Here is a 230,686-nt window from a genome sequence, read left to right as displayed (position 1 = left end):
GCCCAGACCGTCAACCAGAACTTCGGCGCCCAGAAGGGCTACGACCTCGGCCGGACCGCCAAGGAGGGCTACGCCGCCGGCAAGGACGCCGTGAAGAACACCGGCGAGAGCCTCGGCGAAAGCCTCCGCGACGGGGCGGGCGGACGCGCCGGACGCCGCGCCCGCCACGGCCTGGACTCCGCGGCGGGGCACGGGAGTGACGACAGCGGCTCCGGAGACGGCGGCGGCGACGGCGACGGTTCGGGGAGCAGGTCCGGCAGTGGTTCGGGCAGCGGCTCCGGCAGCAGCTCCGACGGAGGCGGATCGGGCAGCGGGTCGGGCTCCGGCAACGGGTCGGGGTCCAGCGGCGGTTCCGGCAGCAGCTCTGGCAATGGCTCGGGCAGCGGCTCCGACGGCGGTTCCGGGAGCACCTCCGGCAGCGGCTCGGACGGCGGCTCGGACGGTGGCGGCTCCACCACCCACAGCCCCCGCGCCTCGGACAACGCGGGTGCGGCGGGTGGACCGGACAGCGGCGGTGCGGGCACCAATCCGTCCTCCTCCGACAGCCCCTCCAACGGCTCGGACCCTGCGCGCAACACCCCCGAAGCCCAGCCCCTGCCGCCCCCGGAGCAGCGCTCCCCCTTCGACGAGGGCTTCCAAGGCGGCAACGACAGCCCGTACGGGTCATCCCACACCCCCGACTCCGGACACACCCCGGACGGCGGCCCCACCCCCGACTCCGGGCACACCCCCGACGCGGGCTCCACCCCGGACACCTCCCGCCCGGACTCGGACACGCCGAGCACCCAGCCCACGCCGGACAACTCCCCTGACTCGGCGCGACCGGACCCTGACTCGATCAGCACGCAGCCGGCGCCGGACAACACCCCCGACTCGGCGCGCCCGGATCCTGACTCGATCAGCACGCAGCCCGCACCCGACACCACCCCTGACTCGGCCCGCCCGGACCCCGACTCGGTCAGCACCCAGCCCGCACCCGACAACACGCCGGATGCCGTGCGGCCAGACGGCATCAGCACCCAACCGGCGCCGGACAACACCCCCGACGCCGCGCGACCGGATGCGGACGCGGTCAGCACCCAGCCGGCCCACGACAACACCCCGGAAGGGGCCCGTCCCGCCCCCGCCCCGGCCCCGGACTCCATCAGCACCCAGCCCGCACCGGACCACTCCCCCCAGCAGGCCGGGCCTTCGCACCCGGACGCGCCCCAGCAGGCCGGGCCTTCACACCCCGACGCCTCCCAGCCGTCTCCGGCCCCCTCGCCGGCCCCCGACCCCGTAGCCGGCAACCCGCCCTCCTATGGCGACAACTCCAACGGCGCCAACGGCTCCCCCGACGGAACCGGCAACGGCAACTCCAACGGGGACAGCGCGGCCACCGGCGGCGGCCGCGCCTCGATGCCGCATGCCGGCCTCCCGCCCCAGGGCGCCCCCGTACAGCACGCCCCGTCGTCCGGCCAGCCCATCCAGCAGCGCGACCCGGCACCCGGCGACCCCATGCCCACCGTGGACGACCCCGACGACACCACCGTCACCACCCAGTCCGCGGGCACCGCCACCATGCCCCCGCCCACCCAGCAGGCCCCCGACGCCGGCAGCGCACCCTCCACCCCCACCCCGCAACAGGCGCAGTCCAACAGCCCCCAGGCGGCCGGCCCGATGATGACGGGCGCCATCCCACCCCAGGGCGGCCCCGGCACCACCACACCCCGCGGCGGCACCCCGCCCACTGGAAACGGCAACTCTGCCGCACGCCCCACCAACCGCCGCCCCGATGGCTCCCAGGCCATCCGCGACGTCACCCAGCAGCCCACACCGGAACGCCCCGCCTACAACCCCCGCCTCGACGGGCCCCGCCGCGACACTCCCACCACACCCCCCGGCAACAACCGCCGCCCCGACGGCTCCCAGGTCATCCACGACCACACCCAGCAGCCGACCCCCGAGCGCCCCCCGCACAACCCGCGCCTCGACGGCCCCACGCCCCACCACGACTCCCGGCCCGAGAACACCGACAGCACCCGACCGGACTCTCCCCGCCAGGACGACAGCCACCAGGCCCCACAGGCCCCCACGAACCCGAGCGGCGACTCAACGCACCCCGACGCGAACCGAGCCGACAGGAACCGTCCCGACAGCGGCCGCCCCGACGCGACGCATCCCGACGCCGCACGCCCGGACACAGCCACCCCGGACACCGCACGCTCCAACACCACCGGCCCGGACGCGTCGCGCCCCGACACCACGCGCCCCGATGCGCCCCGTCCGGACGCCGCGCAGCAGCCAGACGCCACACGCTCGGACCGACCCCAGGCCGACGGCACCAGCCAGCCCCCGTCGCGCTCGGGCGCCCAGACCCCCGGCGCACCGAACCCGAACTTCCCGCACCCGCAGCCCCAACACCAGCAGCCCTACGCACAACAACAGCCTTACGCACAGCAGCAGCACCCACAGAACAACCAGCAGCCGCAGCAGACGCAGCCCACCCTTCAGAGCACCACGCCCCCTCAGCAGCAGAACCCGCAACAGCAGGCACCTCAGCAGCAACAGCCTCAACACCAGCCGCAGCAGCAGCCCGTTCAGCAGCAACCGGCTCCGCACCACCAGCCTGCGCCGCACCACCAGCCCCAGAACCAGGACCCCAACCAAACCCAGCCCGTCCCGCCGCAGCAACAGCAGGCACCTGTCCCGCAGCCGCCGAACCTGCAAAGTCACACCGGTGTACGCGTCGGCCTCAACGTGCAGCCGAACGGACTGTATTCGCCGTTCCCGCACGACCAGCAGGCACTGGAGGCGAGCTTCCCGCGGAACCCGGACGGCACTCCGCGGGCCTTCAACGACCCGTTCCAGCCCTGGGCCCAGCTCCAGAACGACGGCGGCCACACCGTCCTCGGCCGGTCCAACAACTGCGCCGACTGCACCCGCTCCTTCATGGAGTCCTGGTTCGGCAACCCGCAGGTGTCCGCACCACGCACCTACGACCCGGACGGCCAGGGCGGCATCGACCGCGCATCCGGCGAACGGAACGGCACCGCCAACATCGAGCAGTATGCGGGCACCACGTTCCGCAGCTCCGGCCCGAACTCCCAGGACGGCTACGCCCGAATCGCCGACGATCTCCGCGCGGCCGGCCCCGGCGCAGCGGCAGCGGTCCTGGTCACCTGGCCGGACAAGCCCAACGGCGACCCCGGCGGCGCGCACGTCTTCAACGCCGTCAACCACAACGGCAAGGTCGTCTGGGTCGACAGCCAGACCGGCAAGGTCAGCGAACAGCCCATCAACACCCAGGCCAAGAACGTCTGGCACCTGGTTCTGGACGCCAACCGCAAGCCGTTCGACCCCACCACAGCCCAGAACCAGACCCCCCAACAGCAACCCACGCAAAACCAGCACCAAAACCAGCACCAAAACCAACAGCAACAGCAACAGCAACAGCAACAGGCCCAGACGCAGCAGAACCCGCACCAGGCTCAGACCCAACAGCAAGCCCAGGCACAAGCCCAGGCACAGGCACAGCAGCAAGCCCAGGCCCAGGCACAGGCACAGCAGCCTCACCCCCAGGCACAGAACTCCCAGCACAACCAGGCCCAGCCGCAGCACCAAACCCCGCAACCGCAGCAGCAGCCGGGCCCCCACGCCCAGCCGCAGCCCACCCCGCACCACCAGCAGCCCGGCCCGTACGCACAGCCCCAGCAGCAGCCGCAGCCGCACGCTCAGCAGCCTCACCAGCAACAGCCCACCCCGCAGCAACAGCCTGGCCCGTACGCCCAGCCGCACCAACAGCAGCAGCCGTACGCCCAGCCGCAGCCAAACCCGTACACCCAACAGCAGTCGCAGCAACCCGGCCCTTACCAGCAACCCCACCAACAGCAGCCCGGCCCGTACACACAGCAGCCACAGCAGCAGCCCGGCCCGTACGCACAGCCGCAGCAGCCAAACCCGTACACCCAGCAGCAATCGCAGCAGCCCGGCCCGTACGCACAGCAACAGCCTGGTCCGTACGCACAGCCACAGCAGCAGCCCAACCCGTACGCACAGCCACAGCAGCAAAACCCCTACACACAGCAGCAGCCGGGGCCCTACGCACAGCAGCCCCAGCAGCAGAACCACAACCCCAACCCGTACCAGCAGCCCCAACCTGCTCCGCAACAACAGCCCAACCCGCAGGCACCGCACAATCCGCAACACCCTGCTGCACCCAACACATCAGTCGGCAGCTCGCCGAAGCCGAACTCCGCGCCCTCCCACAGCCGCACTACGGCGGACGCGACCGGCACCACCCCGCGCCCCGAGGACTCCGACCGCTCCTCCCGTCCTGAGCACCCCGGCGCCGAACCAACAGGAGCCGACAACGGCAAACGCCCGCAACCGGACGGTTCCGACGACGGCCCCGATTCCAAGAGGTCCCGGACCGGGGACAGCTCCAAGCCGGATCCGCACAGCGCAGAGGCCACGCGCAATGCGCGCAATGAGTCCCTGCCGCCGAACGAGGCGCCTGACGTGGTGCACTCGAACCGTCCTCCGGACACGTCCCAAGGACTGGTGCGAGATCACAACGACGTCGGCACACCCGTTCACAGGATCGAACTGGACCCTGAGAACCCAGCGGACAATCCTGCCTACGTTCACCTAAGGGAATGGGCCGAGAACGGCCGTCTGGCGCACCTGCTGGAAGAGGCCGCCAAGAAGCGCGCCGCCTATGTGGACGCCACACAGGGCGTCACGGACGCAAGGAACGCCCTGCACGCAGCCAGGGCGGATCACACCAAAGCGCAAAAGAACCACAGCGAAAACCCGAACCCAAAAAATGAGGCTGCTCTCGACGCCGCCAAAACCGCGTACGAACAAGCCCAACAGAACCACGCGGCTGCCCGAGCATCCGTCCCGGCCGACTCCATACCCCCCACCGCCTTTTCCGAGCGAGACCTCCGTCGCATCCTTGGGCCCGACTTCGCCGCCATGAACGACGGCCACCGGCACGTCGTGATCGCCACTATCGCGCGGATGAGCTTGGCGTTTCACGCTGACAACAGCGTCGGGAACAGCCCCGAGCGAGCTCCCGATGGCGAGTCCCCCTACCAGGGCGCACCACGACAGCAAGCCAAGGATCGGGAAGACCCGGCTACCGAATTCGATGAGTCAGTGGCGGCCGCACGGCGGGCCAACGCATCGAACGGAAAAGCAGATGAGATCCCCAAGAAGTACCGTGAACCCGACAGCGACGCGTACCGGGCACTACAGGATCTCCAGCGCGCGAGGTCGAATTCCGACAGAGAAAACATAAAGCCAAATATCGGCCTTTTGCTGAGGGATGCGAAGGATAACGTACCCGACTTCTCCGACAAGAACTACGCGGTCGTCGAACTCGTAGATGCGGAAGGGAACAGCACATACGTTATCGATTCGTCAGTACCTGCTCAGAGCGATGGAACAACACCTCGCCATTCCGAGCGACACCTCCTCCAGTGGATAAACCGACTCAACGAAAGCAAGGGGGAAGGCAGCGCATCATACCGAATAGCCGGGCTCTATACGGAGCGTGAGCCTTGCGGCACTCCGAAGGAGAGCCCGGGGCATGCCGACTGTTCACAGGAGCTGCGGAAGGCATTGGCCGCTCAGAACATTCCGGTGTATTACAGCACCACATATCGGGAAGATTTTGATGCTCGAGGCGCTGAGCAGGAGAGTAAGCGCAGCGAACTGGTCGAAGCTCGCGAAAAGTTCATTGCCGAGAACAGCAACCTGTCAGAAGGGGCGCTACAAGGGGCGCTCAAGAAGATGGGACTGACCGACGCTAAAATAAAGTCCCAGGTGGACAAGGTTCGGACAGGCAATGAAACGGAGATGTCGCAGCAGATGGAAGACCATCTGAAAGTTGTGAGCGAGCTCTGGGCCAGGACGAGGATCTCCATGATGGAACGCGAGCGAGCAGGGACGGCAGTCGTCTAATGCCAATTCAGGATCAGGCACCGGAACCCATGTCGGCAGCAGAAGGTGCTGCTCTCATCGTCGAGTGGTGGCAGGAGGGCCGAACCAATGGCGAGTGGGTTCATGTGGTGGAGCAGGCCGGACACGACGGCGCGACGGCGCTGCGAGAGGTCCACGGCAGGGTCGACGGCAGCATCCTGGTAGATGCCACGGGTCGTACCACGGAGGAGCTGGAGGAGGAGATCCTCCACGCTCTGGGTATCGACCTGTCCCCCGGCAAACGCAGCGCCTGGCGTACTGCGCTTCGAAGGCTGAACGAAGGCCGCCTGGTCCTCGTCGTCAACGCCCACCGGGCCGGGACAACACGGCTCTCCTTTGAACCGGAGCGATTCTTTGCGCATGCCGTCGGCGGCTTGAGCCGTGGTCGGGCGGGGCTTGTTGTTCATGGCAGCCCGCGTAGGCGCGTCCCCAAAGCCCCGGTCGTTGTCCGTTTGGAAGGTGACGAGCAAGCCGGTAAGGGCTGGCCGGCGGCTGTCCGCGCATTGGCACTGTCGGAGCCTCGCGTGGTGCCCATGCGTATGTGGGCCGAACTCGCCGCCGCGCTGAGCGGAGAGCCGGTGGCTGAGCACGCTCTCCTTCGGGTGCTGGAGGAGTTCCCTGCCGAGCTGGCATCGGACGAGCGTGGCGTCCGTTTCAGCGATGAAAACTTCGCCGATGACTTGCGCCGGGATACGGCCGAGCAGGACATCAAGCGAGTCAATCGACGCATGGCGGACCGGCTGCTGAGCATGTCGGCAGAGTTCCGGCACCCTGAAGGGTGGAGTACTTCCGGCCCTGAAGGTGCGTATGCCGCAACGGGACTTGCCATGCATGCTGCGCAAGCCGGATATCTCCAGGATCTTCCGGAGGATCACGAAGGGCCCTGGGACGTCTTTGGCGTCGTGCAGGAGGATGCCGGCTCCGTGGCCAATATCCCGCAGGCGGTGCTGCTGGATGCCGCAGCCTGCGCAAACCCCGGGGCGCTCCCGGGCAACTCGGCCGCCGCGGACGCCTCTTACCTGTGGCTGTACGGAATCACCCCAGCGGCACAGACGGAATGGGCTGCCTGGCTGCATCTCATGGCCATGGCCCGAGGAGACCGTCCGTTCGCTGCCGCCATTGCCGACTCCGGTGTCCGCCTGCCGTGGAAGGTGAAGTGGACTCAGTGGCGGCCCCCCGGCGCCTACCACCACCGCTTTCTCCCGTGCAGGGGGTGCGACGGACTGGCCGAAGTGCGGTGGCAGGGCCTCCCGGCCATCGCCGGTCTCGACAGCAACAGTTCCGAAGGCACCACGACCATTTGGGACCCCACCACCGGCCATCTCCTCGCCGGTCCCTGGCATGGTGAGGAGATCCCGGAAGAGCACCACGCCGATCTGACCTGGCCCCCCGGGACCGAAGGTGACGGCCCTGGGCCCACCACATTCGACGAGCTTTTCGAAGCGATGCCGGATGAGCCCGACGTCCACCCTCTTCTGCTCGCCTCTCCCGCGCTGACCATGGGCGACGTGACCATCCTGGCTGGAAACGGCGGCCTGTTCGCCGTCGAGCCCGCCGAAGGAGGCAACTTCACCGGAACCAGCGCGCCCAGGTTCCGGCCGCTTTCCGGTCCCTACGTCGCCGCGAACGAAACCACTCCGGTGGATGCTCCCCCACCGTCCCCGGCGGACTTGATCGCGCTGTATGGAGCCGATGAGATCCGCAAGTTCAGGGCAGATCAGGTCCCCTCTGAGCTCACAGATGAAGCGACCCGCCGCACGCTCACCGAATTCGGCCTGCCTGCCATGCAGGAAAGCGGAATGGGCATCTATCCCTGGGGAAGCATCGGACGGCTGCCGGAAGTCTTCGAGGAGGTCTCCTGGCCGTCTGATATCGAGCCGCCGCAGGAGTCCGGACCGTTCTTCCAGATCGGCTTCTGGATGGGAGGCGACCTGGTCATCGACGGCCCCTCCGGACACGTACTCCGCGTTCCGACGGAACAGGAGGAAGAACATCTCGAAGGCCTGCCTGCCGCATGCAGCCTGGAGAGCTTCCTCACCCTGGTCGCCCTGTGGATCACCGGCCTCCGCCTCACATCGGTCATCGACGACACGGACGAAGTTTTCTTGTTGAGGCAGCACGTACAGGCAGCCCAGGGGGAAATCGACGAGGTCGGAGCCGAGGCCGCTGCTTGGTCCTACATCTTCTCCAACGAGTGACGGTGGCGGGGACGCGGTGAGGGTCCACTCGCCGGACCAGGTTGGGTCTTTGCGTTCGGCCCGGGGATCGAGTGCGATGACAGCGGAAAGCGCCGTGGCGCGCGTCGAATCGTGGCTGGAGGAGCCACACAGGCTGTACGAAACGTTTGCGATCCGCGGTGCCGCAGGCGCCGGGAAAACGCGGCTGCTGCAAGGCTTGGCGGACCGCATTCCGGATGCCGCTCCGGCGACCGTCGAGGAAGCGTTGGCGATAGCCCGCACCAGATTCCGGCCGCTCTGCCGCGGTGGCACCCCTGCATCCGTGCACATCCAGGAATTCGACATCGGCTTCCTCGCCTACGCCGTGTTCCCACCCACCGAGCCTCGTTCGTTCGGCGGCAGTCACCTCGTCATCTCCAAAGCCGACGGGCGACTTACCTTTGTTCCCGATCACCCGCCACATTCTGCGATGACCTCTACCGCATGAGAGTCGCCGTGCCGCCCCGGCGTTCGGGCGGCCCAGGTGCTTTCAGGCCAGCTCGTCCGCGAGCAGGTCCATCAGCAGCCCGTCCGCCCAGCCACCCGTCCGGTAGTCGCGGCCGTACGCACGCATGATGCCCACCGGTTTGAAGCCGGCCTTGCGATAGCTCCGGATCGCGGCGGTGTTATCGGCGGCCGGGTCGATGGTCAGCCGGTGGTGGCCGCGCTCATGGATCAGCCACCGCGCCAGCGTGCGTACGGCATCGGTGCCGAGGCCCTGGCCGTGCCGCTTCGCCGTGAGGAAGATGTCGATGCCGGCGTGCCGGAACTCGGGGTCGGTCTCCTCGGAGAACTGGATCGCTCCGATGACCTCACCGTCGAAGAGGACGGCGTGGGGGACGTTCGCGGTGCGCAGCCGGGCCGAGACCTCCCAGCCCACCGTCGACTTGCCGACGCCGGCCCGTCCGCCGATGAGCAGTAATTCTGCGGATGTCGGTGCAGGTCTCTCCGACTGGTTCATGGAGGCAGGGTGGCAGGGTGCGGCTGCCCACACGACCTGTTTTCCCTTGTGGTCAGGCGTCCACCGGTGTGGTCCCAACGCGTCGCCGGACCGTAGGGAGAGGGAACCGGAGCCGGGCTCACCGGCCCACCCGTTTCGCAGAGATGCAATGCACGCTTCACGCCCGTGCGGCAGAGTGGACGGTCGCACCGTCGGTGATCGACGATCACCGGGAGGTTACGAGCGCAGGGGGCGACGTGCCATGACGGAGATCGACAGGCGGAGGCTGTTGGCGGCCGGCGGTGGGGTCGCCCTGGCCGCGGGGCTGGCGACGGCGTGCGGTTCCAACACCGGGCGGGGTGGCGGTGGTTCGGGGCCTGAGATCAGCCAGTGGTACCACCAGTACGGCGAGACCGGCACCGAGCGGGCCGTGAAGCGGTATGCCGCCGCGTACAAGAAGGCCGGGGTGCGGGTGCAGTGGCGGCCGGGGGATTACGACCGGCAGGCGGCGGCCGCGCTGCTCACCGACTCGGGGCCGGATGTCTTCGAGGTCAACGGGCCGCTGCTGGACCAGATCCAGGGCGGGCAGGTCGTCGATCTGACGGCCGAGGTCGAGCCGGTCAAGGACGACTTCCACCAGGCCGTGCTGGCGCCGAAGATCTGGCAGGACAAGATCTGGGGCATCCCGCAGGCCGTGGACATGCAGGTGCTCTATTACCGCAAGAGTCTGTTGAAGAAGGCCGGGGTGCAGCCGCCGCGGACCCTCGATGAGCTGGTGGACGGGGCGAAGAAACTCAGCGACAAGAAGACCAAGGGGCTGTTCCTGGGGAACGACGGCGGGGTGGGGGTGCTCGGTGGGACGCCGCTGTTCGCCGCGGGGCTGAGCCTGATCGGTGAGGACGGCAAGGCCGGGTTCGACGATCCGGCCGCGGCGCGGGCGCTCGGGAAGATCCGGCAGTTGTACGCGGACAAGTCGTTGCTGCTGGGGGCGCCCACGGACTGGTCCGATCCGGCTGCGTTCATCCAGGGGCTGACCGCCATGCAGTGGTCAGGGCTGTGGGCGCTGCCGCAGATCAAGAAGGCGCTGGGGGACGACTTCGGGGTGCTGCCGTTCCCGAAGGACGGGAGCGGAGGGAAACCGTCCGTTCCGGTGGGCGCCTACGGCTCCGCGGTCAGCGCGCGGAGCAAGCGCAGGTCGGAGGCGAAGGCCTTCGCGAAGTGGCTCTGGGTGGACCGCACCGACTTCCAGCAGGACTTTGCGCTGTCGTACGGGTTCCACATTCCGGCGCGGATCTCGCTGGCGAAGAAGGCCGAGCAGTTGCAGTCCGGCCCGGCGGCGGACGCGGTCCGGTTCGCGACCGATCACGGCTATGCCGAGCCACTGTTGTGGACGACCGCGGACCGTACCGCCTATCAGGACGCACTGAGCCGGATCATCAAGGACGGCGCCAACCCGGAGAGTGAGCTGAAGACGGTGGTGCGCAAGGTCAACGCCGAGCTTCAGCGGGTCAGGAAGAAGTGACGGCGGAAGGGACCGAAGAAGCGGTCGAAGGGGCGGACGGAGGGCCGGACGGAGCGCCGGGCGGAGGGGCAGCCGGAGGGCCGGTCGGCGACGTGGCGGCCGGCAGGGCCGCGGCGGCCCCGGGCGCCGGACCCCGCTCGCCCGGCGCCCGCTCGCCCGGCGCCCGATTGCTCGGTCCGCAGCGGCGGAACCTGTGGTTCTGGGTCTTCGTCGGACCGTTCGCGATCGGGCTGGGCCTGTTCACGTACGTGCCGTTGGCGTGGAGCGTCTACCTGAGCTTCTTCGACGCGCACAACACGGTGAGTCCGGCCGGGCCGGACTTCGTCGGGCTGGGCAACTACGCGACGATGCTGACCGACGGCGCGTTCCTCGGAAGTCTCGGCACCTTTGCGCTGTTCACCGTCTTCATCGTGCCGGCCACCTACGCGCTCTCGCTCGCGCTCGCGCTGATGGTCAACCGGCTGCGCTTCGCCCAGGCGTTCTTCCGCTCGGTGTTCTTCCTGCCGACGGCCTGCTCGTATGTGGTCGCGGCGGTGATCTGGAAGCTGTCGATCTTCAACGGAGTGCGGTTCGGGCTGGCCAACACCGTGCTGGGGTGGTTCGGCGCGGACCAGACCGCCTGGCTGTCGACGACCGATCCGCCCTGGTACTGGCTGGTCATCGTGACCGTACGGCTGTGGCTCCAGGCCGGTTTCTACATGATCCTCTTCTTGGCGGGGCTCCAGCGGATCTCGCCGCAGTTGTACGAGGCGGCGGCGGTGGACGGGGCGCGCCCCGGCTGGCAGACCTTCCGCCACATCACCTTCCCGCAGTTGCGCGCCACATCGGTGGCGGTGGTGCTGCTACTGGTGATCAACGCGTTCCAGGCGTTCGACGAATTCTACAACCTGCTGAGCGACGCGCGCGGCTATCCGCCGTACGCCCGGCCGCCGTTGGTCTATCTCTACTACACGGCCCTCGGACGGGATCAGAACCTCGGGCTGGGCAGCGCGGGTGCGGTGATCCTCGCGCTGATCATCGCGGTGGCGACGGTGGTGCAGGCCCGCTGGTTCGGCCTCGGCCGCAAGGAGGAGTGAGCACCGATGCATCACGCGCTGACCAGGGCCGGGCGCGCCCTGCGGGTGGTCCTCCTGATCGTCCTCGCGCTGCTGTTCCTGATTCCGTTCTATCTGCTGGTGCGCAACGGCCTGGCCACGGAACGGGACATCACGGCACCCGGCTGGACGCTCTTCCCGCACACGCTCCAGTGGTCGAATCTCACCGAGGTGTTCCGGGACCCGAACCTCCCGCTGGGGCGGGCGCTGCTCAACTCCACGCTGATCGCGGTGTCGACGACGATCGGTACGGTGCTGCTGGCCTCGCTCGCGGGCTACGGCCTGGCGCGGATCCCGTACCGGCACGCCAATGTCGTCTTCTACGCGGTCCTGGGGACGCTGATGGTGCCGGCGGCCGTGACGTTCGTGCCGAGCTTCGTCCTGGTGTCGACGCTCGGGTGGATCTCCACACTGCGCGGGCTGGTCGTCCCGACGCTGTTCAGCGCGTTCGCCTGCTTCATCTTCCGGCAGTACTTCCTGGGCTTCCCCAAGGAGCTGGAGGACGCGGCGCGGGTCGACGGGCTCGGTTACTGGCGGACGTACTGGCGCGTCGTGGTCCCCAACGCCCGCCCGGTCTTCGCCGCCGTCGGCACCATCGTTTTCATCGGGGCCTGGAACGCCTTCCTGTGGCCGCTGGTGATCGGGCAGGACCAGGAGGCCTGGACGGTGCAGGTGGCGCTGTCGACGTTCACCACCGCGCAGAACCTCAATCTGCATGAGCTGTTCATGGCCGCGGCCGTGTCGATCGCCCCGCTGGTGGTGGTCTTCCTGCTGCTCCAGCGGTACATCGTCGCGGGGGTGGAGCGCAGTGGGATCGATGACTGACAGGTGATGACTGCCGGACTGAGCACTGCCGGACTGAGGACTGCCGGATCGAGGACTGCCGGATTGAGGACGCCTGCATGAGGGGGTACGGTGCGTGGCATGAGCACGCACCTGTACGTCCGTGAGGCGGAGTCGCGCGACCGCGGCCCCCACGGCGAGTGCGCGCCCCGCGGCCTGAGCTTTCTGCGCCGCCGCGGCCGGGTGGGATCTCCCCCGGCCTGTTGTTTCTGTACGTCCTGACGCCTTCGCGCGCCGACGTCCGGCGGACGGTGGTCCGACGGCCGCGTCCGCCTCGGCTGCACGACGCTTCCCACCGCCATGCGATGGCCTCACCATTTCCCCCGCCTCCCCTTCGCCCCGCCTCCCCTTCGCCCCTTTCCCCCCTCCCCCCGTCTCCCTCTCTCGCCTTCAGGAGGACCAGTTGACGACTCTCGTCGATTCCGCGGCTCCGTCCACCCCCGCCCTGCGCCCCCACCGCATTCCTGCCGACGGGCTGTACGAAGGGCAGCGCACCCTGCGCCGGACGCCCGACGGCTGGGACGACCGGCCGTACGAGCGCTTCGAGGCCGTGCCGCAGGCGGCCACCATCGGGGCCGAAATCCGTGGGCTGGACCTGTCGCGCCCCCTGGACGACGGCCTGCGCGCGGAGCTGAACCGGGCGTTGCTGGAGTGGAAGGTGCTGTTCTTCCGCGGGCAGCATCTGAGCTCCGGGGCGCAGCGCGAATTCGCCCGCAATTGGGGTGAGCTGGAGACCAACCCGTTGCTGGCACGGGGCGAATCGAAGGATGTGGTGCGGTTCGACAAGGCCGTCGGCGGGGTCACGACGTTCGAGAACGTATGGCACACCGATGTCACCTTCCGGGAACGGCCCGCGCTGGGTGCGGTGTTGCAACTGCGTGAGGTCCCGCCCAGCGGTGGCGACACGATGTGGGCCGATATGGCCGCGGCATACGACAATTTGCCTCCGGAAATCCGGGCACGGATCGACGGGGCGCGGGCGGTGCACGACTATCTCCCGGGTTTCGCGCGCTTCTACTCCGCGGCTCAACTGGCGCCATTCCAGGAGGAGTTCCCTCCGGTTGAGCATCCGGTGGTGCGCCGGCACCCGGAGACCGGGCGGCGGATGCTGTTCGTCAACGCCTCCTTCACCACCCGGATCGTGGGCCTGGAGGAGGCGGAGAGCGACCGGCTGTTGCGGCTGTTGTTCCAGCAGGCACAGGTGCCGGAGTTTCAGGTGCGGTGGCAGTGGCAGGCGGGGGATCTCGCGTTCTGGGACAACCGCGCCACCCAGCACTACGCGGTGAACGACTACGGGACGCACCGCCGGGTCGCCGAACGCGTCGCCATCGCGGGCGATCGCCCCTACTGACCGGCGGACTCGGGTACGTCCTGCCGCCGGCCGGGGTGTAACCGCCCGGCTGGACGTGCCCCACGGGCCCGGCGACATGGCCGACGCGCGGCCGGCCGCGGGGGCGCCCAGGCCGGCCGCGCCCGCCGCTCCCCCTCACCCCAGACGTTCGTACGCCGCCGCCTCCGCCGGGCGCGCACCGCGCAGCAGGGCCGCGCCCAGCGGGGTGAGGGTGTGCAGCACCGCGTTGCCCTGCCGCAGGGTGACCAGCAGGCCGGCATCGCGGAGCACCGTCGCATGCTGGCTGGCGGAGGCCAGCGAGACATCGGCGCGGCGGGCGAGCTCGCTGGTGGTGCAGCCGACGCCGATGCCCTGGAGTATCTCGGAGCGGGTCCGGCCGACGAGCCGGCCGAGGGAACGTTCCGGCGGGACCTGCGGTGAGAGCCTCGGCGACTGGTGTTCCACGGGGTAGACCAGCACGGGCGTCAGTTCCGAGTTGTGGAAGGTGACGGGGGTGCGGCGGCAGAAGTACGACGGCAGCAGCAACAGCCCCCGGCCGCCGAGGTGGAGATCGCGGTCCACCGGATAGTCGACCTCCAGGACCGGCGGGCGCCAGCGCATCATCGGCGAGAGCGAGGCGAGCAGCCGGTCCGCGCCGCCGTCCAGCAACGCCCGGCCGCGGGCCGCCCGGTCGGCCTCTATCCGGCTCTGGACGCGCGGCCAGTGCGGGGCGACGGCCGCCTCGTAGTAGCGCTGGAGGATCCCGGCGAGCCGGCCGAGGGCACGGGCGTCCCCCTCGGCCATCGCCCGTATCCACGACGGGAACGGGCGGGCGGCCGTGGAGAGCCGGGCCAGTTCCTCGTGCAGCCGGGCGGCGGGCGTCTCGCGCAGCGCGGCGAGCGCGTCGGTCATGCCGAGGAGCCCTTCGGCGGGCGTCAGGAAATCGGGAAAATACCCGCGGGTGGGCACGAGCGGCGCCAGCAGTCGCGCTTCGCCATTCAACCTTCCACGTGTTTCCGATCGCCATTTGCCGAACGCCGAATCGTCCCGTCGGTCGCGCAGCCGGTGAAAGCTTAAGACGGTCTCCCACAGTGCGTCCGGGCGTGCCGCAATGCGCACACGGGCCAGATCGAGTCCACTGAAATGGACGCGTAACACCGAACCCCCACCCCTGGTTTCCTCAGTCGGCCCCCGGCACGCCTGAGTATGCACGCCAACACGCGCGGTCACCATGCCCTTTTGGCCAGACTTGAAAGTGGTCGCGCCACCGGGCGGGCGCGAGGAATGCTTGTACTCAATTCAGCGGCGGCGCGAACGGACCGGATTGCTCGATCCCGTGGGGGGTGATGGGCAACCACCCGGCCGCTCGGCAGCCCCGCTGAAGGCCGCACCCCGCGCCGACCGGGGTGACGGCAGCTCCCGAGGGGGGAGTCCGGAGAAAGACGAGGGCGGCACCTCCGCACAGGTGCCGCCCTCGTTCGGGTGCCGGAACCGACAGCCAGGCGGCTGAGGGTGTGCCCTGCCGCCGGCTCCGGTGGTCCTTCAGGTCACCGCAGGCGCACTCGGCGCCCACGGTGACCGGTGGGATCAGCGGTTGCCACTGCCCCTGGTGCGATCAGCGACTGTCGCTGCCCTTGGACTCCGCGGCCGCGCGGCCCGCCTCCAGGCGTGCGACCGGGATGCGGAACGGGGAGCAGGAGACGTAGTCCAGGCCCACCTCGTGGAAGAAGTGGACCGACTCCGGGTCGCCGCCGTGCTCGCCGCAGACACCGAGCTTGAGGTCCGGGCGGGTGGCCCGGCCGGCCGCGGCGGCGTTGCGGACCAGGGAGCCCACGCCGTCCTTGTCGATGGTCTCGAACGGGCTGACGCCGAAGATGCCCTTCTCCAGGTACGCGGTGAAGAAGCTGGCCTCGACGTCGTCGCGGCTGAAGCCCCAGACCGTCTGCGTGAGGTCGTTCGTACCGAAGGAGAAGAAGTCGGCGGATTCGGCGATCTGACCGGCCGTGAGGGCGGCGCGGGGCAGCTCGATCATCGTGCCGAGGGTGAGCTTGAGGTTGACGCCGTGGGCCTTCTCGACCTCGGCGATGACCTGCTCGGCCTCCTCGCGGACGATCTCCAGCTCCTGGACGGTGCCCACCAGCGGAATCATGATCTCCGCACGCGGGTCGCCCTTGGCGTTCTTGCGCTCGGCGGCCGCCTCGGCGATCGCACGTACCTGCATCGCGAACAGCCCGGGGATGACCAGGCCCAGGCGGACACCGCGCAGACCCAGCATCGGGTTCTGCTCGTGCAGCTTGTGCACGGCCTGGAGGAGCCGCAGGTCGTTCTCGTTGGCGTCCTTGCGGGCCTCGGCGAGCGCGACGCGCACCGACAGCTCGGTGATGTCGGGCAGGAACTCGTGCAGCGGCGGGTCCAGCAGCCTGACCGTCACCGGCAGTCCGTCCATCGACTCGAACAGCTCGATGAAGTCGGCCTTCTGGAGCGGCAGCAGCTGGCTGAGCGCCGCGTCCCGGTCGCTCTCGGTGTCGGCCAGGATCAGGCGCTCGACCATCTCGCGGCGCTCACCGAGGAACATGTGCTCGGTGCGGCACAGGCCGATGCCCTGGGCGCCGAACCGGCGGGCGCGGGCGGCGTCCTCGGCGTTGTCGGCGTTGGCCCGTACGCGCAGCCGGCGTACCCGGTCCGCGTACGCCATGATCCGGTGGACGGCCTTGACCAGCTCGTCGGCGTCGTCGGCGCCGGCGTGCATCCGGCCCTCGAAGTACTCCACGACGGGGGACGGCACGACCGGCACCTCGCCGATGTAGACCTTGCCGCTGGAGCCGTCGATGGAGACGACGTCGCCCTCCTCGATGACGGTCCCGTCCTGGGTCGTCATCTTGCGGGACTTGGTGTCGACCTCCAGCTCCTCGGCGCCGCAGACACAGGTCTTGCCCATGCCGCGGGCGACGACGGCGGCGTGCGAGGTCTTGCCGCCGCGGGAGGTGAGGATGCCCTCGGCGGCGATCATGCCGTTGAGGTCGTCGGGGTTGGTCTCCCGGCGGATCAGGATGACCTTCTCGCCGGAGCGCGACCACTTGACGGCGGTGTACGAGTCGAAGACGGCCTTGCCGACCGCGGCGCCCGGGGAGGCGGCGATGCCGCGGCCGATCATCTCGGACTTCGCGCCCAGGTCGAAGCGGGGGAACATCAGCTGCGCCAGCTGCGCACCGTTGACCCGCTGGAGGGCCTCGGCCTCGTCGATCAGACCCTGGTCGACGAGCTGGGTGGCGATCCGGAAGGCGGCACCGGCGGTGCGCTTGCCGACCCGGGTCTGGAGCATCCACAGCTTGCCGCGCTCGATGGTGAACTCGATGTCGCACAGGTCCTTGTAGTGCGTTTCGAGCGTCTCCATGATCTGCATCAGCTGGTCGTACGACGCCTTGTCGATCTGCTCCAGGTCCGCGAGCGGGACCGTGTTGCGGATACCGGCGACGACGTCCTCGCCCTGCGCGTTCTGGAGGTAGTCGCCGTAGACGCCCTGGTGACCGCTGGCGGGGTCGCGGGTGAAGGCGACACCGGTGCCGGAGTCGGGGCCGAGGTTGCCGAAGACCATGGAGCAGACGTTGACCGCGGTGCCGAGGTCGCCGGGGATACGCTCCTGGCGGCGGTAGAGCTTGGCGCGGTCGGTGTTCCACGAGTCGAAGACCGCGCGCACGGCGAGGTCCATCTGCTCGCGCGGCTCCTGCGGGAAGTCGCGGCCGGTCTCCTTGGCGACGATGTCCTTGAAGTGCCCGACCAGGCTCTTGAGGTCGGCCGCGTCCAGCTCGATGTCGACGCGGATGCCCTTGGCCTGCTTGGCCTCCTCCAGCGCCTCCTCGAAGAGCTCGCCGTCGACGCCCAGCACGGTCTTGCCGAACATCTGGATGAGGCGGCGGTAGGAGTCCCACGCGAAGCGCTCGTCGCCGGCCTGCGCGGCGAGGCCGGAAACCGACGCATCGGAGAGGCCGATGTTGAGGACGGTGTCCATCATGCCGGGCATGGAGAACTTTGCCCCGGAACGGACCGAAACAAGCAGCGGGTCATCGGCCTGGCCGAGCTTCTTGCCCATCTTCTGCTCAAGGGCGTCGAGGTGCTCGGAGACCTCGGCACGCAGTGCCGCGGGCTCGCTGCCGCTGTCGAGGTAGACCTTGCAGGCTTCGGTGGTGATGACGAAGCCGGGAGGGACGGGAAGTCCCAGGTTGGTCATCTCGGCGAGGTTCGCACCCTTGCCGCCTAGCAGGTCCTTGAGGTCCTTGTTGCCCTCGGTGAAGTCGTAGACGAACTTCGCGGACGAAAGCTGGGTTACGTGGGGATCTTGTGTTTCCGGCACGGCACTGACTCCTCGCCGACGGGCTGCCCTGACGGCGAGGAACATACCCAGATCGAAGGCGTATGGGTACGTCCACTTGGTCGACATACCTGTGTAACCAGTCGTCCGCCAGCAGATCGAAAGTGATCACGCATTTGGAAGACCGTTCAACACCTGAATGCACCACTCCGCTACGCATTCAAAATGACCTAGATGTGCTACGCACTGCGACGAATGGAGTAATCAGTCGAACACATGAAGCGTGGCACCCGGTGCCACCATTGGAGAGATGGAGTCCCGCGCGAGACGCTCATATGAGCGCGCCCCCTATCAAGGGTGGCGAGAATCACGCGCTCATGTGTGACGGGGTCCCATCATTTGGACCCTCTCCAGCTCCTCGATCGACCACCTGATTCGAGGAATGCGTCCACCAGGGCGCGCGCCCGCTGCCGTACGGCCGGCAGATCAGCCCGCAATTCGGCCACCCACCGCGCCGGGTCGACCCCGACCTCAGCCGCGACCGCCTCCCCGTCCTCCTCGAACCGGGCCTGCCACACCTCCGGCGTCAGCTCCGGAGGGAGCTGCACCCCGATCAGGATCAGGCCATGGTTCCCGGGCCGCCGGAAAGCTCACTTCCCCCTCCGGGGTCGTATACCGCTCGCCGGCTCGACGAGCAGCTCGTCGAGCTCATAGCACCGCTCGGCCGGCCGCTCGCCTGCGTAGCCCGCGGTGGACGGATAGTCGTGGACGACGGCCAAGGCGCGCAGGCGGGGCGCCTTCCTCCTGTGCAGAGCCCGCAGCCTCAGTAGAGCCCACAGCCGCAAAGGGAAAGGCGCCCGGCGGGGGTGTCCCGGCCGAGCGCCCTTCTCATGTGGAGGCGGCGACTGGTGGTAGTCAGCCACCCACCACTTGCGGCTGGTGCGGTGGCCCGGGGTGCAGACCACGTGGCTCTTCGCCGTCACCTTGAGGAAGCAGCGCGCGACGGGGTTCCCGTAGACGGTCTTGTCCCCGTCATGGAAGGAGCCGACGCTCCACGACAGGGACCACTTCCGCCCATCGGCATTGCACGCCTTCGCGTAGACGTAGCCGCCGGTCGGCTTATGCGCCGTCAGACACGGGCCCCAGGTGGAGCTGGAGGCCGCCGAAATGATCTGTTCGCCGGGATTGGGCGCCCAGTTCTGCTCCGGTCGCCGGTGCGGCACTTCACTGCCGTGACCCGCTTGTCGAAGCCGTTGCCGCCTCCCGCCTGGCGAGTCGGACGGGTCCCCTACCCCTTGGCCCGTCGTCCGCTCCGTCGCGGACGGGGGTCCTGGCCGTCCAGCAGCTCCAGCCGCCGGCCCTCGCCGCGGGCCTCGACCTGCACCACGATCCGGCCCAGCAGATCCGCCAGGTCCAGTGCCTCGTCGTCGCTCAGCCCCTCGGTGACAAAGGCTTCTTCGGCGTTGAACTCCGGGAAGACCCGGGTCATCAACCGCTCGCCCTCGGGGGTGAGCGCGAGCAGGGCGAGCCGCCCGTCGGTCGGGTGCCCCTTGCGCTCCATCAGGCCTCGGGCCTGGAGGGTGCGGGCGACGCCGGTCAGCGTGCCCTTGGAGATACCGGCCTCCTCGGCGACCCTGCGGGTCTCCCCCTCGCCCCGGACCCACACCACCCACAGCACGACGAAGGAGGTCCAGGTCAGCTCGGCGTCGCGCAGTACGGAGTTCTCGAAGTGCTGCCGTACGGCGGCCGCGGCGCGGTAGATGCCGGCGACCGCGGCCATCCGCTCGTGGCGCACGGGGAGGTCACCGAGCTTGGCCCGGACGGCCTTCTCCGTGTCCCCGAGGGAACCGCGCCCGCTCACCACAGCATCTCCCTCGGCCTCGCCGGTCCCGCGCGTCCTGTACCGGGACTCGCGCACGGTCGTTACCCGAACTCGTGCGCAGCCATTACCGGAACCCGTGCACGGCCGTGGGCACTGCCGCACCACGCGCCGTGCACCACGCGCCCCGCACGGAACGCTCCGTACGGGCTCAAACGGTATCGCGAACCATACCGGTATGCCCGCATTCGCTCACCGGCGCGCCCTATGCACCTAGGGCGCGTATCGGGCCGTGATCGATGATCATCGCGGCTTCCGGGGCGGGTGCCCGTCTGGGGTGCGGGGCCCGGCGGTCTGCGGCTGCGCCGTGTGGGTGCGAGTGGCCGGAAGCGGTGCCGCGGGCAGGCAGCGGCGGGGCCCGGGGGTCCCGGCTGCGTGCCCGCCGGGAGGGTGTGTCAGACCATGGCGAGCCGCTCCACCAGCAGCTCCACCCTTGGCTCGGTGTCCTCCGGCGGCAGACGTCCCGCCCGGGTCAGGGTCGCCAGCCCGTGCAGGGACGCCCAGAACACCTCGGTGAACAGCCCCGGGTGGACGCCGTCCCCAGCGACCTCGCCCAGGCTCTCCAGCAGCGCGGCGAAGGCGTCCTTGAGAGGTTCCGGGGTGTCCTCCTTCGCGAACGCCAGGCCGCCGTCGAGCTGGAACATGGCGTCGTAGACCGCCGGGTTGCGTTCGGCGAAGTCGAGGTAGGCGCGGGCGAGGGCGGTGACCCGCTCGCGCGGGCTGTTCGCGCGGGAGGCCGCGGCACGCACCGCCGCGGCCATCTCGGCGGCGCCCTGGAGGGCGACGGCGCCGATGATCTCCCGTTTGCCGCGAAAGTGGCTGTAGAGGACGGGCTGGCTGTATTCGATGCGCTCGGCGAGCCGGCGGGTGGTGACCGCGTCCCAGCCCTGCTGCTCGGCGAGTTCGCGGGCCGTCGCCAAGATGAGGCGTTCGCGGGCCGCCCGTTCGCGCTCCTTGCGTTCCTGTACCGACATGATTAGATCCTAGCACCGCTAGACATGCGAGCGGCAGCAGTACTAGCGTTGCCACATCAGCTAGCAACACTAGATTCCGAGAGGGCCGTCATGCTCAACGCACTCCAGGTCTTCACCACCGTGGTCGTCGGCGTGATGGTGGGGGTGGAGTTCTCCGTCGCCTTCGTCATCAACCCGATCCTCAACGCACTCCCCGGCGACAGTGGCCAACTCGGCCGCGCCCACGGGGGCCGGATGCTCGGCGCCGTGATGCCGGTCTGGTACATCACCTCGCTCGCCCTCGTCGCGATCTGGGCCGTCGCCGGATGGCACCACCACGGCACCGGCCTCGTCGTCACCGCCGCCGCGCTGCTGATCCTCAGCGTGATCATGTCGATCCTGCTGCTCGTCCCGATCAACAACCGGGGCAAGACCTGGACCCCTGACAACCGGCCCGCCGACTGGAAGCAGCAGATGAACCGCTGGGACCGCTTCCACTACGTCCGCGTCGCCGTCATCATCGCCGCCTTCGCCCTGCTGGCCGCCGCCCTCACCTGAGCCCGCGGGCTCACCCGCCCGGTCGTCAGCCGCGACACCAACACCCTCGAACTCCGCTGGTATCCCCAGGACGCGGGCCCCAGCGACAACCACTGACCGACAGCGAGAGGAAGTACCGAAAATGGCCAAGCTGGAGAGTCTCGACCCGCACACGCCGATGTTCGCGCAGTTCAAGGAGAAGACCGGGCCCATCGTCCTGGCCAACACCTTCTTCGTCCCGAAGGAGAGGACTGCCTCGTTCCTGGCCCTCTTTCGCAGGCAGGCCGAGTTCATGAAAGCTCAGCCGGGATTCGTCTCCCTGCAAATGCACAAGGGAACGGCGGACAGTCAGCTTCTGATGAACGTCGCGGTCTGGAAGTCGACCGAGGCGCTCGCCACGGCGTTCGGCAGCCCGGAGTTCCAGCGCATGGCGGCCGAGTTCCCCGACGACGTCGTGTCGTACCCGCACATCTTCGAGCAGATCGACGTATGACACGGCAGCGGTCGCCGCGTTACGGGGTCGATGTCCTCGTGCTCAGCCCTGCGGGCGGGCGATCCAGCTCCGGATCTCCTGCGACACCTCGCACACGCCCGACAGCCGGGAATGCATGCCGCTCAGAGCGCACAACTGCGATCCCGACAAACTACGCCCCTCGATGACCTGCGCGGCTCCCGGCTCTGGTTCGGGCGGCCCCCGGGCCGCTGCCCGGCCGAGCCGCGCCACAGCGGTCCGGCTCAGCCGCCCGACGTGTCCAGCTCCGCGTCCGCGTCCACGCCCGCGCAGTCGTAGGGGTCGTCCAGCCAGCCGTCCGGCAGGACCACCCGGTTACGGCCCGACGTACGGCCGCGCGGGCCGTCCGCGCCCACCGGCCACGGCTGGTCGAGGTCCAGCTCCGACAGCAGCGCGTCCAGCTCGTCGAGGGAGGAGGTGACGGCGAGACTGCGGCGCATCTCGGAGCCGACCGAGAAGCCCTTGGTGTACCAGGCGACATGCTTACGGAAGTCGATCACGCCGCGCGCCTCGTCGCCGATCCACTCGCCGAGCAGGGTGGCGTGCCGCAGCATCACGGCCGCGACCTCCTTGAGGGTCGGCTGCGCGTAGGTCCCCGTCCCCTCGAAGGCGGCGACCAGATCGCCGAACAGCCAGGGCCGCCCCAGGCAGCCGCGCCCCACGACCACTCCGTCGCAGCCCGTCTCACGCATCATCCGCTCGGCGTCGTCCGCCGACCAGATGTCGCCGTTGCCGAGCACCGGGATCTCCGGGACATGCTCCTTGAGGCGTGCGATGGCGTCCCAGTCGGCGGTGCCGCCGTAGTGCTGGGCCGCGGTCCGCCCGTGCAGCGCGATCGCCGTGATGCCCTCCTCGGCCGCGATCCGCCCCGCGTCGAGGTAGGTGATGTGGTCGTCGTCGATGCCCTTGCGCATCTTCATCGTCACCGGCAGCCCGCCCGCGTTCGCCACCGCCTCACGCAGGATCGAGCGCAGCAGATTCCGCTTGTACGGCAGCGCCGAGCCGCCGCCCTTGCGGGTCACCTTCGGGACCGGGCAGCCGAAGTTCAGATCGATGTGGTCGGCGAGGCCTTCTTCCGCGATCATGCGGGCGGCCTTGCCGACGGTGTCCGGGTCGACGCCGTACAGCTGGATCGAGCGCGGCTTCTCGGTCTCGTCGAAGTGGATCAGCTGCATGGTCTTCTCGTTGCGCTCGACCAGCGCCCGAGTCGTGATCATCTCGCTGACGAACAGACCCTTGCCGCCGCTGAACTCCCGGCACAGCGTCCGGAACGGGGCATTGGTGATCCCGGCCATGGGCGCGAGCACCACGGGCGGCTGCACCGTATGCGGACCGATCTTCAGCAGAGTCATGACGGCAATACCTTCGGCTTTCTTCGGCTTCCTTCGGCGGGGCGGACGAGCCGCGGCCGTACGGGCGGTCCGGCCACTGCGATCTCCCATTGTCCCGCACCGCGCGAGTGGCCCCGCCAGGGCCGGACGCCCCGGATCGTTGTAGCGTTCAACCATGCCTGAGCTCAGCCGTCGACGGCGTCACCTGGTGCTGGCGATCTGCTGCATGAGCCTGCTGATCGTCAGCCTCGACAACACCATCCTCAATGTCGCCCTGCCGTCCATCCAGCACGAACTGCATGCCTCGGTCTCCGGCATGCAGTGGACGATCGACGCCTACACCCTGGTCCTGGCGGCGCTGCTGATGCTGGCCGGCTCCACCGCCGACCGGCTCGGCCGGCGCCGGATCTTCCTGGTCGGGCTGGTGGTCTTCGCCGTCGGCTCTCTGCTGTGCAGCCTGGCACCCGGCCTGGAGTGGCTGGTGGTCTTCCGGATGGTGCAGGCGGTCGGCGGCTCGATGCTCAATCCCGTCGCGATGTCGATCATCACCAACACCTTCACGGAACCGCGGGAGCGGGCCCGTGCGATCGGGGTGTGGGGCGGTGTCGTCGGCATCAGCATGGCGGCCGGGCCGGTGATCGGCGGGCTGCTGGTGCAGACCGTCGGCTGGCGCTCGATCTTCTGGATCAACGTCCCGATCGGCGCCCTCGCGTTCTTCCTGACCCTGCGCTACGTCCAGGAGTCCCGCGCTCCCCGGCCGCGCCGCGTCGACCCGGTCGGCCAGCTGCTGGTGATCGCGCTGCTCGGCTCGCTGACGTACGCAATCATCGAGGCCCCGGACGCCGGCTGGGTCTCCCCCGAAATCCTGACCTTCGTGCTGGTGGCGCTGGCCTCCCTGGTCGGTCTGATCGCCTATGAGCGACGCCGGCGCGAACCCCTCATCGACCTGCGGTTCTTCCACAGCGCACCGTTCAGCGGGGCGACGATCGTGGCGGTCTGCGCCTTTGCCGCGCTCGCCGGCTTCCTCTTCATCAACACCCTGTATCTACAGAACATCCGCGGCCTGTCCGCTTTGGGCGCCGGTCTCTACATGCTCCCCATGGCGGGGATGACGCTGGTCTTCGCACCGCTGTCGGGACGGCTGGTCGGCAGTCGGGGACCGCGTCTGTCGCTGCTCCTGGCCGGTGCGGCAATGGGGGCGAGCGGGCTGCTCTTCGCCGCGTTCGACGCCCAGTCGACGAATCCGCTGCTGTTCACCGGCTATGTCCTGTTCGGTATCGGATTCGGCCTGGTCAACGCGCCGATCACCAACACCGCGGTGTCGGGTATGCCCCGCACCCAGGCCGGTGTGGCCGCCGCCGTCGCCTCCACCAGCCGGCAGATCGGGCAGTCGCTCGGCGTCGCGGTGATCGGCGCCGTACTGGCAGGCGGGGCCCATGCCACCGCCACCGCGGACGCCTTCATTGCGGCCGGCCGCCCGGCGTGGTGGATCATCGCGGGCTGCGGCGCGGCCGTCCTGCTGCTCGGCGCCCTGACAACGGGCCGGTGGGCGAAGGCCACGGCCGACCGCACGGCGACACTGTTCGACGAGGAGGAACAGGGGCAACGGGCAGCGGGCGCGCGGCCGTAGGCGGCTCACGGCCACCGTTGTCCGAACGCCGCGTGCCGCTCGCGTCCGCCCGTCGGGCGGTTCACTGCCGGCCGCTCGCGTCCGCCCCTCACCGCGGGCCGCTGACGTCCCCCTCGGCCGTTCACCGCGGGCCACTGACCCGCCGCCTCGGCCCGTCATTGCGGACCGCTCACGCCCGCTCCCTCGGCCGTACGGTCACACCGAGACCAGCGCCGCCTCCTCGGCCAGCCGTTCCAACTGCTCCAACCGCTCCCGGGTCGTCGCGTCCACGGGCGTGTAGGACAGCAGCTTGGGGCCGGGGTTGGGCCCCGTCCACAGGCTCGTGGCGGACAGTTGCAGCACCCCCACCCGCGGATGCCGGAAGAGCTTGACGGAGCTCATCGGACGGATGACCTCATGCTGGGTCCAGATCTCCCGGAACTCCGGCGATGCCTCCGTCAGCCGCGCGACCAGCGCCTTCCAGGGCGGCTCCGCGACATGCCCGGCCATCGACGCCCGGAACTTGGCGGCCATCACCCGCATCGTGGCGTCCAGATCGACCACGCTCGACCGCCACACGGGATGGGTGAACGCCAGCCACATGCAGTTGCGGTCCTCCTCGGGCAGCGCGTCGAGGTCGCACATCAGGCGGCCGTAGGTGCTGTTGTAGGCGAGGATGTCGAACCGGCTATTCTGGACGACCGCGGGGAACGGCTCCAACTGGCGCAGCATCTGGCGCAGTTCGCGCGTGACACCCGTGCACTCCGTGCCCGGCATCGGGTCGACCGCCCCCGCCAGCGCGAACAGATGGCTGCGCTCGGCGCGGTCGAGCAGCAGCGCACGGGCGACCGCGTCCAGGACCTGCGGCGATACGTGGATGTCCCGGGCCTGTTCGAGCCAGGTGTACCAGGTGACGCCGACCGCGCCCAGGTGCGCGACCTCCTCGCGGCGCAGACCGGGCGTACGGCGGCGGGCGCCCCGTGGCAGTCCGACCTGCTCGGGCGTGATCCGCTCCCGTCGGCTGCGCAGGAACGCGGCCAGCTCGGCCCGGCGGGCGGCGTCATCGCGCGGGGCGGTGCCGTGCCGCGGGGCGGCGGCGGGGCCTGTGGCAGTCTGCGTCAGGGGCATGTCCACGGTCATGCCTCCAGCGTGCCGCAGTCCGCAGCCGGTTGCCAGGTAGCACCGGTACCAGGATAAGAAGACTCTGGTACCAGCTTGAGCACTCGACAACAGTCGGGTCCGTGAGCGATACCCGAGCACAGATGACCACCGCGGACGCCAGGGCCGCGACCCTCGACGCCCCGGCCACCCTCCCGGATGCCGCGCACCCCGGAGTCCCGGCGACCTCGGAGGCACCGGCCGCATCCGGCCCCGCCCCGCAGCGGCACCCGGCCACGACCGTCCTGACCCCGCTCGGCCTGCTGACCGTACTGCTGGGCGCGGCCCTGCCCATGATCGATTTCTTTATCGTCAATGTCGCACTGCCCACGATCGACCACGATCTGCACGCGGGGCCCGCGATGCTGGAGATGGTGGTGGCGGGTTACGGCGTCGCCTACGCCATGCTGCTGGTGCTCGGAGGCCGGCTCGGCGACATGATCGGCCGGCGCCGGCTGTTCCTCTGGGGCCTGGTCGCGTTCGGCCTGACGTCACTGGCCTGCGGTCTTGCCCCGGACGCCGGGACGCTGGTGGCCGCCCGGGTCGCCCAGGGGGCCGCGGCCGCGCTGCTGCTGCCGCAGGTGCTGGCCACCATCCAGGCCACGACCACCGGCAAGCGGCGCGCCAAGGCCGTCAGCCTCTACGGCGGTACGGCCGGTGTCGCGAGCGCCGTCGGCCAGGTGCTCGGCGGCCTGCTGGTCTCCGTCGACCTGGCGGGCACCGGCTGGCGCGCGGTCTTCCTGGTGAACGTTCCGATCTCCGCTGCGGCCTGGCTGCTGGCCGCCCGTACGGTCCCCGAGACCCGCTCCCCGCACCCGAGCCGGGTGGACGGTCCCGGGACCGCGCTGCTCGCCGCCACGCTGATCACCCTGCTGCTGCCGCTGACGGAGGGCCGGGCGGCCGGCTGGCCCCTGTGGTCCTGGATCCTGCTGGCCGTCTTCCCCTTTGCCGCCGCCGCGTTCTTCCTCGTCGAGCGCCGGGCCGAACGCACAGGGCGTACCCCGCTCGTCCCGCCCTCGCTGCTGCGGATCCCCTCCGTGAACAGCGGACTCACCATGATCATCCCGTTCACGCTGGGCTTCGGCGGCTTCATGTTCGTGGTCGCCGTCGCCCTCCAGAACGGCCTGCACTACGGCCCGTTCGCGGCCGGGCTGTCCCTGGCGCCGCTGTGCGTCACGTTCTTCTTCGCCTCGCTCGCCGGTCCGCGGCTGGTGATGCGGTTCGGGCGGCGGGTGGTGGTCGCCGGTTCGCTGATCCAGGGCATCGGGCTGATCGGCCTGGCGCTGACCGTGCACTCGGGCTGGCCCGCGATATCGGTGGCCGGGCTCGCATCGAGCATGGCCGTCCTGGGCCTCGGGCAGGGCATGGTGCTGCCGGTGCTGATGCGCATCGTGCTGAGCGAACTGCCGGTGACACAGGCCGGCGTGGGCGGCGGCGTCATGGTCACCACCCAGCAGTCCGGCCTCGCCCTCGGCGTGGCCACCCTCGGCACCCTCTTCCTCGCGCTGATCCCGTCCGTCGGCATCCGCGACGCGATGCTCGCCGCCCTGCTGACGCAGCTGGCGATCGTCGCGGGCACGACGACGCTGGCCCTGCGACTGCCCCGCACCCTGCGCTGACGCGCACTGACGACGACTGGCGTCCGCTGACGCGCACTGACATCGGCTTGCCTGCCCTGATCTGCGCTGACCTGCGCTGACCTGCGCTGACCTGCGAGGGAGCGAAGGACGAGGCCTGGCACTCACATATGGCAAAACACATGACGACTGACAGATATTGAAATCTGTCAGTCGTCATGCCATAGTGATTCTGGAACGTACGACATCCGCCCTACCTCCACGCCAACGCCCCCATCCCCACCCATCCCGTCCTCCAGGAGCACGCAGTGCAGACCCGCACCCTGGGCACCACCGGCCCACAGACCTCCGCCCTCGGCCTCGGCTGCATGGGCATGTCCGCCCTCTACGGCGACACCGACCGCAGCGAATCCATCGCCACCCTCCACGCCGCCCTCGACGCGGGCGTCACCCTGCTCGACACCGGCGACTTCTACGGCATGGGCCACAACGAACTGCTGATCAACGAGGCCCTGCGGACCGCCCCCGCGGCGGCCCGCGAGAAGGCGCAGATCAGCGTCAAGTTCGGCGCCCTGCGCACGGTCGAAGGCGGCTTCACCGGCTATGACGGCCGGCCGAACGCGGTGAAGAACTTCGCCGCGTACTCCCTCCAGCGCCTGGGCACCGACCACATCGACATCTACCGGATCGCCCGGGTCGACCCGGACGTTCCGATCGAGGAGACCGTCGGCGCCATCGCCGAGCTGGTCGAGGCCGGGCACGTCCGGCACATCGGCCTCTCCGAGGTCGGCGCCGAGACCCTGCGCCGGGCCGCCGCCGTCGCCCCGATCTCCGACCTCCAGATCGAGTACTCCCTCATCTCCCGAGGCATCGAGGAGGCGATCCTGCCGACCGCCCGCGAGCTGGGCATCGGCGTCACCGCCTACGGTGTTCTGTCGCGCGGCCTGATCAGCGGCCACTTCAGCCGCGACCGCAAGCTCGCCGCCAACGACTTCCGTGGCATGAGCCCCCGCTTCCAGGGCGAGAACCTCGACCGCAACCTCGACCTGGTGGACGCGCTGCGCAAGATCGCCGAGCAGAAGGGCGTCTCGGTCGCCCAGACCGCCATCGCCTGGGTGCTCTCCCGCGGCGAGGACATCGTCCCGCTGGTCGGCGCCCGCCGCCGCGACCGGCTCACCGAGGCCCTCGGCGCCCTGGCCGTCACCCTGGACTCCGACGACCTCTCCGCGATCGAGCGCGCGGTCCCGCCCGGCGCCGCCGCCGGCGACCGCTACCCCACCGACCAGATGGCCCACCTGGACAGCGAACGCTGACGCCAGGGGGCGCGAGCACCGGGGCCCGGTGACTTTCGAGGTCAACCATCGAGGTCCGGTGACCGACGGAGGTCCGGTGGTGACCAACGGAGGTCCGAAGCCGATCGGGGTCCGGCGCCGATCGGTGTCCGGTGACCAGCGAGGCCCGGTACCGATCGAGGCCCGGAGACGATCGAGGCCCGGAGACGTCCGAGGCCGGGTGGCCACCGAAGCGGGTACGGGGCGGAGCCAGGTACCGTCCGTACGTACCCGGCGCCCGGATCCGACGTGGTGTACACACGCACCCCGAGACCGGTTCCGGCACCCGCCGGTGTGCCACCGGTACCGCCCGGCACCACCCGCCGCCCCCGCCCCGCCCTCTCCGCCCTCTCCGAAAGGCCGACCCGCCCCATGCCGCCCGAGACGTTGACCCCAGAGCGCATCCTCGAAGCCACCGAGGAGGTGCTGCGCCGCTACGGCCCGGCCAAGGCCACGGTCGTGGATGTGGCGCGCGCCCTGGGCGTCAGCCACGGCAGCGTCTACCGCCACTTCCGTACGAAGGCAGCACTCCGGGAGGCGGTCACGGAGCGCTGGCTGGACCGCACGAGCAAGGAACTGTCGGTCATCGTCACGGCGGAAGGACCAGCTCCGGAACGCTTGGACCGCTGGCTGACCGCCCTCTTCGAGGCCAAGCGGCACAAGGCCGGCGACGATCCCGAACTGTTCGCCACCTATATGGCGTTGATCGGGGAGAGCGGCGGCGTGGTCGACCGTCACATCACCGATCTGGAAACCCAGCTCACCACCATCATCGAAGCCGGCGTCAGCGAGGGCGAGTTCCACACCCCCTCCCCCGCCACCACCGCCCGCGCCGTCTTCGACGCCACCGGCCGCTTCCACGACCCGTGTTACGCCCCCGAGTGGTCCCGCCCCGAAATCACCACCGACTTCGAGGCCGTCCGCGACCTGGTGCTGCGGGGCCTGCGCAGCTAGGGGGTGTCCGGGCGATCATGAGCGGAGCCACGGCACTTCGCCTTGATGTCCTGCTGGTTCAGCCTTTGACGGAGTGCCGACCGGAGCAACGGACCGAGCGTCAGGCTCAGCCACATGACCGGCCGACGGCAAGCTCAGGCCACCCACGCCCCGTCCCGCATGATGACTCTGCCGCGTAGTTCCTGCTCACCCCGCCACGCACGGACAGTCTTCGGCACCAAGCGGATATAGACAAAGGGGCCATCGTCGCGGCGTGGGTCCCATCCGAATTTTTCGACGAATGCCTGCGCTGCGCCCCCGGGCACCTCTTGGTCCGGGAAGCACTCCACCGTGCCCTGGAGAAGCACCACATCGGAGGTGTCCGGCAACGCCAGGCGCACACGCGGGTCTTCGCGGACGTTCCGTGCAGTCGCGGAGGTCGCACCAGTACACATCCACACCGCTTGCCCGTCCCACATGAACCACAGTGGCACCTGGTGCGGCCCGTGTTCAGGATGAGCTGTCGACACCCATACATCCCGCTCGGTGGTGAGCCGTTCCAGGGTTTCACGCCTACGTGCCGGCGCCTTGCGAGGAACGATCTTCGTGGTCTGCATGAGCGCCGACACTAGCCAGCAAGCGCGAAGCACACATCAGGCTCGGGACCTACTCTCAGCGACCGATGGATTCTCAGCCTTCAGGGCGCGGCGGAGCCTGGAGGCAGTGAGTCACATGATCGGGCGGACAAGCTCCAGCTGCGGCGTCCCGGAAGAGCCGCCGGACACGAACGGAGAAGGAACACGCCGGGCGGAGTCATTCTCCGGCCGGAGATGGTCGATCCGCCCCCGCTCGACCACGTTCAGGACCGCTCTCTATGATCAACCGGCTCATGACTGACAGTACGAAACGGGGAGACAGCAATGAGTTCCATGGTGAGTTCGCGGAGATGCCTGCGGACAGCGGCGATAGCGACGCTGGTGGTCTTGACGGCCGGCGCCTGCGGCTCGGAGCCGGAGCCGGCCAAGGGCACGCCCGTGACACGTCCGACGGCGCCGGCACTTGATGCGGTCGCGCCCCAGCATCCCGCGCCCGGCGAGAAGGCACCGGTGCTGGAGAAGATCAAGTACGAGCTCGAAACCAGGGTTCTCCGCATGGGCGGCATGGTCCCGAAGCCGACGAGCAGTTCCTGTGACACCGACGCGGTCGGCGACAAGCCCCAGAAGTTCACCTGTAGCGTCAAGTACCTGGGCATCGACGTGCCCTTCCGCGTGGAGACCACGGGCGGCTTCATCATGACGCAGTACACCGCGACGCCGGTCAAGGGCGGAGTGATCACCCGCGAAGGTGTGCGCGCCACGGCGTGGAAGCGGTACGGCACCCTCGGCGGAAAGACCAGGGACTCGCTGCGCTGCGACGACATTCCCACGGTCCGGCTGGTCCCGGTCGGCAAGCCCAGCGGATACCGGTGCTACATCGGCGAAGGCGGCCTGGCGGGCCCCTACGACGTGATCATCGGCGGCAACGGCCTGAGCCTGCGCTGATCAGCGACACCGGAACGCGGCAACGCCGCAACGCGGCAAGGGTGTGAGGCTGCGCCAAGAGGGCGTTCTCGTCTGCTGCCAGTCGTCGAGCAGCGCCTTCGGGACAGCTCCTCACCCCGCCCCCGCCTCCGCCACGCCATGCAGGAAGAGCGCCCAGGCGAGCATGCCGAAGGCGGCGGTGTGGGCGAGCGCGCGCACGATGTTCCAAGTGACCCACCGGCCCTCGAAGCTGTCCCGCGCGGCCTTGAGCGCACCCGGCCGGATGACTCGTCCATGTCCGGTGCGGTGGGCCGACCCTACCGAGAACGGCCGCCGCTACCCGGCCCGCAACAGGTACCGCGGTACACGCTGCCCGGGACGACCGCCCCGCCGAGAGAGACGCTACCCGGCCCTCCGGTAACTGCTGCCGTCCTTGGGCCTGGTCAGCATTGCGCCCACTTGGAGCATGCGCACCTCCGGTCCGCGGCGGTTGCTGCGCTGCTCAGGGGGCCGGGGGGTGGTGTCCGGGAGCAAGGGCCGACGCGCCCTGGCCCCCCACCCCGAGGAAGTGCAGCACCGCCAGCACCCGCCGGTGGTCGGCGTCCGCCTTCGGCAGGTCCAGCTTGGCGAGGATGTTGTTGATGTGTTTGGCGACCGCGCTCTCGCTCACCACCAGCTGGGCGGCGATGCCCCCGTTGGAACGGCCCTCGGCCATCAGGGCGAGGACGTCCCGTTCGCGGGCCGTCAGCCGCTCCAGCGGATCGCTCGCCCGCCGTACCAGCAGCTGGGCGACGACCTGCGGGTCGAGCGCGGTGCCGCCGGCCGCCACCCTGCGCAGTGCCTCGATGAACTCCTCGACATCCGCGACCCGTTGTTTGAGCAGATAGCCGACGCCGCTGGTGTTCGTCGCGAGCAGATCGGCCGCGTAGCGCTCCTCGACGTACTGGGAGAGCATCAACACGGCCGTGCCGGGCCGGTTCCGGCGGATGGACAGTGCGGCGCGAACGCCCTCGTCGGTGAAACCCGGGGGCATCCGGACGTCCACCACCGCGAGGTCGGGCCGGTGTTCCCCGACCGCCGCCAGCAGCTCCTGCGCGTCCCCCGCCTCGGCCACCACCTCGAACCCGGCCATCTCCACCACCTTGACCAGCCCGATCCGCAGCAGTACGGAGTCCTCGGCGATCACGGCACGCCTCACATCGGGCACGGCAGCTCCACGCTCATCATGGTCGGGCCCCCCACGGGGCTGCTCATCCGGAAGGTTCCGTCCACGGACCGCACGCGCTGGGCGAGCCCCTTCAGACCGCTCCCCCCGGACGGATCGGCGCCGCCCATACCGTCGTCGGCGATCACCACCCGAAGTATCTCGCCGAGCCGGGTGACCGTCACCTCCGCCCGGGTCGCCTCCCGCGCATGCTTGGCGATATTCGTCAGCGCCTCGGAGACGACGAAGTAGGCGACCGCCTCGACGGCCGGCGCCGTGCGCTGCGGCAGATCCGCGGGCAGTCCCGTCGGCAGATCCGTCGGCCGATCCGTCGGCAGATCCACCCGCAGCCGTACGGGCAGTGGCGCGCGGGCCGCGAGACCCGACAGCGCCGCATCCAGCCCCAGTTCGTCCAGAACGGCCGGATGGAGCCCCCGCACCAGGTTGTTGAGCTCCTCGATCGCGTCCTTCGCCTCACGGTGCGCGGTATCGATGACCTGCTGCGCCTCCGGTGGCAGATCCGTCAGCGTAGCCCTGGCCAGCCCGAGGTTCAGGGCCAGCGACACCAGCCGCTGCTGCGCGCCGTCATGCAGATCGCGCTCGATGCGCCGTCGCTCGGCGTCGGCGGCGTCCACCGCACCGGCCCGGCTCTCGGTGAGGTCCTCGACCCTGCGCGCCAGCTGGTCGGACCGGCTCGCGCCCAGCATCGCCTGCCCGACCAGGATCTCCAGCCGTACGAGCCCCGCGGCCAAAGGCGGCACAGCGGCGAGCGCCAGCAGCCCCGCCACCGTGAGGTAGGCGGCGTTGGTGGTGTAGCCCTCGTGCTCGCGCCGCCACTCCCCCGGCACCAGCCAGACCCACACCAGGACCAGCGACGCCGCCACTGCCGCCAAAAGCAGTGTCAGCAGCAGGAATTCCAGCACCGCGAGCAGCGGACCGATCAGCAAGTGGTAGCCGAACTGCCGCTTGATCTCCCTGAACCGCAGCCGCGGCAGCTCCACTCCGCACAGCGCCCGGAACCGCCAGCGCTGCGGCTCGGTCAACCCCCAGCCCGCGACGGGCAGCAGGGGAAGCGTGAACGCCAGCACCACCGGCGTATCGGGGTCCGGGTCGAGCACCGTGCCGAGCAGCAGCATCACCACCCAGAAGTGCAGCAGCAGCGGGAGGAGATGCAGCGTCATCCCGGCGGCTATGAAGGCGATGTCACGCCGCATACGTACGAGAGCCCGGCGCAGCCGGGGCGGGACGGTCATGATCCAACCGTATGGGGCCGGTTCACGCGGCGGCCATGACAGCAGTGTCCGTAGCGGGGGTGTAGCTGGTGCCACCCCAAGTCGGACAGCGACGTTACTGACGGTGGCCCGCGAAAACCGGAGTGTTGATCACGAGCCCGACGGCCGGGTTCGCGACTCCGGAAGAGACCCTTTCCATGGCCCTCAGCACTCTCAACTCACCTTCCCTCGGCGGTAGTTGCACTCGTCGCGGCGGCACCGGCACGGTGCCGCTCAGTGCCGCCCGCCGTCGGCAGGGCAGGATCCTGACCGGCGCCGGGCTCGCCCTCCTCCCCTGGCTCGGCTACCTGGCCGGCACCCTCCCGCCCGCCGAGGCCGCCGCCTGGGTCGCCCTGGACGCCCTGGAGGCCGCCGCCCTCCTCGCCGCCGGCACCCGGCTGCTGCTCGGCGACTCCCGCCACCGCGCGCCCGCGGCCGCCGCGGCCGTCCTGCTCCTCGCCGACGCCTGCCTCGACCTGGCCACCGCCGCCCCCGGCACGGAACTGGCCACGGCCCTCGCCATGGCCGTCGGAGCGGAACTGCCCCTGGCGGGCCTGTCCGCCTGGCTGGCGTCGCGGCGGACGTGAGTGCCTAGGGGGTGGACGAACAGATCCCGTAAGGGATGCGAGGGCCCCTGTGGGCCACAACGCGGGGACACCGGAAGGCATTCCCGCTATCCCGCCCCCGCCCCGCCCCGGCGCCACGTCCATCGCCCCCGTGGCGACCAGCCCCCACGGCGATCGGCCCACACAGCAATCGGCCCACACGGCGACCAGCCCACACAGCGCTCACCCCCACAGCAATCGGCTTACACAGCGACCAGCCCACACAGCGCTCACCCCCACGGCGCCCAGCCCCCACACCACCCGTCGCCCTCACCGTCATCGTCACCACCCCCAGCCCCGCCCAGCCCCACCCACTCCCCCGCACCCAAAAGCGCCGGCCAACCCCGGAAAATCCGAGGCCGGCCGGCGCTTGAGGTCGCAGGTGGGCGCCGCCCCGGAAGGGGCCGGCGCCGCACCGTGCGGGACTAGCAGCCGAGCAGTCGCGCGCCCAGGTACGCCTGGATCTGGTCCAGGCTGACCCGCTCCTGCTTCATGGTGTCGCGCTCGCGCACGGTCACCGCGTTGTCGTCGAGGGTGTCGAAGTCGACCGTGACGCAGAACGGCGTGCCGATCTCGTCCTGGCGGCGGTAGCGGCGGCCGATCGCGCCCGCGTCGTCGAACTCGATGTTCCAGTTCTTGCGCAGGTCCGTGGCCAGCCCCTTCGCCTTCGGCGACAGCTGCGGGTTACGGGACAGCGGCAGCACCGCAACCTTGACCGGCGCCAGGCGCGGGTCGAGCTGCATGACGGTGCGCTTCTCCATCTTGCCCTTGGCGTTGGGCGCCTCGTCCTCGATGTACGCGTCGAGCATGAAGGCGAGCATCGCGCGGTTCACACCGGCCGCCGGCTCGATGACGTACGGAGTCCAGCGCTCGCCGGCCTCCTGGTCGAAGTAGGAGAGGTCCTGGCCGGACGCCTTGGCGTGCGCGGACAGGTCGTAGTCGGTGCGGTTGGCCACGCCCTCCAGCTCGGAGAACTCGGTGCCGCCGAAGTTGAAGCGGTACTCGATGTCAGCGGTGCGCTTGGAGTAGTGCGAGAGCTTCTCGGCCGGGTGCTCGAACCAGCGGATGTTCTCCTCGCGGATGCCGAGGTCGCGGTACCAGTTCCACCGCTGCTCCATCCAGTACTCCTGCCACTGCTCGTCCTCGCCCGGCTTGACGAAGAACTCCATCTCCATCTGCTCGAACTCACGGGTCCGGAAGATGAAGTTGCCGGGCGTGATCTCGTTGCGGAAGGACTTGCCCATCTGCGCGATGCCGAACGGCGGCTTCTTGCGGGAAGTCTGCTGCACCTGGGCGAAGTTGGTGAAGATGCCCTGCGCGGTCTCGGGGCGCAGGTAGGCGACCGAGGCGGTGTCCTGCGAGGGGCCGAGGTGGGTGGAGAGCAGGCCGGAGAACTGCTTGGGCTCGGTGAAGCTGCCCTTGTTGCCGCAGTGCGGGCAGTTCAGGTCGGCGAGGCCGTTCGCCGGGAGCCGGCCGTGCTTGGCCTCGTACGCCTCTTCCAGGTGGTCGGCGCGGAAGCGCTTGTGGCAGGAGGTGCACTCGGTGAGCGGGTCGGTGAAAGTGGCGACGTGGCCGGACGCCTGCCAGACCTCGGGGGCCAGGATCACCGACGAGTCGAGACCGACGACGTCTTCGCGCGAGGTGACCATGGCGCGCCACCACTGACGCTTGATGTTCTCCTTGAGCTCGACGCCCAGCGGACCGTAGTCCCAGGCAGCGCGGGAGCCGCCGTAGATCTCACTGCACGGGTATACGAAGCCACGGCGCTTGCTCAGGCTGACGATGGTATCGATCTTGTCGGCGGCCACGGTGCTCTCTTCATTACGACGACGAACGATGGATGGGCAGCGCCCTAGCGCCTCGATGGTGGGGTGGTGGTCAGGAGACGGGTGGGCGAATAGTTCAGGGTACCGGCGGCCGTACCCCCCGGATCAAATCGGTTCCGGATCGGTTGTGGATCAGTTCCGGCCCACTGTCGCCCCGCTCACACCCACCCACCTGTTGTTGACAATCGTTTCCAACTTTGTTGAAAATGAGTGTCATGAACATACGCCGTCATATATCCACCGCGGCCCTCGCCGGAGTCTCGGTGCTCGGTCTGCTGGCACTCTCCGCCTGCTCCCCCGCCGGCGGCGCCCGCACCGAGGACGGCAAGCTGCGGGTGACAGCGTCCTTCTACCCCATGGAATTCCTCGCCCGGCAGATCGGCGGGAAGCACGTCGAGGTGACCGGCCTCACCAAGCCGGGCGCCGAGCCGCACGACCTGGCGCTCACCCCGAGGCAGACCGGCCAGCTGAGCGAGTCCGGCGCGATCGTCTACCTCAAGGGCCTCCAGCCCGCCGTGGACGACGCCGTCGCGCAGTCCGGCAACAAGCACGTCGCCGACGCCGCCGCGCTGACCTCCCTCGAAAAGCACGGCACCGAGGTCGACGGCCACCACCACACGACCGGCGACAACCACTCGCACTCCGAGGCCGAGGGCGGCAACGACCCCCACATCTGGCTCGACCCCGTGAAGTACGCCGAGGTCGCCAAGGGCGTCAACAAGACCCTCGCCAAGGCGGACCCGGACCACAGGGCCGACTTCCAGAAGAACACCGATGCGCTGGTGAAGAAGCTGGACGGGCTGGACAAGGAGTTCCGGGACAAGCTGAAGAACCGGCCCTCGGACACCTTCCTCACCACCCACGCGGCCTTCGGCTACCTCGCCGAGCGCTACGGCCTGACCGAGGAGGCCATCAGCGGCCTCGACCCCGAGTCCGAGCCCAGCGCCCACCGCATCAAGGACCTGCACACCCTCGCGAAGAAGCACCACGTCTCCACGGTCTTCTTCGAGACGATCGCCAACCCGGCCACCGCCAAGGCCCTGGCCGGTGACCTGCGCCTGAAGACCGATGTCCTCGACCCGCTGGAAGGGATCAACGACAAGTCCCGCGGCCGGGACTACTTCGAGGTGCAGCACGCCAACCTCGCCGCGCTCCAGAAGGCGCTCGGCAGCAAGTGACGGACACCGCACAGCACGTGACGGAGGTCACCATGAACCAGTCGCCCGCCCAGCCGGTCATCGACCTGCACGGGGCCACCGCCTCCCTGGGCGCCCGCCCCGTGCTGCGCGGCGTCGACCTGACCGTGCGCTCCGGCGAGGTCGTGGCCCTGCTCGGCGCCAACGGCTCCGGCAAGTCCACCGCCGTACGCTCCGTGATCGGCCAGGTCCCGCTCACCGGCGGCGAGCTGTCCCTCTTCGGCACGCCGTTCCGCCGGTTCAGGGACTGGGCCCGGATCGGGTACGTGCCGCAGCGCACCACCGCGGCCGGCGGCGTCCCCGCGACCGTCCGCGAGGTCGTCACGGCCGGCCGGCTCGCCCGTACGAAACTGGGCATCCTGCGCAAGGCCGACCGGGCCGCGGTGCACCGCGCCCTGGAGCTGGTCGGCATGGCGGACCGGGCCAAGGACTCCGTCAACGCGCTCTCCGGCGGACAGCACCAGCGGGTGCTGATCGCCCGCGCGCTGGCCGGCGAACCGGAGCTGCTGATCATGGACGAGCCGATGGCCGGCGTCGACCTGGCCAGCCAGGAGGTGCTCGCCTCCGCACTGCGCGAACAGGTCGGCCGCGGCACGACGGTCCTGCTCGTCCTGCACGAGCTGGGCCCGCTGGAGCCGCTGATCGACCGCGCGGTGGTGCTGCGCGACGGCTGCGTGGTCCACGACGGCCCGCCGCCCGAGGCCGTGGGCCAGCACGCGCTGCCCGGCCATGACCATGTCCACCCGCACGCCGATGCGGCCGCGGAACCGATCCGGACGGGGCTGCTGAGCTGATGCCGCGCTCTTCGGGGAACGCCCCCCGCACCCCGGCCCGCCACCGCCCGAGCACCGGCTCCCTTCTGCGAGGACGACCGACATGGACATCCTGAACTACGCCTTCATGCAGCGGGCCTTGATCGCCGCCCTGATCGTCGGCGTCACCGCTCCCGCCATCGGCATCTACCTCGTCCAGCGCCGCCAGGCCCTGATGGGCGACGGAATCGGCCATGTCGCGCTCACCGGCGTCGGCCTCGGCTTTCTGCTCAACACCAGCCCGGTGTGGGTCGCCACGGCCGTCGCCATCGCCGGCTCCGTCGTCATGGAGCTGATCCGCTGGTACGGCAAGACCCGCGGTGACCTCGCGCTGGCCATGCTGTTCTACGGCGGTATGGCGGGCGGTGTGATGCTGATGAACCTCTCCGACGCCGGCTCCAACGCCAACCTCGGCACCTACCTCTTCGGCTCGATCACCACCGTCTCCCCGCAGGACATGACCACGATCTACGTCCTGGCCGCCCTGGTGCTGGCGATCACGATCGGGCTGCGCCGCCAGCTGTTCGCCGTCTGCCAGGACGAGGAGTTCGCCCGGGTGACGGGCCTGCCGGTGCGGCTGCTCAATCTGCTGGTCGCCGTCACCGCCGCGGTCACCGTCACCGTCGCCATGCGCGTCGTCGGGCTGCTGCTGGTCAGCGCCCTGATGGTGATCCCGGTCGCGGCCGCCCAGCAGATCAGCCGCAGCTTCGCGGTCACCTTCGCGGTGGCCGTCGCGATCGGTGTCGCGGTCACTCTTACGGGCACCGCCACCTCGTACTACGTGGACGTGCCGTCCGGCGCCACCATCGTGCTGTTCGCCATCGCCCTGTTCGTCCTCTTCACCGCTCTCGCCGCGCCGCTCGCGAAAAAGCGCGCCAGAGCTGCCGCAGAGGACGCCAAGGGGTGCACTCTGGAGGTACCCGGCGGCCACCCCGCCACGGACGACGTGAGCGTGGCCGGATGAACGCGGGTGGTGAGGCGGCGGCGGGTAGCTTTCGGCAGACAGCTGTACGCGTCGGCGTCCCCCCGGTGGTCCGGTCATCACCTGGCACAATGGCGGGACGCACGTACAGGGGGAAGTCCTGACGTTCTAGGGAGGCAACGGTGGCGACGAGCGCGGGATCTCCGGTACGCGGCCGGTCGACGCGACAGCGGACCGCGGTGTCGGCCGCACTCGACGAGGTCGACGAGTTCCGCAGTGCGCAGGAGCTGCACGACATGCTCAAGCACAAGGGCGACTCGGTCGGGCTGACCACGGTCTACCGGACGCTCCAGTCCCTCGCCGACGCCGGTGAGGTCGATGTGCTGCGCACGAGCGAGGGCGAGGCGGTCTACCGCCGGTGCAGCACCGACGATCACCACCACCATCTGGTGTGCCGGGCCTGCGGCAAGGCCGTCGAGGTCGAGGGCCCCGCGGTGGAGAAGTGGGCCGACCAGATCGCCACGGAGCACGGCTTCCAGGACGTCGCGCACACCATCGAGATCTTCGGAACGTGCGGGGAGTGCGCGGCCCAGCAGACCGCTGAGCAGCAGTAGCAGCAGGCACACGAGAGGGCCGCCTTCGGAGGCGGCCCTTCCGTCTGCCCGGACCCGCGGTCCTCGTCTTCGCCGGACCTGCGGTCGTCACCTTCACCTGACCTGCGGTGGTCATCTTCACCGGACCTGCTCCGGGGATAACTGTCAGGTACACGCCGGTGCTAGCCTTGACGCGGCATCAGCGTGGCTCTACGCGCATACCACGGGGGAGAATATGGGCGTTCTCGGAGAACTCTGGGACGACGGCACAAAGCTGGTCGGCGACGTGGTCGAGATCGGCAAGGACGTCATGATGGCGCCGGCCGAGATCGCGCACTGGGTGCTGACCCAGATGTTCGGCGGCGGCGAGGCCGACCTACAGAAGATCGCGGCCGAGCTGAAGAAGCTGAGCACCGAGCTGGACGGCCTGACCAAGGAGATCAACTCCACTCTGGATCACCTCACTTGGCACGGTCCGGCATCCGACGCCTTCGTCACCGTCGCGCACGGCCGCGTCAAGGAGATGAACAAGATCTCCGACGACCTCTCCACGCTGGGCACGTCGGTCACCCGGCTGTCCCAGGTCTACTGACACAACGTCAGTTCCGTCCGGGGCGCTGCGCCCACGGAGTTCACCCTTCACCGGGCTCCACATTCACCGGGCTCCCCATCCGCGGAGCCCGAGGCCTTCGGACCGCGATACCTCCTCGGCATGCCGGCTCTTCGCGGTCCTCACCACATCACGGGGGTTGTACGGATGGCAGGCGACACGTTCGGCGTGGAGATGGCGGAACTCGCCAAGATCGAGAAGGACTGGCGCGCGGTCAGCCGGCGGATGCTGGAGCTGAACCAGCAGCTGGGGGAGATCAAGAAGACGCTGGTCACGGCCGCGGGGATCGATCTCGCGACGGCACCGCTCGCGCAGCTCCCCGGTTTCGGCATCGCCTACCAGGTGCTCGCGGACGTGAAGGCCATCGCCGAGGTGAGCGAGCGCCTTGAGGAGAACAAGAAGAAGCTGCTCGAGGAGCTGGCGGGCGACGCCGAGAAGATCAAGAAGGTCAAGGCCGAGTACGAGGCCAATGAGAAGAAGATCGAAGATGAACTGAAGAAGATCAAGCACCGGAAGAAGCACGAGGCCCCCCACTCCCCCGGACACACCGGCGGCGGCTCCGGTGGCGGCGGCAACGGCGGCGGTGGCGGTGGCGGCACCGGCGGCTCTGCCGGAGGGGGCGGCGGCTCCGGCCCGGCCCCCACCGAGGGGCACGGCGACGGCAAGTGGGAGACGAAGGGCGACTGGGACGCCTGGTCACCGGGCAAGCACCACACGACCACCGGTGCCGGCGTCGAGACCGCGCCTGACACCTCCGGCCTGCCGGGCGAGCGCAAGGACATCATCGACCGCGCCCTGGAGCGGGTGGAGCACCGGATCGGCTACAGCCAGTCGGCCACCACCAACGGCTACCGGGACGACTGCTCGGGCTTCGTCTCCGCCGCCTGGGGCCTCCAGCCTCCCGGCCTGAACACCTATGGCCTGATGGGCAACGACACCGCCCATGTGATCACCAAGGACGACCTCCAGCCGGGCGACGCCCTGATAGCCGGCGACCACACCGTCCTCTTCGGCGGCTGGGCCGACAAGGAGCACACCAAGTACATCGCCCTGGAGGACAACGGCTCCCAGGGCACCGTCTCGCACGTCATCCCGTACCCGTACTACTCCGGCGACGCCGCGCACGAAAGGTCGATCGGCCAGCCGTACGTGCCCTACCGCCGCAACGGCCTCTAGGACGCGACCGACGGATCGGCCCGGGGCTGCGGGCGTCTGGCACCGCAGCCCGGTCCGGCCGGCCCCTCAGTCCCGGTCCGGGCCGGCCCTCAGCCCCGCTCTGCCCCGCTCTGCCCCGCTCTGCCCCGCTCTGCCCCGCACACGAGAGAGAACGCCTGCATGTTCACCCGCCGCCTGCTCACCACAGCCGTATGTGCCGCGGCACTGGCCACACTCACCTCCTGCAAGGGTGCGGACACGGACGCCTCCCCGGAGGCCACCGCCTCGTCCGCCCCGGCCGCCTCGTCCCCGACAGCCGCACCGTCCGGCTCACCGGCCCCCTCGGCCCCCGCTTCGGCCTCGGCCTCGCCCGTGAAGGACCTGCCGATCGACCCGGAGCCGACCTCCGACTGCACGCCCGGCAAGTTGGCCAAGGGCCACCGGATGGTGCAGGTCATGGCCGCGCCGTCGCACGGCGCGCTGTCCGTCCGGGAGGCGAAGTTCGCCTGTGATCCCAATGGCGGCGGGTATGCGGGGACGGGGAAGGCCGCCCGCCAACCGCTGGCCCCGGGGGCCACGGCCGAGCTGAGCACCGGCGCGACCGGCCACCGCACGGTGACCGTCGCCGACCTGACCCGGCACCTCACCGCCTGCCTGCGGCACGACCAGGTCGAGCCGCCGCTCGCCTGCTCGGGAGACATCTACGAGGTCACCGTGAACGGCTCCGGCGCCGTCTCGCACCTCCGCGAGATCTGGCACTCCTGACGGGGCAGGGCCTGCACGGGAAGGGCCCGGCGGCGTTCAGTACGAACGCCGCCGGGCCCTCCGCATGCACTCCCCCGGGCCGCCTTACGTCGCGGACCGGCCTTCCGCCTACTTCGCGGACTGGCCTTCCGCCTCCGGCGCCGCCCCGAACCGGCGGTCGCGCTTCGCGTACTCCAGGCAGGCCTGCCACAGATTCCGCCGGTCGAAGTCCGGCCACAGAATGTCCTGGAAGACCATCTCGGCGTAGGCGCTCTGCCAGATCAGGTAATTCGAGGTCCGCTGCTCACCCGACGGCCGCACGAAGAGATCCACGTCCGGCATGTCCGGGTAGTACATGTACTTCGCGACGGTCTTCTCGTTCACCTTCGACGGGTCCAGCCTTCCGGCCCGCACATCCGCCGCGATGGCCGCCGCCGCATCCGCGATCTCGGCCCGCCCGCCGTAATTCACGCAGAAATACAGCGTCATGGCGTCATTGTCCTTGGTCTGCTCCTGCGCGATCTGGAGCTCCTGCACCACGGACTTCCACAGCTTCGGCATCCGGCCGACCCACCGGATACGAATTCCCAGCGCGTCCATTTCGTCGCGGCGCCGCCGGATCACATCGCGGTTGAAGTTCATCAGGAAGCGGACCTCGTCGGGGGACCGCTTCCAGTTCTCCGTCGAGAAGGCGTACAGCGAAAGATTCTTCACGCCCATTTCGATGCAGCCCTTGAGGACGTCCATGACGACGCCCTCGCCGACCTTGTGGCCCTCGGTGCGCGGCAGCCCGCGCTCCTTGGCCCACCGGCCGTTGCCGTCCATGACGACCGCCACATGGTTCGGGACGAGCTCACCGGGGATCTTCGGCGGCCGCGCACCGGAAGGGTGCAGCTCGGGCGCCTCGTACTCGCGTCGATTGCGGCCCAGAATCCCGCGTCGTGCCATGCGGCCCACGTCTCCTATGTGTCTTGAGGGGCGTTTTGTCTTGAGGGTCGTTTTCGCTATTTCTCTACATACCGGAGGGAACGCAGGCCCCGCTCCAAATGCCAGTGCAGATACGCCGCGACGAGTCCGCTGCCCTCCCGGACATGACGGGCCTCGCAGGCGTCCGCGGTCTCCCAGTCGCCGGTCAGCAGCGCACTCAGGAGCCCGATGGCCTCAGAGGAGGGTACGACGCTCCCCGGCACCCGGCAGTCACCGCAGGTCACACCGCCCGCCCCCACGGAGAAGAACCGGTTGGGACCGGGCAGCCCGCACCGTGCACAGCTGTCGAAACTCGGCGCATAGCCGTTGACGGCGAGCGAGCGCAGCAAAAAGGCGTCCAGCACCAGATGCGGCTCGTGCTCGCCACGGGCCAGCGTCCGCAGCCCGCCGACCAGCAGCAGATACTGCTGTACGGCGGGCTCGCCCTCGTGATCGGTGAACCGCTCTGCGGTCTCCAGCATGGCCGTCCCGGCCGTGTAGCGGGCGTAGTCCGTGACGATCCCGCCGCCGTACGCGGCGATCGTCTCGCTCTGCGTACACAGCGGCAGCCCGCGCCCGATCAGCTCGCTGCCGCGCGCATAGAACTGCACATCGACGTGCGAGAACGGCTCCAGCCGCGCCCCGAACTTCGATTTCGTCCGCCGCACCCCACGGGCCACCGCCCGGACCCGGCCGCGGCTCCGGGTGAGCAGCGTGATGATCCGGTCCGCCTCACCCAGCTTCTGGGTGCGCAGCACGATGCCGTCGTCGCGGAACAGACTCATGGCGCCATTCTCGCGCATGGCCGGGGGCGGGCGTCCCTCAGGCCCGCTCGCCCCGGCTGCGTGCGTTGACGTAGGCGGTCGCGATGCTCAGGCGCTCCGCGACGGTGTCCTGCCGGGGCGGCGAAGGCTCGCCGGGGGCCGGCGAGGACTCGGCGAGCGCCGCGGTCAGCCGCCGGGCGACGTCCATCGTGCAGCAGCCCAGTTCCACGAGCGGGGGGAGGTACCGATGCGCGTAGGAGACGGGGTCGGGGTGCAGCGACGGCAGCACGACGCCTACGCGGGCGAGGGCTTCCCGCAATTCCGTCGTCACGGTTTCCACTTCCTTGGGCTGCTTCATGATCGTCCGTACTTTCCGTGGAGGGTTTCACTGTTCGCATTCAGAGCGTGACGGTGCGGAACTAGGCTGGGCAAGGAGATCGGCGCTACAACTGCCGCGCAGCACAAAGGAGTTAGGTCATGGCCAATGCCTCGCGACAAGCGGCCTGGGAATACTGGGGCGCGGAGCTCAAGCGCCGCCGGGAAGAATCCGGCTTAACCCAGGAAGCATTGGGACGACAGGTGTTCGTCTCAGGCGGCTACATCGGCCAGTTCGAGCAGGCGATCCGTAAGCCACAGCTGGATGTGGCGCTCCGGATCGACGAGGTTCTACAAACCGATGGTTTTTTCGAGCGGACCTGGCGAAAGCTGATCGATGACCAGCGGTACCCAGATTATTTCGCGGCAGCGGCGGAGCTGGAGCGGCTGGCGACGAAGATCTGCGACTTCGAGTCGATGATCGTGCCGGGGCTCTTGCAGACCGCGGCGTACACACGGGCATTCATGCTCGCGGGCAACCCGCTCGCGGCAGAGGAGTACATCGAGGAGAAGGTCCGCGGCCGACTCGACCGGGCAGTCATCCTCAAAGACGCTACGCGCCCTGTGTATTGGGCGGTACTGCATGAGGCCGTGCTACGTGTGCCGGTGGGCAGTCCGGCCGTCATGGCCGAGCAGCTGGAGCACATCGCCCAGCTCGCGCGCGAGCGAAAGATTCTTCTGCAAGTCCTCCCGTTCGCGGCGGGGGCATACCCAGTCATGGGCAAGTCACTGCGGCTCATGGAGTTCGACGACGCCCCGCCAACCGCCTATACAGAAGGCGCGTATTCGGGGAATTTGCTGGACGATCCTGCCGTGGTGAAGTGGGCACAGGCGGCCTACGATCTGGTCAGGGCCGTCGCGCTGTCGCCGGAGGCGTCCCTGGCCCTGCTCGAATCGGCGGCGGAGGACTACAGACGATGCGCGAGTACGACCTGAGCACCGCCCAGTGGCGCAAGAGCAGCTACAGCGATGAGCACGGCGGCAACTGCGTCGAGGTCGCCCACGAGTTCCCCGGCGCCGCCTCCTGGCGCAAGAGCAGCTACAGCGACGGGGATGGCGGCAATTGCCTTGAAGTCTCCGACAACCACCCCGGCGTAGTCCCCGTCCGCGACAGCAAGACCCCCCACGGCCCCGCCCTGGTCTTCACGGTGCCCCGCTGGACGGCCTTCATCGACGCCGTCAAAGGCGGCCAGCTTCCCGCCTCCTGACCGTCTTTCACCGGGCGTTCACACCAGTCACACAAAGGCCCCGCCATCCCACTGGATGACGGGGCCACATCACGTTATGGTCCGGGTCATCGCGGGCGGAAGACGACCTTCCGCACTTCTCAGTCCCCCATGGGAGAGGGCCCTCACGGCACGTCAACTGCCCGGTAGCATCCCGTGATGATCGGCAGCACGACGCCGTGATGGCCGGCCGACCCAGTCAGTACCCCAATTGAGGATCTCGATGACATCCATACCGGAGGCGCTGTTGTGGTGCCTCAGCGCAGGTACGGCCGCCGCCGTGGTCCTGGCGGCGCTCTCGATCCGCGCGCGCGGACAGCGCGCCGGCCTGAGAACGCGCCTGTCCGCCGCTGAGGAACAGAACAGCGCCACGCTCCACAGCAATACGGAGCTGTCGGCCCGGCTGCGCGCCACCGAGGCCGAGATCCGGCACCTGGCCGGTACCCGGCTCCCCGACCTGACGCTGGCGCTGGCCCACCCCCATGTGCCGGTACCGGGGCTCAAGGACGCCCGGTTCGCCGGGACGGAGACCGACCACGCGCTGAGCGCCGTACTGGAACAGGTCAGCGACGCGATCACCAAGGAGCGGTCGCGCGTCGACGCCGCCGCGCAGTCCACCCTCCGCGGCGCGACCACCACCATCCAGGCGCTGCTCTACCAGCTCCAGACGGCGCTTCAGGAGATGCAGCACCGCTACGACGACCCGAGCGTCGCCCAGGACCTGCTGAACGCCGACTTCCTCAACGAGCAGGCGCTGCGGCGTATCCAGGCCACCGGTGTCGTCTGCGGCGCCTGGCCGGGACTCACCCGGGAGGACTCCTACCTCGCCGAGCTGGTCGTCGGCGCCACCTCCCGGCTGCGCGGCTACGAGCGGGTGCAGGTCAGCAACCAGCTGCGCGACCCGGTCGCCGTCGTGGCGCGGGCCGTGGAGCCGATCGCGATCGTGGTGACCGAGCTGCTGGCCAACGCGCTGCACCACTCGCACCGTGAACTGCCCGTCACCATCACCCTTCAGCAGGGCAACCGCGGCGCCTCGGTCATCGTCGACGACTACGGCGTCGGTATGCACGACGACGAGATCAAGGCCGCGATGGAGCTGCTGTCGGGTGACGACAGCCTGCTGCTCACCCAGCTCGGCGACCCGCCGCGGTCCGGTTTCGCGGCGGCCGGCCAGCTGGTGCGCCAGTACGGCTTCGGGGTGCATGTCGAGCCGTCGCCGTACGGCGGCGTCCGTGCGGTCGTGTACATCCCGGGTGACCCCCTTCTCACCGTCCTCGACGAGAGCACCCAGCCGATGTCCGTGATGGCCCCCCTGCCGCACCGTTCCGGGATGCCGGAACGGTCCCGCTCCGCGCTGCCGACCGGCGCCACGACGCCGCCCCCGGCGGCCTCCGCACCCGCCGCGTCCCCCGCGCCCGCCGCGCCGTCCGCCGCCTCCTACGAGGCGCCCGCCCAGCCGGCCGAAGGCGAGCTGCCGCGCCGGCGCCGCCGTAAGCCCGTCTCCGAACTCGACGAAAGTGCCGAGCGCACCGACTCGCTTCCCCCGCGCTCCCCGGAGGAGACCGGATCCCGTTGGGCCGCGCTCCAGCGCGGTACCGAATCCGGCCGGGCAGCCGCCCAGTCAGAACCCCCTCGCAGTCCCGAAGGGAACGCTCAGTCATGAACAGCCCCACCCGCCGCCGCGTCGCCGAGGACAAGTCCTGGGTGCTGGCGCCCCTCCTGGAGTTGCCGCATGTTATTCACGCCGCCGTCATCTCCGGCGACGGATTCATCGAGGGCGCCTCGCCGGGCCTCAAGCGTGACTCCGCCGAGGGTGTCGCCGCGATGATGTCCGCGCTCCAGGGCGCGGGACGTGCCGTGACCGCGGCGTTCGCCGAGAAGGACGACACCAGGCTGCGGCAGACCGTGATCGAGTCCGATGAAGGCTTCGTCTTCGCGATACCGGCCGGCGAGAACACCTGCCTTGCCGTCTTCGCCGGCCCGGAGGTGAATATGGGCGTCGTCGCCCACCACATGCAGGTCCAGGTGACGACGCTGGGCAACAAGGTCATGAACAGCCGGGCCCGGGACCTCGGTAACCCGGCATGACCCCGCGCCAGAGCAGCGGCAGGCGCCTCGTTCCGGCCTATCTGGCGACCGGGGGACGCGCCCAGCCCAGCCGCAACACCTTGGACCGGCTCACCCTGCTGCACGGCGTGGGGATGCCGATCACCAGTGAGGTACGCCCGGAGGAGCACCGCATCCTGGAGCTCCTGGAGCCCGGGGCGCTGTCTCTGGCGGAGGTCGCCGCCCACCTTCACCTGCCGGTGAGCGTGGTGAAGGTGCTGGTGGCCGACCTTGTCGATGCCGGGCGACTGCACGCCCGTGTCCCCATTCCCGAAGCCGAGCAATTCGACCGACAGATCCTGGAGAGGGTTCTCGATGGACTCCGCTCTCTCAAGTCCTAGCCCCGGCACCGGCGCGAGCACCGGCAACATGTACCTCTCCGGCGAGAACCAGACGCTGGTCAAGCTCCTGGTAGCGGGGCCGTTCGGGGTCGGCAAGACCACGCTCATCCGTGCGCTGTCCGAAACCCCGCCGCTGCACACCGAAGAGGTCATGACCCAGACCGGCGCGATCGTCGACGATCTCGCCGGCGTCCGGGAGAAGACCACCACCACCGTCGCCATCGACTTCGGGCGGCTGACCCTGCCGGGGGACCTGGTGCTGTACCTGTTCGGCACCCCCGGGCAGAAACGGTTCCGTCCCCTGTGGCAGGACATCGCCCGCGGCGCACTGGGCGCCCTCGTCCTCGCCGACACCCGTCGGCTGGCGGACTCCTTCGAGGTGATGGACATCGTCGAGGAGGCCGGGCTGCGCTACGCGGTCGCGGTCAACACCTTCCCCGACGCGCCCCAGTACGACGTCGAGAAGCTGCGCGAGGCGCTCGATCTGCACCCCGAGACGCCGCTGGTGCTGTGTGACGCCCGCGACCGGGAGCAGTCCGTCGATGCGCTGATCGCGCTCGTCGGGCATGTCCTGGCCCACACCCCCGAGGAGAACCCGAACCCGTGACTTCCCCGCACCAGCCGGGAGCCGCACCGCCACCGGGCTGCCCGGCGCACGCCGCCACCCCGTACCAGCAGGCACCGGCCCAGCCCGACGCACAGACGCCGGTGAAGCTCTACGGACCGGACTTCGCCGCCGACCCGCACCGCTTCTACGCCGAGTTGCGGCAGTACGGTGCGCTGGCGCCGGTCGAGATCGCGCCGGAGGTGACCGCGATGCTGGTCACCGACTACCGGGCGGCCCTCGACCTGCTGCACGACGACGCCACCTGGTCCAAGGACTCCCGGGAGTGGATGACGACCGTCCCGGCGGACACGCCGGTCATGCCGATGCTGATGTGGCGCCCCAACGTCTTCTGGACCGACGGGCCGGCGCACGTCCGCTACCGGGACGTCATCGTCGACAGCTTCCGGCTCGTCGAGCCGCACGAGCTGCGCGCCCGCGTCACCCACGCCGCGGACACCCTGATCCAGCGCTTCGGTGCGCACGGCGAGGTCGATCTGATCGCCGACTATGCGCGGCTGATCCCGCTGCTGATGTTCAACAACCTCTTCGGGATGCCCGACTCCTACAGCGACCGGCTCATCGAGGCCATCGCGGGGATGCTGGACGGCACCTCCCCCGAGGAGGCCGCGGCCGCCAACGAGGCGTACACCAACTACATCATGGAGCTCGTCGGCTCGAAGAAGGCCGAGCGGGGGCTGGACCTCACCTCCTGGTTCATGGACCACCCCAATGCGCTCAACGACGAGGAGCTGATCCACAACATCATCCTCACGATGGGCGCGGGCAACGAGCCGCTCGCCAACCTCATCGGCAACGCGCTGTCGCGGATGCTCTCCGACGACCGCTACTACAACACCCTCTCCGGCGGCGCGCTGACCGCGCACGACGCCATCAACGAGGTGCTGTGGAACGACCCGCCGCTGACCAACTACTCCGCGCACTTCCCGGTCCGTGACGTCTTCTTCCACGGCACCTGGGTGCGCAAGGGGCAGCTGGTGATGGTGTCGTACGCGGCCGCCAACAGCCAGTTCGACACCGGGGCACCGGGCTCGGGCGGCGGTTCGCACCTCGCCTGGGCGGCCGGCCCGCACGCCTGCCCCGTGAAGCGGCATGCGCTGCTGATCGCCACCACGGCGATCGAGCGGCTCACCGCATGGCTCTCCGACATCGAACTCGCCGTGGACGCCCGCGAGTTGCAGTGGCGCAACGGCGCCTTCCACCGGGCTCTGGCCGCGCTCCCGGCCCGTTTCACCCCGATCACCCCCGACCAGGCAGGAGCCACTCCATGGCACAACAGGGACAGCAGCCCTACGTCATCGACCCGGTCGGAAGCGACATCCACGGAGAGGCAGCCCGCCTCCGCGCACTAGGCCCGGCGACGCGGACCGAGCTCCCCGGCGGCATCGAGGCCTGGTCGGTCACCAGCCACACCCTCCTCAAGCAGCTGCTGACCGACGACCGGGTTTCCAAGAACCCGCGGGAGCACTGGCCCCTGTGGCAGCGCGAGGAGATCCGCAGCAGCTGGCTCCAGTCCTGGATCGGCGTCACGAACATGTTCACCGCGTACGGCGCCGACCACCGGCGGCTGCGCAAGCTGATCGCCCCGGCGTTCACGGCCCGCCGCACCGACGCCATGCTCCCGCGCGTGGAGGCCATCACCACGGCCCTCCTGGACGACCTGGCCGCGCACCCCGCGGGCGAGCCCGTGGACCTGCGCGCCCGTTTCAACCATCCGCTGCCCATGCAGGTCATCTGCGAGCTGTTCGGCTTCCCCGAGGGCGAGCAGCGCGCCGAACTCGCCCGCCTCGTCGCGGCCATCATGGACACCACGGCCACCCCGGAGCAGGCCGGTGCGACCGCCGCTGCCGTCCATGCGCTGCTGTCCGGCCTGGTCGCAGCCAAGCGCGAGAACCCGGCCGACGACCTGACGAGCCTCCTGGTCTCCGCGCGGGACGACGAGGGCGAGCGGATGACCGAGCAGGAGCTGCTCGACACCCTCCTCCTCGTCATCGGGGCCGGCCACGAGACCACCGTCGACCTCCTCGGCAACGCCGTGCACGCCCTGCTCACCCACCCCGAGCAGCTGAAGACGGTGCTCTCGGGCGAGGTCCCCTGGAACGACGTCATCGAGGAGACGCTGCGCTGGGCTCCCAGCATCGCCGCCCTCCCCCTCCGCTTCGCGGTGGCGGACATCGACCTCCCGGGCGGCCCCACCATCCGCAAGGGCGAGGCGATCCTCCCGGCGTACGCCGCGGCCGGCCGTGACTCCGCGTTCCACGGCGAGACGGCCGCGGAGTTCAACATCCGGCGCACCCGCCAGGAGCACCTCGCCTTCGGCCACGGCGTCCACCACTGCCTGGGCGCCCCGCTGGCCCGTATGGAGGCCCGGATCGCCCTCCCGGCTCTCTTCGCCCGCTTCCCCGATCTCCAACTGGCCGTGCCATCAGGTGAGTTGGAGCCCACGGGAGGCTTCATATCGGGCGGCCTGCGCAGCCTGCCGGTGCGCCTGACGTCGGGCTGAACCGGCCCGTCCGCGCGCGGAACACGACCCCGTCACCCTGCTGTGGTGGCGGGGTCTTTCCGACGCCCGCGCCGGGTCTGTCCGACGCCCGCGCCGCCTGCGCGTCCCGGGGCCGGTCACGCAGGTGCCGACGCGTCCAGCCGGCCGGACCATACCCTCAGGACGGGGTACGCGCCGCCGCCAGCAACCGGTTCGTGTCGGCGGGGCGGAGCATGAGCGCGCCGCCGACCGTGCTCAGCACCTCGCGCTCCGCGGGCGTGTAGGAACCGTCGGCGAGAGCGATGCGCGCGCCCTGGAGGAGGAGCAGTTCGCGGCCGGCGGGGGCGAGATGGGGGGCGAGCGGTTCCAGCGCCTCATGGAGCTCTATGGCCAGTGCGGTGCCGCACGGGTCCAGGCCCTGGTGGCCGCAGTGGCCGCCGGTCACCGCGTCGTAGGTGCCGGTCAGCCGGCCCGTGTCGGCGGCTAGGGCGGCGAGCAGGGTCAGCAGTTCGTCCTCGGAGCAGTCCGCGAAGCCGGCCGCACGCACCGTGTCGACGGCGGTCTCGCGGACCGCGCGGGAGGAGGTGCCGCCGGCGGCCAGCAGGGCGAGGGTGACGGTGTGGACGGCGTCCCTGAGCATCGCGGAGAAGCGGACGGTGGTCGGGTGGTCGAGGGCGTCCGGGCCGAAGTGGCCGCGGCAGGCGGAACACTCCAGGACCGGGCCGGCGGCGCCGCGGGAGAGGAGCGGGAGGCCGAGGACGGTGAGGCGGCGGCGGCCGGTCCTGCGGAGGTAGTTGCGGTCCCCGCCGCAGTCCGGGCAGAAGAACTCGCCGTCGGCGACGGTACGCCAGGACGTGCGCACGCCCATCACACACATCTTGTGCATCACGTCAGCCCTCCATAGCCCTAAGGGCAGGGGAGGTAACCCCATGGCCCCATCGCCGTATGGGACGTGATGTTAGCCACATGCATGATGCGACGTCAGCACCTCGTACCGGACAACTGGCCGATTGACGAAGGACCCTGCCCGCCCCGGAGGGGGCGGGCAGGCCCGGCGGCCGCCCCGAGGGGGCCCGGCCGCCGCCCGTCGGCCGAGGTCACCGGCCGTACGGGGTCAGCAACGGTCCGATGGCATCAGCCTCGCGGGGACGTCAACAGCCCGGGAGGCGTACTCCGGCCGTGGTGGAGGACCTTGGCCACTTCCCGCGCCTGGTTGTCCAGTCCGCGGGCGTTGGGGTGGACCAGGGTGCAGGCCTCGCCGGTGCCGGGGATGTCGTTGCACAGTTCCGTCGGCGGGTCGGTCTGGTCGCCGTCACCGGTGAGGTTGTCCCTGATCCCGTACATCCACTTCGTCTCGCCGCTCCGGCAGACGCCGTGGCCCACGCTGGGCCCGTAGGTGTCGGCATAGGTCGCGTTCTGGTGTCCTGCGTGCCGGTGCAGCAGGTCGTTCAGGCGCCGCTCGACCCCGTCCAGCCAGGGCATATCGCCCTTCTTGACGCTGCCGAGCTGGTTCCAGTGCAGGAAGGTGCAGCCGGAGCTGTCCGGGACGATGGCCGGATAGCCGACGACGGCGACCTTGGCGCGCGGCGCGGCCGCGTGGATCGCCGTCATCATGCGGCCGAAGTCGGCGTCGAGCCGGTCGAAGCGGTCCTGCAGCCAGTCCGCCCCCGCCCCGCTGCCGGTGTAGTGGTCGGTACAGGGCTTGGTCTTCAGGGGCTGGGTGAGCCCGAGTTCGAGGCACTTGGCCAGGATGTCCCCGAAGCCGAGGGAGTTGCCGCCGATGCCGACGGTGACGAAGTCGGTGTCCGCGGACAGGGCCTCCAGCTGCGGGGGCAGCTCGGGCCAGCCCCCCTCGGGCGGGACCGTCGGCGGTCCGAGGATCTTGTCGGACGGCTGGGGCTCCAGAATCCCGTCGACGACCTCGGCCGCTCCGCAGGTCACATCCCTGAGCCGGTAGCCGAACCGCTCCGCAACCTGGTGGGGGTAGTTGCGGTACGAGCGGCCACAGCCGTCCTCGGCGTCCCAGGGGCGGACGAACACGCCGGCACTGTACGAGTCGCCGAGCGCGACATACTCCGGGCGGTCGGCCGCTCGGGCCGGTGCCGCGGTCGTCGCCGGCGCGAGGGCCGACGCCACCACGGCAAGGGCGGCGGCTCCGGCCAGAGCCAGCCGGGAGAGTGCGGGCATGCGAAATCTGGTCATCTGCACGTCCTTGATGTGCGCGCCGCGGCCTGTCCGACCGGCGCTCATCACCAAAAGTACCAATGGGATTACGCAGAGTGACTTGCGCGGACTTCAAACCCCACCTTCAGGTGGCGGCACCGCACAACGGCGCGCCCCCGCGGCTCGTACGAGCTACGGGGGCGCGACGGGAGGCGTCTGCCGGGTCAGCGACCCGCGCGGTTGACGGCGGAGACGACGGCCTTCAGCGAGGCGCGCGTGGTGTTGGCATCGATGCCGATGCCCCACAGCACCTTGTCGCCGATCGCGCACTCGATGTACGAGGCGGCCAGCGCGGAGGCGCCTTCGCTCATGGTGTGCTCCTGGTAGTCCAGCAGCCGCGCGTCGACGCCGATGCCCTGGAGCGCGTGGAAGAACGCGGAGATCGGGCCGTTGCCGGTGCCGACCAGGACCGTCTCCGCACCGTCCACCTCGGCCTCGACGGTGAGGGTGTCGATGCCGTCCTTGTCGGTGGTGGTCTGGCCGTTCTTGACCTGGATGCGGCCCCACGGGTTCTCGGGGTTGGGCAGGTACTCGTCCTGGAAGGCCGACCAGATGGCGGTGGGCGTGATCTCGCCGCCTTCGGCGTCGGTCTTCTCCTGGATAATCCGGGAGAACTCGATCTGCATCCGGCGCGGCAGGTCCAGCTTGTGGTCGTTCTTCAGGACGTAGGCGATACCGCCCTTGCCGGACTGCGAGTTGACGCGGATGACGGCCTCGTAGGAGCGGCCGACGTCCTTGGGGTCGATGGGCAGGTACGGGACCGCCCACTCGATGTCGTCCACGCTCTTGCCGGCGGCGGTGGCCTCGGCCTCCATGGCGTCGAAGCCCTTCTTGATGGCGTCCTGGTGGGAGCCGGAGAAGGCGGTGTAGACCAGATCGCCCGCGTAGGGGTGGCGCGGGTGGATCTCCATCTGGTTGCAGTACTCGCTCGTGCGACGGATCTCGTCGATCTGCGAGAAGTCGATCTGCGGGTCGACGCCCTGGGAGAAGAGGTTCATGCCCAGCGTCACCAGGTCGACATTGCCGGTGCGCTCGCCCTGCCCGAACAGGCAGCCCTCGATACGGTCGGCGCCCGCCATGATCGCCAGCTCGGCGGCGGCGACGGCGGTGCCCCGGTCGTTGTGCGGGTGCACGGACAGGCATACGTGCTCGCGCCGGGTCAGGTGGCGCGACATCCACTCGAAGCGGTCCGCGTGCGTGGACGGCGTGGAGCGCTCGACGGTGGCGGGCAGGTTCAGGATGATCTCGCGGCCCTCCTCGGGCTGCCAGACGTCACACACCGCCTCACAGACCTCCAGCGCGAAGTCCAGCTCGGTGTCGGTGAAGATCTCCGGGCTGTACTGGTAGCCGAAGATCGTCTCGTCGCCCAGGATCTTGTCGGCGTACTCCATGACCAGCCGGGTGCCGTCCACGGCGATCTGCTTGACCTGCTCCTTCGAGCCGCGGAAGACGACCCGGCGGAAGGTGGGCGCGGTGGCGTTGTACAGGTGGACCGTGGCGCGGTGGGCGCCGCGCAGCGACTCGATGGTGCGCTCGATCAGCTCCTCGCGGGCCTGCGTCAGGACGGAGATCGTCACGTCCTCGGGGATCGCGCCCTCTTCGATGATCGAGCGGACGAACGCGAAGTCCGTCTCACCGGAGGACGGGAACCCGACCTCGATCTCCTTGTAGCCCATGCGCACCAGCAGATCGAACATCTCGCGCTTGCGGGCCGGCGACATCGGGTCGATCAGCGCCTGGTTGCCGTCCCGCAGGTCGGTCGACAGCCAGCGGGGCGCGACGGTGATGCGGTTGTCCGGCCACGTCCGGTCGGGGATGTCGACGGCTTCGTAGCGGCCGTAGCGGTGGACGGGCATCCCGGAGGGCCGCTGGAGCTGCGTCGCGTTGGTGACCGGGGTGGGCCGGCCGACGGCACGGTCTGCGGGGGTCGACGGATTCGTCATGGTGCGTGGGGCTCCTCGTGTGTCCGCTGGGGGTCCCCCTGCTCCGGGGAGTCAGGGAGAGGCCGACGGGGCGAAAGATCGCAACACCGAACTCCGCGGGGAGGGGGTCGGCCTACGACTACAGGCCCTCGCCGCGGCAGCTAAGGAGAAGCAGCCCGAAACGCATGATGCACAGCACCTTAGCCGAGGTACGCCCTGCATGGCGGTCGCGTATCAGTATGCGGGACCGGACGCATGTTGTGACCCAAATGCGACCAACCACACTTTTTCGGGAATTTAGTCCGCAGGCAGTGACAGTTGAGTTACACAGTGCCACCGTTTGTCCATGGACCTCAACGACGCACCGTCAGATCCCGCCACCCGCCACACCCCCGTGTTCTGCACGATCATCCCGCCGCACATCCTCGACAACCTCGCCCAGTCCGACGACCCGGAACGGCACGAGCCCGCCCGCCGCACCCTGGAGCACGACCACGTACGGCGCGTCCAGCGGCGCGAGATCGCCGCCGCCGGCGGCCTCACCCCCGGCGAGCCCGGCGCCGCCGCCGACAAGCCCAACCGCACCATCTACGACGCCCGCCACCAGGAGGACCTGCCCGGTCACAAGGTGCGTACGGAGTCGGACGGCCCCGTCAAGGACACCTCCGTCAACCGCGCCCACGCCGGCCTCGGCGCCACCTTCGAGCTCTACCTCAAGGTCTACGGCCGCAAGTCCATCGACGGCGCCGGCCTGCCGCTCAACGCGACCGTCCACTATGGCCGGAAGTACGACAACGCCTTCTGGGACGGCGAGCGGATGGTCTTCGGCGACGGCGACAACGACCTCTTCAAGGACTTCACCATCCCCGTCGACGTCATCGGCCACGAGCTGACCCACGGCGTCACGCAGTACACCGCCAACCTCACCTACGAGGGCCAGCCCGGCGCCCTCAACGAGTCCGTCTCCGATGTCTTCGGCGTGCTGATCAAGCAGTACGCCCTCGGGCACACCGCCGCCCAGGCCGACTGGCTGATCGGCGCCGACCTCCTGGGCCCGAACGTCACCGGCAAGGCGCTGCGCTCGATGAAGGCCCCCGGCACCGCCTACGACGACGACGTCCTCGGCAAGGACCCGCAGCCCGCCACGATGAAGGACTACGCCCGCACGACCGACGACAACGGCGGCGTCCACATCAACTCCGGTATCCCCAACCACGCCTTCTACCTGGCCGCCACCGCCCTCGGCGGCAAGGCCTGGGAGCGGGCGGGACAGGTCTGGTACGACGTCCTGACCGGCGGCAAGCTCACCGCGAACGCCCAGTTCGCCGACTTCGCCGCCCTCACCATCAAGGCCGCCCAGGCCCGCTTCGGCGCCGGCGCCGAGCACGAGGCGATGGTCAAGGCCTGGACGCAGGTCGGAGTGACCCCGAAGTAGCGGCGCCACGAGGTCCGCGGGGCGGGCGCTGCCGGCAGGCGCGCCCGCCCCGCGCACGGTTAGCTTGGCCGTACGGGGTAGAAGTCCGTCGGAGACGTCGGAGGAGTCCGTTATGCGCATTCACATTCACCGCACCGGTGGCTTTGCGGGCGTCGACCGCCGCGCCGAGGTCGACACCTCGGGCCGCCCTGACGCCGAAGACTGGCAGTCCCTGGCCAAGGACGCCGTCGCCACCGCCCGCACCGAGCCCCCCGTCGGAGTGCCGGACGGCTTCAGCTACCAGATCACGGTCGACGGCCGGACGGTGTACTGCTCCGATCCGCGGCTCACGGACGAGCAGCGGACACTGATCACCAAGGTCATGAAGGAAGGGTCGTAGCGGCCGGGGCGCCCTCGCGCGCCCCACCGCCCGCTGGATCCGGGGTTCCGGCCTGCCCCAACTGCCCGCCGATGCCCGCCTCTTGACACTGTTACCGGCGGTCACAAAGATCCGGCCCATGACAACGGTGCCGGTCTCCCCCCTGTCCCTGCCCCGCTTCCCCCGCGACTTCCTCTGGGGGGTGTCCACATCCGCCGCCCAGATCGAGGGGGCGGTGGCGGACGACGGGCGGGGACGGTCCGTGTGGGATGTCTTCGCGGCGGAAGCCGGGCGGATCAAGGACGGTTCGGACGCCCGGGTGGCGACCGACCACTACCACCGCTACCGCGAGGACGTGGCGCTGATCGAGGAGCTCGGGGCCGGGGCGTACCGCTTCTCGGTGGCCTGGCCGCGGGTGGTGCCGGACGGGGACGGGCCGGTCAACGGGGCCGGGCTGGACTTCTACGACCGGCTGGTGGACGCCTTGCTGGCGGCGGGGATCGCGCCCGTGCCGACGCTGTTCCACTGGGATACGCCGCAGGCGCTGGAGGAGCGCGGCGGCTGGCTCGTACGGGAGACCGCCGAGCGCTTCGCGGCGTATGCGGACGTGGTGGCGGGGCGGCTCGGGGACCGGGTGGAGCACTGGATCACGCTCAACGAGCCCGCCGAGGTGACCTTGCTGGGTTACGGGCTGGGGCAGCATGCCCCGGGGCGGCAGCTTCTGTTCGAGGCACTGCCGGCGGCGCACCATCAGCTGCTGGGCCACGGGCTGGCCGTGCAGGCGCTGCGGGCCCGTGGGGCGACGGACATCGGGATCGCCAACTCGCACGGCCCGACGTGGAGCGCGAGTGCGTCGGAGGCGGACACCGAGGCGGCCGGTCTCTACGACCTGCTGCTCAACCGGCTGTTCGCGGAGCCGGTGCTGCTGGGACGCTATCCGGACGAGGAACTGGCGGCGCTGCTGCCGGGGCCGGTCGCCGAAGACCTGAAGGTCATCTCACAGCCGCTGGACCGGTACGGGATCAACTACTACCAGCCGACGCTGGTGGGTGCCCCCGGGGCGGACGGTGCCGGGGCGGCCGACTTCGGCGGGATCCGGCTGCCGCCCGAACTCCCCTTCGCGCCACTAGAGATCGAGGGGTATCCGCGGACCGATTTCGGCTGGCCGGTGGTGCCGGAGGCGCTGACCGAGCTGCTGGTGACGTTCCGGGAACGCTACGGGGACCGGCTGCCGCCCGTCGTGATCACCGAGAACGGCTGCTCGTACGAGGGGATCGAGGACGGGGAGCGGATCGCGTTCCTGGACGGGCATCTGCGGGCGCTGCATACGGCAATGGAGTCCGGGGTCGATGTCCGCGGGTACTTCGTGTGGTCGTTGACGGACAACTTCGAGTGGGCGGAGGGGTATGCGCGGCGGTTCGGTCTGGTGCATGTCGACTACGCGACCTTGGAGCGGACACCCAAGGCCTCGTACCACTGGCTGCGGGATGTGCTGCGGGAGCAGGCCCGGGGATGAGCGGGGCCGCGGCTCCGGAAGCGCTGACGGAGCCGTCGGAGCAGGTCGGGCGGGGCTGGACCGCCGCGCTGTCGGTGGCCAACGGGGCGATCTGGGCCGGGTGGTACGGGCCGTTGCAGATACTGCTCGCCCTGCAGGCCGCGGAGCTTGCGCCGCCGGGGACACCGAAGGAGTCGGTGCTGGCGTGGGTGACGGGGACGGGGGCCGTCGTCTCGATGGTGTCCAGCCCGCTGTTCGGGGCGCTGTCGGACCGTACGACCTCGCGGTTCGGGCGGCGTACGCCGTGGATCGTCGCGGGGGTCGCGGGCGGGGCCGGCGCGCTCGTGCTGCTGGCCGGGGCGGACACGGTGCCGGTGATGGCGCTGGGGTGGTGTCTGGTGCAGCTCACCCTCAACGCGGCGTTCGCGGCGCTCACGGCGGCGGTGCCCGACCGGGTGCCGCACCGGCAGCGCGGGGCGGTGGGCGGCTGGCTGGGGGCCGCTCAGATCCTGGGGGTGCTGGCCGGTACGGGCCTGGCGACGGCCGCCGGCGGAGTGGCCGCGGGCTATCTCGCCTGCGCCGGTTTCGCGGTGCTGGGCACCCTGCCGTACGTGCTGCTGCACCGGGATCCGGTGCTGCCGGCCGAGCGGCGCCCGGCGCTGAGCGTACGTGCCCTGGTCGCCGGGTTCTGGATCAGCCCGCGCCGCCATCCCGACCTGGGGTGGGCCTGGCTGACCCGGTTCCTGATCAATCTCGGCAACGCGCTGGCCCTGCTGTATTTGCTGTACTACCTGCGGGATGTGCTGCACCGGCCTGACCCCGGCGGCGGGGTGCTGGTGCTGACCGCCGTCAACGGCGTGACGCTGCTGGGCACGGTCGTCGTCGGGGGCTTCTGGTCGGACCGGGTCGGGCGGCGGCAGCCGTTCGTGCTGTGGTCCGGGGTGATCATGACGGTGGCGACCGGGCTGCTGGCCGGATGGCAGACCTGGGCGGGGGCCCTGTGCGCCGCGGCACTGCTCGGGGTGGGGTTCGGCGTCTTCACCTCCGTCGACTTCGCGCTGATGACGGATGTACTGCCGGCCGCCGCCCACCGCGGCAAGGACCTGGGCGTCATCAACATCGCCAACTCGCTGCCGCAGGTGGCCGCCCCCGCGCTGGCCGCGCCGCTCGTGCACCACCTCGGCGGCTACCGGACGCTGTATGCCGTCGCGGCCGCGGTGGGGCTGGTGGGGGCGCTGCTGGTGCGCAGGATCCGGGGTGTGCCGTAGGCCGGTGTCCCCGCCTGGGCCGCGCACCGGCCGACGGGGCCGGGAGGGAAGCGGGGCCGGGAGGGAGCCGGGGCCGGGCTCAGAAGCCCAGCTTGCGCAGCTGCTTCGGGTCGCGCTGCCAGTCCTTGGCGACCTTGACGTGCAGATCCAGGAAGACCGGCGTGCCGAGCAGTGCCTCGATGTGCTTGCGGGACTTGGTGCCGACCTCCTTCAGGCGCTTGCCCTTGGGGCCGATGATGATCCCCTTCTGGCTGGGGCGCTCGATGTAGACATTCGCGTGGATGTCCAGGAGGGGCTTGTCGGCCGGGCGGTCCTCGCGCGGGAGCATCTCCTCGACGACCACCGCGATGGAGTGCGGCAGTTCGTCGCGGACGCCCTCCAGCGCGGCCTCGCGGATCAGCTCGCCGACCATGACCTGCTCGGGCTCGTCGGTGAGATCGCCCTCGGGGTAGAGCGGCGGGCTCTCCGGGAGCATCGGCACGAGGAGGTCGGCGAGGAGCGACACCTGGGTGTCGCCGACCGCCGAGACCGGGATGATCTCGGCCCACTCGATGCCCAGCTCCTGGCCGAGCTGGTCGATGGCGATCAGCTGGGCGGCCAGCGCCTTGGAGTCGACCAGGTCGGTCTTGGTGACGATGGCGACCTTGGGGGTCTTCTTGATGCCGGCCAGCTCGGTCGCGATGTAGCGGTCGCCGGGGCCGAGCTTCTGGTCGGCGGGCAGACAGAAACCGATGACGTCCACCTCGGACCAGGTGGTCCGGACGACGTCGTTCAGCCGCTCGCCGAGCAGAGTGCGCGGCTTGTGCAGGCCCGGGGTGTCGACGAGGACCAGCTGCGCCTCGGGGCGGTGCACGATGCCGCGGACCGTATGGCGGGTGGTCTGGGGGCGGTTGGAGGTGATCGCCACCTTCGTGCCGACGAGAGCGTTCGTGAGGGTGGACTTGCCCGCGTTGGGGCGCCCCACGAAGCAGGCGAAGCCGGCGCGGTGCGCTGCGGAGGACTCTGTACGAACGCTCATGGGGCCCATTCTCCCCGATCCCGGGCCCGGCTCCGACCACCCGCGCCCCGGAGCGCCCCGGCCCGGCCCGGTGGTCCGGCCCGCGGCCGGAGCCAGGGGGACGCAAGGGCAGGGGCCGGACGGCAGGGGCGGCCCGCCGCTACCGGTGGGCCGCCCCGTACGCCGTCGTACGGCTCCGGCGCCCGGTGTCGTACGGCTCCGGCACTCAGCCCTGTGCGTCGCCCGCCGGGACGGTGCTGCGCAGGGTGCCGTCGAGGCCCGCGACCAGGACGGGCGTGGCAGGCCCGCCGAGGTCCCGTACGGCCGCGCGGTCCGCGTCGGTGGCGCGCTCGGCGTCGGTGACCACGGCCGCGGCCTCCAGGGACGTGGCCCCGCTGGCGACGGCCATCGCGACGGCCGTCTGAAGCGCGCTGAGCTTCAGCGACTCCAGGGCGACGGTGCCGGCGACATACGTGCGGCCGGTCTCGTCGCGCACGGCGGCGCCCTCGGGCACGCCGTTACGGGCCCGCGCCGAGCGGGCGAGCGTGATGATCTTGCGGTCTTCCGGGTCCAGCGGTGCGGTCTCGCTCATACGGGCGAGCATATGCGGGGCGGCGCGGACGGCGGAAAGGGGCAGCCGGCAGGACCGGCCGCCGCCCGGCGGGAGTCAGCCCGCGACGGAGTACATCCCTCCGCCACGCCCGGCTTCGCCCACGCGGGGCGCCCCCCATCGGCGGCCCCCCGCCGAGGTGAGCCGCTCCAGCTTCGCCGCGGTGTCCGTCCCGGGGCGCGGGTTGTGCAGCACGATGTTGAGGTCGGGGCGGACCGGGATCCGCAGCTGGGTGGTCTCGAAGAGCAGGGCGCCGACGAGCGGGTGGTCCATCTCCTTGTGGATCGTGCCGCCGTCCTGGACGTCGCCGCGGCCCCACAGCCCGGCGAATTCCGCACTGAGCGCGGAGGCCTCGCGCACGACCGCGTCGAAGCCCTCGTCGCCGGGCCGCGCCGAGCACGCGGCGCGGAACTGCGCCACGACCACGGGGGCGTTCCTCTCCCAGCTGGCGGCCCGCGCGCGGTAGACGGGGTCGGTGAAGAACGCGATCAGGCAGTTGCGCGAGACACCGGGGAGGCCGTGGCCCAGCACCAGCTGTGCCGCGTCGTTGTGGGCGACGGTGTTCCAGTACGGATCCATGATGTGCGCCGGGAACGGCATCCAGGCGTCGATCAGCCGCTTCAGGCCCGCGCACACGTCGGTGAGGCCCAGCTCCTCGGCGTCCTGCCGCTGCGGAGGGTTCAGCCCGGCCAGGACGTACAGATGCCGCCGCTCGGCGCCGTTGAGCCGCAGCACCCTGGCGACCGCGTCCAGCACCTGCGGCGAGACGGTGATGTCGCGGCCCTGCTCCAGCCACTGGTACCAGGAGGCACCGACCCCGGCGAGGACGGCGACCTCCTCGCGGCGCAGTCCCGGAGTGCGGCGGCGGCCGCCGTCGGGCAGTCCCGCCTCGGCCGGGGTGACCCGGGCGCGGCGGCTCATCAGGAAGTCGCGGAGTTCCTGTCGTCGGCGCGCGGTGTCCTGGCCGGCGGTGTTCGAGGCCACGTGTCTCCCCCTGTCGGCGTGGCTGGTGGTGCGGACACCACGATAAGTTCCCGCTCCCCACGGCGTATTCCGAAACCGCAGGCTCTTTGCATGCCAGTAACCGAGACCTCACCGCCCACCGCCGCCCCGCCGGGTCCGGGGTCCCGGGCGGCCGCGCCCGTGGCCCCCTCCCCGGCCCCGGCCACCGCCGCCGCCTCCGCCGGCGCGCGGATGACCCCGCGGGCCAAGCTCGTCCTGCTGCTCCTGTGCGCGGCGCAGTTCATCATCGCGCTGGACTTCTCCATCCTGAATGTGGCGCTGCCCGTGCTCGGCAGGGACCTGGGCATGGGCCAGGCCGATCTCCAGTGGGCGGTCACCGCGTTCGCGCTGCCCTCCGGAGGCTTTCTGCTGCTGTCCGGCCGCATCGCCGATCTCTACGGGCGGCGCAAGCTGTTCCTCATCGGGTTCGCGCTGTTCGTCGCGGCCTCGGTACTGGCCGCGCTGGCCTGGTCCCCGGCGGCGTTCCTGGCCGGGCGGGCGCTCCAGGGGCTGGGCGCGGCGGTCATCGTGCCCACCGGAATGTCCCTGCTCACCACCACCTTCGCCGAGGGACCGCAGCGCGAACGCGCCCCCCTGGGCATCGGCGGCACCGTGCTCTCGATGGGCTTCACCATCGGCATGGTGCTGGGCGGGGTGATGACGGATGCGCTGGGCTGGCGCTCGACCATGGGCCTGCTGTCCGTGGCCGGGGTGGCCGTAGTGGCCGCGGCACCGGCGCTCCTGACCGAGTCCCGGCATCCGCGGCGGCCGCGGATCGATGTGCCCGGCGCGGTCACCGTCACCGGCGGGCTGCTGTCGCTGATCTACGCCCTGTCGACCGCCGCCGAGCGGGGCTTCGGCCACCCGGATGTCCTGGTGACGCTGATCGCGGGCCTGGCGCTGCTGGCCGCGTTCGTGCGGGTGGAGTCGCGGGCCGAACAGCCGCTGGTGTCACTGCCGATGCTGCGCCGCCGGACCGTCGCCTGGGGGAATCTGGCGGGCCTGACGACCTTCGCGATGATGAGCACCGTCATCTTCCTGCTGACGCTCTACCTCCAGGAAGTGCTGCGGCTGTCCGCCTTCCGGACCGGTCTGCTCTTCGGTGTGCAGGGCGTGGTCTCGGCCGTCGCCGGCCTCGTCGCCCCGAAGGTCATCGGCCGGCTGGGCGCCCGCCGCACGCTGCTGACCGGGCTGCTGCTCCAGGCCGGCTTCACGGCCGCGCTGCTGGGGCTGGGCACCGGCACGGGGATGTGGCCGGCCCTCATCGGGGTGACCTTCGCCGGCCTCGGCCATCTGTGGGCGATCATCTCGTACGGCGTGACCGCCACCTCAGGCCTCCCGGATGCCGAGCAGGGCCTGGCGACCGGTCTGGTCACCAGCTCACAGCAGGTGGGCATCACCCTCGGCATTCCGCTGCTGAGCGCGGTCGCCACGGCCCATGCCGCCGCGCTGCGGACAGCGGGCAGCGGCTTCGCGGAGGCCACGCTCGGTGGCATCAAACTGGGGCTGGGCCTGGACGCGGCGCTGGTCGCGGTGGTCGCGGTGCTGGTCACGGCCGGGCTGCGGACGCCCCGTGCGACGCGCGGCGACTGAGGGAGAAGGTGGCTGCCCCGGACCCCCGCGCCGGGGCAGCCTGCGCGGCACGCTTTCTGTCGCGATTTCTCTCACGCATGACGGTCGCGCTCGGCGACCGCCTGAAGATCTTTCCATGAGGCGCACCACGGAATCCAGCGCCACCGGAAATGGCTTGCAGAACATTTCTGGTGCACTGGAGATAAGTAGCTTTGTGGAGTGTGGTGGCGGAAAATGTTCCCGCCACCACAAGGAATTACGCGGCGAATTCCGCAATCGTTCAGCCGGCGGAGCGGCCGCCCGCCCAGGGCTCCTCGGACGCGCTCGCGCCCTCGGGCCGCACCGGCTCGCACAGCACCGTGATGATCTTGTTGCGGCGTCCTGCCGGTGACTCCGCGGTCAGCCGGAGCGCCTTCAGGCCCGGGTCGGAGGCGTCGTCGGAGAGGTCGACCTCGGCGGTGGCGCCGGCGATCGGGACCCGGCCGAGGAGCTTGGCCAGCAGGCCGCCGACCGTTTCGACGTCCTCGTCGTCCAGCTCGGCCAGCCCGTACAGCTCGCCGAGGTCACCGATGTCCAGCCGGGAGGTGACGCGATAGCGGCCGTCGCCGAGCTCCTCGACGGGCGGCAGTTCACGGTCGTATTCATCGGTGATCTCGCCGACGATCTCTTCCAGGATGTCCTCGATGGTGACAATTCCGGCGGTGCCGCCGTATTCATCGATGACCACCGCGACATGATTGCGGTCCTGCTGCATTTCGCGCAGCAGATCACCGGCATTCTTGGTGTCGGGGACGAAGACGGCGGGGCGCATGGCCGTGGAGACCAGCTCGTTCTCGGCGTCGCGGCTGATGTGGACCTTGCGGGCGAGGTCCTTGAGGTAGACCACGCCGACGACGTCGTCCTCGTTCTCGCCGGTCACCGGGATACGGGAGAAACCGGAGCGCAGGGCGAGGGTCAGCGCCTGGCGGATGGTCTTGAAGCGCTCGACGGCGACCAGGTCCGTCCGCGGCACCATCACCTCGCGGACGAGGGTGTCGCCGAGCTGGAAGACGGAGTGCACCATCCGGCGCTCCTCGTCCTCGATCAGCGACTCCTTCTCCGCGAGGTCGACCAGCGAGCGCAGTTCGGCCTCGGAGGCGAACGGGCCCTTGCGGAAGCCCTTGCCGGGCGTGAGGGCGTTGCCGAGGAGGATCAGCAGCTGCGGGATCGGGCCCATGATGCGGGCCAGCGGCAGCAGCACATAGGCGGCGGCGGTGGCGGTGTTCAGCGGATGCTGGCGGCCGATGGTCCGCGGCGAGACGCCGACGGCGACATAGGAGACCAGCACCATCACGGCGGTGGCGACGGTCAGCGCCTGCCACGTCTTGTCGAAGGAGCGCAGACAGGCGTAGGTGACCAGGACGCCGGCGGCCATCTCACAGCCGACCCGCACCAGCAGCGCGACATTGAGATAGCGGGTGGGGTCGGCGGCGACGGCGGCGAGCTTGGCGCTGCCGCGGCGGCCGGAGCGGACGGCTTCCTCGGCCCGGAAGCTGGTCGTACGGGCCAGGCCGGCCTCCGCGCAGGCGGCGAGCCAGGCGATCACGACGAGCAGGACCGCGACCGCGATCAGCTGGGTGGTCATCGGCTGTCCCGTCAGGTCACGGTGGGGGCCGGCGAGGGGCCGGTCAGGCCCTGCTCGGTCCGCCAGCCGTCGATGATCGCCGCCTGAAGGCCGAACATCTCGGCCTTCTCGTCGGGCTCCTCGTGGTCGTAGCCGAGGAGGTGGAGCACGCCGTGGACGGTGAGCAGCTGGAGCTCCTCGTCCATGCTGTGCCCGGTCGGGGCGTCCTCGCCCTGCTTCTTGGCGACCTCCGGGCACAGCACGATGTCACCGAGGAGCCCCTGCGGGGGCTCCTCGTCGTCCTTGGCCGGCGGACGCAGCTCGTCCATCGGGAAGGACATGACATCGGTCGGTCCCGGCAGGTCCATCCACTGGATGTGCAGCTGCTCCATGGCCTCGGCGTCCACGACAATCACGGACAGCTCGGAGAGCGGGTGGATACGCATCCGGGCGACGGCGTAGCGGGCGACATCCAGGATGGCCTGCTCGTCGATGGCCGTGCCGGACTCGTTGTTGACGTCGATGGACATGGGGGAGTTGCGTCTCACTTCTGTTTGCCGGGCGCGGGCCGGCCGGTGGTCCCGGCCGGCCAGGGCTCACTTGCCGTTGCGGCTGTCGTACTTCTCGTAGGCATCGACGATACGGCCGACCAGCTTGTGGCGGACCACGTCCTGGCTGGTGAGCAGGGAGAAATGCACATCGTCGACGCCGTCCAGGATGTCCCGGACCTGGCGCAGACCGCTCTTCGTGCCGCCGGGCAGGTCCACCTGGGTGACATCGCCGGTGATGACGATCTTCGATTCGAACCCGAGGCGGGTGAGGAACATCTTCATCTGCTCGGGATTGGTGTTCTGCGCCTCGTCGAGAATGATGAACGCGTCATTGAGCGTCCGGCCGCGCATATACGCCAGCGGGGCGACCTCGATCGTGCCCGCCGCCATCAGGCGCGGGATGGAGTCGGGGTCGAGCATGTCGTGGAGCGCGTCGTAGAGCGGGCGCAGATACGGGTCGATCTTCTCGTAGAGGGTGCCGGGCAGGAAGCCCAGCCGCTCGCCGGCCTCGACCGCGGGGCGGGTCAGGATGATGCGGTTGACCTGCTTGGCCTGGAGCGCCTGCACGGCCTTGGCCATCGCGAGGTAGGTCTTGCCGGTGCCGGCCGGGCCGATGCCGAAGACGACCGTGTGCTCGTCGATGGCGTCGACATAGCGCTTCTGGTTGAGCGTCTTGGGCCGGATCGTGCGGCCGCGGTTGGACAGGATGTTCTGGGTGAGCACCTCGGCGGGCGTCTCACTGACCGCTCCCTCGCCGTCCTCCGCCGCGCGCAGCATGGCGATGGAGCGTTCCACTGCGTCCTCCGTCATCGGTTGTCCGGTGCGGAGCACCAACATCATCTCGTCGAAAAGGCGCTGGACGAGGGCGACCTCCCCGGCGTCGCCGACAGCGCTGACTTCATTGCCCCGGACATGGATGTCGGTCGCCGGGAAGGCTTTTTCGATCACGCGCAGAAGGGAGTCTCCGGATCCCAGGACCGTGACCATCGGGTGTTTGGCCGGGACGGTGAACTGGGCGCGCGCCTGCGGTTGCGTGGGTGTCTGAGTCATGGGGCGGCTCGGTGGCCTGCTCAACCCCCATCCTTTGCTCGTAAGAGGTGCCTGCCTGCACTCGACCTGCACTCGGCTCCTTGGGATACCAGAGTACGACGGGGCACCGACAAGCCCGAGGGCTTTTCCTGCCGGGGCGGGGCCGCCGGGCCGCACCCTGCCCGGTGCCGGGGCCGCTCAGGCCGGGCGGCGGAAGCCGATCGTCGGGACGGCGCGGGCCAGCGGGGCGGGCCGGTAGGCGGCGGGCAGCACCTCGTCCAGGAAGGCGTACTGGCGGCGCAGCGCGCCCGGCGCACCCGCCTCGCAGGCGCGCACCTGCTGCCACCAGCCGGCGATCTCGGCCCACCCCGGCGCGGACAACGATCCGCCGAATTCCTGCACGGACAGCGCGGCGCTCAGCCCCGCGAAGGCGAGCCGTTCGGCGAGCGGCCAGTCGGCGAGCGTGCCGGTGACGAATCCGGCGACGAAGACGTCTCCGGCGCCCGTGGGGTCCAGCGCCTCCACGGCGATGGCGGGCACCTCGGCGCTCTCGCCGGTCCGCCCGTCCACCGCATAGGCGCCCTCCGCACCCAGCGTGACCACCGCGAGCGGCACCCGGTCAGCGAGCTTGCGGGCGGCGGCGCGCGGGCAGTCCGTACGGGTGTAGCGCATCGCCTCCTCCGCGTTGGGCAAAAACGCCTCGCAGTGTTCGAGGTCGGCCAGGTCGGCCGGGTCCCAGCGCCCGCTGTCGTCCCAGCCCACGTCCGCGAAGATGCGGCTGCCGCGGCCGGCCGCGCAGCCCAGCCAGGGTTCCCGCCGGCCCGGTACCAGCGAGGCGACGCAGGCGCGGGAGGGCGGCGGGCAGCCCGGGGCGTGCTTGCCGTCGAAGGCGAAATCGGGCGGCGGCGCCTCGTGGCCGTGCGAGACCATCGTGCGCTCGCCCTCGTACGCCATGGAGACGGTGACCGGGGAGTGCCAGCCGGGGACGGTGCGGGACAGCGCCAGGTCGATGCCCTCGCCCTGTGCGAGCGCCTCCCAGCAGTACTCGCCGTAGTGGTCGTCGCCGAAAGCGGCGGCGAGCGAGGTGCGCAGGCCGAGCCGGGCCAGTGCGGTGGCCATGTTGGCGACTCCGCCGGGACTGGAGCCCATGCCGCGGGCCCAGGACTCGGTGCCGCGGACCGGTGCGGAGTCCAGGCCGGTGAAAATGATGTCCAGGAAGACCGTGCCGGTGAGATAGACGTCGGTGGGTGGATCGCCGGCGGCGCGCACCCCTGCCAGCGGATCGAGGGCCGGTGGCACTGCGGCCGGGCCCGCGGGCGGAAGGTCATCGCGTCGGCTGCTCACCGTGCTCGCTCCTCTCGTATCGGCACGTGCCGCCAGTGTGCCTGATGCTGCGGTACGTTCCGCCCCATGAGGCTGACGATTCTCGGCGGGGGCGGCTTCCGGGTGCCGCTGGTCTACCGCGCTCTGCTGGACGACCCGGCACACTCCGTCTCCGAGGTGGTGCTGCACGACACCGATCCACGCCGGGTGGCGGTGATCGCGGACGTGCTGACGCGGCTGGCGCAGGGGCATCCGGCGCCGGTGCCCGTACGGGTCGCGGACGGGCTGGACGACGCGCTGGCCGGCGCCGGCTTCGTCTTCTCGGCGATCCGGGTGGGCGGTACGGCGGGCCGGATACGCGACGAACGGATCCCGCTGTCCGAGGGCGTGCTCGGCCAGGAGACGGTCGGCGCGGGCGGTGTCCTGTACGGGCTGCGGACGATCCCGGTGGCGCTGCACATCGCCGAGCGGGTCGCGGCGCTCGCCCCGGATGCCTGGGTCATCAACTTCACCAACCCCGCGGGCATGGTCACCGAGGCGATGTCCCAGGTGCTCGGCGACCGTGTCATCGGGATCTGCGATTCGCCGGTCGGGCTGGTGCGCCGGGCGGCACGGGCGGCCGGCGCGGACCCGGCCGCGCTCGGGGACCCGGACCGGACCGGCTACGACTACGTGGGGCTCAACCACCTCGGCTGGCTGCGGTCGTTGACGCTGGACGGCACCGAGCTGCTGCCGGGGCTGCTCGCCGACGACGCCGCGCTGGGCTCCTTCGAGGAGGGCAGGCTCTTCGGCGCCGACTGGCTGCGGACCCTGGGCGCGCTCCCCAACGAGTATCTGCACTACTACTACTTCCGCCGCGAGACCCTCGGCTCCGTACGGGACACCCGGGAGACCCGCGGCGAATTCCTCGACCACCAGCAGGGCGGCTTCTTCGAGCGGGCCGCGGCGGCCGGCGGCCCGGACCGGGCGTACGAGCTGTGGGAGCGCACCCGGCTGGAGCGCGAGGAGACCTATATGGCGCACAGCAGGGAGGCCGGCGGCGGCTGGCAGCGCGACAGCCACGATCTGGAGGGCGGCGGCTACGACCGGGTGGCGCTGGCGTTGATGCACGCCATCCTGGGCGACAGCGGGACCCGGCTGATCCTCAATGTGCGCAACGGGACGACGGTGCCGCAGCTGGCGCCGGACGCGATCGTGGAGACGGTGTGCGAGGTGACCGCCCAGGGCGCCCGGCCGCTGCCCTGCGCGCCGCTGCGGGAGGACCAGTTGGGGCTGATGCTCCAGGTCAAGGCGGTGGAGCGGGCCACCGTGGAGGCCGCGACGTTCAAGGACCGGAGCGCCGCGCTACGGGCGCTGGCGCTGCATCCGCTGGTGGACTCCCCCGCGGTGGCCGCCCGCATCCTGGAGCGGGCGGCCACGGAGGCCTGAGGGCAGGGAGACCTGAGGCCAAGGCGACGTGAGGGCACGGAGCCGTGAAGGCACGGAGCCTTGAGGGCGGAGGCGCGAGGGCACCGAGGCGTGAGGCCGCGGAATACCCTCCGCCCCCGCCGCGTTCTGGCCCGTAGGGGGCGCCCGCAACCCCTACGGGATCTGTGCGCCCCGGCCCTAGTGGCCCCTCAGTGGCCGCGCTTGAGCCACTCCCCCAGATGTGGGGCCTCCGCGCCGATCGTCGTCGGGTCGCCGTGTCCGGTGCGCACCTGCGTCGTGGGCGGCAGGGTCAGCAGCCGGTCCCGGATCGAGGCCACGATCGTCGGGAAGTCCGAGAAGGACCGCCCGGTGGCGCCGGGGCCGCCCTGGAAGAGGGTGTCGCCGGTGAAGACGGTGCCCAGCTCGGGCGCGTGGAGGCAGACCGCGCCGGGCGCATGGCCCGGGGTGTGCAGCACGGTCAGGTCCGTACCGGCGATGGTCAGCACCTGGCCGTCCGCCAGCTCCGCGTCCGGCGCGGTGTCCGGGTGCGTCATCTTCCACAACGGCAGGTCGGCGGGGTGCAGATGGATCCGGGCGCCGGTGCGGGAGGCCAGCGCCGGGGCCGCGTCGATGTGGTCGTTGTGCCCATGGGTGCAGACGATCGCGCGCAGCGTCCGGCCGCCGAGGGCTTCGAGGATGGCGTCGGCATCGTGGGCGGCGTCGATGACGATCGCCTCGTCGTCGTCGCCGACGATCCAGACGTTGTTGTCGACGTCCCAGGTGCCGCCGTCGAGGGAGAAGGTTCCGGAGGTGACCAGGTGGTCGATACGGGCCGCCATCAGAGCGTCACCACCGAACGCAGGACATCGCCCGACTCCATCCGCGCGAAGGCCTGCTCTACGTCCTCGATGCCGATGGTCTCGGTGACGAACGCGCCCAGGTCGATCCGGCCCTGAAGATGCAGATCGACCAGCATCGGGAAGTCGCGGGAGGGCAGACAGTCGCCGTACCAGGAGGATTTGAGGGCGCCGCCGCGGCCGAAGACGTCCAGGAGGGGGAGTTCCAGGGTCATGTCCGGGGTGGGCACGCCCACCAGGACGACGGTTCCGGCCAGATCGCGGGCGTAGAAGGCCTGCCGGTAGGTCTCGGGCCGGCCGACCGCGTCGATGACGACATCCGCGCCGAAGCCGCCGGTCAGCTCGCGGACCGCTTCGACGGGGTCGCTGGAGCGCGAGTTGACCGTATGGGTGGCGCCCATGGAGCGCGCGGTCTCCAGTTTCCGGTCGTCGATGTCCACCGCGATGATCGTGACCGCACCGGCCAGCCGCGCGCCCACCACGGCCGCGTTGCCGACGCCGCCGCAGCCGATGACCGCGACCGAGTCGCCGCGCCCGACACCGCCGGTGTTGATCGCGGCGCCGATGCCCGCCATCACCCCGCAGCCCAGCAGCCCGGCCGCCTCGGGCGCCATCCGGGGGTCGACCTTGGTGCACTGTCCTGCGGCGACCAGCGTCTTGTCGGCGAAGGCGCCGATGCCCAGCGCCGGGCTCAGCTCCGTGCCGTCCTTCAGCGTCATCTTCTGGCGGGCATTGTGGGTGTCGAAGCAGTACTGGGGGCGGCCGCGGAGACACGCACGGCACTGGCCGCACACCGCACGCCAGTTGAGGACCACGAAGTCCCCCGGCGCCACGTCGGTGACCCCGTCGCCGACCGACTCCACGACACCGGCCGCCTCGTGCCCGAGCAGGAACGGGAAGTCGTCGTTGATGCCGCCCTGCTTGTAGTGCAGATCGGTGTGGCACACCCCGCACGCCTGGATCTTCACCACGGCCTCGCCGGGACCCGGATCCGGCACCAGGATGGTCTCCAGCCGGACCGGTTCGTTCTTCCCCGGCGCAATCACGCCGCGCACTTCCTGTGCCATCGGGACAGCCCCTCTCACAGATCACCTACGGGACCACTGTGGCGCACCGCCACTGAGCCGTGCCTCACCGTACGCGTGCCGGGCCATGACGCACAGGACCACGGCCGGGTTCGTGATCTTTGGCCCAGGGCCGCGGCCGCGCGCCCGCTCGTGGTGCCCGCCGCCGCGGATCAGCGCGACGCCGACCGCCGCCAGGACGCCCACCACCGACAGTGCGATCAGCCCGCCGCGGGTCGAGCCGGTGGCGTCCTGGAGGATCCCGAAGGCCGTCGGCGCGACGAACCCGCCGAGGATTCCCGGGGAGTTGACGAGCGCGATGGCGGGCGCCGCGATCCGGGCGTCCAAGTAGCTCTGCGGAGTCGTCCGGAAGACCGGGGAGGACGTCTTGACGCCCATCGCCGCCAGGCACGGCGCGGCCAGGGCGAGCCAGGGGGACACCAGGGCGGCCGGCAGAGTGCCGGCCGAGCCGGCCGGCAGCGCGCCGACCAGGAAGGGCCGCCGCCGGCCCGTACGGTCCGAGGCCCGCCCCGTGACGTACGCCGCGGCGAGGGCACACAGCCAGGGCACCGCGACCACATGCGACTCCGTTGCCGTCCGGCCGCCCGGGGGCGGCCGGGGAGCAGGGGCGGGCCCCCGGGGGTCACCAGCGGGGAAGGGCGGGGGTGACCCAGGCCGGGTCGGCGCGCCGCATCGCCGCGGCGTCATCGCGGTCGCGCAGGCCGCCGTCGTCGTCCAGCCAGCGGCGGTGCAGTACGGCGAGCCGGTCGCGGTCGAGCGTGACGCCGAGGCCGGGGGCGTCGCCGACTTCCAGCCGGCCGTCGCGGAAGGTGAGCCGCTCGGTGAGGACGTCCTCGGTCTGCCAGGGGTAGTGGCTGTCGCAGGCGTGATCGAGGTGCGGCACAGTGGCCGCGACCTGGGTCATCGCGGCGAGGCTGATGCCCAGATGGGTGTTGGAGTGCATGGACAGGCCGACGCCGAAGGTGCGGCAGACCGCGGCGAGTTCACGGGTGGCGCGCAGCCCGCCCCAGTAGTGGTGGTCACTGAGCACGACCTGGACGGCGCCGCGGGTGAACGCCCCGGCGATCTCGTCGAAGGTCGTCACGCACATGTTCGTGGCGAGCGGGAGCGGTGCGCCGGCCGCGACCTCCGCCATCCGGGCGGTGCCGCTCGTCGGGTCCTCCAGGTACTCCAGGACGTCGCCCAGCTCGGACGCCACCTCCAGCGACGTGCGCACGCTCCAGGCGCCGTTGGGGTCGATCCGCAGTGGCTGCCCGGGGAAGGCGGCGGCCAGCGCCCGGATGGCGGCGACCTCCTGCGCGGGGGTGAAGACCCCGCCCTTGAGCTTGAAGGACGTGAAGCCGTAGGTGTCGGCGAACCGGCGGGCCTGGGCGACGACACCGGCCGGGTCGAGCGCCGCGCCCCAGTCGTCGCGCTCCCCGCGGCCGCCGGGGTGCCCCTCCCAGCGGTAGAAGAGGTAGGCGCTGAACTCCACGCGGTCGCGGACCTTGCCGCCGAGCAGGGCGTGCACGGGCAGTCCGGCGGACCGGCCCCAGGCGTCCAGGCAGGCGACCTCGAAGCCGGAGAGGACGGACAGCCGCAGCTTGTCGGCGGTCTGGACGCCGCGCAGTCCGCCGACGTCCACGGCCTCGGCCCCGGTCGCGGCCGGTGAATCACCGCACACCTCGGCGGCGAGCGCAGGCAGCGTGTTCAGGTCCGTGACCGACCGGCCGATCAGCGCACTGGCCAACGGCTGGGCCAGCTCCAGGTACTTGGTGTCCCCGTAGGTCTCGCCGAGGCCGGTGACGCCGCCCTCGGTGATCAGCTCGATGATCAGCCGCGGAGTGTACGGCTGGTGTACGCCCTGCGTGTTCAGCAACGGCGGATCGGCCACCAGGATCGGGGTGAGCCGGACTTCGGTGATCGTGAGGCTGTTCTTGGCATCCGTCATCCGCAGGCTCCTACGCGACCGAGGGCTGTTTTCATATGTAGATGGCGTCTACAGATGGATTTGGAGGTTAGGGATCTCGCCTCGCGACCGTCAAGAGCCCGCACCGCACGAGCCTTTACCAAGGGTTGAATCTTCGCGCGTAGATACCGAATTGAGGCTCTGTTAGACCTACGGAGTCCCCTGATGACTCCCGGAGGAGCCGCGCATGCCCCGCCCCACCCGATTCCGCCCCGCCCTCTCCCGAAGGGCCCGCCTCGGCGCCACCACGGTCGCCGCCCTCGTCGCCGGCACCGCGGTCTTCGGCGTCGGCCAGGCCACCGCCGAACACTCCGTGCCGCGCACCGACAAGGAGATCCCCAACCTCACGCAGGTACAGGACAAGATCAAGGCGTACTACGGCGACACGGTGACGGCGGACGGTGAGCACTACGCCTCCCCGCACAGCAACTACGCACGGCAGGTCCGCGGCATCGAGGCCAAGGCCCGCACGTACCTGTCCAAGGCCCTCGCACGGCACGACCGGGCGGGCAAGCAGTCCAAGCCGGCCAAGCCGGCCATCGTCCTCGACATGGACGACACCACCCTGCTCACCTACAACTACGAGCTCCAGGTGGGCTTCCACTACACCGAGGAGAGCCAGGACAAGTACCTGGCGCACACCGACATGGACCCGGTCTTCGGCATGAACCGGCTCGTCAACTGGGCGCACGCCAAGGGTGCCGAGGTGTTCTTCCTGACCGGCCGCAAGGAGGCGCAGCGCGACTGGAGCGTCCGCAACCTCAAGAACGTCGGCTACGGGGTCCCTCTGGACCGCCGGCACGTCTACCTGAAGAACAAGGAGAACCCGCCGGCCTACCTGCCCTGCGGCGCCACCTGCACGACGGTCGAGTACAAGTCGGGCACCCGCAAGCACATCGAGTCCCTCGGCTACGACGTCGTCGCCAACTTCGGGGACCAGTACAGCGACCTGAGCGGCGGCGCCGGCGACCGGACGTTCAAGCTGCCGAACCCGATGTACTACCTGCCGTAGGACGGCCTTCCGGCCCGTCCGCCTGCCAGGCGGACGGGCCGCGCCGCTGCGGGCGCCGCCGTTGCCGTCAGCGCCGCCGTTGCCGTCAGCGCCGCTTGGGCAGGGGCACCCGCGACAGGTCCTGGGCGATGGTCAGTTCGCCGGTGTAGCCCGCCGAGCGGGCCTGCCGCTCGAACTCCGTGGGGTCGGCGTAGCGCTGCGAGAAGTGCGTCAGCACGAGGTGCCGCACACCGGCCCGCTGGGCCACCTCCGCGGCCTGCCCGGCCGTCAAGTGGCCATGATCAAGTGCCAGTTGGACGTCCTCGTCCAGGAAGGTCGACTCGATGACCAGCATGTCCACCCCCTCCGCGAGGGCATGGACGCCGTCGCACAGCCGGGTGTCCATGACGAAGGCGAACCGCTGGCCGGGGCGTCGCTCGCTCACCTCGTCGAGGGTGACGCCGTTGAGCTCACCGAGCCGCTGGATCCGCCCGACGTCGGGCCCGGCGATGCCGTGCGCCGCCAGCCGCTCCGGCAGCATCCGGCGGGCGTCCGGCTCCACGAGGCGGTAGCCGTACGACTCGACGGGGTGCGAGAGCCGCCGTGCCTCCAGGACGTACGACTTCGAGCGGTCCAGCTCACCGTCGGCGGCGACCGGCCGCTCGATCAGCTGGACCGTCTCCCGGTAGGCGGTGGCATACCGCAGCCGGTCGAAGAAGTGCTGTCCACTGGCGGGATAGTGGGCGGTGATGGGATGCGGCACCCGGTCGAGGTTGATCCGCTGGATCACCCCGGCCAGGCCCAGCGAGTGGTCACCGTGGAAGTGGGTGACACAGATCCGGTTCAGGTCATGGGCGGCGACCCCGGCGCGCAGCATCTGCCGCTGCGTCCCCTCGCCGGGGTCGAAGAGCAGCCCCTCGCCGTCCCACCGCAGCAGATAGCCGTTGTGGTTGCGGTGCCGGGTGGGTACCTGGCTCGCGGTGCCGAGGACCACCAGTTCGCGTACGGACAAGTCGGCCCCGTCAGACCAGACGCTGGAGGTCGCAGCCGCCCAGCAGATGCGCATGGGCGTGGAAGACGGTCTGGCCGGCGCCGGGGCCGGTGTTGAACACGATGCGGTAGCCGGTCGTGTCGACCTTCTCCTCCGCGGCCACCACGCCGGCCTCGCGCAGCACATCGCCCGCGATCGCCGGTTCGGCCGCGGCCAGCTCCCTGGCGTTCGCGTAGTGGACCTTGGGGATCACCAGGATGTGCGTCGGGGCCTGGGGATTGATGTCGCGGAACGCGACGGTGGTCTCGGTCTCCCGGACGATGGTCGCCGGCACCTCCCCCGCCACGATCTTGCAGAACAGGCAATCGGCCTGCGGTTCTCCCGCCACCGGTGGCTCCTCCCGAGTCATCCGCCGTACACACGGTGCGTACGACCTTCGGATGCTATCGGGCGGCGCCGTCGGGGGGTTGCAGTGACCGGGGGTGGGGGCGCGGGCTTCGTCGCGGGCTGGGGGCCGCCGAGGGGGCCGGGCCCTCCCGGCGGGGCACGTGCCGCCCGGCACCGCGCCGCGGGATCACTAAACTGGCCCGCAGAACCGCTGTCGCCCACCCACCACCAGGAGTGATGCACCATGGCCACCACGCGCACCGCCGAGACCCACTGGGAAGGCAACCTCCTGGAGGGCAAGGGCACCGTCGCCCTGGAGTCCTCCAAGCTCGGTACGTACGACGTGAACTGGCCCGCCCGCGCGGAGCAGCCCAACGGAGTCACCAGCCCCGAGGAGCTGATCGCGGCGGCCCACTCCTCCTGCTACTCCATGGCCTTCTCGCACGGCCTGGCCGGCAAGGGGTACACCGTCGAGGCCCTGGACACCCGGGCCGATGTCACCTTCCAGCCCGGTGAGGGCATCACCGCCATCGCGCTGACCGTCAAGGCCCGCGTCCCCGGCCTGTCCGAGGAGGACTTCCAGGCGGCGGCCCAGGACGCCAAGGCCAACTGCCCGGTGAGCCAGGCGCTGGCGGGCGTCAAGAACATCACGCTGGCGGCGGAGCTGCTCTGACGGGACGAGCGGCCGGGTCCGGTCGCTCCGCAGGGCGTCCCGGAGGCCGTGGCTCCGCAGGGCGTCCCGGGGGCCGTGCGCCCCGGGGACGCCCACCCAGTTCCGGGGGCTGCCCCTAGCTCCAGCGCCCCGTGCGCCCCAGCAGCAGCGCCGTCGCCGCCGTGCCGGCCGTGGAGGTGCGCAGCACGGTCGTCCCCAGGCGGTACGGCTTGGCGCCGGCCTCGGCGAAGAGGGTGAGTTCCTCCGGGGAGACACCGCCCTCCGGCCCGACGACGAGTACGATCCGGCCCTCGGCGGGGAGTTCGGCGGTGGCGAGCGGGGAGCTGCCCTCCTCGTGGAGGACGGCGGCGAAGTCGGCGTCGGCGAGCAGGGTGGCCACCTGCTTGGTCGTCAGCGGGTCCGCGACCTCGGGGAAGGTCAGCCGGCGCGACTGCTTGCCCGCCTCGCGGGCCGTGGCGCGCCATTTGCCGAGCGATTTCGCGGCCCGCTCGCCCTTCCACTGGGTCACGCAACGCGCCGCAGCCCAGGGCACGATGGCGTCCACACCGGTCTCGGTCATCGTCTCGACGGCGAGCTCGCCGCGGTCGCCCTTGGGGAGCGCCTGGACGACGGTGATCGTGGGGTGCGGCGGGGCCTCACTGCGCAGCTCGGTGACCGCGACGGTCAGCCGGTCCTTCCCCTCGACGGCGGCGACCGTGCCATGTGCCCCGGCGCCGTGACCGTCCGTCAGGACGACCTCCTCGCCGACCCGCAGCCGGCGCACCGACACCGCGTGCCGGCCCTCGGGGCCGTCGAGAGTGAACGTGCCGCCGGCCCGTACGTCCGCGAGCGAATCGACGAGGAAAACCGGCGCGGTCATGAGGCGCTGCCGGCGCCCGGGCGGCTCAACGCGGCGCGCGCCGCGTCCAGTTCGACCGCCAGTACTTCCACGAGCTGCCCGGCGGGCAGCTCCCGGGCCAGCCGGTGCCCCTGCCCCGCCCACAGGTTCATGCCCTGTGCGTCGCCCGCCTTGGCCGCGGCCTTGCGCACCGTGGAGGTGAGGTAGTGGACGGCGGGGTAGGCCGCCGGGGCGTACGGGCCGTGCTCGCGCATGAAGCGGTTGACCAGACCGCGGGCCGGCCGCCCGGAGAACGCCCGGGTCAACTCCGTATGTGTGAACAGCGGGTTGGTCAGCGCCTGCTTGTGCAGCGGGTTGGCGCCCGATTCGGGGGTGGCGAGGAAGGCGGTGCCCAGCTGCGCCATGCTCGCCCCGGCGGCCAGCACCGACGCGATCTGCGCCCCGCGCATCAGCCCGCCCGCGGCGATCACCGGGATCTGCACGGCCTCACGGACCTGCCCGAGCAGCGCCAGCAGCCCCAGCCCCGAGCCGGTCCCGTCGGCGTGCGGATCGTCGCGGTGGGTGCCCTGATGGCCGCCGGCCTCCACGCCCTGCACACACACCGCGTCGGCCCCCGACCACTGTGCGGCCTGCGCCTCGGCGGCGGTGGTGACCGTGACGATGGTGTACGTGCCGACCTTGGCGAAGGCGTCGAGGACCGCGCGCGAGGGGCAGCCGAAGGTGAAGGACACCACCGGCACCGGGTCGTCCCGCAGGATCGCGAGCTTGGCCTCGTAGCCGTCGTCGATGGGCCCGTCGGTGTCGCCGAGTTCCGTCTCGTACCAGGTGGCCTCGCCCGCGAGTTGCTCGCGGTAGACCTCGACGACGGAGCTGTCGGACAGCGAGGGCTGCGGCATGAAGAGATTGACGCCGAAGGGCCGGTCGGTCAGCGACCGCAGCTGCTTGATCTCCTGGTACATGCCGTCGGCGGTCTTGTAGCCGGCGGCGAGGAAGCCGAGACCGCCGGCGCCGCAGACGGCGGCGGCCAGCTCGGGTCCTGAGCCGCCTCCCGCCATCGGGGCCTGCACGATCGGGTAGCGGCAGAACTCGGTCAGTGCGGTGGGCATGAGCACATCGTGTCACGCCCACCGCCCCGCTCCGAACCGGGGCGGCGACCGCTGCGCCGGCCCGGGGAACGGCTTCGCCCCCGGGCCCACCTGGGGCTATCGCCCGTTGAACGCATCCTTCAGGCGCGAGAACAGACCCTGCTGCCCCGGCTGGAACTGCCCCGTGGGCCGCTCCTCCCCGCGGAGCTTGGCCAGCCGCCGCAGCAGCTCTTCCTGGTCGGGGTCGAGCTTGGACGGCGTCATCACCTCGACATGGACGATGAGATCGCCCCGGCCGCCGCCGCGCAGATGGGTCACCCCGCGCTGGTGCAGCGGGATCGACTGGCCGGACTGGGTGCCGGGCCGGACATCGATCTCCTCCACCCCGTCCAGCGTCTCCAGCGGGCACTTCGTGCCCAGCGCCGCCGCTGTCATCGGGATGGTGACCGTGCAGTGCAGATCGTCGCCGCGCCGCTGGAAGACCGAATGCGCCAGCTCGTGGATCTCCACATAGAGATCGCCGGCGGGGCCGCCGCCGGGGCCGACCTCGCCCTCGCCCGCGAGCTGGATGCGGGTGCCGTTGTCGACGCCGGCCGGGATCTTGACGGTCAGCGTGCGGCGGGAGCGGATCCGGCCGTCGCCTGCGCACTCGGGGCACGGGGTCGGCACGACCGTGCCGAAGCCCTGGCACTGCGGACAGGGCCTGGACGTCATGACCTGGCCGAGGAAGGACCGGGTGACCTGCGAGACCTCACCGCGGCCGCGGCACATGTCGCAGGTCTGCGCCGAGGTACCCGGCGCGGCTCCCTCACCGGTGCACGTCGTACAGACGATGGCGGTGTCGACCTGGATGTCCTTGGTCGTGCCGAAGGCCGCTTCGTTCAGCTCGATGTCGAGCCGGATCATGGCGTCCTGGCCGCGGCGGGTGCGCGAGCGCGGCCCGCGCTGCGACGCGGTGCCGAAGAAGGCGTCCATGATGTCGGAGAAGTTGCCGAAGCCCGCGCCGAAGCCGCCCGCGCCCTGGCCGCCGCCCGCCTGCGAGAGGGGATCGCCGCCGAGGTCGTAGACCTGCTTCTTCTGCGGGTCCGACAGGACCTCGTAAGCGGCGTTGATCTCCTTGAACCGCTCTTGGGTCTTGGGATCCGGGTTCACGTCCGGGTGCAGCTCACGCGCCAGCCGGCGGAAGGCTTTCTTGATCTGGTCCTGCGAGGCGTCACGGCTGATGCCGAGGACCGAGTAGTAATCCGTGGCCACTTACGACTCCGCGAGGATTTGTCCGACGTAACGTGCCACTGCGCGTACCGCTCCCATCGTTCCGGGGTAGTCCATGCGGGTCGGTCCGACCACGCCGAGTTTGGCGACTGCCTCGTCGCCCGAACCGTAGCCGACCGTGACGACCGATGTGGACGCCAGGCCTTCGTGGGCATTCTCATGCCCGATACGTACGGTCATGCCCGAGTCCTTGGCCTCCCCGAGCAGCTTGAGCATCACCACATGCTCCTCAAGGGCCTCCAGCACCGGCCGGATCGTCAGCGGGAAATCGTGCCCGAATCGCGTGAGATTGGAGGTACCGCCGATCATCAGCCGCTCTTCGGTCTCTTCCACCAGAGTTTCCAGCAACACCGACAGCACTGTCGAGACCGTGCCGCGGTCGTCCTGCTCGAAGGACTCCGGGAGATCCTGCACCAACTGCGGCACATCCGCGAACCGGCGGCCGACGACCCTGCTGTTGAGCCGGGCCCGCAGGTCCGCCAGCGAGGCCTCGCCGAACGGCGTCTGGCAGTCGATGAGCCGCTGCTCGACCCGCCCGGTGTCCGTGATCAGTACGAGCATCAGCCGGGCGGGGGCCAGCGCCAGCAGTTCGACATGCCGGACCGTGGACCGGGTCAGGGACGGGTACTGCACGACCGCGACCTGCCGGGTCAGCTGCGCCAGCAGCCGGACCGTGCGGCCCACCACATCGTCGAGGTCGACGGCGCCGTCCAGGAAATTCTGGATCGCCCGCCGCTCCGGGCTGGACAGCGGCTTGACGCCGGCCAGCTTGTCGACGAACAGGCGGTAGCCCTTGTCGGTCGGGATGCGCCCGGCGCTGGTGTGCGGCTGGGCGATGAATCCCTCGTCCTCCAGGGCCGCCATGTCGTTGCGGACGGTGGCCGGGGAGACGCCGAGCTGATGGCGTTCGGTGAGCGCCTTGGAGCCGACCGGCTCCTCCGTCCCGACATAGTCCTGGACGATGGCGCGCAGCACCTCCAGCCTGCGTTCACTGAGCATCCCGCGCACCTCCAGTCCGGCCGTCCGCCGTCTCGTCTCTCCTGGCACTCACACGGGCCGAGTGCCAGACCCTGAGCCAGTGTACGGCCGGGTAGCACGGACACGGCAAGGGCAGCCGCGCACAGCACCCGCCCGATGACCGTGTTCGGCCGATCTGTCGGGCAACGCTATCGCGATGGCGCTAGCGTCTCGGTATGCACACTGCTTGGGAAGAGGCCGGGTGGGAACGACTCGGTGACGGTGTCGCCAGGCGCCGTATGCCGGGCTGGGACGAGACGATCGGGGTGGTCGCGGGGACCACCGGCGTGATGATCGTCGACACCGGCGCGACCCTGCGCGACGGCGCGGATCTGCGGCGTGCGATCCGCGGCGTACTGGGCCGGGAAGTGACGCATATCGCGCTCACCCACCCCCACTTCGATCATGTGCTGGGCACCGCCGCCTTCGCGGGCGTCGAGGTCTTCGGCGCGGCCGGACTGAGCGAGCTGCTGCGCCGCGGCAAGGACGAGCTGCGGCACGACGCGATGCGGCACGGCGTCGACCGGGACGCCGCCGCCGAGGCCGCCGATCTGCTGGTCGCCCCGCACCACCACGTCCACGACCAGCTGACCGTCGAGCTCGGCGACCGGCAGGTGCTGCTCGCCAATGTCGGCCCCGGGCACACGGCCCACGATCTGGCGGTCCTGGTACCGGGCCGGGGCGGGGACCCGGAGATCGTCTTCTGCGGCGATCTGGTCGAGGAGTCCGGAGAGCCCCAGGCAGGCCACGACGCACTGCCGCAGCAGTGGCCCGCCGCGCTGGACCGGCTGCTGGCCCTCGGCGGCGAGGACGCGCGGTACGTTCCCGGCCATGGCGCCGTGGTGGACGCCCGCTTCGTCCGTGCCCAACGCGAGGCCCTGGCCACCCGCTTCGGCGTCGCCCCGTCCTGACCACCGCCCGCCCTCCCCACGACTGCATACAAACAAAGATCGACAGAGAACAGGTCCCACGCGATGCAGAACCGGCGCTACAGCCCCGACCTCACCCCGCCCTGGAAGAAGCAGCAGCCTGCGCCCGAGGTGCCGGCCGAGCCCGATCTGGTCGTCGAGGAGGTCACCTCGGGTTTCTGCGGCGCCGTGATCCGCTGCGAGAAGACGGCACAGGGCCCGACGGTCACCCTGGAGGACCGCTTCGGCAAGCACCGGGTCTTCCCCATGGAGCCGCGCGGCTTCCTGCTGGAGGGGCGGGTGGTCACTCTCGTACGCCCCCAGGGCCGGCCGGCGGCCACCACCCGGACGCGTACGGCATCGGGATCACTCGCCGTGCCCGGCGCCCGCGCACGGGTCGCCCGCGCCGGGCGCATCTATGTGGAGGGCCGGCACGACGCCGAGCTGGTGGAGCGGGTGTGGGGCGACGACCTGCGCATCGAGGGCGTGGTCGTGGAGTACCTGGAGGGCATCGACGACCTGCCCGCGATCGTCCGCGGCTTCTCCCCCGGTCCTGACGCCCGTCTCGGCGTCCTCGTCGACCATCTCGTGCCCGGCTCGAAGGAGTCCCGTATCGCGGCCGAGGTGACCGGTGACCATGCGCTGGTGGTGGGCCATCCGTACATCGACGTCTGGGAGGCGGTGAAGCCGTCCTCGGTCGGGATCGCGTCCTGGCCGTCCGTCCCGCACGGCCAGGACTGGAAGACGGGCGTGTGCCGGGCACTGGGCTGGCCGGAGAACACCGGCGCCGCCTGGCAGCGGATCCTGTCCTGCGTGCGCTCCTACAAGGACCTGGAGCCGGCGCTGCTGGGGCGGGTGGAGGAGCTGATCGACTTCGTGACTGTGCCGGACGGCGAACTCCGCTAGCGGGAGAGCGTCCGGAACCCCTCGGTGTTGAGGGTGATACCGAGGGCATCGATCGGGATCTGATCGCCGAACTTCGCGGTGCGCTCGACCCGGTACTCGGCGTTCTCGCCCGCGCCCTCCGGTTCTGTGAGCAGGAGGCAACGAGCAGCGAGCGGATCGACGATCAGGTACGCGGGGATACCGCCAGCCGCATACATGGAACGCTTTGTGTGGTAATCCCGATCCGCGCTCGTCTTGGATACGACCTCCACGGTCAGAGTGACAGCCGGAGCGGGAACCAGTCGTCCTGGCCCCTCGAATGCCCCGTGTTCCACCACCACCAGATCGGGCTGCGGCTGACTTGCCTCTCCGGGGATCGCGAGGTCCTGAGTCTGAACCGGGTACCACCGCTCAGCGGGGACCTGGTAGAGGATGGACAGGACGATCAAGTTGTGGACCCAGTCGGGCCCGGCCCTCATCACGATTTCGCCCCGCAGCAGCTCGCATTTGATGCCGTCGGGAACATCAATGCTCTCGAACGCACCAATAACCTTGTCAATCGGTCGCTCATCCACAGCGGTCATCTCCGTGGGCCTCCACATCCGCCGCGTTCAGTTAGCAGCAGCCTATGAACAGCCTAGGCGGGCGCGCAGCACACCCACATCGGTTCACTCGTTCGAGCACACGTTCTCAGTCCACCAGATCACGCACCACCGCGTCCGCCAGCAGCCGCCCCCGGAGCGTCAGCACGGCCCGGCCCGCCTCGTACGGACCGGCCTCCAGCAGACCGTCGGCCAGCGCACGGGCCGCTGCCCGCGCCCCCGCCGGCGCGAGGATGTCCAGCGGGCAGCCGTCCGAGAGCCGCAGCTCCAGGAGGATGCGTTCGACCCGGCGGTCCTCGTCCGAGAGGATCTCGCGGCCGGCGCCCGGGGAGCGGCCTTCGGTGAGGGCCTGGGCGTAGGCGCCGGGGTGTTTGACGTTCCACCAGCGGACGCCGCCGACGTGGCTGTGGGCGCCGGGGCCCGCGCCCCACCAGTCGGCGCCGGTCCAGTAGAGCTCGTTGTGGCGGCAGCGGGCGGCGTCGGTGGTGGCCCAGTTCGAGACCTCGTACCAGGTGAAACCGGCCGCGGCGAGGCGTTCGTCGGCGATCAGGTAGCGGTCGGCGTGGGTGTCGTCGTCGGTCATCGGGACCTCGCCGCGGCGGATCCGGCGGGCCAGCTGGGTGCCCTCCTCGACGATCAGGGCATAGGCGGAGACATGGTCCGGGCCGGCGCCGAGCGCGGCGTCGAGGGAGGCGCGCCAGTCGTCGTCGGTCTCGCCCGGAGTGCCGTAGATCAGATCGAGGTTGACGTGCTCGAAACCGGCCGCGCGGGCCTCGGCGACGCAGGCCTCGGGGCGGCCCGGGGTGTGCGTACGGTCAAGGATCTTCAGGACGTGCTGCCGGGCGCTCTGCATACCGAAGGAGACCCGGTTGAAACCGCCCGCGAGAAGCTCGTCGAGGTAGCGGGGATCGACGGACTCCGGGTTGGCCTCGGTGGTGATCTCGGCACCGGGCGCGAGGCCGAATTCCTCGCGGATGGCGGCGAGCATCCGGCCGAGATCGGCGGCGGGCAGCAGGGTCGGGGTGCCGCCGCCGACGAAGACCGTCTCGACCGGGCGCGGGTCGTCGCCCAGCACCTTGCGGGCCAGCCGGATCTCGTCGACGACGGTGTCCGCGTAGTTGTCGCGGGAGGCCAGGGCGCCCCCGGAGCCGCGCAGCTCGCTCGCGGTGTACGTGTTGAAGTCGCAGTAGCCGCAGCGGGTCGCGCAGTACGGCACATGCAGATAGAAGCCGAGGGGCCGGCCGGCGGCGCCCGCCGGGGCATGACCGGGCAGCGCCCCGTCCTCGGGCATCGGCTCACCATCAGGCAGTGCGGAAGGCATGGGAACCATTGTCCGTCATGGCGGGGCGGTGCCGGTCCGGTGCCGGGGTGCCCTAGGACACCCCGTGCCCCGCCGCCTGGAGGACCAGCAGGGCGAGGTCGTCGTCGGGCGGGATCGGGCCGAAGGCGTGGACGGTGTTGCGGATGTGGTCGGCGAGGGCGGTGGCGCCCAGGCCGACTCCTGCGGCAAGGGCGGTGGCCAGGCCGTCCTCGTCGTCGAAGAGCCGCCGCCCCGAGCGCCGCTCGGTCACCCCGTCGGTGACGCACAGAAGCGTTTCCCCCGGGCAGAGGTCGAACGATTCGCTGACGTACGCCGCGTCCTCGACCACCCCCAGCAGCATCTGCGGCGCCGCGACGACCCGGACCGTGCCGTCCGCGCCCAGCACCAGCGGCAGCGGATGGCCGGCGCTGGCCAGGGTGCAGCGTGCGCCCCCGGAGCCGCCGGGGTACGGGACGATCTCGCCGTAGAGCAGGGACAGGAAGCGGGCCTGTTCGCCCTCCTCGCGGATCTCGACCGGCGCCTCCGCCCCGGCGCCGGCCGCCGCCACCGCCGCCGCGACCGCCGCCACCGAATCCACGGCCTCCCGCGCCATGGTCTTGTTGAGCCGGTCGAGCACCGCGGCCACTCCGAAGCCGTCGCGGGCCAGCAGCCGCAGCACCGGGCGGGCCAGCCCGGTCACCGCGGCCGCCTCGGGGCCGCTGCCGCAGACATCGCCGAGGGCGAAGCACCAGCGGCCGTCCCCGGCGTCGAAGAGGTCCCAGAAGTCGCCGCCCGCCCAGGCACCCTCACGCGGCTCGTAGACCACCGCCGACTCCACGCCGGGCACCTGCGCCCGCCCCCGCGGCAGCAGACGGCGCTGGAGGACCTGGCTGATCCGCTCCTGGCGGCTGTAGGCGCGGGCGGTGGCAACCGCGCGGGCGACCCGGCGGCCCAGGTCCTCGATCAGGCCGACGACCTCGTCGGGGAAGCGCGGCAGGCCGCCCCGGCCGAGCAGGAGGGTGCCGAGGCGGCGGCCGCCCGCGACCAGGGGGCAGGCCAGTGCGGCGCCGCCCGGCCCGTAGCCGCTCGGTTCGTACGGCCAGGGCCAGGGGACCGCGCCGGGCGCACCGTTGGGCGAGCCGCTGCCCGGGAGTTCCGGCGGCTGCTTCTCCAGCGCCGTGCGCAGCGCGTCGATCCGGCTCTCGCAGGTGTGCCAGACGCGAGCGAGCCGTTGTTCCTCGCCGTCCGCGGCGATGCCCCGGCCGGGCGCGCCGGCGTCGCCGTCGTAGAGCCACACCGCGCACCATTCGGCGAGCCGCGGCACGATCAACTGGGCGGCGAGCGCGGCGACCTGATCGGCGTCGAGCTGGCCGGAGAGCAGGTCGGAGGCTTCGGCGAGGAAGGAGAGGGCGCCGTTGGCGGCCCGGTCGGCCTCCTGTTCCGGCCGGGCGGACCGGCGCGGCGCCGGGGCGAGGAGTTCGGCGGCCCGCAGTCCGTGCTGGAGCAGCTGGTCGTCGAAGGCGAGCTCCGGTTCGGGCCGGGCACCGTCCCGGGCTCCCACGGGCAGCCGGAACCAGACGGTCTTCATGGCCCGGCGGTAGGTGACGCCCCAGGACTCGGCGACCGCGCTGATCAGCTGGAGCCCGTGGCCGCCGTTCTCGGAAGCGGCGCTGTCCTCGTGGGCGCGGACCGGCTGGGTGGGGTGATGGTCGGACACCTCGACGAGCAGACCGGGGCCGGGGACGGCGTCGAGGCCGGCGCCCGGGATGGCGGGGGCGTCCCCGTACGGCGCCGGGCAGGGCTCACCGCTCCGGCCCCCGTATGCCTCCGCGCCCGGCTCCCGTTCCGGTTCCAGCCGGCAGCGCAGCTCGACGGTGGTGCCCGCATGCACCACCGCGTTCGTCACCAACTCGCTGACCAGCAGAACCGCTTCGTCCGCGAGCCGGCCGGCCAGCCGCTCCGCGCCGGGCAGCCGCTGGTCGGCCCAGTCGGCGAACGCGCCGCGGACGAACCGGCGGGCGGCGGCAGCGGCCTGCGGATCACCGGGCAGGCTGGCCCACCGGGAACGGGCCACGGCCCCGTCGGCAGGCCCGGCCGAGGGTCCGCCACGGGACCCTCCCGCCCTCGTCCCGCGCATCGCCGTGACGTCGTCGTCCCGTGGAGACGAAGTTGTCGTCCGCATTGAGCAACTCCCGAGCAGCTCCGCTACAGCGCCGGATGCGCCAACGACAGAGTGACAGAACGAGCGCAGACATAAGCACTGAGTCACAGAAGTCGGTGGTCACAGCGGCCAATTCGGCTGACGCGCCGCGGGAGTTGGCCGGCGCGTACGCAGGGGCGCCGGGGGGAACCTGTACGGACAGCTTCAACGGCGGCCGCGGTTCCCGCCGGCCGCCGACTTCACCCGTACGGGCGCGGCGGCAGGGGGCGCGCCGACCCGGCCCGCCCCATATCGCCGCGCCCCTGCGACTACGCCTCGCGCGCCCCCGCATACATCTCGTCGAGCAGGTCCTTGAACGCCCGCTCCACCACCGGCCGCTTGATCTTGAGGCTGGGGGTCACCTCGCCGTGCTCGATGTCCAGGTCACGCGGCAGCAGCCGGAACTTGCGGATCTGCTGCCAGCGCTGAAGCCCCTCGTTGACCCGCTCGACATAGCCGTCGATCAGCTCGCGGACCTGGTCGGTGGCGACGAGATCGGCGTACTCCTTGCCGGCCAGGCCGTGCTCCTTGCCCCAGGCCAGGATCGTGGGCTCGTCGAGGGCGATCAGCGCGGTGCAGTAGTTCCGGTTGGCGCCGTGCACCAGCACATTGGAGACGAACGGGCAGACCGCCTTGAACTGGCCCTCGACCTCCGCCGGCGCGATGTACTTCCCGCCCGAGGTCTTGATCAGGTCCTTCTTGCGGTCGGTGATCCGCAGATAGCCGTCCGGGGAGAGCTCACCGATGTCACCGGTGTGGAACCAGCCGTCCTCCTCCAGGACTTCGGCGGTCTTGTCCGGCAGGCCGTGGTAGCCCTGCATGATGCCGGGGCCGCGCAGCAGGATCTCGCCGTCCTCGGCGATCCGCACCTCGGTGCCGGGCAGCGGCTTGCCGACCGTTCCGGTGCGGTAGGCCTCGCCGGGGTTGATGAAGCTGGCGGCGCTGGACTCCGTCAGGCCGTAGCCCTCCAGGATGTGGATGCCGGCACCGGAGAAGAAGTAGCCGATCTCCGGCGAGAGCGCGGCCGAGCCGGAGACCGCGGCGCGCAGCCGGCCGCCGAACGCCTCCCGCAGCTTGCTGTAGACGAGCGCATCGGCGATCTTGTGCTTGGCACCCAGCGCGAACGGCACGGAGGCGTTGCCGGTGCGGCGGAAGTTGTCCTGCGAGACCTTGGCGTACTCGCGGGCCACCTCGGCGGCCCACTGGAAGATCTTGTACTTGGCGCCGCCGCCCGCCCGGGCCTTGGCCGCGACCCCGTTGTAGACCTTCTCGAAGATCCGCGGTACGGCCGCCATGTACGTGGGCCGGACGACCGGCAGATTCTCGATGATCTTGTCGACCCGGCCGTCGACGGCGATCACCTGGCCGGTCGCGATCTGTCCGGCGGTGAGCACCTTGCCGAAGACGTGCGCCAGCGGCAGCCAGAGGTACTGCACATCGTCCTCGTGGACCAGGCCGGTCGACTGGATCGCGCGGGCCATGTACGACCAGCAGTCGTGCGGCAGCCGGACGCCCTTGGGACGGCCGGTGGTACCGGAGGTGTAGATGAGCGTCGCCAGCTGGTCGGCGCGCAGCGCGGCGACCCGCTCCTTGACGCACTCCGGGTGGTCCGCCAGATAGGCGGTGCCGCGCTTCTCCAGCTCGGCCAGGGTGAGCACCCAGCCCTCCGGATCGCCCTCGGCGGGCTCCGCGCCCGCCTCGTCGATGACGACGACATGCGCCAGCTCGGGCAGCTCCGCGCGCCGCTCACGCGCCTTGGCGAGCTGTCCGGCGTCCTCCGCGATCAGCACCCGGCTGCCGGAGTCGGCCAGGATGTAGGCGGTCTCCTCGGTGTTGGTGCTGGGGTAGACCGTGGTGGTGGCGGCGCCGGAGCAGAGCACACCGAGGTCGGCGAGGATCCACTCGACGCGGGTGTTGGCGGCGAGCGCCACCCGCTCCTCGGGCAGTATGCCGAGCGCGATGAGCCCGGCGGCCACGGCGTAGACCCGTTCCGCGGCCTGGGCCCAGCTGAGCACCTTCCAGTCGTCCGCCCCTTGGCCGGCGGGGGCGCCTCCCTGCCCGTGCGAGGCCGAGGCCTTGGACGCGGGGACCGGATAGCGATAGGCCTCGATATCGGGCGTGGCCGCGACCCGCTCCAGGAAGAGGTGTGCCACCGAAGGCGGCCGGTTTTCGATCAGCGTGTGGGTGTCCGTCACGGCGTCCTCCGGGGCCCGCTTCGTTGCTGGTGACTCGCGAGTAACCTTTGAGCAGTGATCAGACTAGAGCGCGCGGCGCCGACGCGTAAGGGGCTACGACCTACTGGTTCACGATGTGACCAGTGCGATAGGTGTACGTAGCACCCGCAACGCCCGATAGCGAGCCTCGCCCTTCACCCCTACCGGGCCGTCTCCAGGTGGGACGGATCACACCACCCGCCACCACCCGGGCGCCGCGCCCCGCATTCGCGCCGGCGAACAGGGAAAAGCCGACAGGGCGCCGACCCCCTCCATGGGGACCGGCACCCTGTTCCGCTGCTTTACGACCGCTCCATCCGGCGGCCGCTCCGCTTCGTCGCCTCACGACTTCGTCGCCTCGCGGCTTCGTCATCTCACGGCTCGTGGGGCCGTGGGTGCGGGTGATGCGGGTGACGCGCTACTTCTTCGACTTCGCGTCGCCGTCGGAGTCCGAGGACAGCACAGCGATGAAGGCCTCCTGCGGGACCTCCACGCTGCCGACCATCTTCATCCGCTTCTTGCCTTCCTTCTGCTTCTCCAGCAGCTTCCGCTTACGGGAGATGTCACCGCCGTAGCACTTGGCGAGGACGTCCTTGCGGATGGCTCGGACCGTCTCACGGGCGATGACCCGGGCGCCGATGGCGGCCTGGATCGGCACCTCGAAGCTCTGCCGCGGAATCAGCTCCCGCAGCTTGGCGACCAGCCGGACGCCGTAGGCGTACGCCTTGTCCTTGTGGCAGATCGCGGAGAACGCGTCGACCTTGTCGCCGTGCAGCAGGATGTCGACCTTCACCAGGTCGGCGGCCTGCTCGCCGGTGGGCTCGTAGTCCAGCGAGGCATAGCCACGGGTCTTGGACTTGAGCTGGTCGAAGAAGTCGAAGACGACCTCGGCGAGCGGGAGGGTGTAGCGGATCTCGACGCGGTCCTCGGAGAGGTAGTCCATGCCGAGCAGGTTGCCGCGGCGGTTCTGGCACAGCTCCATGATCGCGCCGATGAACTCGCTCGGTGCCAGGACCGTGGCGCGTACGACCGGCTCGTGCACCTTGTCGATCTTGCCCGTCGGGAACTCGCTCGGGTTGGTGACCTCGTGCTCGGTCCCGTCCTCCATGTCGACGCGGTAGACCACGTTCGGCGCGGTCGCGATCAGTTCGAGGCCGAACTCACGCTCCAGGCGCTCGCGGATGACCTCCAGGTGCAGCAGGCCCAGGAAGCCGACGCGGAAGCCGAAGCCCAGGGCCGCGGAGGTCTCCGGTTCGTAGACCAGCGCGGCGTCGTTGAGCTGAAGCTTGTCCAGCGCGTCGCGGAGCTCCGGGTAGTCCGAGCCGTCCAGGGGATACAGGCCCGAGAACACCATCGGCTTGGGGTCCTTGTAGCCGCCGAGCGCCTCCTCGGCACCCTTGTTGAGCTGGGTGATCGTGTCACCCACCTTGGACTGCCGGACATCCTTCACGCCGGTGATCAGGTAGCCCACCTCACCGACGGACAGGCCGTCGGACGCCTTCATCTCCGGGGAGTTCGTGCCGATCTCCAGGAGCTCGTGAGCGGCGCCGGTCGACATCATCCTGATGCGCTCGCGCTTGCGGAGCGTGCCGTCGACGACCTTCACGTAGGTCACGACACCGCGGTAGGCGTCGTAGACCGAGTCGAAGATCATCGCGCGGGCGGGAGCGTCCTTGACGCCGACCGGGGCCGGCACCTCGCGGACGACCTTGTCCAGCAGCTCGGGCACGCCGACGCCGGTCTTGGCGGAGACCCGCAGGACGTCCTCGGGCTCGCAGCCGACCAGATTGGCCAGCTCGGCGGCGAACTTCTCGGGCTGGGCGGCCGGCAGATCGATCTTGTTGAGGACGGGGATGATCGTGAGCTCGTGCTCCATCGCCAGGTAGAGGTTGGCGAGGGTCTGGGCCTCGATCCCCTGAGCGGCGTCGACGAGGAGGATGCAGCCCTCGCACGCGGCGAGCGAGCGGGAGACCTCGTAGGTGAAGTCGACGTGGCCCGGGGTGTCGATCATGTTGAGGATGTGGGTCGTGCCACTTCCCTCTTCACCCTCGGTGGGGTCCCAGGGCAGACGGACCGCCTGGGACTTGATCGTGATGCCGCGCTCGCGCTCGATGTCCATGCGGTCGAGGTACTGCGCGCGCATCTGCCGCGAGTCGACGACACCGGTGAGCTGGAGCATCCGGTCGGCGAGCGTCGACTTGCCGTGGTCGATGTGCGCGATGATGCAGAAGTTACGGAGGAGGGCCGGATCGGTACGGCTCGGCTCCGGCACGTTCGTAGGGGTCGCGGGCACGCAGGGTCCATTCAGTGAACGCGGGTAGGCGGGACTCGGGTATGTGACGTCTCCCCCATCGTCCCATGAGCGAGGGGCTCGGTCCGGTTTGGGCGGGGCGAGGTGGGGTTCGGGGACTTCGGAGGGCGCGGGGAGCGGGCTGTTTCGGGGTGGGCGGGCGGCCCCGGGGATGGGCGGCCCCCAGGGGTGGGCGGCTCGGGGAGCGCGGGGAGATCGGTGGGGACGGTTCGGGGAGCTCGGTGGGCAGGTCGGCGGCCGTGGGCGGGCCGGGGCGGGCTGCCGGGCGGTGGGCAGGTCGGCGGCCGTGGGACGGACGGCTCGGGCCGGGGCGGGCTGCCGGGCGGTGGGTCCAGTCCCGGTTTGGGAGGCCGTAGACCCTGCTGGTAGCCTGGTCCACTGCGCTTCGTGCCCTCTCACGTACGAGGCGCCACTCGAAACTCCAACGAACCTGAAAAGGCTCTTTCGTGGCGAACATCAAGTCCCAGATGAAGCGGATCAAGACCAACGAGAAGGCTCGTCAGCGCAACAAGGCTGTCAAGTCCACTCTCAAGACCGCGATCCGTCGCACCCGCGAGGCCGTGGAGGCCGGTGACCTTCAGAAGGCCACCACCGCCCAGGCCGCCGCTGCCAAGACGCTCGACAAGGCCGTCAGCAAGGGTGTCATCCACAAGAACGCCGCCGCCAACAAGAAGTCGGCGCTCGCGAAGAAGGTCGCGTCCCTCAAGGGCTGACCTTCCTACCGGAGAAGATCGCCGGCCGGTTCAGGCCTGATCTTCGTCCATCGCAACACCTGTAGTACTCCTGTCGGCAGGGACTCAGCGGCCCCTCTCTCCGCTCCTTGACCGATGCACACCGCGCCGCACACGGCCTGCGTTCGCCACGCGGGTGCGGCGCAACCCGGCTCACTCGGTGTCAACCGCCGACCAAGCCGCAACAGCTTGATACGAAGACCCCGCCTCGCCCCTTCCCCAGGGGAGAGGCGGGGTCTTTTGTTGGTTTTTAGGCGTTGCGGCCTTTTACTGCCGGGGCTTTTGTTGGGTTCTTTGGCGTGGGCTGCGCGGGCGGCGCGGGCGGCGCGGGCGGCGTGGGCGGCTTTACGTGGGGCTTTTGTTGCGGGATGTTGCGGGGGCTTTTGTGCGGGGCTTTTGTTGTGAGCTCCGTTGGGGGATGTGGTGGCGGGATGTGGCGGTGGGGATTTGTTGGCAGTGAAGTCAGCGGTGAGGTGGGCGGTGAGGGTGATAGTGGGTTGGCAGTGTCTTGTTGCGGAATTCTGTTGTAGGGAGCCTGCTGTCGGGTCGTTGTTATGGGCCACTTGATATCGGGGGCCCGTCATGGGGCGTGACGGAAACGGACTCGGTTTGCGTACGGGGGGGGGAGGGGCGGTGCGGACGCGGCCCGGGAAGCCGGCCGTGGGGGAAATTCCGGGCCGCAGATCCGGGTTCGCTTTCGGCGGGTTCCGCTACGCTGCCGCCATGTCTATTCCGGGGGAACAGAACAATCCGTACGGCCCACCGCAGCCCAACCCGTACGGCCAGGTGCCCGCAGCCCAGAATCCGGTGCCCGCACAGCAGAATCCCTACGCACAACAGGCCATGCCGCAGGGGCCGGGTGCCGGATACGGCTATCCCACACCCGGCGTACCCGCTCCGCCCGTAGGGGCACCCACCGGCGCACCCGGAGCGTCGCCCGGCGGCGCGGGCCGTGGAATGTCCGGCTGGCTGTGGGCGTTCGGCGGGGCGGTCGCCGCGTCCGCGATCTGGGGGTCCGTGCTGTTCGCCACCGGGGGCTTCTCCTCCGAGCCCACCCCCGATCTCGCGGGCTACGCCTACACCGGCGATCTGTGTGCGGACACCTCGCTGACGCCCTTCCAGGACGCCCACTTCAAGCCCAAGACGAACACCGGAACGGCCTCGAAGGACGCCAACCCGCAGCACAGCGGCACCCAGCTCAAGGCCTTGGACACGATGACGTGCAACGTCTCGTTCGAGCAGGAGAACGCAGGCAGCTCCGCCTACTCCTCGACCTGGCTCTACAACACCGCAACGCTGCACCGGGGGGCCGACCCCGCGCCGGAGTTCGCCGACGGCTACCGCTCGTACGAGAAGCAGGACACCTCGGTCGGCTACCGGGTCGAGGCCGTGGCGGGACTCGGCGACGAGGCCTACCTGGTGACCCGGAAGGACGAGGGCGGCACGAGCAACAGCTCGTATGTGATCCTCGGCGTCCGGGACGGCTGGATGACGTACCAGTCGACGTGGTCGAGCTATGCGTCGAGCAGCGGCAGCGGCAGCGGCAAGCAGCCGACGGCCACCGAAGTGGCCACGATGCTGAAGACCAGCGCGACGGAGACACTCAAGCGACTCCAGAACTCACGGTCTCGGTGAGGGTGAAACCGCAAGGGGTACTGGAACAGACCTCAGGGGGCAAGGGAGCGGGCCGCGGGGACAGCGGACCGTGGGGCAGCGGACCTCAGGAGCGGCCCGACCGCAGGAGCAGCCCGACCGCAGGGCAGCGGACCTCAGGAGCAGCCGGCCGCCTGACGGTTGATCGCGCTGAGGCCCTGCGGTGAGGACGGAGCGCCGTTTGGCCTGAGTGCGATGAGCACGGAACGCCGTACTGCGGGCGTGCGGTGAGGACGGAACGCCGTAAAGCCGGGGGCGGTGAGGACAGAGCTGGGTGACGGCCGCCCCGTTGCCGCCAAGCGAACCCACCCCTGCCTGCCGACGAGCCCGCGGCTACGGCTTCACCTACTTCACCGCGACCGGGCCGCCCGGGCGATCGCCACGACGGCCTTCTCCAGGGCGTACTCCGGGTCGTCCCCGCCACCCTTCACCCCGGCGTCGGCCGCCGCCACCGCGCGCAGTGCCGTGGCCACGCCGTCCGCCGACCAGCCGCGAATCTGCTGCCGTACGCGGTCGATCTTCCAGGGCGGCATGCCGAGTTCGCGGGCGAGGTCGCCGGGGCGGGCGCCGCGCGGGGCGGAGGCCAGCTTGCCGATGGCGCGGACGCCCTGGGCGAGCGCGCTGGTGATCATGACGGGGGCGACTCCGGTGGCGATCGCCCAGCGCAGTGCCTCCAGCGCCTCGGCGGCGCGGCCCTCGACCGCGCGGTCCGCGACGGTGAAGCTCGATGCCTCGGCCCGCCCCGTGTAATAGCGCGCCACGATGGCCTCGTCGATCGTGCCCTCGACATCGGCGGTCAGCTGCGAACAGGCCGAGGCCAGCTCACGCAGATCGCTGCCGATCGCATCGACCAACGACTGGCAGGCCTCCGGCGTCGCCGAACGCCCGATCGCCCGGAACTCGCCCCGCACAAAGGCCAGCCGGTCGGCCGGCTTGGTCATCTTGGGGCAGGCCACTTCCCTCGCCCCGGCCTTACGGGCAGCGTCCAGCAGGCCCTTCCCCTTGGCGCCGCCGGCATGCAGCAGCACCAGCGTGATCTCCTCGGCGGGCGAGCCGAGATACGCCTTGACGTCCTTGATGGTGTCCGCGGACAGATCATGGGCGGCGCGCACGACGACGACCTTGCGCTCGGCGAAGAGCGAGGGGCTGGTCAGCTCGGCCAAGGTGCCGGGCTGGAGCTGGTCGGGGGTGAGGTCGCGCACATCGGTGTCCGCATCCGCCGCCCGGGCAGCCGCCACCACCTGCTGCACCGCACGATCCAGCAGCAGGTCTTCCTGGCCCACCGCGATCGTGACGGGGGCGAGCGGGTCGTCTTGAGCTGTCTTCCTGGCCATCGCGTCCAGCATCCCACGCCCCACTGACAACCCGCCCCGGACCGCTTTGACGCCCCGTCCCTGGCTGCTTCCCAAGCCAATCCCGGACCGCTGCCACAACCCGCCCCGGACGGATTTCGTGCCCCTGCCGGACAGGATCGCCATCCCCCTGTCGGACAATGGCCGGGTGAATGATGCTGCCCCACACCCACCACACGTACGGCATGTACTGGTCCTTCCCGACCGCGACGCAGCGGAGGAGGTCGCCGAGGCGCTGACCGAACGCTTCGGTGTCGCCGAGGAGCCCCAGCTCGTACGGGACGCCCTGGCCGGTGAGGACGACGCCGAGGATGCGCAGTGGCTGGTCGTGGTCGAAGACCCGGCCGCCGCCCACGACCCGGCGCGGCTGCACGACCTCGCGGCGGAGTACGAGGGCTGGCGCGAGGCCGAGTAACGACGGGCCCCGTGGCGACGAGTCGAGGGACGACGGGCCGCGTGGCGGCGGGCCACGCGACAGCGGACCGCATCACAACGATCCGCGGGGCACGAGCCACGAGCCACGGGTCCAAGCGCCGCTCCCGGGCGTCCGCACCCCGCCGACCACGGGCTCCTGTCCCAGGACGATCCCGAACTGCTCCCGGTAGACGGCGAGGACCTCGTCCTCGCCCACCTGGCGCTCATCCCGTGCACCGTCCGCCCCGGTGGTCACGAGCGTACGGCCGGAGAGCGTGATCCGGCCGGTCTCCGTCAGCCGGGAGCACACCAGGGACTGGGTGAAGTGCGACTTGGGTGAGGTCCGGTGCCACCAGCAGCCGGCCTCGAAGTCCATGTAGGCACGCGGACGTTGCTCAAGGCGGTACTGCGGATCGCCGTCCCTCAGCACATCGAGATCCCCCTCGCCCGTCTCCTCGATCCGGAACACACCGCCGGGATCGGGCTGCTCGGCCCGGCTGTCCCAGCGCAGCGGAAAGTGGCTGTGCCTGCCGAAGCCGACGTCCGCAAGCCACGGCCCGCTCGGCGTCCGGACGCACAGCGCAAGGTGGTCGTACGGGATCCCGGGCCCGTCGGCGCCGAACACGCGGGCGGGGAGCAGGTCGACCTCGTAACCGAGCGCGCCCAGGAGCATGGCGAAAGCGCCGTTGAGCTCGTAGCAGAAGCCGCCCCGCCGGGCGCCGACGATCTTGTCCAGCAGCGGCTGCTCCGCGAGCACGATCTCTTCGCCGAGGTGGATGGAGAGGTTCTCGAAGGGGACGGTACGCAGATGGCTGAGGTGCAGCGCATGCAGCGCGTCGGCATCGGGAGCCGCGGGGCGGGCGGCGCCGATCCGGGCGAGGTAGGCATCAGCGGCAGCGGTGTCCATCAGGTGCGCGTCCTCTCCGTGGCGAACCAGCGGCGGGTCCGTTCGACCGCCGAGGCGGGCGTTGCGGCAATGACGTCGGCGAGGGTCTGTGCGGCCAGCTCACGCCGCCAGGCCAGCTCGGCCTTGCGCATCGCCGTGGAGATTCCACAGGGCCTGCCGAACTCCCTGCCGGAGGCCTCGGCACCGGCCCCCCGCTGACGGATCTCGGTACAGCGAAAGGCGTCTTCGGTGCCCTCGATCGCGGCGACGACATCCATCAGCGTGATCCGCTCCGGCGGCCGCGCCAACTGGAAGCCGCCCCGCGCGCCTGGCGTGGAGCTCAGGATCCCGGCCCGAACCAGCGCCTGTAGCCGCTTGTTCAGGTAAGCCGCAGGCAACTCGAACGACGCCGCCAGCCGAGCGGTGGACACGGGCCCTTCCCCTTCGAGCCAGGCCAGCGTCACACAGCAGTGCAGGCCCCACTCGACGCCTTCACTCATCCTCATAATCTGGAGTCTACAGATCCTGGTTCAGCACCTCTGCGCGATACGCCCTCCCGCGATCCGCCCTCCGCAATCCCCCCTTCCGGCGTCGCCTGCTTGATCCATCGGGCCCTCTGCACAGCGCTTCCCGCCGCCTCCCGCCTGCGGAGCTGCTGGACTCTCCGGTCCGCGCGGCTGCTCGTGTACACCACGCCTACGTGGCTTCGCCGGTGCGTTCAGGAAGGTGTACGGAGGGGGCGGGGCCCGGCCCGGGTGCGGGCTCGTGGCTCGTGGTGGCTCCCGGAAGGGTTCGTATTCGGGGGACGGACGAGGGCAGCAGCCACAGAAGGCAGAGGGCGGCTCCGGCGGTGGCGATCCAGAGAGTGGGACGCAGCCCCAGAGCCGTGCCGAGTGCGCCGCCGGCCATCGCCCCGAGGGGGCGAAAGCCGTAGTTCAGGGTGCGGGACGCACCGGCGACGCGAGAGCGCAGGGCGTCCGGTATCAGCGCGGCGAGCAGTGAGCCGGAGGAGATGTCGACGAGCATCACACCGACGCTGGAGAGGAATTCGGCGAGGAAGAGCAGAGCGATGACCAGCGGAGTGGTACCGGCGGCCAGCGGGACGAGCAGGAGCGGCACGGTGAAGGCGGCGTAGCCGAGGAGGATGGTCGGACCGATACCGATACGGTGCACCACTCGTCCCGCGGCCGCCGCACCGATGAGTCCGCCGATCGCGCCACTCCCCAGAACCGTCCCTAACATGCCTGCACTTAAACCGAGTTCAGTGGTGGCGTAGAGCACGAAGAGGGTGTGGAACATGAGATTGAAGAACTGCACCGTCCCGGAGGCGGCGAACATTGCGCGCATCGTGGGATGCCGCAGCGCCCAGCGCAGTCCCTCGGTGACATAGCCCTTGGCCGACGGTGCGGGCGGCGGCTCGGTCGGGGCGATACGCGCCAGCAGCGCGGCGGAGTACAGAAAGGTCATTGCGTCGGCGAGCAGGGCCACCGGCGCGGCGAGCAACTGGACGAGCAGGCCGCCCGCGCCGGGCCCGCCGGCAAAGGCCATCGCGCGACTGCCGTTGAGCAGGGAATTGCCCGCGACAAAACGGCTCTTGGGAACGAGTGAGACGAAGAGAGTCGCATTGCAGATCTCGAAGAGGACGGTGCATCCACCGACCATGAAGGCGACGGCGTAGAGCTGGGCGAGAGTGAGCGCGCCCACGGCGTACGCGAGGGCCAGGGAGACGATCAGCAGTGCACGCAGCAGATCGGCAGCGATCATGATCCGTCGGCGCCGGACCCGCCGGTCGATCCAGGCGCCTGCCGGGAGACTCAACAGCAGGGCGGGGAGCAGCTCGGCGGTCTTGAGCAGGCCCATCTCGGCGGCGTCGGCGCCTAGGGCGAGGACGGCGACGAGCGGGATGGCGATGAGGGAAATCTGATCGCCGATGAGGGAGACGGACTGAGCCGTCCAGTAGCGGCGGAAAGCACGCTCCCGTAAGAGGGCGGGCACCCGGCTCGCTAACGGCCTCATGAGGCCCCGCCTTTGGCCGGGCTCGAACCCTCGGTCACGGCTGAGCCGTGAACCGAGGAACTCCCCGCGGTTGCGGCGCCACCTCCGGTCGCGGGCCCATCCCCGCCCGGATCTCCGTCCTCGGTACGGGATGCGCTGCCGCTCCGCGTCTCGAGGTGACGGACGAAGGCGACCCGCAGGAAGCTCACCAGCCGCGCATCGGCCGGCCGGGACTCCGGGTCCTGCAACCGGCCCGCATACGGACTGAGCAACTCCGTGACGCATTCGCCGAGTTCGGTGAGTTCGTCGGCGGTGAGATAGAGCGAGACATCTCCGTACTGCTCGGCCTGCTGCCATGCGCGGGGCAGGGCGGCGCGCTGCTCCAAGGCATGGGTCATCTTGGCGAAGTAGTTCTCGGCGAGCGCGACGTTCAGGGCCGTGGAGGCCTCGAAGACGTCGGGATCGTCGGAGTACTCCGGCCAGCCGGTGAACTGCGCCGTCGCCCGCCATGGCTTCTCCCGCCCCCGTCCGCCCTCGGCCTTCTCCACCAGGTCGTACTTGGCGAGCATCCGCAGGTGGTACGAGCAACTGGCGACGGACTCCCCCGTCAGCTCGGCCGCGCGGGTGGCGGTGAGCGGACCTTCGCGACGCAGCAGCCCGACCAGCTCCATGCGGGTGGGGTGGGCATAGGCGCGCAGCGCCCGCGGATCGGAGAGCTGAGTGCAGTCGGCGAACGGATCCGGCTGCGGCTGCAGTTCGCCCACCGCGTCGGACCTCACCGATTCGGTCTCCGTGGACCGCTCTGACTCCTTCTTCGCCATGATGTAAAGCTATCTTTAGAAAGGTTCCTTTACAAGGGTTCTCGGGGCGCCGGACGAACCTCTGGCGACGGGCCGCCGGAAACCTCTGGGGCAAGCCTGTGCCCTGCGCCGATCGCCGAATTCCGCCGAACGCCACCCGCCGACCGGGAAGGCGGACCGGGAGCGGCCGAACGGGCAGTGGTGGGCGCAAAAGGCGGCGTCTGCTCCGGCGCTTGCCCACCGGAAGGGCCCGGGGGCCGACACGGGTACGTGCACGGGTAGGGGCGCGTGAGCGACGGCTGCCGACCGTCCGCGCCTGGGGTCGACGCCCGCCGGCCTCACCGCCGCCGGATGTACCGCCGCCGGCTCGACGACCGCCGCCCGGACGAGTTCGGGTTCTCCGGTCGCCGACCAGGCGGGCCTTGATTCGGCGGCCGCTGACCGTCGCCGACAGCCTGGCCGTTGTGCCCAGGATCGCGATGGCTCCGTCGGTGTCCGTCCGCAGGACCCGGGCGCCCTGGGCGCGCAGCGCCGCGATGGTGCGGGGCGCCGGATGGCCGTACGGGTTGTCGGCGCCGCAGGAGATCAGGGCCAGGCGCGGGGCAAGCCGATGCAGCAGCGGTGGATCCTGGCTGGCGGAGCCGTGGTGTGCCACCTTCAGGACATCGACGCCGCCCAGCTCCGGATGGGCCGCCAACAGTGCCCGCTGTGCGGGTGGTTCGAGGTCACCCAGCAGCAGGAGGGTCAGCCCGCCCGTACGGACCAGGAGGGTGACGCTGGCGTCGTTGGGGCCGTCCACGGCGTCGAGGCCGGCCGGTTGGCTGTTGGGGTCGATGGGGCTGCCGGGGCCGGGGAGGTCGGGCGGAGCGGGTGGCCAGAGGACCTCCCAGGTGAGTGGGCCCAGCTGACGCCGCTCCCCCGGTTCGGCGCGGATGACCGGAACCCGGGCCGCGGCAGCCGTAGTGCGCACGAACTGCGCCTGCCCCGGCGGATCCTGGAGCGTCGTGGTCTCGATCGCACCGACCGAGCGGCCGCGGAGCGCTCCAGGGAGCCCGTCCACATGGTCGGCGTGGAAATGCGTCAGGACGAGGAGGGGGATACGGCGGACCCCCAGGTCGTTGAGGCAGCGGTCGATGGCGTGGGGCTCGGGCCCGGTGTCCACCACCAGCGCCGTACCGTCGCCGGCTGCCAGTACCAGGCCGTCGCCCTGCCCCACGTCGCAGACCACGGCCCGCCACCCGGGCGGTGGCCAGCCGGTGAGGACACGGGTGATCGGGGCGGGGCGGCACACCGCCAGAATCAGCGCCAGCGCGCAGAGCGCGCACAGCCAGGGGCGGCGCAGCACTCTGCGGGCGACCGGCACCAGGGCCACCGTGGCAGCCGCCAGCACCAGCCCACCGGTCCAGCCGCCCGGCCAGTCGAACTCCGCCCCCGGCAGCGCCGCACCTGTGCGGGCGACGCCGGCGATCCACTCGGCAGGCCAGCCCGCGCACCACGTCAGCGCCTGGGCGACCGGCAGGGCGACCGGGGCGGCGGCGAGGGCCGCGAAGCCCAGCACCGTTGCGGGAGCCACGGCCAGTTCGGCCAGCAGATTGCAGGGCACCGCGACCAGGCCCACCCGGGCCGCCAATACGGCGACGACCGGTGCGCAGACCGCCTGGGCAGCGGCCGCGGCGGCGATCACCTCGGCGATCCGGGGCGGCACCCGACGGCGCTGGAGCGCAGCACTCCAGCGCGGCGCGAGCAGTAACAGTGCGCCGGTGGCCAGGACGGACAGCAGAAAGCCATAGCTACGGGCCAGCCAAGGGTCGTAGAGCACCAGGAGCAGCACCGCGGCGGCGAGGGCCGGGACCAGCGAGCGGCGGCGGCCGGTGCCGATCGCCAGCAGTGTGATCAGGCCGCAGGCGGCGGCCCGCAGCACGCTGGGGTCCGGACGGCACACCACGACGAAGGCGAGGGCAAGCGCGCCGCCGATGACGGCCGTGCCGCGCAGCGACAGCCCCAGACGCGGTGCCAGCCCGCGTCGCTCGGCGCGCGTCGCGAGGTGGGGCGGCCCGATCAGCAGGGCGAGCACAATCGTCAGATTGCTGCCGGAAACGGCCAGCAGATGCGTCAGATCGGTGGCACGAAAGGCGTCGTCGAGATCCGGCGGCACACGCGAGGTGTCCCCCACCACGAGCCCCGGCAACAGCGCTCGGGCATCGGGACGCAGCCCGTCGGTGGCCTCCCGCAACCCGGCACGCAGATGCCCCGCCAGCCGCTGAAGGGAGGACGGCGCACCGACCTTGACCGGCGGCGCATTGGCGGTGATCCGCAGCACGGCGGCAACCTCGTCGGTCGGGGACAGCGGCGGTACGGCGCGCGCCACCACCCGGATACGTGTCGACGGCAGCAGCCCGCGCCATGCCGACGCGATGCTCCCGCGAGCTTCGGGGCCGCGCTCATCGCCGCCGCCTCCGCGTTGCCGTACGACCACCAGCGTCGGCGTCCGTACGGCGGTGATCGCGCCGTCCGGTGTCGTGACGCGGACGGCCTCGGCAGTGAACACCAGTACCGGGGGCGTCCGTCGGGAGCCTCGCACCTTGGGGCGGGTCAGATGTGGATCGCCGGTCACTTCCAGCTCCGCCGTGACCCCCGCGTAGCGCTCCGCCAGGGCCGGCAGCGGCCCGCGCCGCACATCCGACGCATGCAGTGCCGCCGACGCAGCCCCAGCCGCGGCACACAGCAGCACCGCGGCCAGGGCCACGAACGCCCCTGCGGACCAGCGGCGGGGAGAGCGGGGACGGCGCGCCCCCGCCGTTCGCCGGGTGTCGTCGGCCCGAGGCCCGACGACGGACCTCTCCGCCCCCTCCGCCCACTCCTCCACCTCCACCTCCTCAGCCTCGTCCGGGGCACGCTCCGCCTCCTCCGGGGCACGCTCCGCCCTGCGTCGCACCACGGCCACCCGCAACGCGAACACCGCGAGCCCTGCGGCCCCGCAACAGGCCACCGCCACTCCCCCGCCGGGAGCACCCAGGCTGATCACCGCGCCCGCCCAGGCCGCCAGTGCGGGCGCGACCAGCCGTAGATCGGCCGGGCCCTCCTGATGCGGGTCCGAGGCGCCGTGCGGTGACGCCGCCGCGGCATGCACCGTGGCGCGGGCATCGGTCATGGCTGCACCAGGGGGCGTAGATCGGCGAAGCGGCGGTCACCGATGCCGGTCACCTGGCGGAGCTGGTCCACCGAGGTGAACCCCCCATGCTGGGTGCGGAATTCGATGATGTGCCGGGCCAGGACAGGTCCCACTCCGGGCAGGGAGTCGAGCTGCTGCTCGGTCGCCGTGCCGAGGCTGACCGGACCGGCCGGGCCGGCCTGACCGCCCCCGGGGCTGGGCTGTCCACCCCCCGGCCCACCGTCCCCCGCACCGACGGGACCGGCACCACCTCCGGCCGCACCGGCCGCGCCCACCACGATCTGTTCGCCGTCGGTCAGCAGGCGCGCCCGGTTCAGCCCGCGGGTGCTCGCTCCGCGCAGCACCCCGCCCGCGGCCCGTAGCGCATCGATCACCCGCGACCCCGGTGGCATCCGGTGGATTCCGGGGTGCCGCACCTTGCCCGTGACATCGACGACCAGCTGCCGCCCCGCACCGCCCGGCGGGCCATGCGCCATCGCAGCGGCGGACGAGGACGATGACGGCGGCGACGGTGAGCGTGGCCCGGGGCCGCCTGCCACCGCGGACCGTTCGGCCGCCGGGGCCCGTACCGGCTCGGGGCGACCGGTCCAGAAGTGCTGCACGGCGAATCCCACGGCCACCACGAACACCAGGACCAGGGCGACGAGCGCCTTCGGGTCGGTACCGCAGCGTAACTGCACCCAGAGCGGGAGCCGTTCACGCACCGCAAGCCATGCCCGCCCCCGACGGCCCGGGCCCGGCGGATCGTTCCCGGGGCCCGGCGGATCGTGCCCAGGACCCGGCGGCCCCGCCCCGGCCACCGCACCCGGATCACCGAAGATCGCCGCAACCCGGGCCCGCACCCGCTCACGCTCCACCTCCCGCCGCTCCGACGCACGGGAGGGAGCCGAGGGACCGGCGGGAGCGGCGAGCACCGACGCAGGGGACGAAGCCCAAGAAGCCGAAGAAGCCAACGAAGCTGAGGCAGCCGCGGTAGTCGAAGAAGCCAACAAAGCAGAAGAAGCAGGCGAGTTGGAGGAGAACGCCGAAGGCGGCGGCGCGGACAAGGCCGACGCACCTGACGGGCCGGACGCCGTTGACCAGGCCGGCGAGGCCATCCACGCGGATCGAGAGGAGTTCATACCGATCGACGCTAGGCACCTCGCGCAGATCTCGCCGCGCCGCCGCAAATCCGGTGGATGACGCCCCGGTTGTGGATAGCCCCGTCACCCACAGGGCAAACCCACCGCCCCTCTCACCGAGGCGACACCACAGCCCCCAGCAGCCCCGGCCCCGTGTGCGCGCCGATCACCGCGCCGACCTCGCTCACATGGAGCTCATGGAGCCCCGGCACCCGCTCCCGGAGCCGCTGGGCCAGGGCCTCCGCACGCTCCGCCGCGTCGAGATGGTGGACCGCGATGTCCACCTGGCCCCCGCCCGCCCGCTCCACGGCGATCTCCTCGAGCCGTGCGATGGCCTTGGACGCCGTACGGACCTTCTCCAGCAGCTCGATCCGCCCGTCGGCCAGTTGAAGGAGCGGTTTGACGGCGAGCGCGGAGCCGAGCAGCGCCTGCGCCGTGCCGATCCGGCCGCCACGGCGCAGATAGTCGAGGGTGTCGACGTAGAAGTAGGCGGAGGTGCCCGCGGCGCGCTTCTCCGCGGCGGCGACCGCCTCGTCGATGTCCCCGCCCGCCTCCGCCGTCTCCGCGGCGGCGAGGGCGCAGAAGCCGAGAGCCATGGCGACCATCCCGGTGTCCACGACGTGTACGGGTACCGGCGCTTCCCTGGCCGCCAGCACCGCCGCGTCGTAGGTGCCGGAGATCTCCGAGGAGAGGTGGAGCGAGACGATGCCGCCCGCGCCGGCCGCCGCGATCTTGCGGTACGTGTCCGCGAACACCGTGGGGCTGGGCCGGGAGGTCGTCACGGGCCGGCGCTTCTGGAGCGCCTGGGCGACGGATCTCGCGGAGATCTCGGTGCCCTCTTCCAGGGCCCGGTCCCCCAGGACGACGGTCAGCGGAACGGCCGTGATGCGGTGACGCTCGACAGCCGTCCGCGGCAAGTAGGCCGTGGAATCGGTGACGATCGCGACATGGCGGGACATGACTGGGAGGTTATCCGGGGATCTCGGCGCCGCACAGTGCGGGCTCCTCCCCAAGATCTTCCAGGTTTCCCCAAGGCTCTGCCAAGAGCCCCGGAAAATGCGGCCGTCCCGGCCCTCAGATCCTCGCAGATGCGCCGATGCTCGCCGCTCCCGGCCTCACCGCAGTCTCCCCCGGGGCCCCGCCCCGCCCCCACCCCACCCCTCACCCCGCTGATGTCTTGCGTGCGGGCTCACAGCCTCACGTCGTCCCCTCCGTGCGCGGTGCCTTCTGCCACGGGTAGGACGGCTGGGTGCGCGGGTCCTGGGCGGCGGTGATCGCCGGCGGGTCCTCAGAATCCGGGCCCCAGGAGTTGCCGCTGCCGGCCGAAGTCTGGCCCGCCCCCTGGCCCTGCCCCTGCCCCGGGCGGCGCTCCTGTACGGGCTCCCGCAGCGGGTCCTCGGCACCCTCGGCCCGGGTCCAGTGACGCAGCGCTCCCGACTCCACATCGATCTGGTCGCTCAGCGAGGCGAGATCGTCGTCCGCGAACTTGCGGGCGCGGTCGCGCGCGGCCCAGCGCAGCGACTCCGCGGAGTGCGTGATCCGTTCCAGACGCTCGCGGAATTCCGGGAGCCGGGCGGCGATGGTGGCCCGGTCAGGCTCACGTTCGAGCCGCTTGAGCTCATCGTCGAGCTCATGGCCATGGACGCTCAGACGCTCGAAGAGCCCGATCGCCTCGCTGAGGGAGGCATCCTCCGAGGAACCGCTGTGGAGCGCCTCCTGGGTGGCGCGCATGGACGTGCGCAGCGAGAGGCGCAGCTGTGCCAGTTCGCCGACCACACCGGGCTGGGCGAACTGCCGGGCCCGGAGGGTGGTGTCCTCGACGGTTCTGCGGGCCTGGGCGACCGTCCGGTCCACACCGGCCTTGGCCGCCTTCACGGCCTTGACCGTGACGAACACCCCTGCCAGGACGAACAGCACAAAGAGCAGCCCGAAGACGGCAACAGCAGCTTCCATGGGCTCTCCCCAGACGTCTCGGCGGCGCCGGTTCCTCGCCCGCGCCCCTGTACCTCCACGGTAAACGGCCAGGGCCGGTCACGGGTTCCGGACGAACCCCCAACCTGCCCGTAGGGGAAAACACCCATGGCGCCCGTGAAGCACCACATCCGCGCGCCCCGGGGCCGCGCCCCGGGGCCGCCCGCCCGAGGCCGCACGTCCGGAATGGCTCCGTCCCGCAAGGCCACCGCGGCGCCGAAGTTCCACCGGCACGCGGTCACCGGACCCGCGGAGCGCCACGGCACCCGAAACCTCGGCCTCGGCCCCCGAAACCTCGTCCTCAGGCGCCCGGGACCGTCCCCGGGCGCCCGACGGCGGCCTACGCCGGGACGATGTTCACCAGCTTCGGCGCCCGGACGATGATCTTCCGGATGCCCGCGCCGTTCAGCGCCGCGACCACGGCGGGCTCGGCCAGTGCCGCCGTCTCCAGGTCCGCCTCGGAGATCGACGGCGCGACCTCCAGGCGTGCCTTGACCTTGCCCTTGATCTGCACGACGCAGGTCACGGTCTCGTCGACGACATACGCCGGGTCGGCGACCGGGAAGTCCGCGTGCACCACGGTGCCGGTGTGGCCCAGCTTGTGCCACAGCTCCTCGGCGATGTGCGGGGCCAGCGGGGCGATCAGCAGCACCAGCTGCTCCGCGACGGTGCGCGGGACCCGGCCGCCCGCCTTGGTCAGGTGGTTGTTCAGCTCGGTCACCTTGGCGATGGCAGTGTTGAAGCGCAGGTTCGCCATGTCCTGGGTGACGCCGTCGATCGCCTTGTGCAGGGCCCGCAGGGAGTCCTCGTCCGGCTCGGTGTCGACGACGGTGACCTCGCCGGTCGCCTCGTCCACGACATTGCGCCACAGGCGTTGCAGCAGGCGGTACTGGCCGACGACGGCCCGGGTGTCCCACGGCCGCGACACATCCAGCGGGCCCATCGCCATCTCGTACAGGCGCAGGGTGTCCGCGCCGTACTCGGCGCAGATCTCGTCGGGGGTGACGGCGTTCTTCAGAGACTTGCCCATCTTGCCCAGGACGCGGCTGACCTTCTCGCCCTGGTAGTAGTAACCGCCGTCGCGCTCCTCGACCTCGGTCGCCGGGACGGCGATGCCGCGGCTGTCCCGGTAGACGAAGGCCTGGATCATGCCCTGGTTGTACAGCTTGTGGAACGGCTCGGAGGACGAGACATGTCCCAGGTCGTGCAGCACCTTGGACCAGAAGCGGGCGTACAGCAGGTGCAGTACGGCGTGCTCCGCGCCGCCCACGTACAGGTCGACGCCGCCGGCCGGCCGGCCGTCGCGCGGTCCCATCCAGTACTGCTCGATGTCCGGGGCGACCAGCGCGTCGGCGTTGCCGGGGTCCAGGTAGCGCATCTCGTACCAGCACGAACCCGCCCAGTTGGGCATGGTGTTGGTCTCGCGCCGGTAGCGCTTGATGCCGTTGCCGTCGCCCAGGTCCAGGTCGACATGGACCCAGTCCTCGTTACGGGACAGCGGGGTCTCCGGCTGGGTGTCGGCGTCGTCCGGGTCGAAGGTGCGCGGGGAGTAGTCCTCGACCTCGGGCAGCTCCAGCGGCAGCATCGACTCGGGCAGCGCGTGCGCCACGCCGTCCTCGTCGTAGACGATCGGGAACGGCTCGCCCCAGTAGCGCTGCCGGCTGAACAGCCAGTCGCGCAGCCGGAAGTTGACGGTGCCCTCGCCGATGCCCTGGCCGGCCAGCCAGGCGGTGATCTTCGCCTTGGCCTCCTCGACGCCCAGGCCGTCCAGCGAGATCGTCTCACCGGACGAGTTGACGATCTTGGCGTCGTACGAGGCGAAGGCGTCGTCCCAGGCCGAGGGGTCGGTGCCGCGGTCGTCCGACGGCTCGACGACACAGCGCATCGGCAGCTCGAAGGCGCGGGCGAAGGCGAAGTCGCGGCTGTCGTGCGCGGGGACGGCCATGATCGCGCCGGTGCCGTAGCCCATCAGGACGTAGTCGGCGATGAAGACCGGGACCTGCTCGCCGCTGACCGGGTTGGTCGCGAAGGCGCCGGTGAAGACGCCGGTCTTGTCCTTGGCCTCGGCCTGCCGCTCGACGTCCGACTTGGACGCGGCCTGCTTGCGGTACGCGGCGACGGCGTCGGCCGGGGTGGCGTGTCCGCCGGTCCAGACGTCGTGGGTGCCCTCGGGCCAGGCGTCCGGAACGATCGGGCCGGTGCCGGAGCCATTGTCGGAGCCGGCGACCAGCGGGTGCTCGGGCGCCAGCACCATGTACGTCGCGCCGAACAGGGTGTCCTGGCGGGTGGTGAAGACGGTGATCTTGTCGTCACCCACCGGGAAGTCGACCCGGGCGCCCTCGGAGCGGCCGATCCAGTTGCGCTGCTGGAGCTTGATGGCCTCCGGCCAGTCCAGCGCGTCCAGGTCGTCCAGCAGCCGGTCGGCGTAGGCGGTGATGCGCATGTTCCACTGGCGCAGCTTGGCCTTGAAGACCGGGTAGTTGCCGCGCTCGGAGCGGCCGTCGGCGGTGACCTCCTCGTTGGCCAGCACCGTGCCCAGGCCGGGGCACCAGTTGACCGGCGCGTCCGAGGCGTACGCCAGGCGGTACTCGCCCAGGACATTGGCCCGCTCGAGGGGGCTCAGCCCGGTCCAGGGCCGGCCGTCGGGGGTCTGGCGGGCGCCGGCCTCGAACTGGGCGACCAGGGTGTCGATCGGGCGGGCCGCGTCCGCCTCCGGGTCGTACCAGGAGTTGAAGATCTGGAGGAAGATCCACTGGGTCCACTTGTAGTACGCCGGGTCGATCGTCTCGACCGAGCGGCGCTGGTCGTGGCCCAGGCCCAGGCGGCGCAGCTGGCGCCGCATGTTCACGATGTTGGCCTCGGTGGAGACCCGCGGGTGGGTGCCGGTCTGCACCGCGTACTGCTCGGCGGGCAGGCCGAAGGCGTCGAAGCCCAGCGTGTGCAGGACGTTGTGGCCCGTCATGCGCTGGTGGCGGGCGTATACGTCGGTGGCGATGAAGCCCAGCGGGTGGCCGACGTGCAGACCGGCACCCGACGGGTAGGGGAACATGTCCATGATGAACTTCTTGGGGCGGGCCACCAGCTCGGCGTCGCCGGCCAGCTCCCCCTTGGGGTTCGGGGCCTCGTAGGTCCCGTCGGTCTCCCAGAAGTCCTGCCAGCGCGCCTCGATGTCGGCGGCCAGCGCGGCCGTATAGCGGTGCGGCGCTGCCGTCTCGGCAGCGGTAGTCGTCTCGCTCATCGTCCTCAAAGCTCCATCGATCGTCTCTGCCTGCGGAAACGCGCCAAAATCCCCGGCACGCCGGAAACAAAAAGACCCCTCGCACAGGAGGGGACGCCGCGCCGATTCCGACGGGTTCTGTCATCCGTCGGTACTGATCAGCGCGGCCCGCTAAGCAGAAGGCGTACGGCACGCATGGCGTCAGGGTACCGCAGGGCGTACGGGGCCCGCGCTGAGGATTCCCCCAACACGGGCCCCGCCCCCGTTACCCCTTGCCCCTACCGCCGCTCCACCGGGGCCACGGACGGCGCGGGGAGGCGGTGCCGTGCCCCGGTGTCAGGGGCGGTAGGAGCTGACATATCCGGCGCCCGGCGAGCCCACGCCCGTGACGTCGTCATAGCCGACGCCCGCATGCAGGGAGCTGTCCTTGCCCAGGCTGCGCAGCGAGGTCGTGGTGCCCTCGCCGGCGTCGGTGCCGTTGACGTAGTCGACGCGGACGACCGCCAGGTCACGGCCGGCACCCAGCGGGTGGTCGGTGACGTCGTGGTAGGCGGCGGTGCCGTAGCGCTGGTAGATGCCGGGGTTGGCGAAGCCGATGGCGACGCCGTGCCGGGCCTGCTGGGCGAGCGCCTGGACGCCCGCGATCACCGGCGCGGCCAGCGAGGTGCCGCCGATGCGGTACTCGTCATAGCCGAGCTTTCCGCCCGGCAGGGTCTGGGTCTGGCCGACCAGGAAGCCGGTGTTGGGGTCGGCGACCGCGGCGATGTCCGGGACGGTGCGCATCGCGCCGCCGCCGTTCGCCTTCGCGAGCCCGTCCGGCACGATGCCGCGCTGGTAGAAGGGCTGCCCGACGGTCTTGCTGGTGCCGCCGCCTGCGCCGCTGTTGAAGGCGCCGGGGAATCCGGTCCAGTCGTTGCCGTCCTTGGAGAGCGCCGCCTTCAGGGTGCCCCAGCCGGTCTCCCACTGGTAGGCCTCGTGCTTGCCGACGGCCAGGGAGGTACCGCCGACCGCGGTCACCCAGGCGGAATTCGCCGGGGTATCGACCTGCTTGGTGCCGGTGTTGGCGACCTCGTCACCGTTGTCGCCCGAGGAGAAGTAGAAGCCGATGCCCTGCACCGCGCCCTGCTGGAAGAGCTGGTCGTAGGCGGCGGCCACGTCCGGGGTCTCGTTCGCCTCGATGTCGCCCCAGGAGTTGGAGACGATGTCGGCGAGGTGCCCGTCGACGATCTTGCCGAGCGAGTCGAGCAGATCGTCGTCCATACAGGAGGCGCCGCCGACATAGACGATGTCGGAGTCGGGGGCGACCGCGTGGACGGCCTCGACGTCCAGGGTCTCCTCTCCGTACCAGCCGGCCGCGCCGCACTCCTCGATGTGCGTGTAGTCCGCGGGCAGCACCTGGGAGAGCTGGCCGCGGCGGTAGCGGGGGTCACCGTTGCGGGCGGCGTACTTGGCGGCGTCCTGGGCGATGGTCGGCGAGGCGTAGGCGTCGGTGATCGCGACGGTGACGTTCTTGCCGGTCCACTTCTTCGCCCCGTAGGCGGCGCGCAGCTGCCTGCCGGTGTAGCCCTTGATCGCGTACGGCGCCTTGCCCCCGTAGGTGGACGGCAGCTTCTTGTCGGTCCTGGAGCCGTAGTACGAGGAGAACGGGCCGGAGTTGCGGAAGACCCCTTCCGGCGGCGGCAGTTCGCTGGAGTGGTGCTTGGCCGGCCGCGGCGCGTTGTTCAGGCCGGTGACCGTCAGCACCGCGCCGGCCAGCGAGGCGGGCGCGGAGGCGGTGGTCGACGGGGCGTGGTACGTGTGGCCGTTCTTGCGGTAGTTGTGCAGGTCGGTGGCGAAGGCCCGCTCGGCGGCGGCCACGTCGCCCGTGATCGTCACATACCGGTTGGTGGTGCCGGTGACCGTCAGGCCGGACTTCTTCAGCCAGCCGGTCACCTTGGCTATCTGGTCGTGCGTGGCACCGTAACGGGCGCGCACCTGGGCGGGGCTCAGGTAGTTCCCGTACGCGGCGGAGTGCGGGTCGGACACGGACCGGGCGTAGTCCGCGAGCCCCTTGGCGTCACGGCCGGCCAGGTAGACGCGGGCGGTGACGGCCGCGGAAGCGGAGGTGGCGCCCTGGTCGGCCTGCCGGGTGGCCCACAGGGGCTTGGTGCCCGCCAGCGCGTGCCGTCCGGCGTCGTGGCCCGCGGCGTCGGCGGCGGGTGTGCCGAGCGCGAGCGCACCGGCGACCAGCGGCAGCGTCGCTGCCCAGGCCAGACCGGCGCGGGCGGGCAGTGATCTGGTGCGGCTTGATCTCATGTAACCCCCTGCTGTGGCGATGCGGTGCGCCGCGGGGTGCCGCGCTGCGCCGGTGCGCAGGCGCGCGGCACCGCACGAGCGGTGAATGCGCGGGATGTGACGCTCGCGCGATGCGTCACTCTTTCGGTGAACCGTTCATGTCAGGGGCATGCGAGCACCAAGAAGAGACCAAGGAATGGCAAGCACTGACCAGGAATGGGCATGGAGCGAACACTCAACTCGTCATAACGGACGGCTCACTGACCGGAAATCAGCGCAATCCCGGACGAACCCCGCCGGGCGCGAACGGCCAGGACACCTTGGCCCCGCACACGCACAACAGAGCGGGCCGTCCGCATCGGACGACCCGCTCTGTTCACTGTGGAGCTAAGGAGAATTGAACTCCTGACCTCCTGCATGCCATGCAGGCGCTCTACCAACTGAGCTATAGCCCCGTATTCTGTTCCCGCCCGGTTCCCCGCTGCGGCATCGCCTACATTACACGGACCTCCCCGGCTTCTGCCAAATCGTTCTGCCCGGGGCCTCTCGGCGCGACGCGCGGTACTGTCGGCGATCCGTGTCCGATTCGTCCAGGGGAGCCGTACGCCGTGACCGCGCTGGAGCTGGAAGCGCCCACCGAGCCCGGCGGCGCCCGCCCCGGCAGGAGTCTCGTCCGCCGGTATCCGACCCGTACGGCGGCCCTCGCCTGCCTGGTCTCGTTCACCGTCTTCTGGGTCGCGCAGCGCCTCGCGCACGTGACGATGCTCGACCTCATGGTCTACCGCGCCGAGGGCTTCACCGTCCGCAACGGCGAGTCCCTCTACGACATGGTGGCGACCTCGGCACACCTGCCCAACACCTACCCGCCCTTCGCGGCGCTGCTGTTCACCCCGCTCACCCTCCTCGGCGTCCCGGAGATGCGCGCCCTCGCCACCGCCGGCAACCTCCTGCTGCTCGTCGCCGTCGTCCACCTCTCGCTGCGCCTGGCCGGCCGGCCCCACAGGCTCCCCCGGCCGGCCGCGGCCCTCGCGGTCTCGGCGCTGCTGGTGTGGTGCGAGCCGGTGTGGACGACGCTGCGCTACGGCCAGATCAACCTTCTGCTCGCCGCGCTCGTGCTGTGGGACCTGACCCGCAAGGACACCCACCGGCTCGCGGGCATCGGTATCGGTACCGCGGCCGGCCTCAAGCTGACCCCGGCGCTGTTCGCCGTATTTCTCGCCGTGGCCGGCGCCGTCCGCGCCGGGCAGCTGCTCCGCTCCGGCGCGGGGGCGCGGGCCGCCTGGAATTCCTGGCTGCGGCAGGCCGCCGTCGCCACCGGCACCTTCCTGGCCACCGCCCTCCTCTCCGCGCTCGCGCTGCCACGCGACTCGCACCGCTTCTGGACCGAGATCGTCTTCGCCGCCGACCGGGTCGGCGAGGTGGAGATCACCGCGAACCAGTCGCTGCGCGGCGCCCTCGCCCGGCTGCTGCACACCCACGATGCGGGCACCGCCTGGATCGTGGTCGCCGTTCCGGCCGCGGCCCTCGGTCTGGCGCTCGCCGCCGGATCGCTGCTGCGCGGGCAGCGCGCCTGGGCGGCCGTCGCCTGCGCCGCGACCGCTCTCCTGGTCAGCCCGATCTCCTGGTCCCACCACTGGGTGTGGTGCGTACCGATGGTGATCCTGCTCGGCTCCGAGGCGCTACGGCGGAGCGGCACCGCCGCCCGCCGCTGGTGGGCTGCCACCGCCGGCCTGGGCCTGCTGTTCTGCTCGTTCGCGCTGTGGTGGGTGCCGCACCGCTGGCACCACCACGAGGAACTGCACCAGAACGGCGCCCAGATGCTGCTCTCCGACGTCTATCCGATCGCCGGTCTTGCGCTGCTGGCACTGACCGGGGCCCGGCTGTGGCGGCCCGGCGGGCGACCGGGGCGGAACAGCGAGCCCCGGCCTGCCGATACCGGCAGTGGCACATGAACCTTCTGCCCACACTGCCGGATTGAGCCGTGGGGTGGGGCTGCGGAGTGGGGCTGCGGGATTGAGCCACGGGACGGAGCGGTGAGAGTCGCACATGTGTCACAACGGCGCGCCCCTCGACGGCCGTTCCGCCTGACCGAAACCGCTCGAGAATGCTCGCAGACGCTCGGGACCGCTCATCCCTGACCGATACTGCCCGACTCTGGACGGAACTGTCCTGTACCGCCCTGAGGGTTGCCCGAGTCGGCGTCCGACAGAGAAAACGGACACCGGACCGGGCGGACGGTCCCTAGGCCTCCACGGGGGGAAAGCCCGCCCACGCCCCCGCTCAGGCCGTCGCGAACGAGTAGAAACGCTTCAGCGTGCAGTGCTCGTCCAGCAGCCGCCCGTAAATCGGCTCCCCGTCGAGCTCACGGTAGGTCTCGATGGGGTCGCCTTTTATGACCAGGGCGCGGGCGCATTCCTCGCACCAGTACTGGTAGTCGGCGTTGACCGGTTCCATGTCACGGACGATCGGCGTACCGCTGCCGCACCAGTCACATTTCCTGCTGTGGGCGCCCATCCATCAGCTCCAACTGTGGCCGCAGGCCGTACAAACGAAGGAAATGCCCCCGTTGGCCCCCAGCACCTGCGCCACATGGGAGGAGCGGCAGGAGGGGCATTGCAGAGCGGAACCGTCGCTGCCGCTGCCCGAGGGGAGGGGGCCGTCAACGGGGCAGGTGAAGCGGAGCGCATATTCCGGCAGCCAGTCATAACCTTGCGCCTCGGCCACTTCGAGCAGGTCATTGACCTCCTCGAGGATGCTCGTGGGCATCGCGATCTCTCCTCCCCTGCCGGCGCCGTCCGATTCTGCCACGGACCACGGACCGGGTCAGGTCCGCCTTCTCGTCATCCCGGCCGACCCGCCCACCGCCGCCGCACCCGCCAGCGCGAGCATGCTCCCCCATAGTGCCCGCGACGGCGCACCGACTCCCGCCTCCGCCAGCCGATTAGGGAAGAGTGTCCCGAAAAGGGAGGTCCCCAGCAGCAGTCCGACCTGGTTGACGGTCACCACGAGACCGCTCGCATCCGCCGCGTGCTCCGTGCGTACGGACCCCAACGCGGCGGCAAGATTGGGGCTGTGGGCGAAACCGAGGCCCGCACCGATGGCGCCGTACGCGACAAACAGCCGGACGCCGCCTCCGGCCCCGCCGTCCTTGAACGCCAGCCCGATCCCCGCCAGCGCCGCGGACACCACCACGAACCCGCCCGGGACCAGGAAGGGATGCAGCCGCCGGGGCAGCCGCCGCCACCACAGCCCCACCGCCCCGTAGGCGAGCGCCGTGGGGACGAAGGTCAGCCCGGTGCGCAGCGCGCTGTAGTGGAGGGCGTTCTTGAAGTGCAGCGTCAGCACGAACATATAGCCCGCGTTGACGGCCATCACCAGGGCAAGGCGGACCACCGCCAGCGGCATCCCGGGCGCGCCGAGCACCCGCGGCGCGATCAGCGGCGCCCGCCCCGCCGCGCACGCCGGGCCTCGTACACCGCGAACGCCCCAGCAGCACCCCACCGGCGGCGAGCGACCACCACGTCCACACCGGCCGGCCCGCCTCCTGACCGAGCACCAACGGCACCGTCACCAGTACCAGCGCCCCCGCGAGCAGGGCCAGGCCCGGCAGATCCGGCCCCGTATACGTGCGCTGGATGATCCCCAGCACCTGCGGGATCATCACCGCCGCACCCGCTCCCTGAACGGCCCGAAAGGCGATCAACTGCCCGGTCCCCGCGGCCAGTCCACAGGCCGGCGAGGCCCCGGTGAAGACCGCGAGCCCGGCCAGGAACGTCCGCCGCGGGCCGAGCAGTTCGCCGATCCGTGCGCCGGTCATCAGCAGCGCCGCATACGTGATCGTGCAGGCGGCGATCACAAGTTGCAGCGCGGCACCCGAAGCGTCCAGGTCGGCGCCGATCGACGGGGCCGCGACATTGACGATGAAGGCGTCGAGCAGCATGGTGGTCTCGGCCCGGCGACGGCGTCCCGAGCTGGCGGCCTTCTTGCGCGTCCGCCGCGCCCGGGTGACCCCTCAGGCCGTCGGCATGCCCCCGGGGCTGCGCCGCCGCACCCCCGGTCTGCGCCGCGAGGAGGTCGCCCAGCTCTCCGGTGTCGGCGTGACCTGGTACACCTGGCTGGAGCAGGGCCGTCCCATCAACGCCAGCGGCCAGGTGCTGGACGCCGTTGCCCGTACGCTCCGGCTGGACGACGCCGAGCGCGAGCATCTCTACCACCTGGCAGAGGTCCCGTATGCCCCCGCCCGTGAGGCGGACGCGCGGTCGGTCGGCCCGGAGGTGCAGGGCATCATCGCGGCGCTGGTGCCGCTGCCCGCGGTGGTCTACAACGCCCGTTATGACGTCCTGGCCTCCAATACGGCCTACCAAGAGGTCTTCCCCACCGTCGCGTTGGCGCGTGGTCCGGCCCGCAACGTCCTGTGGCAGCTCTTCACCACACCTCCCTGCTGCTGCACGATCCTCAACCGCGACGAGGAGTTCCCCGCCCTCGTGGCGCAGTTGCGCAGTTCGTACGGGCGGCATGTGGGCGAGCCGGCGTGGGAGTCGCTGATCGGGCGGCTGTCGCGGGTCAGCGCGGATTTCGCGCGGCTGTGGGAGGTCGGGGACGTCTCGCCGCCGCGGAACCGCAGGAAGGTGATCCAGCATGCCTCGGTCGGTGAGATACGGCTGGTCTTGACGTCACTGGCGGTGGGCGGCGTCCCGGAGACCCGGATCGTCGTCTGCACCCCGGCCGACGAGGAGAGCCGGGAGCTGACGGAGGCGCTGCGCGGCATCCATGATCCACTGATCGGCTGCCTGGAGCATCTGCGGCCCGCCTCCCGGGCCCGCGCGGAGCTGGAGCAGCGATGGGAGCGCAGCGGCGGCGCGCTGACCACGACCCCGGCCGGTGAGGGATCCCGTGTGGTGAGGGATCCCGTATAACGCAGAGATCCCGCCTCCGTCTGGAGGCGGGATCTTCCGGGTTGTGGAGCTAAGGAGAATTGAACTCCTGACCTCCTGCATGCCATGCAGGCGCTCTACCAACTGAGCTATAGCCCCGGGTCTTGTTCCGCTCCCCCGGGTTTCCCCCGGCGGCGCCGCGAACAAGAAGAACTTTAGCCTGCGACCTGCCCGGATGTGAAATCCAGTCGGCCGGGGCCGCCCTGCGGGGTCAGTCGTCGTCGCCGAGCACCGGCACCGGCAGGGTGCCGGCGTTGTGCTCCATCAGGCGCCAGCCGCGCGCGCCCTCGCCCAGCACGGACCAGCAGCAGTTCGACAGACCGCCCAGGCCCTCCCAGTGATGGGCCTCCAGGCCGAGCAGCCGGCCGATGGTGGTACGGATCGTGCCGCCGTGACTGACGACGACCAGGGTGCCGTTCTCGGGCACCTTGTCGGCGTGGTTGAGCACGACGGGAGCGGCCCGGTCGGCGACCTCGGTCTCCAGTTCGCCGCCACCGCGCCGCACCGGCTCACCGCGCTTCCAGGCGGTGTACTGCTCGCCGTACTGCGCGAGGATCTCGTCGTGCGTCAGGCCCTGCCACGAGCCCGCGTAGGTCTCCCGCAGGGCTGCGTCATGCGTCACGTCGAGCCGGGTGAGCGCGGCCAGCTCGTCGGCGGTCGCCGCGGCCCGTTGCAGGTCGGAGGCGATGATGGCGTCCGGTCCGAGGGCGGCGAGCAGCCGGGCGGCACGGCGGGCCTGGCCGAGGCCCTCCTCGGTCAGCTCGATGTCCGTCGACCCCTGGAAGCGGCGCTCCAGATTCCAGGCCGTCTGGCCGTGGCGCCAGAGGACGATGCGGCGGCCCCGGCCGCCCTTGGTGCCGTTCAGAGCAGCTCTCCGTCCTGCTCGCCCGCCGTCGCGTCGGCGTGCTCCGCGGCCTTGCCGCGGGTGGCCTTGGCCTCCTCGGGAAGGTCGATCTCGGGGCAGTCCTTCCACAGGCGCTCGAGCGCGTAGAAGACGCGCTCCTCGCTGTGCTGGACGTGCACCACGATGTCGACGTAGTCCAGCAGCACCCAACGGGCCTCGCGGTCGCCCTCACGGCGGACCGGCTTGACGCCGAGGTCCTTGTTGAGCCGTTCCTCGATCTCGTCGACGATCGACTTGACCTGGCGGTCGCTGGGCGCCGAGGCCAGCAGGAAGGCGTCGGTGATCGAGAGGACGTCGCTGACGTCGTACGCGATGATGTCGTGCGCGAGCTTGTCGGCCGCGGCCTGGGCGGCGGCGTTGATGAGCTCGATGGAACGGTCCGTGGCGGTCACAAGCGGCTTTCCGGGTCGAGGGGCAGCCTTTCCGGCCCGGCGGGGCAGCTGGCTCACTGCTGAGCCGCGGCGCGCGCCGCAGTCCCCATGGGCGACCGGATCGGCAGTCAAGTACCCCTCAAGGGTCTCACGGACCACCGACACTCCCGACTGGGTTTTCGAACCCTCTGGTCGGTTTCGGTGTCCGGGCTGGTCAGCGCCGGATTCGGGACCGCTCGGCCCCGCCATTCCTCGTCGGCGGGGGCGAGCGCGTCCGGTCAGCCCTTGTAGTCCTGGCCCAGGACCACGGTGATGTCGGCGTTCGCGGCGCCCTTGCCCTGCCCGACCGCGCCCGCGGGCAGGCCCAGGGTCTTGGCGACCTCCGCGGCCTTGGCCTTCTGGGCGGCGTCCGCGTAGGTGATCCGGGACGTGGCGGCGGCCCTGCCGGTGCCGTCGTCGACGAAGCTGTAGCCGCCGTTGAGCAGCGCGACCTGCGCCTTGTTCGTGGCGCCCCGGTTGCCGGTGGCGTTACGGACCGCTACCCGGGCGGTCGCGTCGGGGGCGGTCTTCTTGACCGTGCCGCCGAGCACGTTCTTGACCACTTCGGCCGTGGCCGTCGGGCTGAGCGTGCCGTTCGCCTGCACGGGCAGCAGGGTCGTGCCGTACGCGCCGGTTTTCGCCAGCTCCGCCCGCTGCGCCAGCGAGCTGCCCAGCTGGCCCTCGGTGAGCGGCGGGTCGAGCACCTGGAGCAGCGACTTCACGGTGGCGGTGGCGCCGTCGGCGTCGCTGGAGACCTTCTTCAAGGTCGCCTGCATGACCTGACCGAACCGCTGGAGCTGCCGGGTCTGGGGCTCGCCCGGCGCCTGGTAGGTGGCGTAGGCGACGGCGGCCTGGCCGTTCAGGTCCTGGGCGCTGCCCTGCTTGACGACCGGGGAGGCGCCCTTCTTGGCGCCGGGCACGGTGGCGTCGGTGTCGAGGGTGATCCCGCCGACCGTCTCGACGAGGTTCTCCAGATACGGGGTGTCCAGCCGCCAGCTGGCCTTGAGGTCGGCGCCCAGGAGGCCGTTGAGGGAGTCCCGGGTCGGCTCGGTGCCGTCGTCCTTGACGGACTTGCCGAGCGTGGTGCTGGTCCCGTCGTCCTTGGAGACGATGAGGCTGTTGGGCAGGAGGACGGTGGTGCCCTTGTGGGTGGTCTCGTTGTCCACCAGCAGCGCCGTGGAGCTGTTCCCGGACTTGGTGTCCCGAAGATGGACGACGAGGACGTCGCGCTTCTGCCCGCCGGCCGCGGCCGCCGGTCCGGTGCCGGGGCCCGCCAGACCGGGCAGCTTGCCCGCCCACCACAGATAGCCGACGCCGCCGGCGACCAGCAGAGCCAGCACGACGGACAGCGCGACGATCCGGCTGCGGCCGCGCCGCTTGGCCTCCTCGCGCCGCTCGGTGCGGCTCTCGGTGAACTTCAGCCAGTCGATGACGTCTTCGGAGTCCTCGTCCGGCTCCTCGATGAAGGAGAACTGCTCCGTGCGGTACTCCGGGTCGTCGGCCGAGGGCCCGGGAGAGCCGCTCGCGGCACCCTGCTGCACGGTGTCGTCCGCCGGGGCGCGCGGGGACGGCGGCCGGGGCTGCCTGTCCTGGCGTTGCGGAGCGGGCTCGTCGTAGCGGGGCTGCTCCGCGTAGGAGACCTGCTCGTACGGGGACTGCTGGGCCTGCTGCGGGATCCACTCCTGCTGCTGCGACTGCTGCTGGGGCTGCTGGGGCTGCTGGGGCTGGGCGTACGGGTCGTACTGCTGGGGATAGCCGGGCTGGGCCTGCACCTGCCGGCCGCCGTACGGGTCATAGCCGTACTCCGTCTGCCCCTGCTCGTACGTCGGGTGGCCCTGCTGCGCCTGCGGGGCCTGGCCGCCGCCCTGTTGGCCGGCGTAGGGGTCGTAGCCCTCGTAGGCGGACGGGGCGGCCGGCTGCCCGTAGGCGTCGTAGTGCTGCTCGTACGACGACGGTGCGGCGTCGCGGTACACCGGCTGCCCGTAGGCGTCGTAGGTGTAGCTCGTCTGCCCCTGCTGCCCCTGCTGCCCCTGGGCATACGGGTCGTGGGCATACGGGTCCTGCGGCCCGTACGGATCCTGTCGGTCGCTCACCGGTGCCCCTTTCCGTCAGCCCCGTCAGCGGTCGTTGCGGTACAGCTCTTTTTTGTCGATGTAGCGCACCACACCGTCCGGCACCAGGTACCAGACCGGATCCCCCTGGGCGACGCGCGTGCGGCAGTCGCTCGAGGAGATGGCCAGCGCCGGCACCTCGATCAAGGACACCGCCCCCTCGGGCAGCCCGGGGTCCGCGAGGACATGGCCGGGCCTGGTCACCCCGATGAAGTGGGCGAGCGAGACCAGCTCCGCGGCATCGTGCCAGGTCAGAATCTGGCTGAGCGCATCGGCGCCGGTGATGAAGAACAGATCCGCGTCACGGTGCTCCGCCCGCAGATCACGCAGCGTGTCTATCGTGTACGTCTTGCCGCCGCGGTCGATATCGATCCGGCTGACGGAGAACTGCGGATTCGACGCAGTCGCGATGACCGTCATCAGATACCGGTCCTCGGCCGGGGACACCTTCTTGTGACTCTTCTGCCACGGCTGTCCCGTGGGTACGAAGATGACCTCGTCGAGGTGGAACTGGCTGGCCACCTCGCTGGCGGCGACCAGGTGTCCGTGGTGGATCGGGTCGAACGTCCCGCCCATCACTCCGAGTCGCCGCTTCACGGGCCCTGTGTGCTCTCCCATGCGTGCAGACCCTACTGGGCGGCGCGCGATACCGGGGGCCGGGTGCCGGGGCTCAGCGGTCCCGGTTGAAGCGGGTCGTGATCCAGAGCAGGAGAAGCAGGACAACCAGGGCGCCGCCGCCGGTCACGAAGGGGCTGAGGCTGGCGTGACCGCCCTCGTGTCCGGGTTCGGCGGCGAGGGAAACCAGGGACTGTGCGGTGGAGTGCAGGCTCATCGTCAGCAGGACCAATCCGGGCTGGGGTCGGGCGGAGACTTCCACCACATCGTAAGCGCCGTCTCACCGCGGGCTCACGGCGACTCCGCCCGGACGCGCCCGGAGGGAGCCCGCGGGGTCAGTCCTGGCCGTAGCCGCGCAGCAGGAACCAGGCGAGCAGGGCGGCACCCACGACGCCGACGATGATCACGGCTCGCAGGATCCACCCGGGCCCGCCGTCCCTGGCGGTCTCCTGGGCTGCGGCGAGCAGCACGCTCGGATACGGCATGACGGTGCGCTCCTCTGGTACGGCCCGTGCGGTCAGTTGTACGGGCCTGTGCGGGCATTGATGCGATCGCCAGCGTACGCCCGAGCATCCATTCGCCTGTCGGTGGCGTCCTCTAGTCTGAAACACACGCAGTCGAACAGGGGGAGGCCCCAATGACGGAGAGCCCAGGCGGCAGCGCGAACGTTCCGAGCCGGGACCGGCGGCGGTTCCCCGGTATCTCGTCGCGGTCGTACGAGCACCCGGCGGACCGGTCGGCGCTGGTGGCGCTGCGCAAGCTGAGCGGGTTCGACACCGTCTTCAAGACGCTCAGCGGCTTGTTGCCGGAGCGCAGCCTTCGGCTGCTGTTCCTGTCGGACTCGGTGCGGGTGGGCGAGCAGCAGTTCGCGCACCTCAACGACATGCTGCGCGATGCCTGTTACATCCTGGACCTGGAGAAGGTCCCGCCGATGTACGTCAATCAGGACCCGCAGCCCAATGCCATGTGCATCGGCCTGGACGAGCCGATCATCGTGGTGACGACCGGCCTGGTCGAGCTGCTGGACGAGGAGGAGATGCGGGCAGTCATCGGCCATGAGGTCGGGCATGCCCTGTCCGGGCACGCCGTCTACCGCACGATCCTGCTGTTCCTGACGAACCTGGCCATGAAGGTCGCCTGGATCCCGCTGGGCAATGTCGCGATCATGGCGATCGTGACGGCACTGCGCGAGTGGTTCCGCAAGTCGGAACTCTCCGCGGACCGCGCCGGGCTGCTCGTCGGGCAGGATCTGAAGGCCTCGATGCGCGGTCTGATGAAGCTGGCCGGCGGCAATCATCTGCACGAGATGAATGTCGACGCCTTCCTCAAGCAGGCGGAGGAGTATGAGTCGGGCGGCGATCTGCGCGACTCCGTGCTGAAGATCCTCAACCTGCTGCCGCGCAGCCACCCGTTCACGACCGTACGGGCGGCCGAGCTGAAGAAGTGGGCGGAGAGCCGCGACTACCAGCGGATCATGGACGGCCACTACCCGCGCCGGGACGAGGACAAGGACACCTCGGTCTCCGACTCCTTCCGGGACTCCGCGGCGCACTACGCCGACTCGGTGCGCAACAGCAAGGACCCGCTGATGGGTCTGGTGCGCGATATCGCCGGCGGCGCGGGCGATCTGGGCGGCAAGCTGCGCGACACGGTCTTCCGTGGCGGCGGCACGCGTCCCGACGGCTCGGGCGGCGCCAACGGCAGCAACGGCACCGGCGGAACCGACCGCCCTGAGGGCTCCTAACGGAGCGGATGCCGCGGCTTCGGCTGGGCGGAGGGCGCCAGCTCACCGCAGAGTGAGGGGTTGGCGCGGTCCCTGGCATAGGGGTCGGTGCCCGTAGGCCGGTCCTTGCCGGCGTGCTGTCCCGCGAACAGCGGGCGCAGCGCGTCGGCCGGATTCGAGGAGCAGGCCAGCGGCCCGGCCTGGAGGCTGCTCTGGAGCACCTCCAGGCGGTGGTCGGTGAGGTTCTCGCGGCTCAGCCGGAAGTGCACCTCACGCCGGACGGTGACCAGCGAGGCGGCGCCCGGGGTGGCCTTGCCGACGTCCTGGGCCCGAGCGTCCTCCTGCGCGCCCGGGGCGGGCCGTACGGCGTAGACGAAGGTGTAATCGGCGGTCACATCGAGCGCGTCCGGGCTCAGCTCCGAGGCGACGAGGGTGCCGTTGACCCGTACGTTCCGGTCGGCGAGCCGGGTCTGCTTCGGGTCGAAGCGGACCAGCCAACCGGTCGCCGCATCGTGGCCGTTGTCGTCGGGGCGCGCCAGGCTGCGGTCGAACTGGTCGAGTTGGCTCGTGTCGAGCAGCAGGCGCACCGGCCGTACGGAGCCGCCGGTGAGGGTGTCCGGGTCCAGCGAGGAGCGGACGATGTAGTCCTTCGCGACGGTCAGGGCCGAGACGAGCTGGCCGTCGGAGAAGTGCTCGGTGCGGGTGACGGCGGGCAGATTCACGCCCGCGGCGCCGATCCGGTAGTTGGCCGCGGGGCTGTGTGCGAAGAGATCCTCGGGCGTGGCGCCCGGCACCTCACCGGCCGGCGCGAGCGGCACCACCGCGGAGCGCAACGGCTGTGCCCGGACCGTCTCCGGGGTTTTGTACGGGTGGCGTATGCCCATGTAGACGGCGGTGCCGAAGGCCAGAACGATCAGCAGCACCAACAGAACGGCCTGCCGGGAGCCGCCCAGCCGCATCCACGCATGCCGGGTCCTGACCGCCGGCGAATGATGCTCGCCCAGCCGCTCGTCCGCGGAGAATTCCTGTAGCCGAGCAGCCCGCACGAACGATTCGTCGAAAACGACGGATCGGTATTCGTCCTCACCGCCTCCCTGGGCGCCGTTGGGCGTCCCTTCGGGAGGGTCACCAGCCCCGGTCATACAACAAGAGTAGGTCTGCCGGGGCGAAGGTAAACGCTGGGGCGCCGGACAAGTTCACCGGTTCGATTCCGTTTCAAAAACCCGCTTTGCGGGCAGTGCGCCACGGCGTCAGCTCGGCCTGGGCACAGCCGAGAACGACGGGCGCACGGGCCCCGCGGACGGCACCGACGGCAGGCCGGGCCGCGCCGTCCGGACGCTGTCCATACCGGCCGTGGTGGGGGCGTCCACCCCGCTGGACGTGGGCGCCGGTGCCGGGCTCTGGGTCCGCCCCGAGGAGCCCCGGTAGACGGCGCTGAAGGCCAGCGCGACCAGCCCGATGCCCATCACCACGGCCAGCACCCAGGCCACCGGCCGGTGCCAGCGGCTGCTGCCGCGGTAGGGGCGCAGGGCACCGCCGTAGGGGCCGTACGGGCCGTAGGGGTAGTCGCCGTACTCACCGTCGTCCTCGTACTCCGGGTAGTCGCTGTACCCGTCGTAGTCGTCGGCTCCCCGGGCGCGGCGGTGGCCCCGGGGGCCGGGCTCGTCCGGGTCGTCGCCCTCGGGGCCGAAGCCGGGCCCGGAGCGGGCCGCCTCGGCCTCGGCGCGCGCCTCGGCGGCGGCCAGCATCCGCTCGACCGCCGAGGGTTCGTGAATCTGCGCGGACCGGACGAATTCCTCGTCGAAGACCACGGAGGCGAATTCTTCGTCCGCTTTTCCGTGGCTCCCGTGGTGGTGCTCGTCGGGCTCTTCACCGTCCGGGAACGGCTTGCCCCCCACGTCGTCCGACACCCGTCCAGGTTAGCCCCGGGCGGTCCTTTTGGGCAGAGAGAACGGGGAATCCGGGGGACGGTTCAGCGGGTGTGGCCGTCGCCCGTGAGGATGTACTTGGTGGACGTCAGCTCGGGCAGCCCCATGGGGCCACGGGCGTGCAGCTTCTGCGTCGAGATACCGATCTCCGCGCCGAAGCCGAACTGGCCGCCGTCGGTGAAACGGGTGGAGGCATTGACCGCGACCGTGGTGGAGTCCACCAACTGGGTGAAACGGCGGGCGGCGGCCTGCGAGGTGGTGACGATCGCCTCGGTGTGGCCGGAGGTCCAGCGCCGGATGTGCGCCACCGCCGCGTCCAGGTCGGGCACCACGGCGGCCGCGATGTCGTACGAGAGGTACTCCGTCGCCCAGTCCTCGTCGGTGGCGGGGGCGACCAGCCCGGGGCCCGCCTGCTGCCAGGCGGCGTCACCGTGCACGATCACCCCGGCCTCGGTCAGCGCCGTCAGGGCGCGCGGCAGGAACTTCTCGGCGATCCCGGCGTGCACCAGCACCGTCTCGGCGGCGTTGCAGACGCTGGGCCGCTGGGCCTTGGAATTGACCAGGATGTCGACGGCCATGTCGAGGTCGGCGGCCTCGTCGACGTAGACGTGGCAGTTGCCGGTGCCGGTCTCGATGACCGGGACCGTGGACTCTTCGACGACCGTACGGATCAGGGACGCACCGCCGCGCGGGATCAGCACATCGACCAGACCGCGGGCGCGCATCAGCTCGCGCACCGAGTCGCGGCTCTCGCCGGGCACCAGCTGCACCGCGTCGGCGGGCAGTCCGGCGCTCTGGACGGCGTCCCGCAGCACGTCCACCAGGGCACTGTTGGAGGCGTACGCGGAGGACGAGCCGCGCAGCAGCACGGCGTTGCCGGACTTCAGGCACAGGGCGGCGGCGTCCACCGTCACATTGGGCCGGGCCTCGTAGATGATTCCGATCACACCGAGCGGGACCCGGACCTGCCGCAGGTCGAGGCCGTTGGGCAGGGTCGAGCCGCGCAGCACCTCGCCCACCGGGTCGGGCAGCGCCACGACCTGGCGGACGTCGGCGGCGATGGCCGCGATCCGCTCGGGGGTCAGGGTGAGCCGGTCCACGACCGACTCGGCGGTGCCCGCGGCCCGCGCCTTCGCGGTGTCCTCGGCATTGGCGGCGACAAGGGTGCCGGTTTCGGCCACCAGGGCGTCGGCGATGGCGAGCAGCGCTGCGTCACGGGCCGTACGCGGCAGCGGCGCCAGGACGGCGGCGGCCTCCCGCGCGCGGCGGGCGGTCTCGAGGACGGGCGAGGAGTGCGATGCGCTGCTGGTCATGGCGGCCAGCCTAGCGGGGCGGCAGGCCGCGGCCACGCCGTATCTCACAGCGCGGGACGCGGACGACCGCTGGTCAGAAGGGATGGACGCCGACCGGTGAGGCCGGGGGCGGGCCGTACCCCTCCGCGATGCGCTGGTGGTAGGTCTCGCGGCCGATGACTTCCAGGCCGACGATCTCCCACGGCGGCAGCCTGGCCGTCGAGCGGTGCTCGCCCCACAGCCGCAGCGCGACCGCCGCGGCGTCGTGCAGGTCCCGCGCCTCCTCCCAGTAGCGGATCTCGGCGTGGTCGTTGGCGTAGCGGCTGGTCAGCAGGAAGGGGTGGTCGTGGGCGAGCTGTTCCAGCGCCCGCCTGACCTCCTTCAGCGGGGCCTCGGCGCCGGAGACACTGAGGGTGATGTGCCACAGCCGGGACGCCTCCCGGCGCCCGCCCTCGGGTCCGGGCCGCGCCGCCCTGTCCCCCTCCGCGTCCTGCTCGTCCGGCCGGCCGGTGTCCTCGGCGGTCCCGACGCTGGTCAGCGTGCGTTCCGCCGCCCCTCGGGGCAGGGCCCCTGGGCGCCCTCGTCTCACCGGCGGCCTCCTGTGATGCGAATCGCTCCGCCCTCGCGGGTGCGGAGCCTCCTACGTCGGCGGGTGCGCTCGTGCGCTGCGGGCGCCGCTCCCCTACGGCGCCTCCGCAACAAAGTTGACCAGTCCGCGGCCCGTCGCGGGGCGTTTTCCCCAAGGTCTGTACGGAAAGGCTGGTCTCCGCACCATGCGGGGGAAAACGTGCACGGAGCGTGACGGCCATCGGCCCAGGGGGCGTGCTCAGGGGTGCAGCAGCACCAGATCGTCGCGGTGCACGACCTCCCGCTCGTAGGCGGGGCCCAGCTCGCGGGCGAGATCGCGGGTCGAACGGCCCATCAATCGGGGGATTTCCCTGGCATCGAAATTGACGAGCCCGCGGGCGACCGCGTGGCCGTCACCGTCCCGCAGCTCGACCGGGTCGCCGGCGGAGAACTCGCCGTCCACGGAGGCGATGCCGGCCGGCAGCAGGGAGGAGCGCCGCTCGACGACGGCCCGTACGGCTCCGTCGTCCAGCACGAGGGCGCCGCGCGGTGTGGAGGCGTGCGCGAGCCACAGCAGCCGGTCGGCGGAGCGGCGGCCGGTGCGCAGGAAGTGGGTGCCGGTCGAGCTGCCGGCGAGGGCGTCCGAGGCGTGCACGGCGGAGGTCAGGACGACCGGGATGCCGGCCGCGGCCGCGATCCGGGCCGCCTCGACCTTGGTGACCATGCCGCCGGTGCCGACGCCGGCCTTGCCCGCGCTGCCGATGGAGACGCCCGCCAGGTCCTCGGGCCCGCGCACCTCGGCTATCCGGGAGGTGCCGGGGGTGGCCGGATCGCCGTCGTAGAGGCCGTCCACGTCGGAGAGCAGGATCAGCAGGTCGGCGCGGACGAGATGGGCGACCAGGGCCGCCAGCCGGTCGTTGTCCCCAAAGCGGATCTCGTCGGTCGCGACGGTGTCGTTCTCGTTGACGATCGGTACGGCGCCCATGGCCAGCAGCTGGTCGAGGGTCCGGTAGGCGTTGCGGTAGTGGGCCCGGCGGCTGGTGTCGTCGGAGGTCAGCAGGACCTGGCCGACGCGGCGGCCGTAGCGGGCGAACGAGGCGGTGTAGCGGGCGACCAGCAGGCCCTGGCCGACGCTGGCGGCGGCCTGCTGCCGGGCCAGGTCGCGGGGCCGCCTGTCGAGCCCCAGGGGCGCCAGACCGGCCGCGATGGCTCCGGAGGAGACCAGCACGATCTCCTTGTCCTGGTGCTTGGCCAGCACGTTCACCAGCGCGTCCACGCGGTCTGCGTCCAGTCCCCCGGCGGCCGTGGTCAGCGAGGACGAGCCGACCTTCACCACGATCCGGCGAGCGTCCTTCACGTCCTGCCTTGCGCCTGCCACCTGCATACCCCTGTGCTCGCCGATCCCACCGCCGTACGGGGGATCCCTGCCCGACCCGCACCACGGCCCTACGGGCGCAATCTACGGCAGGGCGGCCTGCGGGCGCTTCGTGATATCGCCTGGCGGACGCCCTTCGGAGGGACCGGCCGGACCCGGCGCGGACCCGAGGGCGCAGAATAGGGGCCGCAATTCCCGGGCCCTACTTCCGGGATTTTTCATGGCCCCGCGGTTTTCCTTAAGACGGAAGCCGAGGCCAAGAGGTTGCGTTCGATTGGTCCGCTTTCGCGGTGATGAGAGCCACAGCAGATTGTCACCAAGGCCAACAAGGTCATACGGTCGGGTGTCCATCGGTCCCGTTTCGCCGCTCCGGCGGCGTCGCAGCGCGGGACCCGGCCGCCCCCCTCGGCCTCCCCCTGACCATTCGTGCTGCCAGGAGCCCTCCCCCGTGCCTTCCGCCGGAATCGCCCCCCGCCGAGCCGTCCAGCTCGCGGCACTCTTCGCGATGATGGTCGCGTTCACCGCCCAGTTGGTCGGTGCGCTGCTGCCCGTCATCCCGCTGTTCATCGCCGCATCCGTGGTCAACCTGGGTCTCGACCTGGTCCTCCAGCACAAGCAGCCCGGCCTGCTCGCGGTGCTCGGCCGGATCCGGTTCGATGTCACGGTGCGCCAGTTGCTGCGCGACATGCTGATACTGGTCGGCCTGCTGCACATCGACGGCATCAACCCGCTCGAGGAGCAGGCGCCGCTCACCATCACGCTGCTCCTCTTCTACGGCACCCACTTCGTGTGCCAGGCGGTCGCGGTGCTGGTCCGCAGGACCCGCAGCATGCCGTTCGTGACCCGCAACATCGATGCGAGCGCGCTGCGGCTGTGCGACGCCCCGCCGCGCATCCTCTCCCGCCAGACGGGCCGGCGGCTGCTGCGCTTCTCCGTGCCCACCACGGTCGGCATGATGCTCACCTCGATCACCACCGACGCGTACTGGGGCGGCATTGGCCTGGCCGTCTCCCTGACCCTGTCCGCCGGCGGCACGCTCTACCTGGGCACCTGGCTGCTGCCCAAGAAGCGGGTGGCCAGCGAGAAGCAGGCTCTCGCCTGGCTGGACAACTGGCTGGCCGAGTACCGGCCGACGGTCGGCATGTACTTCTCCGGCGGTTCCTCCTCCGCCTACCAGGCCAACATGTGGCTGAGCACGCTGGCCTCCCTCGACGGCAACCCGATCATCGTGCTCCGTGAGCGCTTCATGGTGCAGAAGATCGAGGCCACGGACGTGCCGATCGTCTGCATCCCCAAGGTCGCCAACCTGATGCGGCTGGAGCACTCCACGCTCAAGGTCCTGCTGCACCCGGCGAACTCCGGCAAGACCTCGCAGATCCTGCGCATCCCCTCCATCAAGCACGCCTTCACCAACCACGGCGAGAGCGACAAGCTGTCCTCCTGCAACCCGTACGCGAAGGCGTACGACGAGGTATGGGTGGCGGGTCCGGCGGCCCGTGACCGCTACCAGCTCGCCGACATCGGCGTCGAGGACAAGGACGTCATCGAGGTCGGCCGCCCCCAGCTGGCCCCGATCGAGCCGATCCAGCGGCAGGACGGTGCCGCTGCCGACCGGATGACGACCGTGCTGTACGCCCCGACCTGGGAAGGCTGGGACGGCAACCCGGGCAACACCTCGGTGATCCTGGCGGGCGAGAACATCGTCCGTGAGCTGCTCGCCGACGAGAACGTGCAACTGCTGTACAAGCCGCACCCGATGACCGGTTCCGTGGACCCGCGCGCGGGCGCCGCCAACACCCGTATCCAGGCGATGATCACGGAGGCCAACACCCGGCGCAGCGGGGAGCGGCCCGGCCCCGAGGCCGCCGCCGAGCTGGCCCGCCGTACCGAGGCGCTCAACGCGCTGACCACGTCCGCGTTCCGCAAGAGCGCGGACGAGCTGGAGCGGATGCGGCTTCAGGGCACCCCGCAGGAGGGCCGCGCCGCCGCCGTCGCCGCGGCCGTCACCGCCTGGGAGGAGGCGTACTGGAAGTCCTTCCCCCGGTGGGAGCACCGCGTCATCACCACCGCCCGCCCCGGCATCTTCAGCTGCTTCAACCAGGCCGATGTGCTGATCAGCGATGTCTCCAGCGTCGTCTCCGACTACCTGAGCAGCGAGAAGCCGTACGCGGTCGCCAACACCTCGGGGATGAGCGAGGACGACTTCCGGGCGAACTTCCCGACCGTGCGGGCGGCGACGATCCTCACGCCCGAGGCGGACGGCGTGGCCGGTCTCCTCGACGCGGTCCGCGACCCGGAGCAGGACACCCTGGCCGCGGAGCGGGCCGAGCTCAAGGAGCACCTGCTGGGCCCGTCGGACCCGCCGTCGTCGGTCCGCTTCAACCAGGCCGCGCTGGATCTGTGCGCGAAGGCCGACGAGCGGCGCATCCGGATGGAGAACCGGCTGTCCGGTATCCCCGGCCAGCGCTCGCAGGAGGACATGGAAGCCTCCGAGACGGCCGAGCACGAGGCCAGCGGCGCCTCGGACACCACGGCCGCCGTCTAAGCCGCAGCGGGCCGCTCACGGCCTCGGCGCAGAACCACAACGGGGAAGGCCCCCGGGAGGAGAACTCCCGGGGGCCTTCCCCGTTGTGCGGTGCCGCGGACCGCCGGACGGACTGTCAGAAGGGCTTGAAGCCCTCGTACTCCTGGTCGGCCTCGTCCCGCGCCACGTCCCGGTCCTTGCGGCGCTGCGCGGCCGGACGGGGCGCCTCCATGCGGTGGTCCTCGCCACGCCGGCCCAGCATCTCCGCGCCGGCCGCCATCATCGGCTCCCAGTCGAAGACGACGGCGTTGTCCTCGGGGCCGATGGCGATGCCGTCGCCCGCGTGCGCGCCCGACTTGCGCAGCGCGTCCTCGACGCCGAGGCGGTTGAGGCGGTCGGCGAGGTAGCCGACGGCCTCGTCGTTGTTGAAGTCGGTCTGCCGGACCCAGCGCTCGGGCTTCTCACCGCGCACGCGGTAGAAGTTCTCGCCCTCCTCCGTGACCGTGAAGCCGGCGTCGTCCACGGCCTGGGGCCGGATGACGATACGGGTGGATTCCTGTACGGGCCTTGCCGCGCGGGCCTTGGAGACGACCTCGGCGAGCGCGAAGGACAGCTCCTTCAGGCCCATATGGGCGACCGCGGAGACCTCGTAGACGTGGTAGCCACGCTCTTCCAGGTCGGGGCGGATGATGTCGGCGAGGTCCTTGCCGTCCGGGACGTCGATCTTGTTGAGGACGACCATCCGGGGCCGGTTCTCCAGGCCGCCGTACTGCTTGAGCTCCTCCTCGATCATGTCGAGGTCGGAGACCGGGTCACGGTCGGCCTCCAGGGTCGCGGTGTCCAGGACGTGGACGAGCACCTCGCAGCGCTCGACATGCCGCAGGAACTCCAGGCCCAGGCCCTTGCCCTGGCTCGCGCCGGGGATCAGACCGGGGACGTCCGCGATCGTGTAGACGGTCGAACCGGCCGTCACCACACCGAGGTTGGGCACCAGGGTGGTGAAGGGGTAGTCGGCGATCTTGGGCTTGGCGGCGGAGAGCACCGAGATCAGCGAGGACTTGCCGGCGCTCGGGTAGCCGACCAGCGCGACGTCCGCGACGGTCTTGAGCTCCAGCACGATGTCGCGGGCCTCGCCGGGCACGCCGAGCAGCGCGAAACCGGGGGCCTTGCGGCGGGCGGAGGCCAGCGCGGCGTTGCCGAGGCCGCCGCGGCCGCCCTGGCCGGCGACGAAGGTGGTGCCCTGGCCGACCAGGTCGGCGAGCACATTGCCCGCGCGGTCCAGGACGACCGTGCCGTCGGGGACCGGCAGGACCAGATCCTCGCCGTTCTTGCCGGAGCGGTTGTCGCCCGCGCCCGGCTGGCCGTTGGTGGCCTTGCGGTGCGGGTGGTGGTGGTATTCGAGAAGGGTGGTGACGTCCTGGTCGACGACCAGGATCACATCGCCGCCGCGGCCGCCGTTGCCGCCGTCCGGGCCGCCCAACGGCTTGAACTTCTCCCGCATCACGGAGGCCACGCCGTGGCCTCCGTTACCCGCGGCGACGTGCAGCTCGACGCGGTCCACGAAGGTGGTCATGGTGGGTGTGCCTCCAGATAACTACGGGTATGTCGCTGTACTGCGCGAATGTCTCTGTACTAACACGCAAGGGCGGACCGGCCTTCCCGCTGTCGCGGGAAAAGGCGGTCCGCCCCTGAGTGATGCTGATGCTGAGCTATCGCTCGGCCGGGCCGAATTACTCGGCGACCGGAACGATGTTCACGACCTTGCGGCCACGGTGGGTGCCGAACTGCACCGCACCGGCAGCAAGGGCGAACAGGGTGTCGTCGCCGCCGCGGCCGACGCCCGTGCCCGGGTGGAAGTGGGTGCCACGCTGGCGGACCAGGATCTCACCGGCGAGGACGGCCTGACCGCCGAAGCGCTTCACGCCGAGCCGCTGAGCATTGGAATCGCGACCGTTCCGAGTGGACGATGCGCCCTTCTTATGTGCCATGTCTCCTCAGTCCCTTACTTCGCCGGAGCGTCGATGCCGGTGATCTTCAGCGCCGTGTGGAGCTGGCGGTGGCCGATCCGCTTCTTGTAACCGGTCTTGTTCTTGTACTTCTGGATCCGGATCTTGTCGCCCTTGTGGTGGTCCACGACCTCGCCCTGGACCTTCACGCCGGCCAGGACCCACGGGTCGCTGGTGACTGCGTCACCGTCGACCACCAGCAGCGTGGAGAGCTCGACGGTGTCGCCGACCTTGCTGGTGGAAATGCGGTCTACCTCGATGACGTCGCCAACAGCAACCTTCTGCTGGCGTCCGCCGGTGCGCACGATCGCGTACACGCGGAACTCTCTTTCGCTAGGAACGGATCCTCTGATGCCAGCCGCTCACACGGGCTCGGGATGGGGCCCGTGAAATCCGAATGGACGAGCGGCCTCCCTCGGCGGACCGAGAGGTGTTTGCTCAGGGGTTTGGTGTCACAGACACCGACGGTCAAGGTTACGGGGCCTTGACCAGGGGGTCAAACCGGCCCCGGACCGCTGACGGCCCGGGGCACGGCCTGCTGCTCAGTCCTCCGTGGAAGCGGACACGGCGGCAGCGGTCTTCTTGGCCGCCGCCTTCGTCGTCTTCTTCGGAGCCGCCTTCTTCGCGGTGGTCTTCTTCGCCGCGGCCTTCTTGGCGGTGGTGGCGGTGGTGGTCTTCTTCGCCGCCGCCTTCTTGGCCGTGGTCTTCTTCGCCGGGGCCTTCTTGGTGGCGGCCTTCTTCGCCGTCGCCTTCTTCGCGGTCTTCTTGGCCGCGGGCTCCGTCTCCGCCTCGGCGCCCTCGACGGGCTCCGTGACCTCGGCCGGCTCGGGCTCGGTGACCGTCTCCGCCGCCGCCGGCGCCGACTCGGCCGGGACGACGATCTCGGCGGCCTCCTCGGTGGCCTTGGGGGCGCCCGCCGGAGCGGTCGCCTTACGGGTCGCGCGGCGGCGCGGACGGGCCGGTGCGGGCTCCGCGACGGGCGCCTCGGCGACCGGCTCCGGGACCGTCTCCGGCTCCGCTGCCGGCGCCGGCTCGGCCGGGACGACGATCTCGGCGGCTTCCTCCGAGGCCTTGGGGGCACCCGCCGGAGCGGACACCTTCCGGCTCACCCGGCGGCGGCCACGGCCGCGCCCGGCGGCTGCCTCGGCCTCGGCAGGGCTGCTGAACCATTCGTCGGTGCCGTCCACCGCGGGCTGAAGCTCGGCCTCCGTCACCGGGGCGGGCTCCAGCTCCGGCGCGCCGCCGTCCGGGGCCGGCTCGGCCACCTCGGCCTCGTGGACATGCGGCTCCGCCTGGGCGCCCTTGCCCTTCTTCTTGCGCTTGCCACCGCCGCCGGCAGTCGTCGGCTGGTCCATGTGGACGATGACGCCACGGCCGTTGCAGTGCACACAGGACTCGGAGAAGGACTCCAACAGGCCCTGGCCGACCCGCTTACGGGTCATCTGGACCAGGCCGAGCGAGGTGACCTCGGCGACCTGGTGCTTGGTCCGGTCCCGGCCCAGGCACTCCAGCATCCGCCGCAGCACCAGATCCCGGTTGGACTCCAGCACCATGTCGATGAAGTCGATGACGACGATGCCGCCGAGGTCGCGCAGCCGCAGCTGGCGCACGATCTCTTCGGCCGCCTCCAGGTTGTTCCTGGTGACCGTCTCCTCGAGATTGCCGCCCTGACCGGTGAACTTCCCGGTGTTGACGTCGATCACGACCATCGCTTCGGTCTTGTCGATCACCAGCGAACCACCGCTGGGCAGCCAGACCTTGCGGTCCAGCGCCTTCATCAGCTGCTCGTCGATGCGGTACGTCGCGAAGACGTCGACGTCCGAAGTCCACCTCTGGAGCCGGTCGGTGAGGTCCGGGGCGACATGCGCGACATAGCCGTGGATGGTCTCCCACGCCTCGTCACCGCTGACGATGACCTTGGAGAAGTCCTCGTTGAAGATGTCGCGGACGACCCGGACGGTCATGTCCGGCTCGCCGTAGAGCAGGCTCGGCGCGTTGGAACTGCCGCCGCTCTTGGCCTTCTTCTGGATCTCTTCCCACTGCGCCTGGAGCCGCTGGACGTCGCGCGCCAGCTCGTCCTCGCTCGCGCCCTCCGCGGCGGTGCGGACGATGACGCCCGCGTCCTCGGGGACGATCTTCTTGAGGATCTGCTTCAGCCGGGCCCGCTCGGTGTCGGGCAGCTTGCGGCTGATACCGGTCATCGAGCCCTCGGGCACGTAGACCAGGTAGCGGCCGGGGAGCGAGACCTGGCTGGTCAGCCGGGCGCCCTTGTGGCCGATCGGGTCCTTGGTGACCTGCACCAGCACGGACTGGCCGGACTTCAGCGCGGTCTCGATGCGGCGCGGGCCGTTGGACATGCCGAGCGCCTCGAAGTTGACCTCACCGGCGTACAGCACGGCGTTGCGGCCCTTGCCGATGTCGACGAAGGCGGCCTCCATCGACGGCAGGACGTTCTGCACCTTGCCGAGGTAGACATTGCCGACGTACGAGGTCGCCTGCTCCTTGTTGACGAAGTGCTCCACGAGCACGTTGTCCTCAAGGACGCCGATCTGGGTGCGCTCGCCGCTCTGGCGGACGACCATCACGCGCTCGACGGCCTCGCGGCGGGCGAGGAACTCCGCCTCGGTGATGATCGGCACCCGGCGGCGGCCCTGCTCGCGGCCCTCACGGCGGCGCTGCTTCTTGGCCTCCAGGCGGGTCGACCCCTTGATCGACTGCACCTCGTCGGCGCTGGTGCTCTCGTCCTTCTTACGGGGCTCGCGGACCTTGACGACCGTGCGCTCCGGGTCGTCGGTGCCGCCGGTCCCGTCCTCGCCGGAGTCACCGGTGCGACGGCGGCGGCGGCGGCGACGGCGGCTGCTGCTGGAGCCGCCGCCCGACTGCTCGTCGGCTTCCTCCTGCGTCTCCGGCTGCTCGTCGGCCTGCTCGTCGCTCTCCTCGGACTCCGCCTGAGCGCTCTCGCGCTCGTCGTCCGCACGGCCCTCGGCGGACTGCTCGTCGGCGGACTCACCGCGGCGGCGGCGACGGCCACCACGGCGGCGGCGACGTGAGGGGCGGTCGGCGGACTCGTCCTCGTCGTGACCGCTCTCGGCCTGCTCGGTCTCCGGCTCGGCCGCTGCCTCGGCTTCTTCGGCCGCCGGCTCCTCGGCCGGGGCGGCGGTGACCTGCTCGGGCTCGGCCGGGGCGCCACGACGGCGACGGCGGCGCGCACCGGCGGCGGGCTGCTCCTCCACGGCCGGCTCGGCCGGGGGCTCCTCCTGGCGGGCCGCGGCAGCGGCGGCGGCCGCGGTCTCCGGCGTCTGGAACATCGGCTCGGTGAAGACCGGCGCCTGGAAGACGGCGGTCGGCGGCCGCTGCGCGCGGCGGCGGCCGCGCTGCGGCGCCTCCTTCGCGGGCTCCTCCTCGGCACGGGGCGCCTCGGCGGCCGGCTCCGCGGCACGCTCGCCACGGCGGCGCGCCCGACGGCGGGGGGCCTCGGCGGTCTCTGCGGTCTCTGCTGTCTCTGCGGTCTCTGCGGTCTCGGCGGCCGGCGCCTCCGCGGCTTCCGCGGTCTCCTCGGCCTCCCCGGCGGCCTGCGGCGCACCAGAGGGGGCGGTGGCCTTACGGGTGGCACGGCGGCGCGTGCGGGCCGGCTTGGCGTCCTCGGCGGGGGCCGGAGCCTCCTCCTCGGCGGCGGGGGCGGCCGGTGCGGCGCTCTCGTCCGTCACGGCGGCGGCCTCGTCGGCGTCGCTCCCCTGGGGGGCGCCGGCCGGAGCGGTGGCCTTACGGGTGGCCCGGCGGCGGGAACGGCGCGGAGCGGCGTCCTCGGTCTCCTCGGCGGCGGGGGCAGCCTCCGCGACGGCCTCGACGGGCTGGGCGGCGGGCGCGGGCGCCTCGGCGGCGGCAGGCTCCTGGCCGGGCTCGCCCTGCGGGGGGCCGGCGGGGGCGGACACCTTGCGGGTCGCCCGGCGACGGGAACGGCGCGGCGCGGCGTCCTCGGTCTGCGACGCCTCGGTGGGCGTCTCGGCGGCAGCGGATGTCTCGGCGGCGGCCGGTTCGGCCACTTCCTCGGGCTGCTCACCGGCGGCCGGCTGCGGGGCTCCGGACGGGGCGGTGACCTTGCGCGTCGCACGGCGGCGGGTACGGGCCGGCTTGGCCTCGTCCCCGGTGGTGACCGCGGAAGCGGTGGTCTCCTCGGCGAGGGCCGGATCGGCCACGGAAGCGGCGGCGGTCTCGGTGCTCACCACAGCATCGGCGGCGTCACCGGCCGACGGCGGACCGGCCGGCCGGGATGCCGCACGGCGCCTGCGGCGCGGCGGCAGCGTGTCGCTGGGTGAGTGATTGTCGTCGGCACCACGGTCCTGGGACGGCGTGGAGCGGGTGGGCTCAATGGGCTCGAGCATGCGGGCGGTTCTCCCGTCACGCTCCCGGGCGCCGCGCCTGATTCCGGCCGCGGTCCGCGTGATGAGCGCGGTCCCGCTGTCCGGGGCGTGGGCGCCGCACGGGAGCTGTCGTCTCGCTCACCGGTCCCCGTAGGGCAGGGACCGGCGAAAGTCTCCTGGTCAGTGCGTCTGCCGGACCGGGGTGGCTCCCTGGCTGATCGGAGACGCGACGACGGCAGTCCTACGCAGTACCTTCCCCGGCTGCCGGGGAGGCCCCACTCGTCGCCTTCGCGGCACTCAGCCCGGCGGCCGTGGATGGGGCGGCCGTGGCAGCGTCGCGGTCGGGCGCTAGCGGGTCAGTCACCGCGCCGGTCTCCTCATCGAGCAGCCCCTGCGCCAGCCTGGTCACCGCTGCGGGGACCGGCGGCGCCAGGTCGGCCGTAGCTCGGAGGCCGGACAGGACGTCGTCGGGTCGAACGGCAGGTGTCAGATGCCGAACAACCAGCCGCAGTATCGCACAGGCATTGCCGTCGGGCCTATCGGTGTCGCGACCTGCGGCCTCCAGACGCGCCACTGCGGCCCGCGCGTCAAAGGTCCGGATGCCATTTTTCGTACGCCGCTCGACCTGCACCTCTTCCGCGGCGAGGAACGCCGCGACGGCACGCTCGGCGGTCTGTGCCTCGACCCCGTCGAGCCTGATCTCCCAAACCGAGGCCTGGAGCCGGTCGGCCAGACCACTGGTGTGGGCCTCGACCGCGTCGGTCACATCGAGGCCGTCCGGCAGCGACTCGTCGAGAAGGGTGCGCAGGGTGTCCGGGTCGCGGCGCTGGGCGAGCTGGATCTCCAGATACTCGGCCTCGCTGCCCGTACCGGTCGGGGCGGCGTTGGCGTACGACACCTTGGGGTGCGGGGTGAAGCCCGCCGAATAGGCCATGGGGACCTCGGCGCGGCGCAGCGCCCGCTCGAAAGCGCGCTGGAAGTCGCGGTGACTGGTGAACCGGAGGCGGCCGCGCTTGGTGTAGCGCAGTCGGATGCGCTGCACCGCCGGTGCGGGCGGCGGGCCTTCGGGCTGTCGCTTGCCCAGTGTCGTTCAGTCCTTCGTGAGTGCGGTCGTACTGCTACCTAGAGTACGTGTCCCGGGAGCTCCCGGTTCCCGGCGGGGCGCGGCAGCTGCGGCCCGCGGCGGCTGCGCGGGGGCCCCGAACAGCGCCCGCCGGATCTCCCTGCGGGTCTGCCGTACGGTTTCACGGGCGGTGCGCAGCGCCTGCCGGACGGGCCGCCAGAGGCCGTCGCGGATGACGTGCCCGAGCGGGGTGAGCACACTGCGGTAGACCCACCGCAGCGGTTCGACAAAGACCCACCGCAGTACCGTGCCGAGGAACCGGCCGAGGGCCCGGGAGAGGATTCCGGCGGCCCGCCAGCAGAGCCCGAACGCCGCCCCGACCTCGCGGACGACCACCGTCACCACGGCGATCAGCAGCCGCCCGGCCGGCGCCAGCACATACCGCCACAGGGCGACCACCGGCACGACCACGAGCCACCGCACGAGTGTGGCGAGTACGGCGCCGATGCCACGCACCAGCCAGGCGATGCCGTGCCCGGCCGGCGTCAGGACGTACGCGTAGAGCCACTGGGCGGGGACCACGATCAGATACCGGACAAGCCAGGCCACCGCGGCGCCGATTGCCCGGCCGACGGGTGCCAGCACATACCGCCACAGGGTGACCCACGGCCATACGAACAACGCGCGGCCGAGCCAGGCCAGGGCCACGCCCAGTGCGCCCAGCACCCGGACGATGCCGTGCCCCACCGGCGTCATCACGTAGGTGTACAGCCACTTCGCCGGGACCACGAGCAGATACCGGACCAGCCAGGCCACCGCCATGGCGGTCCCCCGGCCGGCCGGCGCGAGGACGGAGCGCCACAGCCACACCAACGGGGCGACGACCAGCGTCCGCCAGATCCAGCTCAACGGGATCACGACAAGGGTCCGCCAGGCCCACACCACGGGGGCGGCCACGAGGGTCCGCCACAACCAGGCGAGACCGCGGCCGAGGGGGCGGAGCACGCTGCGGTTCACGGCCCGGCCGGCGGCGGCCAGTGCATCCCACACCAGGCGCACCGGCACCACGAGCACCAGCACCACGATCCGCACCGGCAGCCGGACCACGGTCGTCACACAGCCCTCGCCCGGCTCGTAACGGGCGGGCACCTGTCGTTCCCTGTCGCTGGGCTCCATTCGCCCGTCCCCCTGTATTGCTGTCCTTGTACGGCCGTACCCCGGCGCCTCAGGCGGACCGGTGCGGCTGCTGTCCGGCGGCGGTCGCCGCGGGGATCCAGTAGCGCAGCTTCTCGTCCCGCTGGTCCTCGAAGATCCCGCCGCATGCCTCGATGACCTTACGCGAGCCGGTGTTGGTGTCGTCGCAGGTCACCAACACCGGGTCGATGCCCAGCTCGTGATGGGCGATCGGCAGCGCGGCGCGCAGTATCGCGGTGGCGTGGCCCCGGCGGCGGGCGCCGGGGCGTACGCCGTAGCCGAGGTGGCCGCCCCAGTTGAGGAGGGACGGGGTGAGGTGGTGGCGGAAGGTGCACCGCCCCAGGTAGGTGTCGCCGTCCACCCACCAGCGGGTGGTCATGGGGACCACACCGTCGGCGCGTGTGTGGCTCATGACGCCGCCGACCAGTTCGACGTACTCGGCGAAGCCTTCGGCGGTCGGCCAGCGGCTGTGCCACGTCGTCAGCTCGCCGGCCAGGGTGGAGTGCGGGGCGGACTCCGCACCGTCGGCACGGAATTCGTCCATCGCGGCGAGGAACGAGGCATGGACGGCGACGGTGGGGGCGATGAGCTGCGGTGCCATCGCCTCATTGTGCCGGAGCACGCCACGGCCCGGCCCCGCAGGGTGCGGAGGCCGGGCCGAAGAGGCGTGGCGCAAGCGCTACTTGACGGACAGGGGGAGCAGCTTCTTGCCGGTCGGGCCGATCTGGATCTCGGTGTCCATCTGCGGGCAGACGCCGCAGTCGAAGCACGGGGTCCAGCGGCAGTCCTCGACCTCGGTCTCGTCGAGCGAGTCCTGCCAGTCCTCCCAGAGCCAGTCCTTGTCGAGACCGGAGTCCAGGTGGTCCCAGGGCAGGACCTCTTCGTACTCCCGCTCCCGGGTGGTGTACCAGGCGACGTCCACGCCGAAGTCGGGCAGCGTCTCCTCGGCGGCCTTCATCCAGCGGTCGTAGGAGAAGTGCTCACGCCAGCCGTCGAAGCGGCCGCCGCCCTCGTAGACGGCGCGGATGACCGAGCCGACGCGGCGGTCGCCGCGCGAGAGCAGGCCCTCGACGATGCCGGGCTTGCCGTCGTGGTAGCGGAAGCCGATCGAGCGCCCGTACTTCTTGTCGCCGCGGATCTTGTCCCGGAGCTTTTCGAGACGGGCGTCCGTCTCCTCCGCCGACAGCTGCGGCGCCCACTGGAAGGGGGTGTGCGGCTTGGGGACGAAGCCGCCGATGGAGACCGTGCAGCGGATGTCGTTCTGCCCGGAGGCCTTGCGGCCCTCGGCGATGACCTTGACCGCCATGTCGCCGATCTGGAGCACGTCCTCGTCGGTCTCGGTCGGCAGACCGCACATGAAGTAGAGCTTCACCTGCCGCCAGCCGTTGCCGTAGGCCGTGGAGACGGTCCTGATCAGGTCCTCTTCGGAGACCATCTTGTTGATGACCTTGCGCATCCGCTCCGAGCCGCCCTCGGGCGCGAAGGTCAGACCGGAGCGACGGCCGTTGCGCGTCAGCTCGTTGGCGAGATCGACGTTGAAGGCGTCGACACGGGTCGACGGCAGCGACAGACCGATCTTGTCTTCCTCGTACCGGTCGGCGAGGCCCTTCGCGAGGTCACCGATCTCGGTGTGGTCCGCGGAGGACAGCGACAACAGGCCGACCTCCTCGAATCCCGTGGCCTTCAGCCCCTTGTCCACCATGTCGCCGATGCCGGTGATGCTTCGCTCCCGTACGGGGCGCGTGATCATGCCGGCCTGGCAGAAACGGCAGCCGCGGGTGCAGCCACGGAAGATCTCGACCGACATCCGCTCATGGACGGTCTCGGCCAGGGGGACGAGCGGCTGCTTGGGGTAGGGCCATTCGTCCAGGTCCATGACGGTGTGCTTGGAGACCCGCCACGGGACGCCGGAGCGGTTCGGCACGACGCGGGAGATCCGCCCGTCGGCCAGGTACTCGACGTCGTAGAACTTGGGGACGTAGACGCTGCCGGTCCTCGCCAGGCGGAAGAGCAGCTCATCGCGCCCGCCGGGCCGGTCCTCGGCCTTCCAGGCGCGGATGATCTCGGTGATCTCCAGCACCGCCTGCTCGCCGTCGCCCACGACCGCGCAGTCCAGGAAGTCCGCGATCGGCTCGGGGTTGAAGGCCGCGTGGCCGCCGGCGAGGACGATCGGGTGGTCCTCCGTACGGTCCTTGGCCTCCATCGGGATACCGGCGAGGTCCAGGGCGGTGAGGAGGTTGGTGTACCCCAGCTCGGTCGAGAAGGAGACACCGAGGACGTCGAAGGCGCCGACGGGGCGGTGCGCGTCGACCGTGAACTGCGGGACGTGATGCTCACGCATCAGCGCTTCGAGGTCCGGCCACACGCTGTACGTGCGCTCGGCCAGCACGCCCTCGCGCTCGTTGAGGACCTCGTAGAGGATCATGACGCCCTGGTTGGGCAGACCGACCTCGTAGGCGTCGGGGTACATGAGCGACCACCGCACGTCACAGGAGTCCCAGTCCTTGACGGTGGAGTTCAGCTCACCGCCGACGTACTGAATGGGCTTCTGCACATGCGGGAGCAGGGCCTCGAGCTGCGGGAAGACCGACTCGGCAGACATCTCGAACCTTTGTGAGCTGGCAGGGGGCGACTCTCAAGCGTAACCGCTCGGGGGGCCGCCCCCTCGCACAGCGCTCTCACCGCCGGAACGCGGCCCGGTGCTTGCGCCGCGAGGCCTTCTTCCACCGGCCCGGCAGCTCCCATTCCCGGTCCGCCGCCAGGGCCTCCTCGCGCCCGTGGAGCAGGCCGAAGGTGAAGCCGCCCTCACCGGCCTGGTGCGCCTGGGTCGCCAGTTCGCGCAGTGCGCCGCGCGCCACCACGCTGTCCTGGTGGTCGCCCAGCAGCTGCTGCACCCGCTTGATCCGCTTGGCGAACTTCTTCGCCGGCGGGCCGAGCGCCGGACGGGAGGCCTCCGCCGCGTACCGCGTCCGCTTGGCGGCCTTGCGGGCACCGTGCAGTGCCTCGTCCCGCTCCCGCCCGGCCGGTGCGGCCAGCGCGGCCTCCACACGGCGGGCCAGCCGCCGGTAGTCCTTCAGCACCGCCTCGGACACCAACGGGGGCGCCGGCCGGGCGGCTGCCGGGCGCAGCGGCGGCTCCTCCAGGAGGGCGTGCAGCGTCTTCAGCAGCGACAGGTAGCGAGGCCCGTCCAGTACGGCGAGCACCTCCTTCCGCGAGCCGGCCCGGCGCCGCTCGGACCAGATGCGCAGCCGGGCGTCCACCGGCCCCAGCCGGAGCGTCGGGGGCACGTCGGCCAGCGCCTTCCGCAGCCGCGCGGTCAGCACCTCGCGGTCGCGGTCCACCCCCAACTCCGCCGCCAGCCACTTGAGTTCGAGACCGATGGGCCGGGTGGCGGCGCGGTCGAGCACCCTGGTGTACGAGCGGAAGGCGCTGCGCAGCCGGCGGGTGGCGACCCGCATCCGGTGCACCGAGTCGGGCAGGTCCCGCCGTACCGCCGGATCCAGTTCGATGATCACCCGAACCTGCTCACGGACGTAACGGAGCACCACGTCCCCGGCCGTGCACCCCTTCTTCTTCCCGGCCTTCTTCCCGGCCTTCTTCCCGGTCGCGGCCTTCTTCCCGGCGCCCTTGCCCTTCCCCCCGCGCTTTCCGGGGTCTTCGGCACGGCGCCTGCCCGGCCCGGCGTCGTCCGCCCCGGGCCGGTCGCGCGCCGGCCCCGTCTCCGCCAGCGCCCGCGCCAGCTTCGACTGCGCCGCGGCGGGGCGCGCGCCCGACGCGACCAGCGCCCTGCCGACCTCGTCCAGCAGCGCGGTGTCGCCGCCCCCGGTCAGCTCCACCTCGATCTCGCACCAGCGGGCCTCGACGGGCCCCGCCGGCAGTTCCGCCTTCCTCGCGGCCTCGCCCGCCCGCTGCGCCCGCACCGCGTCCACCGCCACCTCGGCGAGCGGCACCCCTGCGGCGTCCTTCAGGATGCGCACCGTGCGCCGCGTCCGCAGCCGTATGACGGGAACCGGCTCCTGGTCCAGTACCCGCGACCGGACGAGCGCGGTCAGTTCCGGAGGCGGCACATCGGACAACGGCGCCCGCACCTCGTCCCGCACCCCCGGCGCGACCGGCAGCTTCAGATGCCAGCCCGCGTCCTTGCCGCCGGTGCGGCGGCGCAGCGTGATGCCATCGGCGGCGAGGCGGTGGCCGGCGGTGTCGTAGTAGAGGGCGTCAAGGGCTTCGACGCCGGCTTCCACCACGGTGGCGACCCGGTCGATACCGGCCAGATCGGGCAGCTGCGCACCATCGTCGATGTCGTACTTGCGTTCGATTTCTCGTACGGTGTCCGCCATGCATCGAGGCTAGCCACCCATCCCGGCCGCGACCACCCGCCCGCCCACGGGAGCTGCCGCATGGCGGGATCCGGAGCAGAGGGTGGCACGCGCCCCATGGCGTGACTTACGGTGTGTGACGAGACGAATACGTAGAGTGCAATCGGCGCTCACTCGACCCCTTCGGGGAGGGAGACACCCGTGCACCCCCCAACCGCACCCGCCACCCGGACACCCCTCCGCCTCTCGGCAGGCGCCCGCCCCTATGTCCTGACCGCACCGAGCACCCCCACCACCCCGAAGGCCGCCCGCGATTTCGTCCGTGCCGTCCTGCGCCGCACGGGCCTCGCCCCGCTCACCGACACCGCGGTACTGCTCACCTCGGTGGCGGTGACCCGCTCCCATCTGCGGACGCCGCGGTCGGCGGACATCCTGCTGCGGATGCTGACCGCCGGGCACGGACTGCGGATCAGCGTGCACGACGAGGCGCCGGCCCGGATTCCGCGGCCGGCGCCGACGGCCGGTGAGCAGGCCGCCGACTACGGGATGCTGCTGACCGGCCACCTCGCCGACGACTGGGGCACGACTCCGTTCGAGGGCCTGCCCCGGTCCGCCTCGCTCTGGTTCGAGCTGCACCTCGCCCCGTGACGCGACGTCAGCGCGAGGCCGACAGCGGGCGCTGTACGCGGATGGACTGGAGCAGCCCGATCGCGATCCAGACCGCGAACATGGACGTGCCGCCGTAGGAGACGAACGGCAGGGGAAGGCCGGTGACGGGCATGATGCCGAGGGTCATACCGACGTTCTCGAAGGCCTGGAAGGCGAACCACGCGATGATGCCGGCGGCGACGACCGTGCCGTAGAGCTCGGTGGACTCACGGGCGATCCGGCAGGCCCGCCACAGGACGACACCGAGCAGGACGATGATCAGGCCCGCGCCCAGGAAGCCGAGCTCCTCACCGGCGACGGTGAAGATGAAGTCCGTCTGCTGTTCGGGGACGAACTGGCCGGTGGTCTGGCTGCCGTGGAAGAGACCCGAGCCGGTCAGCCCCCCGCCGCCGATCGCGATCCGGGCCTGGTTGGTGTTGTAGCCGACACCGGCCGGGTCGAGGCTCGGGTTGGCGAACGCGGCGAACCGGGCGATCTGGTAGGCGTCGAGCAGGCCGAGCTGCCAGACGGCCACACAGCCGACGACGCCGGTGCCGCCCAGGCCGAGGATCCAGCGATTGGAGGCACCGGAGGAGAGCAGCACGCCGAGGATGACGGCGCCGAGCACCATGACCGAGCCGAGGTCGGGCATCAGCATGATCACGGCGACCGGGACGGCGGCCAGGGCGAGGGCCTGGACGACGGTGCGGTGGCCGGGGTGCGGGCGGTCGCCCGCGTCGACCCGGGACGCCAGGATCATCGCCATGCCGAGGGTGATGGTGATCTTCGCGAACTCGGCGGGCTGGAGCGAGAAACCGCCGGGGATCGCCAGCCAGGATCGCGAGCCGTTGATGGTGGCGCCCAGCGGCGTCAGCACCAGCAGTGCCAGCACGACCGACAGCGCGTAGAGGATCGGGACCGCACCGCGCAGGGTGCGGTGCCCGAGCCAGATGGTGCCGGCGGCCAGTGCCAGGCCGATGCCGAGATTGAGCAGATGGTGCAGGAAGTAGTAGTACTCGTCGCCGTGGTTGAGCTCGGTGCGGTTGCGGGTGGCGGAGAAGACCAGCACCGAGCCCATCAGCGACAGCACCAGGCAGGACAGCAGCAGTATCCAGTCCAGCTTGCGCAGCACCGAATCACGCGCCGTCAGCTTGCCCCAGGTGCCGAGCTCTGGGGTGTAGCGCCGGATCGAGAACGCCCGGGAGGTGTGGCTGGTCGTCACTGTGGGCTCTCCGATGCGGACGGCGACGGCGACGGCGGCACGTACGGCTTGATGGGCTGGGCCTGGATCGTCCCGTCACCCTCGATCTTGGGGAGCGATCCTTGCGGCTTCGGCAGCAGGGCGGCCTTCGGGTCGATCCCGCCCTTCTCGTCGACTCCGTACAGGGCGTTGTAGATGTTGCGTACGGCCGGACCGGAGGCGCCGGATCCGGTACCACCCTGGGAGATCGTCATGACGATCGTGTAGTCCTTGGTGTACGTCGCGAACCACGAGGTGGTCTGCTTGCCGTAGACCTCGGCCGTACCCGTCTTGGCGTGCATCGGAATCTTGTCCTGCGGCCAGCCCTGGAAGCGCCATGCGGCGGTACCGCGGGTGGCCACACCGGCCAGCGCGGAGTCCATCTGCCGGAGCGTCTTGGGGCTGTCGGGCAGCTTGCCGTGCGACGTGGGCCTGACCGGCCGCACCTTCTTGCCGTCGGGGCTGACGATGGCCTTGCCGACGGTCGGGTTGTAGAGCGTGCCGCCGTTGCTGATGGCGCCGTAGATGGTCGCCATCTGGATGGGGGTGACGAGGGTGTCGCCCTGCCCGATGGCGTAGTTGATGGAGTCGTAGGCATGCAGCTTCATGCCTTCGAGGCAGCCCTCACGGGCGAGCTTGGTGGCGAAGTCCTTCTTCTTGGGCCAGGCCTTGGCCTGCTTGCACCAGCCGGACTTGTTGGCCTTCCAGAAGGCGTTCTTCCACTTGCGGTCGGGGACCCGGCCGGTGACCTCGTTGGGGAGGTCGATGCCGGTCTCCTTGCCGAGACCGAACTGGTGGGCGGTCTTGTAGAACCAGTCGTTGGGGTCCTTCTTGGGCTTGTCCCCGCCGTCCTTCTTCCACTCCTCGTGCGAGAGCCGGTAGAAGACGGTGTCGCAGGAGACCTCCAGCGCCCGGCCCAGGCTGATGTCGCCGTGGCCCTCGCCCTCGAAGTTCTTGAAGGTCTGGCCGCCGATGCTGTACGAGCTGGTGCAGGGGTAGTGGCCGTTGAAGTCGTAACCCGCGTTGATCGCGGCCGTGGTCGAGATGACCTTGAAGATCGAGCCGGGGGCGGCCTGTCCCTGGATGGCGCGGTTCAGCAGCGGGTAGTTGGAGTCCTTGCCGGTGAGGTGGGCGTAGTCCTTGCCGGAGATCCCGCCGACCCAGGCATTGGGGTCGTAGCTGGGGTTGGAGGCCATCGCCACCACCCGGCCGGTCTTGGCTTCCATGACCACCACGGCGCCCGAGTCGGCCTTGTAGTTGGTGCCCGTGTTCCTGTCGTGCACCTTACGGGCGTCCTTCATGGCCTGGTCGAGCTGCTTCTCCGCTATGGCCTGCACCCGCGCGTCGATGCTGGTGACGACGCTCGCGCCGCCCTGGCCCTTCTCGCTGTTGGCCTGGCCGATGACCCGGCCGAGGTTGTCCACCTCATAGCGGGTGACGGCGGCCTTGCCCCGCAGATAGCGGTCGTACGTACGCTCCAGACCGGACCGGCCGATCTGGTCCGAGCGCAGGAACGGCGAGTCGGTGTCCTTGGCCTTGTTGATCTCCTCGTCGGTGACCGGCGAGAGGTAGCCGAGCACCTGGGCGGTGTTGGCGTCGCCGGGAGCGGCGTAGCGGCGGACGGCGGTGGGCTCGGCGCTGATGCCGGGGAAGGCCTCGGAGCGTTCGCGGATCTGGAGGGCCTGCTGGGTGGTGGCCTCGTCGGTGATCGGGATCGGCTGGTAGGGCGAGCCGTTCCAGCAGGGCTGCGGGGTCTTGGCGTCGCACAGCCGGACCTTGTTGCGGATCTCCTTCTCGGACATGCCGAGCACCTTGGCGAGCCGGCCGAGCACGCCCTTGCCGTCGTCCTTCATCTTCAGCAGCTCGGTACGGCTCGCGGAGACCACCAGACGGGTCTGGTTGTCGGCCAGCGGCACCCCGCGCGCATCGAGGATGGAGCCGCGGGTGGCGGGCTCGATGACTTGCTGGACGTGGTTGTTTCTCGCCTCGGTGGCGTACTCCTGGCCGTTGCGGATCTGTAGATACCAGAGCCGGCCGCCGAGAGTGAGCAGCAGGGAGAAGACCAGGATCTGGATCGCGATGAGCCGGACGCTGACCCGGGAGGTCCGGGTTTCCGGAAGATTACTCATGGCGCGCAGCGCCTCCACGAGGGGTGGTGGTCGAAAGGAGCGAGGGCGTCACAGTCGCTTGACCCCCTTGATGCGGCCCACCTTGTCGCGGGCCGACTTGCCGAGCAGACTGCCGCGCTGGCTGCCGATGCCCGTCCCCGTGCGCACGGACTTCATGGCACCACGGCTGGCCTTGAGACCTGTGCCGGTGGTGAGCCAGCCGTACCCGGAATCCCGGCCGGCCGCGCCGCTCGAACCGGAGCCGTCGCCGGCCAGCGCCTCACCTTCCGTTCTGCGTGCCAGCGCCATCACCAGCGGGACGGTGAAGGGGGCCAGCAGCAGGTCGTAGAGGGTGGCGCTGAGCAGCAGTCCGACGATGCCGACGTGCCGGGCGGCGGTGTCACCGACCAGCGCACCGACGCCGGCGTACATCAGCGTCGAGCCGAGGGCGGCGCCGAGGACGACGAGCAGCGGCAGCGTCGCCGAGCGGTGCTGGCCCGACTCCGGCTTGGTCAGGCCCGCGCAATAGCCGATGACGCAGAGCACCAGCGCATAGCGGCCGATGGCGTGGTCGGAGGGCGGGGCGAGGTCGGCCAGCAGTCCGGCGAAGAAGCCGACCAGCGCGCCGCCGACATGGCCGTAGACCAGCGCGAGGCCGAGCACCACGAGCAGCAGCAGGTCGGGTACGGCGCCGGGCAGTTGGAGTCTGGCGAGGATGGTGACCTGAATGACGAGGGCGACGACCACCAGCGGGGCCGAGAGCAGGATCCGGTTGATGCGCATCGGTCAGCTCCTGGGAGAAGCGCTCGCGGAGGGGGTGGCCGTGACGGTGACCGTCGGCGTCGGCTTGGGCTTCGCGGGCGCAGGCGGCAGGACGGTGTCGCGCGGGTCCTGGCGGGGCGGTGCGACGACTACGCCGACGATGTCGAGCTGGGAGAACGAGACAAAGGGCCGGACCTGGAGGTTGCGCGTCAGATCGCCGTTGGACGGCTCGACCTTGACGACCTTGCCGACCGGCACGCCGGGCACGAACGGCTTGTCCTTGCTGGAGCCGAAGGTGACCAGGCGGTCGCCCCGCTTGATGTTGGCCTTGCCGTTGAGGAGCTGGACGCGCAGCGAGCGGACGCCCTGCCCGTTGGCGAAGCCGATCTCGTTGGTCTTCTCCATGCGGGTGCCGACGGTGAAGTCGGGGTCGGCGGCCAGCAGGACGGTGGAGGTGTCGGTGCCGACGGTGGTGACCCGGCCGACCAGACCGTCTCCGTTGAGCACGGTCATATCGCGGGCGATGCCGTCGCGGGTGCCGGCGTCGATGGTGACGGTCCAGGAGAAGCCCTGGGCCGAGCCGATGGCGATGACCTGGGCGCCCTTGATGCCGTACTGGCCGGTGCCCGCGGTCTTGAGGATCTTGTCGAGCTCGGCCGCGCGGTTGCGGTTGCGGTCGGAGGAGCCGAGCTTGGCCTTGAGCGCCTCGTTCTCGTGCTCCAGCTTGCTGATCCGGTTGTGCCGGGCGCCGGAGTCCCGCACGGCGCCGACGGCGTTGCCGACCGGGTTGACGACGCGGGCGACGCCGCTTTCGACCGGGCCGAAGGCGGAGGCGGCGGCTTGCCGGGCGCCATCGAGCGGGGACTGTTCGCCGCCGCGGATATCGACCGTGATCAGCGCGAACGCGATCGCGACCAGCAGCACCAGCAGCAGCCGGCTCTCTCGTGTGTCCCTCACGTGCGGCGGCCGTGTCCTTCCTCGTAGGACCGGCCGGCTGCGGGCCCCGCCGGTCTCGTTCGGGAGTTGAGCGTTGTGCCTGTGTGACGGTGCCGGACGGTGAAGCGTCAGTGCACCGTGTCTGTCGGGAGGTTGTGCCTGTATATCAGCGATCCGCCGGACGGATCGGCCGCTGTCGCCATGGTTCCCGAACGCCGCGGACGCCGCTCGACGGCCGCGGCGCGATCGGGACCCGGGTCCTGCTACCTGCGCGGCTGGGAGTCGAGAACCTGCTGGAGCGCCTCGAACTCCTCGACGCACTTGCCGGAACCGAGCGCGACGGAGTCGAGCGGGTCCTCGGCGATGTGGATGGGCATGCCGGTCTCGCGGCGCAGCCGCTCGTCGAGGCCGCGGAGCAGGGCGCCGCCTCCGGTGAGCACGATGCCGCGGTCCATGACGTCACCGGACAGCTCCGGCGGGCACTTGTCGAGCGTCGTCTTGACCGCGTCGACGATGGAGTTGACCGGCTCCTCGATGGCCTTGCGGACCTCGGCGGCCGAGATGACGACGGTCTTCGGCAGGCCGGAGACCAGGTCACGGCCGCGGATCTCGGTGTGCTCGTCCTGTTCGAGGTCGTACGCCGAACCGATGGTGATCTTGATGCTCTCGGCGGTGCGCTCGCCCAGCAGAAGGCTGTACTCCTTCTTGATGTGCTGGATGATCGCGTTGTCGAGCTCATCGCCGGCCACCCGGATGGACTGCGCGGTGACGATGCCGCCCAGCGAGATGACCGCAACCTCGGTCGTCCCGCCGCCGATGTCCACGACCATGTTGCCGGTGGCCTCGTGGACCGGCAGGCCGGACCCGATGGCGGCGGCCATCGGCTCCTCGATGATGTGCACCTGGCGCGCACCGGCCTGGGTCGACGCCTCGATGACCGCGCGGCGCTCCACTCCTGTGATGCCGGAGGGGACACACACGACGACCCGCGGGCGGGCCAGATAGCGCCGCTTGTGGATCTTGAGGATGAAGTAGCGGAGCATCCGCTCGGTGATCTCGAAATCGGCGATCACGCCGTCTTTCAGGGGCCGTACGGCGACGATGTTGCCGGGCGTGCGCCCGATCATCTTCTTCGCCTCAGCACCTACCGCGAGAATGCCGCCGGTGTTGGTGTTGATGGCCACGACCGACGGCTCGTTGAGGACGATGCCGCGGCCCCTGACGTACACCAGCGTGTTGGCGGTCCCGAGGTCGACAGCCATGTCACGGCCGATGAACGACATGTTGTTCCCCATGAGGATACGTCTGGCCTTCCCAACTGGAGCGAATGCTTACTGGAGGTCGGCAGGAGGTGATGCGCTGTGCGGCGCGGAAGCCTCCATCGTAGTTCGTAGTGCGCCCACTCGAACACGTCGGGAGGCTGTTCCGCCATTGTCAGCCGTACACGCACCCGCCCCCCTTAATGGTGACGTCGTGTCGCGGTGATGCGTTCCCCCGATCGTGTCGTATACACCAAAGGGCGACCGATGATTTTGTCGGTCGCCCCTGGTCACGGGGGGTGCACAGCTGATGAGGCGTCAGGAAATGCCGGGGAAGAAAATCTTGATCTCGCGCTCGGCGGACTCTTCGGAATCCGACGCATGGATCAGATTCTCTCGGGTGATCGTTCCGAAGTCCCCACGAATGGACCCACTCGGCGCGGCAATCGGGTCAGTCGGACCGGCGAGCATCCGTACGCCCTCGATCACCCGCTCGCCCTCGACGACCATCGCGACCACGGGGCCGGAGGACATGAACGCGACCAGGGGCTCGTAGAACGGCTTGCCGACGTGCTCGGCGTAGTGCTGCTCGAGGATCTCGCGGTCCAGGCTGCGGAGCTCCAGCGCGCTGATCGTCCAGCCGGCCTTCTTCTCGATACGGCCGATGATCTCGCCGATCAGACCGCGCGTGACGGCGTCAGGCTTGAGGAGGACGAGGGTGCGCTGGCTCACGGAGAAACTCCCTGGATATGAACAACGGTCAGCGGGTGCATTGAGGCTACATGGGTGACCAGGCCCTGCGCGGGCCCGCCCCCGGCCCCTGACGCGCCCCTGAGGGCCTCGCCGGGACCGGGCGGCGGCAGGCCTCCTAGGCGGGCTCCGCCGAAGCCTCGGCCTGCGCCGCCCAACGGGCCTTCGCCTCATCGATCTTGCGGCCGAAGTGGACCGACGCCCACCACAGGGCCGCGAAGATCCCACCCAGGAAGAACATCGTCGGGACCACGAAACCGCTGGCGATCAGCGCGATCTGAAGCACCCAGCCGAGCTGGACGCCACCCGGACGGGTCAGCATCCCGCACAGCAGGATGCTCAGCAGCATCGCGATCCCGCTGACCGTCCAGATCGTGGCCGCCGGCAGTTCGGTCATCTGCATCGCGACCAGGCCGGCGAAGCCGATCACGAAGAATTCGCCTATCAGGGTGCCGGCACACAGCGTGCGCATGGTCAGCTCCTCCCCATCAGCAGCCGGGCCTCGCCGACCGTGATCACCGAGCCGGTCACCAGCACACCCGCTCCGGAGAACTCGCCCTCTTCCTCGGCGAGGGTGATCGCCGCTTCCAGGGCGTCGTCGAGCCGGGGCTCGACCTGGACCCGCTCGGCGCCGAAGACCTCGACGGCGACGGCCGCCAGCTCATCGGGATCCATCGCACGATGGCTCGAATTACGCGTCACCACGACCTCGGCGAAGATCGGCTCGAACGCCTCCAGGAAACCCCGTACGTCCTTGTCCGCACTGGCGCCGACGACGCCCACCAGCCGGCTGAACCCGAACGCCTCGGTGACCGCCTCGGCCGCCGCCCGCGCACCCGCGGGGTTGTGCGCCGCGTCCAGCACGACCGTCGGGCTGCGCCGCACGACCTCCATCCGGCCGGGCGAGCTGACGGCGGCGAACGCGGAGCGGATGGTGTCGATGTCGAGGGTGCGGGCGTGATCCGAGCCGACGCCGAAGAACGCCTCGACCGCGGCGAGCGCCACCGCGGCGTTGTGCGCCTGATGGGCGCCGTACAGCGGAAGGAAGATCTCGGAATACTCGCCGCCCAGTCCGCGCAGCGTCAGCATCTGCCCGCCGACCGCGACCTCGCGGTTCAGCACCCCGAACTCCATGCCTTCACGGGCGACCGTGGCGTCCACCTCGACCGCGCGCTTGAGCATCACCGACGCCGCGTCCACCGGCTGCTGGGCCAGCACGACCGTGGCGTCCTTCTTGATGATCCCGGACTTCTCAACAGCGATCTGCTCGGGCGTCTCCCCCAGCCGGTCGGTGTGGTCCAGGGCGATGGGGGTGACCACGGCGACATCGCCGTCGATGACGTTCGTCGCGTCCCAGGTGCCGCCCATGCCGACCTCGACGACCGCGACGTCCACGGGGCTGTCCGCGAAGGCGGCGTACGCCATCGCCGTCAGCACCTCGAAGAACGACAGGCGGTACTCCTGCTGGGCGTCGATCATCTCCACATACGGGGCGATGTCCCGGTACGTCTCGATGAACTGCTCGGCGGAGATCGGGGCGGCGTCCAGACTGATCCGCTCGGTGATCGACTGGACATGCGGGCTCGTGTAGCGGCCGGTGCGCAGATCGAAGGCGGACAGCAGGGACTCGATCATGCGGGCGGTGCTGGTCTTGCCGTTGGTGCCCGTGATGTGGATGGAGGGATAGGCGCGCTGGGGCTCGCCCAGGATGTCCAGCAGCGCCGCGATGCGCTGGACGGACGGGTCGAGCTTGGTCTCACCCCAGCGGCCTGCCAGCTCGTCCTCGACGGCGCGCAGCGCACGGTCGACCTCGGGATCGGCCGGGCGGGCGGGGATGCCGTCCCCTTGCGGCGGCCCGGCCTGGGCGCGCAAGGTCCGGCTGCCGGCCTCGATCACCGCAAGATCCGGGGGTGGGGTCTCCCCTGCTTGAGCGGAGTCGAGAGCTTGGGGATGGTCGGTCTCCGCCTCGACCAGTTCGTCGAAGGCTTCGTTCGGGTCGGGGTCGTCGTTCTGGGGGCGCTCGCTCACGCCGACCAGTCTACGAGGCACGTGTGACAGCGGTGCGCTGCGCTGCCTCCGGCCGGTACCGCGCCGCATCCCGGGGCGACGGACGGCGTGATCCGCCCCCGGAACGCGCCCGTACGCCGGAGCCGCCCCTCGCCTACGACAGTGCCGCCTTCATCATGGCCCGTGCGATCGGGGCCGCCAGCCCGTTGCCGGAGATCTCGTTGCGGGCGGCATACCCGTCCTCGACCATCACGGCCACCGCCACCTGGCGTCCCTTGCCGTCCTTGGCGTACGAGACGAACCAGGCGTAGGGCGTACCGCTGTTGTCGACACCGTGCTGGGCGGTGCCCGTCTTGCCGCCGACGGTCAGTCCGCCGATCTTCGCGCCGGACCCGGTGCCCTTGTCCACGACCGTCTGCATCGCCGATTGCAGCTGCTGAGCCGTCCCTGCCGACATGCTCTTGCCGTCGCCGTACGTCGTGGGGCCGAAGTCCTGGACGGTGTTGCCGCCGCCGTCGGTCAGCTTGTCGACCAGCTGCGGGGTCCTGAGCTCGCCGCCGTTCGCGATGGCCGAGGAGATCATCGCCATCTGTAGCGGGGTCGCCTGGTCGTCGAACTGGCCGATCCCGGACAGCGCGGTCTGTGCCTCGTCCATGTCGGAGGGGTAGCGGCTCGTGCCGGCCCGCACCGGGGTGTCCACCTTCTCGTCGTTGAAGCCGAACTTCTCGGCCTGCGCCTTCACCTTGTCCTTGCCCAGGTCGACGGCCATCTGCGCGAAGACGGTGTTGCAGGAGTACTGGAGCGCGGTGCGGATGTCCGCGTTCTTGCAGGGCGCGGAGGCGTTCTCGTTGGTGAGCTTGGTGCGGGTGTGCGGGAGGGTGTACGGGTCGGGGCTGTGGGTGGCCTCGTCCACCGAGGAGTACAGCCCGTTCTCCAGCGCGGCCGCGGCGACCACCAGCTTGAACGTGGAGCCGGGCGGCAGGGGCTGCCGCAGGGCCCGGTTGACCTCGGGGTGGTCCGAGTCGTCGGACATCTTCTTCCAGGCCTTCTGGTCGGCGCCGCCGGAGCCCGCGAACTTCCCCGGGTCGTACGACGGGGTGCTGACCATGCCCAGGACCCGACCCGTGGCCGGGTCCATGGCGATGGCGGCGCCCTTCTTGCCGCCCAGCGCCCCGCGGCCGGCCTTCTGCACCGCGGGGTCGATGGCGGTGGCCACATCGCCGCCCTTGGCCCGGGTGCGGGTCAGCGCGTCGGCGGGGCTCTGGAGCCGGCTGTCGGAGCCGTCGAGGAGGTCGCCGTAGAGGTTCTCCAGCTGGTTGCTGCCGAAGATCTGCGAGGTGAAGCCGGTGACCGGGGCGTACAGCGAGCCGTCCTTGTACGTCCGCTTGTACTTGAGCGTGGAGGAGGTGGCGGCGGAGCCGGTCACCGGTTCCCCGCCGACGAGGATGTTGCCCATCGGCGCCGCGTACTTGCCGATCGCCACCCGCGGATTGTGCGGGTCCTCCTTGTACTCACCGGCCTTTGCGCCCTGAAGCCAGGTGACCCAGCCCATCAGCGCGACGATGAGGGCCAGGCAGAAGATCGCGGCCCGGCGCAGGGGCTTGTTCATGGGGGCGCGGCTCCTCGGTGGTGGACGTGCGGTTCCGCTGGAACTCCGGCATCCGGGCATTCCGTCCCACCGTGCCTCGGCCACATGAGAGGGCCATGAGAACGCCCTGATCGCCCGGCCGGGACAACTTGTCGCCGCCTTTCGCCCTCTTCGACGGCGGGCTGCGCAGGTCCCCGGTGATCAGCACGAGGCAGCGCGGGAAGGCAGGAGCTGAAGACGGGTGCCGGCGATCAGTCAGCGGATGCATTTGATACTGCTCACCGCCTGGACGGTGCTGTGGTTCGTCGTCGTCGAGCCGCACGGCGGCTTCTCCTGGCACTATCTGCGCACCGGCGGCGCACTGATCTACCAGGGCGACGCCGGCGACGGCTCCGGCGGGCTCAACCTCTACGCGCACCACCCCGAGCTCCAGATGGGCCCGCTCAGCTTTCTGACGGCCGGGCTGTTCAACCCCTTTTCCGAGGCCACCGGGCAGTTCCTGGCCGCGGCCCTGATGTCGCTGCTGGGCCTGGTCATCGTGGTGCTGGCGGGCCGCAGTGCCGCCCGCCACTTCCTGGGCACCGGCACCAACCACCAGCGGCTGCGGCAGCGCGTCCTGGTCGCCGGACTGGCCTTCATCCCCATGTGGATCGAGGTGGCGGTCCGTTTCGGGCATCTCGACGACGTCCTCGCGCTGTTCTTCACCGCCCTCGCGGTACGCGCCCTCACCCGCGGCAACGCCGCGCTCACCGGCGTCTGGCTGGCCCTGGCGATGGACTCCAAGCCCACCGCACTGGCCTTCCTCCCCCTGCTGCTCGCCCTGCCGCGGGAGAAGTGGCTGCGCGCCGGACTGTGGTGCGCGGGCCTGGTCGTGCTCGCCTGGCTGCCGTTCTTCCTCGGCGACTCGCAGTCCTTCGCCGCGGCGAGGTTCGCCATCCCCAACCATCCGGCGTCCGCGCTGCGCTGGCTGGGCGTCGGCGACCCCGAGACCCCCGGCTGGGACCGCCCCGCGCAGGCCGCCCTCGGCCTGGCCCTGGGCTCGGTCGCCGTCTGGCGGGGCCGCTGGGCGGCGGTGGTCCTGCTGGGCGCCAACGCCCGTATCGTCCTCGACCCCGGCGTCTACACGTACTACACCGCGTCGGTGCTGCTCGGCACCCTGCTGTGGGACGTCATCGGCCAGCGCCGGCTGGTCCCCTGGTGGAGCTGGCTGGCCCTGCTCATCCTCTACGGCGGTGTCTTCGCCGTCCCCGACGATGCCGCCCGGGGCCTGATCCGCCTGGCGTTCGTGGCCGTCTCGACGGCATATGCCCTGTTCTGGCCGGTACGCGAACGGGGGCAGCGGGGGCAGGGACGGCGCAGGCCCCCCGCCCGTACGGACGAGGGGCCTGCACACGAGGGGCCCATGGGCGGCCCGGATACCGGACCGTGGCCCGGTCCCGCGCCTACGCCTGGGGCAGGGCCGCCAGCTGGGCGGTGATCCGGACGATGTCCGCCTCCGCGGCCTCCAGCCGGCCGCGGATCTTGTCCACGACCTTCTCCGGCGCCTTGGCGAGGAACGCCTCGTTGCCGAGCTTGGCGGTGGCCTGCGCCTTCTCCTTCTCGGCGGCGCCGAGGTCCTTGGTCAGCCGCTTGCGCTCGGCCTCGACGTCGATGGTGCCGGACAGGTCCAGCGCGACCCTCGCACCCGCGACCGGCAGCGAGGCGGTGGCGCTGAAGCCCTCACCGGCCGGCTGGAGCCGCAGCAGCGAGCGCATCGCGGCCTCGTGCGCGGCCAGCGCCGTACCGGACAGCTCCAGCTGCGCCGGGACCTTCTGGCCCGGCTGGAGCCCCTGGTCGGAGCGGAAGCGGCGGACCTCGGTGACGACCTGCTGGACCGTCTCGATCTCCCGCTCCGCCGCCTCGTCCCGGAAGCCGCCCGGGGCGTCAGCCCCAGCAACGAGCACAGCCTTCGGCCAGTCGGCGATGACGACCGACTCACCGCCGGTCAGCGTCGTCCACAGGGTCTCGGTGACGAACGGGACGATCGGGTGCAGCAGCCGCAGCGTGACGTCGAGAACCTCGCCCAGGACCCGGCGCGAGGCGTCGGCGGCCGGACCGCCCGCCATGAACGTGGTCTTGGACAGCTCGACGTACCAGTCGAAGACCTCGTCCCAGGCGAAGTGGAAGAGGGTGTCCGACAGCTTCGCGAACTGGTAGTCGTCGTAGTACGCATCGACCTCGGCGACGACCGAGTTCAGCCGGGACAGGATCCACCGGTCGGTCGCCGACAGCTGCTCGGCGGGCGGGAGTTCGCCCTCCACCGTCGCACCGTTCATCAGCGCGAAGCGGGTGGCGTTCCAGATCTTGTTGGCGAAGTTACGGGATCCCTGGACCCAGTCCTCGCCGATCGGGACGTCGACGCCGGGGTTGGCACCACGGGCGAGCGTGAACCGGACGGCGTCCGAGCCGTAGGAGTCCATCCAGTCCAGCGGATTGACCGCGTTCCCGAAGGACTTGGACATCTTCTTGCCGAACTGGTCGCGGACCATGCCGTGCAGCGCGATGGTGTGGAACGGCGGGGTGCCGTCCATCGCGTACAGCCCGAACATCATCATCCGGGCGACCCAGAAGAAGAGGATGTCGTAGCCGGTGACCAGGACGGAGTTCGGGTAAAACTTCTCGACGCTCGGGGTCTGCTCGGGCCAGCCGAGCGTGGAGAACGGCCACAGCCCGGAGGAGAACCAGGTGTCCAGGACATCGGTGTCCTGCGTCCAGCCCTCGCCCGTGGGCGCCTCGTCATCCGGTCCGACGCAGACGACCTCGCCGTTCGGCCCGTACCAGACGGGGATGCGGTGGCCCCACCACAGCTGCCGCGAGATGCACCAGTCGTGGAGGTTGTCGACCCAGCCGAAGTAGCGGGACTCCATCTCCTTGGGGTGGATCTTGACCTTGCCCTCGCGGACCGCGTCACCCGCGGCCTTCGCCAGCGGGCCGACCTTGACCCACCACTGCATCGACAGCCGCGGCTCGATGGTGGTCTTGCAGCGCGAGCAGTGCCCGACGGAGTGCGTGTACGGGCGCTTCTCGGAGACGATCCGGCCCTCGGCGCGCAGCGCACCGACGATCGCGGAACGGGCCTCGAAGCGGTCCAGGCCCTGGAAGGGGCCGTGTGCCGTGATCACGCCGCGCTCGTCGAGGACGGCGAGGTTCGGCAGGTCGTGCCGGCGCCCGATCTCGAAGTCGTTGGGGTCGTGCGCCGGGGTGACCTTGACCGCGCCCGTGCCGAACTCCGGGTCGACGTGCTCGTCGGCGACGACCGGGATACGGCGGCCGGTGAGCGGCAACTCGATCTCGGTGCCCACGAGATGGGCGTAGCGCTCGTCCTCCGGGTGGACCGCGACCGCGGTGTCCCCGAGCATCGTCTCGGCCCGCGTCGTCGCCACGACGATGGAGGCGTCGCCCTCGCCGTACCGGATGGAGACGAGCTCGCCCTCGTCGTCCTGGTACTCCACCTCGATGTCCGAGATGGCGGTCAGACAGCGCGGGCACCAGTTGATGATCCGCTCGGCGCGGTAGATCAACTCGTCGTCGTGGAGCCGCTTGAAGATCGTCTGGACGGACTTGGACAGGCCCTCGTCCATCGTGAAGCGCTCACGCGACCAGGCGACACCGTCGCCCAGACGCCGCATCTGGCCCGAGATCTGGCCGCCGGACTCGCTCTTCCACTGCCAGACGCGCTCGACGAACGCCTCACGGCCCAGGTCGTGCCGGGAGGCGCCCTCCTTGGCGAGCTCCCGCTCGACGACGTTCTGGGTCGCGATACCGGCGTGGTCCATGCCCGGCTGCCAGAGCGTCTCGTAGCCCTGCATGCGCTTGCGGCGGGTGAGCGCGTCGATCAGCGTGTGCTCGAAGGCGTGCCCCAGGTGCAGGGAGCCGGTGACGTTCGGCGGCGGAATGACGATGGTGTACGGCGGCTTGTCGCTCTTCTCGTCCGCCTCGAAGTAACCCCGCTCTACCCAGCGCTCGTACAGCGGCCCCTCTACATCGGCCGGCGTGTACTGAGTCGGCAGTTCGGGGGCGCTGTGGTTGCTCTGCTGAGTGTTCTCGGTCACGACGGACAGTGTACGGGCGCGGATGTCGCAGCTTCGAATCGGTTTCGCCCCCGGGGCCACGGCTGTCAGCGGCGTCGTACAGGATGTCGGCAGCGCATAAACATCACGCAGAACTTCAACTGGCTCCAGTTGTCACGAGGGGAACCGTTCCATGAGCTTCAACCAGCCGCCTCCCGGCCCGTACGGCCAGCAGCCCCAGCAGCCCGGCCCGTACGGCCAGCCGCAGCAGCCGCCGGCCCCGCAGCCGGGCTACGGCTACCCGCAGCAGGGCGGCCAGGTTCCCCCTCAGCAGGGCTACGGCTATCCCCAGCAGGGCGGCCAGGCACCCCCTCAGCAGGGCTACGGCTACCCCCAGCAGGGCGGCCAGCCCGGCTACGGCCAGCAGGCTCCGTACGGCGGCCAGCAGACCCCGTACGGCATGATCCCCCAGGGCCCCCCGGAGACCGGCGGCGGCAACGGCAAGAAGGTCGGCCTGATCGTCGGCGCGGTCGCGGTCGTCGCGGCGATCGGCGTGGGCGCGTACTTCGCCTTCGGGTCGGGGGGCGATGTGAAGCCCTACACGATCTCGTTGCCGAACACGCTGCTGAGCGGTCAGTTCACGAAGGCTCAGCGAGCCGGCAGCTCGGGTACCGAGGACTTCGCCAACGACAAGGAAGCCAAGGCGCTGGGCATCACGAACGCCAAGGGCGTCAACTCCGGCTACAAGGGGGACGGCGGGCTCCAGCTGACGGTCGGCGGCGTGTACGGCAACGTCGCCGACCCGGGCGGAACCGTGGGCCAGATGTTCGCCAAGGTGGACGAGGGCCAGAAGAAGACCTTTGAGGACAAGGGCGCCAAGATCGAGGACGTCACTCCGACGACCGAGTACTCCCCGAACGGCTTCGACGGCTCCGTGATGAAGTGCAGGACCCAGAAAATCACCATCACGCGGAGCGGCGTGAGCGTGCCCGTCACGGTCTCCACCTGCATCTGGGGCGACAGCAGCGCCATCGGCGTCGTCCAGGCACTGGCCGCACCGTCCCCCACAGGCGGCGCCACCGCGACGACGCCCGGCGCCGAGCAGCTCTCCGAGAAGACCGCCAAGATCCGTGACGAGGTCCGCAAGGAGAAGTAGCCCCGCGGCCCCCGGTCCTGAGGCATCGGCGGCCCCGCCGGTCACCACCGGTGGGCTTCGGATGGCGATACGGAGCCGCCCGGCAGCGATCGCTGCCGGGCGGCTCTTGTGATGCGTACGTACTGCGTGCGCCTACGCGCTCTTCTCCTGCGGCTCGCCCGAGTCGCCGCGGTTGCGCGGCACCAGGGTCGGGTTCACATTCGAGTGCACGACGTCCTCGGTGATGACGACGCGGGCCACGTCCTTGCGGGACGGGATCTCGTACATCACCGCCTGGAGGACCTCCTCCATGATGGCGCGCAGACCGCGGGCGCCGGTGCCGCGCAGGATTGCCTGGTCGGCGATGGCCTCCAGGGCCGGACGGTCGAAGTCCAGCTCGACGCCGTCGAGTTCGAAGAGGCGCTTGTACTGCTTGACGAGCGCGTTGCGCGGCTCGACCAGGATCTGGAGCAGGGCCTCGCGGTCGAGGTTGTGGACCGAGGTGAGCACGGGGAGGCGGCCGATGAACTCCGGGATCATCCCGAACTTCACCATGTCCTCCGGCATGACGTCCTGGAGCTGGTCCTTGGACTCGATCTCCCGCTTGGAGCGGATCGTGGCGCCGAAGCCGATGCCCTTGGTACCGGACCGAGCCTCGATGATCTTCTCCAGACCGGCGAAGGCACCGCCGACGATGAAGAGGACGTTGGTGGTGTCGATCTGGATGAATTCCTGGTGGGGGTGCTTGCGGCCGCCCTGGGGCGGGACCGAGGCGGTGGTGCCTTCCAGGATCTTCAGCAGCGCCTGCTGGACGCCCTCGCCGGAGACATCGCGGGTAATCGACGGGTTTTCGCTCTTCCGGGCGACCTTGTCGATCTCGTCGATGTAGATGATGCCGGTCTCGGCCTTCTTGATGTCGAAGTCCGCGGCCTGGATCAGCTTGAGGAGGATGTTCTCGACGTCCTCACCGACATAGCCGGCCTCCGTCAGCGCCGTGGCGTCGGCGAACGCGAAGGGGACGTTCAACATCCGGGCGAGGGTCTGCGCGAGCAGCGTCTTGCCGGAGCCGGTCGGGCCGAGCAGCAGGATGTTGGACTTGGCGAGCTCAATGCCCTCTTCGCCGCGGGCGGTGCCGTTCTCGCCCGCCTGCACCCGCTTGTAGTGGTTGTAGACGGCCACCGAGAGGGCCTTCTTGGCGGGGTCCTGGCCGACGACATAGCCGTTCAGGAACTCGTAGATCTCCCGCGGTTTGGGGAGCTCCTCCCACCGCACCTCGGAGGTCTCTGCGAGCTCCTCCTCGATGATTTCGTTGCAGAGGTCGATGCACTCGTCGCAGATGTACACACCAGGTCCCGCGATGAGCTTCTTCACCTGCTTCTGACTCTTTCCGCAGAATGAGCACTTGAGCAGGTCGCCGCCGTCACCGATGCGTGCCACGAGGTGCTTCCCCTTCGCCTGGGATCCGCATTGCTCCGCGGACCCGGGTGCTTGCCTATCGACGGTACCTTGCCGGGCCCCCCGTACGGGCCCCCCTTGGACCGACTCGGTTCACTCGATCCGATTCCGGTCCAAGGGGGCAACGCTCCGGCTCACTTCGCGAAGATCGTCAGCCGATGGAGACGGACGACTTCCGCGTCGAGACGATCTGGTCGACCAGACCGTACGCCAGGGACTCCTCGGCGGTCAGGATCTTGTCACGCTCGATATCGTCACGGATCTTCTCGATCGGCGTGGAGGAGTGCTTGGCCAGCAGGTCCTCCAGCTGCGAGCGCATCCGCAGGATCTCGTTGGCGGCGATCTCCAGGTCGGAGACCTGGCCGCGGCCGGTCTCGCTGTACGGCTGGTGGATCAGCACACGGGCGTTCGGCAGCGCCATCCGCTTGCCGGGGGTGCCGGCGGCGAGCAGCACGGCCGCGGCGGAGGCCGCCTGGCCCATGCAGACCGTCTGGATGTCCGGCTTCACGAACTGCATCGTGTCGTAGATGGCCGTGAGCGCCGTGAAGGAGCCGCCCGGGCTGTTGATGTAGATCGAGATGTCCCGGTCCGGGTCCATCGACTCCAGGCACAGCAGCTGCGCCATGACGTCGTTGGCCGACGCATCGTCGATCTGCACGCCGAGGAAGATCACGCGCTCCTCGAACAGCTTCGCGTACGGGTCGTACTCCCGCACACCCTGCGAGGTGCGCTCGACGAAGCGCGGGATGATGTAGCGGGACTCGGCGCGCGGGCCGGAAAACTCGGACTCCGCGCCCTGGGAGAGGCCGCTGCCGGGGAAGTAGTTCATCGTGGTGTTCACCGTCCTGGTGGCGATCAAGTGGGCTGGGGGCTCAAGGGCGAGTGGTACGGGGCTCAGGCCCCGGTGCCGCCCCCGCCCGGAACGCCTGCGGCGGAGGTCATCACATCGTCGATCAGGCCGTACGTCTTGGCCTCGTCGGCGGAGAACCAGCGGTCGCGGTCCGAGTCCTGGGTGATCCGCTCGACGGTCTGACCGGTGTGGAAGGCCGTCAGCTCCGCCATCCGCTTCTTGGTGTGCAGCAGCCGCTCGGCGTGGATCTTGATGTCCGACGCGGAGCCGGCCAGGCCCGCGGAGGGCTGGTGGATGAGGATCTCGGCGTTCGGCAGCGCGAAGCGCTTGCCCGGGGTGCCGGCGCTCAGCAGGAACTGGCCCATGGAGGCGGCGAGGCCCATCGCGATCGTCACCACGTCGTTCTTGATGTACTGCATGGTGTCGTAGATCGCCAACCCGGCCGAGATCGAGCCGCCCGGGGAGTTGATGTAGAGGAAGATGTCCTTGTCCGGGTCCGCGGCGAGAAGAAGCAGCTGCGCGGTGATCTTGTTGGCGATGTCGTCGTCGACCGGCTGGCCGAGGAAGATGATCCGCTCGCCGAGCAGCCGGTTGTAGACCTGGTCGCCGAGGCCACCGAAGGTCGGCTCAGCGGCGGCGGAAGGCATCGGGATCGTCACGTGTCCACCTGCTCGTTGTCGGACGGCTCCAGGCCGTCTCAGCGTCGTCTGCTGGGGCGTGGGGAGGCGGCGCCGTGTGTGGCCCCGGCGCGGTTTCAGGGACTCCCCTGCCCTCGTATCTACGGACCCTAACGCGCAGGTCGGACAACGCCATCCCGCATCGATAACTGTTCGCTGTGAGCGCAGGCTCACGGGGTGGTACGACCACGGGCCCGAACACGCGGACGTGCGTGTTCGGGCCCGTGATCACAGGACTGCGCGCAGGCGCAGGGAAGCGTCCGGGGCTCAGGCCTCGGGCTTCTCCTCCGCGCCCTCCGCCTCGGCCTCGGTGGCCTCGGTGGCATCGACGGTCTCGGCCGTCTCGTCCTCGTCATCGAGCTCGATGACCTCGCCGTTGCTGTCCTTGACCGTGGCGGCCTCGACGACGACCGCGAGGGCCTTGCCGCGGGCGACCTCACCGACGAGCATCGGCACCTGGCCGCCCTCGACGACGGCCTGGGCGAACTGGTCGGGGGACATGCCGGAGGACTGCGCGCGGCGCATGAGGTGCTCGGTGAGCTCCTCCTGGCTGACGTTCAGCTTCTCCTTGTTGACCAGCTCGTCCAGGATGAACTGGGTCTTGATGCCCTTCTCGGCCTGCTCCTTGGTCTCGGCGTCGAACTCCTCCTCGCTCTTGCCCTGGATCTCCAGGTACTTCGCGAGGTCGAGGCCCATCTGACCGAGCTGGTGGTTCACCAGGTTGTGCTTGCGGGTCTCGATCTCGTCCGCGAGCAGCTTCTCCGGCATCGGCACCTCGACGAGCTTGAGCAGCTCGTCCAGGACCTTCTCCTGAGCCTGGGTGGCCTGGTCGTACTTCTTCATCTGCTCGAGGCGCTTGCGGCTGTCCGCCTGGAGGTCCTCGAAGGTGTCGAACTCACTGGCGAGCTGCGCGAAGTCGTCGTCCAGCTCGGGCAGTTCACGGGACTTGACCTCGGTGACCTCGACCTTGACCTCGGCCTCCTTGCCCTCGGCGGAACCGCCCTTGAGCTCGGAGGTGAAGGTGGTGCTGCCGCCGGCCTCCACGCCGGTGACGGCCTCGTCGATGCCGTCGAGGAGCTCGCCGGAGCCGACGGTGTAGGTGACGCCCTCGGCGACACCGTCCTCCAGGACCTCGCCGTCCACCTTGGCCTCGAGGTTCAGCGTCAGGACGTCGCCGTCCTGGGCCGCGCGCTCGACCGGGCTGGTCGTCGCGAAGCGCTCACGCAGCTGCTCGACGGACTTGGTGACGTCCTCGTCCGACACCTCCACGGCGTCGACCTCGACCTCGATGCCGGAGTAGTCCGGGATCTCGAGGGCGGGGCGGATGTCGACCTCGGCGGTGAAGGCCAGCAGCTCGCCGTCCTTCAGCTCGGTGATGTCGACGTCGGGCTGGCCGAGGACGTTCAGCTCACCCTCGTTGACCGCTTCGGTGTAGAACTTCGGGAGCGCGTCATTGACGGCCTCCTCCAGCACGGCGCCACGACCGAACCGCTGGTCGATGACCCGGGCCGGGATCTTGCCCTGACGGAAGCCCTTCACCGTGACCTGCTGGTTGATCTTTTTGTACGCCGCGTCGAGGCTGGGCTTGAGCTCCTCGAAGGGCACCTCGACAGTGAGCCGAACCCGAGTCGGGTTCAGGGTCTCCACGGCGCTCTTCACGGTTCGGTCTCCTTGGGGCTGACTTCTGGGGTTCTGCTTGAGATCTGCCCGTACCCGGCTGATCCGGGTCCGGCCGATCACGCCCGGTACACAGACACACGGGCACGCAGCTTGCATAGTAACCGCAAGGAGGATGACGCCCACAACGCGATCATGAATAGCCGCCGATCTTGCGGCACTGCCATGGTGGGCCGAGGTTCCGCCCCAGCGCGTCATGCCGGGCTGACCTGCTACTGGTCGGGGTGGCCGGATTCGAACCGACGACCTTCCGCTCCCAAAGCGGACGCGCTACCAAGCTGCGCCACACCCCGTCGGTGCGACACGTAGGGTACATGGCCGCGGGGGGCGCGGCTGCCAGTTATCGGGATGCCCGGCGGGCGCGGCCCGCGGGGAATGCGGCGGCGCACGCCGTCCGCGGGAAGGGATGTGCGGCACACCGCCATGACCCGCTAGGATGCACTGCGTGCCGAGGTCCTGCGACCTGTGGCGCTCGCGGGCGTAGCTCAATGGTAGAGCCCCAGTCTTCCAAACTGGCTACGCGGGTTCGATTCCCGTCGCCCGCTCGTAAGAGGAAACCCCAGACCGGACGGCCTGGGGTTTTCTGCTGTCCGGAACGGACTGACGCGCGCCCGCACACCCCTTCGCACCGCGGTCGCGGGTCAATAAGGTGGTCTGCATGGAGATCTGGCTCAATCCCGCGTGCTCCAAGTGCCGTTCGGCCGTGGAGATCCTCGACGAGGCGGGCGCCCACTACACCGTGCGCAGGTATCTCGAAGACCCGCCGGACGCCGATGACCTGCGCGGTGTGCTGACGCGGCTGGGCCTGGAGCCCTGGGACATCACCCGGACCCAGGAGACCGAGGCGAAGGAGCTGGGCCTTGGGGAGTGGGAGCGCACCGACGCCGCGCGCGAGCGGTGGATCGCGGCGCTGGCGGCACACCCCCGGCTGATCCAGCGCCCGATCATCACCGCGGACGACGGCTCGGCGCTGGTCGGACGGAGCGAGGATGCCGTGCGCGAGGCCGTGGCGCGGACCGGGGGCGAAGAGGCCTCGAACGGCTGAACCCCGTGCGGCGCACGGCACGGGGAGGCCGGCGGACACCTTGAGGCGGGCCGCCTAGAAGGTGATGTGGTTGATGGTGTCCGCAATCGAGTTGAGGAACCGGTTGATGGACGGCGCCATGCCCGTGGAGGCGAGGAAGAAGCCGAACAGTATGGCGACGAACGCCGGGCCCGCCTTGATCGACTTCCCTCTGATCAGCACGATCAGAATGATCCCCAACAGCAGCACAACTGACAGCGATAGAGCCACACTGATCACACCCTCGGTCGGAACGCCTCACCGGCCCGGGGGCATGCCGCGCACACCCCCTGCACCCATCGTGCCACCAACTCCATGCCCATTGCAGGCCGGTGACGAATCATCGGCCAACGCTTTGCCCGATTCCAGCCGCTGGTGGTCCGTGGGGCCGCGGCGGGGTGACGCACGGGTGGCGCGGCGGTGGTCGCACGGTGATCGCGAGAGGCCGGACCGGGTGACGCATTTCCCTCGCCTGATGCCGCGTCGGTAATTCGACCCGGCCATTCGTCCGCCGCATTCCGATCATTCCTGCGGGTCCGGAGAATTTCCTGTCCGTGGCATCCGTCACTGCCTTACGGCGCGCCACGAAGGCTTATTAGCATTCGGACATAAGACTAAGGAATCGGACATTCCCCCAGAGTCGTTTGCGGGGGATACGGGGTGATTTGAGGGGATGACAGGGGACGAATCGGACGGCTGGAGGGGGGCTCTCCCCCGCGCTTGCGGATTTTATCCGCGGGCCGTCCACGGCGGAACCCGAGGAAAACGCGAGGGAACCCCGAGGAAAAGGGGAATGGCTCCGATGCGGTTTTACGCATTCGCCGACCGCCGCTATCGTGCCTCCAATGTTTCCCGCTGCCGCGACACCCCGACGCGAACTTCCCCCTGCCCGGGCGGCGGAGGGCACGGACCGGGCGGAGCCCGCGGAGCAGCCGTCGGGCACGGCACAGGACACAGCCGCGCCCGCACCGAAGAGCGAGGGCCGCAACGCCTTCTTCGACAACGCGAAGTACCTGGCCATCGTGCTGGTGGCGATGGGGCACGCCTGGGAACCGCTGACCGACGGCAGCCGGGCCGCCGAGGCGCTCTACATGACCGTCTACACCTTCCACATGCCGGCCTTCATCATCATTTCCGGCTACTTCTCGCGCAGCTTCGACATGCGCAAGGACCGGTTGCAGCGGCTGGTCACCGGGGTCGCGGTCCCCTACGTCCTCTTCGAGACGGCCTATGCGTTCTTCAAGCGCTGGGCGGACGACGATCCCGGGCACCCCGTCAGCCTGCTCGACCCGTGGTTCCTGACGTGGTTCCTGGTGGCCCTGTTCATCTGGCGGCTGACCACCCCGCTGTGGAAGGTCGTGCGCTGGCCGATTCCGCTCGCGGTGGCCATCGCCGTCATGGCCTCGGTGTCCCCGGACATCGGCGATGACCTGGACCTCCAGAGGGTGCTCCAGTTCCTCCCGTTCTTCGTCCTGGGGCTGGCGCTGCGGCCGGAGCACTTCAAGATGGTGCAGCGGCGGGCGGTGCGGATCGCTTCGCTGCCGGTCTTCGCCTGTGCGCTGCTGATGGCCTACTGGGCCGCGCCCCGGATGTCCTCGGCGTGGTTCTACCACCGGGACAGCGCCCAGGAGCTGGGCACCACCTGGTGGATCGGCGCGATCATGACACTGGCGCTCTTCGGCTGCTCGATCGTGATGGTGGCCTGCTTCTTCTCCTGGGTGCCGACGCGGCGGACGTGGTTCACGGTGCTGGGCGCCGGAACGCTGTACGGCTATCTGCTGCACGGCTTCCTGGCCAAGGGCTCGCGGTTCTGGGGCTGGTTCGACGACTACGCCTGGCTGCACTCGCCGCTCGGTGAGATCGCGGTCACGCTGATCGCGGGCGGCCTCGTGACGGCCCTGTGCACTCCGCCGGTCCGCAGGATGTTCCGCTTCGCGATGGAGCCGACGATGGCCTGGGCGTTCCGGAAGGACCCGGCCGACGCGGCACGGGCCCGCGTCAGCGCCTGAGCGCGCTTCCTCCCCTGGCCGACGGAGCAGGACCCGGCGGCGGGGAGAGCGGACGGGCCGCTTCCGTCCCAGGCGCTTCCGTCCCAGGCGCTTCCGTCCCGGGCGGTGCCGCTCCCGTCACGCGTCCCGGCAGATCAGCAGCAGCGCGCGGTCGTCGTTGACGTCCTTGGCGACGGCCTCGATCAGATGCCAGGCGGCCCCGGCGAAGCCACTGGCGACATAGCGGTCGGCCTCGCCGGTCAGCCGGTCGATGCCCTCGGCGATATCGCGGTCGGCGGCCTCGACCAGGCCGTCGGTGAACAGCATCAGCACGTCGCCCGGCCGCAGCCGCCCCTTGACCGGGTCGAACTGGGCGCCGTCGTAGACGCCGAGCAGCGGCCCCTCCCCCGGCTTCTCCTCCCAGCGGCCGCTGCCGGCGCTGAGCTGGAGGGCCGGCAGATGTCCCGCGGAGAGCAGCTCGTAGTCGCCCGATTCGAGGTCGAGGACGAGATGGATGGAGGTCGCGAACCCCTCTTCCCAGTCCTGGCGCAGCAGATAGCCGTTGGCGGCGGGCAGGAAGCCGTGCGGCGGCAGCGAGCCGAGCAGGCCGCCGAAGGCGCCGGACAGCAGCAGGGCGCGGGAGGCCGCGTCCATGCCCTTGCCGGAGACATCGGTCAGCACCACTTCGAGGATGTGGCCGCCGTGGGTGCGGGAGGCCACCACGAAGTCGCCGGAGAAGGACTGCCCGCCGGCCGGGCGCAGCGCCATCTCGTGGTGCCAGCCCTCGGGCAGCGTGGGCAGTTTGCTCTGGACGCGGATGCGTTCGCGCAGGTCGAAGAGCATCGTGCCGCCACGCCGCCAGGGCACCCCGACCCGGCTGCGGAACTGCGCGATCAGCAGCCCGAAGAACCCGACCGCGGCGACGACCAGGACCGTGCCCGGGGTGATCCGCTCCGGACCTTCGTCGTACGGGCCGAACAGCGCGGCTTCGACGACCAGTGCGGCCGCGGAGGCGCCGTACAGGACCAGGAGGTTGGCCGGCCGCAGCAGCAGTCCGCCGGCGATGACCGGCAGGACCAGGGCCGTCGGGGCGATCCATTCCGGCCACCGGAGCGTGCCCGCGGCGATGGCGGGTATGGCGATGAGGAGGACGGCGAGCGCGAACCGGTCGGAGCCGTCGCCGCGGAAGTAGTCGACCCCGGCCTTGCGCACGCCGACGCGGGCCCGGTGCAGACCTTTGTGCATCCGGGCCCTCAGGGTGTCCGTGCCCTGGCCGCGTGTCATTTCCCTGGGACCTTATCCACCCGTTCGGCGGGGCGTCGATTCGCCGCACGTCGCCCTGGCCCATCGCCGGGAAACACTGTTCGAAATGCGGTCGCGCGTGCGGAGAGTCCACCCGGCCGGTGGACGATGCGCTGCTGCATCTCGTCCCGGACATGCGGCGGTGCGGTATCCGGCTGGACGAGTCGCTGTTCGTGCGGCCGGTGGAGGTGGGCGCGGCGCTGGCGGCCCGGACGTACCGGACGCCGGTGGACGTGGTGCTGGAAGTCACGGACCCCTTCTGCCCGTGGAACGAGGGGCGTTGGCGGCTGTCCGGTGACGCGGCGGGCGCTTCCTGTGCGCGGACCGCGGACCCGGCCGAGCTGGCCCTGTCCGTACGGGAGCTGGGGTCGGCGTATCTGGGCGGCTTCTCGCTGTCGTCACTGGCGGCGGCGGGCCGGGTGCGGGAGCTGCGGCCCGGTGCGCTGGCGGCGGCTTCGGTGGCGTTCGGGGCGGATGTGGCGCCCTGGCTGCCGCACGGGTTCTGAGGGCCGGTCCGGGCCGGCCCGGCCGTCAGCCGCCGGTGGACGGCTGACAGCCCGGGCACCAGAAGAGGTTGCGGGCGGCGAGACCGGCGGTACGGATCTCGCTGCCGCAGATGTGGCAGCCCAGGTGGGCGCGGCGGTAGACGTACACCTCGCCGCCGTGGTCGTCGACCCGCGGCGGGCGGCCCATGGCCTCCGGCAGATGTTCCGGGCGGACGGTGTCGATCCGGTTGTCCCGGACGCCCTCGGCCATCAGGAACACCAGGTCGGCCCAGAGCGCGTCCCATTCGGTGCGGGTGAGGTCGCGGCCGGGCCGGTAGGGGTCGATGCCGTGGCGGAAGAGGACCTCGGCGCGGTAGACGTTGCCGACTCCGGCGATGATCTTCTGGTCGAGCAGCAGCGCGGCAATCGTCGTACGGCTGCGGGAGATCCGCTGCCAGGCGCGGGTGCCGTCGTCCCCGGGGCGCAGCGGGTCGGGGCCGAGCCGGTCGTGTATCGCGTGCTTCTCGGCTTCGGTGATCAGTGCGCAGGTGGTGGGGCCGCGGAGGTCCGCGTAGGCGGACGCGTTCGCGAGCCGGAGGCGCACGGTGTCGGTGGGCGGCGGGGCGGGGGCCGTGCCGAAGCCGAGCTTGCCGAACAGCCCGAGGTGGACATGGATCCAGCGATGCGGGTACCCCCTGGACCGATGGGGGTCCCCCCGGTCGAACGGAGTTGGGACCGGGGAATCGTCGGAGGTCCTCGGGGGAGGGCCGAAGCCGAGGAAGAGGTGTTTGCCGTGTGCCTCGGCGGTCGTCATGACCTGGCCGTCGAGGAGCGCCGCGCCGCCGGTGAACTTGCCCTGCGGACTGCTCACCCGGACCGGTTCGCCCTCGAAGCGGGAGCGGTGGTCCAGGGCGAGGCGGTGGATCGTATGCCCCTCGGGCACGGATGTCCTCCAGTGGGCGCGCCCGCCCTCCCCGGCGGCCGGGGAGAGCGGGCGACGGGATGAACGGGGGTCAGCCCTGCGGGTGGTGGGCGGGGACGGCGGGCAGTTCGCCGGTGGTCTCGTAGGCCGAGAGCATGTCGATGCGGCGGGTGTGCCGCTCCTCGCCCGAGTAGGGGGTGGCGAGGAAGACCTCGATGAACTTGGTCGCCTCTTCCCGGGTGTGCATCCGGCCGCCCACGGAGATGACGTTGGCGTCGTTGTGCTCGCGGCCGAGCTTGGCGGTCTCCTCGCTCCAGGCCAGTGCGGCCCGGACGCCCTTGACCTTGTTGGCGGCGATCTGCTCTCCGTTGCCGGAGCCGCCGATCACGATGCCGAGGCTTTCCGGGTCGGCGGCGGTCTTCTCCGCGGCACGCAGACAGAACGGCGGGTAGTCGTCCTGGGCGTCATAGATGTGGGGACCGCAGTCGACGGGCTCGTGGCCGTGGGCCGTGAGCCACTCGACGAGGTGGTTCTTGAGTTCAAAACCGGCATGGTCGGAGCCGAGGTACACGCGCATGCGATGAGTGTGACACGAGCGGCGCCGGGTAGGCGCCGCTGGGTCTTTCCCGGGGCACTGTGCACAGAAAGCGACCTTCCGCCTTCCGTACGCAAGCGCGGTGCACAACCTTCCAGGGTTTCACACAACAATCCGACTTTAGACCTTCCAATCCACGGTGAACGAAGATCTAATGCGGGGGATCCATCCGCGAACCACGAAGGACGGTGCACATGGGCGCGCACCCTCCCCCAAGCTCTGAAAGAGCAGGGGGCACCCCCACCACCACACCGGTCCCCACCGGCAACCCCGGCAGCGGACCCACCGGGGGACAGTCGCAGGACGGGCTCCAGGCAGGGCTCAAGAACCGCCATCTGTCGATGATCGCCATCGGCGGTGTCATCGGTGCCGGCCTGTTCGTCGGCTCCGGCGCCGGTATCGCGGCCGCCGGTCCCGGCATCCTGCTCTCCTACGCGCTGACCGGTCTGCTGGTCGTGCTGGTGATGCGGATGCTGGGCGAGATGGCCGCGGCCTCCCCCACGTCCGGCTCGTTCTCCGCGTACGCGGACCGGGCGCTGGGCCGCTGGGCCGGCTTCACGATCGGCTGGCTGTACTGGTTCTTCTGGTCGGTCGTGCTGGCCGTCGAGGCGACCGCGGCCGCCGCGATCCTCACCGGCTGGGTCCCGGCCGTCCCGCAGTGGGCCTGGGCGCTGCTGGTGATGATCGTGCTGACCGGCACGAATCTGGTCTCGGTCGGCTCGTTCGGCGAGTTCGAGTTCTGGTTCGCCGGGATCAAGGTCGTCGCGATCGTCGTCTTCATCGTGATCGGCGCGCTGGCGATATTCGGGCTGCCGCCGGGCGGCTCCCCGGTCGGCACGGAGAATCTGACCGGGCACGGCGGATTCCTGCCGCACGGTCCGGGGGCGATCCTCTCCGGCATGCTGCTGGTGGTCTTCTCCTTCATGGGCAGTGAGATCGTCACGCTGGCGGCGAGCGAGTCGCCGAACCCGGTGCAGGCCGTCCGCAAGGCCGTCAACAGCGTCATCTGGCGGATCGCGCTCTTCTACATCGGCTCGATCGCGGTGATCGTGACGCTGCTGCCGTGGAACTCCAAGGCGGTGGAGGAGAGCCCGTACGTGGCCGTGCTGGAGTCGCTGGACATTCCGTACGCGGGCACCGTGATGGATGTCGTGGTGCTGACCGCGGTGCTGTCCTGTCTGAACTCCGGGCTCTACACCGCCTCCCGGATGGCGTTCTCGCTGGGACAGCGCGGGGATGCGCCGAAGTCGTTCGCCACCGTCAACAAGGGCGGGGTGCCGGCGGTCGCGATCTGGGCGTCGGTCGCCTTCGGCTTCATTGCGACGATCTTCAGCTACACCTCGAAGGACACCGTCTTCCAGTTCCTGCTGAATTCGTCGGGCGCGGTGGCGCTGTTCGTCTGGCTGGTCATCTGCCTCTCGCAGCTGCGGATGCGCCGGGTCATCGAGCGGGAGACGCCGGAGCGGCTGACGGTGCGGATGTGGCTGTACCCCTGGCTGACCTACGCGACGATCGCGCTGATCGTCTTCGTCATCGGCTACATGTTCTACAACCCCGAGGGGCGCCAGCAGATGGTGCTGTCGGTGGTCGCGGCCGTGGTGGTGCTGGCGGTCGGGCTGATCCTGGACCGGCGGCGGCCGCGGGACACCGTGGCGGCGGACCAGGCGGGCGCCGACGTCGCCGCCCGGCCCGCGGACCGGATCTAGCAGGGCACCGGCAACGGGCCGGGCCCCGCACACCGAAACGGTGACTGCGGGGCCCGGCCCGTTGCGTGCGGCGTGCGGCGCCTGCTCAGCCGCGGCGCCCCGCCAGCTTCCAGGCCGTGGGCAGCGCGCCCATCGCCAGCGCGGCCTTGAGGGCGTCACCGATGAGGAACGGGACGAGTCCGACGGCGACGGCCTGGCCGAAGGACATGCCGGTGCTCAGCGCGAGGTAGGGGACGCCGACGGCGTAGACGAGGGCCGTGCCCGCGGCCATGGTGGCGGCGGTGCGCAGCACCCCGCGGTCGCCGCCGCGGCGGGCCAGCGCGCCCACGACGGTGGCGGCGAGCAGCATGCCCGCGATGTAGCCGAAGGTGGCACCGCCGACGCCGGAGGCGCCGCCGGCGAACCACGGCATGCCCGCGATCCCCGCCAGGGCGTACAGCGCGAGCGAGAGCAGCCCGCGGCCGGCACCGAGCGAGGCGCCGACCAGGAGCGCGGCGAAGGTCTGGCCCGTGACCGGGACCGGGGAGCCGGGGACCGGGACGGCGATCTGGGCCGCGATGCCGGTGAGCGCGGCGCCGCCGAGCACCAGCGCGGCGTCACGGACGCGGGCGCGGGAGGCGGTGGCGGCCGGCAGCAGATCGGCGAGGACTGCGCCGGGACGAGTGAGAGCGGCAGTGCTCATCAGGACTCCGCGAGGTGAGAGGGATACGGGACGGGACGCGATGACGTTAGTCCAGCGGACCGTCGGCGATCATCGTGTGGCGCTGACAAAGCCTCACCGGCCCGCTTGGAGAGTTCCGAACAACCGCCAGAATGCCCGGCCCTGACGGGGCGCGATACGTCATTGCAGGTCACGTGATGCTCATCACGGCCGGGGCCGGTGCAGAACACCGGTTTTGTGGTAGCGCGCGACGTGCGGTGACACTGGGTCCGCCCCGCGGTGACCTGTGGAGTTCCCCCAATCCGCCGGCGGCCCCGCCGCCCCGGCCCTTGCGAGAGTACGAGCCCATGCACGACGCACCGACCCAAGCCGCCGAACCCTCCCTGGCGGCGGGCTCCGAGGGAAAAGAGCCGCTGTCCGCGGGCCTCAAGCAGCGCCATCTGACGATGCTGGGCCTGGGCGGAGTGATCGGCGCGGGCCTGTTCGTGGGCTCCGGCGCGGGGATCGCGGTGGCCGGGCCGGGGATCGTGCTGTCGTATCTGATCGCGGGTGCGCTGGCCATGCTGGTCATGCGGATGCTCGGCGAGATGTCGGCGGCGATGCCGGCCTCCGGCGCGTTCTCGGTGCATGCGGAGCGGGCGCTGGGGCGCTGGGCCGGGTTCAGCGTCGGCTGGCTGTACTGGTTCCTGCTGGTCGTGGTGCTCGCCGTGGAGGCCTCGGGCGCGGCCCGAATAGCCAACGGCTGGGTGCCGGGGGTGCCGCAGTGGGGCTGGGTGCTGGTCTTCATGGTCGTCTTCACCGTCGCCAACCTGGCCGCGGTGAAGAACTTCGGCGAGTTCGAGTTCTGGTTCGCGACGCTGAAGGTCACCGCGATCGTGCTGTTCCTCGTACTGGGCCTGCTGGCGGTCTTCGGGGTGCTGCCGGACACCGAACCGGTCGGGCTCACGAACCTCACCGGGCAGGGCGGTTTTCTGCCCCACGGCTGGGGCGGGGTGATCTCCGGTGTCCTGGCGGTGGTGTTCGCCTTCGGCGGCCTGGAGGTCGTCACCATCGCCGCGGCCGAGTCGGACGATCCGGCGCGCGCGGTGGGCCGGGCGGTGCGCAGCGCGGTGTGGCGCATCCTCTTCTTCTACGTCGGCTCGATGCTGGTCATCGTGACCCTGCTGCCCTGGTCGTCGATGGAGCCGGGCAAGAGCCCCTACGTCGCGGTGCTGGACAGCATCGGAGTGCCGGGCGCCGGGCAGATCATGAACATCGTGGTGTTCGTGGCGCTGCTCTCCGCGCTGAACGCCAATCTCTACGGCTCGTCGCGGATGGTCTTCTCGCTGGCCGAGCGGGGCGAGGCGCCGCGGGCGCTGCTGAAGGTGTCGGGACGGGGGGCCCCCCGCTCGAGCGGAGCCGAGAGTGGGGGAGGGGTGCCGCGCCGCGCCGTGCTCGCCTCGGTGGCCTTCGGGTTCGTCTCCGTGCTGCTGAATCTGAAATGGCCGGATTCGGTCTTCCTCTACATGCTCAACGCGGTCGGCGCGGTGCTGCTGTTCGTCTGGGGCCTGATCGCCGTCTCCCAGCTGCGGCTGCGGCCGCGGATCGAGCGCGAGACGCCCGGGAAGCTGACCCTGCGGATGTGGGCGTTCCCCTATCTGACCTGGGCGGCGCTGCTGGCGATGGGTGGTGTGCTGGTGCTGATGCTGACCGATGAGGCGGCCCGGCCGCAGCTCCTGTGGTCGGCCGGGGCGACCGGTCTGGTGCTGCTCGTCGCGGGCGCACGCGAGCTCCGGAACCGCCGCGCGCGCCGCTGAGGCCCGTGCGACGGAGGTCACACCGCGTCATAACTGACGATGGATCGAACACACACAGTCGCAAAAACGTCTGAATACCGAACATTCGCTGCACGACTGTTGCCCTGAGCGGACACCGGCGCTCAAACTGAGCCCGCTTTGCCGAGGACCCCGGAGTTCACCGTCGGCAGGCCCCTGCGCGATCCGCCGCCCCGGCGGGGATCCAGGGGGTCCGGCAGCGCCGTCGCACCGGTCGCCGCCCCGGGAGAACGCAGTATCGCCTTGCTCCGCTCTCACCTACTGGGACAGGTACGACATGAATCGGACACCCTCGTCCGCCGCACCCGCGCGCGAGCACGGCGACGCGGTCCAGGGCCCCGGCAGCGGCTCCACGCTGTCCAACGGCCTCAAGCAGCGCCACCTCTCGATGATCGCCCTGGGCGGGGTGATCGGCGCGGGCCTGTTCGTCGGCTCCCGCGAAGGCATCGCGGCGGCCGGCCCGTCCATCGTGCTGGCCTACGCCGTCTCCGGCGCGCTGGTCATGCTGATCATGCGGATGCTCGGCGAGATGGCCGCGGCGAATCCGGCCTCCGGCTCCTTCTCCGTGCACGCCGAGCGCTCCATAGGCTCCTGGGCCGGGTTCACGGTCGGCTGGATGTTCACCGCGCTGCTGTGTGTGGCGGTGGCCGCCGAGGCGCTGGGCGCCGCGGATGTGATGCTCCAGTGGTTCCCGGGCACCGAGCCGTGGATGTGGGTCCTGCTGTTCATGGTGATCTTCACCGGAACGAACCTGACCGCGGTCTCCAACTTCGGTGAGTTCGAGTTCTGGTTCGCCGCCCTCAAGGTCGCGGCGATCGGCATCTTCCTGGTCCTGGGCCTGCTGGCCATCTTCGGCGTGCTCCCCGGCACCCACGCCCCGGGCACCTCGCACCTCACCGGTGACGGCGGCTTCCTGCCCAAGGGCGTCGACGGCCTGATGGTCGGTCTGCTGGCCTCGGTGTTCGCCTACGGCGGTCTGGAGACGGTGACCATCGCGGCCGCCGAGTCCAAGGACCCGGTGCGCGGTGTCGCCGGCGCCGTGCGCACCGCGATGTGGCGGATCGCCCTCTTCTACGTCGGCTCGATGGCCATCATCGTCACGGTCATCCCCTGGAGCGCCCCCTCCATCGCCAAGAGCGGCCCGTACGTGGCGGTCCTGGACTACCTCAAGATCCCGGCGGCCGGCCAGATCATGAACGTCGTCATCCTGATCGCGCTGCTCTCCGCGGTGAACGCCAACCTCTACGGCTCCTCGCGGATGGCGTACTCGCTCATCTCCCGCGGGCAGGGCCCGGCCTTCCTCGGCAAGGTCAGCGGCGGCGTCCCGCGCCGCGCCGTCCTGCTGTGCGCCACCTTCGGCTTCTTCGCGGTGCTGCTGAGCTTCCTGTGGCCCGGCACGCTCTTCCAGTGGCTGCTGAACATGGTCGGCGCGGCCGTCCTGGTGGTGTGGGGCTTCATCGCCACCGCCCAGCTGCGGATGCGCCGGATGCTGGAGCGCGAGACGCCCGAGAAGCTCGTGGTGAAGATGTGGGCCTTCCCGGTCCTGACCTGGGTGGCGCTGGCGGGCATCGTCGCGGTGCTGCTGCTGATGCTGCGCGACGAGAACCAGCGCATCCAGCTGCTGTTCACCGGCGGCTTCGGGGTGGTCCTGGCCGTGATCGGGCTCGTACGGCAGCAGTCGCTGAGCAAGGGCGCGGACCTGGCCGAGAAGTAACGACCCCACTCCCCGCAGGCGGGGCGGGACCTCCTTCCGAGGTCCCGCCCCGCCTGCGTCTTCGGGACCAGGCCGGGCCGCGGAACCGGCCGATGATCAGTCCTGCTGGTAGCGTGCTTCTGCACATCAATTGCAATAAGAAGTCGTAAGCAGTTGGAGAGGCTCGGCATGGCCACCTACACACTTCCTGAACTTCCGTACGACTACTCGGCGCTGGCCCCGGTCATCAGCCCCGAGATCATCGAGCTGCACCACGACAAGCACCACGCGGCCTACGTGAAGGGCGCGAACGACACCCTGGAGCAGCTCGCCGAGGCGCGCGACAAGGACTCGTGGGGCAGCATCAACGGCCTGGAGAAGAACCTCGCGTTCCACCTCTCCGGCCACATCCTGCACAGCATCTACTGGCACAACATGACCGGCGACGGCGGCGGCGAGCCGCTGGAGAAGGACGGCGTGGGCGAGCTGGCCGACGCGATCGCCGAGTCCTTCGGCTCGTTCGCGAAGTTCAAGGCCCAGCTGACCAAGGCCGCGGCCACCACCCAGGGCTCCGGCTGGGGCGTGCTGGCCTACGAGCCGGTCTCCGCCCGGCTGGTCGTCGAGCAGGTCTACGACCACCAGGGCAACGTCGGTCAGGGCTCGGTCCCGGTCCTGGTCTTCGACGCCTGGGAGCACGCCTTCTACCTTCAGTACAAGAACCAGAAGGTGGACTTCATCGAGGCCATGTGGCAGGTCGTGAACTGGCAGGACGTCGCCAAGCGGTACGCGTCCGCCAAGGAGCGTGCGCACAGCCTGCTGCTGGCGCCGTAACGGCCCCGCCCGCGGCCGCAGTCGTCCTGCCTCGTGATCGTCTTCTCACCGCTCACCCGGCAGGCGGAATAACGGAGCGCCTCCGCACGTCCGATACGTGCGGAGGCGCTCCCCTGTGCCGCAGTGCCACGCCTCAGTCGAAGACCGGGCCCTGCGTCCGGGTCCGCTTGATCTCGTAGAAACCGGGGATGGACGCGACCATCAGCGTCCCGTCCCACAGCTTGGCGGCCTCCTCGCCCTTGGGGGCCGGGGTGACGACCGGGCCGAAGAAGGCGATCTGCTCGCCGTCGTGGCCGGGGACGGCGATGACGGGAGTGCCGACCTCCTGGCCGACCAGGTCGATGCCTTCCTTGTGGGAGGCGCGCAGCTGCTTGTCGTACGCGTCGGAGTCCGCCGCGTCGGCCAGCTCGGCGGGCAGACCGGCCTCCTCCAGGGCGTCCACGATCGTCTCGCGGGTGCGCTCCAGGCCGCGGTTGTGGAAGCGGGTGCCGAGCGCGGTGTAGAGCGGGCCGAGCACCTCGCTGCCGTGCTGCTGCTCGGCGGCGATGCACACCCGTACCGGGCCCCAGGCGGTCGCCAGCAGCTCGCGGTACTCCTCCGGCAGCTCGTCGAGCTTGTCCTCGTTCAGCACCGCCAGGCTCATCACATGCCAGCGCACCTCGACCGGGCGGACCTTCTCCACCTCCAGCATCCAGCGGGACGTCATCCACGCCCAGGGGCACAGCGGGTCGAACCAGAAGTCTGCGGGGGTCTTGGCGGTCTCGGACACGGGGTCTCCTTATGCGAGCTGTGCTGGGTCGGTCAGCGGGGCGCTTCCGTGGACGGTTCAACCGACGGCGGGCGTGCCATGATTCCCGTTGTTCGATATTCGTGGACGAGGACGAGGGAGTCACGTCGTGCCAGGTGAGAATCTGTCCCGGGACGAGGCACGTGAGCGGGGTCGACTGCTGGGCGTCGACGCCTACGACGTGGTGCTGGACGTCCGCTCAGCGGTCGCCTCCGGTGCGGACGCGGAGACCTTCCGCTCCCGGACGACGCTGCGCTTCCGCTGCGCCGAGCCCGGCGCCTCGACCTTCGCGGACCTGCTGGCGCCGTCGGTCACCTCCGTCACCCTCAACGGCCGGGAGCTGGACCCCGCGGCGGTCTTCGACGGCACCCGGATCGCGCTGGACTCCCTGGCGGCCGAGAACACCCTCGTCGTCGACGCACAGTGCGCCTACAGCCGGACCGGTGAGGGCCTGCACCGCTTCGTGGACCCCGAGGACGGCGAGGTCTACCTCTACACCCAGTACGAGCCGGCCGACTCCCGGCGGGTTTTCGCCAACTTCGAACAGCCCGATCTGAAGGCCCCGTTCACCTTCGAGGTGACCGCCCCCGAGGGCTGGCGGGTGCTCAGCAACGGTGCGCAGGAGGGCGAGGCCGAGGGCGGCCGGCACCGTTTCGCCGTGACCCAGCCGATCTCGACGTACATCACCGCCGTGGTCGCCGGCCCGTACCACTACGTCTCCGACATCTACCGCCGCACCTTCGAGGACGGCACCGAGCTGGAGATCCCGCTGGGCGCGCTGTGCCGCAAGGGCCTGGCCAAGCACTTCGACGCGGACGACATCTTCACCGTCACCAAGCAGGGCCTGGACTTCTTCCACGACCACTTCGACTTCCCCTACCCCTTCGGGAAGTACGACAGCGCCTTCGTCCCGGAGTACAACCTCGGGGCCATGGAGAACCCGGGCTGTGTCACCTTCCGCGAGGAGTTCATCTTCCGCGGCAAGGTGACCGAGGCGTCCTACGAAGGACGGGCCAACGTCATCCTCCACGAGATGGCGCACATGTGGTTCGGCGATCTGGTCACCATGCAGTGGTGGGACGACCTGTGGCTCAAGGAGTCCTACGCGGACTTCATGGGCGCCTTTGCGCTGGTGGGGTCGACGCGCTTCACCAACGGCTGGATCACCTTCGCCAACCGCCGCAAGTCCTGGGCCTACCGCGCCGACCAGCTGCCCTCCACCCACCCCGTCACCGCCGACATCCGTGACCTGGAGGACGCCAAGCTCAACTTCGACGGCATCACCTACGCCAAGGGCGCCGCGGTCCTCAAGCAGCTGGTGGCGTACGTGGGGCAGGACGCCTTCCTGGAGGGCGCACGGCGCTACTTCAAGCGGCACGCCTACGGCAACACCCGGCTGACGGACCTGCTGTCGGTGCTGGAGGAGACCTCCGGCCGCGACCTGGCCGCCTGGTCCCGGGCCTGGCTGGAGACCGCGGGCGTCAACTCCCTCACCCCACAGGTCACTTACGACGCCAAGGACCGGATCACCGAGCTGAGCATCCTCCAGGAGGCGGCGCCCTCGCACCCGCAACTGCGGCCGCACCGGGTCGCGGTCGGTCTCTACCGGCGGCAGACCGCGTTCTCCGAGGGCGGGGGCTCGGCGCTGGTGCGCTACGCCCGCGCCGAGGTGGACGTCTCCGGGCCGCGGACCACCGTGCACGGCCTGGCCGGTCTCGAACGGCCCGAGCTGGTGCTGGTCAACGACGAGGACCTGACCTACGCGAAGATCCGTTTCGACGAGGGTTCGCTGGCGACCCTGCGGGCCCGGCTCGGCGATCTGGCCGACCCGATGGCACGGGCGCTGTGCTGGGCCGCGCTGTGGGGCCTGACCCGTGACGGGCTGATGCCGGCCCGCGACTACCTCGATCTGGTGCGCCGGTTCGCCGGCCGGGAGACCGACATCGGCGTGCTCCAGTCCCTGCACGGGCAGGCCCGGACGGCGCTGGAGCAGTACTCCGCGCCCCAGGACCAGGAGCGCGCCGCCCGGGAGCTGGCCGAAGGCACGCTGCACGAACTCCGGCTGGCCCCGCCCGGCAGCGACCACCAGCTCGCCTGGGCCCGGCACTTCATCGCCCTCGCCGCCTCCCCCGCCGATCTCCAGCTGCTCCAGGGCCTGCTGGCGGGTACGGCGAAGATCGACGGCCTGGACGTGGACCAGGAGCTGCGCTGGACGATCCTGGAGCCGCTGGCCGCGCACGGCGTCGCGGACGAGACCGTGATCGCCGCCGAGCTGGCCCGCGACAACACCGCCTCCGGCAGGCGCCACCAGGTGCGCTGCCTGGCCGCCCGCCCCTCGGCCGAGGTCAAGGCGCAGGCGTGGGCGCAGGTGGTGGAGTCCGACGTGCTCTCCAACGCCCTGGTGGAGGCGACGGACGCCGGGTTCGCGCAGTTCGGGCAGCGGGAGCTGCTGGCCCCGTACCGGCCGCGCTACTTCGCCGCGATCGAGCGGGTGTGGCGGGAGCGCTCCATCGAGATCGCGATGGAGGTGGTGCGCGGGCTGTTCCCGTCCTGGCTGGTGGAGCAGGCCACGCTGGACGCCGCGGACGGCTGGCTGGACGGGCATCCGCAGGCGGCGCCGGCGCTGCGCCGGCTGGTCCTGGAGAAGCGGGACGATCTGGCCCGGGCACTGCGTGCACAGGCTTGTGACGAGGCGGCCGGACCGAGGCCGTAACCCCCGTGGCGACCAGGCCCTTTCGGCAGTCGAACGCCCGTACTTTAGTACAGGGTTGTCCGGTTTGTGGTACGGGCGTGTAACAGCGGTTAGGGGGCGGAGCGGAGGCGGGAATCGAGGGGTCATGAACCACGACACCCCGCTCTCCCCCCTCCCCCTCCAGCACCTCTCCGCCGCGCACCGCCGGGTGATGACCACCCGTCAGCTGCGCGAGCACGGCATCCCCGCGGCGGAGGTCACCGAACGCTGCCGCCCCGGCGGCCCCTGGCAACAGGTGCTCCCCGGCATCTATCTGCTGCACCCGGGACCGCCCACCAGTGAGGACCGGCTGCATGCGGTCCTGCTGTACGCCAGTCACCGGGGGCCGACGGTGCCCCGGCAGGCCACCGCGTCCGGGGACGCCCCCGAGGCGATGATCACGGGGCTGGCGGCGCTCGCCCTGCACGGCTTCACCGAGGCGCCCCCGCTGCTCGCCCTGGACCGCATCGAGGTGCTGGTGGCCCGCACCCGGCGGCTGCGCTCGACCGGTTTCGCGCGGATCGTGCGGGCGGTGGAGCTGCCCGTCGCGCAGGAGATCACCGGGGTGCCGGCCGCGCCGGTGCCGCGCGCGGTGGCGGACGCGGTCGGCTCGCTCACCGACGCCCCGACGGTGCGCCGGCTGCTGACCGAGGCGGTGCGAGGCGGCCACTGCGAGGCGACGTCGGTGGTACGGGAGCTGAGCCGGGCCCGGCTGCTGACCCGGCCGCATGTGGTGGACGCGGTGGACACCCTGCTGGCCGAGGGCCGGGCGCTGGCCGAGCAGCGGCTCTATGCGATGGTGCGCGCCCACGGACTGCCCGACCCGCTGTGGAACGTCGAGCTGCGGCTGCCGGGCGGGCCGCACCTGGGCGGGGTGGACGCCTTCTGGCCGGAGCACGCGGTGGCTCTGGAGATCGACACCCGGGCACCGCGCCCCGAGGAGGACCCGCTCCAGTCGCCGTTCTTCCACAAGCGCGAGCACCTGGAGCGGCTCGGCATCACCGTCGTCCGCTGTCTGCCGCGCACCCTGCGCACGGCACCCGAGCAGCAGGCCGCGGTGATCCGTACGGCCCTGATGGCAGCCGGGGACCGGGAGCCGGGCGCGTATGTCGCGGTCCTGCCGCGCTAGGGGGTGTCTCCCCTGGCGCGGGCGCCGCCCGAGGCCGTCAGCTCCGCTGGAGCAGCAGCTCGACGTTGCGGTCCCCGGCCGTGCCGGCCAGGTCCGTACGGGCCTCGGGGGCGTTGAAGGACAGTTCGCGGTAGAGGGCCGCCAGTCCGGTCTGCGAGAGGTCGGCGAAGTCCGTGCGGTGCGGGGCGGCCGACTCGACCAGGGTGGTGAACAGCGACAGCGTGCCGTCGTGGTTGTCCACCAGCTCGATGACCCGGGCCAGCTGCGGGAAGTCGATGTGCGAGGCGGTGGAGATCTCCCAGAAGCTGCCGTGCGCGGTGATGTCGTTCTTGTGGCTGTGGCCGTTGATCCAGCCGACGACGCCGGGGTGGGCGGCCAGCACCTCCACCAGCTCGGCGCCGTTGTGCCGCCGCTCGTGCGGGTGGGCCGGGTCGGGGCGGGTGTTGTTCATCGTCTTGCTGGTGTGGTGGCTGAAGACCAGCACATGCGCCTTCTCCCCCTTCTCGTTCTCCTTCAGCGTCCGCTCCAGCCAGCGCAGTTGGGCGTCACCGACCGAGCCGGTGTAGTGGCCGCCGGGGTCGGTGGTATCCAGGCTGATCCCGAGGACGTCGTCGGAGACCCGGAAGGTGTAGTAGAGGCGGTTCCCGTCGAGATGCGCGGAGGTGTAGCCGTGGCCGTGCGGGCCGGGGCCGGTGTGCGCCGGGTCGAGGTGGGCGCGCAGATACTCGGCCCGCGTGAAGGGGGCGCGCCGCTCGTCGGGGGTGACCCTCCTGGACTGCTTGGTGTGTGAGGTCAGCAGCCGCTTGAAGTCCGCGCCCTTGGGGTCGAGGCCGTCCTTGACCGCCTTCCAGACCTTCGCGGCCTCGGCGGCGGGCAGCGTCTCCAGCTTGCGGCCGCCGGTGGCGATCTCGGTCCAGAAGGGGTCGCCGGGGGCGTAGCAGCCGCCGGGCAGCGAGTCGTGGTTGCCGACCGTCGAGTACCAGGGCAGCCGCAGCCCCGGGCTGTGGACGGTGCGGATCGCGGCCTCCAGGAACCCGTCCAGCCGCGGGAAGCCCTGCTGCTTGTCGGCGTCGCGCAGTGCGCTGGCCGGCTGCCAGTACAGCTTCAGCCCGCTGTCCTGGACGCCTTCGTAGCGGCGCGGGTCGCCGGAATTCGGGGTGATCCGGCCGCCGCTCATCGCGGTCAGGAACCACTCCAGCTCCAGCTTGGAGTTGTTGTCGGTGTTGTCCCCGGTGGTCATCACGAAGGACAGCGGGGCGCCGGTGGCGGGCCCGCCGGGCAGCGCGTTGACCCGCTCGATCAGCGAGATCACACCGGCCACCGACAGCGCCTCCTGCGGCCGCCAGGCGCTGGCGGTCTCGGCGCGCAGGTACTCGTAGCGCAGCGGGCTCTGCACATCGACCAGGTGCAGGTCGGTGAACTGGACGAACGACGCCAGTGCGGTGCGCCGCTTGGCTCGCCCGCCGTGTGCCGTGGCCAGATCGGCGCGGACGACCCGGTTCCAGGCGGGGCCGTCGGCGAGCCTGCGGTAGCCGCCGCTGCCGCGCGGGGCGGACACGCCGGCGAGCGTGGTCCCCCGGGTGTACGGCGTACGGGGGACGGCGGGGGCATCGACCGGGACGGGCGCGGCCGGGGCCGGGCCGGAGGTGACGGTGGCGGCCTGCGCCGGCCGGTCCGGGCCGACACCGAAGGCCAGACCGAGCCCGGTGGCGGCACCGGCGGCCCCGGTGGCGGTGAGGAACGTACGGCGGTCGAAGGTGGCGGCGGACCGTATACGGGACATACGCGGGCTCCCCGGGTGCGAACGCGAAGGCGGCCGGGCAGCACAACTGCCCTGTCACCTGGGATGGTTGGCATCGGGGATGACCTGAGTGTGAACGCCACCGCAACGCGGGGAACCCATCACCGCACAGGGAGCTGCCGGCCACCGGCCGGTCACGGAGCGCTGCCCGGGGGTGCGGCAGCCGGTCACCGGATGTTCACCCCGCGGGGTACCCGCAGGGCACCCCGCGACCGGCCGGCACGTACAGCGATCACGCTGCCACGCTCCGTCGCGATCCGGCCTTCCGGGCCGCCACGGAATGGAACGGATTGGACAAGGCGACGGGTGTCACACACATGATGGAGGCACTACTGAGCAGGTGTTCCGAGCAGACACCCGAGTCAGGCCAGAAAGAAGGAGTCCCATGAGGATCGGAATCGTCGGAGCCACCGGACAGGTCGGCGGCGTGGTGCGGGGCATCCTCGCCGAGCGGAACTTCCCGGTCGAGCAGCTGCGGCTGTTCGCTTCGGCCCGGTCCGCCGGACGCACGCTGCCCTGGCAGGACACCGAGATCACCGTCGAGGACGCGGCCACCGCCGACTACTCGGCGCTGGACATCGTGATCTTCTCGGCCGGCGGTGCCACCTCCAAGGCGCTGGCGGAGAAGGTCGCCGACGCCGGCCCGGTCGTGATCGACAACTCGTCGGCCTGGCGCCGTGACCCCCAGGTCCCGCTGGTCGTCTCCGAGGTCAACCCGTCGGCGATCACCGAGCGTCCCAAGGGGATCATCGCCAACCCGAACTGCACCACCATGGCCGCGATGCCCGTGCTGCGGCCGCTGCACGACGAGGCCGGTCTGGTCTCCCTGGTCGTCTCCACCTACCAGGCGGTCTCCGGCAGCGGTCTGGCCGGTGTGGAGGAGCTGGACGGCCAGGTCCGCAAGGCCGTCGAGCAGGACGCCACCAAGCTGACGCACGACGGCTCGGCCGTGGAGTTCCCCGAGCCGGACAAGTACGTCGCCCCGATCGCCTTCAATGTGCTGCCGATGGCCGGCTCGATCGTCGACGACGGGCTGAACGAGACCGACGAGGAGCAGAAGCTCCGCAACGAGAGCCGCAAGATCCTGGAGATCCCGGACCTGAAGGTGTCCGGTACCTGTGTCCGCGTCCCGGTCTTCACCGGCCACTCGCTCCAGGTCAACGCCCGCTTCGCGCGTCCGATCAGCCCCGCCCGCGCCCAGGAGCTGCTGGCCGGCGCCCCCGGCGTCACCCTCTCCGACGTGCCCACCCCGCTCCAGGCCGCCGGCCAGGACGCGTCCTTCGTGGGCCGGATCCGCGAGGACGAGACCGCCGAGAACGGCCTGTCGCTGTTCGTCTCCAACGACAACCTCCGCAAGGGCGCGGCGCTGAACGCCGTCCAGATCGCGGAGCTGGTCGCGGCCGAGCTGCGCGGCTGACCGACGCACGCACGACACGAGGTGCCCGTACGGAGTCTCCGTACGGGCACCCGTCCGTTCGGGGCGGTGCGGCCTCAGGCCCGGCGGACCTCGAACAGGAAGCAGCCGTACTCCACGGCCCGGACGTGCACCAGCGCCACCTCCGGTTCCGCGAACGCCTCGTCGAAGGCCGCGTCGAACCCGGCTGCCGCGTCCTCGGGGATCTCCAGGAGCCGGCCGCCGATGATGTGCCCGTCGGCGTCGTAGCGGCGCACGGTGCGCAGCCCGCCGGGCCGGCCGGCCGGGTAGCCCTCCGCGGTGGCGGTGGCCTCCGGGCCGGCGCAGTCCTCGGCGTGGATGAACACCGGCCCCGTCTCTTCGTACGCCCCGGGCCGCGCCCCGGTCGTGGCCGCCCAGCGGCGCAGCGGCGCATACGAGACGAGCGCCACCCGCTCGCCGGCCCGGATGTCCCGCAGACAGCAGCGCAGCAGACTGCCGACGCAGTCCAGCGGCACCCCGTCCGCACGCGCGGTGTACGGCTCGGCGGGCCGTCCGGCGTCGTCGGTACCGCGGAGTTCCTTGAGGGCGGTGGGAGGGATGGGAAGAGGGGTGCAGGTCGTCATGCGGCCAGCATCGGGCCCTGCCGGTGGGGCGTGCTGGCGGCAATCGGACGCCGTGGTCGCGCGCCGCGGTCACCCGGGGCGCCGGGTGCCGGCGCGGTGCTGTGCCGGGGCTGCGCCCACCTCCGGAAATACGCCCCCTCCTGAGCCCCGGGCCACATGGAAGGATGGCCGAAAGTTCCGATGCAATGACCAATGCGAAGGAGACGAACGGGTGCCTGGCACGAATCTGACCCGCGACGAGGCGCAGCAGCGGGCGCGCCTGCTGACCGTGGATGCGTATGAGGTCGAACTCGACCTCTCCGGCGCGCAGGAGGGGGGAGAGGCGGACGGCAGCGGCCACGGCACGTTCCGGTCCGTGACCACGGTGCGGTTCGACTCGGCCGAGGCGGGCGCGGACTCCTTCATCGACCTGGTCGCGCCGACTGTGCACGAGGTGCTGCTGAACGGCGAGGCGCTCGATGCGGGCGAGGTGTTCAAGGATTCGCGGATCGCGCTGACCGGGCTGCGGGCCGGCCGTAACGAATTGCGGGTCGTGGCGGACTGCGCCTACACCAACACCGGTGAGGGGCTGCACCGCTTTGTCGACCCGGTGGACCAGCAGGCCTATCTGTACACGCAGTTCGAGGTGCCGGACGCGCGGCGGGTGTACGCGTCCTTCGAGCAGCCGGATCTGAAGGCAACCTTCCAGTTCACCGTGAAGGCCCCGGAGGGCTGGACGGTGATCTCCAACTCGCCGACGCCGGAGCCGACCGGCACCGTCTGGCGCTTCGAGCCGACGCCGCGGATCTCGACCTACATCACGGCGCTGATCGCCGGTCCGTACCACAGCGTGCACAGCACCTACGAGAAGGACGGGCGGACGGTGCCGCTGGGCATCTACTGCCGGCCGTCGCTGGCCGAGCACCTCGACGCGGAGGAGATCTTCGCGGTCACCCGCCAGGGCTTCGACTGGTTCCAGGAGAAGTTCGACTACGCCTACCCGTTCGCGAAGTACGACCAGCTCTTCGTGCCGGAGTTCAACGCCGGCGCGATGGAGAACGCGGGCGCGGTGACCATCCGGGACCAGTACGTCTTCCGGTCGAAGGTGACGGACGCGGCGTACGAGGTGCGGGCGGAGACGATCCTCCACGAGCTGGCGCACATGTGGTTCGGCGACCTGGTCACCATGGAGTGGTGGAACGACCTGTGGCTGAACGAGTCGTTCGCCACCTACACCTCGATCGCCTGCCAGGCGTACGCCCCCGGCTCGAAGTGGCCGCACTCGTGGACGACGTTCGCCAACTCCATGAAGACCTGGGCCTACCGGCAGGACCAGCTGCCGTCCACGCACCCGATCATGGCCGAGATCAACGACCTCGACGATGTGCTCGTCAACTTCGACGGCATCACCTACGCCAAGGGCGCCAGCGTCCTCAAGCAGCTGGTCGCCTACGTCGGCATGGACGAGTTCTTCCAGGGCGTACAGGCCTACTTCAAGGCGCACGCCTACGGGAACACCCGGCTGTCGGACCTGCTCGGCGCGCTGGAGGAGACCAGCGGCCGGGACCTGAAGACCTGGTCGAAGAAGTGGCTGGAGACGGCGGGGATCAACATCCTGCGGCCGGAGATCGCGGTGGACGCCCAGGGCGTGATCACCTCCTTCGCGGTCAAGCAGGAGGCGCCCGCGCTCCCGGCCGGCGCCAAGGGCGAGCCCGTACTGCGGCCGCACCGGATCGCGGTCGGCGCCTACGAGCTGGAGGGCGGCAAGCTGGTCCGCACCGAGCGGATCGAGCTGGACGTGGACGGCGAACTGACCGCCGTGCCCCAGCTGGTGGGCAAGGCACGGCCGGCCGTCATCCTCCTCAACGACGACGATCTGTCGTACGCCAAGGTCCGGCTGGACGAGGAGTCGCTGAAGACCGTCACCGAGCACCTCGGCGACTTCACCGAGTCGCTGCCGCGCGCCCTGTCGTGGGCGTCGGCCTGGGACATGACGCGGGACGGCGAACTGGCCACCCGCGACTATCTGTCGCTGGTGCTGTCCGGTATCGGCAAGGAGTCGGACATCGGCGTCGTCCAGTCGCTGCACCGCCAGGTGAAGCTGGCGCTGGACCTGTACGCGGCACCGGAGTGGCGCGAGACGGGGCTGGCCGCCTGGACCGCGGCGGCCCTGGAGCAGCTGCGGGCGGCCGAGCCGGGCAGCGACCACCAGCTGGCGTGGGCCCGCGCGTTCGCCGCCTCGGCCCGTACGGACGAGCAGCTCGACCTGCTCCAGGGCCTGTTGGAGGGCACCGAGGAGGTCTCCGGGCTCGCCGTGGACACCGAGCTGCGCTGGGCGCTGGTGCACCGGCTGGCCGCCACCGGCCGGGCGGACGAGAAGACCATCGCCGCGGAGCTGGACCGGGACAAGACCTCGGCGGGCGAGCGGTATGCCGCGTCCGCGCGCGCGGCGCGTCCGACGGCGGAGGCGAAGGACGGGGCGTGGGCCTCGGTGGTGGAGTCCGACCAGCTCCCCAACTCCCTCCAGGAGTCCGTCATCGGCGGCTTCGTGCAGACCGACCAGCGGGAGCTGCTGGCGCCGTACACCGCGAAGTACTTCGCCGCGGTGAAGGACATCTGGAACTCCCGCAGCCATGAGATGGCGCAGCAGATCGCGGTGGGTCTCTACCCGGCGCTCCAGGTCTCGCAGGAGACGCTGGACGCCACGGATGCCTGGCTGGCGTCGGCCGAGCCGAGCGCGGCACTGCGCCGGCTGATGACCGAGTCGCGGGCGGGGATCGAGCGGGCGCTGAAGGCGCAGAAGGCCGACGCGGCGGCCTAGTCGTCCCACGTGGCGGGGGCCGCCTTCGCGGATTCCGCCGGACCCTCGTCATGGGGGTTGCCCGCCGTGGCGGCGGGAATTCCTTCCGCCGCCACGGCCGGTGACGCCGCCGGCGGACGGGCGCCTGGTGCGCTGCCGTCCGCCGGGCGAGGGGTCCCCCCTTACCCCTCAAGAGCTCGGGGGAGGTGTCCGCCGGGCCCCGCCCCTCCCACGGAGCCCGGCCGGCGAAGGCGGTGCGGTCAGCCGCTCAGGGCGTCGAAGCGGCGGCCGAGGGCGGCGCGGCCGGCCTCGGTGAAGGCGCCGTGCAGACGCATCCGTGCGAGACCGCCGTCGGGGAAGACATCGAGCCGTACGTGGGTGGCGGTGACGGCCTGCGGCAGCGGGAAGCGGTGCGGGGTGTCGGGCTGGAGCCTGGTCTTCGGCAGGATCTCGAACCAGGAGGCCTCGTCGGACGGGTCGCCGTCGCACCCGGACAGGGCGGCCCAGCCCGCGGAGTTGCCCTTGAGGTAGGCGGTGTCGATCTCCACGGCGCGGATCTCGCCCTGCGCGGCGAGACGGAAGCGCACCCAGTCGTGGGTGCCCCTGACCCGGCGGCGGCGGTTCTCCCAGCCGTCGTCCATCTTGCGGGACAGATCGGGCTGGATGATCTGGGTGGGCGAGGAGTAGAAGCGGTCGGAGGCGTCCTCGACGGTGCCGCCGTGCATGACGGAGGCCAGGTCGAGGGTGCCGAGCACATCGAGCCACTCCGGGTCCGGCACGACCTCGCCGTGGACCCTCAGCCGCGCTATCCCGCCGTCGGGGTGCTGCTTGAGCCGCAGGTGGGTGAAGCGGCGCTCCACGGTGACCTCGAAGCCGTTGGCGGCGTGGCCACGGACGGGGGTGCGCGGGACCAGCTCCTCCCACTTCACCCCGTCGGCGAGCAGCTCCTCGGGGCCGGGGCTGCCGGGGAGCGCGGTGGCCTCCACGCTGACCTGCTGGGGGTAGTTGCCACGGAAGTGGGCGGTGTCGACGATGATCCCGCGGATCACGCCGGGCGCGGCGAGGCGTATCAGCGCCCAGTCGTGCTCGTCCTCGGCCGGGAAGGGGTGGTCGCCGTCGGTGCCGCGGCGGCGCCGGGTCTCCCAGCCGTCCATGATCTTGCCCTTGTGGCCGAAGTGTTCGGGGTCGAAGACCGCCGGAGTGGGCTTCAGCAGATTCTCGCGCTCGGCGAAGAACTCGTCGTTCGCGGCGATCACTCCGGCGCCGAAGCGGCGGTCGGCGAGATCGACGAGCGAGGTGAAGGGGAAGTCCCCGCCGCGGTAGTCGGCGTAGGGGTCTCCGCCACCGTACGGGGCGGCGTCGTTGGCGTGCGGATCAGTGGAGTCGGCGGCCGGGCTGGCGGTCATCGTTGCCTTTCGACGGAGGGGGAGGTGCGGACCGCTCCACGGTCGCAGCGGACCACCCCTCAGGTCCATCGAAAGTTTTTGAGGAATACGTTCAGCTGAACTGAATGGTCGGGTCTTCCGGCGTCTGGTCGGCGGCGGCCGCCTGCCGGAGCGCGGCCAGCACCCGGGCCGGCCCCGGCGCCCCTTCGGAGCCGCGCCGGGCGGCGGCGACCACATGGCGGCGCGGCTGGTCGGCGTGCAGGACCCGCAGCACCACTCCCCCGCCGCCGCGCCCGGCCCGTACGGCATCTCCCCCCGCCCCGCGCCCCACGGCGCCGAGACCGCCCGCCATCGCCATCCGGGGCACCAGCGCCACCCCCATCCCCGCCGCGACCATCGCCCAGATCGCGCTCCAGTCGGCGGCGGCATGGGCCTGCTCGGGCACGAACCCGGCGTTCTCGCAGGCGGTGGTGGTGATCTGCGACCAGGGCCCGCTGCTGCCGAAGATCCACGGTTCGTCCGCCAGATCGGCCAGCCGCAGCCCCGGCTCGGCGGCCAGCGGGTGACCGGCCGGCAGCGCCACGTCCAGCGGGTCGGCGAGCAGCGAGACCCGGCTGAACTTGGGGTCGCGCGGGGTGGGGGCGTGCGCGGCCAGCGACAGCGCCAGATCGACGCTGCCCTCCGCGAGCAGCTCGTAGGCGGCCTCCGCCTCCGCCTCCCGTACGGCGACCGACAGGCCCGGGTGGCTGCGGCGCAGCTCCTGGACGGCCGGGACCACCAGCGCGGGGATGGCGGTGGAGAACGCGCCGACCCGCACCTGCCCCGCCTCCCCCTGGAGGTAGCCGAGCAGGTCCGCGTCCGCGCGCTCCAGCTGGGCGAAGACCGCCTCGGCGTGCCGCAGCACCAGCTGCGCCGCGCCGGTCAGCCGCACCCGCCGGCCGTGTGCCTCCAGGAGCGTGACCCCGAGCGCCTTGGCCAGGCCGGTCAGCTGCTGGGAGACCGCCGAGGGCGTCATGTGCAGCGCCTCGGCGGTCGCGGTGACCGTGCCCAGCTCGTGGAGGGTGCGCAGGATGCGCAGCTTCTTGAGGTCCCAGTCGGCCATGCGGGCAGCGTACGCACCCGCCGCGGTCACCCGCCCGCGGGCGACGGCAGCCGGAGCCGGCAGCGGGAGCCGGCCGGATCAGCCGCGGCGGTTGGCCTCGCGGCGGGCGAGGATGGCGGCCTGGCGCTCGTCGAACTTCCGCGCCTGGCCGTCCAGACCGTCCATGAACAGCCCCAGCTCCTCCTGCGCCGCCAGCCCGGCCGGGCCGAGCCCGCCGATCTCCAGCACCTTCAGATGGCGCAGCACCGGCTGGAGCACATCGTCGTGGTGGATCCGCATGTTGTAGATCCCGCCGATGGCCATCCGGGCGGCCGAGCGCTCGAAGCCGGGCATGCCGTGGCCGGGCATCCGGAAGCCGGTGACGACGTCGCGCACCGCGCTCATGGTCTGGTCGGGCGCCATCTCGAAGGCCGCGCCGAGGAGGTTGCGGTAGAAGACCATATGGAGGTTCTCGTCGGTGGCGATCCGGGCCAGCATCCGGTCGCAGACCGGGTCGCCGGAGTGGTGGCCGGTGTTGCGGTGCGAGATCCGGGTGGCCAGCTCCTGGAAGGCGACGTACGCCACCGAGTGCAGCATGCTGTGCGCGTTGTCGGACTCGAAGCCCTCCGACATGTGGGCCATACGGAACCGCTCCAGCTCGACCGGGTCGACCGCACGGCTGGTGAGCAGATAGTCGCGCATCACGATGCCGTGCCGGCCCTCCTCGGCGGTCCAGCGGTGCACCCAGGTGCCCCAGGCGCCGTCGCGGCCGAAGAGGGTGGCGATCTCGTGGTGGTAGCTGGGGAGGTTGTCCTCGGTGAGGAGGTTGACCACGAGGGCGATCCGCCCGATGTCACTGACCTTGGACTGCTCGGGGTCCCACGCCTCGCCGTCCAGCGGCCCGGGGAAGTTGCGCCCGTCGCTCCACGGCACGTACTCGTGGGGCATCCATTCCTTGGCGATCTTCAGATGGCGGTTGAGTTCCTTCTCGACAACCTCTTCGAGCGCGTAGAGCAGCTGGGCGTCGCTCCAGGCGGCCTGGCCGAGCTCTCCGTTATGGCGGGCGGGGGCGATGGTCACGGGGGAACTCCTGGGGACGATGACCTACGGGTCCGTAGGTTTGACCTACGGACCCGTAGGTTACGTCATCGTAGGTTAGGACGGGTTAAACACCTCCCCCCGTTCAAACCGGTTGAAAAGCGCTCGTTAGCCGCCCGGCAACCCCTTTTTCACCTGCGGAAATATCCGAGTACGACAAAGGACGCCGCACGGTTCTTGTCACCGTCCGGCGCCCGGTCCGGGCATGACGAAGGGCGCCCCACGGTCGTGTGACCGTGGGGCGCCCTGAAGCGTCACTGGTGCCCGGCGTCAGCCCTCGGACTTGGCCTGCTTGCGGGGCTTGTCGCCCGCGACGACCAGCCCGGCGATGACCAGGAAGAGCACGATGGGTGCAGCGACATAGAGGCCGAGCGTCTCGATCACGCTCAGACCCGGACCCGGGTCGTCACCATCGTCGCGGGTGAGCGCAAACGCGGGGGACGACATCAGCAGCATCAGCGCGGTGCCGGCGGTGATGGTTCCGGCGCGCAGGACATTCTTATTGACCTTGTTGCTCACGAAGTCAACGTATCGGACGCCCCGGCGCCCTGCGCGCCCGGGGTGGCACAACCGGCGGACCCGGCCGGGCCAACACTGCTCAGCCGCCCGCTGCCCGGCTCCGGTGCAGCGTCACCGGGGCGAGCCGGCCCGGCCCGCGGGACTCCTCGACGGTGACCCGCACGGCGTCCGCGGTCACCGGCTGCCCGAGCGCCAGGATCCGCCGGTGCCCGATGGTCGTGCCCCGGGCGAGCGTCGTCCACGTCCCGCCGGCCCGCGCCTGTACGGAGAACCGCTCGACCCGCTGACCCTGGCGGATGTCCTCGGCGAGCCCGATCCGGTCGAAGGTCCAGGGCCCGGGTCCGGCCGCCCGCAGGTCCCTGCCGTAGGTCTCGCGTACGGCGGTCCCGAACGCGGTGAGCGAGGCGACGTCCCCGGCGGCGATCCGGCCGTCCCTGGCGGGCGGGACGTTCAGCAGCAGCGCGGCGTTGCGCCCCACGCTCTTCTCGTAGAGGTCCATCAGCTGTGCCGGGGTCTTGGGGTGTTCTCCGGGGTGGTGGAACCAGCCGGGGCGCAGCGAGACATCGGCCTCGGCCGGGTACCACTGGAGGTACTTGGTGGTGGGCGCGAGGAGCTTGGCGCGGGAGCCGATGTCGGGGTCGGTGGAGTCGTTCGGCAGTCCGCCGGCCATCACGGTCCAGGGGTCGTCGGCGGAGGGGGTGACGCTCCACTCCGTCTCCCGGGCGACGCCCTTCTCGTTGCCGACCCAGCGGGCGCCCTGCGGACCGGCGAAGACGACGGTGTCCGGGGAGAGCCGGTGGATCAGGCGGAACCACTGGGCGACGTCGTACTTCTGCGTGATGCCGGAGTCCGTCCAGGGGTTCGCGCCGTCCAGCCACAGCTCGTCGAGCGGGCCGTACTGGGTGAACAGTTCGTAGACCTGGTTGAGGTAGTAGGCGTCGTAGTCGTCCGCCCGGACATGAAAGACGGGCAGCCTGCCGCTGCGGACGGCGGCGGCGCGGTCGTCGCCGGGGACCAGGGTGGGGATGGTGCGCTCGGTGACCCTGCTGCCGTTGCCGAAGCGGCCCAGTCCGCGGGGCGCCCGGTCGCCGTCCTCCAGGGCGACCCGCTCGGGCAGGCTGAGCGGTGTGCCCTCCTGCTGTTTCCTGCGGATCTCCTCGACCCACTGCGCATGCCAGGCGTGCGGGAGTTCGGCGCCGTCGGAGGGCGAGAGGTAGATCCCGACCTTCAGTCCGGCCCTGCGGGCGGCCTTGACGTACGCACCGACGACATCGGGGCGGCCGGGGCTCGCCGCGACGGAGTGCGGGGTGTAGCGGCTCGGGTAGAGCACGAACCCGTCGTGGTGCTTGGCGGTGAGCATCACCTGCTCGGCGCCTGCCGCCTTGTATGCATGCATCCACTGGTCGGCGTCGATACGGGAGCGGCCGGAGACATCGAAGAGCTTCTCGTCCTCGGCGCCGGAGCCCCATTCACGGTCCGTGAAGGTGTTCATTCCGAAGTGGGTGAAGGCGGTGACCTCCCGTTGCTGCCAGGCGAGTTGCCCCTTGGCGGGGACGATATGGGCGGCCTTGTCGATGATCCGGGCGGGGGTGTCGCAGGGCTCGACGGCCATCTGGGAGGCGGGGCGTACGGGGCGGTCGCAGGGGCCGGCGGCGGTCGGCGGCGACTGGGCCAGGGAGCCGGTGACGGGGACGAGCGCGGCGGCCGCCGTGAGCGCGAGCACCCACAGCGTCCGCCGGGTGCGGCGAAGTTCCATGGTTCCCTCCAACTCGCCGACCACGTAAGGCGAATGGTCGGATGTCTGGATGGTGTCCACGGCATGGTGCCGGACAGCACGACGTACCGGAAGGGTGTGTGCAACGGCGGATTCCCGGGGTGTCCGACCCTGTTCCGCGGACCGGACTACCGTCTGCCGTCGGACAATTCCCGCATCAGCGCGTGCAGGCGGGGCGAGGCGGCCAGCTCCTCCAGGGTGTGCGGACGCCCGTCGGGGCCGGCGATCGGAAGCCGCCAGTTCGGGTATTCATCCCATGTCCCGGGGAGGTTCTGCGGGCGCCGGTCCCCCACCGCATCCGGCAGCCAGACACCCACCATCCGCGCCGGGGTACGCAGCAGAAAGCGGTGTACGGCCCTGACCGCCGCCTCCTCGTCGCCCGCCCCCTCGGGCAGCAGCCCGCGCCGCACCAACTCCCGCAGCCACTCGGCACGTTCGTACCGGGCGCGGGCATGCTCCCGCTCCGGCGGCCCGGCGAGCAGCCCGAGCCGTTCGCGCAGCTCGACGTCCTCGCCGGTCAGCCGGGCCGCGGTGGGCGGCAGATCGTGGGTGGTGACGGTCGCCAGACAGGCACTGCGCCACTCCTGGGGCGCCAGGATGCGGGCGGCGCCGGGCCCGTCGGCCGCGCCGGGCCCGTCGGCCACGTCGGCCCGCGGCGCGCCGCCCCCGGCCCCCCGCCGCTCCCCGTCCGCCGCCTCCCGCCCTCCCCCCTCGTCTCCCTCGTCTCCCTGGTCTCCCTGGTCTCCCTGGTAATCCCGCTCGAACCACAGCACCGACGTGCCCAGCACGCCTCGTCCGGCGAGCGCGCCCCGCACGCCCGGCTCGACGGTTCCCAGGTCCTCGCCGATCACCACGGCGCCGGCCCGGTGTGCCTCCAGGGCCAGCACCGAGAGCATCGCCTCACCGTCGTAGCGGACATAGGCGCCCTCCGTCGGCGGGCGGCCCTCCGGGACCCACCACAGCCGGAACAGCCCCATCACATGGTCGATACGCAGCGCCCCGGCATGCCGCAGCAGTCCGCGCAGCAGCTCCCGGTACGGGGCGTAGCCCGCGGCCGCCAGCGCGTCCGGCCGCCAGGGCGGCAGACCCCAGTCCTGGCCTCGGGAGTTGAAGGCGTCCGGCGGCGCCCCGATGGACATCCCGGCGGCGAAGTCGTCCTGCCGCGCCCAGGTGTCGGCGCCGGAGGGATGGACCCCGACGGCGAGGTCGTGCACCAGCCCGATGCCCATCCCGGCCTCCCGCGCGGCCCGTTGCGCGGCGGCCAGCTGCTGGTCGGTGAGCCAGACGAGCCGGCAGTGGAAGTCGATCCGGTCCAGCAGCTGCGGCCGCAGCCGGGCGGTGCCCGGGGAGCGTGGGCCGCGCAGTCCGGCGGGCCAGCGGCGCCAGTCGGGGCCGTGCCGCTCGGCTAGCGCACACCAGGTGGCGTGGTCCTCCAGCGCCTCGCCCTGCTCGGCGAGGAAGTCGCAGTACGCGGCCCGCCGCCCCGGGGTGAGCGGGACCGACCACACCAGCTCCAGGGCCTCGCGCTTGAGCGCCCAGACCGCGTCCCGGTCGATCAGCGCGCCCCCTTCGAGCACATCGGCGCGCAGCGCACGGGCCCGCGCTGCCAGCTCGTCGGCCCGTAAGCGCGCGGCGCCGGTGAGCTGGGCGTACTCCGGGATGTGTTCGATCCGCAGATGGACCGGGTCGGGGTAGCGGCGCGAGGAGGGCCGGTAGGGCGACGGGTCGGTGGGCGGGCCGGGGACGGCCGCATGCAGCGGGTTGAGCTGGACGAAGCCGGTGCCCAGGGCGCGCCCGGACCAGGCGGCCAGATCGGCGAGGTCACCGAGGTCGCCCATGCCCCAGGACTGCCGGGACAGCAGGGAGTACAGCTGCACCAGGAAGCCGTGGCTGCGGCCGGGCGGCGCGGGCACCCGGTCGGGCGCGACGATCAGCCGGGCGCGGCCGCCGCGGCCGTCGGGGGCCCGTGCGTGCAGCACATGGACACCCAGGGGCAGCCGGGCGAGCGCCGCCGGATCGGGCGCCCCCAGGTCTTCCGCGGCCCCGCCGTCCTCGGTCTCCACCCGCAGGACGGTGCCTTCGGGGAGACGGGCGAGGTCGGGCGGGCGGTCCGGGCGGGCGACGACGGTGCGGGGAAGCAGTGCGCGGCCCGCGCCGTCCTCGTACGCGGCCAGGGCGGCGCGTACGGCGTGCGGGGTCGACGCATCGACTCCCAGTGCGGCGAGCACGGCGACGACGGTGTCGTCGCCGATCTGGACGCTCCTGCCCGGCGAGGGTTCGTAGGAGGTGGCGATGCCGTGCAGCCGGGCGAGCCGCGCGCGGCCCATGGGTCCTCAGACCTCCATGGACTCCGTGCCCATGCCCGCGGCCGTCGGCTCGCTGGTCAGCGGCAGCTCGGCGGCGATCGGGACCTCACTGGTCAGCGGCGCGGCGTCGGCGAGCGGGGGCTCGCTGGTCAGGGGCGGCTCGACGAAGCTGTAGGAGCCGGAGCCGTCGAGGCCGGAATCGGGGTCGGACACCCCGTCGAAGATGTCGGGCTCCATCGTCGCACCTCCCGGTTTGGAGGACAGAGCGTCGAGGAGCAGCTGAGCGGATGCGGCCACGAGGGCCTCCCGTTCATCGGTAATGGGACACGTGGGCTCTACCCACTCGACACGATCGCAGACGCATCTGCTCACGAAACGTGACCCACGTCACATTATGCCTCACGCAGGCGATTTCACTGCGGGGAACAACGACAGGCGCAGAGAACGCGGAGAAACGGGGCATCGGGACGAAAGTTCTGCGGACCTGCGAGGCCGCGCACACCCGCCCGCGGCACCGGCCGCACCCCGCGCGCGGCCGGCCGTCCGGTACCCCCGCCGATGCCTGGTTGACACCCGAACCGCCACAATGGTGGGCTCACGGCCGAAGGTCTGTCCGAACGGGCATCGGCGGGAAAAACGGGGTTGCCGGTGCAGACCGGCAAGTGTGGGACGGGGACGAGGAGCAGCCGTGCGAGGCCGGGGCGTATGGAGCGTCGGAAGTATCGGTAGGAGCGGCAGGGGGAACGGCGCGGGCGCCCGTGCGCGGGTGGCAGGCACCACCGCGCTGGCCGCCGCGGTCATCGGAGGTCTGCTCGGCGGGGTACCCAGCGCCCAGGCGGCGCCCGCGGACCTCGCCATCGGCGCCCCCGACCAGCCGGAACGGCCGGCCGGCGCCGGGCAGGCGCCCGCCGTCTGGCCGCGCCCGCAGTCGATGCAGGAGCTCGGCGACGCCGTGCCGCTCGGCCGCGAGGCGACGCTGGTGGTCGCGCCGGACACCGATCCCTACGCGCTGGACGTGCTGCGGGGCCTGCTGCGGGACGCCGGGGTGCACACGGTGCACCGCACGGCCCCCGGAGACCGGCTGCCCGCGGCCGGGCCGGTGATCCGGGTCGGCGGCAAGCAGGCCGCGGACGCGCTGCGGGCACTGCGGGCACCGGCCCGCGGGGATCTGCCCGCCGGCGGCTACCGGCTCGCCGTGGGCAAGGTCGCAGGACGCGACACCGTCGCCCTCGACGGCGTCGGCCCCGACGGCCTCTTCCACGCCGCGCAGACACTGCGGCAGCTGGTCACCGACGGCGCACACCGAGAGCTGGCCTCGGTGGCCGTACGGGACTGGCCCGGCACGGCGGTGCGCGGCACCACCGAGGGGTTCTTCGGGCAGCCCTGGACCCAGGCCCAGCGGCTCGCCCAGCTGGACTTCATGGGCCGCACCAAGCAGAACCGCTATCTGTATGCGCCCGGCGACGACCCGTACCGCCAGGCCCGGTGGCGCGACCCCTACCCGGCCGACCGGCGCGCCGAATTCCGGGCGCTGGCCGAGCGGGCCAAGGCCAATCACGTCACGCTGGGCTGGGCCCTCGCGCCGGGCCAGGCGATGTGCCTGTCGTCCGAGGAGGACCTGCGGGCGCTGCGGCGCAAGGTGGACGCGATGTGGGCGCTGGGCGTGCGCTCCTTCCAGCTCCAGTTCCAGGACGTCAGCTACAGCGAATGGCACTGCGACACCGACGCGGAGACCTTCGGCAAGGGGCCACAGGCCGCGGCCCAGGCACAGGCCCGGGTCGCCGATGCGCTCGCCGACCATCTGGCACGGCGGTACCCGCAGGCCGAGCCGCTGTCGCTGATGCCGACCGAGTACTACCAGGACGGCTCGACGGCGTACCGCCGGGCGCTGTCCGATGCGCTCGGCGACCGGGTCGAGGTGGCCTGGACCGGCGTCGGCGTGGTCCCGCGGACCATCACCGGCGGGGAGCTGTCCACCGCCCGCCAGGCGTTCGGCCACCCGCTGGTCACCATGGACAACTATCCGGTCAACGACTACGCCCAGGACCGGATCTTCCTCGGCCCCTACCAGGGCCGTGAGCCGGCCGTCGCGACCGGCTCCACCGCGCTGCTCGCCAACGCCATGGAGCAGCCGCTCGCCTCCCGTATCCCGCTGTTCACGGCCGCCGACTACGCGTGGAACCCGCGCGCCTACCACCCGGCGCAGTCCTGGGACGCGGCCATCGACGATCTGGCGGGCGGCGATCCGCGGGCCCGTGCCGCGCTGCGCGCGCTGGCCGGCAACGCCTCGTCCTCGCTGCTGGACCGGACCGAGTCGCGCTATCTGCGGCCCCTGATCGACCGCTTCTGGAAGGCCCGCGAGGCGGCGGTCAACCACGGCCGGCCCGGCCGGGACCCGGATCTGGCCAAGGCGGCCAAGGCGCTGCGGGCCGCGTTCCACACCATGAGCACCGCGCCCCGGGACCTGCACTCGGACCTGGCCGCCGAGATCCGTCCGTGGGCCGAGCAGCTGGCCCGCTACGGCAGCGCCGGCGAACAGGCCGTGGACACGCTGATGGCACAGGCCGATGGCGACGGCGACGCCGCCTGGTCGGCCCAGCGCACGGTGGAGCGGCTGCGCGAGGCGTGCGCGCACAGCCCGGCGACGGTCGGCAAGGGGGTGCTGGCACCGTTCCTGGAGCGGGCGATGACCGAGGCCGACGCCTGGACCGGCGCCCGCCACGACACCACCCGGCCCGACGACGACACCGGCCCGACGTCCCTGACCGTCCCCTTCGAGCGGGCCCGCCCGCTGGCCGCGGTCACCGCGCTGACCGATCCGGGCGCGGCCGCCGGCGCCGTCTCCCTGGAGGCGCATGTCCCGGGTGAGGGCTGGCGCCGCCTCGACCGGCTCTCCGCCAGCGGCTGGACCGAGTCGAAGACGCCCCGGCTGCGCGCCGACGCGATACGGCTGACCTGGGCGAAGGGCGTGGACGTGCCGTCCGTGCACGCCTTCACCCCGTGGTTCGACGACACCCCGGCGGCCGGGCTCGAACTGTCCCGCAAGGAGTCGGACGCGCAGACCGGCGGCACCGCGACGGTGGACGCCCTGATCTTCTCCCGCCGCCCCGGCGACGTCCGCGAGAAGCTCACGGTCAAGGCACCCAAGGGCTTCACCGTGCACGCCCCCAAGGAGGTCACCGCACCGCGTGGCGGCACCGCCACGGTCCGCATCACGGTCGACGTCCCCGAGGGCACCCCCTCCGGGACGTATGAGATCCCGGTGGAATTCGGCGGCGCGCGGCAGACGCTGACCGTGCGGTCGTATCCGCGCACCGGCGGCAAGGACCTGGCGCACGGCACCGTCGCCACCTCCTCCGGGGACGAGACCGCCGACTTCCCGGCCTCGGCGGCCACCGACGGCAACCCCAGGACCCGCTGGTCCTCCACCGCCGAGGACGGCGCCTGGCTCCAGTTCGCGCTGGCCCATCCCACCCGCCTGGGCCGGCTCGTCCTGAACTGGCAGGACGCCTACGCCACCCGCTACCGCGTCCAGGTCTCGCCGGACGGCCGCAGCTGGCGCACGGCGGCCACGGTCCGGGACGGCAAGGGCGGCCGCGAGTCCGTCCGGATGGACGCCAAGGACGCCCGGTTCGTCCGCATCCAGGGCGACAAGCGGGCCACCCGCTTCGGCTACTCGCTGTGGTCGGTGGAGGCGTACGCGGTCACGGACCACAAGTGAACGGCGAGCGCGATGGCTGTCGTGGCGTGCCACGGGTGAACGGCGAGCGCGCTGACCGCCGTCGCGGGCCACGGGTGAACGGCGAGTGCCGTGACGGCCGTCGCGGGCCACGGGTGGGCCGTACGCCATGAAGGCTGCCGTCGCGCACCGTGGATGAACCCCACCACAGAGACGGTGCGGGCTGCCGTCGTGGGCGCCGCGAGACCCTCGTCACCACGGCGGTCGGCCATGGGGCGAGGGTCCGGCGGCGTCCGCCCCGGCCGGAGCGAGACGTTCGACACCACGGTCAGAGACGGAAAAACCCGGACCTACGCCGATACGGCCTCGATCCGGGCAAGGGCGTCATCCGCGCCGTACGGCTGCAAATACGGCAGCCAGCGCGGGTCCCGATGGCCCGTGCCGATGATCCGCCACGCCAGTCCTGACGGCGGGGCGGGCTGATGCCGCAACCGCCAGCCGATCTCGGCGACATGGCGGTCGGCCTTGACGTGGTTGCAGCGCCGGCAGGCGGCGACGACGTTTTCCCAGGTGTGCTGACCTCCGCGGCTGCGCGGGATGACGTGGTCGACGCTGGTTGCGACGCCACCGCAGTACATACAGCGCCCGCCGTCACGGGCGAACAGCGCCCGGCGGGTCAAGGGAACGGGGCCGCGAAAGGGCACCCGCACAAACCGCTTCAAGCGGACCACGCTCGGAGCAGGGATGACATGGGTCGCGCTGTGCATCAGGGCGCCGGACTCCTCAAGGCTCACAGCCTTCTCATTGAGTACGAGGATGAGCGCGCGGCGGAGCGGTACGACGCCGAGCGGCTCGTACGACGCGTTGAGGACCAGGACATGCGGCACGGGTGCCTCCTTGTACGCCGGCGGCGCGTGGCTCGCGCCGGGACGATCTCCCCACAGTGTCCCCCGGTGCCTGCGGAGAGCGCCACCATGACCGAGTAACGGGTCGGAGGTGTTTTCCACCACACACCGGCACGTCCGACCGGATTCGGCTCATTCCGGCCCCCGCACAACTATCCGACTCGAACAAGGGCGCGGACCGCTCCCGTTGCCCCGTTAGTGTGGATGGTCTGCCCGGTTCCTGCGGTCCCACCGAGGCCCGGGTCTGCTGTCCCACACGGAAGGTTCGACTGTGTTCTGGTCCGCTTCGCCGGTCGCCGCCGCGCCCCTGAGCGCCGTCCCGCCCGGCTCATCCGGCCCGACGTCGCTCGACGACGCCACTCAGAAGGCCACCAACGCCGCCGGCTGGGTGCAGGAGAACTGGGGGACGTGGCTCACGTCCGGCCTGCAAATCGTGCTGATCATCGTGATCGCGGTGGTGCTGCGGCATGTGATCCGCCGCACCATCACCAAGTTCATCGAGCGGATGAACCGCACCGCGGCCGCCGCCCAGGGCACCGCGCTGGGCGGGCTGCTCGTCAACGCCGAGAGACGCAGGCAGCGCTCCGAGGCCATCGGCTCGGTGCTGCGCAGCGTCGCCTCCTTCGTGATCATGGGCACCGCCGCCCTGACGGTGCTCTCCGTCCTGAAGATCAACCTGGCACCGCTGCTGGCCAGCGCCGGTGTGGCCGGTGTCGCCATCGGTTTCGGCGCCCGCAACCTCGTCACCGACTTCCTCTCCGGCGTCTTCATGATCCTTGAGGACCAGTACGGCGTCGGCGACGAGATCGACGCGGGCGTGGCCACCGGTACGGTCATCGAGGTCGGCCTGCGCGTCACCAAGCTGCGCGGCCCCAACGGCGCGATCTGGTACATCCGCAACGGCGAGGTCAAGCGGATCGGCAACCTGAGCCAGGGCTGGTCCACCGCCGCCGTGGACGTCGTGCTCGCCGCCGACCAGGACCTGGAACGCGCCCGCGAGACCATCACCCGGGCCGGCGAGGAGATGTCCAAGGCCGAGCCCTGGAACGAGCGGCTGTGGGAGCCGGTGGAGGTCCTCGGCCTGAGCGAGGTGCACCTCGACACGGTCACCATCAGCGTTTCGGCCAAGACCATGCCCGGCAAGGCCCTGGGCGTGGAGCGCGAACTGCGCTGGCGCATCAAGCACGCCCTGGACGCCGCCGGTGTCCACCTCGCCCCGCGCCCGGCCCCCGAGGACGAGGAAGAGGAAGCCGCGGACCCCGCCGCCGGCATAGCCGCCCCCTCGGCCCTCAACAACCCGCTGTCCCCGCAGTCCATGGCGACCAGCCCGATCACGTCGCCGTCGAAGATGGGGAAGTAGGCCGGTGATCCGGGCCTGAGGGCCCGGACCGCGCTGTGGAGGGGCGTACCGCCTCATCGTCGGTACGCCCCTTTTGTCGCGCTCTCCGGCGCGCCCCCTCCTCTCCCTGCCCCTCCCACCGCGCCCGTTCCGCCTCCCGCCGCGCCCGCCCGCGCAGGGGCAAGTCGCCGCGCCCCACCCATTGACGCCGCCCCGGCCCGCGGCCTACCTTCCTTTTCATCAATTGGAAGGTTTCCTAACAGATGCTGGCGGGCGTTCCGGCCGCCGGGCGAACGGGGTGACGGTCATGGCCGGTGGGCAGAGCGCGCAGGGGACGCCCGGGACGCCGCGGGTGTTGCGGGTCATGAACGACCGGGCGGCGCTCGATCTGCTGGTGTCGCAGGGCCCGCTGACCCGTACGCAGATCGGGGAGCTGACCGGGCTGTCCAAGCCCACCGCCTCGCAGCTGCTGGCGCGGCTGGAGGCCGCGGGGCTGGTGCGGACCACCGGGAATGTGACCGGACGGCCGGGGCCCAGTGCGCAGTTGTACGAGATCAACCCGACGGCGGCGCATATCGCCGCGCTGGCCGTCGATCAGCTGGGGATCACGGCCGCGGTCGCCGACATCACCGGACAGGTGCTCGGGGAGGAGCGGGTCGACACCGGCGCCGTTGCCGAGGACGCGCCCCACCGGACGGCGCAGCTGGTCGCGAGGGCCGTCGACGGGGCGCTGGCCAAGGCCGGGCTGGGGCGCGAGGAGCTGCACGGGGCGGTGATCGGCACACCCGGTGCACTGGACCCGCAGACCGGGCGGCTGCGCTATGCGCCGCATCTGCCGGGCTGGCACTCGCGGGCGCTGAAGGAAGAGCTGGCCGAGGTGCTGGGCACGCCGATCACGATCGAGAACGATGTGAATCTGGCGGCGGTCGCCGAACAGCACGACGGGGCCGCCCAGGACTTCGACGACTTCGTGCTGGTGTGGGCCGACGAGGGGGTCGGCGCCGCCATCGTGCTGGGCGGTCAGCTGCTGCGCGGGGCCACCGGCGGCGCGGGCGAGATCGGCTATATGCCGCTGCCCGGCGCCCCGTTGGCCCGTGGCGGGGACCACAGCGCCGCACAGGCGGACGCCGGCGGCGGCTTCCAGCGGCTCGTCGGCTCGCCCAGCGTGATCGAGCTGGCCCGGGAGTACGGGGTCGCCGGGGTCCGGACGGTCGCCGGGGCGATGGCGCATGACGAGGTCCGTGCCGAGATCGCGCGGCGGCTGGCGACCGGGATCGCGGCGGTGGTCGCGGTCGTCGACCCACGGCTGGTGGTGCTCTCCGGCGAGGTCGCCCAGGCCGGTGGGGAGACGCTGCGCGCCCTGGTCGAGGAGGAGTTCACCGGGCTCGCACTGCCCCGCCCCACGCTGCGGCTGAGCCATATCGACGGCCCTGCGATCCTCATCGGCGCGCTGCGGACGGCGCTCGCGGACGCGCGCGAGGCGGTGTTCCACACCGGCTGAGCGCCACGCCCCGGGGCACGGTGCCGTCGCCCGGACCGGCCGTATGTGCCCTTGCCGGACTGCCGCACGTGTCGTTGCCGGGCCGGCCGTACGGAGCCGCCGCCGGGACCCGGCGCACGGGCCGTTGCCGGACCCGCCGCACGGAGCACCACCCGCGTCACTTCCCACTCCCTCCGCAGTAAAGGAAGGCCGCCATGCCGATTCCCCGTCTGCGTATCTGGTTGTCGACGGCGCTGGCCGGTGCCGGGCTGCTCGTGCCGGGCTGCGCCAACCCCGGCGTCGGCAGTGCGCACGACGATCCGGCCGCGCCGGTCACGCTCACGTTCTGGCACGGCTGGTCCACCGCCGGCGAAAGGAAAGCGATCGACGACAGCGTCGCCCGCTTCGAGAAACGTCACCGCAATATCACGGTGAAAGTGGTGCCCAATGTCACCGACGAGACGATGAACCAGGCGCTGCGGGCCGGCGGGGACGACGCACCCGATGTGGTGTCGTCGTTCACCACCAACAATGTGGGGCAGTACTGCTCGTCGGGCATGTGGGTGGACCTCGATCCGTTCCTGAAGAAGACCGGGGTGGACAAGGCGAAGGTCTTCCCCAAGACCTTTCTGGATTACACGAGTTACCAGGGCGAGCAGTGCGCACTGCCGCTGCTCGCCGATTCCTACGGGCTCTACTACAACCAGGACGCGTTCAAGAAGGCCGGGATCACCCGGCCCCCGCACACCATGTCCGAGCTGAAACGGGACGCCGTCAAACTCACCCGGCGGGACAGGAACGGCGCGTACCGACAGGTCGGCTTCATGCCCGACTTCCGCCTCTACCAGAACAGCCCGGACCGGATGTTCGCCCAGTGGGGGCCGGTCTACTTCGACAAGAACGGGAAGTCCCGGCTCGCCGGGGATCCAGCGAGCCAGGAATTCTTCACCACCGCACGCGAGTTGATGGACGCCCAGGGCGGCTACCGGCCGCTGGAGAAATTCCGGACCACCTTCGGCGACGAGATGTCCGCACAGAACGCCTTTCTGACGCAGAAGCTGGCCATGCACATGGACGGCGAGTGGCGCGGACTGATGCTCCGCCGGGCAAAGGCCCGCTTCGCCTGGGGCACCGCGCCGATGCCGGTGCCGGACGACCGGGCGGACACCTACGGCCGCGGCTATCTCACCGGGACCGTCGCCGGTATCGCGCACAGCAGCCGGCACCAGAACGCGGCGTGGGAGCTGGTGAAATTCCTGACCGTGAACACCGATCAGGTGGTCCGGTTCGCCAATGCCATCCATAACGTGCCGTCGACGCGTGCGGCACTGAAATCGCCCCGGCTGGACACCGATCCGACGTTCCGCACCTTCCTCGATATCGCGCGGAATCCGCACAGCGTGGCACTTCCGCCGTCCGTCAACGGCGGGCAGTACGTCACCGCGCTCCAGGACTTCTCCTACCGCGTCGAGGCCGGACAGGTCCACGATCTCGACGCGGGCCTGCGCGGACTCGACGCCCAGATCGACTCCGACACCCTTCAGTCCGAGAACTGACGGAGAACCGCCATGGCATCCACCGGCCTCGTGCCTCCCGCACTACGACGAAAGCGCACCCGCGAGCGGCTGCGTACCCTCGGATTCCTCTCCCCCTGGCTCGTCGGCTTCACGGTCTTCTTCGGTTATCCGCTGATCGCCACCGTCTACTTCTCGTTCGTGCACTACAACCAGATCGAGCCCCCGGAATTCGTGGGGCTGCGGAACTGGAAATACGTGCTGACGCAGATGCCGCTGTTCGGGCCCGCACTGTGGAACACCCTGTGGCTGGTCGTGGTGATGGTCGCGCTGCGGGTGGTCTTCGGACTGGGCATCGGCATCCTCGTCACGAAAATAAAGTCGGGGCCCGGCCTGTTCCGTACGGCCTTCTATCTGCCGTATCTGGCGCCTCCGGTGGCGGCCACCGTGGCGTTCGTCTTCCTGCTCAATCCCGGCACCGGGCCCGTCAACGAAATCCTCGGAGCGGTCGGCCTCCCCGCGCCCTCCTGGTTCAACGACCCCGGATGGGCCAAACCGTCCCTGGTGATGCTGTCCCTGTGGGGCATCGGCGACCTGATGGTGATCTTCATGGCGGCGCTGCTGGACGTCCCCAGGGAGCAGTACGAGGCCGCCGAGCTGGACGGGGCCGGCGCCTGGGGGAAGTTCCGCTATGTCACCTGGCCGTTCCTCACGCCGATCGTGATGTTCGCGGTGGTCACCGGCGTCGTCCAGACCATGCAGTACTACACCCAGGCGCTGGTCGCCGGAAAGCTCGCCTCCGGCGTCTCCATCGGCCCCGGCACGGTCATCCAGCCCGGCTACCCGGACCACTCCACCCTCACCGTCCCGCAGCTCGTCTACTCCCTGGGCTTCCAGAACTTCAACACCGGCGCGGCGTGTGCGCTCTCCCTCGTGCTGTTCGTCATCGCCATGGCCGTCACCACCCTGCTGCTGCGCAAGCGCGCCGGCCTGCTCCCGGCGGAGGACTGATCCGAGATGACCACCACGACCCTCACCACGCGCCGCGCCCCGTCCCGCAGCGGCACCACCGGGGACCCGGCCGCCCGCGCCCGTGCCCGCCGCACCCGGCTGCTGCACTGGATCGCCGTCCACACCGTCGCCGTCGCCGCCGCGCTCTTCTTCGTGCTGCCGTTCGTGTTCGTCTTCCTCACCTCTGTGATGAGCGACGACCAGGCGATGAGCGGCGAGTTGTGGCCCCACGAGTGGCACTGGTCCCACTACGTCACCGTCTTCCGGACCCCCGGATTCCTGGACTGGTGGAAGAACTCCCTGCTGTACGCGGGACTGGGCACCCTCTTCACCGTCTGCTCGGCCGTCCCCGTCGCCTATGCCCTCGCCAAGTTCCGCTTCCGCGGCCGGCGTACCGCGCTCCTTCTGGTCATCTCCACGATGATGCTGCCGCCGCAGGTCGTCGTGATCCCGATGTATCTGGTCTGGGCGCAGCAGCTGCATCTGGCCGGCTCGCTGTGGCCGCTGATCATCCCGATGGCGTTCGGCGACGCGTACTCGATCTTTCTGCTGCGGCAGTTCCTGCTGACCATCCCGCAGGAGTACCTCGAATCGGCGAAGGTCGACGGCTGCGGTGAGCTGCGCACCCTGCTCCAGATCATCGTGCCGATGGCCAGGCCCGGTATCGCCGCCATCGCCCTCTTCCAGTTCTTCTCCTGCTGGAACGACTACTTCGGCCCGCAGGTCTACGCCGCACAGAACCCGGCCTCCTGGACGCTCTCCTACGGGCTGGAGTCCTTCAAGAGCGCCCACAGCGTCAACTGGAACCTCACCATGGCCGCGACGGTGCTGGTCATGGCGCCGGTCCTGCTCGTTTTCTTCTTCGCACAGAAGGCCTTCGTCGAAGGCGTCACGCTCACCGGAGTGAAGGGCTGATCCTGCATGCCGTCTCCCGAGGGACGCACCCCGCACCCCCGCCTCAAACTCGCCGTGATCGGCGGCGGCTCCACCTACACCCCCGAACTCATCGACGGCTTCGCGCGGCTGCGTGACGTCCTGCCGCTGGAGGAACTCGTCCTCATCGACCCGGCCGCCGACCGGCTGGAGCTGGTGGGCGGCCTGGCCCGGCGGATCTTCGCCAAGCAGGGGCACCCGGGCCGGATCTCCTGGACCGGCGACCTGGACGCCGGGGTCGACGGCGCGGACGCCGTGCTGCTGCAACTGCGCATCGGCGGCCAGGCCGCCCGCAACCAGGACGAGACCTGGCCGCTGGAGTGCGGCTGCGTCGGCCAGGAAACCACCGGTGCCGGCGGCCTCGCCAAGGCGCTGCGCACCGTCCCCGTCGTCCTCGACATCGCCGAACGCGTACGCCGCCGCAACCCCGGCGCCTGGATCGTCGACTTCACCAACCCCGTCGGCATCGTCACCCGGGCACTGCTCACCCACGGCCACAAGGCCGTCGGGCTGTGCAATGTCGCCATCGGCTTCCAGCGCACCTTCGCCGCACTGCTGGGCGTCTCCCCCGGCCAGGTCGAGCTGGAACACGTCGGCCTCAACCACCTCACCTGGGAGCGGGCGGTACGCGTCGGGGGCGAGGACGTCCTCCCCCGGCTGCTGGCGGAACACGGCGACGCCCTCGCCGACGACCTGCGCATGCCGCGCCCGCTCCTCGACCGCCTCGGCGTCGTCCCCTCCTACTACCTGCGCTACTACTACCAGCACGACGCGGTCGTACGGGAGTTGCGCAGCAAGCCCTCCCGCGCCGCGGAGGTCGCCGCCATCGAGCAGCAGCTCCTGGGCATGTACGGCGACCCGGCACTCGACGAGAAGCCGGAGCTGCTGTCCCGGCGCGGCGGCGCCTTCTACTCGGAGGCCGCGGTGGCGCTCACCTCCTCCCTCCTGCGCCACACCCAGGACACCCAGATCGTCAACGCCCTCAACCGCGGCACCCTGCCCTTCCTGCCCGACGACGCGGTGATCGAGGTGCCCGCGACCGTGGACTCCACGGGCGCCACCCCTCTTCCCGTACGCCCCCTGGAACCGCTGTACGCCGGACTGGTCGCGAACGTCACCGCCTACGAACACCTCGCCCTGGAGGCCGCGCTGTGGGGCAGGGACGGCCGGAAGGCCGACCGGGCCGGGGCGCGCAACGCCGTCTTCTCCGCCCTGCTCGCCCACCCCCTCATCGGCCAGGCCGACTACGCGGACCGGCTCACCGACGCACTGATCGCGCACAACCGGGAGCACCTCACGTGGGCCTGACCGGCACGGCGCTCGCCATCGACGCGGGCAACAGCAAGACCGACGTGGCGCTGGTGACCGCGGACGGCGGACTGCTCGGGACGGCCCGCGGCGGTGGTTTCCAGCCACCTGTGGTGGGCGTCGGCCCGGCGGTCGGCGTCCTGGCACCGCTGGTGCGGTCGGTCCTGGACCAGGCCGGGCTGACGGGCCCCGTCGAGCACCTCTCCGCCTTCCTCGCCAACGCCGACCTCCCGGTCGAGGAGGCGGACCTGACCGCGGAGGTCGCGGGCCGGGGATGGGCGCGCACGGTGAGCGTCCGCAATGACACCTTCGCGCTGCTGCGGGCCGGGCTGCCGGACGACGGGGAGCCGGTGGGCGTCGCCGTGGTGTGCGGGGCGGGCATCAACTGCGCAGGGCTCGGTCGCCAGGGGGCCGTCGCGCGCTTTCCGGCCCTCGGCCGCATCTCCGGTGACTGGGGCGGCGGTTCCCACCTCGCCGACGAGGCGCTGTGGTGCGCGGCCCGCGCCGAGGACGGCCGCGGCGAACCGACCGGGCTGGCCCGCGCGCTGCCCGCCCACTTCGGCCTGACCACCATGCCGGAGCTGATCGAGGCCCTCCATCTGCGGATCCTCCCCGACCACCGCCGCCACGAACTGACCCCGCTTCTCTTCGCCGTCGCGGCTTCCGGCGACCCGGTCGCCCGCGGCATCGTGGTCCGCCAGGCGGAGGAGATCGCCCTGCTGGCCGCCATCGCCCTGGAACGCCTCGGCCTCCTCGGCGAACCGGCCCCGGTGGTCCTGGGCGGCGGCGTCCTGGCGGCCCGCCACCCCCTGCTCCACGACCAGATCACCCGGCTCCTCTCGGAGCGCGCCCCCAAGGCGGTCCCCCATGTGGTCACCGCCCCTCCGGTACTGGGCGCGGCCCTCGACACCCTGGACCGCACGGGGGCGGAGCCGGGCGCTTACGGGCGGTTGAGGGGAGCTTGGGGGTAGGGCGGGGCGGGCGTGTCGGGGGCTTCCCCGGCGATCAGTCGTCCAGCGGAAGCGCGAGGTCCCGTACGTGTCCGGCGAGGAGGAGGACCGCAGCGTCCACGGCGGCCTGGGGGTCCTGGGCACGGATGGCGTCGGCGAGGCGGGAGTGCGGATCGTCGGGGGCCGCGGTGGCGGTGTCCAGGCAGGCGGCGCGGCGGAGCTCCTCGCGCAGGGCGGCGCTCAGGGAGCGGTAGATGTCGGCGAGGACGGGGTTGTCGCTCGCCTCGGCGACCAGGACGTGGAACTCGGCGTCGGCGGCGGTGAACGCCTCGCTCTCGTGCGTGGCGAGGGCGGCCCTGCGGCGGGCCAGCGCGGCTTCGATACCGGCGAGTTGGGCGTTCGTACGGTGCTTGGCGGCCTGGCGGGCGGCGACCACGTCGAGGCCCTGGCGGACCTGGGTGACATGGCTGAGCTCGGCGCGTTCGAGGCGGCGGCGGAGGGCGACCGCGCTGTCGTCGTCGGAGATCACGAACGTGCCGTCGCCCTGCCGGGGCTCCAGGAGGCCGGAGTGCACCAGGGACCGTACGGCTTCGCGGACCGAGGCGCGGCTGACCCCGAGGGTTTCGGAGAGCGCGCTCTCGGGCGGGATACGGCTGCCCACCGGCCAGCTGCCGTTCACGATCTGCGTGCGGATCTCGTCGGTCGCGGTCTCCACGAGCGACACCCTGCCCTTGCGGACCGACTGCACGAGATCACTCCCCCTCTTCGGCGCGGTGTCCGGAGGCGCGGTGTCCGGGCTCCGGCATCGCCTGATGTCTGATGACTCTCCCGTCCACTCTAGAGGGTGGTGGCGGGCCCCGCCGTGGATCGCGATCCGAACAAGATCGGGGCAATCGCGGTGTGTGTGTCAGCGGCTACGGACATACTGCTGCCCATGCACCAGTCCTTCTCGTGAGCGCTCCCGGGCGCCCGGCGCGGGGGCCGGTCCCGAAGTCAGCGCCCAGGGGGAGGTTCCGTGTCGGCCACCAGCGTGTCGTCCACCCATGCGTCACCGCCCGTCACGGGACGCAAAACGGCCTGGGCCGAGGGGCTGGACGAGCTGCGCGCCGCGGCGACGACCGAGCCGGGCAGGCTGCGGGTGATCGGTGCCTTACTGGCCCTGCTGGTGGTGGTGTTCGGCGCGGTCACGGCCTGGCAGATCGCGGACCGGGCGGCGGCCGCGGACGACGTGGTGACGCACAGCCAGCCGCTGACCTCGGACGCGGCGAGCATCTACCGGTCCCTGGCGGACGCCGACACGACGGCCGCGGCGGGCTTTCTGGCGGGTGACAAGGAGAGCGTGGCGACGCGTGAGCGGTACGCCACCGATATCTCCACGGCCTCCGCGCTGCTGGTCAAGGCCGCGGCCAACAGCGGGGGTTCGGACGGTGCGGGCGCGCAGATAGCGAAGCTCAACAGCCGGCTGCCGCGCTATACGGGGCTGGTGGAGACGGCGCGGGCGAACAACCGGCAGGGGCTGCCGCTGGGCGGTGCGTATCTGCGGTACGCCAATGAGCAGATGCGCAAGGAACTCCTCCCGGCCGCACGGGCGTTGTACGACGCGGAGACGGACCGGCTGGCGGCGGACTACGGCGCGGCGGAGGCGCGGCCGTGGTTCGCGCTGGCGGCGGGAGTGGTGGCGATCGGTGCGCTGGGGTGGGCGCAGCGGCGGCACTACCGGCGCACGAACCGGGTGTTCAACCGGGGCCTGCTGGCGGCGACGGCCGCGTCCGTCGTGGTGTTGGTGTGGCTGGCGGCGGGGCATACGGTGGCGCGTGCGGCGCTGACCGGTTCGTACGAGCACGGCGCCCGGTCGCTGCGGGTGCTCAACGAGGCACGGATCGATGCGCTACAGGCGCGCGGGGACGAAAATCTGACGCTGGTGGCGCGCGGTGCGGTACTGACCGACGGCCAGGAGGATTTCTACGAGGCCGGTTTCCGTTCCGGGATGGCGGATCTGGCGGGCGGGGGCGAGCACGGTGCGGCGGCGAAGAGCAGGCTGGGAGCGGCGCTGGCCCTGGCCGACGACGAGGCGGGACGGCGTCCGGTGCGTACGGCGCTGACGCAGGTGCGGCAGTGGCAGGTGCGGCACGGCGCGGCGCGGGCCGCGGACGACCAGGGCGATTACGAGCGGGCGCTGGCCAAGGTGATCGGCACGGGCGGGTCGACCGGGGAGTCCTTCGACCGGGTGGCTGCCGGGCTCCAGCAGGCGCTGGTGCATGAGCAGGAGGAGTTCCGGTCGGCGGCGGACTCCGGGCGCGGGGCGCTGGGCGGGCTGCCGGTGGGGGCCGGGGTGCTGGCGGGGCTGGCGGCGGTCGGCGCGGTGCTGGGGATCGGCCGCAGGCTGGCGGAGTACCGGTGATGAGGCCTGGCGAGAGGGGCATACGGGTGCGCGCGCGAGACCTGGTGAATCTGCGTGCCGTCCTGGCGCCGGTCGCGGCCGGGGTGTGTGTGATGGCGGCGACCGCCGCCGTGCTGGTGCCGGCGCTGGGCGGCGACGCGGAGCGGGCCGGCCGCGGTCATGGCGGGGTCTCGTCACCCACGGCGACGCACCGGGCGTACGGCCCGGGGGCGGCGCCGGCCACTCCGGCCGTCGCACCGTGCACGGCGCAGAACGCCGCGGAGAGTCTGCGGCCGTCGCCGGACGACGGTACGGCCGTGACGCGGATCAAGGAGAAGGGCCAGCTGGTCGTCGGGGTCGACCAGAACACCTACCAGTGGGGGTACCGCAATCCGGCGACCGGCACGCTCCAGGGCTTCGACATCGATCTGGCGCGGGCGATCGCCGAGGACATCCTGGGGCCGCACCCCAAGGTGGTCTTCAAGGCGGTGCCGACCAACCAGCGGATTCCGGCGCTGCGGAAGCGGTCGGTCGACATGGTGGTGCGGACGATGACGATCAACTGTGCGCGGAAGCGGCAGGTGGCGTTCTCGACCTCGTACTTCCAGGCGGGGCAGCAGGTGCTGGCCCCGGTCACCTCCAAGATCAAGGCGTTCGACGATTCGCTGCGGGGCAAGCGGGTGTGCACGGCGGCGGGTTCGACGGGCGAGACCGAGCTGACGGCGCAGCGGCACGGCGCGAAAGTGCTGACGGTGCCCAGCCAACTCGACTGTCTGGTGCGGCTCCAGCTGGGCCAGGCGGATGCGGTGGTCACGGACAGCGCGCTGGCGGCGGCGCAGGCGGCGCAGGATCCGGCGGTGGAGCTCAAGGGCGAGCCGTTCACGGACGAGTCGTACGGCGTGGCGATGAACAAGGACGACACGGATCTGGTGCGGCGGGTGAACAAGGTCCTGGACGACTACCGGGGCGGCGGTGCCGACAGCCGCTGGATGAAGGCGTACCGCACCTGGCTGAAAGCCGATCTGCCGGGCATATCGGGGCCGCCGTCGCCGGAGTACAGCGACTGAACGCTCCTTGGAGCGGAGTACCGCCACTGGGCGCCACGGGAGGGCCGGATGCCGTCACTATGGAACAGGACGTGGGAGGAGCAGACCGCAGCGGCCGCCCGGCCGCAGCAAACGCCGTGCACCGTACGCGTATTGGAGAGGTGATCGATGGGGGTCCCTGGACCCTTTCCCGGTTCTCCGGGGAGGCCCGATGCCCCGGTGCTGGACCGGGAGGAGGTGGACCGTGCCCTGGCGCGGCTCGGCGCCGAGTACGAGGCGATCGAGACGTCGCTGCTCGCGTTGCAGGACCACGCGGGTCGCCGGCTGCTGGAGGGCGCCGATCTGGCCGGCACCACCAAGGAGCGCTGGGCCGCCGCGGAGCGGTCCATCACGGTCCTGTGGTCGCTGTTCGATGCGTATACGGCGGCGCTGGAGGAGGCGCGTGAGCTGCGGGCGCGGCGCCGCTGGCCGTCCCCGGAGGACCTGGCGGAGCTGACGGAGCTGCTGCACGGCGACGCGGTGACGGTGCCGGGCGCGGCCGCGGCCGGCGGCGGCGCGGAGAGCGGTCCGGCGCGGCTGAGCGAACGCTTCAGTCTGGAGGGGCTCGTCGAGCGGATGAACGGGCTGTACGCGCGGTCGCTGGATGTCATCGTGGCCGCCGACGCGGTCTGGCTGGCGCTGCCGGCCCGTATAGACCTGCTCTCGGCCGAGTTGCAGCGCACCCGTTCGCTGGCGCATTCGGTGGGGGTGCGGCCCGGTGAGCATCCGGCGGGCGATGACCTGGAGCGGATCACGGACGAGCTGGTGCGGCTGCGTGCCCAGGTGATAGCGGATCCGCTGGCGTTCTGGCTGTCGTCGTCGACGGGGAGTTCGGCGCCGGGCGGGGGCCGTGCGGACACCGCGCGCTATGACCGTGCGGCCCGTGCGCTGGAGGACATCCGGCGTGAGGTGGCGGCGGTGCTGGACGTGCGGCAGGACGCGGAGCGGCGGCTGATGCAGCTGCGTGACGTGCTGTCGCGGGCGGACCGCACCCTGACCGAGGCCCGGCAGGCCCGCGGTGAGGTGCTGGCGAAGATCGCCGCGTCGGAGGTCCCTGCCGTCAGCGGCCCGTCGACGGCGCTGCACGAGCAGTTGGCGGCGGCCGCCGAGTACCGCAGGCGGTCCCAGTGGCACCGGCTGTCGCCGCTGCTGGACAGCCTGGAGGAGCGGGCGGAGGACGAACTCCACCGCGCCCGGGAGTCGTTGACGGCGGTGACCGCGCCGCTGGCGGTGCGGGCCGAGCTGCGCGGCCGGCTGGACGCGTACAAGGCGAAGGTGGGGCGCCACGGCATGGCGGAGGATCCGCTGCTGACGGAGCGCTATGACGTGGCGCGCCGGATGCTGTGGAGCGCGCCGTGTGATCTGCGGGCGGCCGGGCAGGCGGTGTGGCGCTATCAGCAGGCGGCGGCGGAGGCGATGGTTCCGCCGCAGCTGGAGGGGAGAGGGGAGTCGTGACGGAGCGGGCCGACGAGCGCTGCCAGCGGCGGGACTGCGCGGGCGGTTACGAGGATGTCGGCAGTGGTGAGCTGTACTGCGACGTGTGCGGTCTGGCGCCGGTGGTCTCGTCGGGCGGTCTGGTGTCCTCGCCGCCCACGGGCCTGACGGGCCGGGCGCTCGCGGGCGGCACGGCCGGCCGTGAGGCGGCGGGGGCGCTGCTGACGGTCCCCTCCCCCGGGCCCGGTTCGGGCCGCAGCGCGCCGTCCCGCCCGTCGGCGTCCCGGCGCTCGGTGTCCGGGCGGCTCTCGCGCGCGGTGTCGGGCGGTGGTCCGACGCGCGGCGTCTCGGCGGTGTCGGTGCACAGTTCGGGCAGCGGTTCGTCCTCCGGGGCGGCGCGCGGGCGGCTGGGCGCCGGCCTGGTGGCGGTGCCGGAGGTGCCGCGGCCCGATCCGCGTGCGGCGGTGCTGGAGCATGCCGAGGTCCCGGAGCGCAAGCGGTTCTGTAGCCGGACGGACTGCGGGGCGCCGGTGGGCCGGGGGCGCGGTGAGCGGCCGGGCCGTACGGAAGGGTTCTGCACCAAGTGCGGCCATCCGTACAGCTTCATGCCCAAGCTGCGGCCCGGCGACATGGTGCACGGCCAGTACGAGGTCGTGGGCTGTCTGGCGCACGGCGGGCTCGGCTGGATCTATCTGGCGACGGACCATGCGGTCTCCGACCGGTGGGTGGTGCTCAAGGGGCTGCTGGACACCGGCGACGAGGAAGCGCTGGCGGTGGCGATGTCCGAGCGGCGCTTCCTCGCCGAGATCGAGCACGCCAACATCGTGCGGATCTACAACTTCGTGGAGCACCTCGACCGGGCGACGGGCAGCCTCGACGGCTACATCGTCATGGAGTACGTCGGCGGCAAGTCGCTCAAGGACCTCGCCAACGACCGGCGCACCCCCCAGGGCAGGCGCGATCCGCTGCCGGTCGAAGTGGCCTGTGCGTACGGCATCGAGGCGCTGGAGGCGCTCGGCCATCTGCACAGCCGCGGCTATCTCTACTGCGACTTCAAGGTCGACAACGCCATCCAGCAGCACGACCAGCTCAAGCTGATCGACATGGGCGCGGTGCGCAGGATGGACGACCACGAGAGCCCCATCTACGGCACGATCGGCTATCAGGCACCGGAGATCGCCGCGCTGGGCCCGTCGGTCTCCTCCGACCTCTACACCGTCGCGCGCACCCTCGCCGTCCTCACCTTCGACTTCCAGGGCTATACCAACGTCTTCGCGGACTCCCTGCCCGATCCGGACAACATCGAGGTGTTCCGCACCTACGAGTCCTTCTACCGGCTGCTGGTGCGCGCCACGGACCCGGACCGGGCCCGCCGGTTCGCCTCCGCGGAGGAGATGGCCGAGCAGCTGACGGGCGTGCTGCGGGAGGTGGTGGCGCTCCAGTCGGGCGAGCCGCGGCCCGCGCCGTCCTCGCTGTTCGGGCCCGAACTCCGGGTGGTCGACACGGAGCTGATGGCCGCGGCGGAGGGTGACAGTTCGCTGCTGGGCGCGCGTGGGGCGGCGCCGGCGGGCGCTGCTCAACCGGCGCCCGGCGGCCCCGTGCTGCGCCCCCTGGACGTCGCGGGCGCGGCCCTGGCCCTGCCGGTGCCGCGGGTGCATCCGGGTGACCCGAATGCCGGGCTGCTGGCCGGTCTGCTGGCCGCCCCGCCCGCCGAGCTGCTGGACGCGCTGCGCTCCGCGCCCGCCGACTCCCTGGAGATCCGGCTGCGGAAACTGCGCGCCCGCCTGGAGACGGGTGACGGCGCGGCGGCGCAGCAGGTGCTGGAGGCGATCGCGGCGGAGCCCGCGGAGCAGTGGGCCGCCGCGCAGCGGGGCGGTACGGAGCCCGGCACCTGGGGCGCGGACTGGCGGGTGGTGTGGCACCGCGGCCTGGTCGCGCTGACGACCGGTGACCGCGAGAGCGCCGCGCTGGCCTTCGACGCGGTCTACGACGCTTTCCCCGGTGAGCCGGCCCCGAAGCTGGCGCTGGGGATCTGCGCGGAGCTGCTGGGCCAGCTGGACAACGCCGTGGAGTACTACCGCCTGGTGTGGGCGACCGACCGCAGCTACGTCAGCGCCGCGTTCGGGCTGGCCCGGGTGCGGCTGGCGGCGGGCGACCGTACGGGCGCGGTCGAGGCGCTGGAGTCCGTACCGGAGTCGTCCATCCACTACATCGCGGCGCGGATCGCGGCGGTCCGCGCCCGGCTGCGGGAGCGCCCGCCCCGTGATCCGCTGTCGGCGGATCTGCGGGCGGCCGCCGAACAGGTCGAGGCGCTCGCGGACTTCGGTCTGGACGCCGAGCGACGGGAACAACTCACCACCGAGGTACTGGGCAGTGCCCTGGACTGGGTACTCTCCGGTAGCCACGGTGCCGGGCCGGACGGCTGGGCTGCCGTGGGCGAGCGGCCGGTGCTGCTCGGCAGCCCGCTGGACGAGCGCGGTCTGCGGTTCGGCCTGGAGGGGTCGTACCGCATGCTCGCGCGGCTGGCACAGCGTGGTGAGAAAAGGATCGAACTGGTGGAACGGGCCAACCGCTTCCGCCCCAGGACGTGGGTGTGACATGGGTGTGACTGGGCCGTCCCGGTGTCCGGGCTGTGACGAACCGCTCGATGCGGGGGACAACTTCTGCGGGCGGTGCGGCGCCGATCTTCTGACGCCCGCCGTGCCGCCGGCGTACGGCGCGCCCGCGCACGGCGCCCCCGCCGTACCGCCCCTGCCGGCCGCGCCACCGGCGCCCCCCGGTCCGCCGGGGCCGCCCGGTCCGCCGCCGGCACCCGCACCGTCCGCCGCGGCCGCCCGGACCGCTCCGGCCGGCCCGCCGCCCCCGCCGGACCCGCAGGCCCGTCTCCCGTACGGGGACCCGGGCACGCCCCCGATGCCGAGCCACGCGCCGCCGGTGCCCGGCCATGCCCCCGTGGCCGATCCGCGCGTCGCCGGATACGAGGCGGTCGCCGACGCGGCCGCGGAGGCGGCTGCGGGAGCGGGGGCCGGAGCGGGAGCCGGAGCAGGAGCGGGCGCCGAGTCCGGTGCGCCCGTGCCCGGCGCGGCGCCCATCGCCCCGGGCCCGGCATCAGGTACGCCCGGCACGGACCCCGGTGCGCCCGCCGCGGCCGGGGCCCCGTCCGACACCCCCGCTCAGGGCACCCCCGCCCAGGGCACCCCCCTCTGCGCCGCCTGCCGGTCCGGCGCCGTGGGGCCGGACGGCTACTGCGCGCACTGCGGCCACGCCCAGCCCCGCGAACGCGACCACATGGAGCGTGAGTTGGCGGGCATCGCCGCGGTCAGCGACCGGGGCCACCGGCACCACCGCAACGAGGACTTCTTCGCACTCCGCGCCGCCGCCCTCCCCGACGGCACCCCCGCCGTGGTCGCGGTGGTCTGCGACGGCGTCTCCTCGGCGACCCGTCCGGACGAGGCGTCCACGGCGGCGTCCGAGGCCGCCGGCGAGGCCCTCGGGGCATCGCTGCCGCGCGGCGCACATCCCCAACAGGCCATGCACGAGGCCATCCTGGCGGCCTCCTCCGCGGTCGACGCGCTGGCCGCCGACCCCTCCTCGGCGCATGACGAGCACCGTCAGCAGAACGCCCCGGCCTGCACCTTCGTCGGTGCGGTGGTCGGCGGCGGGCTGCTGACCATCGGCTGGGTCGGCGACAGCCGCGCCTACTGGATCCCCAACGACCGTGCGGCGCCGCCCGCCCGGCTCACCGAGGACGACTCCTGGGCCGCCCAGATGGTCGCCAACAACCTGATGTCCGAGGCCGAGGCGAACGCCGACGAACGGGCGCACGCCATCACGGGCTGGCTCGGCGCGGACGCCTACGAAGTCGAGCCACATACCGCCACTTTCAAGCCGGATGGGCCCGGTGTGGTGGTGGTGTGCACCGACGGGCTGTGGAACTACGCCGAGAGCGCGGAGCAGATGGCCGCCGTACTGCCGCACGACGCCCCCAGCAGGCCCCTGGACAGCGCCCGCACGCTGGTCACCCACGCGCTCGACGGCGGCGGGCACGACAACGTAACGGTGGCGCTGGTGCCGTTCCCCGCACCTGCGGGGCGGGCAGAATCGGCCTGACCAGCTCAAAACCGACCGAGTCGGACGCCGGGGGGAGAGGACCAGGGGACCTGGGGACCTGGGGACCTGGTCCAAAGCACCACGCATCCCGTCCGGGGTGCGGCGCGCCGTACGCCACGTACGGCGCGCCGCACCACCCGCCCTGCACCGCGCGCGCCACGCACCACGTACGACGTACGACGCACCACGTACGACGCATCACGGGCACTGACCGACGGTCACGGCGTCTCAAGGAGCGGAACGGATGGCCAACTTCACCAAGTCCCATGTGCCGCGTTTCTCCGCCGAGGTGTACCAGAACCCCTATCTCCCGGAGGGCGGGCGCGAGGTGCACGCCATCGTCACGGTCACCGCGACCGGGGGCGGCACGACCGGGGGCCGGCCGGTATCCGCAGGAGGTGCCGGCGGGCCGGACGCGGGTGTGGTGATCATGGTGGACTGCTCCGGGTCGATGGACTATCCGCCGGCCAAGATGCGCGGCGCCCGTGAGGCGACGGCCGCCGCCATCGACACCGTGCGCGACGGGGTCGGCTTCGCGGTGGTGGCCGGAACCCACCGGGCCACCGAGATCTACCCCGGCGGCGGCCGGCTGGCCGTGGCCGGTGCCACCACCCGCGCGGAGGCGAGGGAGGCACTGCGGAAGCTGAGTGCGGGCGGCGGTACGGCCATCGGGACCTGGCTGCGGCTGACCGAACGGCTGCTGTCGTCCGCCGGGGCCGCCATCCGGCACGCCATTCTGCTCACCGACGGCCGCAATGAACACGAGTCGCCGCAGGAGCTGCGCGCCGCCCTGGACGCCTGTTGCGGCTCCTTCACCTGCGACGCCCGCGGCGTGGGCACGGACTGGGAGGTCAAGGAGGTCACCGGCATCGCCTCGGCACTCCTGGGCACCGCCGATATCGTCGCCGACCCGGCCGGTCTGACCGCCGACTTCACGCGGATGACGGAGAAGGCGATGGGCAAAGAGGTCGCCGATGTCGTGCTGCGGCTGTGGACCCCGCTGGGCGCCGAGACCGTCTTCGTCAAGCAAGTGGCGCCCACGGTGGAGGACTTGACCGGCCGGCGCAGGGAGTCCGGTCCGCGGTCGGGGGACTACCCGACCGGTTCCTGGGGCGACGAGTCCCGCGACTACCACCTCTGCCTGCGGGTCCCGGCCGCCGGCGTCGGCCAGGAAATGCTCGCCGGACGCGTCTCGTTGATCATCTCCGCACCGGACGGCCCCGCGTCCGCCACCCCGCCGCGGCCCCTGTCGCAGGGGCTCGTACGGGCCGTGTGGACGGACGATGCGGTCGCCTCCACCTCGATCAATCCGCAGGTGGCGCACTACACAGGACAGGCCGAACTGGCCCATGTCATCCAACAGGGGCTCGATGCCCGCAAGTCGGGTGATACCGACGGTGCCACGGCAAAACTGGGCCGCGCGGTACAACTGGCCGGCGCCTCGGGGAACGAGGCGACTGCGAAACTCCTTGCGAAGGTGGTGGACGTCGTCGATGCGGCGACCGGTACTGTGCGACTGAAGGCGAAGGTCGCCGAAGCGGACGAGATGACCCTCGAGACGCGCTCGACGAAAACCATTCGCGTGAAGAAATAGCCACGATCAGTACCGAGCATTACTACCGAAGCGAATCGGTACGGAGGGGGAAGAACCGACATGCCGACCTGCCCGAGCGGCCACCAGTCGGTGGCCGAAGACTGGTGCGAGGTGTGCGGCCAGCGGATGGCGGGCGCTGTCCCCCCGCCGCCCTCCCTGCCTGCGGGATTCCTGAACGCACCGCCCAGCCAGCCGACCGGCCGGCCCGGCCCGCCGCCGGGACAGCCCGGCCCGCCGCCCGGTGGACCCGGCCCCGGCCCCGGCTTCGGCGGCCCCGGCGCTCCTGACAACCAGGGCGGGTACGGCTTCCCGCCGCCCGCACCCGGCCCCGGCGGCCCCGGCCCGCAAGGTGGCCCCGGCCCACAGGGCGGCCAGGGCGGCTATGGCTTCCCGCCCCCCGCACCCGGCCCCGGCGGCCCCGGCCCGCAAGGTGGCCCCGGCCCACAGGGCGGCCAGGGCGGCTACGGTTTCCCGCCGCCCGCGCCCGGCCCCGACCAGTCCGGGCGCCCTGAGGCATGCCCGCAGTGCGGCACGCCGCGTGAGGCGATGGCCCCGTTCTGTGAGGGGTGCCGCTACAACTTCCTCACCAACTCCCCGACGTCCTACGCCCCGCCGCCCGGCCAGCAGGGTGGCCAGGACGGGTACGGCTTCCCGCCGCCCGCCCCCGGCCCGCAGGGCGGCCAGGACGGTTACGGCTTCCCGCCCCCGCAGCAGCCCCAGCCCCCGCAGCAGCAGGGCATGCCTCCCGGCGGCCCCGGCCCCGGCGGCTTCCCCGGCCAGCCCGGCCCGCCCCCCGGCATGCCCGGCCCCGGCCCGGCCGGTCAGCCCGGCCCGCCGCCGCAGCAGCAGGGCGGCGACGACTGGACGCTGAACCCGCCGAGCGCCCAGGCCGGCCCCCCGCCGATGGCACCCGCGCCGCCCGGACCGGGCCCGCAGGCCCCGTACGAGCAGCAGCAGCCCATGCCGTTCCCCCCGCAGCAGCCGGGACCGTACGAACAGCAGCAGCCGCAGGCCCCGTTCGAGCAGCAGCCGCCGCCGTACGAGCAACAGCAGCCGCACGCTCCGTACGAGCAGCAGCCAGGCCCGTACGAGCAGCAGCAGATGCCGCAGCAGCAGCCCGGACCGGACCAGCAGTGGAACGGCGGCCCCGGCCAGGGTCCCGCGGCGCCGCCGCAGGGTCCGCCGCCGGTCGTCGGCACCGGCTGGGTGGTGGCGATCGCCCCGGACCGCGAGTACTTCATGGCGATGATGGGCCGCAGCGGCCCGGAGGCGGCGGGACTCAACCTGCCCTCGTACTCCCCCGAGCAGGTGCTCCCGCTCGCCAACGGCCAGATCGCCGTCGGCCGCCGCCGGAACAACACCGGCGAGGCCCCGGACATCGATTTGGGCAGCGCGCCGGAGGACCCGGGCGTCTCGCACCAGCACGCACTGCTGGTGCAGCAGCAGGACGGCAGCTGGGCGGTGGTGGACCAGAACTCCACCAACGGCACGACGATCAACCTCGCCGAGGACCCCATCCAGCCGTATGTGCCGGTGCCGCTCCATGAGGGCGACCGGGTGCATGTCGGTGCCTGGACCACGCTGACCGTCCGCCGCGGCTGACCCGCCGACGAGGACAGAACGACCCCGGGGCGTGATCAACCGATCACGCCCCGGAGCCATTTCCGTCCGTCGCCGGTCTCTTCGTCCTACGACCGAAGTCCTGGGCCGGGACGTCTGCCACCATGGACGGGTGAACAAGATTCCACGCGGCACGCTCGAGGAGCAGACCTTCTACGAACAGGTCGGTGGCGAGGAGACCTTCCGGCGCCTGGTGCACCGCTTCTACCAGGGAGTCGCCGAGGACCCGCTGCTGCGGCCGATGTACCCGGAGGAGGATCTGGGCCCGGCCGAGGAGCGGCTCGCGCTCTTCCTCATGCAGTACTGGGGCGGCCCCCGTACGTACAGCGACGGGCGCGGCCACCCCCGGCTGCGGATGCGGCATGCCCCGTTCACCGTCGACCGCGCCGCCCATGACGCCTGGCTGCGGCACATGCGGGACGCGGTGGACTCCCTGGACCTGTCCGAGGCACACGCGACGCAGCTGTGGAACTACCTCACCTACGCGGCCGCCTCGATGATCAACGCCGCGGACTGAGGAACATCGGGGCATGAAGAACGTCGCGACCTGAGAATGTCGCGGCCTTAAGGAACACCGCACCGCCTCACAGAGGAATACCTCACACCGGACCGGCATCCGTAAGGAACCGGTCCGGCCCGGTCCGTCCTACGGCACCCGCCGCGTCAGGCCGGTGTCACCGTGAGCCCCGACAGCCCGGTCAGCCCTGCCGGGCCACTCGTCCTTACGGCGATCGACCCGTACGGGGTGCTCAGCCGCAGCCAGCCGCCCGCGGACAGCAGACTCAGCGGCTGGGACCGCGGCGCAGCGGCAGCGGCTCCGGACGAGGCGCCGCCCCCCACGAGCGCACCGGCCCGCGCCGGCCGCAGAAAGCCCAGCGACTGCGCGGCATGGGCGGCGCGCAGCGGAAGGTGGGTGTCGCCGAGGGTGCGCGACCAGATCTCCCGGCCGATACGGTCCCGTTCGCTGCGGGTGCGGTGCTGCGGCGGCAACTCCTCGTCACGGGCCCGGAATTCGGCGACCGCGGCGGCCACCGCACGCACCAGCGTCTCGGGCGCGGGCAGGCCCGGCACCCGCTGCCAGCCGCCGCGCGGCGGCAGCAGCCCGGTCCACGGCGGGCCGGTGACCGCGTCGGGCACGGTCAGCACGTTCGCCGACTCCTCGATGCCGTCGAGGAGTTCACCGGCCGAGACGGTGGCGTCCAGGGTGCTGTCCCCGGCGAGCCGGGCGGTACGGATCGCCAGTACCTCGAAGGACGGCGGGCGGCCGAACACGGCAAGCACCCCGCCGCCGGCCTGGAGGCGTACCGCGGCGGCCTTGTCGTAGTGGATCAGCCGGGCGAGGAAGGCGGCGAGATCCGCCGCCTCCCCCGCGTCGGCCAGGTGCAGCGCCGTCATACCGCGACGGCCCTCTGGTGCGACGCATCGTCCAGATACTCCTTGAGGATCGCCTTCTCCTCCGCGGTGATGCGGCGGGGGCGCTCCTCGGCGAAGTTGAACGGAACGACGACGGTCGAGGCCCGCAGGTAGAGCGTTTCTTCGTCCTTGACCTCGTAGCCGACCGTCATCGACGCCGCGCTGATCTTCGTCACCCACAACTCGACGGTCACCGGTTCGGGCCGGTGCACCAGCGGCCGCACATAGTCGATCTCGTGCCGGGCGACAACCGAGCCGCCCGTGAACGACGGGCTGCCGTCCCCCGGCGCCAGCCGGCGCATGAAGTCGATCCGCGCCTCTTCGAGGTAGCGGACGAACACCGCGTTGTTGACATGGCCGAACGCGTCCATGTCCGACCAGCGCAGGGGGCAGGAGTAGAGGTGACGCACGCCGGTCAGCCCCGGGTCAGCTTCTTGTACGTGGCGCGGTGCGGGCGGGCCGCGTCCGCACCGAGGCGCTCGACCTTGTTCTTCTCGTACGACTCGAAGTTGCCCTCGAACCAGAACCACCTGGATTCGCCCTCGTACGCCAGGATGTGCGTGGCGACGCGGTCGAGGAACCAGCGGTCGTGGGAGACGACCACGGCGCAGCCCGGGAACTCCAGGAGCGCGTTCTCCAGCGACGACAGGGTCTCGACGTCGAGGTCGTTGGTCGGCTCGTCGAGGAGCAGCAGGTTGCCGCCCTGCTTGAGGGTGAGCGCCAGGTTGAGGCGGTTGCGCTCACCACCGGAGAGCACACCGGCCGGCTTCTGCTGGTCCGGCCCCTTGAAGCCGAACGCGGAGACATACGCCCGCGAGGGCATCTCGACGTGGCCGACGTTGATGTAGTCCAGCTCGTCGGAGACCACGGCCCACAGGGTCTTCTTGGGGTCGATGTTCTCGCGGCTCTGGTCGACGTAGGAGATCTTGACGGTCTCGCCGACCTTGATGTCGCCGGCGTCCGGGGTCTCCAGGCCCTGGAGCATCTTGAACAGCGTGGTCTTGCCGGCGCCGTTCGGGCCGATGATGCCGACGATGCCGTTACGCGGCAGCGTGAAGCTCAGGTCCTCGATCAGGACCTTCTCGCCGAAGGCCTTGTTGAGCTTGTCGACCTCGACGACGACATTGCCCAGACGCGGGCCCGGCGGGATCTGGATCTCCTCGAAGTCCAGCTTCCGCATCTTGTCGGCCTCGGCGGCCATTTCCTCGTAACGGGCCAGTCGCGACTTGGACTTGGCCTGCCGCCCCTTGGCGTTGGAGCGCACCCACTCCAGTTCTTCCTTGAGGCGCTTGGCGCGCTTGGCGTCCTTCTGCCCCTCGACCTTGAGACGGGTCTGCTTGGTCTCGAGGTACTTGGAGTAGTTGCCCTCGTAGCCGTGCAGGCGGCCGCGGTCGACCTCGCAGATCCACTGGGCGACGTGGTCGAGGAAGTACCGGTCGTGGGTGACGGCGACGACGGTGCCGGGGTACTTCGCGAGGTGCTGCTCCAGCCACTGCACGGACTCGGCGTCCAGGTGGTTGGTGGGCTCGTCGAGGAGCAGCAGGTCGGGGGCCTCCAGCAGCAGCTTGCACAGCGCGACGCGGCGGCGCTCACCACCGGAGAGGGTGGTGACCGGCCAGTCGCCGGGCGGGCAGCCCAGCGCGTCCATGGCCTGCTCCAGCTGGGTGTCCAGGTCCCACGCGTTGGCGTGGTCGAGGTCCTCCTGGAGCTTGCCCATCTCCTCCATCAGCGCGTCGGAGTAGTCGGTCGCCATGAGCTCGGCGACCTCGTTGAAGCGGTGGAGCTTGCCCATGACCTCGGCGGCGCCGTCCTGCACGTTCTGCAGCACGGTCTTGGACTCGTCCAGCGGCGGCTCCTGGAGGAGCATGCCGACGGTGTAGCCGGGGGAGATGAAAGCGTCACCGTTCGACGGCTGCTCAAGACCGGCCATGATCTTCAGCACCGTGGACTTACCGGCGCCGTTGGGACCCACGACACCGATCTTTGCGCCGGGCAGGAAGCTCAGCGTCACGTCATCGAGGATGACCTTGTCGCCGTGCGCCTTGCGCGCCTTGCGCATCGTGTAGATGTACTCAGCCAAGAGAAACCGTCCGGCAGATTGGATCGATCAGGGTCTGTGCGGCACCGCCCCAAGGCCATCGTGCGACGTGTCCGAGGGAGGGCAGATACACCCCATCTTGCCGTACGCCTGCGCTCTGGCGGAAACGAGTAGGTCAGAGCGCCCCTGCTCAGCGCGACCTGGCATGACGCGGTGTCCGCTTGGTTGCCCTCTGTCAGCGTTGGTCGCTGTCGAGCGGGCCGTTCTCTTCTTGCTCTTTTCTTGCTCTCTTCTTGCCGCACGTCCGCCCGTGGGCCGCACTTCCCCACGGGAAGGAACGGGGGCCGGGACGGCGGACGCCAGCGGCCCCGGAGCGCCACTGCGCTCCGGGGCCTTGGGTTGTTCGATCGACTGCCGCCCGGTCACCGTGAGGTCACCGGGCGGCCGCCGATTGTCACTGCGCGCCGAGTCTCACCGGCACCGGCCGTGTCACCGGGCGCCGGATCTCACCGGGCGCCGAGTGTCACTGGGCGGGGGTGCTGGTCTTCTTCTTACGGAGGAAGAACACCGAGGCGCCGCCGACCACGACGAGGACGACCGCGATGCCCGCGATCATCGGGGTGGCGTTGCTGGAACCGGTCTCGGCCAGGTCGCCGCCCTTGTCGCCGCCCGCGCTGCCGCCCGTGCTGCCACCGACCGAGGCCGGGCTGGGCTGGGTGGAGGGCTTGCCGCCGCCGCTGCCGGCGGTCTTGCAGTCCAGGACGCCGGAGAAGGACTTCTTGAAGCCGCCCTCACCCTTGATGGTGATGTTGTACGGCTGGTCCTCGGCCACCGGGACGGTCACGGTCTGCGACTTGCCCGGCGCGATCTCGATGTTCTTGCCGGAGAGCTGGAAGCGGAAGGCCTCATCGCCCTTGTTGGTCGCCGTGACATCCACGCCGCCCTTGGCGCAGTTCTTCTCGGCGGTGATCGCCGGGATGGCGCCCTGCTTCTTCCAGGAGGCCGTGGCGGCCGCGGAGACCGTGGACTCGCTGGAGCCGGCCAGGATCTGGGTCTGGCTCTTGGCGTGCACGCCGATGCCGGTGAAGGCACGGCCGACCGGGACCTTGGTGGCGGCCTGCGCGGTCAGCGAGGTGCTGCCGTCGGCGGCGCCCTTCGGCACGTCGAAGAACAGCTGGGTGCCGTCGGCGGCGCTGGTGACCGCCTTGCCGTCCTTGCCGACGACCTTCACACCGGCCGCCGCACCGGCGCCGGGGGAGATCGTCACGCTGTCGGCGTTGGTGTGCACGGTGACCGGGCCGAGCTTGCCGCCGGACTTGCCGGAGACGGCCGGCGGGTCCAGCGTCAGGGACGCCGTGGGCTCGCCGACGTTCTGCGCGCTCTTCTCGAGGTAGTCGGCGAGCTTCTCGGCCGCCGGGTCGACCGCGTCCACCTTGGCGTGGTCGGAGAAGCGCCAGATCGCGACCTGGGTGCCGGCCGCGGCGGTCTTCTCGGTGAGGTTCCCGGCACCGGCCTTGGAGGCGAGCGCGGCCAGGTCGTTCACCTGCGGGTACGAGTTCTGCAAGATCCAGCGGATCTTGCCCGCGTCCCCGTTGTTGTGCAGCGACGAGGCGCTCCAGGGCACTTCCTGGTACTTCGCCTGCTGCTGCGTCGGGTTGTGGATGTCGATGCAGTACGTCTGGAGCGTGCCGCCGTTGTCGACCGCCATCTCGAAGAGGCCGGCGCCTACGCGCTGGTCCCCTCCGTCGTTGTGCACGACCGCCTGGTCGAACGTCTTCAGACCGCCGAGCGTGGCGGTGGCACCCCCGTGGGTGGGGGTCGTCTCGTCCGCCGCGGCAGTACCCGCGGTGGCTATCGCACCCGCCGCGACGAGGCCCGAGGCCACGACCGCGGCGGCAAGGCGGGCTGCGCCCCGCCTCTTCATCGAAAGCATGAATTTCCCCTCTGGGCGAGGCGGTCGAGTGGGAGAGGATGCCTCGCCGGAAAGATCCCAAAGAACTCAACAGCCGAACACGTCAGCCCCCGTGAGTACTTGTCGGATCTTATGGAGCAGGTGCATCAGGGTCCCCAGTAATGGCATCCCATAAGCGATCCGAATCGCAATCGTTACCGACAACGGGCACCTTGACCTGGCATTATCGACAAATCCCCAGGACTATTCAGGGCACTGCGGCCTTCTGGGACGAATGGGTTGCGGATGAGGCTGCTGTGACGGACGCTTCCCGAGGCTCCCGGGGCGTCGAAGTCCTGGCACGGGCGTGTCTTTTGGCCGGCGCCTTGCCAACGGTCTCGCCGACGGCCGGCGCCGCGTCGACCGGCAACATCTCTCCCCCGGCCTCGTGTTGTTCCGAGTCCTCCTGTTGTTGCGAGGTCGCATGTCGTGGCGAGGTCTCGTGTCGCTCCGACGTCGCGTGTCGCTCCGAGGTCGCGTGTTGTTCCGAGGTCTCGTGTTGTTCCGAGGTCTCGTGTGGCGATCGTGGTGAGGGCTGCGGTGACGGCGGCGGTGCGGGGTCCGCCTCCGTACGCGGCGCCCGGGTGGCTCTCCGGAACGCGGAAGTGCCGCGCGCGAGATCGTGACCGATCGCCACGGCGTCGACCTCCGCCGAGAACCAGCGCTGCCCGCCCCGCTCGGGAGACTGCTCCCCTTCCCGTAGCCGCAAGCGCCCCTGGACGACGAGTGGTTCACCCACCGCCACCGACGCCGCGACATTGTCGGCGAGCGCGCGCCACGACCGGACCGTATAGAAACTCGTCCCCCCGTCGGTCCAGCGTTCCTGTGCCTTGTCCCACCGACGGGACGTCGCCGCCAGCCGGAACCTCGCCACCGTCACGCCCGCCGTCGTCTGCCGGTGCTCCACCGCCGTCGCGGCATTGCCCACCAGCGTCACCATCGTGTCGTTCACGGAACACGCCTCCCCCGCGTCATGCGCTCGCTCCCGTCATCTGCCGCTCGCGCTGCGTGGATCTCATGCTGCACGGATCCGGCGGGCGCCGCGGCGGCATGTGGACGGGTGACCGGCTGTGGACAACTCGGCCACCCGGGAGAGGGAATCCGCCCTCACATGCCCGCCGCCACACGCCACCGCCGGGCACCCACCGTCAAGCACCTGACGCCAGACACCGACGAGGCCAGGCACCCGCCGTCAGGCCCCTGACGCCACCGCGTACTGCTCCCGTACCTCGCGATAGCGCAACAGCTCGGCGGCGACCGGCTCCAGCACCCGTGCCCGCCCGCACCCGGCCGCCGCAGTCCGCAGCCGTCGCTCGGCGTCCTGCCCGTATCGCCTGGCGGGACCGCGTGCCACCACCCGGCACAGCCACGCCAGCGTCGGCCCGCCCACCGAACCGACGAGCGCGGGCAGCAGCCCGGAGACCCAGGCCGTCCCCTCACCCACACCCGTGACCGCCCCCAGCAGCCACAGCAGGCCGACGACTTGGAGTACGGACAGCAGCCCCTGAAGCGAGGCGGCGACCGTCCACCACCGCGGTTTCACGGCCGGCCCACCGCGCAGCGACTCCTCCGCATCCGCGGCCACCCTGTCCAACGCCTCCGGCAGCCCGTAGGCACCCCGGTCCGCCGCCTCCCGCACCGCCTGGGCCCACGGCGCCGGCAAGCCATGCGACGCCTCACCGGCCACCGTGCGTACGGCCTGCTCCACCACCGGCCGTGCCGCGGCCCGGCCGTCCACCGTCGGCTCGCCCCCACCACCGGCCACCGCCCCGGCCGACGGCGGATGCCCGGACAGCCCGTGCCGCCCCACCACACGCCGCCGCACCCCGTTCCGCCAACGGACGGCCCGACCGCCACCGCTCCGCCCTGTACCGGCCCGCCCGGCACCGGTCATCCCCACTTCGTTGCGCCCGACTTCATTGCGCGTCGCTCCGTTGCGCGTCGCTCCGTTGCGTCCCGCTTCGTCACGCCACGCTTCGTTGCGTCCCCCGCAGGTCTGGCCCACGGCCGCCCGTCCGCCGTCACCCCGCCCCGCTCCCGTCCGCCCCCTACGGGCCCGCGGCGCACCGGCTCGCCCCTCATCGGTCCGCCCTGTGCCCGTCGGCCCACCGGCACCGGTGAAAGCGCCCACGCCCGTCGCCCCCGCCCCGGAGCCGCCGGTCCCCCACCGGCTCCCCCGCCTTCCCCGCATCCGCGCCCACGGTGACCCGCACGCACGCTCCGCATACCGCAGCCAATCCCGTTCCGCCGCGCGCCCGGTGGCCACCGCCCCGACCGCCTCCGCCAGCCGGTCGTCGAACTCCGCCCGGGCCCGTTCGGTCAGCCCCACCTGGCTCTGTGCCACATACACCGACCGCAACCGCTCGGCCGCCGCATCCACATCCGCCGCCAGCCGCCGGTCCGCGGCACCCCGCTCCGCGACGAACTGGCCGAGCGCCTCCCGCAGTTCCCCCACGCCCCGGCCGGTCGCGGCGGACAGCGCGAGCACCGCCGCCCCGGGCTCCCCGTGCTCGCCGAGCGCGAGCCCGTCCTCGTCCAGCAGCCGGCGCAGATCGTCCACCACCTGGTCGGCGGCGTCCCCGGGCAGCCGGTCCACCTGGTTGAGGACGACGAACATGACCTCGGCGTAGCCCGCCAGCGGCCGCAGATACCGCTCGTGCAGCACCGCGTCCGCGTACTTCTCCGGATCCACCACCCAGATCACCGCGTCCACCAGCTCCAGCATCCGGTCCACCTGAGCGCGGTGCTCGGTGGCCGAGGAGTCGTGGTCGGGCAGGTCGATCAGGATGAGTCCGTGCAGCTCGGAGCTGCCGTCCGCCGGAGTGTGCCGCCGGTGCGCGGGCACGCCCAGCCGGTGCAGCAGCCCCTCCGCGCCCGGCCGGCTGCCCGGCCAGACACAGGCCACCGGCTCCGCGGTCGTCGGCCGCCGCGGCCCGACCTGCGAACGATTCGCCCCGGCCAGCGCGTTGAACAGCGACGACTTACCACTGCCGGTCGCCCCCGCAATGGCGACGACGGTGTGCTCACCGGACAGCCGGTAACGCTCGTCCGCCGTCTCCAGTACCCGCCCCGCCCCCTCCAGCGTCCGCCCGTCCAGCCGGGTACGGGACAGCGCGATCAACTCCCGCAACGCATCCAGCCGTCCACGCAGCCCGCCTGCCGCGGCCCGCCGCCCCCCGTCCGCGACCCAGCGGTACCCGCCCCCGCCCCCGCCTTCCACACCCGGCGAACGCGGCTGAACCATTCCCTCACCACGCGACTCGGTACGTGACGCGCCATACGCCCGCATGCCTGTCGCGGCGTAAACCCCACCCCGCGACACCACACCAGCCCCACCAGGCATGGCAGACCCACCAGCCCCACCAGGCATCTCCACCCGCTCCCCGTTCCCCGCCTGCCGCACCGTCGGCCTGGGCACGCCCACATCCCGCGCCCGCCGCGCAATCAACCCGTCATCCCACGCCCCACCCGCCACCGTCGCCCGTCCAACGGACTCCGCCCCCACGCCCGTCTCCCGCCCCTCCACGGGCTCGCCACTCCCTTCGGCCTGCACAGTCCCTACGGATCCCACCGGCACCTCACACCCCACAGACGCCATGTCCTGCCCGGGCGCCGCACACTCCCCCGAGGTCACACACTCCACCGGCCTCTCACCGATCTCCCCCTCCCCAACCCCCTGCCC

The 230,686-nt window shown here is 71.0% G+C and carries 189 protein-coding genes, 4 tRNA genes and 3 pseudogenes (1 of these 196 cut by a window edge); 80 read left to right on the top strand and 116 right to left on the bottom strand.

Annotated features, from left to right (window positions below):
- The 3 genes from IF67_RS45705 to IF67_RS44780 form a co-directional block, all read left to right on the top strand.
- Positions 1-5,949, top strand: the 3' portion of a protein-coding gene (locus IF67_RS45705) for a toxin glutamine deamidase domain-containing protein (protein ID WP_051817886.1). Its footprint begins 546 nt before the window's first position; the window shows 5,949 of its 6,495 coding nt (coding positions 547-6,495); the start codon falls outside the window, past its left edge; the stop codon is at positions 5,947-5,949.
- Positions 5,949-8,165, top strand: coding sequence for an SUKH-4 family immunity protein (locus IF67_RS41315; RefSeq protein WP_078889375.1), 2,217 nt, complete (start codon positions 5,949-5,951; stop codon positions 8,163-8,165). The genes IF67_RS45705 and IF67_RS41315 overlap by 1 nt, the downstream gene beginning before the upstream one ends.
- Positions 8,166-8,241: 76 nt before the next feature.
- On the top strand, positions 8,242-8,631 hold the full coding sequence (locus IF67_RS44780; protein ID WP_051817884.1) for a hypothetical protein: 390 nt from the start codon (positions 8,242-8,244) through the stop codon (positions 8,629-8,631).
- A 42-nt stretch (positions 8,632-8,673) separates the two neighbouring features.
- On the opposite strand, the gene IF67_RS0111075 is transcribed toward IF67_RS44780, so the two are convergent.
- A complete protein-coding gene (locus IF67_RS0111075; RefSeq protein ID WP_030984582.1) occupies positions 8,674-9,144 on the bottom strand; it encodes a GNAT family N-acetyltransferase in 471 nt (156 codons plus the stop codon).
- A gap of 241 nt (positions 9,145-9,385) precedes the next feature.
- Between IF67_RS0111075 and IF67_RS0111070 the strand changes: the two genes are divergently transcribed.
- From IF67_RS0111070 to IF67_RS0111055, 5 genes are all read left to right on the top strand, one after another.
- On the top strand, positions 9,386-10,645 hold the full coding sequence (locus tag IF67_RS0111070; RefSeq protein ID WP_030984581.1) for an ABC transporter substrate-binding protein: 1,260 nt from the start codon (positions 9,386-9,388) through the stop codon (positions 10,643-10,645).
- A gap of 92 nt (positions 10,646-10,737) precedes the next feature.
- Positions 10,738-11,721 carry a carbohydrate ABC transporter permease gene (locus tag IF67_RS0111065; protein WP_030984580.1) on the top strand — a complete coding sequence of 328 codons (984 nt, stop codon included), beginning with the start codon at positions 10,738-10,740 and terminating at the stop codon, positions 11,719-11,721.
- Positions 11,722-11,727: 6 nt separating this feature from the next.
- Positions 11,728-12,564: a carbohydrate ABC transporter permease gene (locus tag IF67_RS0111060; protein ID WP_030984579.1), complete on the top strand. Its 837-nt coding sequence runs from the start codon at positions 11,728-11,730 to the stop codon at positions 12,562-12,564.
- A 99-nt stretch (positions 12,565-12,663) separates the two neighbouring features.
- Positions 12,664-12,804 carry a hypothetical protein gene (locus tag IF67_RS43650; RefSeq protein ID WP_158713070.1) on the top strand — a complete coding sequence of 47 codons (141 nt, stop codon included), beginning with the start codon at positions 12,664-12,666 and terminating at the stop codon, positions 12,802-12,804.
- A gap of 181 nt (positions 12,805-12,985) precedes the next feature.
- Positions 12,986-13,933: a TauD/TfdA dioxygenase family protein gene (locus IF67_RS0111055; RefSeq protein ID WP_030984578.1), complete on the top strand. Its 948-nt coding sequence runs from the start codon at positions 12,986-12,988 to the stop codon at positions 13,931-13,933.
- Between the two features lie 135 nt (positions 13,934-14,068).
- On the opposite strand, the gene IF67_RS0111050 is transcribed toward IF67_RS0111055, so the two are convergent.
- The 6 genes from IF67_RS0111050 to IF67_RS0111025 all read right to left on the bottom strand — a co-directional run bounded on the left by IF67_RS0111050 (position 14,069) and on the right by IF67_RS0111025 (position 21,074).
- The gene (locus tag IF67_RS0111050) at positions 14,069-14,914 is read right to left on the bottom strand and encodes an ArsR/SmtB family transcription factor (protein WP_030984577.1); all 846 of its coding nucleotides are present in this window, start codon (positions 14,912-14,914) and stop codon (positions 14,069-14,071) included.
- Positions 14,915-15,527: 613 nt separating this feature from the next.
- Positions 15,528-18,308, bottom strand: a complete 2,781-nt coding sequence (ppdK, locus tag IF67_RS0111045) for a pyruvate, phosphate dikinase (protein WP_234341053.1) — start codon at positions 18,306-18,308, stop codon at positions 15,528-15,530.
- A 308-nt stretch (positions 18,309-18,616) separates the two neighbouring features.
- Positions 18,617-18,829, bottom strand: coding sequence for a hypothetical protein (locus tag IF67_RS0111040; RefSeq protein WP_030984575.1), 213 nt, complete (start codon positions 18,827-18,829; stop codon positions 18,617-18,619).
- 42 nt (positions 18,830-18,871) lie between these two features.
- Positions 18,872-19,444, bottom strand: a complete 573-nt coding sequence (locus tag IF67_RS0111035) for a hypothetical protein (RefSeq protein ID WP_030984572.1) — start codon at positions 19,442-19,444, stop codon at positions 18,872-18,874.
- 65 nt (positions 19,445-19,509) lie between these two features.
- Positions 19,510-20,085 (bottom strand): MarR family winged helix-turn-helix transcriptional regulator, encoded by a 576-nt coding sequence (locus tag IF67_RS0111030; protein ID WP_078889374.1) that lies wholly within the window; start codon positions 20,083-20,085, stop codon positions 19,510-19,512.
- Between the two features lie 410 nt (positions 20,086-20,495).
- Positions 20,496-21,074: a TetR/AcrR family transcriptional regulator gene (locus IF67_RS0111025; RefSeq protein WP_030984562.1), complete on the bottom strand. Its 579-nt coding sequence runs from the start codon at positions 21,072-21,074 to the stop codon at positions 20,496-20,498.
- A 90-nt stretch (positions 21,075-21,164) separates the two neighbouring features.
- Between IF67_RS0111025 and IF67_RS0111020 the strand changes: the two genes are divergently transcribed.
- Positions 21,165-21,611 carry a DUF1772 domain-containing protein gene (locus IF67_RS0111020; protein ID WP_030984560.1) on the top strand — a complete coding sequence of 149 codons (447 nt, stop codon included), beginning with the start codon at positions 21,165-21,167 and terminating at the stop codon, positions 21,609-21,611.
- A gap of 121 nt (positions 21,612-21,732) precedes the next feature.
- On the top strand, positions 21,733-22,083 hold the full coding sequence (locus IF67_RS0111015) for an antibiotic biosynthesis monooxygenase family protein (RefSeq protein ID WP_030984558.1): 351 nt from the start codon (positions 21,733-21,735) through the stop codon (positions 22,081-22,083).
- Positions 22,084-22,325: 242 nt separating this feature from the next.
- Here IF67_RS0111015 and dusB read toward each other — a convergent pair whose 3' ends face one another.
- Entirely contained in the window at positions 22,326-23,453 is a 1,128-nt protein-coding gene (dusB, locus tag IF67_RS0111010) for a tRNA dihydrouridine synthase DusB (RefSeq protein ID WP_030984556.1), read from the bottom strand.
- Positions 23,454-23,607: 154 nt separating this feature from the next.
- Between dusB and IF67_RS0111005 the strand changes: the two genes are divergently transcribed.
- On the top strand, positions 23,608-25,062 hold the full coding sequence (locus tag IF67_RS0111005) for an MFS transporter (RefSeq protein ID WP_030984554.1): 1,455 nt from the start codon (positions 23,608-23,610) through the stop codon (positions 25,060-25,062).
- 195 nt (positions 25,063-25,257) lie between these two features.
- On the opposite strand, the gene IF67_RS0111000 is transcribed toward IF67_RS0111005, so the two are convergent.
- Positions 25,258-26,181: a helix-turn-helix transcriptional regulator gene (locus tag IF67_RS0111000; RefSeq protein WP_030984553.1), complete on the bottom strand. Its 924-nt coding sequence runs from the start codon at positions 26,179-26,181 to the stop codon at positions 25,258-25,260.
- A 122-nt stretch (positions 26,182-26,303) separates the two neighbouring features.
- Between IF67_RS0111000 and IF67_RS0110995 the strand changes: the two genes are divergently transcribed.
- The 3 genes from IF67_RS0110995 to IF67_RS0110985 all read left to right on the top strand — a co-directional run bounded on the left by IF67_RS0110995 (position 26,304) and on the right by IF67_RS0110985 (position 30,061).
- Positions 26,304-27,818 carry an MFS transporter gene (locus tag IF67_RS0110995; RefSeq protein ID WP_078889373.1) on the top strand — a complete coding sequence of 505 codons (1,515 nt, stop codon included), beginning with the start codon at positions 26,304-26,306 and terminating at the stop codon, positions 27,816-27,818.
- 266 nt (positions 27,819-28,084) lie between these two features.
- On the top strand, positions 28,085-29,089 hold the full coding sequence (locus tag IF67_RS0110990) for an aldo/keto reductase (protein ID WP_030984548.1): 1,005 nt from the start codon (positions 28,085-28,087) through the stop codon (positions 29,087-29,089).
- 390 nt (positions 29,090-29,479) lie between these two features.
- The gene (locus IF67_RS0110985) at positions 29,480-30,061 is read left to right on the top strand and encodes a TetR family transcriptional regulator (RefSeq protein ID WP_030984546.1); all 582 of its coding nucleotides are present in this window, start codon (positions 29,480-29,482) and stop codon (positions 30,059-30,061) included.
- 134 nt (positions 30,062-30,195) lie between these two features.
- Here the strand turns inward: IF67_RS0110985 and IF67_RS0110980 are convergent, their stop codons facing one another.
- Entirely contained in the window at positions 30,196-30,657 is a 462-nt protein-coding gene (locus IF67_RS0110980) for a pyridoxamine 5'-phosphate oxidase family protein (protein WP_030984545.1), read from the bottom strand.
- A 417-nt stretch (positions 30,658-31,074) separates the two neighbouring features.
- Here IF67_RS0110980 and IF67_RS0110975 point away from each other — a divergent pair, with 417 nt between their 5' ends.
- Positions 31,075-31,581 (top strand): hypothetical protein, encoded by a 507-nt coding sequence (locus IF67_RS0110975; RefSeq protein WP_158713069.1) that lies wholly within the window; start codon positions 31,075-31,077, stop codon positions 31,579-31,581.
- 481 nt (positions 31,582-32,062) lie between these two features.
- Here IF67_RS0110975 and IF67_RS0110965 read toward each other — a convergent pair whose 3' ends face one another.
- Together IF67_RS0110965 and IF67_RS0110960 are read right to left on the bottom strand one after the other, a co-directional pair.
- Positions 32,063-32,746 carry a response regulator transcription factor gene (locus IF67_RS0110965; RefSeq protein WP_051817882.1) on the bottom strand — a complete coding sequence of 228 codons (684 nt, stop codon included), beginning with the start codon at positions 32,744-32,746 and terminating at the stop codon, positions 32,063-32,065.
- 8 nt (positions 32,747-32,754) lie between these two features.
- Complete coding sequence (locus IF67_RS0110960) at positions 32,755-34,017, bottom strand: sensor histidine kinase (RefSeq protein ID WP_030984539.1); 1,263 nt, start codon at positions 34,015-34,017, stop codon at positions 32,755-32,757.
- Between the two features lie 176 nt (positions 34,018-34,193).
- Here IF67_RS0110960 and IF67_RS0110955 point away from each other — a divergent pair, with 176 nt between their 5' ends.
- A complete protein-coding gene (locus tag IF67_RS0110955; RefSeq protein ID WP_030984538.1) occupies positions 34,194-34,622 on the top strand; it encodes a hypothetical protein in 429 nt (142 codons plus the stop codon).
- 443 nt (positions 34,623-35,065) lie between these two features.
- On the opposite strand, the gene IF67_RS0110950 is transcribed toward IF67_RS0110955, so the two are convergent.
- Complete coding sequence (locus tag IF67_RS0110950) at positions 35,066-36,448, bottom strand: glycine--tRNA ligase (protein ID WP_030085223.1); 1,383 nt, start codon at positions 36,446-36,448, stop codon at positions 35,066-35,068.
- A gap of 233 nt (positions 36,449-36,681) precedes the next feature.
- On the opposite strand from IF67_RS0110950, the gene IF67_RS0110945 reads away from it, so the two are divergent.
- The 7 genes from IF67_RS0110945 (at position 36,682) to IF67_RS0110915 (ending at position 42,519) form a co-directional block, all read left to right on the top strand.
- Positions 36,682-37,644, top strand: coding sequence for a metal ABC transporter substrate-binding protein (locus IF67_RS0110945; protein ID WP_030984536.1), 963 nt, complete (start codon positions 36,682-36,684; stop codon positions 37,642-37,644).
- 32 nt (positions 37,645-37,676) lie between these two features.
- Positions 37,677-38,456 (top strand): metal ABC transporter ATP-binding protein, encoded by a 780-nt coding sequence (locus IF67_RS0110940; RefSeq protein ID WP_030085219.1) that lies wholly within the window; start codon positions 37,677-37,679, stop codon positions 38,454-38,456.
- 82 nt (positions 38,457-38,538) lie between these two features.
- Positions 38,539-39,438, top strand: a complete 900-nt coding sequence (locus IF67_RS0110935) for a metal ABC transporter permease (RefSeq protein WP_030984534.1) — start codon at positions 38,539-38,541, stop codon at positions 39,436-39,438.
- 140 nt (positions 39,439-39,578) lie between these two features.
- Complete coding sequence (locus IF67_RS0110930) at positions 39,579-40,010, top strand: Fur family transcriptional regulator (protein WP_037839153.1); 432 nt, start codon at positions 39,579-39,581, stop codon at positions 40,008-40,010.
- Between the two features lie 214 nt (positions 40,011-40,224).
- Entirely contained in the window at positions 40,225-40,581 is a 357-nt protein-coding gene (locus IF67_RS0110925) for a WXG100 family type VII secretion target (protein WP_030984532.1), read from the top strand.
- Positions 40,582-40,746: 165 nt separating this feature from the next.
- Positions 40,747-41,775 carry a hypothetical protein gene (locus IF67_RS44195; RefSeq protein ID WP_051817880.1) on the top strand — a complete coding sequence of 343 codons (1,029 nt, stop codon included), beginning with the start codon at positions 40,747-40,749 and terminating at the stop codon, positions 41,773-41,775.
- 159 nt (positions 41,776-41,934) lie between these two features.
- Positions 41,935-42,519: a hypothetical protein gene (locus IF67_RS0110915; protein ID WP_030984529.1), complete on the top strand. Its 585-nt coding sequence runs from the start codon at positions 41,935-41,937 to the stop codon at positions 42,517-42,519.
- Between the two features lie 108 nt (positions 42,520-42,627).
- On the opposite strand, the gene IF67_RS0110910 is transcribed toward IF67_RS0110915, so the two are convergent.
- Genes IF67_RS0110910 through IF67_RS45960 form a run of 3 tightly spaced genes read right to left on the bottom strand, consistent with a single transcriptional unit; the run spans position 42,628 to position 44,586 of the window.
- Positions 42,628-43,446, bottom strand: coding sequence for an isoprenyl transferase (locus tag IF67_RS0110910; RefSeq protein ID WP_030984528.1), 819 nt, complete (start codon positions 43,444-43,446; stop codon positions 42,628-42,630).
- Positions 43,447-43,502: 56 nt separating this feature from the next.
- Positions 43,503-44,249, bottom strand: a complete 747-nt coding sequence (gene recO / locus IF67_RS0110905; protein WP_030984527.1) for a DNA repair protein RecO — start codon at positions 44,247-44,249, stop codon at positions 43,503-43,505.
- Between the two features lie 37 nt (positions 44,250-44,286).
- On the bottom strand, positions 44,287-44,586 hold the full coding sequence (locus IF67_RS45960; protein WP_308372724.1) for a hypothetical protein: 300 nt from the start codon (positions 44,584-44,586) through the stop codon (positions 44,287-44,289).
- A 119-nt stretch (positions 44,587-44,705) separates the two neighbouring features.
- Between IF67_RS45960 and IF67_RS0110895 the strand changes: the two genes are divergently transcribed.
- The 8 genes from IF67_RS0110895 to IF67_RS0110860 all read left to right on the top strand — a co-directional run bounded on the left by IF67_RS0110895 (position 44,706) and on the right by IF67_RS0110860 (position 51,404).
- The gene (locus IF67_RS0110895) at positions 44,706-45,539 is read left to right on the top strand and encodes a helix-turn-helix domain-containing protein (protein ID WP_030984526.1); all 834 of its coding nucleotides are present in this window, start codon (positions 44,706-44,708) and stop codon (positions 45,537-45,539) included.
- Complete coding sequence (locus IF67_RS0110890) at positions 45,521-45,811, top strand: DUF397 domain-containing protein (protein WP_030984525.1); 291 nt, start codon at positions 45,521-45,523, stop codon at positions 45,809-45,811. The genes IF67_RS0110895 and IF67_RS0110890 overlap by 19 nt, the downstream gene beginning before the upstream one ends.
- Positions 45,812-46,052: 241 nt before the next feature.
- Positions 46,053-47,492 carry an ATP-binding protein gene (locus IF67_RS0110885; protein ID WP_030984524.1) on the top strand — a complete coding sequence of 480 codons (1,440 nt, stop codon included), beginning with the start codon at positions 46,053-46,055 and terminating at the stop codon, positions 47,490-47,492.
- On the top strand, positions 47,489-47,917 hold the full coding sequence (locus IF67_RS0110880; protein WP_030085185.1) for a roadblock/LC7 domain-containing protein: 429 nt from the start codon (positions 47,489-47,491) through the stop codon (positions 47,915-47,917). Before IF67_RS0110885 ends, IF67_RS0110880 begins: the two co-directional genes overlap by 4 nt.
- Positions 47,914-48,276: a DUF742 domain-containing protein gene (locus IF67_RS0110875; RefSeq protein WP_030085183.1), complete on the top strand. Its 363-nt coding sequence runs from the start codon at positions 47,914-47,916 to the stop codon at positions 48,274-48,276. The genes IF67_RS0110880 and IF67_RS0110875 overlap by 4 nt, the downstream gene beginning before the upstream one ends.
- A 28-nt stretch (positions 48,277-48,304) precedes the next feature.
- Positions 48,305-48,883 (top strand): GTP-binding protein, encoded by a 579-nt coding sequence (locus IF67_RS0110870; RefSeq protein ID WP_078889372.1) that lies wholly within the window; start codon positions 48,305-48,307, stop codon positions 48,881-48,883.
- Positions 48,880-50,253, top strand: a complete 1,374-nt coding sequence (locus tag IF67_RS0110865; protein ID WP_037839150.1) for a cytochrome P450 — start codon at positions 48,880-48,882, stop codon at positions 50,251-50,253. The genes IF67_RS0110870 and IF67_RS0110865 overlap by 4 nt, the downstream gene beginning before the upstream one ends.
- On the top strand, positions 50,169-51,404 hold the full coding sequence (locus IF67_RS0110860) for a cytochrome P450 family protein (protein WP_030984522.1): 1,236 nt from the start codon (positions 50,169-50,171) through the stop codon (positions 51,402-51,404). Before IF67_RS0110865 ends, IF67_RS0110860 begins: the two co-directional genes overlap by 85 nt.
- A gap of 157 nt (positions 51,405-51,561) precedes the next feature.
- Here the strand turns inward: IF67_RS0110860 and IF67_RS0110855 are convergent, their stop codons facing one another.
- The 3 genes from IF67_RS0110855 to leuA all read right to left on the bottom strand — a co-directional run bounded on the left by IF67_RS0110855 (position 51,562) and on the right by leuA (position 55,549).
- Positions 51,562-52,269 (bottom strand): TerB family tellurite resistance protein, encoded by a 708-nt coding sequence (locus IF67_RS0110855; RefSeq protein WP_030984520.1) that lies wholly within the window; start codon positions 52,267-52,269, stop codon positions 51,562-51,564.
- 248 nt (positions 52,270-52,517) lie between these two features.
- Positions 52,518-53,585, bottom strand: a complete 1,068-nt coding sequence (locus tag IF67_RS0110850) for an SGNH/GDSL hydrolase family protein (protein ID WP_234341048.1) — start codon at positions 53,583-53,585, stop codon at positions 52,518-52,520.
- Positions 53,586-53,770: 185 nt separating this feature from the next.
- Positions 53,771-55,549 carry a 2-isopropylmalate synthase gene (gene leuA / locus IF67_RS0110845; RefSeq protein WP_030984516.1) on the bottom strand — a complete coding sequence of 593 codons (1,779 nt, stop codon included), beginning with the start codon at positions 55,547-55,549 and terminating at the stop codon, positions 53,771-53,773.
- Between the two features lie 325 nt (positions 55,550-55,874).
- On the opposite strand from leuA, the gene IF67_RS0110840 reads away from it, so the two are divergent.
- The 4 genes from IF67_RS0110840 to IF67_RS0110825 all read left to right on the top strand — a co-directional run bounded on the left by IF67_RS0110840 (position 55,875) and on the right by IF67_RS0110825 (position 60,084).
- Positions 55,875-56,963 carry a M4 family metallopeptidase gene (locus IF67_RS0110840; protein WP_051817877.1) on the top strand — a complete coding sequence of 363 codons (1,089 nt, stop codon included), beginning with the start codon at positions 55,875-55,877 and terminating at the stop codon, positions 56,961-56,963.
- Between the two features lie 112 nt (positions 56,964-57,075).
- Complete coding sequence (locus IF67_RS0110835) at positions 57,076-57,342, top strand: protealysin inhibitor emfourin (RefSeq protein ID WP_030085165.1); 267 nt, start codon at positions 57,076-57,078, stop codon at positions 57,340-57,342.
- Positions 57,343-57,460: 118 nt separating this feature from the next.
- A complete protein-coding gene (locus IF67_RS0110830; protein WP_030984512.1) occupies positions 57,461-58,837 on the top strand; it encodes a GH1 family beta-glucosidase in 1,377 nt (458 codons plus the stop codon).
- Positions 58,834-60,084 carry an MFS transporter gene (locus tag IF67_RS0110825; RefSeq protein WP_030984509.1) on the top strand — a complete coding sequence of 417 codons (1,251 nt, stop codon included), beginning with the start codon at positions 58,834-58,836 and terminating at the stop codon, positions 60,082-60,084. The genes IF67_RS0110830 and IF67_RS0110825 overlap by 4 nt, the downstream gene beginning before the upstream one ends.
- A 79-nt stretch (positions 60,085-60,163) precedes the next feature.
- Here IF67_RS0110825 and era read toward each other — a convergent pair whose 3' ends face one another.
- The 3 genes from era to IF67_RS0110810 form a co-directional block, all read right to left on the bottom strand.
- On the bottom strand, positions 60,164-61,111 hold the full coding sequence (era, locus tag IF67_RS0110820; protein ID WP_400846956.1) for a GTPase Era: 948 nt from the start codon (positions 61,109-61,111) through the stop codon (positions 60,164-60,166).
- Between the two features lie 196 nt (positions 61,112-61,307).
- A complete protein-coding gene (locus IF67_RS0110815; RefSeq protein ID WP_030984508.1) occupies positions 61,308-61,673 on the bottom strand; it encodes a cytidine deaminase in 366 nt (121 codons plus the stop codon).
- Between the two features lie 75 nt (positions 61,674-61,748).
- Positions 61,749-62,675, bottom strand: coding sequence for a helix-turn-helix transcriptional regulator (locus IF67_RS0110810; protein WP_037839147.1), 927 nt, complete (start codon positions 62,673-62,675; stop codon positions 61,749-61,751).
- 90 nt (positions 62,676-62,765) lie between these two features.
- Between IF67_RS0110810 and IF67_RS0110805 the strand changes: the two genes are divergently transcribed.
- The gene (locus tag IF67_RS0110805) at positions 62,766-64,286 is read left to right on the top strand and encodes an MFS transporter (protein WP_078889371.1); all 1,521 of its coding nucleotides are present in this window, start codon (positions 62,766-62,768) and stop codon (positions 64,284-64,286) included.
- Positions 64,287-64,545: 259 nt separating this feature from the next.
- Here IF67_RS0110805 and IF67_RS0110800 read toward each other — a convergent pair whose 3' ends face one another.
- The 4 genes from IF67_RS0110800 to IF67_RS0110785 all read right to left on the bottom strand — a co-directional run bounded on the left by IF67_RS0110800 (position 64,546) and on the right by IF67_RS0110785 (position 68,792).
- Positions 64,546-65,889: a hemolysin family protein gene (locus IF67_RS0110800; protein ID WP_030984502.1), complete on the bottom strand. Its 1,344-nt coding sequence runs from the start codon at positions 65,887-65,889 to the stop codon at positions 64,546-64,548.
- Positions 65,890-65,900: 11 nt separating this feature from the next.
- Positions 65,901-66,398, bottom strand: a complete 498-nt coding sequence (ybeY, locus tag IF67_RS0110795; protein ID WP_030984500.1) for an rRNA maturation RNase YbeY — start codon at positions 66,396-66,398, stop codon at positions 65,901-65,903.
- 66 nt (positions 66,399-66,464) lie between these two features.
- A complete protein-coding gene (locus IF67_RS0110790; protein ID WP_030984499.1) occupies positions 66,465-67,469 on the bottom strand; it encodes a PhoH family protein in 1,005 nt (334 codons plus the stop codon).
- 177 nt (positions 67,470-67,646) lie between these two features.
- Positions 67,647-68,792, bottom strand: coding sequence for a carbohydrate kinase family protein (locus IF67_RS0110785; protein WP_030984497.1), 1,146 nt, complete (start codon positions 68,790-68,792; stop codon positions 67,647-67,649).
- Between the two features lie 66 nt (positions 68,793-68,858).
- On the opposite strand from IF67_RS0110785, the gene IF67_RS0110780 reads away from it, so the two are divergent.
- A complete protein-coding gene (locus tag IF67_RS0110780) occupies positions 68,859-70,199 on the top strand; it encodes a 6-phospho-beta-glucosidase (RefSeq protein WP_030984494.1) in 1,341 nt (446 codons plus the stop codon).
- 188 nt (positions 70,200-70,387) lie between these two features.
- Here the strand turns inward: IF67_RS0110780 and IF67_RS0110775 are convergent, their stop codons facing one another.
- The 4 genes from IF67_RS0110775 to IF67_RS0110760 form a co-directional block, all read right to left on the bottom strand.
- On the bottom strand, positions 70,388-71,017 hold the full coding sequence (locus IF67_RS0110775) for an MBL fold metallo-hydrolase (protein ID WP_030984493.1): 630 nt from the start codon (positions 71,015-71,017) through the stop codon (positions 70,388-70,390).
- Positions 71,017-72,102 (bottom strand): S-(hydroxymethyl)mycothiol dehydrogenase, encoded by a 1,086-nt coding sequence (locus tag IF67_RS0110770; RefSeq protein ID WP_030984490.1) that lies wholly within the window; start codon positions 72,100-72,102, stop codon positions 71,017-71,019. Before IF67_RS0110770 ends, IF67_RS0110775 begins: the two co-directional genes overlap by 1 nt.
- A gap of 21 nt (positions 72,103-72,123) precedes the next feature.
- The gene (locus IF67_RS0110765; protein WP_051817874.1) at positions 72,124-72,678 is read right to left on the bottom strand and encodes an MFS transporter; all 555 of its coding nucleotides are present in this window, start codon (positions 72,676-72,678) and stop codon (positions 72,124-72,126) included.
- Between the two features lie 64 nt (positions 72,679-72,742).
- The gene (locus IF67_RS0110760; RefSeq protein WP_030984487.1) at positions 72,743-74,050 is read right to left on the bottom strand and encodes a glucarate dehydratase family protein; all 1,308 of its coding nucleotides are present in this window, start codon (positions 74,048-74,050) and stop codon (positions 72,743-72,745) included.
- A 205-nt stretch (positions 74,051-74,255) separates the two neighbouring features.
- Here IF67_RS0110760 and IF67_RS0110755 point away from each other — a divergent pair, with 205 nt between their 5' ends.
- Complete coding sequence (locus IF67_RS0110755; protein WP_030984485.1) at positions 74,256-75,080, top strand: HAD family acid phosphatase; 825 nt, start codon at positions 74,256-74,258, stop codon at positions 75,078-75,080.
- A gap of 85 nt (positions 75,081-75,165) precedes the next feature.
- Here IF67_RS0110755 and IF67_RS0110750 read toward each other — a convergent pair whose 3' ends face one another.
- Both IF67_RS0110750 and IF67_RS0110745 read right to left on the bottom strand, forming a co-directional pair.
- The gene (locus IF67_RS0110750; RefSeq protein WP_030984483.1) at positions 75,166-76,071 is read right to left on the bottom strand and encodes a ribonuclease Z; all 906 of its coding nucleotides are present in this window, start codon (positions 76,069-76,071) and stop codon (positions 75,166-75,168) included.
- Positions 76,072-76,081: 10 nt separating this feature from the next.
- The gene (locus tag IF67_RS0110745; RefSeq protein ID WP_030984482.1) at positions 76,082-76,438 is read right to left on the bottom strand and encodes a histidine triad nucleotide-binding protein; all 357 of its coding nucleotides are present in this window, start codon (positions 76,436-76,438) and stop codon (positions 76,082-76,084) included.
- A 243-nt stretch (positions 76,439-76,681) separates the two neighbouring features.
- Between IF67_RS0110745 and IF67_RS0110740 the strand changes: the two genes are divergently transcribed.
- Positions 76,682-77,110, top strand: a complete 429-nt coding sequence (locus IF67_RS0110740) for an OsmC family protein (RefSeq protein ID WP_030085125.1) — start codon at positions 76,682-76,684, stop codon at positions 77,108-77,110.
- A gap of 115 nt (positions 77,111-77,225) precedes the next feature.
- Here the strand turns inward: IF67_RS0110740 and IF67_RS0110735 are convergent, their stop codons facing one another.
- From IF67_RS0110735 to hrcA, 4 genes are all read right to left on the bottom strand, one after another.
- Complete coding sequence (locus tag IF67_RS0110735) at positions 77,226-77,969, bottom strand: 16S rRNA (uracil(1498)-N(3))-methyltransferase (protein WP_030984478.1); 744 nt, start codon at positions 77,967-77,969, stop codon at positions 77,226-77,228.
- Entirely contained in the window at positions 77,966-79,054 is a 1,089-nt protein-coding gene (locus IF67_RS0110730; RefSeq protein ID WP_030984477.1) for a nitronate monooxygenase, read from the bottom strand. Before IF67_RS0110730 ends, IF67_RS0110735 begins: the two co-directional genes overlap by 4 nt.
- A 96-nt stretch (positions 79,055-79,150) precedes the next feature.
- Positions 79,151-80,287, bottom strand: a complete 1,137-nt coding sequence (dnaJ, locus tag IF67_RS0110725) for a molecular chaperone DnaJ (protein ID WP_030984474.1) — start codon at positions 80,285-80,287, stop codon at positions 79,151-79,153.
- Positions 80,288-81,304: a heat-inducible transcriptional repressor HrcA gene (gene hrcA / locus IF67_RS0110720; RefSeq protein ID WP_030984473.1), complete on the bottom strand. Its 1,017-nt coding sequence runs from the start codon at positions 81,302-81,304 to the stop codon at positions 80,288-80,290.
- 194 nt (positions 81,305-81,498) lie between these two features.
- On the opposite strand from hrcA, the gene IF67_RS0110715 reads away from it, so the two are divergent.
- Positions 81,499-82,233: an MBL fold metallo-hydrolase gene (locus tag IF67_RS0110715; protein WP_030984472.1), complete on the top strand. Its 735-nt coding sequence runs from the start codon at positions 81,499-81,501 to the stop codon at positions 82,231-82,233.
- A 63-nt stretch (positions 82,234-82,296) separates the two neighbouring features.
- On the top strand, positions 82,297-83,136 hold the full coding sequence (locus IF67_RS0110710) for a DUF3097 domain-containing protein (protein WP_030984471.1): 840 nt from the start codon (positions 82,297-82,299) through the stop codon (positions 83,134-83,136).
- Here IF67_RS0110710 and IF67_RS0110705 read toward each other — a convergent pair.
- The 5 genes from IF67_RS0110705 to lepA all read right to left on the bottom strand — a co-directional run bounded on the left by IF67_RS0110705 (position 83,133) and on the right by lepA (position 91,723).
- Positions 83,133-83,699 (bottom strand): Uma2 family endonuclease, encoded by a 567-nt coding sequence (locus tag IF67_RS0110705; RefSeq protein ID WP_030984470.1) that lies wholly within the window; start codon positions 83,697-83,699, stop codon positions 83,133-83,135. The genes IF67_RS0110710 and IF67_RS0110705 overlap by 4 nt on opposite strands.
- A gap of 106 nt (positions 83,700-83,805) precedes the next feature.
- Positions 83,806-85,038: a radical SAM family heme chaperone HemW gene (gene hemW / locus IF67_RS0110700; protein ID WP_030984469.1), complete on the bottom strand. Its 1,233-nt coding sequence runs from the start codon at positions 85,036-85,038 to the stop codon at positions 83,806-83,808.
- 52 nt (positions 85,039-85,090) lie between these two features.
- A complete protein-coding gene (locus IF67_RS0110695; protein ID WP_420708635.1) occupies positions 85,091-87,154 on the bottom strand; it encodes a SpoIIE family protein phosphatase in 2,064 nt (687 codons plus the stop codon).
- Between the two features lie 332 nt (positions 87,155-87,486).
- On the bottom strand, positions 87,487-89,412 hold the full coding sequence (locus tag IF67_RS0110690) for an AMP-dependent synthetase/ligase (RefSeq protein ID WP_030984467.1): 1,926 nt from the start codon (positions 89,410-89,412) through the stop codon (positions 87,487-87,489).
- 436 nt (positions 89,413-89,848) lie between these two features.
- Entirely contained in the window at positions 89,849-91,723 is a 1,875-nt protein-coding gene (gene lepA, locus IF67_RS0110685; protein WP_030984466.1) for a translation elongation factor 4, read from the bottom strand.
- Between the two features lie 464 nt (positions 91,724-92,187).
- Here lepA and rpsT point away from each other — a divergent pair, with 464 nt between their 5' ends.
- Together rpsT and IF67_RS39025 are read left to right on the top strand one after the other, a co-directional pair.
- Positions 92,188-92,454, top strand: coding sequence for a 30S ribosomal protein S20 (gene rpsT, locus IF67_RS0110680; protein ID WP_018088219.1), 267 nt, complete (start codon positions 92,188-92,190; stop codon positions 92,452-92,454).
- A gap of 741 nt (positions 92,455-93,195) precedes the next feature.
- A complete protein-coding gene (locus tag IF67_RS39025) occupies positions 93,196-94,107 on the top strand; it encodes a hypothetical protein (RefSeq protein ID WP_234341047.1) in 912 nt (303 codons plus the stop codon).
- Between the two features lie 368 nt (positions 94,108-94,475).
- Here IF67_RS39025 and holA read toward each other — a convergent pair whose 3' ends face one another.
- A complete protein-coding gene (holA, locus tag IF67_RS0110670) occupies positions 94,476-95,459 on the bottom strand; it encodes a DNA polymerase III subunit delta (RefSeq protein WP_037839180.1) in 984 nt (327 codons plus the stop codon).
- A gap of 148 nt (positions 95,460-95,607) precedes the next feature.
- Between holA and IF67_RS0110665 the strand changes: the two genes are divergently transcribed.
- Positions 95,608-95,892: a hypothetical protein gene (locus IF67_RS0110665; protein WP_374210904.1), complete on the top strand. Its 285-nt coding sequence runs from the start codon at positions 95,608-95,610 to the stop codon at positions 95,890-95,892.
- A 72-nt stretch (positions 95,893-95,964) separates the two neighbouring features.
- Here IF67_RS0110665 and IF67_RS0110660 read toward each other — a convergent pair whose 3' ends face one another.
- The 6 genes and pseudogenes from IF67_RS0110660 to IF67_RS0110635 all read right to left on the bottom strand — a co-directional run bounded on the left by IF67_RS0110660 (position 95,965) and on the right by IF67_RS0110635 (position 103,448).
- A complete protein-coding gene (locus tag IF67_RS0110660; RefSeq protein WP_051817872.1) occupies positions 95,965-96,798 on the bottom strand; it encodes an arylamine N-acetyltransferase family protein in 834 nt (277 codons plus the stop codon).
- The gene (locus IF67_RS0110655) at positions 96,798-97,283 is read right to left on the bottom strand and encodes an RrF2 family transcriptional regulator (RefSeq protein WP_030984451.1); all 486 of its coding nucleotides are present in this window, start codon (positions 97,281-97,283) and stop codon (positions 96,798-96,800) included. Before IF67_RS0110655 ends, IF67_RS0110660 begins: the two co-directional genes overlap by 1 nt.
- Positions 97,284-97,473: 190 nt before the next feature.
- The gene (locus IF67_RS0110650) at positions 97,474-98,793 is read right to left on the bottom strand and encodes an MFS transporter (protein WP_051817869.1); all 1,320 of its coding nucleotides are present in this window, start codon (positions 98,791-98,793) and stop codon (positions 97,474-97,476) included.
- Positions 98,790-99,593, bottom strand: coding sequence for a winged helix-turn-helix domain-containing protein (locus IF67_RS0110645; protein ID WP_063754324.1), 804 nt, complete (start codon positions 99,591-99,593; stop codon positions 98,790-98,792). The genes IF67_RS0110650 and IF67_RS0110645 overlap by 4 nt, the downstream gene beginning before the upstream one ends.
- A gap of 424 nt (positions 99,594-100,017) precedes the next feature.
- Positions 100,018-102,723, bottom strand: a pseudogene (locus IF67_RS41310) (ComEC/Rec2 family competence protein); the annotation flags it as partial.
- Positions 102,720-103,448 carry a helix-hairpin-helix domain-containing protein gene (locus IF67_RS0110635; RefSeq protein WP_051817867.1) on the bottom strand — a complete coding sequence of 243 codons (729 nt, stop codon included), beginning with the start codon at positions 103,446-103,448 and terminating at the stop codon, positions 102,720-102,722. The pseudogene IF67_RS41310 and the gene IF67_RS0110635, both read right to left, overlap by 4 nt.
- Positions 103,449-103,755: 307 nt before the next feature.
- Here IF67_RS0110635 and IF67_RS43645 point away from each other — a divergent pair, with 307 nt between their 5' ends.
- Positions 103,756-103,926 (top strand): hypothetical protein, encoded by a 171-nt coding sequence (locus IF67_RS43645; RefSeq protein ID WP_158713068.1) that lies wholly within the window; start codon positions 103,756-103,758, stop codon positions 103,924-103,926.
- A gap of 52 nt (positions 103,927-103,978) precedes the next feature.
- Here IF67_RS43645 and IF67_RS0110625 read toward each other — a convergent pair whose 3' ends face one another.
- From IF67_RS0110625 to IF67_RS0110605, 5 genes are all read right to left on the bottom strand, one after another.
- Positions 103,979-104,824, bottom strand: a complete 846-nt coding sequence (locus tag IF67_RS0110625; protein ID WP_030984445.1) for a DegV family protein — start codon at positions 104,822-104,824, stop codon at positions 103,979-103,981.
- A 238-nt stretch (positions 104,825-105,062) separates the two neighbouring features.
- Positions 105,063-105,818 (bottom strand): hypothetical protein, encoded by a 756-nt coding sequence (locus tag IF67_RS0110620; protein WP_030984443.1) that lies wholly within the window; start codon positions 105,816-105,818, stop codon positions 105,063-105,065.
- Positions 105,819-106,176: 358 nt separating this feature from the next.
- Positions 106,177-109,074 (bottom strand): leucine--tRNA ligase, encoded by a 2,898-nt coding sequence (locus tag IF67_RS0110615; protein WP_030984441.1) that lies wholly within the window; start codon positions 109,072-109,074, stop codon positions 106,177-106,179.
- Between the two features lie 315 nt (positions 109,075-109,389).
- Entirely contained in the window at positions 109,390-111,348 is a 1,959-nt protein-coding gene (locus tag IF67_RS0110610; protein ID WP_030984439.1) for a S53 family peptidase, read from the bottom strand.
- A gap of 361 nt (positions 111,349-111,709) precedes the next feature.
- A tRNA-Ala gene (locus IF67_RS0110605) sits at positions 111,710-111,782 on the bottom strand.
- Between the two features lie 153 nt (positions 111,783-111,935).
- Here IF67_RS0110605 and IF67_RS0110600 point away from each other — a divergent pair.
- On the top strand, positions 111,936-113,279 hold the full coding sequence (locus IF67_RS0110600; RefSeq protein ID WP_030984437.1) for a glycosyltransferase 87 family protein: 1,344 nt from the start codon (positions 111,936-111,938) through the stop codon (positions 113,277-113,279).
- Between the two features lie 328 nt (positions 113,280-113,607).
- On the opposite strand, the gene IF67_RS0110595 is transcribed toward IF67_RS0110600, so the two are convergent.
- From IF67_RS0110595 to IF67_RS46210, 4 genes and pseudogenes are all read right to left on the bottom strand, one after another.
- The gene (locus IF67_RS0110595; RefSeq protein ID WP_004571982.1) at positions 113,608-113,841 is read right to left on the bottom strand and encodes a hypothetical protein; all 234 of its coding nucleotides are present in this window, start codon (positions 113,839-113,841) and stop codon (positions 113,608-113,610) included.
- A gap of 3 nt (positions 113,842-113,844) precedes the next feature.
- Positions 113,845-114,093: a hypothetical protein gene (locus tag IF67_RS0110590; protein WP_030984435.1), complete on the bottom strand. Its 249-nt coding sequence runs from the start codon at positions 114,091-114,093 to the stop codon at positions 113,845-113,847.
- Between the two features lie 57 nt (positions 114,094-114,150).
- Positions 114,151-114,750, bottom strand: coding sequence for an MFS transporter (locus tag IF67_RS46215; RefSeq protein ID WP_051817865.1), 600 nt, complete (start codon positions 114,748-114,750; stop codon positions 114,151-114,153).
- A gap of 238 nt (positions 114,751-114,988) precedes the next feature.
- Positions 114,989-115,267 (bottom strand): annotated as a pseudogene (locus tag IF67_RS46210) (MFS transporter); the annotation flags it as partial.
- Between IF67_RS46210 and IF67_RS0110580 the strand changes: the two are divergent.
- Positions 115,266-116,243 (top strand): helix-turn-helix transcriptional regulator, encoded by a 978-nt coding sequence (locus IF67_RS0110580; protein WP_063754323.1) that lies wholly within the window; start codon positions 115,266-115,268, stop codon positions 116,241-116,243. The pseudogene IF67_RS46210 and the gene IF67_RS0110580 sit on opposite strands and share 2 nt — an antisense overlap.
- Positions 116,244-116,287: 44 nt before the next feature.
- Here IF67_RS0110580 and IF67_RS0110575 read toward each other — a convergent pair.
- The 7 genes from IF67_RS0110575 to IF67_RS44185 form a co-directional block, all read right to left on the bottom strand.
- A tRNA-Ala gene (locus tag IF67_RS0110575) sits at positions 116,288-116,360 on the bottom strand.
- A gap of 112 nt (positions 116,361-116,472) precedes the next feature.
- On the bottom strand, positions 116,473-117,126 hold the full coding sequence (locus IF67_RS0110570) for a histidine phosphatase family protein (RefSeq protein ID WP_030984433.1): 654 nt from the start codon (positions 117,124-117,126) through the stop codon (positions 116,473-116,475).
- Complete coding sequence (gene rsfS, locus IF67_RS0110565; RefSeq protein ID WP_030984431.1) at positions 117,123-117,557, bottom strand: ribosome silencing factor; 435 nt, start codon at positions 117,555-117,557, stop codon at positions 117,123-117,125. The genes IF67_RS0110570 and rsfS overlap by 4 nt, the downstream gene beginning before the upstream one ends.
- Before the next feature lie 257 nt (positions 117,558-117,814).
- On the bottom strand, positions 117,815-119,668 hold the full coding sequence (locus IF67_RS0110560; RefSeq protein WP_030984430.1) for an LCP family protein: 1,854 nt from the start codon (positions 119,666-119,668) through the stop codon (positions 117,815-117,817).
- A 24-nt stretch (positions 119,669-119,692) separates the two neighbouring features.
- Positions 119,693-120,304 carry a nicotinate-nucleotide adenylyltransferase gene (gene nadD / locus IF67_RS0110555; RefSeq protein ID WP_051817862.1) on the bottom strand — a complete coding sequence of 204 codons (612 nt, stop codon included), beginning with the start codon at positions 120,302-120,304 and terminating at the stop codon, positions 119,693-119,695.
- A 52-nt stretch (positions 120,305-120,356) separates the two neighbouring features.
- Positions 120,357-120,518, bottom strand: a complete 162-nt coding sequence (locus IF67_RS44190; RefSeq protein ID WP_030082024.1) for a hypothetical protein — start codon at positions 120,516-120,518, stop codon at positions 120,357-120,359.
- A gap of 118 nt (positions 120,519-120,636) precedes the next feature.
- Complete coding sequence (locus IF67_RS44185; RefSeq protein ID WP_167352495.1) at positions 120,637-120,786, bottom strand: hypothetical protein; 150 nt, start codon at positions 120,784-120,786, stop codon at positions 120,637-120,639.
- A gap of 152 nt (positions 120,787-120,938) precedes the next feature.
- Here IF67_RS44185 and IF67_RS0110540 point away from each other — a divergent pair, with 152 nt between their 5' ends.
- The gene (locus IF67_RS0110540; protein WP_030984426.1) at positions 120,939-122,045 is read left to right on the top strand and encodes a M48 family metallopeptidase; all 1,107 of its coding nucleotides are present in this window, start codon (positions 120,939-120,941) and stop codon (positions 122,043-122,045) included.
- On the opposite strand, the gene IF67_RS0110535 is transcribed toward IF67_RS0110540, so the two are convergent.
- The 5 genes from IF67_RS0110535 to proB form a co-directional block, all read right to left on the bottom strand.
- Entirely contained in the window at positions 122,042-123,166 is a 1,125-nt protein-coding gene (locus IF67_RS0110535; protein WP_030984424.1) for a hypothetical protein, read from the bottom strand. The genes IF67_RS0110540 and IF67_RS0110535 overlap by 4 nt on opposite strands.
- 108 nt (positions 123,167-123,274) lie before the next feature.
- Positions 123,275-123,934 carry a membrane protein gene (locus IF67_RS0110530; RefSeq protein WP_030984422.1) on the bottom strand — a complete coding sequence of 220 codons (660 nt, stop codon included), beginning with the start codon at positions 123,932-123,934 and terminating at the stop codon, positions 123,275-123,277.
- A gap of 62 nt (positions 123,935-123,996) precedes the next feature.
- A complete protein-coding gene (locus tag IF67_RS0110525) occupies positions 123,997-125,265 on the bottom strand; it encodes a glutamate-5-semialdehyde dehydrogenase (RefSeq protein WP_030984420.1) in 1,269 nt (422 codons plus the stop codon).
- A 73-nt stretch (positions 125,266-125,338) separates the two neighbouring features.
- Positions 125,339-125,833, bottom strand: a complete 495-nt coding sequence (locus IF67_RS0110520) for a hypothetical protein (RefSeq protein ID WP_030984419.1) — start codon at positions 125,831-125,833, stop codon at positions 125,339-125,341.
- 237 nt (positions 125,834-126,070) lie between these two features.
- Positions 126,071-127,168 carry a glutamate 5-kinase gene (gene proB, locus IF67_RS0110515; RefSeq protein WP_030984417.1) on the bottom strand — a complete coding sequence of 366 codons (1,098 nt, stop codon included), beginning with the start codon at positions 127,166-127,168 and terminating at the stop codon, positions 126,071-126,073.
- Between the two features lie 466 nt (positions 127,169-127,634).
- Here proB and IF67_RS0110510 point away from each other — a divergent pair, with 466 nt between their 5' ends.
- Positions 127,635-129,731, top strand: coding sequence for a membrane protein (locus IF67_RS0110510; RefSeq protein ID WP_030984415.1), 2,097 nt, complete (start codon positions 127,635-127,637; stop codon positions 129,729-129,731).
- A 115-nt stretch (positions 129,732-129,846) separates the two neighbouring features.
- Here IF67_RS0110510 and obgE read toward each other — a convergent pair whose 3' ends face one another.
- The 9 genes from obgE to IF67_RS0110465 all read right to left on the bottom strand — a co-directional run bounded on the left by obgE (position 129,847) and on the right by IF67_RS0110465 (position 142,671).
- Positions 129,847-131,283, bottom strand: coding sequence for a GTPase ObgE (obgE, locus tag IF67_RS0110505; protein WP_030984414.1), 1,437 nt, complete (start codon positions 131,281-131,283; stop codon positions 129,847-129,849).
- 157 nt (positions 131,284-131,440) lie between these two features.
- Positions 131,441-131,698 carry a 50S ribosomal protein L27 gene (gene rpmA, locus IF67_RS0110500; RefSeq protein ID WP_018088248.1) on the bottom strand — a complete coding sequence of 86 codons (258 nt, stop codon included), beginning with the start codon at positions 131,696-131,698 and terminating at the stop codon, positions 131,441-131,443.
- 14 nt (positions 131,699-131,712) lie between these two features.
- Positions 131,713-132,033 carry a 50S ribosomal protein L21 gene (gene rplU / locus IF67_RS0110495; RefSeq protein WP_030082047.1) on the bottom strand — a complete coding sequence of 107 codons (321 nt, stop codon included), beginning with the start codon at positions 132,031-132,033 and terminating at the stop codon, positions 131,713-131,715.
- A gap of 225 nt (positions 132,034-132,258) precedes the next feature.
- Complete coding sequence (locus IF67_RS0110490) at positions 132,259-136,098, bottom strand: Rne/Rng family ribonuclease (protein WP_030984410.1); 3,840 nt, start codon at positions 136,096-136,098, stop codon at positions 132,259-132,261.
- Between the two features lie 220 nt (positions 136,099-136,318).
- Positions 136,319-137,119, bottom strand: a complete 801-nt coding sequence (locus tag IF67_RS0110485; RefSeq protein ID WP_030984408.1) for a TIGR03936 family radical SAM-associated protein — start codon at positions 137,117-137,119, stop codon at positions 136,319-136,321.
- Between the two features lie 48 nt (positions 137,120-137,167).
- The gene (locus tag IF67_RS0110480; protein ID WP_030984406.1) at positions 137,168-138,316 is read right to left on the bottom strand and encodes a hypothetical protein; all 1,149 of its coding nucleotides are present in this window, start codon (positions 138,314-138,316) and stop codon (positions 137,168-137,170) included.
- Positions 138,317-138,365: 49 nt separating this feature from the next.
- Positions 138,366-138,935 carry a GNAT family N-acetyltransferase gene (locus tag IF67_RS0110475; protein ID WP_037839132.1) on the bottom strand — a complete coding sequence of 190 codons (570 nt, stop codon included), beginning with the start codon at positions 138,933-138,935 and terminating at the stop codon, positions 138,366-138,368.
- A 78-nt stretch (positions 138,936-139,013) separates the two neighbouring features.
- Positions 139,014-140,936 carry a TIGR03960 family B12-binding radical SAM protein gene (locus IF67_RS0110470; protein WP_030984402.1) on the bottom strand — a complete coding sequence of 641 codons (1,923 nt, stop codon included), beginning with the start codon at positions 140,934-140,936 and terminating at the stop codon, positions 139,014-139,016.
- A 76-nt stretch (positions 140,937-141,012) separates the two neighbouring features.
- Positions 141,013-142,671 carry a CYTH and CHAD domain-containing protein gene (locus IF67_RS0110465; RefSeq protein WP_030984399.1) on the bottom strand — a complete coding sequence of 553 codons (1,659 nt, stop codon included), beginning with the start codon at positions 142,669-142,671 and terminating at the stop codon, positions 141,013-141,015.
- Between the two features lie 180 nt (positions 142,672-142,851).
- On the opposite strand from IF67_RS0110465, the gene IF67_RS0110460 reads away from it, so the two are divergent.
- Positions 142,852-143,298 carry an ATP-binding protein gene (locus IF67_RS0110460; RefSeq protein WP_030984398.1) on the top strand — a complete coding sequence of 149 codons (447 nt, stop codon included), beginning with the start codon at positions 142,852-142,854 and terminating at the stop codon, positions 143,296-143,298.
- Between the two features lie 7 nt (positions 143,299-143,305).
- Here the strand turns inward: IF67_RS0110460 and IF67_RS0110455 are convergent, their stop codons facing one another.
- The 9 genes from IF67_RS0110455 to IF67_RS0110415 all read right to left on the bottom strand — a co-directional run bounded on the left by IF67_RS0110455 (position 143,306) and on the right by IF67_RS0110415 (position 153,969).
- The gene (locus IF67_RS0110455) at positions 143,306-144,520 is read right to left on the bottom strand and encodes an FtsW/RodA/SpoVE family cell cycle protein (RefSeq protein ID WP_030984396.1); all 1,215 of its coding nucleotides are present in this window, start codon (positions 144,518-144,520) and stop codon (positions 143,306-143,308) included.
- Positions 144,517-146,667, bottom strand: a complete 2,151-nt coding sequence (gene mrdA / locus IF67_RS0110450; protein WP_030984394.1) for a penicillin-binding protein 2 — start codon at positions 146,665-146,667, stop codon at positions 144,517-144,519. The genes IF67_RS0110455 and mrdA overlap by 4 nt, the downstream gene beginning before the upstream one ends.
- A gap of 48 nt (positions 146,668-146,715) precedes the next feature.
- Positions 146,716-147,429: a rod shape-determining protein MreD gene (gene mreD / locus IF67_RS0110445; protein WP_030984393.1), complete on the bottom strand. Its 714-nt coding sequence runs from the start codon at positions 147,427-147,429 to the stop codon at positions 146,716-146,718.
- Positions 147,430-147,432: 3 nt separating this feature from the next.
- Entirely contained in the window at positions 147,433-148,365 is a 933-nt protein-coding gene (mreC, locus tag IF67_RS0110440) for a rod shape-determining protein MreC (protein ID WP_030984392.1), read from the bottom strand.
- Positions 148,366-148,607: 242 nt separating this feature from the next.
- Entirely contained in the window at positions 148,608-149,627 is a 1,020-nt protein-coding gene (locus IF67_RS0110435) for a rod shape-determining protein (protein ID WP_003985182.1), read from the bottom strand.
- 294 nt (positions 149,628-149,921) lie between these two features.
- Positions 149,922-150,335 (bottom strand): nucleoside-diphosphate kinase, encoded by a 414-nt coding sequence (gene ndk / locus IF67_RS0110430; protein WP_030984389.1) that lies wholly within the window; start codon positions 150,333-150,335, stop codon positions 149,922-149,924.
- A gap of 136 nt (positions 150,336-150,471) precedes the next feature.
- Entirely contained in the window at positions 150,472-150,825 is a 354-nt protein-coding gene (locus IF67_RS0110425) for a DUF4233 domain-containing protein (protein WP_030984387.1), read from the bottom strand.
- 2 nt (positions 150,826-150,827) lie between these two features.
- Entirely contained in the window at positions 150,828-152,381 is a 1,554-nt protein-coding gene (folC, locus tag IF67_RS0110420) for a bifunctional tetrahydrofolate synthase/dihydrofolate synthase (protein ID WP_030984386.1), read from the bottom strand.
- Between the two features lie 133 nt (positions 152,382-152,514).
- Positions 152,515-153,969, bottom strand: a complete 1,455-nt coding sequence (locus IF67_RS0110415) for a peptidoglycan D,D-transpeptidase FtsI family protein (RefSeq protein ID WP_030984383.1) — start codon at positions 153,967-153,969, stop codon at positions 152,515-152,517.
- Between the two features lie 241 nt (positions 153,970-154,210).
- Between IF67_RS0110415 and IF67_RS0110410 the strand changes: the two genes are divergently transcribed.
- Entirely contained in the window at positions 154,211-155,425 is a 1,215-nt protein-coding gene (locus IF67_RS0110410; protein ID WP_030984382.1) for a hypothetical protein, read from the top strand.
- Here IF67_RS0110410 and IF67_RS0110405 read toward each other — a convergent pair.
- The gene (locus IF67_RS0110405; RefSeq protein ID WP_030984380.1) at positions 155,391-158,039 is read right to left on the bottom strand and encodes a valine--tRNA ligase; all 2,649 of its coding nucleotides are present in this window, start codon (positions 158,037-158,039) and stop codon (positions 155,391-155,393) included. The genes IF67_RS0110410 and IF67_RS0110405 overlap by 35 nt on opposite strands.
- A 151-nt stretch (positions 158,040-158,190) precedes the next feature.
- Between IF67_RS0110405 and IF67_RS0110400 the strand changes: the two genes are divergently transcribed.
- Positions 158,191-159,153: a hypothetical protein gene (locus IF67_RS0110400; RefSeq protein WP_030984378.1), complete on the top strand. Its 963-nt coding sequence runs from the start codon at positions 158,191-158,193 to the stop codon at positions 159,151-159,153.
- 132 nt (positions 159,154-159,285) lie between these two features.
- Here the strand turns inward: IF67_RS0110400 and clpX are convergent, their stop codons facing one another.
- The 5 genes from clpX to IF67_RS0110375 all read right to left on the bottom strand — a co-directional run bounded on the left by clpX (position 159,286) and on the right by IF67_RS0110375 (position 164,084).
- Complete coding sequence (clpX, locus tag IF67_RS0110395; protein ID WP_030984376.1) at positions 159,286-160,569, bottom strand: ATP-dependent Clp protease ATP-binding subunit ClpX; 1,284 nt, start codon at positions 160,567-160,569, stop codon at positions 159,286-159,288.
- Positions 160,570-160,738: 169 nt separating this feature from the next.
- Positions 160,739-161,416, bottom strand: coding sequence for an ATP-dependent Clp protease proteolytic subunit (locus IF67_RS0110390; protein ID WP_030984374.1), 678 nt, complete (start codon positions 161,414-161,416; stop codon positions 160,739-160,741).
- A gap of 65 nt (positions 161,417-161,481) precedes the next feature.
- Positions 161,482-162,084: an ATP-dependent Clp protease proteolytic subunit gene (locus IF67_RS0110385; RefSeq protein ID WP_030082101.1), complete on the bottom strand. Its 603-nt coding sequence runs from the start codon at positions 162,082-162,084 to the stop codon at positions 161,482-161,484.
- A 297-nt stretch (positions 162,085-162,381) separates the two neighbouring features.
- Entirely contained in the window at positions 162,382-163,773 is a 1,392-nt protein-coding gene (tig, locus tag IF67_RS0110380; protein WP_030984372.1) for a trigger factor, read from the bottom strand.
- Positions 163,774-164,007: 234 nt separating this feature from the next.
- A tRNA-Pro gene (locus IF67_RS0110375) sits at positions 164,008-164,084 on the bottom strand.
- 181 nt (positions 164,085-164,265) lie between these two features.
- On the opposite strand from IF67_RS0110375, the gene IF67_RS0110370 reads away from it, so the two are divergent.
- Together IF67_RS0110370 and IF67_RS0110365 are read left to right on the top strand one after the other, a co-directional pair.
- Positions 164,266-164,336, top strand: a tRNA-Gly gene (locus tag IF67_RS0110370).
- A 113-nt stretch (positions 164,337-164,449) separates the two neighbouring features.
- The gene (locus IF67_RS0110365; RefSeq protein WP_030984370.1) at positions 164,450-164,836 is read left to right on the top strand and encodes an arsenate reductase family protein; all 387 of its coding nucleotides are present in this window, start codon (positions 164,450-164,452) and stop codon (positions 164,834-164,836) included.
- Positions 164,837-164,890: 54 nt separating this feature from the next.
- Here IF67_RS0110365 and IF67_RS0110360 read toward each other — a convergent pair whose 3' ends face one another.
- Complete coding sequence (locus IF67_RS0110360) at positions 164,891-165,085, bottom strand: hypothetical protein (protein WP_030082107.1); 195 nt, start codon at positions 165,083-165,085, stop codon at positions 164,891-164,893.
- Between the two features lie 614 nt (positions 165,086-165,699).
- On the opposite strand from IF67_RS0110360, the gene IF67_RS0110355 reads away from it, so the two are divergent.
- A complete protein-coding gene (locus IF67_RS0110355) occupies positions 165,700-166,863 on the top strand; it encodes an acyltransferase family protein (protein ID WP_030984368.1) in 1,164 nt (387 codons plus the stop codon).
- Between the two features lie 117 nt (positions 166,864-166,980).
- Here the strand turns inward: IF67_RS0110355 and IF67_RS0110350 are convergent, their stop codons facing one another.
- Entirely contained in the window at positions 166,981-168,126 is a 1,146-nt protein-coding gene (locus tag IF67_RS0110350) for a PP2C family protein-serine/threonine phosphatase (protein ID WP_030984367.1), read from the bottom strand.
- Positions 168,127-168,239: 113 nt separating this feature from the next.
- Between IF67_RS0110350 and IF67_RS0110345 the strand changes: the two are divergent.
- Positions 168,240-168,650, top strand: a pseudogene (locus IF67_RS0110345) (sterol carrier protein domain-containing protein); the annotation flags it as partial.
- A gap of 25 nt (positions 168,651-168,675) precedes the next feature.
- Here IF67_RS0110345 and IF67_RS0110340 read toward each other — a convergent pair.
- Complete coding sequence (locus IF67_RS0110340) at positions 168,676-169,572, bottom strand: Fpg/Nei family DNA glycosylase (protein WP_030984363.1); 897 nt, start codon at positions 169,570-169,572, stop codon at positions 168,676-168,678.
- Between the two features lie 70 nt (positions 169,573-169,642).
- A complete protein-coding gene (locus tag IF67_RS0110335) occupies positions 169,643-170,128 on the bottom strand; it encodes a ribose-5-phosphate isomerase (RefSeq protein ID WP_030984362.1) in 486 nt (161 codons plus the stop codon).
- Between the two features lie 212 nt (positions 170,129-170,340).
- Between IF67_RS0110335 and IF67_RS0110330 the strand changes: the two genes are divergently transcribed.
- On the top strand, positions 170,341-171,852 hold the full coding sequence (locus tag IF67_RS0110330; RefSeq protein ID WP_030984360.1) for an amino acid permease: 1,512 nt from the start codon (positions 170,341-170,343) through the stop codon (positions 171,850-171,852).
- Between the two features lie 85 nt (positions 171,853-171,937).
- Here IF67_RS0110330 and IF67_RS0110325 read toward each other — a convergent pair whose 3' ends face one another.
- Positions 171,938-172,534, bottom strand: a complete 597-nt coding sequence (locus tag IF67_RS0110325) for a biotin transporter BioY (protein ID WP_030984358.1) — start codon at positions 172,532-172,534, stop codon at positions 171,938-171,940.
- A 326-nt stretch (positions 172,535-172,860) separates the two neighbouring features.
- Between IF67_RS0110325 and IF67_RS0110320 the strand changes: the two genes are divergently transcribed.
- The 3 genes from IF67_RS0110320 to IF67_RS0110310 all read left to right on the top strand — a co-directional run bounded on the left by IF67_RS0110320 (position 172,861) and on the right by IF67_RS0110310 (position 176,851).
- Positions 172,861-174,309, top strand: a complete 1,449-nt coding sequence (locus IF67_RS0110320) for an amino acid permease (protein ID WP_030984356.1) — start codon at positions 172,861-172,863, stop codon at positions 174,307-174,309.
- Positions 174,310-174,604: 295 nt separating this feature from the next.
- Positions 174,605-176,041 (top strand): amino acid permease, encoded by a 1,437-nt coding sequence (locus IF67_RS0110315; protein WP_030984354.1) that lies wholly within the window; start codon positions 174,605-174,607, stop codon positions 176,039-176,041.
- A 168-nt stretch (positions 176,042-176,209) separates the two neighbouring features.
- Positions 176,210-176,851, top strand: a complete 642-nt coding sequence (locus IF67_RS0110310; protein ID WP_030984352.1) for a superoxide dismutase — start codon at positions 176,210-176,212, stop codon at positions 176,849-176,851.
- A gap of 133 nt (positions 176,852-176,984) precedes the next feature.
- Here IF67_RS0110310 and IF67_RS0110305 read toward each other — a convergent pair whose 3' ends face one another.
- Positions 176,985-177,620 (bottom strand): DsbA family protein, encoded by a 636-nt coding sequence (locus tag IF67_RS0110305; RefSeq protein WP_030984350.1) that lies wholly within the window; start codon positions 177,618-177,620, stop codon positions 176,985-176,987.
- A 127-nt stretch (positions 177,621-177,747) separates the two neighbouring features.
- Between IF67_RS0110305 and pepN (IF67_RS0110300) the strand changes: the two genes are divergently transcribed.
- Together pepN (IF67_RS0110300) and IF67_RS0110295 are read left to right on the top strand one after the other, a co-directional pair.
- Positions 177,748-180,351: an aminopeptidase N gene (gene pepN, locus IF67_RS0110300; RefSeq protein WP_030984348.1), complete on the top strand. Its 2,604-nt coding sequence runs from the start codon at positions 177,748-177,750 to the stop codon at positions 180,349-180,351.
- A 124-nt stretch (positions 180,352-180,475) separates the two neighbouring features.
- A complete protein-coding gene (locus tag IF67_RS0110295) occupies positions 180,476-181,498 on the top strand; it encodes a hypothetical protein (protein ID WP_030984345.1) in 1,023 nt (340 codons plus the stop codon).
- 37 nt (positions 181,499-181,535) lie between these two features.
- Here the strand turns inward: IF67_RS0110295 and IF67_RS0110290 are convergent, their stop codons facing one another.
- Entirely contained in the window at positions 181,536-183,281 is a 1,746-nt protein-coding gene (locus IF67_RS0110290; RefSeq protein WP_030984343.1) for a TIGR03767 family metallophosphoesterase, read from the bottom strand.
- A 403-nt stretch (positions 183,282-183,684) separates the two neighbouring features.
- Between IF67_RS0110290 and IF67_RS0110285 the strand changes: the two genes are divergently transcribed.
- Positions 183,685-184,716 carry an aspartate-semialdehyde dehydrogenase gene (locus IF67_RS0110285; RefSeq protein ID WP_030984341.1) on the top strand — a complete coding sequence of 344 codons (1,032 nt, stop codon included), beginning with the start codon at positions 183,685-183,687 and terminating at the stop codon, positions 184,714-184,716.
- Positions 184,717-184,790: 74 nt separating this feature from the next.
- Here the strand turns inward: IF67_RS0110285 and IF67_RS0110280 are convergent, their stop codons facing one another.
- Positions 184,791-185,318 carry a DUF1203 domain-containing protein gene (locus tag IF67_RS0110280; RefSeq protein ID WP_030984340.1) on the bottom strand — a complete coding sequence of 176 codons (528 nt, stop codon included), beginning with the start codon at positions 185,316-185,318 and terminating at the stop codon, positions 184,791-184,793.
- 211 nt (positions 185,319-185,529) lie between these two features.
- Here IF67_RS0110280 and pepN (IF67_RS0110275) point away from each other — a divergent pair, with 211 nt between their 5' ends.
- On the top strand, positions 185,530-188,118 hold the full coding sequence (gene pepN / locus IF67_RS0110275) for an aminopeptidase N (protein WP_030984338.1): 2,589 nt from the start codon (positions 185,530-185,532) through the stop codon (positions 188,116-188,118).
- Positions 188,119-188,357: 239 nt separating this feature from the next.
- On the opposite strand, the gene alc is transcribed toward pepN (IF67_RS0110275), so the two are convergent.
- The 7 genes from alc to IF67_RS0110240 form a co-directional block, all read right to left on the bottom strand.
- Entirely contained in the window at positions 188,358-189,503 is a 1,146-nt protein-coding gene (gene alc, locus IF67_RS0110270; protein ID WP_030984336.1) for an allantoicase, read from the bottom strand.
- A gap of 91 nt (positions 189,504-189,594) precedes the next feature.
- Positions 189,595-190,584 carry a LysR family transcriptional regulator gene (locus tag IF67_RS0110265; protein ID WP_030984334.1) on the bottom strand — a complete coding sequence of 330 codons (990 nt, stop codon included), beginning with the start codon at positions 190,582-190,584 and terminating at the stop codon, positions 189,595-189,597.
- A 78-nt stretch (positions 190,585-190,662) separates the two neighbouring features.
- Positions 190,663-191,643: an acyl-ACP desaturase gene (locus tag IF67_RS0110260; protein WP_030984332.1), complete on the bottom strand. Its 981-nt coding sequence runs from the start codon at positions 191,641-191,643 to the stop codon at positions 190,663-190,665.
- Between the two features lie 288 nt (positions 191,644-191,931).
- Positions 191,932-192,180: a hypothetical protein gene (locus IF67_RS0110255; RefSeq protein WP_030082152.1), complete on the bottom strand. Its 249-nt coding sequence runs from the start codon at positions 192,178-192,180 to the stop codon at positions 191,932-191,934.
- A gap of 79 nt (positions 192,181-192,259) precedes the next feature.
- Positions 192,260-193,936: an alpha-L-fucosidase gene (locus IF67_RS0110250; protein ID WP_051817861.1), complete on the bottom strand. Its 1,677-nt coding sequence runs from the start codon at positions 193,934-193,936 to the stop codon at positions 192,260-192,262.
- Positions 193,937-194,082: 146 nt separating this feature from the next.
- Entirely contained in the window at positions 194,083-196,281 is a 2,199-nt protein-coding gene (gene malQ, locus IF67_RS0110245; protein ID WP_030984328.1) for a 4-alpha-glucanotransferase, read from the bottom strand.
- Between the two features lie 6 nt (positions 196,282-196,287).
- Positions 196,288-196,557 (bottom strand): hypothetical protein, encoded by a 270-nt coding sequence (locus tag IF67_RS0110240; protein WP_026169402.1) that lies wholly within the window; start codon positions 196,555-196,557, stop codon positions 196,288-196,290.
- A gap of 469 nt (positions 196,558-197,026) precedes the next feature.
- Here IF67_RS0110240 and IF67_RS0110235 point away from each other — a divergent pair, with 469 nt between their 5' ends.
- Entirely contained in the window at positions 197,027-199,981 is a 2,955-nt protein-coding gene (locus tag IF67_RS0110235; RefSeq protein WP_030984323.1) for a beta-N-acetylglucosaminidase domain-containing protein, read from the top strand.
- A gap of 308 nt (positions 199,982-200,289) precedes the next feature.
- Here IF67_RS0110235 and IF67_RS0110230 read toward each other — a convergent pair whose 3' ends face one another.
- On the bottom strand, positions 200,290-200,826 hold the full coding sequence (locus IF67_RS0110230) for an HNH endonuclease (RefSeq protein WP_030984321.1): 537 nt from the start codon (positions 200,824-200,826) through the stop codon (positions 200,290-200,292).
- 289 nt (positions 200,827-201,115) lie between these two features.
- Between IF67_RS0110230 and IF67_RS0110225 the strand changes: the two genes are divergently transcribed.
- The 7 genes from IF67_RS0110225 (at position 201,116) to IF67_RS0110195 (ending at position 209,400) form a co-directional block, all read left to right on the top strand.
- Positions 201,116-202,204, top strand: a complete 1,089-nt coding sequence (locus tag IF67_RS0110225) for a mechanosensitive ion channel domain-containing protein (RefSeq protein WP_030984319.1) — start codon at positions 201,116-201,118, stop codon at positions 202,202-202,204.
- Positions 202,205-202,490: 286 nt separating this feature from the next.
- Entirely contained in the window at positions 202,491-203,684 is a 1,194-nt protein-coding gene (locus tag IF67_RS0110220; protein WP_420708633.1) for an ROK family protein, read from the top strand.
- A gap of 194 nt (positions 203,685-203,878) precedes the next feature.
- Entirely contained in the window at positions 203,879-205,219 is a 1,341-nt protein-coding gene (locus tag IF67_RS0110215) for an ABC transporter substrate-binding protein (protein WP_030984315.1), read from the top strand.
- 12 nt (positions 205,220-205,231) lie between these two features.
- Entirely contained in the window at positions 205,232-206,188 is a 957-nt protein-coding gene (locus IF67_RS0110210) for a carbohydrate ABC transporter permease (protein ID WP_030984314.1), read from the top strand.
- 6 nt (positions 206,189-206,194) lie between these two features.
- A complete protein-coding gene (locus IF67_RS0110205) occupies positions 206,195-207,103 on the top strand; it encodes a carbohydrate ABC transporter permease (RefSeq protein WP_030984312.1) in 909 nt (302 codons plus the stop codon).
- A gap of 6 nt (positions 207,104-207,109) precedes the next feature.
- A complete protein-coding gene (locus IF67_RS0110200) occupies positions 207,110-208,429 on the top strand; it encodes a 6-phospho-beta-glucosidase (protein WP_051817859.1) in 1,320 nt (439 codons plus the stop codon).
- Positions 208,420-209,400 carry an N-acetylglucosamine kinase gene (locus IF67_RS0110195; protein WP_030984308.1) on the top strand — a complete coding sequence of 327 codons (981 nt, stop codon included), beginning with the start codon at positions 208,420-208,422 and terminating at the stop codon, positions 209,398-209,400. Before IF67_RS0110200 ends, IF67_RS0110195 begins: the two co-directional genes overlap by 10 nt.
- A 34-nt stretch (positions 209,401-209,434) precedes the next feature.
- Here the strand turns inward: IF67_RS0110195 and IF67_RS0110190 are convergent, their stop codons facing one another.
- On the bottom strand, positions 209,435-210,127 hold the full coding sequence (locus IF67_RS0110190) for a FadR/GntR family transcriptional regulator (RefSeq protein ID WP_030984307.1): 693 nt from the start codon (positions 210,125-210,127) through the stop codon (positions 209,435-209,437).
- Between the two features lie 267 nt (positions 210,128-210,394).
- On the opposite strand from IF67_RS0110190, the gene IF67_RS0110185 reads away from it, so the two are divergent.
- From IF67_RS0110185 to IF67_RS0110150, 8 genes are all read left to right on the top strand, one after another.
- Entirely contained in the window at positions 210,395-211,780 is a 1,386-nt protein-coding gene (locus IF67_RS0110185; protein WP_420708631.1) for a hypothetical protein, read from the top strand.
- On the top strand, positions 211,780-212,826 hold the full coding sequence (locus IF67_RS0110180; protein WP_051817857.1) for a glutamate ABC transporter substrate-binding protein: 1,047 nt from the start codon (positions 211,780-211,782) through the stop codon (positions 212,824-212,826). The genes IF67_RS0110185 and IF67_RS0110180 overlap by 1 nt, the downstream gene beginning before the upstream one ends.
- Positions 212,827-212,973: 147 nt before the next feature.
- Entirely contained in the window at positions 212,974-214,299 is a 1,326-nt protein-coding gene (locus IF67_RS0110175) for a hypothetical protein (protein WP_078889368.1), read from the top strand.
- A complete protein-coding gene (locus IF67_RS0110170) occupies positions 214,296-216,875 on the top strand; it encodes a serine/threonine-protein kinase (RefSeq protein WP_030984295.1) in 2,580 nt (859 codons plus the stop codon). Before IF67_RS0110175 ends, IF67_RS0110170 begins: the two co-directional genes overlap by 4 nt.
- A gap of 1 nt (position 216,876) precedes the next feature.
- A complete protein-coding gene (locus IF67_RS0110165; protein WP_030984293.1) occupies positions 216,877-218,388 on the top strand; it encodes a PP2C family serine/threonine-protein phosphatase in 1,512 nt (503 codons plus the stop codon).
- Between the two features lie 244 nt (positions 218,389-218,632).
- Entirely contained in the window at positions 218,633-219,982 is a 1,350-nt protein-coding gene (locus IF67_RS0110160) for a vWA domain-containing protein (protein ID WP_030984292.1), read from the top strand.
- A gap of 60 nt (positions 219,983-220,042) precedes the next feature.
- Positions 220,043-221,584: an FHA domain-containing protein gene (locus tag IF67_RS39015; protein ID WP_030984290.1), complete on the top strand. Its 1,542-nt coding sequence runs from the start codon at positions 220,043-220,045 to the stop codon at positions 221,582-221,584.
- 130 nt (positions 221,585-221,714) lie between these two features.
- Positions 221,715-222,119 (top strand): globin, encoded by a 405-nt coding sequence (locus IF67_RS0110150; protein WP_030082224.1) that lies wholly within the window; start codon positions 221,715-221,717, stop codon positions 222,117-222,119.
- 146 nt (positions 222,120-222,265) lie between these two features.
- Here the strand turns inward: IF67_RS0110150 and IF67_RS0110145 are convergent, their stop codons facing one another.
- From IF67_RS0110145 to IF67_RS39005, 6 genes are all read right to left on the bottom strand, one after another.
- Positions 222,266-222,997: a hypothetical protein gene (locus IF67_RS0110145; protein ID WP_030984288.1), complete on the bottom strand. Its 732-nt coding sequence runs from the start codon at positions 222,995-222,997 to the stop codon at positions 222,266-222,268.
- Positions 222,994-223,425 carry an acyl-CoA thioesterase gene (locus IF67_RS0110140; RefSeq protein WP_030984286.1) on the bottom strand — a complete coding sequence of 144 codons (432 nt, stop codon included), beginning with the start codon at positions 223,423-223,425 and terminating at the stop codon, positions 222,994-222,996. The genes IF67_RS0110145 and IF67_RS0110140 overlap by 4 nt, the downstream gene beginning before the upstream one ends.
- 5 nt (positions 223,426-223,430) lie before the next feature.
- Positions 223,431-225,095: an energy-dependent translational throttle protein EttA gene (ettA, locus tag IF67_RS0110135; protein ID WP_030984284.1), complete on the bottom strand. Its 1,665-nt coding sequence runs from the start codon at positions 225,093-225,095 to the stop codon at positions 223,431-223,433.
- Positions 225,096-225,576: 481 nt separating this feature from the next.
- Positions 225,577-226,986: a Cys-Gln thioester bond-forming surface protein gene (locus IF67_RS0110130; RefSeq protein WP_030984282.1), complete on the bottom strand. Its 1,410-nt coding sequence runs from the start codon at positions 226,984-226,986 to the stop codon at positions 225,577-225,579.
- Between the two features lie 226 nt (positions 226,987-227,212).
- On the bottom strand, positions 227,213-227,956 hold the full coding sequence (locus tag IF67_RS39010) for a single-stranded DNA-binding protein (RefSeq protein ID WP_234341046.1): 744 nt from the start codon (positions 227,954-227,956) through the stop codon (positions 227,213-227,215).
- A gap of 240 nt (positions 227,957-228,196) precedes the next feature.
- Positions 228,197-230,248 carry a YfjP family GTPase gene (locus tag IF67_RS39005; RefSeq protein ID WP_037839122.1) on the bottom strand — a complete coding sequence of 684 codons (2,052 nt, stop codon included), beginning with the start codon at positions 230,246-230,248 and terminating at the stop codon, positions 228,197-228,199.
- Positions 230,249-230,686 lie beyond the last annotated feature (438 nt).

This window comes from Streptomyces sp. NRRL S-1813 (genome assembly GCF_000719605.1).
GTDB lineage: Bacteria > Actinomycetota > Actinomycetes > Streptomycetales > Streptomycetaceae > Streptomyces > Streptomyces decoyicus.
This window is presented reverse-complemented; position numbering and strand designations above follow the sequence as displayed.

Bases quoted from the DNA above. Each gene is read 5' to 3' on its own strand.
- IF67_RS0110180 (WP_051817857.1), top strand. From the start codon at position 211,780: ATGAGGCCTGGCGAGAGGGGCATACGGGTGCGCGCGCGAGACCTGGTG.
- IF67_RS0110855 (WP_030984520.1), bottom strand. From the start codon at position 52,269: ATGCACAAGATGTGTGTGATGGGCGTGCGCACGTCCTGGCGTACCGTC.
- IF67_RS0110780 (WP_030984494.1), top strand. From the start codon at position 68,859: ATGAGGCTGACGATTCTCGGCGGGGGCGGCTTCCGGGTGCCGCTGGTC.
- IF67_RS43650 (WP_158713070.1), top strand. From the start codon at position 12,664: ATGAGCACGCACCTGTACGTCCGTGAGGCGGAGTCGCGCGACCGCGGC.
- IF67_RS0110540 (WP_030984426.1), top strand. From the start codon at position 120,939: ATGACGGAGAGCCCAGGCGGCAGCGCGAACGTTCCGAGCCGGGACCGG.
- IF67_RS0110265 (WP_030984334.1), bottom strand. From the start codon at position 190,584: ATGGCCGACTGGGACCTCAAGAAGCTGCGCATCCTGCGCACCCTCCAC.
- IF67_RS0110210 (WP_030984314.1), top strand. From the start codon at position 205,232: ATGGCATCCACCGGCCTCGTGCCTCCCGCACTACGACGAAAGCGCACC.
- IF67_RS0110915 (WP_030984529.1), top strand. From the start codon at position 41,935: ATGTTCACCCGCCGCCTGCTCACCACAGCCGTATGTGCCGCGGCACTG.
- IF67_RS0110365 (WP_030984370.1), top strand. From the start codon at position 164,450: ATGGAGATCTGGCTCAATCCCGCGTGCTCCAAGTGCCGTTCGGCCGTG.
- ybeY (WP_030984500.1), bottom strand. From the start codon at position 66,398: ATGTCCATCGACGTCAACAACGAGTCCGGCACGGCCATCGACGAGCAG.
- IF67_RS0110165 (WP_030984293.1), top strand. From the start codon at position 216,877: ATGGGTGTGACTGGGCCGTCCCGGTGTCCGGGCTGTGACGAACCGCTC.
- IF67_RS0110995 (WP_078889373.1), top strand. From the start codon at position 26,304: ATGACCACCGCGGACGCCAGGGCCGCGACCCTCGACGCCCCGGCCACC.
- IF67_RS0111075 (WP_030984582.1), bottom strand. From the start codon at position 9,144: ATGAACCAGTCGGAGAGACCTGCACCGACATCCGCAGAATTACTGCTC.
- hemW (WP_030984469.1), bottom strand. From the start codon at position 85,038: ATGCCTTCCGCACTGCCTGATGGTGAGCCGATGCCCGAGGACGGGGCG.
- IF67_RS0110660 (WP_051817872.1), bottom strand. From the start codon at position 96,798: ATGGACACCGCTGCCGCTGATGCCTACCTCGCCCGGATCGGCGCCGCC.
- IF67_RS0110825 (WP_030984509.1), top strand. From the start codon at position 58,834: ATGAGCGGGGCCGCGGCTCCGGAAGCGCTGACGGAGCCGTCGGAGCAG.
- IF67_RS0110610 (WP_030984439.1), bottom strand. From the start codon at position 111,348: ATGAGATCAAGCCGCACCAGATCACTGCCCGCCCGCGCCGGTCTGGCC.
- obgE (WP_030984414.1), bottom strand. From the start codon at position 131,283: ATGACCACCTTCGTGGACCGCGTCGAGCTGCACGTCGCCGCGGGTAAC.
- IF67_RS0110710 (WP_030984471.1), top strand. From the start codon at position 82,297: ATGCAGAACCGGCGCTACAGCCCCGACCTCACCCCGCCCTGGAAGAAG.
- dusB (WP_030984556.1), bottom strand. From the start codon at position 23,453: ATGACTCTGCTGAAGATCGGTCCGCATACGGTGCAGCCGCCCGTGGTG.
- IF67_RS0110940 (WP_030085219.1), top strand. From the start codon at position 37,677: ATGAACCAGTCGCCCGCCCAGCCGGTCATCGACCTGCACGGGGCCACC.
- IF67_RS0110205 (WP_030984312.1), top strand. From the start codon at position 206,195: ATGACCACCACGACCCTCACCACGCGCCGCGCCCCGTCCCGCAGCGGC.
- IF67_RS0110200 (WP_051817859.1), top strand. From the start codon at position 207,110: ATGCCGTCTCCCGAGGGACGCACCCCGCACCCCCGCCTCAAACTCGCC.
- IF67_RS0110645 (WP_063754324.1), bottom strand. From the start codon at position 99,593: ATGGCGAAGAAGGAGTCAGAGCGGTCCACGGAGACCGAATCGGTGAGG.
- IF67_RS0110760 (WP_030984487.1), bottom strand. From the start codon at position 74,050: ATGACGGATGCCAAGAACAGCCTCACGATCACCGAAGTCCGGCTCACC.
- IF67_RS0110945 (WP_030984536.1), top strand. From the start codon at position 36,682: ATGAACATACGCCGTCATATATCCACCGCGGCCCTCGCCGGAGTCTCG.
- IF67_RS0110740 (WP_030085125.1), top strand. From the start codon at position 76,682: ATGGCCACCACGCGCACCGCCGAGACCCACTGGGAAGGCAACCTCCTG.
- IF67_RS0110880 (WP_030085185.1), top strand. From the start codon at position 47,489: ATGAACAGCCCCACCCGCCGCCGCGTCGCCGAGGACAAGTCCTGGGTG.
- IF67_RS0110320 (WP_030984356.1), top strand. From the start codon at position 172,861: ATGCACGACGCACCGACCCAAGCCGCCGAACCCTCCCTGGCGGCGGGC.
- IF67_RS0110770 (WP_030984490.1), bottom strand. From the start codon at position 72,102: ATGGCACAGGAAGTGCGCGGCGTGATTGCGCCGGGGAAGAACGAACCG.
- hrcA (WP_030984473.1), bottom strand. From the start codon at position 81,304: ATGCTCAGTGAACGCAGGCTGGAGGTGCTGCGCGCCATCGTCCAGGAC.
- mreD (WP_030984393.1), bottom strand. From the start codon at position 147,429: ATGCGCATCAACCGGATCCTGCTCTCGGCCCCGCTGGTGGTCGTCGCC.
- IF67_RS0110475 (WP_037839132.1), bottom strand. From the start codon at position 138,935: ATGGCACCGCAGCTCATCGCCCCCACCGTCGCCGTCCATGCCTCGTTC.
- IF67_RS0110580 (WP_063754323.1), top strand. From the start codon at position 115,266: ATGGTGGTCTCGGCCCGGCGACGGCGTCCCGAGCTGGCGGCCTTCTTG.
- IF67_RS0110355 (WP_030984368.1), top strand. From the start codon at position 165,700: ATGTTTCCCGCTGCCGCGACACCCCGACGCGAACTTCCCCCTGCCCGG.
- IF67_RS41315 (WP_078889375.1), top strand. From the start codon at position 5,949: ATGCCAATTCAGGATCAGGCACCGGAACCCATGTCGGCAGCAGAAGGT.
- IF67_RS0111000 (WP_030984553.1), bottom strand. From the start codon at position 26,181: ATGACCGTGGACATGCCCCTGACGCAGACTGCCACAGGCCCCGCCGCC.
- IF67_RS44190 (WP_030082024.1), bottom strand. From the start codon at position 120,518: ATGAGCCTGCACTCCACCGCACAGTCCCTGGTTTCCCTCGCCGCCGAA.
- IF67_RS0110310 (WP_030984352.1), top strand. From the start codon at position 176,210: ATGGCCACCTACACACTTCCTGAACTTCCGTACGACTACTCGGCGCTG.
- IF67_RS44195 (WP_051817880.1), top strand. From the start codon at position 40,747: ATGGCAGGCGACACGTTCGGCGTGGAGATGGCGGAACTCGCCAAGATC.
- IF67_RS0110830 (WP_030984512.1), top strand. From the start codon at position 57,461: ATGACAACGGTGCCGGTCTCCCCCCTGTCCCTGCCCCGCTTCCCCCGC.
- IF67_RS44780 (WP_051817884.1), top strand. From the start codon at position 8,242: ATGACAGCGGAAAGCGCCGTGGCGCGCGTCGAATCGTGGCTGGAGGAG.
- IF67_RS0110220 (WP_420708633.1), top strand. From the start codon at position 202,491: ATGGCCGGTGGGCAGAGCGCGCAGGGGACGCCCGGGACGCCGCGGGTG.
- IF67_RS0110615 (WP_030984441.1), bottom strand. From the start codon at position 109,074: ATGAGCGAGACGACTACCGCTGCCGAGACGGCAGCGCCGCACCGCTAT.
- IF67_RS0110925 (WP_030984532.1), top strand. From the start codon at position 40,225: ATGGGCGTTCTCGGAGAACTCTGGGACGACGGCACAAAGCTGGTCGGC.
- IF67_RS0110400 (WP_030984378.1), top strand. From the start codon at position 158,191: ATGAGCTTCAACCAGCCGCCTCCCGGCCCGTACGGCCAGCAGCCCCAG.
- IF67_RS0111060 (WP_030984579.1), top strand. From the start codon at position 11,728: ATGCATCACGCGCTGACCAGGGCCGGGCGCGCCCTGCGGGTGGTCCTC.
- IF67_RS0110470 (WP_030984402.1), bottom strand. From the start codon at position 140,936: ATGTCTGCCGAGTCGGTCTTCCCGCAGCTCGAGGCCCTGCTCCCGCAT.
- IF67_RS0110655 (WP_030984451.1), bottom strand. From the start codon at position 97,283: ATGAGGATGAGTGAAGGCGTCGAGTGGGGCCTGCACTGCTGTGTGACG.
- IF67_RS0111015 (WP_030984558.1), top strand. From the start codon at position 21,733: ATGGCCAAGCTGGAGAGTCTCGACCCGCACACGCCGATGTTCGCGCAG.
- IF67_RS39005 (WP_037839122.1), bottom strand. From the start codon at position 230,248: ATGGTTCAGCCGCGTTCGCCGGGTGTGGAAGGCGGGGGCGGGGGCGGG.
- IF67_RS0110910 (WP_030984528.1), bottom strand. From the start codon at position 43,446: ATGGCACGACGCGGGATTCTGGGCCGCAATCGACGCGAGTACGAGGCG.
- IF67_RS0110480 (WP_030984406.1), bottom strand. From the start codon at position 138,316: ATGGAGCCCAGCGACAGGGAACGACAGGTGCCCGCCCGTTACGAGCCG.
- leuA (WP_030984516.1), bottom strand. From the start codon at position 55,549: ATGACGAATCCGTCGACCCCCGCAGACCGTGCCGTCGGCCGGCCCACC.
- mrdA (WP_030984394.1), bottom strand. From the start codon at position 146,667: ATGAGTAATCTTCCGGAAACCCGGACCTCCCGGGTCAGCGTCCGGCTC.
- IF67_RS39015 (WP_030984290.1), top strand. From the start codon at position 220,043: ATGCCGACCTGCCCGAGCGGCCACCAGTCGGTGGCCGAAGACTGGTGC.
- IF67_RS39025 (WP_234341047.1), top strand. From the start codon at position 93,196: ATGTCTATTCCGGGGGAACAGAACAATCCGTACGGCCCACCGCAGCCC.
- IF67_RS45960 (WP_308372724.1), bottom strand. From the start codon at position 44,586: ATGAAGCAGCCCAAGGAAGTGGAAACCGTGACGACGGAATTGCGGGAA.
- IF67_RS0111005 (WP_030984554.1), top strand. From the start codon at position 23,608: ATGCCTGAGCTCAGCCGTCGACGGCGTCACCTGGTGCTGGCGATCTGC.
- era (WP_400846956.1), bottom strand. From the start codon at position 61,111: ATGGGCCCCATGAGCGTTCGTACAGAGTCCTCCGCAGCGCACCGCGCC.
- IF67_RS0110805 (WP_078889371.1), top strand. From the start codon at position 62,766: ATGCCAGTAACCGAGACCTCACCGCCCACCGCCGCCCCGCCGGGTCCG.
- IF67_RS0110410 (WP_030984382.1), top strand. From the start codon at position 154,211: ATGCATTTGATACTGCTCACCGCCTGGACGGTGCTGTGGTTCGTCGTC.
- IF67_RS0110435 (WP_003985182.1), bottom strand. From the start codon at position 149,627: ATGTCGTTCATCGGCCGTGACATGGCTGTCGACCTCGGGACCGCCAAC.
- IF67_RS0111025 (WP_030984562.1), bottom strand. From the start codon at position 21,074: ATGTCGGTACAGGAACGCAAGGAGCGCGAACGGGCGGCCCGCGAACGC.
- IF67_RS0110425 (WP_030984387.1), bottom strand. From the start codon at position 150,825: ATGCGCACGCTGTGTGCCGGCACCCTGATAGGCGAATTCTTCGTGATC.
- IF67_RS0110870 (WP_078889372.1), top strand. From the start codon at position 48,305: ATGTACCTCTCCGGCGAGAACCAGACGCTGGTCAAGCTCCTGGTAGCG.
- IF67_RS0110960 (WP_030984539.1), bottom strand. From the start codon at position 34,017: ATGACCGTCCCGCCCCGGCTGCGCCGGGCTCTCGTACGTATGCGGCGT.
- nadD (WP_051817862.1), bottom strand. From the start codon at position 120,304: ATGGGAGAGCACACAGGGCCCGTGAAGCGGCGACTCGGAGTGATGGGC.
- IF67_RS0111070 (WP_030984581.1), top strand. From the start codon at position 9,386: ATGACGGAGATCGACAGGCGGAGGCTGTTGGCGGCCGGCGGTGGGGTC.
- IF67_RS0110775 (WP_030984493.1), bottom strand. From the start codon at position 71,017: ATGGCGGCCCGTATCGACCACCTGGTCACCTCCGGAACCTTCTCCCTC.
- IF67_RS0110875 (WP_030085183.1), top strand. From the start codon at position 47,914: ATGACCCCGCGCCAGAGCAGCGGCAGGCGCCTCGTTCCGGCCTATCTG.
- IF67_RS0110890 (WP_030984525.1), top strand. From the start codon at position 45,521: ATGCGCGAGTACGACCTGAGCACCGCCCAGTGGCGCAAGAGCAGCTAC.
- IF67_RS0110535 (WP_030984424.1), bottom strand. From the start codon at position 123,166: ATGACCGGGGCTGGTGACCCTCCCGAAGGGACGCCCAACGGCGCCCAG.
- IF67_RS0110490 (WP_030984410.1), bottom strand. From the start codon at position 136,098: ATGCTCGAGCCCATTGAGCCCACCCGCTCCACGCCGTCCCAGGACCGT.
- IF67_RS0110590 (WP_030984435.1), bottom strand. From the start codon at position 114,093: ATGCCCACGAGCATCCTCGAGGAGGTCAATGACCTGCTCGAAGTGGCC.
- ppdK (WP_234341053.1), bottom strand. From the start codon at position 18,308: ATGTTCCTCGCCGTCAGGGCAGCCCGTCGGCGAGGAGTCAGTGCCGTG.
- IF67_RS0110130 (WP_030984282.1), bottom strand. From the start codon at position 226,986: ATGCTTTCGATGAAGAGGCGGGGCGCAGCCCGCCTTGCCGCCGCGGTC.
- IF67_RS0110295 (WP_030984345.1), top strand. From the start codon at position 180,476: ATGAACCACGACACCCCGCTCTCCCCCCTCCCCCTCCAGCACCTCTCC.
- IF67_RS0110160 (WP_030984292.1), top strand. From the start codon at position 218,633: ATGGCCAACTTCACCAAGTCCCATGTGCCGCGTTTCTCCGCCGAGGTG.
- IF67_RS0110620 (WP_030984443.1), bottom strand. From the start codon at position 105,818: ATGGAAGCTGCTGTTGCCGTCTTCGGGCTGCTCTTTGTGCTGTTCGTC.
- IF67_RS0110835 (WP_030085165.1), top strand. From the start codon at position 57,076: ATGCGCATTCACATTCACCGCACCGGTGGCTTTGCGGGCGTCGACCGC.
- IF67_RS0110850 (WP_234341048.1), bottom strand. From the start codon at position 53,585: ATGACCAGATTTCGCATGCCCGCACTCTCCCGGCTGGCTCTGGCCGGA.
- IF67_RS0110390 (WP_030984374.1), bottom strand. From the start codon at position 161,416: ATGAACTACTTCCCCGGCAGCGGCCTCTCCCAGGGCGCGGAGTCCGAG.
- IF67_RS0110145 (WP_030984288.1), bottom strand. From the start codon at position 222,997: ATGACGGCGCTGCACCTGGCCGACGCGGGGGAGGCGGCGGATCTCGCC.
- IF67_RS0110840 (WP_051817877.1), top strand. From the start codon at position 55,875: ATGGACCTCAACGACGCACCGTCAGATCCCGCCACCCGCCACACCCCC.
- IF67_RS0110935 (WP_030984534.1), top strand. From the start codon at position 38,539: ATGGACATCCTGAACTACGCCTTCATGCAGCGGGCCTTGATCGCCGCC.
- IF67_RS0110815 (WP_030984508.1), bottom strand. From the start codon at position 61,673: ATGAGCGAGACCGCACCGCTGGACCCGGAAGACCGCAAGATCATCACG.
- recO (WP_030984527.1), bottom strand. From the start codon at position 44,249: ATGAGTCTGTTCCGCGACGACGGCATCGTGCTGCGCACCCAGAAGCTG.
- IF67_RS0110175 (WP_078889368.1), top strand. From the start codon at position 212,974: ATGGGGGTCCCTGGACCCTTTCCCGGTTCTCCGGGGAGGCCCGATGCC.
- IF67_RS0110325 (WP_030984358.1), bottom strand. From the start codon at position 172,534: ATGAGCACTGCCGCTCTCACTCGTCCCGGCGCAGTCCTCGCCGATCTG.
- IF67_RS0110330 (WP_030984360.1), top strand. From the start codon at position 170,341: ATGGGCGCGCACCCTCCCCCAAGCTCTGAAAGAGCAGGGGGCACCCCC.
- IF67_RS0110790 (WP_030984499.1), bottom strand. From the start codon at position 67,469: ATGACTCAGACACCCACGCAACCGCAGGCGCGCGCCCAGTTCACCGTC.
- IF67_RS0110885 (WP_030984524.1), top strand. From the start codon at position 46,053: ATGACATCCATACCGGAGGCGCTGTTGTGGTGCCTCAGCGCAGGTACG.
- IF67_RS0111020 (WP_030984560.1), top strand. From the start codon at position 21,165: ATGCTCAACGCACTCCAGGTCTTCACCACCGTGGTCGTCGGCGTGATG.
- IF67_RS0110385 (WP_030082101.1), bottom strand. From the start codon at position 162,084: ATGCCTTCCGCCGCCGCTGAGCCGACCTTCGGTGGCCTCGGCGACCAG.
- IF67_RS0110955 (WP_030984538.1), top strand. From the start codon at position 34,194: ATGGCCCTCAGCACTCTCAACTCACCTTCCCTCGGCGGTAGTTGCACT.
- IF67_RS0110315 (WP_030984354.1), top strand. From the start codon at position 174,605: ATGAATCGGACACCCTCGTCCGCCGCACCCGCGCGCGAGCACGGCGAC.
- IF67_RS0110280 (WP_030984340.1), bottom strand. From the start codon at position 185,318: ATGACGACCTGCACCCCTCTTCCCATCCCTCCCACCGCCCTCAAGGAA.
- IF67_RS0110705 (WP_030984470.1), bottom strand. From the start codon at position 83,699: ATGACCGCTGTGGATGAGCGACCGATTGACAAGGTTATTGGTGCGTTC.
- IF67_RS0110290 (WP_030984343.1), bottom strand. From the start codon at position 183,281: ATGTCCCGTATACGGTCCGCCGCCACCTTCGACCGCCGTACGTTCCTC.
- IF67_RS0110595 (WP_004571982.1), bottom strand. From the start codon at position 113,841: ATGGGCGCCCACAGCAGGAAATGTGACTGGTGCGGCAGCGGTACGCCG.
- alc (WP_030984336.1), bottom strand. From the start codon at position 189,503: ATGACCGCCAGCCCGGCCGCCGACTCCACTGATCCGCACGCCAACGAC.
- IF67_RS0110895 (WP_030984526.1), top strand. From the start codon at position 44,706: ATGGCCAATGCCTCGCGACAAGCGGCCTGGGAATACTGGGGCGCGGAG.
- IF67_RS0110860 (WP_030984522.1), top strand. From the start codon at position 50,169: ATGGCACAACAGGGACAGCAGCCCTACGTCATCGACCCGGTCGGAAGC.
- IF67_RS0110465 (WP_030984399.1), bottom strand. From the start codon at position 142,671: ATGGCGGACACCGTACGAGAAATCGAACGCAAGTACGACATCGACGAT.
- IF67_RS0110980 (WP_030984545.1), bottom strand. From the start codon at position 30,657: ATGCAGACCACGAAGATCGTTCCTCGCAAGGCGCCGGCACGTAGGCGT.
- IF67_RS0110415 (WP_030984383.1), bottom strand. From the start codon at position 153,969: ATGAACAAGCCCCTGCGCCGGGCCGCGATCTTCTGCCTGGCCCTCATC.
- IF67_RS0110800 (WP_030984502.1), bottom strand. From the start codon at position 65,889: ATGACCACCCAGCTGATCGCGGTCGCGGTCCTGCTCGTCGTGATCGCC.
- IF67_RS0110525 (WP_030984420.1), bottom strand. From the start codon at position 125,265: ATGACCAGCAGCGCATCGCACTCCTCGCCCGTCCTCGAGACCGCCCGC.
- IF67_RS44185 (WP_167352495.1), bottom strand. From the start codon at position 120,786: ATGCCGTATCCGAGCGTGCTGCTCGCCGCAGCCCAGGAGACCGCCAGG.
- IF67_RS0110650 (WP_051817869.1), bottom strand. From the start codon at position 98,793: ATGAGGCCGTTAGCGAGCCGGGTGCCCGCCCTCTTACGGGAGCGTGCT.
- holA (WP_037839180.1), bottom strand. From the start codon at position 95,459: ATGGCCAGGAAGACAGCTCAAGACGACCCGCTCGCCCCCGTCACGATC.
- IF67_RS0110735 (WP_030984478.1), bottom strand. From the start codon at position 77,969: ATGACCGCGCCGGTTTTCCTCGTCGATTCGCTCGCGGACGTACGGGCC.
- IF67_RS0110335 (WP_030984362.1), bottom strand. From the start codon at position 170,128: ATGCGCGTGTACCTCGGCTCCGACCATGCCGGTTTTGAACTCAAGAAC.
- rpmA (WP_018088248.1), bottom strand. From the start codon at position 131,698: ATGGCACATAAGAAGGGCGCATCGTCCACTCGGAACGGTCGCGATTCC.
- IF67_RS0110215 (WP_030984315.1), top strand. From the start codon at position 203,879: ATGCCGATTCCCCGTCTGCGTATCTGGTTGTCGACGGCGCTGGCCGGT.
- IF67_RS0110715 (WP_030984472.1), top strand. From the start codon at position 81,499: ATGCACACTGCTTGGGAAGAGGCCGGGTGGGAACGACTCGGTGACGGT.
- IF67_RS0110695 (WP_420708635.1), bottom strand. From the start codon at position 87,154: ATGCGCGGGACGAGGGCGGGAGGGTCCCGTGGCGGACCCTCGGCCGGG.
- IF67_RS0110625 (WP_030984445.1), bottom strand. From the start codon at position 104,824: ATGTCCCGCCATGTCGCGATCGTCACCGATTCCACGGCCTACTTGCCG.
- IF67_RS0110250 (WP_051817861.1), bottom strand. From the start codon at position 193,936: ATGGAACTTCGCCGCACCCGGCGGACGCTGTGGGTGCTCGCGCTCACG.
- IF67_RS0110985 (WP_030984546.1), top strand. From the start codon at position 29,480: ATGCCGCCCGAGACGTTGACCCCAGAGCGCATCCTCGAAGCCACCGAG.
- IF67_RS0110730 (WP_030984477.1), bottom strand. From the start codon at position 79,054: ATGCCCACCGCACTGACCGAGTTCTGCCGCTACCCGATCGTGCAGGCC.
- malQ (WP_030984328.1), bottom strand. From the start codon at position 196,281: ATGGGCCGCGCGCGGCTCGCCCGGCTGCACGGCATCGCCACCTCCTAC.
- IF67_RS0110350 (WP_030984367.1), bottom strand. From the start codon at position 168,126: ATGACACGCGGCCAGGGCACGGACACCCTGAGGGCCCGGATGCACAAA.
- IF67_RS0110285 (WP_030984341.1), top strand. From the start codon at position 183,685: ATGAGGATCGGAATCGTCGGAGCCACCGGACAGGTCGGCGGCGTGGTG.
- IF67_RS0110755 (WP_030984485.1), top strand. From the start codon at position 74,256: ATGCCCCGCCCCACCCGATTCCGCCCCGCCCTCTCCCGAAGGGCCCGC.